Here is a 230,686-nt window from a genome sequence, read left to right on the forward strand (position 1 = left end):
TTCGAGCAAAGCGCGAGACGTTCGCCGCCGCGGTTTCCTGCTGAGCGGCGGCCTGGTCGGGGCGGGCGCGCTCGCGGCCGCCTGCACCAGCAACGCCGAGCCGGAGGCCAAGGCGCCGGCCGCAGCGGCGGCAGGCGGCGCCAACGACAAGCCCGGAAAGAAGGTCACCGTCGGGTTCGCCGGCCCGCAGGCCGACCACGGCTGGCTGAACGCCATCAACGAACAGGCCAAGAAGGAGGCCGGGAGATACTCCGACGTCGATCTGAAGATCACCGAAGGCTCGAATGACGCCGCCCAGCAGGCGAGTCAGATCCAGACGCTGATCAACCAGAAGGTCGACGTCCTGATCATCCTGCCCGCGGACGGCAAGCAGATGACGCCGACCGCCCGGAAGGCGATGGACGCCGGCATTCCGGTCATCAACCTCGACCGCGTCTTCGACACCGCCCAGGCGTACCGGACGTGGATCGGCGGCGACAACTACCGCATGGGGCTGAACGCCGGGAACTACATCGGCAAGCGACTCGGCGGCAAGGGCACCGTGGTGGAGCTGGCGGGGATCGACACGCTCCCGCTGACGCAGGAGCGCTCCAAGGGCTTCGACGACGCGCTGAAGAACTATCCGCAGATCAAGAAGGTCGGCCGGGCGGCGGCGGAGTTCAACGTGCAGACCGGCCAGGCACGGATGGCGGAGTTGCTCCAGGCGCATCCGAAGTTCGACGCGCTCTGGAACCACGACGACGACCAGGGCGTCGGCGCGCTCCAGGCGATCCGGCAGGCCGGCCGCACGGACTTCTTCATGGTCGGCGGTGCGGGGGCCAAGAGCGCGATGGATGCGATCAAGAAGGACGACAGCGTGCTCAAGGCCACGGTGCTCTACCCGCCGACGATGGCCGCGTCCGCGGTCCGGGTGGCCCGCCTGCTCGGACAGAGCAAGATCATGAGCGACCTCGCCGAGCAGGAGCTGCCCTCCTCGATCACCCTGTTCTCCGCGGTCGTCACCAAACAGAACGTCGACACGTACCTCCCGTTCGCATTCGAGTGAGACGAACGTCCCGCCCGTACGACGCGGGCGGCACCACAGGGGGGATCGGCTCGGCAATGACCAACGGAAGAGGACGGCGATGTCCATGACGCACGCAAGCAGGCCGACGCTCGGGGTCGGCATGGTCGGCTACGCCTTCATGGGGCGTGCGCACTCCCAGGCCTGGCGGAACACCGCGGCGTTCTTCGACCTGCCGTGCACGCCCGCGATGGTGGCGCTCGCCGGCCGGTCGCACGAGCAGGTCACCGCGGCCGCGGAGCGGCTCGGATGGGCGTCGGCCGAGACCGACTGGCGTGAGCTGATCCGCCGTGACGACGTGCACGTCGTGGACATCTGCACTCCCGGTGACACGCACGCCGAGATCGCGATCGCGGCGCTCGACGCCGGCAAGCACGTGCTGTGCGAGAAGCCGCTCGCCAACACGCTATCCGAGGCGACCGCGATGGCGGAGGCCGCCGAGCGGGCCGCGGCGAACGGCGTGCGGGCCATGGTGGGCTTCAACTACCGCAGGGTCCCGGCCCTGGCGCTGGCCCGCAGCCTCGTCCTCGACGGGCGCCTCGGCACGATCCGTCACGTCCGCGCCCAGTACCTGCAGGACTGGATCGTCGATCCGGACTTCCCCCTGGTCTGGCGGCTGGAGGCCGACAAGGCCGGATCGGGCGCGCTCGGCGACATCGGCGCCCACATCATCGACGCCGCCCAGTACGTCACCGGCGACCGGCTCGTCGGTGTCAGCGCGCTGCTGGAGACCTTCATCAAGGAGCGGCCCATCGCGGAGACGTCGGCGGGGCTCGACGCGACCGTGGACGGCGACGACCGGCGCGGGAGGGTGACCGTCGACGACGCCGCGCTGTTCTCCGGCCGGATGTCCGGCGGGGCCCTCGCGTCCTTCGAGGCCACCCGCTTCGCGACGGGACGCAAGAACGTACTGCGCCTGGAGATCAACGGGTCGGCCGGCAGCCTGGCCTTCGACCTGGAGTCGATGAACGAACTGTCGTTCTACGACCACACCGAGGACCCCGGCACCGCCGGCTTCCGCCGGATCCTCGTGACCGAGCCGAGCCACCCGTACGCCGGTGCCTGGTGGCCGCCGGGCCACGTGCTCGGGTACGAGCACACCTTCACCCACGAGGTGAAGGACTTCGTGGAGGCGATCGCCTCCGGCACCGATCCCGAACCCTCGTTCGCGGACGGCCTCCAGGTGCAGCGGGTCCTTTCCGCCGTCACGCACAGCGCCGCCCACCACGGCGCCTGGACCGCCGTCGAGGGCGCGGGCGACGCCGCGCACGCTCCCTCGTCCACCGCGACGACCGGCTGACCCACGAGAGGAGGCGCGCTCACCGCGGCGGTGGCCCGGCCACCGCCCCAGACCCCTGCCATTGACCAAGACGCTCCGCATGGAGGACTGTCATGTCAGGCAAACGGCTATCCCTTCTCAGCGCACTGATCGCGATGCTCGTCCTCGCCGGGAACGCCGCGCACGCGGAGACCCCGTCGTTCCGCGTGCTGGTCTTCTCCAAGACCACCGGATTCCGGCACGACTCGATTCCGGACGGCGTCGCGGCGATCCAGAAGCTCGGCCGTGAGCACGGCTTCGCCGTGGACGCGACCGAGGACGCCACCCGGTTCACCGACCAGAACCTCGCCCGGTACCGGACCGTCGTCTTCGTCTCCACCACCGGTGATCCACTCGACCAGCCGGAGGAGAAGGCGGCGTTCCAGCGCTACATCGAGCACGGCGGCGGCTTCGCCGGCGTGCACGCCGCGGCCGACTCCGGCTACACCTGGCCCTGGTACCGCGACCTCGTCGGGGCCTACTTCCGCAGCCACCCCGCGCAGCAGAACGCGACGGTCGACCTCGTCGGCCAGGGCGCGCCCTCCAACCGGGGACTGCCGAGGCACTGGACCCGTTTCGACGAGTGGTACAACTACCAGACCAACCCGCGGGACGCCGGCGTACGCGTGCTGATGACGCTGGACGAGCACTCCTACGATCCCGGCCCCGACGCCATGGGCGACCACCCGATCAGCTGGTGCCACCGCTACGACGGCGGGCGTGCCTGGTACACGGGCATGGGCCACACCAAGGAGAGCTACACGGACCCGCTCTTCGTCCGGCACCTGCTCGGCGGCATCGAGATGTCCGCCGGCGTGACCAGGTTCCCGTGCGACCCGGGAGGCGCATGACGCACCGAGCCGCACGAAGAACGGTCGGGCACGCGTCGCACCGCGCGCCCGACCGGAAACGGTCAGCCCACTCCCCGATTTCGCAGAACGGAGACCAATCGTGGACCGACCACGGTCAAGACTACTGCGAGCGACATGTGCGTTGGCGGTCGGCGCCGGGCTCGCGCTGAGCGCCGGCACCGCCGGCGCCACACCGGCGCCACACGCGACCAACCCGCTGCCGAAGGCCGCCACGGCCGACTTCCAGCAGGTCACCCTCGCCAAGGGACCGGACGCGATGGGTGAGCCGATGGCCATGGCCATCCTGCCGGACGGCAGCGTCCTGCACGACTCGCGCGACGGCACCGTCTACCACAGCCAGGACGGCGTGACGAGCGTCGTCGCGCACCTCGACGTCTACACCCACGACGAGGACGGCCTGCAGGGCATCGCCGTCGACCCGCAGTTCGCCCAGAACCACTGGGTGTACATGTACTACGCCCCGAAGCTGGACACGCCGACGACCGACGCACCGGAGGACGGCACGGCGGCCGACTTCCAGCCGTACTACGGCTACAACCAGCTCTCCCGGTTCAAGTTCACGGGCGGCAAGATCGACCTGAGCAGCGAGCAGAAGATCCTCAAGGTCGGTCCGACCAACCGCGGGATGTGCTGCCACGTCGCGGGCAACATCGATTTCGACGGCAAGGGCAACCTCTACCTGACCGCCGGAGACGACTCGAACCCGTTCGAGTCCGACGGGTACGCCCCGATCGACCGGCGGTCCACCCGTAACCCCGCCTTCGACGCCGAACGGTCCGCGGCCAACACCAACGACCTGCGCGGCAAGCTGCTGCGAATCCACGTGAAGAAGGACGGGTCGTACTCGATCCCGCGCGGCAACCTGTTCCCCAAGGGCACCGCCAAGACCCGCCCCGAGATCTACGCGATGGGCTTCCGCAACCCGTTCCGGTTCACCGTGGACCGCAGGACCGGCGTGGTGTACCTGGCCGACTACGGCCCGGACGCGCAGAACGCGGACCCGAACCGCGGGCCGGAGAACACGGTCGAGTTCAACCGGATCGCCAAGCCCGGCAACTTCGGGTGGCCGCTGTGCATCGGCGAGAACACGCCGTACCGGCAGTACGACTTCGCGACCGGCACCGCCGGGGCGCCGTTCGACTGCGCGCACCCGAAGAACGACTCGCCCAACAACACCGGGCTGCAGGACCTGCCGCCCGCGCAGCCCGCCTGGATCGCCAACCACTACGCGGGCAACCCGCAGTTCCCGCAGCTGGGCGGCGAGGGTGCGCCGATGGGCGGCCCCGTCTACCACTTCGACGAGAAGCTGAACTCCCCGGCGAAGTTCCCAGCCTCCTACGACGGGAAGTTCTTCCCCTACGAGTTCGGCGCGCACTGGATCAAGCCGATCACGATGGACGGCAAGGGCGCGATCCAGTCCATCGAGACGCTCACCGACGGCCAGGACTGGGCGCAGCTGAAGGAGCCGATCGACGCCGACTTCGGCCCGGACGGTTCCCTGTACGTCCTGGACTACGGCAGCAACTGGTTCGGCGGGTCACTCGACGCGGCTCTGTACAAGCTGGAGTACGCCCCGGGTGACAAGTCCCCCACGGCGAACATCACCGTGGACAAGACCTCCGGGCACAGCCCGCTGGCGGTCCAGTTCGACGGCACCGGCTCGATCGACCCGGAGAACGACGCGCTGACCTACGCGTGGGACTTCGACGGCAACGGGACCACCGACTCGACCGAGGCCAAGCCGTCTCACACCTACTCCGACAACGGGCAGTACCACGCGAAACTCACGGTCACCGACCCGAGCGGCCGATCGGGGACCGCGGCGATCCTGGTGACCGCCGGGAACACCGCGCCGACGGTCACGTTCACCGAACCCCCGAACGGGCTGACCTTCGGCGACGGCCAGCAGCAGACGTGGAAGGTCCAGGTCGACGACCCGGACGGCACCGTCGACTGCTCGAAGGTCCAGGTCGAGTACTCCCTCGGCCACGACCAGCACGCGCACAACCTGTCCCAGGCGACCGGATGCAGCGGAACGTTCACTCTGACGACCGCCGGGCACACCGACGCCGACAACTTCTACGGCATCTTCAGCGCGAGCTACACCGACACCTCACCGGCCTCCGGGGTGCCGGACCTCACGTCGAAGACGCAGATCGTCCTGCAGCCCAAGGACAAGCAGGGAGAGTTCTTCCAGTCCAACTCCGGCGTCCAGGTCACCGCGGTGAGCGGCGCCCAGGGCAACGCCGTCACCTCGATCAACGACGGTGACTGGACCGAGTACGACCCCTATGACCTGCAGGGCGTGAGCTCCATCGACTTCCGGGTGGCCTCCAACGGGCCCGGCGGCACGATCGAGGTTCACGCCGACTCGCCGACCGGAACCCTCGTCGGCTCGGCGGACGTCGCGGACACCTCCGGCGCCTTCACCACCGTGACCGCGCCGGTGACCGATCCGGGCGGCACGCACAAGTTGTTCCTGGTGTTCAAGGGCGGCGACGGTGACCTGTTCACTCTCGACGCCTTCGCCATGAAGAGCTAGCCGTCATCGGCGGCCGGCCGGGCGCCCCCGGCCGGCCGCCTCCATCCCTGCGGAAAGGGGAGACATGAGCGAGCGGAGCGACATGACCACGGGAGTATGGCTCGTCGGGGCGCGTGGCTCCGTCGCGACCACCGCGGTGGTGGGGGCGGCGGCGGTCGCCGCCGGGCTCACCCCGCCGACGGGGTGTGTCACCGAGTCGGCGGACTTCGCCGGGGCACGGCTGCCCGGCCTCGGCGACCTCGTCTTCGGCGGCCACGACGTCGCCGGCACCGGCCTGGCCAAGCGCGCCGAGCAGCTCGTACGGTCCGGGGTGGTTCCCGCGGGGCTGCCCGAACTGGTCGCGGACGACCTCGCGGCGGCCGACGCGGAGATCCGCCCGGGGGCCGGCGTCCCGGTGGACGCGCGCGACCAGGCCACGGCGGCGGCCTCTCTGGCCTCGGACATCACCGCGTTCCGCGAACGCCGCGGCCTGGACCGCGTCGTCGTCATCAACGTGGCGTCCACCGAGCCGCCGGCCGGGGAGCACCCGGCGCACGGGTCGCTCGACGCCCTGTCCGCCGCCCTCGCGTCCGGCACCGACGTGCTTCCGGCGAGCTCCCTGTACGCCTACGCGGCGCTGACCGCCGGCTGCCCGTACGTGGACTTCACCCCCTCGACCGGCGCCCGCCTGCCCGCGCTCGACGAGCTCGCCCGCCGGCGCGGCGTGCCGTACGCCGGCCGGGACGGCAAGACCGGCGAGACGCTGCTGAAGTCGGTGCTGGCGCCGATGTTCGCCCAGCGGGCCCTGCGCGTACGGGCGTGGTCGGGCACGAACCTGCTCGGCGGCGGCGACGGCGCCACCCTGGCCGACCCGGCCGCGGCGGCGGCCAAGAACGCCTCCAAGAGCCTCGTCGTCGGACGGACCCTCGGCTATCCGGTCGACGGCGAGGTGCACATCGACTACGTCGCCGATCTCGGCGACTGGAAGACCGCGTGGGACCACGTCGTCTTCGACGGCTTCCTCGGCGCGCGCATGAGCCTGCAGTTCACCTGGCAGGGCTGCGACTCGGCCCTCGCCGCCCCGCTGGTGCTCGACCTCGCCCGGCTGATGGCGCTGGCCCACGCCTCGGGGGTGGCGGGACCGGTGAGCGAGCTCGCCTTCTTCTTCAAGGACCCCGTCGGCGCCGACGGCACGACCGGCGGGCCCGGCGTGGACCACGCGCTCGCCACGCAGTACGAGACGCTCCGCTCCTGGGCGGCGTCCCGATGAGCGGCGCCGGCGGGCTGCCCTCGCCGCGCGCGGTGGCGGAGCTCGTCCGCGCACCGGCGGCCCTGACCGTTCCCGGGGACGCGCTGGCCGGCGCGGCGGCGGCCGGCTGGCCGTTCGGCGCGGCGACTCCCGCGCTGGCACTCTCCTCGACCCTTCTGTACTGGGCCGGGATGGCCCTCAACGACTACGCCGACCGCGACCTCGACGCGGTCGAACGGCCGGAGCGCCCGATCCCGTCCGGACGGGTCCGGCCGGGTTTCGCACTGGGGCTGTCGGCGGGGCTCACCGCCGCCGCGCTCGGCGCCGCCGGCCTCGCGGGCGGCCGGCGGGCACTCGGCGTCGCCGTACCCCTCGCGGCGACCGTGTGGGCGTACGACCTGGCGCTCAAGGCGACCCCGGCCGGTCCGGCCGCGATGGCCGCGGCCCGCGCCCTCGACGTGCTGCTCGGCGCGGGCACCGGGCGGCTGCGGGAGGCGCTGCCGCCCGCCGCGCTGGTCGGGACGCACACGCTGGCGGTGACCGCGCTCAGCCGGCGCGAGGTCAGCGGTGGCGGCCCCGCGCTGCCCGCCACGACGCTCGCCGCGACCGGCGCCGTCGCGCTGTCGGCCGCGGCGTGGCCGGTGCCCCGGCGGGAGCCGGGCCGTACGCCGCGTCTGCTGCGGCGGGTCGCGGGCGCCGGCCTGCTGGGGTCGTACCTGTCCACGGCGGGCGGTGCGCAGCTGGCCGCCGTCAAGGACCCCGGCGCCGACCGTATCCGCCGGGCGGTCGGCGCCGGGATCCTCGGGCTGATCCCCCTGCAGGCGTCGCTGGCGGCCCGGAGGGGCGCGCTGCCGGCGGCCCTGGCGGTGGCGGCGGGCTTCCCGCTCGCTCGCCGGCTCTCGAGAAAGGTGTCCCCGACGTGACGCTCCGGTACGGCTACGGCACCAACGGATTCGCCAACCACCGGCTCGACGACGCGCTGACGGTCATCGCCGGCCTCGGCTACCAGGGCGTCGCCCTCACGCTCGACCACAGCCATCTCGACCCGTACGCGGACGACGTGTCACAGCAGGTGGCGGCGGTGGCGCGCCGGCTGGACCGGCTCGGGCTCGGCGTCGTCATCGAGACCGGCGCGCGGTACCTGCTCGATCCCTGGCACAAACACGCGCCGACACTGATGAGCGACGAAGGCCAGGAGCGGCGGATCGGCCTGCTCGTACGGGCGGTGCGGATCGCGGCCGACCTCGGCGCCGAGGCCGTGTCGTTCTGGAGCGGCGTCAAGCCGGCCGGGGTGCCGGACGCCATCGCCGCCGACCGCCTCCTCTCCGGCTGCGCGAAGGTCGTCGCCGCGGCCGACGAGGCGGGCGTGCCGCTCGGCTTCGAACCGGAGCCCGGCATGTTCGTCGAGGACCTCGACGGCTACGACCGGCTGTTCGAGCGGCTCGGCCGGCCACCGTGCTTCGGCCTCACCCTCGACATCGGCCACTGCCGCTGCCTGGAGCGCGCGTCCGTGCCCGACTGCGTGCGCCGGGCCGGGTCCCGCCTGGTCAACGTGCAGATCGACGACATGCGCCGGGGCGTGCACGAGCATCTGGAGTTCGGTGAGGGCGAGATCGACTTCCCGCCGGTGCTCGCCGCGCTCGGCGAGATCGGCTACGCGGGCCTGGTCGCGGTGGAGCTCCCCCGCCACAGCCACGCCGCCCCGGACGTCTGCCGGAGGTCCCTGGACTTCCTTCGCCGGGCCGAGTCCAGCGAGGGGGCGGCGTGAACGACCTGCGGGAGACCCTGGACGCGCGGCTGACCGAGAGCGGCGCGCAGTGGCTGGACGCCGCCGCCGAACGGATCGCCGCCGACGCCGCCGCGATCCGGCCGCTGTTCCCCGCCGTCGGGCGGCACTGCGGGCGCGCCCCGCTCGACCCGGCGGCGGACGGGCACGGCTGGACGGTCGACGACGCCGCGCGTGCGCTGCTGCTGACGCGCCTGCCGCTCACCGGCCCGGCCCTGGCCCAGGAGGTCGCCGACCTGTACCGGTACGGGGACGCGGCGGAGAAGCGCGGCGTCCTGCGCGGACTGCACCTTCTCGACCTGGGCGACGAGGCGCTGCCGCTCGTCCACGACGCGCTGCGGACCAACGACACCCGGCTGGTCGCCGCCGCTCTCGGCCCGTACGGCGCGGCGCACCTCGACGCGCACGCGTACCGGCACGGGGTGCTCAAGTGCGTCTTCACCGGTGTGCCGCTGGCCGCGGTGGCCGGGTTGCGCGAGCGCCGGGACGCCGAGCTCGCCCGCATGTTCACCGCCTTCGCACGGGAGCGGGTCGCGGCCGGGCGGCCCGTACCGGCCGACGTGTGGCTCGTCACCGACCCAGAGGAGGACTGAGGTGCGCATCTTCGACCCGCACATCCACATGACCTCACGGACCACCGACGACTACGAGGCGATGTACGCGGCGGGCGTCCGCGCCCTGGTCGAGCCCGCGTTCTGGCTGGGTCAGCCGCGGACGTCGGTCGGCAGCTTCACCGACTACTTCGACGGGCTCGTCGGCTGGGAGCCGTTCCGCGCCGGGCAGTTCGGCATCCGCCACCACTGCACGATCGCGCTCAACCCCAAGGAGGCCGGCGACCCGCGGTGCCGCGGCGTGCTGGACGTGCTGCCGCGCTACCTGGCCAAGGACGGCGTGGTCGCGGTCGGCGAGATCGGCTACGACGCGATGACGCCCGATGAGGACTCGGCGTTCGCCGCGCAGCTGCGGCTCGCCATCGAGCACGACCTGCCGGTCCTGGTGCACACGCCGCACCGCGACAAGGCCATGGGCACGCGGCGCTCGCTCGAGATGGTGGCCGAGTCCGGCATCCCGCCCGGACGGGTGGTCATCGACCACCTGAACGAGGTGACGGTCGGGCTGGTGCGCGACACCGGATGCTGGATGGGCTTCTCGATCTACCCGGACACGAAGATGGACGAGGAGCGCATGGTGCGTCTCCTCGCCGAGTACGGCACCGACCGGATGCTGGTCAACTCCGCGGCCGACTGGGGGCGCAGCGATCCGCTGAAGACGGCCAGGACCGGCGCGGCGATGCTGGCCGCGGGCTTCACCGAGGACGACGTCGACAAGGTGCTGTGGCGCAACCCGGTCGCGTTCTACGGGCAGAGCGGCCGGCTCGACCTCGGCGGCCCGGAGCCCGCCGAACCCGCCGCGACCTATGCCGGCAACTCGGTGCTGCGCGGGGAGCGCTGAGATGCGCTTCCGCCATCCCGACGGCACGCTCGTGCACCTGGCGTACTGCACGAACGTCCATCCCGCCGAGGACCTCGACGGCGTGCTCGCCCAGCTCGCCCGCTACGCCGAGCCCGTACGCGAGCGGCTCGGCGCCGGCACGCTCGGCGTGGGACTGTGGCTGGCGGCCGACGTCGCGCGGGCGCTGGCCGACGAGACGGCCCTCGCCCGCCTGCGCCGCGAGCTGGACGCCCGCGGGCTCGAGGTCGTCACGCTGAACGGTTTCCCGTACCGCGCCTTCCACGCCCCGGTGGTGAAGCGGGCCGTGTACGTACCGGACTGGACCGAGCGGGCGCGGCTCGACTACACGCTGGACCTCGCCCGCGTCCTCCAGCGGCTCCTGCCGGACGACGTGGCGCGCGGCAGCATCTCGACGCTGCCGCTCGGCTGGCGCACCCCGTGGCCCGCCGAGCGCGACGACGCCGCCCGGCGGCGGCTCGACCTGCTGGCGCGGGAGCTGGCGCGGCTGGACCGGCCGGTGCGCGCCGCGATCGAACCCGAGCCCGGCTGTGTCATCGAGACGACCGGCCGGCTGCGACGTACGCTCGACCAGGTCGATCCCGAGTGGATCGGGAGCTGCCTGGACCTGTGCCACCTCGCGGTCGGGTTCGAGGACCCGGCCGCCGCCGTGGCCGCGGCGGCGCCCGTGGTCAAGGCGCAGGTGTCCGCCGCGCTCCAGGCCGACGATCCGGCGGATCCGGAGACCCGCCGGGCGCTCGGAGCCTTCGCCGAGCCGCGTTTCCTGCACCAGACGCGGGCGTCCGACGGCCGGAGCTGGGACGACCTGGACGAGGCGCTGGCCGCCGGCGGGCCGGGCCCGTGGCGGGTGCACTTCCACATCCCGCTGCACGCCAAGCCCGAGCCGCCCCTCGCGACCGCGCACGACACCCTCGTCGACACGCTCGGCGTCCTGCTCGGCGGCCCGGCCGCCCTCGTCGACCACCTGGAGGTGGAGACGTACACGTGGGACGTCCTGCCCGCCGAGCTGCGGCCGGGCGAGGCGCGCACGCTCGTGGACGGCATCGCCGACGAGCTCGCCTGGACTCGTGACCGGCTCCTCGCCCTCGGACTCCATGAGGTGATCTCGTGAACGACACGGACCGCCGGCCGACCCTCGTCCTCGACGTCGTCGGCCTGACCCCCCGGCTGCTCGCCCACATGCCGAACGTCGCGGCGGTGGGGACGGCCGGCTTCTCCGCCGGGCTCGACCCGGTCTTCCCCGCCGTCACCTGCTCGGTGCAGGCCAGCCTGCTCACCGGGACACCACCGCGCGACCACGGGATCGTGGGCAACGGCTGGTACTTCCGCGACCTCGGCGAGGTGTTCCTGTGGCGCCAGCACAACGCGCTGGTCCAGGGTGAGAAGGTCTGGGACGCGGCACGACGGCGACACCCCGGGTACCAGGTGGCCAACGTGTGCTGGTGGTATGCCATGGGCGCCGAGACCGAGCACCTGGTCACGCCCCGCCCGATCTACCACGCCGACGGCCGCAAATCGCCGGACTGCTACACCCGCCCGCCGGAGCTGCACGACGAGCTGACCGCCGAGCTGGGCCCGTTCCCGCTGTTCTCCTACTGGGGGCCGACCGCGTCGATCACCTCCTCACGCTGGATCGTCGCCGCCGCGCGGCGGATCCTCACCACGAAGAACCCCGACCTCACGCTCGTCTACGTGCCGCACCTCGACTACGACCTGCAGCGGTACGGGCCGGACGGGCCCGAGGCGGTCGCCGCCGCGCGGGAGGTGGACACCGCGCTCGGCCCGCTGCTCGACGCCGCGCGGGACCGCGGCGCCGCCGTCGTCGTGCTGAGCGAGTACGGCATCACCGCCGCGCACCGGCCCGTGGACGTCAACCGCGCGCTGCGACGCGAGGGGCTGCTGGAGGTGCACACCCAGGCCGGGATGGAGTACCTGGACCCGTGGGCGTCGCGGGCCTTCGCCGTCGCCGACCACCAGGCCGCGCACCTCTATGTCAGCGACCCCGCCGACGTGCCGCGCGTCCGCGACATCGTCGCCGCGCTGCCGGGAGTCGCCGAGGTCCTCGACGAGGCGGGCAAGGCGGCGTACGCCGTCGACCATCCGCGCGCCGGCGAGCTGGTCGCGGTGGCCGAACCGGACGCCTGGTTCACCTACTACTACTGGCTCGACGACGCGCGTGCGCCGGACTTCGCGCGGACCGTGGAGATCCACCGCAAGCCCGGCTACGACCCGGCCGAGCTGTTCTTCGACCCCGGTGACCGCGCGGTGAAGCTGCGCGCGGCCGCGGCGCTGGGCAGGAAGAAGCTCGGCCTGCGCTCGACGCTGTCGGTCGTCTCCCTGGACCCGTCGTGCGTCCGCGGCAGCCACGGCCGGCTCCCCGACACCCGCGCCGACGGCCCCGTGCTGCTCTGCTCCGACCCCGATCACGGACGCGAGACGTACGCGGCGGCCGAGGTGAAGGACCTGCTTCTGCGGCTGAGCGGACTGCCCAGCCTGACCCCGTGACGACGACTCCCGGAGGGAAACATGGCGCGACCGATCACCCTGTTCACCGGCCAGTGGGCCGACCTGCCGTTCGAGGAGGTGTGCCGGCTCGCCTCCGGCTGGGGCTATGACGGCCTGGAGATCGCCTGCTGGGGCGACCACTTCGAGGTCGCCAAGGCACTGGAGGACGACACGTACGTCCAGGGCCGGCTCGAGATCCTGGACAAGTACGGTCTGAAGGTCTGGGCGATCTCCAACCACCTCGTCGGGCAGGCCGTCTGCGACCACCCGATCGACCAGCGCCACCAGGCGATCCTGCCGTCGCGCGTCTGGGGTGACGGTGAGCCCGAGGGCGTACGGCGCCGCGCCGCCGAGGAGATGAAGAACACCGCGCGGGCCGCCGCCGCGCTGGGCGTCCGTACGGTCGTGGGCTTCACGGGCTCGTCGATCTGGCACACCGTCGCGATGTTCCCGCCGGTGCCCGAGTCGATGATCGAGGCCGGGTACCGCGACTTCGCCGACCGCTGGAACCCGATCCTCGACGTGTTCGACGAGGTCGGCGTCGGCTTCGCGCACGAGGTGCATCCCAGCGAGATCGCCTACGACTACTGGACCACCGTGCGGACGCTGGAGGCGATCGGGCACCGGGAGGCGTTCGGGCTGAACTGGGACCCGTCGCACTTCGTCTGGCAGGAGCTGGACCCGGTGAACTTCCTGCTCGACTTCGCCGACCGCATCCGGCACGTCGACTGCAAGGACGCCAAGGTCCGCACCGGCGACGGCCGCCGTGGCCGCCTGTCGTCCCACCTGCCCTGGGCCGACCTGCGCCGCGGCTGGGACTTCATCTCCACCGGCCGCGGCGACGTGCCCTGGGAGGACTGCTTCCGCGCGCTGAACGCCATCGGCTACGACGGGCCGATCTCCATCGAGTGGGAGGACGCCGGCATGGACCGGCTGGCCGGCGCTCCCGACGCCCTCGCCTACGTCCGGCGGCTCGCCGAGATCGAACCCCCGGCCGCCGCGTTCGACGCCGCCTTCGGCTCCGGCGACTGAGCCCGGTTCCCCGGCCGCAGAGGTACGGCCGGTGGAGGTCAGCGGGCGACCTCCGCCGGCCGCGCCGTCTCATTCGGCGTCGCAGCGGGTCCCCGGTGCGGGAGCCTGGCCGGTGAGCAGATAGTCCACTTCGTCGTGACGGGCGCAGGAGGAGTGGTACAGGGCGGTGTGCCCGTCACCGTCGTAGGTGAGGAGACGGCTGCCGCTGATCTGGCGCGCGAGGCTCCGCGCCCATGCGTACGGGGTCGACGGGTCGTAGGTGTTGCCGACCACCAGGACCGTGGGGACGCCGGTGATCCGCTGGGGGGCCGGCGGGTCGGCGGCCTTGACCGGCCAGCCGGAACAGCCGGTGGTCCAGTCCCAGAATTCGGAGTACCGCCACATGTGCGGGGCCGCCTTGCGGACGGCCGCCATGCGGGCCCGCAGGTCGGCGTAGCCGTGGATGTCCGGCGGGAAGTCCTGGCAGCCGATCGCGCGGTAGGCCGGGTAGGTGGGGTCGGCGCCGACGAGCGCCTGCCCCAGCGCGGAGGCGTCGGACGGCGTCTTCTCGGCGGCGGCCAGCGCGGTGCCGAGCTGCGGCCACATCGAGCGCATCGTCAGGTAGGCGTACGTCGCGGAGGTGACCTCGGCGGCGGACAGGGACCGTTTCAGGGCGGGATCGTCGACCTCGCCGCGTCCGGCGCGCGCGACGAGCGCGTCGAAGTCCTTGACGACGTCGCGGCCGTGCAGGGCGCAGTCGCCGGTCGCGGTGCACCAGGCGGCGAAGCGGCGGAACTCCCGTTCGATCGCCGTGGACTCGTCGATCGCGTCGCGGGCCACCGAGCGGGTGTGGTCCACGGCGCCGTCCAGCACCATCGCCCGCACACGGCCGGGGAACAGGCGCGCGTACGCGGCGCCGAGCTCCGTGCCGTACGAGACGCCGAGCCAGGTGATCCGCGACTCACCGAGCGCGGCGCGGACCGCGTCGACGTCGCGCGCCGCGCTGACGGTGTCCACCCGGCCGATCAGCGGGCCGGTCGCCTTCGCGCAGTCGAGCCCGTGCCGGCGGCTACTGGCGACCAGCCGCCGGTACTGTGCCTCGTTCGCCGGGAACGTCGGCGCGGCCGGGTCGTACACCGGCGTGGAGCAGCGGACCGGCGTGCTGTCCCCGACACCGCGCGGGTCGAGGCCGACCAGGTCGAAGCGTTCGCGCAACGGTTTCAGGTCGGCGCTGCCCAGGAACATCCCGCCCTGACCGACCGTCGCGGTCCCCGAGCCACCCGGGCCGCCGGGATTGACCAGGAGCGAGCCGATCCGGTGCGACGTATCGGTCGCGCGCAGCCGGTCCACCGCAAGGCTGATCTTCTTCCCGTCCGGGTGGGACCAGTCCAGGGGGACGGTGACGGTGGCGCACTCCAGCTGCGGCGCGGTGTTCGCCGTGTGGCAGTCGCGCCAGTCGAGTGACGACGTGACGTGACCGGACGTGACCTGGCCGTCCGAGGCACGGGTGCCCGCGTTCACGGTCGGGGACGAGCACGCCCCGGTGGCCAGGACGGTGGCGAGGGCCACGGCCGTCGCGGGCACGGATCGGTATCTCAACGGCTCTCCAGTGGTCGAGGGGAACGGCAGCGCACCGCGCATGCCGGGCTCGGGGATGATCGCATTCGGCGACGCCGCCCCACATCACACCGCGGGTGGACTTCGTCGCCGTCCGTGTGCGACTCCGGGCCGACCTGCCGCCCTACCCCGGGCGGACCGCCAGCGCCCTCCCGGTCGCCGACTCGCGGCATCGGGCGAGCCGTTCGGGGATCCCCTCGTAGAGGATCCGGCCACCGCGCCGGCCGGGTCCCGGGCCGAGGTCGATCACCCAGTCGGCCCGGCGGACGACCTCCAGGTGGTGTTCGATGACGACCACCGTGTTGCCCTTGTCGACCAGCCCGCCGAGCACGTCCAGCAGGGTGTCGATGTCGGACAGGTGCAGCCCGGTCGTCGGTTCGTCCAGAACGTAGAGGGCGTGCTCGTCCGGGCGTGCGAGCTCTCTGGCGATCTTCAGACGCTGGCATTCGCCACCCGACATCGTCGTCAGCGGCTGGCCGAGCCGGACGTACCCGAGGCCGACGTCGGCGACGTGACGCAGCGCGCCGGCGATCCCCGGATCGCGGAGCCGCCGGGTCGCCTCGCCGACGGTGAGATCGTCCACGTCCGCGATCGTCAGGCCGTCGACCGTGTGGGTGAGGACCTCGTCGGTGAACCGTCTGCCCCCGCACGCCTCGCAGACGACCTCCTGACCGTCCATGAAGGCCAGGTCGGTGTGGACGACGCCCGCACCGTCGCACGCCGGGCAGGCGCCGGCGGAGTTGGCGCTGAACAGGGCGGCGCTCACCCCGTTGCGCCGCGCGAACAGCTTCCGGATCGCGGGCGCGACACCGGAGTAGGTGAGCAGGGTCGAACGACGGTTGGTGGTCACCGGGCGCTGGTCGACGGCCGTGGCCGGGTGACGGTCCACGAGCTCGGCGACCAGGCTGGACTTGCCCGACCCGGCGACACCGGTGATCACCGTCAGCACGCCCTTCGGGATGTCCACGCTGACGTCCCGAAGGTTGTTGCGTCCGGCCTTCTCGACCCGCAGCCTCCCGGTCGCCTCGCGCGGTCGCCGCGGAGCCGGAGACCCGCGCAGCCCGCGCCCGGTCGGGGTGCCCGCGGCCGGCAGATCGCCGAACCCACCCTCGAACACGACGCGCCCGCCATCGGCGCCGGCACCCGGACCGATCTCCACGATCCGGTCGGCGACACGCATGACGTCGGGGTCGTGCTCGACGACGAGCACGGTGTTCCCCCTGTCCCGCAGCAGCTTCAGCAGGCCGGTCATGGACCGGACGTCGTGCGGGTGCAGGCCCACGGTCGGCTCGTCGAAGACGTACAGCATCTCGGTGAGGCTGCTGCCGAGGTGCCGCACCGTCTTGATGCGCTGGGACTCTCCGCCGGACAGCGTGGTCGTCGGCCGGGCGAGCGACAGGTATCCCAGCCCGATCGCGGTCAACGCCGCGAGCTTCTCGCCGAGCGCCTCGACGACCGGGGCGACGTTCGGTTCCCGTATCCCGGCGATGACGTCGGCCAGCTCGCCGATCTCCAGCCGGCTCATCTCGGTGATGGTCCGGCCGAGCACACGCGCCGTACGAGCCGCGGCGTTCAGCCGTTCGCCGTGGCAGTCCGGGCAGGTCTCCGACCGGGTGAACCGGTCGAGCACGGCCTGTTTGCGCTCCGAAAGGCTGTCCGCCGTGCGCAGATAGATCCGTTCGAAGACCTCGACCAGGCCCTCGTAGTCCTTCGGCGGCCGGGGCGTGAGCCGGGCCGCCGCGTCGCCGCCGTACAGCAGGGCCTGGCGCTCGCCGGCGGTCCACTCCCGCAGCGGCTTCGACGGGTCGAAGGAGCCGATCTCGGCGTACCGCCGGTACCGGTACTGGCCGATGTCGAACCCCGGCAGCAGGATCGCGCCGTGGTCGAGCGACCTGTCCGGATCGAGCATGCGCTCCGCGTCGGGGGTGAGCGTCTCGCCGAGGCCCGCGCAGACGGGGCACATACCGGCGGGGTCGTTGAACGAGAAGTGGTTCGACTCCCCCACGTGCGGCTCACTCACCCGGGAGAAGATCAACCGCAGGTAGGTGTAGGCGTCGGTGATCGTTCCGACCGTCGAACGCGCGTTGCCGCCCAAGCGTCTCTGGTCGATGACCACCACCGGCGAGAGCCCGTCGATCAGGTCCACCTCCGGGCGGCTCCACCGGGGCAGGCGGTTGCGGACGAACGGCGGATAGGTCTCGTTCAGCTGGTGGCCGGCCTCGGCCGCGATGGTGTCGAACACGAGCGACGACTTGCCCGACCCCGAGACACCGGCGAACACCACCAGTGCGCCGCGCGGCACATCGAGGCTCACGGACCTCAGATTGTTGGTTCGCGCACCACGGATACGGATCACGCGCTGCGTCTGCTGGAAAACGGCCACGTCGCCACCGTAGGAGCAGACGCGGTCAGACTATGACCGCAATAGAGTGGGGTCGTGCTCGACATGACGCACCGCACCCTCCAGCTCCTGGCCCACCTGCAGACGGGCCGGCGGTTCAGTGGTGAAGAACTCGCCGCGCGCCTGGACATCAGCCCGCGAACGTTGCGCCGCGACGTCGAGCGGCTCCGCGAGTACGGCTATCCGGTCACCACCCGACCCGGTCCCAGCGGCTTCTACCAGTTGTCGGCGGGCCGGACGCTTCCGCCGCTCATGCTCGACGACGACGAAGTGGTCGCGACGCTCGCCGGACTCGCGCTGCTCGGCTCCACCACGGCTGCCGATCCCGTCGCCGACTCGCGAGGCGGCATCGGAACCGCCGCCGACCGCGCGTACGGAAAGATCGACCAGTTCCTGCCGAAACGCCTCCGGCCGCGTGTCACCGCCTTCCGGGCGACCGTCGAAGCCGCTCCCCAGCCGGCGCCCGAGGTCGAGGCCGACGTGCTGGCGATCCTCGGGTCCGCCTCGGCCCGGCACGAACTCGTCACCTTCGCGTACACGAGCCGGACCGGCGGCACGACCACACGCCGGGTCGAGCCGTACCGCCAGGTCCATTTCCACCTGCGCTGGTACCTGCTCGCCTGGGACCTCGGCCGCGCCGATTGGCGTACGTTCCGGCTCGACCGCATCAGCGGGATCTCGGCCACCGGAACGCCGTTCACGCCCCGGCCGCTGCCGGCGCGGTCCGCTGCCGCGTATCTCCGCGAGGAGGTGTCCGCGGGCCGTCACCAGGCCGTGGTCGTCATCGACGCCCCGCCCGCCGTGGTCGGCGACGCGCTGAGATTCCAGGACTTCGACGTCGTGCCGCTGCCCGGGGACCGGAGCCGGGTCACCGTCTGGGTCGACTCCTTCGAGTGGTTGGCCCTCAACCTCCTCCCCATCGGAGCGGACTTCCGCATCGAGGAACCGGCCGAATTCCGTGACCGCTGCGAAGAACTCGCCTCCCGGCTGGAGCGGGCCGCGCGTTGAGCGGGTTACGCTCGTCACTCGTCATCGTCGACCGGACAGAGCGCGGTGAGGCCGTTATGGGTGATCACAGCGAGGACGCGGCGGCCCGGCGCCCGCCGAATGAGCAGTTTCAGGCCTACCTCGAGGGTCACCGGCGCAACCCGCTGACGACGACGCTCGCCGGAGCCCGCGTCCTCAACGCCTTTCAGGTGCCCTGGTTCAGGATCGCTCCCCCGCGCGGTTTCGGCGTGCTCACCACCGTCGGCCGCAAGACCGGAAAGAAACGGCGCACGTGCGTGCGGGCGATCCGGAACGGTGACAAGGCCTATCTGGTCTCGCTGACCGGGTCGGGCGCGGCGTGGTTTCTCAACGCGAAGGCGAATCCGCGGGTGAGGCTCCGCATCAGGGGAGGGAGCCTCGACGGCCTGGCCCATGAGATCACCGATCCGGCCGTGATCGAGGAGGGCCGGCGGATCTATTCGGGCACGGTGAATCCCTTCGACCGTCTCGAGTACCGCATGCACCGCACCGGCGCTCCGTCCGACGAGAAGATCCGTGCGATGCACGAGAAGTGGTACGCGGACGGGACACCGGTCGTGATCGAGCTGTCCACCGGGCGGTAGCGAGGGCTCCGCGGGCGAGGACTCCGGACTGTCGCGCCCCTGCCGGTACGGTTTCGGCGAGGGCCTGCGCGCTGGGGAGAGCGGATGACGCACATGACCAAGGAGGTGGCACGCCCGCGGGAGGCGGTCGGGCCGCTGATCCGGGGGCTGTCCGTGCTGCGCGAACTGGCCGCGGCGGGCGGGCGCGGGAGCGCCAGCGGGCTCGTGCGTGCGACGGGGCTGGCGCGCTCCACGGTCGACCGGAGCCTCAGCACCCTCGCGCGTCTCGGCTACGTACGGCCGGAGGGCCGGGACACGGTGCTCGCGCCCCGGCTGATGGAACTCGGCAACTCCTACCTGGCGGCCTGCGGACTCCCCGATCTCCTCGGAGCGGTCGCCGAGCGGCTCGCCGGCGACCTGGACGAGCCGGTCTGGATCACCGTTCCGGACCGGGACGGCGTGCGTTTCGTCCATCAGGCCTCGCGGCGGCGCGCGCTGTCGGTGGCGTTCCGCGTCGGCGATCTCCTGCCCGCGGAGTGCGGCGTGGGAGGAACGCTGTTCGCCGCCGAGTGGTCCGACGACGAGTGGCGGCGGCGCGAGGAGGGCGGCTTCGCGGACGTGCCCGGCGGGGTGGGAAAGGCCGCCGAGTCCTTCGAGGAGCGGATCGCCCGCGCGCGCCGGGACGGCTGGGCGCTGGACGATCGGCTGCTCGAACCGGAACTGGTCGCCCTCGCGATGCCGGTGCGCGACCGTACGGCCGGGCAGGCGTGCGCCGTGAGCGTGGTCAGCCACACCAGCCGGCACAGCGCCGGATCGCTGCGGGAGGCGGTGCTGCCCCGGCTTCGCGAGGCCGTCGTGGCGATGGAGGGGGCGCTGGCGGCCCCCGTCCCGCCGGCCGCGAACGCTCCGGCCCAACGCGCGCCGGCCGCGCCGCGGGTGCGCTCGTCAAAGCAGGAGCTGGGCGCGGAGTTCGTGGAGTCCTTCGCCCGCGGCCTCAGCGTCATCACCGCGCTCGGCGAGCCGCGGGCCGCGCTGCCGCTCACCGCCGTCGCCGAGGCCACCGGCCTGGCCCGCGCCACCGTACGGCGCTCGCTGATCACGCTGACACACCTCGGCTACGTGGCCTGCGAAGACGGGCTGTTCCGGCTGACACCGCGCGTGCTGGACCTGGGCTTCGCCCGCCTGGCGGCCCTGACGTTGCCGGAGATCGCCCAGCCGCACCTGGCCTCCCTGGTCGCGAGGGTGAACGACTCGGCGTCCATGGCGGTTCTCGTGGGCGAGGACATCCAGTACGTGGCCCGCGTCCCCACCGTCCGCATCATGAGCGTCGACATCACGCTGGGGACCAGGTTCCCCGCGCACGCGACGTCGATGGGACGTGTGCTGCTCGCCGGACTGCCGGCGCACGAGCGCGGGGAGTTCCTGCGGCGGGCGGACCTCAGGCCGCTCACCCCCCGTACCGTCACCTCGGCCGGGCGGCTCGACGCGATCCTCGGCCGGACCGAGCGTGACGGTTACGCCCTGGTGGAAGAGGAGCTGGAGGAGGGGCTGCGGTCCATCGCCGTCCCGGTCCGCGACCGCGCCGGCCGGGTCGTCGCCGCCATCAACGTCTCGATGCACGCGGGCCGGCTCACGGCCGGGCAGGCCCGCGAGTCCGTCCTCCCGCCCCTGCGCGACACGGCGGCGCGCATCGAGCAGGACCTGCACGTGGCCGGGCGCTACGTCAAGATCCGTACCTCCTGAGAAAGACCCTTCCGGCGCCGCCGTACCCGCTGGACGAGCGAATCGCGGGACGGTGAGTACATTGAGTTATGCGCTCGGGCACGGCCGCGATCGTGGGCCGCTGGAGCCGCCGCCCTCCCCTGCTGCTGGGGATCGTGGTCGCGCTCGCGTGCGTCGCCGCCGAGACGTTCCTCGCCCGGCTGCTCAGCCAGATCACGCCCGCACGGTCGCTGGAAGTCGTGTATCTGCTGGGCATCGTCGCGGTGGCGGCCATCTGGGGCCTGTGGCTCGGGCTGGTGACCGCCGCCATCAGCACCCTGGCTCTGGACTACTTCCTCACGCCGCCGCTGGGGAGCCTGACCCTGAACAAGGCCGAGGACTGGACGGTGCTCGCGATCTTCTTCGCGGTCACGGTGCTGGCCGGTTCGATCTCCAGGCTGGCCCGGTCGCTGGCGCTCGAGATCGACGCTCGCGGGGAGGCCGACCTGGCCGCCGAGCTGGCGCGCGTCCTCCTGCAGACGCCGGATCTCAAGACCGCGGAACCGGCGGCGGCGCGCCTCCTCTCGGACGCTCTCGGCCTCCCGTACGCGGCGATCGAGCGCGGCGCCGTCTCCGGTGACGGCCGGCGCGTGGCGTTCCCGCTGCACGACCGTGGCGTCCCGGCGGCCTCGCTCATCGTCCCCGCCGGTCTGCCGAGGTCGACGCTGCGGCGCCTCCGGGAGCGGGTGGTGCCGTCCCTTGAGATCACGCTACGGGCGGCGCGGGAACGGGAGCGGGCCGCGAACCAGCAGGTCGCGCTGCGGCGCCTGGCCACGCTCGTCGCCCAGGAGGCCCCGCCGGAGCAGGTGTTCGGCGCGGTCGCCCGCGAGGTGGGACGGCTCCTGGAGGCGCCCCACGCCGCGGTGATCCGGTACGAACCGGACGGGACCGCCGCCTCCAATGTCGGCATCTGGGACCGGAGTGCGCCCATCGCGACACCGCCGAAAGGCCGCTGGCCGCTGGAGCCGGACAGTGCCGCGGAACTCGTGGCACGGACGGGCGAGACGGGACGGGTGGAGCCCGTCCGCGTCCCGGCGCTCGCCGGCGAGTTCCGCGCCTCGCTGCGGACGCAGACCGCCTCCGCCGTCGGCTGTCCCGTCACCGTCGGTGGGCGGCTGTGGGGCGCGGTGATCGTCGTCTCGCCGTCGGAGCCGCTGCCCGATGACATCGAGAAGCGTTTGGGCGACTTCATCGACCTGCTGGTCACCGCCATCATGAACGCCGAGAGCCGCGCGGAGCTGGAGGCCTCACGGGCCCGGGTGATCGCGGCGGCCGACGCCACCCGGCGGCTGATCGAACGGGATCTTCACGAGGGGGTCCAGCAACACCTGGTCGCGCTCCTGCTCGAGCTGCGCGCCGCGACGGCCACACCGCCGGACCGCCCGGGCGACGTGCGAAGAATGCTGCGCCACACGGCGCGTGCCCTGGACGAGGTGCTGGAGGACCTGCGGGGACTCGCCCGGGGCCTTCATCCGGCACTGCTGTCCAGGCAGGGTCTCGAACCGGCGATCAGGGCGCTCGCCCGCTGCTCCCCGGTGCCGGTGGAGTTGAACATCCACGCCGGCCGGGTCGCCGAACGGAGCGAGGTGACCGCCTACCACGTCGTGTCGGAGGCGTTGACGAACGTGGCCAAGCACGCCGACGCGTCCGTCGCCCACGTCGAGCTGACGGTCCGGGACGGCGCCATCCGGCTGTCGATCCGCGACGACGGCACGGGAGGGGCCGACGCCGCCCGCGGGTCGGGACTCCTCAGCATCAGAGACCGTGTCGAGGCCATCGGCGGCAGGTTCGAGATCAGCAGCCCGGCGGACGGCGGGACGGCGCTGTTCGCCGAGATACCGATCACAGGCGACTGATCGCGAGCCGGCCGGCACGCGCTGCGGCCCCTGCGCACCAGCGCGTTCAGGCGACCCGGTAGGGCTCGGCGTCCGGGCGTTTGAACTCCAGGCCCAGGCCGGGGGCGTCGTCTCGCGGGCGTACGGTGCCGCCCGCCGGGTCGAGGGCTCCGTCGAAGAGCATCGACTCGATGCGCACGTGGTCGTGGAACCACTCGATGTGGCGGGCGTTGGGGATGGCGGCCATCGCGGCGGCGTGCAGGTGCGGGGCGCAGTGGGCGGACAGGTCCCTGCCGTGGGCTCGGGCGAGCCCGGCGGCGCGGAGGAACTCGGTGATCCCGCCGATCCGCGTCACGTCGGCCTGCGGGCAGTCGATGACGGGCAGGAGCCGGACGAAGTAGGGCAGGTCATAGCCGTACTCCCCGGCCGCCACCTCGCACGGCACAGCGTCGCGTACGGTCGCGAGCCCGGCCAGGTCGTCGGAGGAGACCGGCTCCTCGAACCACCGGATGTCGGCGGCCCGGGCGACCCGGACCGCCTGTTTGGCGCTGTAGGCCCCGTTGGCGTCGGCGAACAGCTCCGTGTCCGGACCGATGATCTTCTGCGCGCGGCGCAGGCGTTCGACGTCGCGGGCCTCGCGGCTCCCCCACGCCTCCCCTATCTTGATCTTGACGCGGGGGATGCGCTGCTCGCCGGCCCAGTGCTCGAGCTGTTCGCGCATCCGTGCGTCGTCGTAGGTGGTGAAGCCGCCGGAGCCGTACACGGGCACCTCCTCGCGGACGGCGCCGAGCAGGTGGTGCAGCGGCAGGCCGAGGCGGCGGGCCTTCAGGTCCCACAGGGCGCAGTCGACGGCCGAGATCGCCATGGAGCACAGGCCGGGGCGGCCCGCGTTGCGGACCGTGCGGCACATGGCCTCGTGCGCGGCGGGCGGGTTCAGCACGCCGCTCCCGGCGACCTCGGGGGCGAGCAGCTTGGTGACCACCTGCGCGACGGTCGCGGGCCCGTACGTCCAGCCGATCCCGGTGACGCCCTCGGCGCTCGCCTCGACCAGGACGAGAGTGGTCGAGTCCCACTGCAGCGTGCCGTCCGCCTCGGGGGCGTCCGTCGGGATCGTGTAGGCGGCGGTGGAGAGCTCGATCATGGCACCTCCCCCGCCGGCGTCGCGATCATGACGCCTCGTCGCCCGCTTCCCGCGCATCGCTCGGTCACGAGACCTCCGTCGGTGTCGTGACCGCCGTGTCGCGTTCGCCGGTCTGCTCCGGGCACAGCAGTTCCGCGAGCAACTCGGCGAGGTGTTTCGGCTTCGCCTCCGTACCGGCCTCGATCTGGGTGCGGCAGGAGAAGCCGTCGGCGAGCACGGTGGTGCCCGGGTCGGCGTCACGTACCGCCGGCCACAGCCCCAGCTCGGCGGCGCCGACGGAGACGTCGTAGTGGCCGCGTTCGAAGCCGAAGTTGCCGGCCAGGCCGCAGCAGCCCTCGTCCAGCACGTCCGCCTGGACGCCGACGCGCTGGAGCACCTCGGTGTCGGCCTCGAACCCCCAGATGGCGTGCTGGTGGCAGTGCGTCTGGGCGATGGCGGTACGGCCCGTGCCCGGCGGGGGCGCGGTGATCGCCTGCGGCGCCCGGTCCAGGAGGAACTCGGCCAGGGAGTGGGTCTGCTTCGAGAGGCGCTCGACGTCCGGATCGCCGGACATCAGCTCCGGGGCGTCCGAGCGGAACACCGCGCCGCAGCTGGGTTCGAGGGCGATCACCGGGGTGCCGGCGCGCAGCCGGGGCGCCAGGGCGTCGACGGTTCGGCGCAGCACCCGTTCGGCCGTGGCGAGCTGCCCGGTGGAGATCCAGGTGAGCCCGCAGCACAGCGGGACGGGCGGCATCTCGACCCGGAACCCGGCCGCCTCCAGCACCCGGACGGCCGCCTGGCCGATCGCGGGGTGGAAGTTGTTGGTGAAGGAGTCCGGCCACAGGACGACCGACGGCCCGTCCGCCTGCGGACCTCCGCGCCGCTTGAACCAGTCGGTCAGGCGTTCGCGGGCGAACCGGGGAAGCTCCCGGCGCCGGTCGACGCCGCCGGCGCGTTTGACCACCCGGTCGAGCCCCGGCGCGTGCGTCAGGGCGTTGACCGCGCCCGGCGCGGCGGAGGCCAGCCGTGCCCACAGCGGGAGCCAGCCCATCGAGTAGTGCGACAGCGGGCGGGGCCGCCGGCGGTAGTGGTGGGCCAGGAACTCGGCCTTGTAGGTCGCCATGTCGACGTTGACCGGGCAGTCGCCGCGGCATCCCTTGCAGGCGAGGCACAGGTCGAGGGCCTCGTGGACGTCCTTGGACCGCCAGCCGTCGGTGATGACGGCGTCCTCGCCGCCGCCGCGCATGCCGCGCATCATCTCCATGAGCAGCCGGGCGCGCCCCCGCGTGGCGTGCTTCTCCTCGCGGGTGACCCGGTAGCTCGGGCACATGACGCCGCCGGAGGAGGCGCGGCACTTGCCGATGCCCACGCATCGCGCCGCCGCGTGCGTGAACCGGCCGTGGTCTTCGGGATAGTGGAAGTAGGTCCGCGGCTCGGCGGGGTGGTAGCCGAGGTGGTCGAGGTTCTCATCCAGCCGGAAGACCCCCGGCGTGCCCGCCGGGTGCTCGGTCTCCTCGGGCGAGGCGACCTTTCCGGGGTTCATCCGGTTGCCCGGATCGAAGATCCTCTTGTACCGGCCGAACAGCCGGATGATCTCGTCGCCGAACATGATCGGCAGCAGCTCGCCGCGGGACTGGCCGTCCCCGTGCTCGCCGGACAGCGACCCGCCGTAGGAGGCGACGAGGCGCGCGGCGCGCTCGACGAACCGGCGGTACGTCTCGGCCCCGTCGGGGTCCTCCAGGTCGAAGGCGATCCGCGTGTGCACGCACCCCTGCCCGAAGTGCCCGTACAGCGACGCCGACCCGTAGCCGAACTCCTCCAGCAGGGCGCGGAAGTCGCGCAGGTAGTCCCCCAGCCGGTCGGGCGGCACCGCCGCGTCCTCCCAGCCCTCGTGCGTGTCCGGCCCGCTGGGAGGGTACGCGGTCGCGCCCAGGCCGGCCTCGCGGACCTTCCACAGCCGTTCTTCCTCGTCCGGGTCGTCCAGGTAGGACACGCCCGGGCCGTGCTCGGAACGGTGGATGTCGGACAGCAACCGGTCGGCGCGCTCGTCGGCCTCCTCCCGCGTGTCGCCGCCGAACCGGACCATCAGCCACCCCGACCCCTCGGGCAGCTCGTCCAGCACGCCCTGCTTCGCCACGTGCTCGACGCGGGCCAGGTCGATGAGCGTCTCGTCGATCCCCTCCAGGGCCAGCGGCTCGTGCCGGGCGACGGTCGGTACGGCGTCGCCGGCGGCGGCGATGTCGTCGTACCCCAGGACGACGAGGGACTGGTACGGCGGCACCGGCACCAGCGAGATCTCCGCCTGCAGGACGGTCACCAGCGTGGACTCGCTGCCGACGAGGGCCCGGGCGAGGTTGAAGCCGTTCTCGGGCAGCAGCGCGTCGAGGTTGTAGCCCGAGACCCGGCGCGGGATGTCCGGATAGCGGGTACGGATCAGCGCGAGGTTCTCCTCCGCCAGCTCGTGCAGCGCCCGGTAGATCTCCGCTCGCCGCCCTCCTTCGGCGAGGATCCGCTCGTACTCCTCCTTGCTGGTCCGCCCGACCCACATCCGCGTGCCGTCGTAGGTCAGCACCTCCATGCGGATCACCGAGTCGGCCATCTTCCCGTACGCCTGGGCCGAGGCTCCGCAGGAGTTGTTGCCGATCATCCCGCCGATCGTGCACGTGTCGTGCGTCGACGGTTTGGGGCCCACCATCAGGTGATACTTCGACAGCTCGGCGTTGAGATCGTCCAGGCAGGCACCCGGTTCGACGACCGCCCGCCGCCGGTCGGGGTCCGCCGACACCAGGCGACGGCAGTACTTGGACCAGTCGATCACCACGCCGCTGTTGCAGCACTGTCCCGCCAGGCTCGTGCCCCCGCCCCGCGAGAAGACCGGCACATCATGCTCCCGGCACACCGCGACGGCCTCCACGGCCGCCTCGACGTTCCGGGGGACCACCACGCCGATCGGCACCTGCCGGTAGTTGGATGCGTCATGGGCGTAGTCGGCGCGCGACCCGGCGTCGAACCGCACCTCGCCGTCGACGCGTGCCGCAAGATCGCGGAGAAGTGTCTCGGACATATGACTTCGGTTACCCGCGTATCAGGTTTCAATCGCGCTCTCCGGGAAGCGGATCGTCAGGAGCATTCGCCACCTCGGAAGGATTGATCATGGCGCCCACTGTCGGCGATTACCTGCTCGAACGCCTGCGCGAGTGGGACGTGAAGCACATTTTCGGCTACCCGGGCGACGGCATCAACGGAATCATCGCGGCACTCGGCCGGGCCGACGATCATCCACGGCTCGTCCAGGCCCGGCACGAGGAGATGGCCGCCTTCCAGGCGGTCGGTTACGCGAAGTTCACCGGGAAACCGGGCGTCTGCATGGCCACCAGCGGGCCCGGCGCGATCCACCTGCTGAACGGCCTCTACGACGCCAAGCTCGACCACGTCCCGGTGGTGGCGATCGTGGGGCAGACCGCCCGCAGCGCGATGGGCGGCAACTACCAGCAGGAGGTCGACCTGCTGAGCCTGTTCAAGGACGTCGCGAGCTCGTACGTGCAGATGGCGACCGTCCCGGCGCAGCTGCCCAACCTGATCGACCGGGCCATGCGGATCGCTCTCGCCGACCACTCGCCCACCGCCGTGATCATTCCGGCCGACCTGCAGGAAGAGCCCTACGAGGGGCCGTCGCACGCGTTCAAGAACGTGCCGTCGTCCACGCCCGGCTACACGCCCTCGGTGACCCGTGCCCCCGATGCCGAGGTCGCGCGCGCCGCCGAGATCCTGAACGAGGGTTCGAAGGTGGCGATCCTCGCCGGCCAGGGCGCCCGGTCCGCCGCGGCGGAGGTCATGGAGATCGCCGAGCTGACCGGCGCCGGGATCGCCAAGGCGCTCCTCGGCAAGGACGTGCTGCCCGACGACCTGCCCTACGTCACCGGAGCCATCGGCCTGCTCGGCACCCGGCCCTCCTATGAGCTCATGCGCGACTGCGACACGCTGCTCATCGTCGGGTCCAACTTCCCGTACAGCCAGTTCCTGCCGGAGTTCGGCGACGCCCGGGCGATCCAGATCGACATCGACGGCCGGATGATCGGGATGCGCTACCCGACCGAGGTCAACCTCGTCGGCGACGCGGCCGAGACCCTGCGCGCGCTCATCCCGCGGCTCGAACGCAAGAAGAAGCGCTCCTGGCGCGAGACCGTCGAGGACAACGTCGCGCGCTGGTGGGGCACGGTCGAGCGGCAGGCCCACGTCGAGGCCGACCCCATCAACCCGATGCTGCTGTTCTGGGAGCTGAACTCCCGGATCCCCGACAACGCCATCGTCACCGCCGACTCCGGCTCGGCCGCGAACTGGTACGCCCGCGACCTGAAGATCCGCGCCGGCATCCGCGGCTCGCTGTCGGGGACCCTGGCGACGATGGGGCCGGGCGTGCCGTACGCGATCGGGGCGAAGTTCGCCCATCCCGACCGGCCCGCCATCGCGTTCGTCGGCGACGGCGCCATGCAGATGAACGGCCTGGCCGAGCTTCTCACCATCAAGCGCTACTGCTCCGACTGGTCCGACCCGCGGCTCGTCATCGCCGTGCTGCACAACAACGACCTGAACCAGGTCACCTGGGAGCTGCGCGCGATGAACGGCGCGCCGAAGTTCGAGGAGTCCCAGAACCTGCCCGACATGTCCTACGCCGCGTTCGCACGCTCGATCGGCCTGGAGGGCATCGAGGTGGACAAGCCCGAGGCCATCGGGTCCGCCTGGGACCGGGCCCTGGCCGCCGACCGGCCGGTCCTCCTCGACGTCCACTGCGACCCCGACATCCCGCCGATCCCGCCGCACGCGGAGTTCGAGCAGATGAAGGACGCCGCCGAGGCCATCATCAAGGGCGACCCCGACTCCACCGGCGTGGTCAGGAAGGGGCTGAAGACCAAGGCCCAGGAGCTGTTCGGCAAGTCCTGAGCGCCCGCGTCGAGCCGGAGCCCGTCGCGGATCTTCCTCGACGGGCTCCGGCTCGCTCGGCGCCGGGGTCGTCCCGGCGTCCCGCTCCGGGACGGACCCCGCGTCCGGCGTCAGGCGGGAACGGCGCTCAGGTCGCGTTCGGGGTGGCGGTGGGCCGCCACGGCCGTGACGAACGCCTCGGTGAAGTCGCCGTTCGCCGTACCGCCGGTCACCACGCCCTGGTCGGTGACGGTCTCCCGGTCGCCGCGCCGTACGGAGGTGACCCGGGCGACCTCCAGCAGCGAGACGCCGTCGCCGAGCGCGCCGATCGCCTTGCCGTGCTTGAAGGCCTCGCTGACGAAGTGCACCGCGTCGCCGTCGCCCGCCAGCGTCTGGACCGAACGGGCACCGCCGGGCACCAGCACCGCTTCGTACAGGACGGAGGCGACGGTGGTCAGGGCCCGGGTGACCGTGACGTCGTTCCCGGAGCCCGCGCTGAGCGATCCGTCGGCGGCGGCGAGGACCTCGCAGTTCGCTCCCGCCTCGGTCAGGGCCGCCGTGGCCGCCCGTACGTGGTCGCCGTCCACACCGTCGGCGGCCAGGATCGCGATCTTGCGGGTGGCGACCGTGTCGGTGGGGCTGTTCGCCTGGCTGAGCGCCGGAGAGCGGCGGTGGCCGGGCGGGGTGGCGGGCGGCGCCGGCGGTTCGGCGCCGATGCCCTCGGCGACCCTGGTGGCCAGGTCGGGGTGGACGTTGGCCAGGTTCCGTACCACGCCCTCGCGGACGTGCATGGGCTCGACCTTGCCGAGTTCGAACCGGAACGCCGCGACGATGTGCTCCTTCTCCCAGTCCGCCATGCTGTTCCAGAACAGCGTGGCCTGGGAGTAGTGGTCGGCGAAGCTCTCGCTGCGCTTGCGGATCTTGTTGCCGTCGACGCGTTCTTGGTAGTGCGTGTAACCGTCGCCCGCGATGGCCGGGCACCCGCCGCCGAGGGAGTTGGGGTGGTACGCGGCCTGCCCCCGGTGCACCGTCGTCTGGTGGTAGCCGTCGCGGTGGTGGTTGCTCACCTCGCTCAGCGGGCGGTTGACCGGCAGCTGGGTGAAGTTGGGCCCGCCGAGGCGGATCAGCTGGGTGTCGAGGTAGGAGAACAGCCGGGCCTGCAGCAACGGGTCGTTGCTGAGGTCGATCCCGGGCACGACGTTCGCGGTGTGGAAGGCGACCTGCTCGGTCTCGGCGAAGAAGTCGTCGGGGTTGCGGTCCAGGACCATGCGGCCGACCGGCCGTACCGGGACCTCCTCCTCCGGGATGATCTTGGTCGGGTCGAGCAGGTCGAAGTCGAAGGCGTGCTCGTCGGCCTCGGCGACGAGTTGCACGCCGAGCTCCCACTCGGGGAAGTCACCGTCGTTGATCGCCTCCCACAGGTCACGGCGGTTGAAGTCCGGGTCCTTGCCCGCGACCTTCTGGGTCTCGTCCCACACCAGCGAGTGCGTGCCGGCCGCGTGTAGAACTTGGTCGCGAAGCCGCGGACGTCCCGCACGGTGTCGGCCGACCCGCGCGACCCGGCGACGGTGGAGAACCGCACGAACACCGGGGTCCGCAGGCCCGGGTCGGTGAGGAACTCCGCGGCCGTCACCCCGGCCGGCGCGTCGCCGTAGGCCTCGAAGTAGCCGTAGGCGCCGGCGCCGCGGGCGTGCACGACGCGTTCGGGGATCCGCTCGTGGTCGAAGTGCGTGAGCTTTTCGCGGAAGTGGACGTCCTCCATCAGCGTCGGGCCGCGCTCGCCGGGCCGCAGCGAGTTGTCGGTGTCGCCGACGGCGACGCCCTGGTCGGTGGTCAGAACCGTCTCCTCCGGGGCGGCCCGGTCGGCGTCCAGCTGCCGATCCTTGTCCGTACGGCCGTCGGCCGGCATGTGCGTCTCCTCAGCGTCTCGGGGTCGTGGTCGTGCCGCCCTACCCGGCCGCCGCACCGTAAACAGCCACCGCGACACCCCGGCTCGGCGACCATGTGTGGCGGCCGCGTGCGGGGTAGGTCTTGCGGTGACAGGGATCCGCCTTCATCGGGAGGGGAGAGGAGAAATGCCGAAGACCACCAAGAAGGGCAAGGCCAAACAGAGCGAGCTGCCCGACACGATCAAGCGTTCCGACGCCAAGGCCCAGCGCACGTTCGCCAAGGCCCACGACGCGGCGGTCCAGGAGTACGGCGAAGGGCAGCGGGCGCACCGCGTGGCCTACGGCGCGCTCAAGCACACCCACGAGAAGGTCGGCGATCACTGGGAGCCCAAGGACAAGGGCGCGAAGGGCCCGTCGGACGAGCAGTCCAAGGGAGGCCGCGACACCTCACGCCCGTCGGCGGGCGGCGTCGACGCCAACGCCTCCAAGCAGCACCTGTACGACCTGGCCAAGGAGATGGACATCCCCGGCCGCTCGCAGATGAGCAAGAACGAGCTCGTCAAGGCCCTGCGGAAGGCCAACGACCGCGCCACCGCCAAGGCACGCTCCTGACGCCCCCGCCCGGCGGCATGCGTACCGGCGGCTGTCGCTTCCGGCGGTGATCCGCTCGCCGCCGGAAGTGACGCGCCGGCTCAGTCCTGTCCGCGTCCGGTGGCCGCGTCGCGGGCCCGGTCGGCCGCCGCGACCGCCGGTCCGGCGGCCTTGAGGATGCCGGGCTTCGGCGGCGTGTGCGGGTGCGGCCGGGTCGGAGCGATCTTCTTGCCCTCCTCGACCTTGTGGCCGAGCTCCTCCGCCTCCTCGGCGCTGAGCGTCTTCTCCATCTGCGGCCAGACGTTGTCCTCCTCGTAGGCGATGTGCTCGCGCCCGTCGGCGATGAACCGCCCCACCAGCTCCTCGAACTTGGGGTCGTCGGTCTTCATGCCGATCAGGTCGTTGAGGATGAACTTGGCCGCCTGTTCCTGCTCGATCGCGTGGTCGGCCAGAGCGTCGCCGTCGTCGAGGTGTTCCCGTACGGCCGGCCAGAAGTACTCCTCCTCGACCGCCTCGTGCTTGGACTCCTCGATGGTCAGCTCCTCGACCAGCTTCTCCCGCAGCGTCAGCTGGTCGGCGTCGGCACCGGACGCGGCGGTCGGACCGCGCTCGAGCTCGGCCAGGGCCCGCTTGACCTCTTCATGATCCTTGCGCAGTACCTCGAACACGTTCCCCATGACATCCCCCGCTCGATGAGGCTCCCCCTACCTTGGGCGCGCGCCCTCGATTTCACGCTACGCGTGCCGCCGTTTCCGAACCGGCTCGGGGGTGGCCGCCTTTCGCCCGGGGCGGGCCGGAAGGTAATTTAGGTGAACCTAATAAAGGCAAGGCTTACCTAAATAATTTGCCGACATGCTGCGGAGGAAGGCGCCCATGCGGGTCGTGATCGACGGCCGTGAAATCGGCGGACGCGGATGAGGCGTCCGCGGATCCGGAGGGAGGTCACGACCCCCACCGGGCACTCCGTACTGGCGCGGGCCATCGGCGGACAGCGCCGGCAGGTTCTGCTCGGCTCGGCGCTGATCACGGGCCACCAGGCGGGCGAGGCACTCGTGCCGTTCCTGATCGGCGTGGTGATCGACCAGGCGGTCGACGGCGGGCCCGGCGGTCTGGCGCTGTGGCTCGGCGTTCTCGGCGCGGTGTACCTGACGCTCAGCTTCAGCTACCGGTTCGGCGACCGGGCCGCCCAGCGCTCGTCGCAGCAGGCCGCGCACGAACTGCGGCTCGCGCTGACCCGGCGGGTGCTCGACCACCGGGGCGGCGCCGAGGCCGGACGCCTGCCGGGCGCCCTGGTGAGCATCGCCGCCGGGGACGCGGCGCGCGTCGGCGCGGTCGCCGCGATGGTGCCCGCCGCGGTCGCCGCCGGCGGCGGGCTCGCGCTGACCGCGGTGCTGCTGCTGATGATCTCGCTGCCGCTCGGCCTGCTGGTCCTGGTCGGCGCGCCTCCGCTGCTCTGGCTGTCGCACGTGCTCGGCAGGCCGCTCGAACACCGCAGCGAGACCGAGCAGGAGCACGCCGCGCGGGCGTCGGGGGTGGCCGCCGATCTCGTCTCGGGGCTCCGGGTGCTCAAGGGCCTCGGCGCCGAGCGGCACGCGCTCGACCGTTACCGGCGCACCAGCCGGGAGTCGTTGCGGGCCACCGTACGGTCGGCGCGGGCCGAGGCCTCCTACCACGGCCTGACGATCGCGCTCAACGGCGTGTTCCTCGCCGTCATCGCCCTCGCCGGCGGACGGCTGGCGGCCGGCGGGCACATCACCATCGGCGCGCTGGTCTCGACGGCCGGGCTCGCCCAGTACCTGCTGACCCCGCTGACCACCTTGGCGTGGGTGAACGGCGTGTTCGCGCAGGGCCGCGCGTCGGCGCGGCGCGTCGCGGCGGTGCTGTCGAGCCCGCCGGCCGTGACGCCGGGGCCGCTCGCGGTGCCCGAACCCGCCACCGGGAAGATCGCCCTGCGCGGCCTGTCCGGCACGGGCCTGCGCGGTGTCGACCTGGACGTCACGCCCGGCGAGTTCGTCGGCGTCGTGGCCACCGACCCGGCCGCCGCGACGGCGCTGCTCGCCCACCTCGGGCGCGCGGCCGACCCCGAGGAGGGTTCGGTCGAGCTGGACGGCGTGGCACTCACCGACCTGCACCCGGGCGAGCTGCGGGCCGCGATCCTCGTCGCCGGGCACGACGCGCGGCTGTTCGACGGCACCGTCCGCGACAACCTGGCCGCCGACACGGGCCTGGACGCGGCCCTGGTGGCGGCCGGCGCCGACGAGGTGGTGGCGGCCCTGCCGGCCGGGCTGGACACGGTCCTCGACGAGCGCGGCCGCTCGCTGTCCGGCGGGCAGCGCCAGCGGCTGGCCCTCGCCCGCGCGCTCGCCGCCGATCCCCCGGTTCTCGTCCTGCACGACCCGACCACCGCCGTCGACACGGTCACCGAGTCCCGCATCGCCGAGGGCCTCCGCGCGTTCCGCCGCGACCGGACCACGATCCTGGTCACCACGAGCCCGGCCCTCCTGGCCGTCACCGACCGGGTGATCCTCCTCGACGGCGGCGTGGTCGCCGCCCAGGGAGCGCACACCGCACTCGTGACGGAACACTCCCGCTACCGCACGGCGGTCCTGTCATGAGCGAACACGGCGAGGGCGGGCCCGTCAGTGAGCGAGAGTTGCTGCCGGTCGCGAGCGGGCGGCGGACCCTCCGCTCGGCGGGCGCGCTCCTCCGGCCACGCGTCCGGGCGGTCGTCCTGGCGCCGGCGATTCTCCTCGCCGGAACGGTCGCCGGGCTGTTCGTGCCCCCGCTGGTGGGCCGCATCGTCGACCTCGTCGCCGGGCGCCGGGGCGCGGGCTCGCTCACCTGGCCCGCGGTCCTCCTGGTCGCGGCGGCCCTCGCCCAGGGCGCGCTGTCGGCCGCCGGGCTCGCCGAGCTCGCGCGGGCCGGCGAGAACGCGCTCGCCGAGCTGCGGGAACGCTTCCTGACCCACGCGCTGCGGCTACCCCTGGAACAGGTCGAGCGCGCTGGGTCGGGCGACCTCACCTCGCGAGTCACCGGCGATGTCACCGTCATCGCCGAGGCCGTACGACGGGCGATACCGGCGCTGATCGGCTCGCTGCTCACCATCGTCTCGACGCTGGCCGGGATGGCCGTGCTCGACTGGCGGTTCCTGCCGGCCGCGCTGGTCGCCGTGCCGGTGCAGCTGCACACGGCGCGCTGGTACTCGCGACGGGCCGGGCCGCTGTACGCCGAGCAGCGGGCGACGGCCGGGGCGCAGCAGCACGCGCTGCTCGCCGCGATCGACGGGGCGGCGACGATACGGGCCCTGCGGCTGACCGACCGCCACCTCGACCGGGTCGAACGGCGCTCGCGGGCGGCGGTCGACCTGTCGTTGCGCGGCGTCGCGCTGCGGACCCGGTTCTACAGCAGGCTCCACGTCGGGGAGTACGCCGGCCTGTGCGCGGTGCTGGCCGTGGGGTTCGTGCTGGTACGCCAGGGATCGGCGACGGTGGGCGGTGCGACGGCCGCCGCGCTGTACTTCCACGGGCTGTTCGGGCCGATCAACATGGCGCTGGCGCTGGTCGACGACGCCCAGGCGGCGGCGGCCGGGCTGCGGCGGCTGGTGGGCGTCGCCGACCTCCCGGTGCCCGCCGAGGAGGACGCGACCGCCGCGCCGGCGGACGCGTCGGTCACGGCACGGGCGCTGGGCCACGCGTACGTTCCGGGCCGTCCCGTGCTGCACGACGTCACGCTCGACGTGGCGGCCGGCGAGCGGGTCGCGCTGGTCGGCGCGAGCGGCGCCGGCAAGACGACGCTGGCCAAGCTGATCGCGGGCGTGCACCGGCCCGGCGCGGGCACGGTACGGGTCGGCGGCGACCCCCCGCTTCCCGGGGCGCACGTCGCGCTGGTGACCCAGGAGGTCCACGTGTTCGCGGGCACGCTGGCCGACGACCTGCGGCTGGCCGCGCCGGACGCGACCGACGCGGAGCTGCGCGCGGCGCTCGACCGCGTCGGCGCGCTCGGCTGGGCCGAAGGGCTCCCGGAGAAGCTGGCGACCCGGGTCGGCGACGGCGGGCACGCCCTGACCGTCGCGGAGGCGCAGCAACTGGCGTTCGCCCGGCTCGTGCTCGCCGATCCCCGGGTGGTCATCCTCGACGAGGCGACCGCGGAGGCGGGCAGCGCGGGCGCGCGGGTCCTCGAGGCCTCGGCCGAGGCGGCGCTGGAGGGACGCACCGCACTGGTCGTCGCGCACCGCCTCACCCAGGCCGCCGCGGCGGACCGCGTCGTCGTGCTGGACGCCGGCCGGATCGCCGAGACCGGCACGCACGCGGAGCTGCTCGCCACGGCGGGCCGCTACGCGGCCCTCTGGTCCGCCTGGTCGCGGCAACGCCGACAGCGCGGGCGAACCCTGACAGCGGGTGATCCACCAGGATCTGCGCGAACACCACCTGCGTCATCACGAAGATCTACGACCGGACGTCACGGCACAACGACCTGACGATCGAGGGCCCCGGCGGCGCCGGCGGCCAGGACGCCGGAGTGCCGGCGGACGACGTGAGCTGGGCCGTCGGCTCCCCCTGGACGCCGTGAGCCCGTGCCGTCCGGGCGGTCGCTCCGGAACCGCCCGGACGGCACGCCCCCTCCAGCGGCCGCGTTACCGCCGGGCGCCGTCGACCCGGCGCGGCAGGCCATAGACGTTTTCGTCGGACACCTCGGGAGGAAGCAGTCCGGCGGGCACGTTCTGGTAGCACACGGGACGCAGGAACCGCCGGATCGCGAGCGTGCCGACGGAGGTGGTGCGCCCGTCGGAGGTCGCGGGGTACGGTCCGCCGTGCACCATGGCGTGCGTGACCTCCACGCCGGTGGGCCAGCCGTCGAACAGGATGCGCCCGGCCCGGTCCTCCAGCAACGGCAGCAGCGTCGCCGCGACCTCCTGGTCTCCCTCACCGTGGTGGACCGTCGCGGTCAGCTGGCCGCGCAGCGCCGCGGCCACCTCGCGCAACTGCTCGGCGTCACGGCAGACGACCACGGTGGACGCCGCGCCGAAGGCCTCGTCCTGGAGTTCCGGCCGGTCCAGGAAGACGCCGGCCGCCACCGAGAACAGCCGGGCGACTCCCGTGTTCGCCCCCACTCCCGGCAGGCCCGAGCCGAGTTCCCGTACACCGTCGGTCGCGAGGAGGCCGGCGGTGGACCGTTCGTAGGCGGTGTGGATGTCCGCGGTGAGCATGGTCTGCCCGGCCGTCGCGCCGAGGGCGCGCGTCGCCGCGGCGAGGAACTCCGTCAGCTCCGGGCCGTCGACGGCGACGATCAGGCCGGGGTTGGTGCAGAACTGGCCGGCTCCCAGGGTCAGGGAGCCGACGAACCCCTCGGCCAGCTCGGCGGCGCGCTCCCGCAGCGCGCCCGGCAGGAGGAAGACCGGGTTCACGCTGCTCATCTCGGCGTACACCGGGATCGGCACCGGACGGGCGGCGGCCGTCCGCAGCAGGGCCAGACCTCCCACCTGCGAGCCGGTGAAGGCCACGGCCCGGATGCGCGGGTCGGTGACCAGTGCCTGGCCGACCTCGTCGCCCGCCGCGAAGAGCAGGGAGAAGACGCCCTCGGGCAGCCCGCAGTCGCGGACCGCGGCCGCGACGGCGGAGCCGGCGAGCTCGGAGGTGCCGAGGTGGGCGCCGTGCCCCTTCACCACCACGGGACAGCCCGCGGCCAGTGCCGAGGCGGTGTCGCCGCCCGCCACCGAGAAGGCCAGCGGGAAGTTGCTCGCCCCGAAGACCGCCACCGGGCCGAGCGCCAGATGCCGCTGCCGCAGATCGGGCCGCGGGGCGGGCCGGCGGTCGGGCAGTGCCGGGTCGACGCGCGTGTCCGCCCACTCCCCCGCCCGTACCTCGGCGGCGAAGAGGCGCAGCTGACCGGTGGTGCGGTCGCGCTCGCCGCTGATCCGGCCGCGCGGCAGGCCGCTCTCGGCGACCGCCCGGTCGATCAGTTCCTCGCCCAGCTCCTCGATGCGCTCGGCGACCCGCTCCAGGAACGCCGCGCGTTCGCCGGGCGACGTGGAGCGGTACGCGACGGCGGCCGACGCCGCGCGCCCGCAGGCGTCCGCGACGTCCTCGCCGGTGCCCGTGCCGTACGCGGGCTCCAGGGCCGTGCCGGTCCGGGGATCGTACGACGTGATCGCCGGACCGGATCCCGGACGCCGCTCGGCGCCGATGAACATGGTTCCCTTCAGGGGCATGATCGTGTTCCTCCCAGGGGGGTAGCCGTAGGCCGCGGCGTGCGGGTCGTACTCGCCGGCTCAGGCGCGAGCGGCCGGCCGGGCGCGGACGATGACCCCGTCCTGCTCCAGCCGGTCGATGCGGCCTTCGCTGAGACCCAGTTCGCGGAGTACCTCGTGGCTGTGCTCGCCGTTGACCGGGGCGGGCCGGTCCACGGTCTGAGGACTCCCGGAGAGCCTGAAGGGGAAGCCGGGGGTGGTCACGGTGCCCTCGGTCGGATGGTCGTAGGTGACGAACGACCCGTTGTGGAGCACCTGCGGATCGGTCAGCAGGTCGTCGTAGTCGTAGACCGGCCCGCACCACACGCCCGCGGCGCCGAGTTCCTCGATCCACTCGGCGGTGGTCCGCCTGCGCAGGTTCTCCTCCACCAGCGCGGAGATCTTCTCCCGCTCGCTGAAGCCGTCGCGCTCCGCCTCGTACGCGGCCAGGCGTGGGTCCTCCATCAACTCGGCCAGCACGGCGGGTTCGGCGAACGAGATCGCCAGGTAGCCGTCCCGGGTGGGGAAGACGCCGTAGGGGGCGCGGATGTAGCTGTGCGCGTGGATCGCCTCAGCGCGGGTCTGCGGCACCCGGCCCACCGTGCGGACGCTGATCTCCTGCATCTGCGCGGCGATGATCGCGTCCAGCATGTTGACCTGCACCAGCTGCCCCTCCCCCGTCCGCTGGCGGTGGAAGAGCGCGGCGAGGGCGCCCTCGAAGGCGGAGTAGGCGGCGAAGGCGTCCACCAGGAAGTACGGGGCCGGCGCCGGCGGCTCGCCCGGCCTCCCTGCGCTGAACAGAGCCCCGCTCATCGCCTGGAGAAGGACGTCCTGACCGGGGCGCCGGGCGTACGGGCCGGTCTCCCCGTACCCGGACACGGAGACGTAGACCAGGTCCGGCTTGACCGCGCGAAGGATCTCGTAGTCCACGCCGAGCCGCTGGGCGACGCCGGGGCGGTAGTTCTGCAGGAACACGTCCGCCGTCGACACGAGGTCGCGCAGCAGCCGGCCGCCCGCCTCGGACTTCAGGTCGATCGACAGGCTGCGCTTGTTGCGGTTGAGCGACAGGAAGGAGGCGTTGACCTCGTTGCCGCGCGCACCTCCGGCCGGAGCGTGCCGCTGCCACTCGCCGCCCGGCGGCTCGACCTTGATCACGTCCGCCCCCAGGTCCGCCAGCTTCATCGCGGCGAACGGCCCCGACATAGCGATGGACAGGTCGAGGACGCGAATTCCTTCGAGAACCTTCATGAGCCGCCTCTTCACCTAGGGACAGACCGGACGAAAGGGCCAAGCCTTCCAATAATGAATGTTAGCGCTATCGGTAGCGCTAACAGAAGACGGGCCAGGAAACAACAGGGACATCGGTCGGCACGCTCCGGCGGAGTCGGCCACCGGCGGGCCGCGGGCCGGACGCATGCGTAAAGTTGGGCTGACGCCGTAGGACCCTGCCGGCAGCGCCGTCGAACGCGTGGGCGGCACACGAGGAGAGCGACATCATGAGCAGCCAGGACGGAGCGGTGACGTCGGTCTCGCGCCGCCGCTCCGCCACCCGCTCCGTGACACTCCAGGACGTCGCGGAGATCGCCGGGGTGTCCGCGCAGACGGTCTCCCGGGTGCTGCGCGTTCCGGACGAGGTGAGCCCGCACACCCGGGAGAAGGTCGAGACCGCCATCCGCGAGGCCGGGTACGTGCCGAACCTGTCCGCTCGCAACCTCGCCTCGAACCGCAGCAAGATCGTGGCGACCGTGATCCCCTCGCTGTCCGCCTCCATCTTCTCCGAGACGCTGACCGGCCTGTCCTCCGTCCTGGCGCCCGAGGGGTACCAGCTGCTGCTCGGGTACACCGACTACGACGACAAGCGGGAGGAGGAGCTCATCCGCTCGCTGCTCGGCCGGCGGCCGGACGGGTTCTTCATGACCGGCACCCTCCACAGCCCGGCGGTGGTGCGGATGCTGACGACGTCCGGCGTCCCCGTGGTCGAGACGTGGGACTGGACCGACACCCCGCTGGACACTCTTGTGGGCTTCTCCAACGAGGAGGCCATGTACGCGATGGTGTCCTCCCTGCACGAGGCCGGATACCGACGGCTCTGCTTCGTCGGCCGCCTGCACAAGGGAGACCACCGCTCGCGGCGCCGGCTCGACGGCTACCTGCGGGCCGTGGCGGACCACTGGCCCGGTGCCGAGCCGCGCGTGTTCGACGCCTCGGAGTTTCCGCTGACGCTGGAGGCGGGCGGACGCCTCCTGGACGCCGCCCGGCAGGCCCATCCCGACAGCGACGTCCTGGTCTTCTCGACCGACGTCTTCGCCAACGGGGCCCTGCTGGCCGCGGCCGAGCGCGGGATCGCCGTGCCCGGTGAGGTCGCGATCTCCGGCTTCGGCGACTTCGAGCTGTCGCGGCTGATCCGGCCCGGCCTGACCACCGTGGCACTGCCCAACACCACGATCGGCCAGGAGGCCGCCCGGATGCTGCTCCGCCGGATGCGCGGGGAGAAACCGGCGAGACCCCACGTCGACATGGGGTTCCAGATCCGCCGCCGGGCCAGCGCCTGACCGGGGTCTCTCCGGCCGCACGACGGCGGCCGGAGAGTTCGCCGGTCAGCGCAGCAGGCCGCGCCGGGCGAGGTTGGTCATCAGGGCGCGCACCCCGAAGTCCCAGGGAGCGCAGTCCTGCGCGTGCTGGACCTCGTGGGTGAGCGTGCCGAGCTTCGGCGTGGAGATCCGTACGACGTCGCCCTGGTGGTGGGTGAAGCCCCAGCCGGGCCGCCCCCGGTCGTTGACCGGCGCGAACATCGTGCCCAGCAGCAGGACGGCGCCGTCCGGGTACTGGTGGTGGTCGCCCATGAGCTGGCCCACCAGGTCGGCCGGGTCCCGGCTGATCTGGCCGTGCGGCGACTCGCCGCCCATCGTGAAGCCGTCGGCGCCGGCGACCTCCAGCCGGACGGTCGCCGACCGGATGTCGTCCAGCCCGAAGGCGCCGTCGAAGAGGCGGACGAAGGGGCCGAGCACGCAGGAGGCGTTGTTGTCCTTCGCCTTGGGCAACAGCAGCGCGGACCGGCCCTCGTAGTCGCGGAGGTTGATGTCGTTCGCGAGCGTGGCGCCGACGATGGCGCCGCGCGACGAGACGACCAGGCCGACCTCCGGTTCGGGGTTGTTCCACTCCGACTCGCGCAGCACGCCCGCCCGGCTGCCGTGACCCACGGCGGACAGCGGCAGCGCCTTCGTGAAGATCTCGGCGTCGGGCCCGATGCCGACCTCCAGGTACTGGCTCCACTCTCCGCGCGCCACCAGCCGCCGCTTGACCTCGGCGGCCTCGGGCGAACCGGGGCGCAGCGAGCGCAGGTCGCCGCCCAGTGCCTCCTCCAGGTCCGCGCGGATCGCCGCGGCGGCGCCGGGGTCGCCCTGGGCCCGCTCCTCGATCAGCCGCTCCATCATGGAGGCGGCGAAGGTGACGCCGGCGGCCTTGACGGGCTGGAGGTCGACCGGCGCGAGGAAGCGCGCGGCGCCGGGGTCCGCGGGCCGGTCGACGGTCGCCGCCAGCAGGTCGTCGACACTGCCGACACGGACGCCGGGCGCGGCCCGCAGCGCGGCGGCGGGATCGCCCTCCTCGCACAGGCCGGCCACGGTGGGAAAGGCGTCCGAGACGTCGTACACGCCGTCGGCGCGGACGGCCGCCGGCGAGGGGCCGCCCGCCGCCGGGTTCCAGATCCGCGCGAGGAGGGCACCGGCCGTACCGTCCTGCGGCAGGGTGTTCGCGGCACGCAGTCCCGACAGACCGGCGCCCGGGTCGATGTGGGTTTCCATGGGATCTACTTTCGCTGGAAGACGGCCGGACGCCGCTCGCGGAAGGCCGCCCGGCCCTCCGCGGCGTCCTCGGTGGCGAAGCACACGGTCTGCAGGTCGCGTTCGTAGGTCATCGCCTGGTCCAGGGGCATGGTCGCCGCCGCCCGCAGGTTGGCCTTGGCCGTCTCGGCGGCGATGGGGGCCCGGGAGGCGACGACCTCGGCGATGGCGTGCGCGCGGTCCATGAGGTCCTCGAGCCGGGTGACCTCGCTCACCAGGTGCCACCGCTCCGCCTGCGGGGCCGTGATCGGATCGCCGGTCATCAGCATCAGGGCCGCGTTGCTCTCACCGATGCTGGCCCGCAGCAGGGCGGACATCCCGCCTCCGCCGACCCAGCCGAGCTTGATCTCCGGCGCGCCGAACCGCGCGGACTCGGCGGCGATCCTGATGTCGCAGGTGAGGGCGGTCTCCAGGCCTCCGCCCAGGGCCCAGCCGTTCACGGCGGCGATCAGCGGCTTGCGCAGGCGGCGCAACGAGTCGCAGTAGTCGGCGCGGTTGCGGAAGTCCCAGGGGGTGGCGTAGGTGTCGAGCTCGGCGATGTCCGAGCCGACGCAGAAGGCCCGGTCCCCGCTCCCGGTGATGATGACGGCGCGGACGTCGTCGGACCCGTTGCACCAGTCCGCCAGGCGCATCAGCTCGGCGGACATCTCCGCCGTGACGGCGTTCAGCTTGGCGGGGCGATCGAGTGTGATCACGGCGACGTGGTCGCTCAGCGACCAGCCGATCTCCGGGACGGTGCTCTCCATAGGGCTCCTTCTGATCCGGTGTTCATGTCCTCAAGCAAGGCGTACCGAGCGCCGCCGTCAAGCCGCCGCCCGCGACGGCCGCTCAGAGCACGTCCGCCGTCGAGCGGACGGCGGCCCGGTGCGCCTTCTCCAGTTCGTCGTACGCCGCGGCGGCGGCGCGCCCCGCCTCCAGGCTCTCGCGGATCAGCGCGGAGGCCGATGTCTGGAACTCGGTGTAGCCGGGATGACGCGGGCGCACCCACGCGGCCTCGGTCGTGGCGAGGGTGCCGGAGTAGAAGCCGCCGCCGGACCCGTCCGCCTCCGGGTCCGTCCAGGCCTCCCGGCGAGCGGGCTGCCCTTCGTGCCGGGGCAGGAACCGCCGCTGGGTGTCGGCGGACATCAGCCACCCGATGTGCCGTTTCAGCGCCTCCGACACCTCGGCCCGGCGCGAGACGGCGAGGCCGGTGCCACCGAGCGTCGAACCGAGCGGCCCGCCGGGCGTCAGGCGGGGAACGTCGGCGAACCGTACGGGGTTGCCCGGCGCCGCCGCGTAGTTCACATACCCATAGACGAACGGGCAGTAGGCCAGCGAGCCGCGGGCGAGCAGTTCCAGCAGCGCGATCGGGTTGAGCCGGGCCGTCGCGGGATCGCAGCGCGCGAAGGCGTCCCGCATCATCTCCAGCGCCGCCACTCCCGTCGGCCGGGACACGAGCGGCCCATCCCCCGTGGTCCTCGCCGCCTCCCCCAGCCCCTGGCACAGCGAGAAGAAGGTCAGCAGCGCGTGCGGACCCGCGAGGGACAGCGCGAACGGCACGCGGCGGGCGGTCCGCAGGGCCTCGTCCCAGGTACGCGGCGGTCCGGGCACGCTCTCCCGGTGACACGCGGACACCTGGGTGGCGGCGTCCAGCGGGGCCGCCCACAGCCGACCGCGCGCCGTGTACGAGGCGGCGCTCGCGCCGACCGCGGACGCCCGCCACTCGTCGAGCACGTCCCCGGGGAACAGGTCGTCGAGCGGTCGCAGCGCGTCGGCGGCCAGCGCGTCGCCGAGGTGCGGATGGTCCAGGACCACCAGGTCGTAGCGCGCGCAGAGGTCACCGATGGGGTGCGACTCGAAGCCTTCGAGCGGCTGGCTGTCCCAGACGAGCGTGTCGCCGTGCGCCTCCCGCGAGAAGCGCTCGGCCGCGGCGTTCAGGGCCACCGTTCCGCGCGGATGGTCCCAGGTGAGTCCTCGGTAGTCCGTCATAGAACACCCTCGCAGTCCGGCCGGACCGTTCGCATGAGTTAGCGCTGCCGTTAGCGCTAACTTAACAGACGCCCCGCCGGCGGCACCAGGCTCGGAAAACGGGGTGGATCCAGGCACGGGCTCCCGCGGACGACGTCCCGGAACGGCGGTACCGGCCGTGGGACGGAGCCCACGACCGGTACGCGGTGATTCTTCTCGTCAGTTCTTCGCCAGGTCGAAGTCGACCCGGACCAGCTGCTGGCTGGTGTCCTGCGGACGGTAGTAGGTGAAGTACTGGGTCAGGCCGCCCCGGCGGGAGTACTCCGGGTGCGCGAACATCGCGTAGTCCCACAGCTGGTCGGTCGGCAGGCCGGTGAACATCGCCTTGGGCGTGGTCCACGGCCCCCAGGGCTCCGGCGCGGTCTGGTAGCGGCCCACGTTGTCGTAGAAGCCCATGAAGGTGTTCAGGTAACCGTGCAGTGCCGGGACGTACTGGATGGTGGAGCCGGCCGCTCCGTTGCCGGCGCCGACGGGCACCGCCCTGTCCGGGTCGGTCGACCACACCGGGGCGCCGTCGCCGGCCGTGCCGGTGTAGTAGCGCCAGGCGAGCCGGTCCTGGATCCGCGCGGCGGGCACCCGGGCCAGCGCGCAGGAGTTCGCGGTGGTGTCGCATCGGCCGTACGTGTAGATCATGCCGTCCTTGAGCACCATCGAGCCGGACGCGAACTCCTTGCCCGGCGCGAACATCAGCGTCGGGTCGCTCCCCTCCGGCTGCGCCCCGATGACCGCCGGGTCGGGATGCTCGACGGTGATCCGGCTGACCTTGTGGGTGCGCATGTCCAGCTCGGCGAAGCCGGTGCCGAGCGCGGTGCCGACGAACCCGGACGCGCACGGCGTGCCGTCCGGCGCTCCGCGGCACAGCTTGCCGTAGGAGAAGATGATCCGGTGCCGGGCGGGGTCCGCGACGACCGGGCCGGGCCAGTCCGCGAACAGGGTGCCGCAGTACTGGTCCCCGGTCGCACAGGGCGCGGCGTGGGCGTCCTGGAACCTGCGCTCGGCGTCGGTGAGCGGCAGCAGCTGCTTCGGCGCGGTCGACGAATCCTCCGTGAACGGGTTGTTCGACTCCAGGTCGATGCCGTCGGCGGCGTCGAGGTCGCTGGTGACCGCGCCGGTGTTCGCCAGGAAGTCGTCGGGATTGCGCAACATGGTGTCGTCGAAGATCCACACGGACCGCCCGGCGTAACCGGCGCTCTGTCCGTTGTCGCGGCCGATGACGTGCGCGTTCTGCCGCAGCGGTGGCAGCTGCGCGGTGGTGGTCACGCCGAGCGTGCGCACCGGCGGGGCGGCGGTGCCGGCCGTCGCCGGTGTCGCCGCCGCGGTGGTCAGCGCGACGGCGGTGCCGACCACCGCGAGCGTGGGGCGGATTCTCATCTGTGGGTCTCCCTTGCCGAGGAAGCCTCGTCCGACCGGAGTGGCCGGCACGGATGGAGGGGGCGACGGGTCACGAGCCGCTCGCCAGGGTGTTGATCTCTTTCATCGTCTTGGCCACGCCGGCCGCCGGATCGGTCTTGCCGGCGATCGCGGGGTTCCAGTCGGCCTTCAGGATGTTGAGGGCCTTGGTGGCCCAGCCGTCGAGGAACGCGGACTGCACCTTGACGGGGGCGGCGAACTCGTACCGGATCGTCGCGGCCATGCTCTTCGGCCCGGCGCCCTGCCCCTCGAGCGCCGCGAAGTAGCCGGTCGAGCCGGGCTGGTACGCGATCGGCGCCACCGGGATCTTGCGCATCGTCTCGTTGAAGACGTTCGTCTCCAGGTACGAGATGGCCTTCCACACCTGGTCCGGGTCGCCGAGGGTGGCCGGGGAGCACACACCGTTGCTCTCGGTGAACTGCACGTTCTTGTCGACCCGCGGCATCGGGACGTAGCCCCACTCGAACGAGGGCTTGTCGTCGACCATCGTCTGGGCCACCCACTGGCCCCCGAACAGCATCGGCACCGAGCCGTTGGCGAACGCCGGGATCGCCGGGTCGGCGTTGTAGGCGTAGTCCGGGGTGGTGATCTGCCCGGCCTTGATGGCCGTGGCGTAGCGCTTGGCGGCCTCCACCATCTTCGGATCGGCGGTGACCTGCTTGACGTTGGTGGCGGTCGTCGCCAGCGGCTGTCCGCCGGCCGAGACCGAGTACTGCGCCAGGCCGAACGGGTTGGTCAGCAGCGGCCACTGGGTGACCAGACCCTGCTTGGCACCGTTACGGCCGGTCAGCTTCGCCGCGTCGGCGAACATCTCGTCGTACGTCCAGCCGGCCGCCGGCACCTTGACGTGCGCCTTGTCGAACAGCTTCTTGTTGTAGAAGACGCCGTAGGTGTTGGCCAGCGTCGGGATGCCGTACAGCTTGCCCTTCGCGTACCAGGAGTCCAGCGAGCCCGGCGAGAATTTGCTCAGGTCGATGCCCTGGTTCTTCTTGGCGTACGCCGTCCAGTCATAGAGCAGGCCCTGCGCGGCGAGCGTCTGTTCCTCGGTGTTGCTGCACCAGAAGAAGTCAGGGATCTTCTTCGACATGATCAGCGAGGCGAGCTTCTGCGCGTAGTCGGCGTTCGGCGCCTCCTGACGCTTGAGGGTGATGCCGGTCGACTTGGTGAACGCGCCGAACGCGGCGTCCATCGCGTTGTTCGTCTGGATCGTCTCCCAGGACATCCACGTCACGGTCTTGGCGGCGTGCGAACCGCCGCCGGAGCCGCATCCGGCCACGGCGAGGAGGGCCGTGGCGATCGCGGCGACGCCGAACCTGTGCATTCTCATGAGAACCTCCCGGGCCCGCCCGACGCGGGTCCGTGCGAAAGGTGAAAGGGGGTGGTGAGGGTGCTTACTTGGAATTCATGCCGAGGGCGCCGATGCCCTGCATGAAGTGCCGCTGCGCGAAGAAGAAGAGCAGCAGGGGAGGCAGCATGTACAGCAGATTGGTGGCCATGAAGAGGTTGTACTGAGACGTCGCCTGACCGGCGCTGTCACTGACGAAGCCCGCCATTCCCAGGGACAGGGTGAAACGGCTGGGGCTCTGGATGTACACCAGCGGATTGAGGTAGTCGTTCCAGGACAGCTGGAAGGACAGGATCGCTATCGTGATCCACACGGGCCGGGTCAGCGGAACCATGATCGACCAGAAGATCCGAAAATGGCCGGCGCCGTCGATCTTGGCCGCCTCGTCCAGCGAGAAGGGAATGGACAGGAAGTACTGGCGAGCGAGAAAGACGAAGATCGGAGCGGCGAGGAACGACGGCAGGATCAGGGGGACCCAGGTGTCGATCAGGCCGAGGTCGATCCACAGGCGCTGCAGCGGGATCAGCCCGACGATCTGCGGCATGAAGATGCTCGCCGTGAAGGCGTAGAACCAGAACTTGCGGCCGCGGAACTTGATGCGGGCGAGCCCGTAGGCCACGACCATCGAGCTGAGCACCGAACCGACCGTCGACAGCACCGTGATCACGACCGTGTTGAGCAGCAGCCGGTAGAAGTGGACGACCTTGGGGCCCTCGACGAAATTGGACCACTGGAACTCATGCGGAAGGAACTGCGGCGGTATCCGGTTGACGTCCGGCCCGCTCTTCAGGGCGATCGCGAGCATCCACACCAACGGCAGCAGCATCGAGACGCTGAGCACCGCGCACAGCAGGTACCAGGAGATCCGCGAGGCGCGCAGCGGCACCCGCATCGCCAGGCTCCCCGGTCCGGTTCGCGTCGTCATCGGTCGTCCTCCCCGGCGTAGACCCAGATCGAGGAGAACCGCAGGGTGACCACGGTGACCGCCATGACGATCAGGAACAGCACCCAGACCTCGGCGGTCGCGTACCCCAGCTGAGGCGTGTTCAGGTAGTTGTAGAACCCGTCGAAGTAGACCTTGTACATCAGCACGTCCGTGGTCGTTCCGGGCCCGCCCTTGGTGAGGATGGCGATCTGGTTGAAGGTCTGGAACGCCATGTTCATCTGCAGGACGACCTGGAGGAGCAGGATCGGTGTGATCATCGGCAGGGTGATGCGGAAGAAGCTGCGGATCGGCCCCGCGCCGTCGACCTGCGCCGCCTCGTACAGCTCCTTCGGCACGGCCTGAAGCCCGGCCAGGAAGATCATCATGGTGCTGCCGATGCCCCACAGCCCGACGATCACCACGGCCGGCATCGCCATGCGGGTGCTGCCCACCCACATGCTCGTCGGCAGATGCAGCGTCTTGAGCAGCTGGTTGGCCAGGCCGTACTGCGGGTCGTAGACGTACTTCCACAGCGCCACCACCGCGACCGAGGGCAGCACCACCGGCAGGTAGAAGATGGTCCGGAAGATCCGCACGCCGCGCAGGGCCCGGTTGACCAGCACCGCCAGCGCCAGCCCCGCCACCAGGGAGGCCGGCACGCTCATGACGACGAACAGCGCCGTCGCGCGTACCGACGGCCAGAACGTCGGGTCGTGGCCCAGCAGGTATCGGAAGTTCTTCCAGCCGGTCCACGTGGCCGGGGTCAGGCCGTTCCAGTCGGTGAACGCGTGGTAGGCCGAGGTGACCAGCGGATAGACCACCAGCAGGCCCAGCCCGACGATGGCGGGCAGGATGAACAGGTGGCCGGTGAGGAACTCGCGTAGCGACCCGCGCCGTCGACGGGCCCGCGCGCGGGCGCTCCGCTCGACGCCCGCGGCCGGAGCGATCTCGGTCGCCGTCACGGCCGCTCCCCCAGGGCCGGGCCGACGTGACCGGCCGACCGGACCAGGCGCGCGGCGCCGATCCGGGCGTCGGCCATGCCGTAGAAGCACAGCAGCCCGGTCTCGTGCGGCAGCAGCGCCGTCGGGAAGACCACGTCGGCCACGGTGCCGACGCGCTCGTGCTCCGACTCCGGCGACAGCAACGGCTCCTTGCTGCGCGCGATGACGAACCCCGGGTCCTCGGCGTCCAGCAGTGCCGCACCGGCCTGGTAGGTCTGGCCGCCGTCGCCGGCCGGGCCGACGCCGTGGTAGACGAGCAGCCAGCCGTCCTGGACGCGGATCGGCGGCGGTCCCGCTCCGATCTTCGTCCGCTCCCACGGCTGCTCGGGCTTCATGATCTCCCGGTGGCCGGACAGCACCGTCAGCATGCGCGGGTCGGCGCGCGCCGCCGCCAGGTCGATGTAGGACAGCCAGATCGACAGGCCCTCGCCGTCGTGACCCGCCGGGGTGTAGCGTCCGAGCCGGTCGCCGTCGAGCGCCTCGCCCCACATCGGCCGGTGCAGCACGGCGAGCGCGGGCCGTCCGTCCGGCCCGGGGACCGGCTCCGGGAGGATGACGACGTCCTTGTTGTAGACCAGGTTCAGCTCGACGTCCGCCTCGTCGTCGTACACGTAGACGAGCGGGCCGAGCCGGCGCCAGGCGATCAGGTCGGCCGAGACCGCGACGGCGGTACGCGGTCCGAGCGGCCCGTACGCCACGTACGTCATGAGCCAGCGGTCCAGCGCGTCGATCCGGGTCACTCTCGGGTCCTCCACCCCGGCGTGGTCGCTCGCCCGCTCCCAGCTCCGGTCCGGCTTGAGGATCAGCCCCTCCCGGCGTACGCCGGACGGGACGCCGTCGGCGAAGGTCACCGTGGCCCGGGAGATCCGCGACACGTTGCCCTCGGCCACGATCCGGGGGAACAGCACGACGTCGCCGTCCGGTGTGACGGCGCCGCCGGGGTTGAGAGTGCCCTCGACCTCGTCCGGGTCGTCGGGGTCGGGGCTCATCACCACGCCCAGCCGCTCGAAGCGGTACGGGAAAAAACTCATCCCACTGCCACCGCCTCGGGCTTGGCCAGGGAGTTCGCGAACTCCAGGTGCAGTTCACGCAGGTAGCCCATGCCGTTCTCGTGTCCGTTGTACGGCCAGACCTGGATGCGCTTGGACCCGCCGTAGGCGTTGTGCGCCGCGAACACGCTCGACGGCGGGCAGACGGTGTCCATCAGGCCCACGGAGAAGAAGCCCGGCGCCGTGGCACGGCTCGCGAAGTGCACCCCGTCGTGGTAGGCGATGGTCCGCTCGGCCCGCTCCAGCTTGCCGCGCTGCACCCGCAGGTACTCGCGCAACTCCGAGTAGGGCGCGTCGTCGGTGATGGTGGAGCACCGCATGATGTCGCACAGGAACGGCGCGTCGCTGATCATGCCGATGACGTCCGAGCGCAGCCCGGCCACCGCGAGCGCGATCCCGCCGCCCTGGCTGCCGCCGGCCACGATGACGCGGTCCGGGTCGACGCCGTCGAACCGCCGCACCGCGTCGACGGCGCGCACCGAGTCGGTGAAGACCCGCCGGTAGTAGTAGTCGCGTGGGTCCTCGATGCCCCGGGTCACCAGGCCGCTGGACTGGGGCGCGCCGGTGCAGCCCAGGTCGGGAGTGTCGGCGCCGACCTGGCCCCGGCAGTCGACCAGCAGGTGGGCGTAGCCGGCCGCGCTCCACATCAGCGACTCGCTCGGGCGCCCGCGCCCGCCGGTGTAGCCCAGGTACTCCACGACGGCGGGCAGCGGCCGGACGCCGTTTCGCGGCACCATCAGCCAGGCGGCGATGCGCTGTCCCGCGTACCCGCCGAACGAGACGTCGTAGACGTCGATGGTGGACAACCGGGTGGACATCGGCTCGAACCGCGCGTCGAGCGGATGCGCCGCGGCCTCGGCGAGCGTCTCGGACCAGAACGCGTCGAAGTCGTCGGGCGCCACGGCGGCGGAACGGAATTCGTACAACTCCTGAAGTGGCAGGTCGAACTGCACGGAGACTCCCCTCTCTGGGACTGATCCAGATGACAGGGGCGGTGTCGCATGCGTCCCGTGAATCCCATGTGTCACTGATGTGTCCCGCGCGTTACACGCTCGCATACGACGACTGCCAATGTCAACGTTGACATTTTGGTTCGAGACCGAGGTACCGCGACCGGGGTCAGGGACCGCTTTCCAAGCGCAGGCGCACCGTGACGATCTCGAACGGGCGCAGGGTGATCCGCACCCCGTCGCCGTCGGACTCCGCCGGGCCGGCGTCCCGTTCGAGCAGGTCCACCAGGCGTGCGTCACGCACCCTCTCGGTGGTCGACAGCAGCACCCGGGCGCGGTCGCCCAGCGGTTCGTACAGCCGGACGACGAGGTCGCCCGAGCGGTCGTCGGCCAGCTTCACCGCCTCCACCACCGCCGGGCCGTCCGCCGTCACCAGCGGCGCGACGTCATCGCCGCCGACGACCGTCCGGGGCGGCAGGTTGATGCGGTATCCCTCGCGTACCGCGGCGGAGACGTCGGCACCGCACACCAGGGCGTACCGGAAGACGTGCGTCCCCTGGTCGGCGTGGGGATCGGGGAACTGCTGCGTGCGCGCCAGCGACAGGGCCAGCACCGTCGTCGTGCCGCCGTCCGAGCGGACGTGCCGGGTCGCGTCGTAGCCGTACGTCGCGTCGTTGACCAGCGCCACGCCGTAGCTCGGCTCTCCGACGTGCACGAACCGGTGCGCGTACACCTCGAACTTCGCCGTCTCCCAGGACGTGTTGCGGTGCAGGGGTCTGCGCACGTGACCGAACTGGATCTCCGCGGCGACGTCGTCCGCGCGGACGTCCAGCGGGAACACGGCCTTGCACAGCCGTTGCGGCACGTGCCAGTCGACCGTGGTCTCGAACTCGACCCGGGGCGCGCCGGCCGGCAGCCGTACGCGCTGCGTGAAGCGGCAACCGTCGTGGGAGCGGACCACGGTGACCGCCGGGACGCCGTCGGCGTCCGGCGCGAGACCGACGCTGTCGGCGTCGCGAAGGTCGAGCGCGGCGGCGCGGTAGTGCTCGTCGACGTCCCACGCGTCCGCGCCCACCGGGTGGTCGGCGTGCAGGCGCAGCAGGCCGGCCGCCGCACCGGCCGGCACCAGCTCCCGGCCCGCGACCAGGTCGTACACGGAGACGACGTTGCCGCGCGGGTCGATCTCCACGCGGACCAGGTCGTTGTTCAGCACGATCCCGCCGTCGTCGGCGCGCCGCGCGTGGGGGACCGCCGCCTCCACGGCCGCCGCCGCGCCCAGCGCCGGCACGCCGTCGCGGGCGTGCGGCGCGGCGTTGAACACCAGCGTGCGCCGCCCCTGACCGGCCAGTGCGGCCATGGCCGCGTGCGCCAGCTCCTCGATCCGCCTCTCCAGCACCGCGTAGCGCTGCGTCGCCTCGCGGTAGACCCAGGCGATCGACGAGCCGGGAAGGATGTCGTGGAACTGGTACAGCAGCACCTCTTTCCACAGGGCGTCCAACTCGTCGTACGGGTAGCCGGCCAGGCCCCGGACCGCCGCGGTGGCGCACCAGAGCTCCGCCTCTCGCAGCAGGTGCTCGCAGCGCCGGTTGCCCCGCTTGACGTCCGCCTGAGTCGTGTAGGTGCCGCGATGCACCTCCAGGTACAGCTCGCCGGCCCAGACCGGCGCGTCGTCCGCCTCGGCCTCCGCCGCGGCGAAGAAGCCGGCCGGCGTGCCGATCCGCACGCGCGGCAGCCCTTCCAGGTCCTCCAGCCGCTCGGCGTGCTCCAGCATCTCCCGGGTCGGGCCGCCTCCGCCGTCGCCCCAGCCGAACGGGACCAGCGACCGGCTGGTGCGCCCGTCGTCGGCGCAGCGCTCCCGCGCTCCGGCGAGGTCCGTCGCGGACAGGTCGCTGTTGTAGGTGTCCACGGGCGGGAAGTGGGCCAGGACCCGGCTGCCGTCGAGGCCCTCCCACCAGAACGTGGTGTGCGGGAACCGGTTGGTCTGGTTCCACGACAGCTTCTGGGACAGGAACCGGGTCGCCCCGGCGAGCCGGAAGATCTGCGGCAGCGCCGCCGAGTACCCGAACGAGTCGGGCAGCCAGATCTCGTCGGACTCGACGCCGTACTCGGCGAGGAAGAAGCGCTTGCCGTGCACCAGCTGGCGCACCATCGCCTCACCGCCGGGCAGGTTGGCGTCCGACTCGACCCACATGCCTCCCACCGGCAGGACCGCGCCGTCGGCCACCGCCGCCCGCAGCCGCTCGAACAGCGCCGGATGGTGTTCCTTCAGCCAGGCGTGCTGCTGCGCCTGGGAGAAGGCGAAGACGAGCTCCGGGTGCGAGGCGCGCAGCGCGGTGACGTTCGCGACGGTACGGGCGACCTTGCGCACCGTCTCCCGGATCGGCCACAGCCAGGCCGAGTCGATGTGCGCGTGCCCGACCGCGGTCACCCGGTGCTCGGTCGGCGCCGCCGGGCTGCGCAGGATCTCGGCGAGCATTCCCCGGGCGGTGCGCGCCGACCAGGTGCCGGTCAGCTCGGACCGGTCCAGGTGGTCCATCATCGCGGTCAGCGCCCGCACCACCGCGTACCGGCGCGGCTCGGTCGGGCCCAGCACGTCCAGCAGGCCGTCGAGCACCTCGACGTCGGCGACCAGCGCGCGGACCTCCTCGTCGACCACGGCGACCTCCGCGCCGCCGAAGCGGTACAGCGGCTCACGCCCGGCCGTGCGCACGTCGCCCAGGTCGGTCGGCGCCCACGGGTACGGCTGGTGGATCGTCGGGTTCGCCGCCGCCTCGACTAGGAAGTCCACCCGTGTGCCGGCCGCCAGCGGCGCGGCCGCCACGCCGACGCCACCGGGCCCGCCCGGGTCGATCGGGACGTACCGGTTGAGCGGGTGGACGCCCTTGAGCGGCGTGCCGTCCGGGGAGTACACCAGGCCCTCGGCGGTGAACCCGGGGCCGACGCCGGTGAACCCCAGGTCCACCACCGCCTCGGCGCGCCGGCCGGCCCACGCGGCGGGCAGCGTCGCCGTGCAGCGCAGCCAGGTCGTCCCCCACGGCGGGCCCCATCGCTCGCCCGCGCCGAACGGCTCGTAGCCGGCGCCCAGCGCGGTCGCGACGTCGACCGGCTCGCCGGGCGCGTGCCAGGCGGTCACCGTCAGCGGCACGCCCTCGCCGTACCGGGCCGGCCGGAGCCGCCGCTCCAGTACCCGGTGCAGCCGTCCCCGGACGAGGTCCTCACTCATCGTCGCCTCCCGCGGCGAACCGCAGCGTCACGATCTCGAACGGCCGGAGCTCCAGCACGACCGGGTCGCCCGCCGCGAACGACCGGCCGCCCGGGCGTGGATCCTCCAGCAGGTCGGTCTCGACCGCCGCTCCGGGCGTTCGCACGGACACGGTGGCCCGCGCCCGCGCGCCGAGCGACTCGTACAACCGGACGATCAGGTCGCCGGACCGGTCGTCGGCCAGCTTCACCGCCTCGACCACGACCGCCGGATCGTCCACCACGACCTCGGGCTCGACCGGCCCCGCGCCGCGCAGGGTCCGCCGCGGCAGGTTCCTCCGGTAGCCGGCCCGGACCGCCGCGCCGAGATCGGCACCGCACACCAGCCCGTACCCGAAGCGGTGAACGCCCTGGTCGGTGTCCGGGTCCGGATAGCGGGGGGCGCGCAGCAGGGACAGGCGGACCGTCGAGTACGTCGCGCCGCCGGGGTGGGCGGTACGCGTGATGTCGTGGCCGTAGACGGAGTCGTTGACCACCGCGGCGCCGTACCCCGGCTCTCCCACGTGCACGAACCGGTGGGCGCACACCTCGAAGCGGGCCGCGTCCCAGGTGGTGTTGGCGTGGGTGGGCCGGGTCAGGTGGCCGTACTGGATCTCCGCCGTGGCGCGGTCGGTGTGCACGTCGATCGGGACGGCGACCTTGAGGAACCGCTCACGCTCGTGCCAGTCCACCTCCACGCCGAACTCGACCGTACGGCTGCCGGGCGCGAGCGCGATCGTCTGCACCGCCGACGACGAACCGAACGACCGGCGTACCCGCACCACCGCGCCCTCGACGTCCAGCGACTCCACGCCGGTCAGGTCCTCGACGCGGTTGCGGTAGAACTCGTCGACGTTCCAGGCGTCGAAGCCGTTGGGCCGGTCGGGGTGGAGCTGGAGCAGGTTCACCGCCGTACCCGCGGGCACGATCTCCCGCCCGGCGGTCAGGTCGAGCACGGACGTGACCAGCCCGCGCCCGTCGACGCTCACCCGCACCAGGCCGTTGTCGAGCACGATCCGGTCCGGCTCCCGACTCACCGCGACCGGCGCGCCGTCATCGCCGGCCTCGGCGGCGCCGAGCGCCGGGACTCCGGCCCAGGCGTGCGGCGTCGCGTTGAAGGTGAGCTCCCGGTCGCCGGTCCCGGCGAGCGCGCGCTGTGCCGCGTCGCGCAGGGACTCCAGCTCCCCGATCACACGCCGGTACGTCTCGCGGGCCTCGCGGTGCACCCAGGCGATCGACGAGCCGGGCAGGATGTCGTGGAACTGATGGAGCAGCACCGTGCGCCAGAGCCGCTCCAGCTCCTCGTACGGGTACGCGGCCAGCCCCCGGCGTGCCGCCGTCGCCGCCCACAGCTCGACCTCGCGCAGCAGGTGCTCCGAGCGCCGGTTGCCCTGCTTCATCAGCGCCTGTGACGTGTAGGTGCCCCGGTGCGACTCCAGGTACAGCTCCCCCACCCAGACGGGCGCGTCGGGGTACTCGGCGTGCGCGGCGGTGAAGAACTCGGCCGGGGTCCGCACCTCCACCCTGGGCGAGCCGGCCAGGTCGGCCTGGCGCAGCGCGCGCTCCATCATCTCGGCGGTGGGGCCGCCCCCGCCGTCGCCGTGCCCGAACGCCACCAGGGAACGCTCGGTGGCGCCGGACTCGGTGAACCGGTCGGCCGCGAAGGCCAGGTCGGCCGGGGTCAGCTCGGCGTTGTAGTTCTCCACCGGCGGGTAGTGCGCGAAGATCCGGGTGCCGTCGATCCCCTCCCACCAGAAGGTGTTGTGCGGGAAGCGGTTGACCTCGTTGTAGGCCAGCTTCTGGGTCAGGAACCACTGCGTTCCGGCGAGCGTGGCGATCTGCGGCAGCGCGGCGGTGAAGCCGAACGAGTCCGGCAGCCACACCTCGCGGCACGTGACCCCGAACTCCTCCCGGAAGAACCGCTGTCCCTGCGTGAACTGGCGGGCGAGCGCCTCACCGCCGGGCATGTTGGTGTCCGACTCCACCCACATGCCACCGACGGGCACGAACGTGCCGGCCGCCACCGCCGCGCGGATCCGGGCGAACAGCTCGGGGTGGGCGTCCCGGATCCACGCGTACTGCTGGGCCTGTGAGCAGGCGAAACGCAGCTCGGGGTACCGCTCGGCGAGGGCCGTCACGTTGGCGAACGTCCGGGCGCACTTGCGGACGGTCTCCCGGATCGGCCACAGCCACGCGGAGTCGATGTGCGCGTGGCCGACCGCCGAGATCCGGTGCGCGCCGTGGTCGGCCGGGGCCGCGAGCAGCGGCTTGAGCGTCTCACGGGCCCGCGCCGCGCCGTCGGCGACCTCGCCGGTGTCGAGCTCGTCGAGCATGTGGGCCAGCACTCGCAGGATCTCCCGGCCGCGCGCGGAGTTCTCCGGGAGCGCCCGCGCCAGCCCGAGCAGCACCTCGACGTCGTGGCCGAGCGCCCGTACGGTCTCGTCGGTGCGGGCCAGCTCCAGCGCGGTCAGGACGTAGAGCGGCTCGCGCGGCGCCGTGCGCACGTCACCGAGGTCGGTGGGCCGGAACGCCCGCTCGATCACGGGCGGGTTCGCCGCCGCCTCCAGGTAGTAGTCGACGATCTCGCCCCCGGCGGCCCGCGCGGCGATGAGCAGTTCGGTGTTGTCCGGCTCGATGCCCTTCACCGGGACGCCGTCCGGGCGGTAGATGAGCCCTTCGGCCTGGAAGCCCGGACCGCCGGAGAACCCGAGGTCGGCGCGCAGCACCACGTGGCCTCCGGCCCACTCGGCGGGCACCCGCCCGGTCACGTGGAACCAGCTGGTGCCCCAGGGTGGGCCCCACCGCTCGCCGGCACGGGCCGGGCGGAACTCTCCGGCGATCGCCTCCCGGGCCGGGACCGGCTCACCGGGCAGATGGTTGACGGTGACCTCCAGCGGCACGCCGGCGCACAGGACGGCCGGCCGGATCCGCTCGCGCAGCGCCCGCTCGACCCGCTCCTGAGTACGCATGCTGCTGTCGTGCACGCTCGCACTTCCCTTCGCTACACCACGGTCGACGAGCCGGACGGCACGGTGCGGCGGGCCTCTCGGCGAAGCACGACGACGTGGGATCGAGCGGCGTTACGGCAGAGCCCGCAGCCGGTCCGGCATGTCGAACGTGGCACAGCCCCGCGAGTAATGTCAACGTTGACATTTTCACAGGGCCGCGACGCCCGGCGGCGACACAGGAGATCGACGGCCGCATCACCGGCCGGCACGACCGGGCGGTACGGGCGGCGCGTACGTGCGAGCCTGCGGCGTACGTGCGAGCGGCGTACGTGCGAGCGGCGTGCGTGCGAGCGAGCGGCGTGCGCGGGCCGCGCGTACGGGCTATGGCCGCTCAGGCCCGGTGCGTACGGGCTGTGGGCGCTCAGGCCCGGCGCGGACGGAGGGGGGCGAAGGCCGGCTGGTCGTGCACGACCAGTTTCGCCCGGACGGTGGTCTGCGTCGGCGGGCGGTCCCGGTCGGCCAGCCGGCGGAACAGCAGCTCCGCGCCGGCGCTGCCGACCCGGAACGGGTCGCTGTCGACCACGGAGATCCCGAGTTGCGGCGCGAGGTCGAAGTGGTCGAAACCGACCACCTCCGGGTGGCACGCGGCGTAGCTCGGCGACTGGAGAATGCCCACGGTCATCCGGTTGTTGTCCGCGAACAACGCGGTGGGCGGGTCGGGGAGATCGAGGAGCTCGGTCACCGCGCGCGCCGCGTCGGCCTCGGTGGTCAGGCCCCGGCGGACCAGGGCGGCGTCGGCCTCGATGCCCGCGTTGCGCAGCGCCTGGCAGTAGCCGAGCCACCGTTTGGGCGCGCCGTAGCCCTGCGGCGGGTGGCCGATGTACCCGATGCGCCGGTGCCCCCGCCCGATCAGGTGCGCGACGGCGTGCCGGGTGCTCGCCGTGTTGGTGGTGATGACGGCGTCGGCGGTGAGGCCGAGCGGCGCGGAGTCGATGAACACGATGGCCGACCCGAACTCCGCCTCCTGGGCGAGGAAGCTGAAATCGGTGCCCGTCGGAGCAATGATCAGACCGGCGACCCGCTGGGCCAGGATGGTCTGGATCGACTCGCGCTCCACCGTGCCGTCGCCCTCGGCGTCCGCGCTGATCACGAGGTGACCGTGCTGAGCGGCGACCGCATGGATGCCGCGCAACATGGGCGGGAAGAACGGGTTGCCGAGATCGCCGAGCACCACGCCGATGGTCTTCATCGTCTGCCCGGTGCTGCGCAGCCCGGCGGCGATGTCGTTGCGGCGGAAGCCGAGCCGCGCGGCCTCGGCCAGCACGCGTTCACGGGTCGACTGGCGCACGTTCGGCGCACCGGACAGAGCACGCGAGACCGTCTTGATCGTGACGCCGGTCGCGGCCGCGATGTCCTGCATCCGCGGCCTCGGCGCGGGTCCCGACCTGGCCCCGCCCTCCGCGCCGTCCCCGCTGCTCACCCCTGCGATCCTCCCCCGCGGCGGGCCGGTGCTCGCGCACCCGGCGCCACGACTCGCCGGTACCGCTGTCGAGTCGCATCCTATGCCGGACCCCCGAGCCCCCACGCACGGTCGAAAGTCGTCCCGGACGCCCCCGCGATCCGGGATCGCCGACGCTAGCGGTCTCGTTCGGGACGGGTCCCGGAACCCGCGTGCCATCCTTTCCGCATTCTGTTCGCGGAGGTCGATGTGAGCGATGGACAGCCGATCCCGGGCGGCCGGAGGCTCTCGGCGGGGCACGCCAGCCTGGCCCTCGGCGTGCCGCCGTCGGCACCGGGTCTGATCTACGCCCTCGCCGTCGGCGGAGGCATCGTGGTCCGGCCGCAGGAGGGCCGCACCATCACCTTCGGGCGCAACCGTCCGAAGGTGCACCTTTGCATCGGTGAGAACGACCGGCGGATCAGCCGCCATCACGGCCTGCTGACCTGCCGCGACCACACCTGGTGGGTGCGGACCACGGGGCGGCTGCCCGTCCGGTTCCCCGACTCACGGCTGCTGTTCGCCGGGGACGACTCCGTGCCGCTGGCCGAGGGGTACACGCCGTTGTTCGTGCGCGGTTCGAGCGGCCGGGAGCATCTGCTCGAGCTGTACGTGACGGGGCCGGACGAGCAGCGATCGACGTCCCGGCACTCCGACTCCACCCAGCCGCCGCGGACCTGGCGGCTCTCGGCCACCGAGCGGCTCGTGCTCGTCACCCTCGCCCAGCGGTATCTGCTGCATGAGTCGCACCCCCAGCCGCTGACGTGGCAGCAGGCCGGCGAACACCTCGACGACCTCCAGCCCGACGCCGGCTGGACGGCCAAGAAGGTCGAACACAGGGTCGCGGCGGTCCGTGCCCGGCTGGCCAAGGGCGGAGTGCGCGGGCTCACCCGGGAGGAGGTCGGCGAGCCCGTCGGCAACGCGCTGAACCAGAACCTGATCCGTGAGCTGCTGGAGAGCACCACCCTCGTCCCTCCGGACCTCGCCCTGCTGGACGTGCCCGGCGACGGCTGACACGGACACACGGCCGTACGGCACGGAAGGATTCCCGGCACCGCCGGCGTCCGCCGACTCCTCGCGGCCTACGCCGGGCCGGGGTCGTCGAGCAGGGCCAGGTGCGCCTTGACGAGCGTCGCCGTGACCAGCAGCTCGATGATGAGGTGGTGATTGACGGAGTTCCCCGCGCCCGGGCGGAGGTCGTCCTCGCGGATGCCGCACACTCCCCTGGCGCTCAGCCGCAGGCGTACCTTGCGGACCTCGTGGGCCGCCTGCCGCCAGGTCCAGCCCTTCTCCGGCTGCACGCGCCTCAGCTCGTCCTCGACCTCGGCCCAGGTCAGCGGCTGGGGCGCGCGATCCTGCCGCAGGTAGCGCTGGGCCAGACAGACGAGGACCAGGCGCTCCCGATCGTTCAGGTTCCAGGCGGTCGGGAGCGTCTTGGCCTGGTAACTCGTCGCCGGGACCGGCGCGGTGCGGGCCGCGACGCGGACCTCCAGCAGATGCTCGTAGTCGGGCGCGACGATGAACAGCGGCGAGTATCCGGACGGCAGCTCCTCCCGCTGCCCGCTGACCACCAGCCGTGCCCCGGGGAACCGGATGGGCAGCTTGCCGACGTTGTGCAGGACCCAGCGCGAGTCCTCGCGCGTGATGCGTCCGTGCAGCCGGCTGACGCGCGTGTCGTCGGCGCCGACGCAGACGTGGACGTCCGGCTCGCAGCGCCCGAAGTGAAGCTCGAACCGGGCGTCCGGCTCGACGCTCATCCCGCCGTACAGCCCGCGGACGAACAGCGTGCCCGGCGGGGCCGGCGGAAGCCCGTGGGCGAGGCTGCCGAACTCCTCCGGCAGAATGTTGACCTTGTGCGACAGTCGCGGCATCGCCATCGGCATGGGTGCTCTCCTTCTCCCGCCCCAGGCTAACCTCCGGCCTTCGGGAGGGGTCCCGAACGCCCGGCGACGCAGGTCAGAGCGCTGGCTCCCGGCCTGGAGCCGAACCGGGGCCGGCCGGTGGCCGATGAGGGACACCGGTTTGACGGCGGTTCGACATCTTGGTAAAAGTCCGTTCAGTACCCGTCTGCCCTAAACGAGCTTTTCGGGCAGGCCAAGACGGCGAGGTCACCCCTCCTGCCTGACCAGACCGGAGGTTGGTACCGCACGATGCCCGAACTCGACCTTGTCATCGCCGGCGGAAGCGTGCTGGACGGCACCGGCACGGCGGCCGCGGCGGCCGACATCGGCGTCGAAGGCGACCGGATCACCGCCGTCGCGCCTCCCGGAGCCCTGTCCGGCGCCGACACGCTGGACGCGACCGGCCACGTGGTGACGCCCGGCTTCATCGATCTCCACTCCCACGCCGACTTCTCCCTGCCGGCACACCCCGGTGCGGACACCTGCCTCTACCAGGGCGTCACGACGCTCGTCGGCGGCAACTGCGGCTTCTCCCCGTTCCCGGTCGTGGACCCGGAGAAGCTGCGCCGGGCGGCGGCGTTCATGGGCCGCGAGGAGCTGGCCTGGGACTGGACCGGCTTCCGCGGCTACGCCGACTCCGTCGAGGGCACCGCCCCGGCCGTCAACCTCGTGGCCCAGGTCGGGCTGAACGCCCTGCGCATCGCCGCCATCGGCAACGACGAGCGGGCGGCGTCGCCGGACGAGCTCGCGACGATGCGCCGCCTGATCGAGCAGGCCGCCGATGAGGGCGTGGCGGGCTTTTCCACCGGCCTCATCTACGCCCCCGGGAGCTACGCGCCGCCGCGGGAGGTGACCGAGCTGGCGCGCACCGCGGCGCGGCTCGGCCTGCTGTACTCCACCCACATGCGCAACGAGGCCGACCGGCTGGTCGAGGCCGTCACCGAGGCGCTGACCACGGCGCGCGAGTCCGGCGTGCGCCTGGAGATCTCCCACCTCAAGGCGATGGGGCGCGAGAACCACGGGAAGGTGCACGAGGCGCTGCGGCTGATCGACGAGGCCCGCGCGGACGGTGTCGACGTCACCGCCGACGTCTACCCCTACACCGCCTCCTCCACGACCCTGACCTCACGCCTGCCGGGCTGGGCCCTGGACGGCGGCGTGGACCGGCTGCTGGACCGGCTCGCCGACAAGGAGGTCCGGCGCCGGATCGCCGCCGAGGCGCGGATCGACCCGGACGCCATCGTCCTCGCGCAACTGCCGCCCGGCCCGTACGCGGCCTGGGTCGGACGGAGCCTGGCCGAGCTCGGCGCCGAACTCGGCCTGAGCGGCGCCGAGACCGCCCTGGAGGTGCTGGCCGCGCACAACGGCTCGGCCGGCATCGTCAACCACGCGATGGCCGAGGACGACGTGCGCGCGGTGCTGTCCCACCCGCACGTCAGCGTCGCCAGCGACGGATGGACCCTCCGCCCCTCCGGTACGGGCCGGCCGCACCCGCGCAGCTTCGGCACGTTCGCCCGCGTGCTCGGGCGGTACGCCGGCGACGGGCGGCCGCTCACGCTCGCCGACGCCGTACGGAAGATGACCTCGCTGCCCGCGTCGCGGGCCGGCCTGGCCGACCGCGGCCGGATCCGCGAGGGGATGGCGGCCGACCTGGTCGTCCTCGATCCCGGCACCGTACGGGACACCTCCACCTTCGACGACCCCTGGAACCTGGCGACGGGCGTGCGCCACGTCGTCGTGAACGGCGCCCCGGCGCTGCGTGACGCGGCCCTGACCGGAAACCGTCCCGGACGCGTGCTCCGGCGACCCAGCCCCTGAGGAGCACCCCCGATGAGTACGACCACCTCCGCGGAGAACAAGGCCGCCCCCGAGAGCCGCTTCCGGCGCCTGCCGATGATCGCCACCGGCGGCTTCGCGGTCGCGCTGGTGATCGGCATCGTGATCGCCGTGTCCGGCGGCAAGGCCGGGCTGTGGGGGCTGATTCCGATCTTCCTCTACGCGATCCTCGCGCTCCTCGGCGTGGACGTGGTCATCGCGACCGCCGGCGCGCTCATCGTCGCCGCGGTGATGACCCGGACCGGCCCGATCCCGCTCGGCGCCCAGATGGCGACCTCGCTCGGGTCGCTGGTCGCGGTCATCGGCGTGATCATCCTGCTCGGCTCGGCGCTCGGGCAGGTGACGCAGGAGACGGGCGCGGCACAGGCGCTGATCAAATTCGTGATGGGCCGGATCGGGCTGAACACGCGCACGCGCGTCCAGATCGGCATCATGGTCTCCTCGCTCATCATCGTGGGCGCGCTGGGCACGCTGGCCGGCGGCAACGCGATCCTGGCGCCGATCATCATCCCGATCGCGGCGCGAACCGGCTGGCGTCCGCCGGCGGTGGCGGCGATGCTGCACGCGGCCGGCGCGGCGGGCCTGATGACCGGCCCGTTCACCCCGCCCGTGGTGACGATCATGGCGGCGACGCGGCTCAGTTACAGCGGCTACCTGCTCCACGCGGGCCTGCCGGTCGCGGCCGTGACGATCGTGACGGGCTTCTTCATGGCGCACTGGATCCAGCGCCACACCGACCAGGAGTACACCGCCGCCGACGCGGCCGACACCACCGCCGAGACCGAACGCCCGGGCGCCCGCCGCGCCGCGCTGGCCCTGGCGATCGTGCTGCTCGCGCTGGCGATCTACGGCATCGCCGAGAAGGCCACGTACTCCTACGCCCTGGTCGTCATGGTCGTCACGGCCATCGCGACCGGGCTGGCCGGCGGGCTGGCGCCCAAGAGGATCCTGGACGCGATGTACACCGGCGCGGCACGGCTGATCTGGCTGTTCCTGCTGTTCTGGCTGCTCGACCCGATGCTCACACTGATCGGGAAGACCGGCGCCTTCGACGCGGTCTTCGCCGACCTGAAGCCGGTGCTGTCCCATGCCGGGCCGTGGGTGTTCCTGATGCTGATCGTCTTCCTCGGCTACCTCCACGCGGTACCGGGCGCCGCCGTGGCCCAGGTGGTGCTGGTCAACAAGCTGTTCGGTCCGATAGCCGCCGCGCTCGGCATCGCGCCCGGCGTGTGGGCGGTGGCGATGCTCGGCGTCTCACAGATCGACCAGCTGGGACCGCTGCCCGGCGCCGACATGATCGGGCAGATGGGTCTGGCGCGCTCGTCCAGCCTTCGCATGATGCTGTTCAACGGCTGGGCCATCATCGTCACCAACACGGCGCTCTTCGCCGTACTCTTCCTGGTTCTGACATGAGTCTGCGCGAGGCGCTGGGCGCACTGGTCGAGCGGGCCGAGGCGGCGGGCGGCCGGGCCGCCGTCGTCGTACGCCCGCTCCACGGCGACGACGACGAGGCGATCGCGGTCGCGGCGGACCATCGGTTCACCGCGGCGTCGTTGATCAAGCTGCCGATCCTGGCCGCCGCGCTCGACTCGGGCCTGCCGTTCGACGAGCGGCTCCCCGTACGGCCCGCGGTGCCGGGTTCGGGCGTGCTGGCCCACCTGGCCGACGTCGGCGACATGAGCGTCCGCGACCTGCTCACCCTGATGGTCGCCGTCAGCGACAACACGGCGACGAACGTGCTCATCGACCGGATCGGCCGAGAGCGGGTCAACGACTGGTGCGCGGGCCACGGCCTGACCGCCACCGTGCTGGCCCGGCGCCTGATGGACCTGGAGGCGCGCGCCCGTGGCCTGGACAACCTGACGAGCGCCGCCGACGTCGCGTCGGTGCTGTCCCGGCTGGCGGACTCGCCGTTCGCGGTACGGGCGCTGGAGGCGCAGCAGTTCAACGACCGGCTGCCGCGCCACCTGCCGCCCGGGTTCCGCCTCGCGCACAAGACGGGCGAGCTGACCGGCGTCCGCCACGACGCCGGTATCGTCTACCCGCCCGCCGGCCCGCCGGTGGTCGTCGCGATGCTGACCGAGGGGACCACCGACGGCGCCGGCCACATCGCCGAGTGCGGCCGCCTGGTCTTCTCCGCCCTCGCCGGGTCGTGAGGTGCGAGGCGGCCCCGAAGGTAAAGGCGGCCTAACCCCGCGCTGAGGAGGCTCTGACCCACGCTCTCCTACTGTGGCGGCACTGACTCGCCAGGGGGGAGCCGAGCATGTCCACCCGTGCCTTCTCGTCCGGCAGGCCCGACCGCGCGGAGCATGATCCGCGGGTGCGCCGATGGGGCTGACCGGCGCCGGTTTCGTCGCGTCGCTGATGATCGTCGCGCTGGCCGCGGTGGCCGCCTGCGTACGGCTTCTGCCGAGGTACTCCGGCCCGGGCCGCCGGCAGGTGGCGGCGCGAACGGGGCTCGTGGCAGGCGGCCAGGCCGCGCTGCTGCTGGCGTTGCTCGTGCTGATCAACTCCGGCATGCAGTTCTACTCGTCCTGGCGTGACCTGTTCGGGATGTCGGCGGGCACGGTGCGGATCGCCGACCGGAACCCCGAGCCCGCGCCCGTCGCGGTGCCCTCGGCGAGGCCGTCGCACAACGCCCTCACCCGCCGGCTGCCGGCCGGTGACGGGCGGCTGGACGTTCTCGACGTGCACGGCCCGCGGTCCGGGATCTCCGCCCACGTGTACGTGTACGTACCGCCGCAGTATGCGCGTGACGGTCGCCGGGCGTTCCCCGCCGCGCTGCTCCTCGCCCCCGCGCGCGACGCGATCGTGGGGCAACGCGTGCCGGAACTGGCCGCGCGGGAGATCGCCGCCGGGCGGCTGCGGCCGATGCTGCTCGTCATCGCGCCGGTCGGTCCCGGGTGCGTGGACGCGCCCGGCCACGCGCAGGGCGAGACGTTCTTCAGCCAGGATCTGCTCGACGCGGTCGGGGCGGCGTACCACGTGAGCGGTGAGCCGAGCGGCTGGTCGGTGGCCGGGGCGCGGGGATCGGCGGCCTACTGCGCGGCGCTTCTCGCGATGCGGCACTCCGACCGGTTCGGTTCGGCCGTCTTCACCGCCTCCGCGCTCGCCCCTCCGGCGGGCGACCTGTACGGCGGCAGCCGGGCCATCCGCGACGAGTACGACCCGCGCTGGCGGCTCCGGCACCGGCCGCCCCCGCCGATCAGCGTCGGCGTCGTCGCCGACGACGGGTTCGTCTCCGCGGCCCGGCCGCCGATGCACGCCGAACCGCTGCCCTCGGCCGCCTGGCAGAACCCGCCCACCGTGCTGCGCTGGCTGGGCGCCCACCTCGCCTCCGGGAGCCAGGCATGAGGCTCACGGGTGTCCCCCTGCAGATCACGGTCGTCGCCGTCGCGCTGATCGCGATCGTCGCGACGGTGCGGCTCGCGCCGCGGGTGGCGGGTGGACGGCTCGCCGACGTGCTCGCCCGGCTCGGCCTCGTCCTCGGCTGCCAGCTCTGCGTGATCCTGGCCGTACTGGACCTGGTGAACGCCTCCTTCGACTTCTACGGCTCGTGGGGCGACCTCGTGGGCGTGCGCGCCAGGACCCAGAACCCCGGCGTGCCCTCGGCGCACGCCCCGGCCGGGAAACGGAGCGCGCTGGTCACCCCCGACCCGGCCGCTCCGCGGTACCGGCTGCCCGCCGGGCAGGGACGCATCGACTCCGTCGTCATCCACGGGACGCGCACGCTGATCAGCGAGCCGGCGTTCGTCTACCTGCCACCGCAGTACCTCACGCCGGCGGACCGGACGCGCTTCCCGGTGATCGTGGCCTTCACCGGCTACCCGGGCGACGCCCAGAACCTGATCACCCACCTGCGCCTGCCGACGACGGTCGCGCAGGAGATCGCCGCGGGCCGGATGCCGCCGACGATCGTCGTCATGCTCCGCCCGACGGTCGCACCGCCCCGCGACACCGAGTGCACCGACGTGCCGCACGGCCCCCAGGCCGAGACGTTCTTCGCCCAGGACGTGCCGGCCGCGCTCGCCTCGGCGTACCGGACCGCCGACCACGCGACCGGCTGGGGCGCGATGGGCGACTCCACCGGGGGCTACTGCGCGGCCAAGCTCGCGATGCGGCACTCCGACCGGTACGCGGTCGGCGTCTCCCTCGCGGGCTACTACCACGCGCTCCAGGACTTCACCACCGGGGATCTCTACGGCCGCAGCCGGGCGTACCGCGACGAGAACGACCTGCTCTGGCGGCTCCGGCACCTGCCCTCTCCCCCGGTCAGCCTGCTGCTGACCACCAGCCGCGTGGGCGAGAAGGACTACGCGCAGACCCGGCGGTTCCTCGCGCTGGCTCGCCCGCCGATGCGCGTCGCCTCCATCACTCTTCCGTTCGGCGGCCATCACTTCAGCACGTGGCGGCGCGAGCTGCCGCCGGCGCTGCGGTGGCTCGGCGCCCGGCTGGCGGGCGGAACGAAGACCGGTTCCTTCACCGGAAGGCCGCCGGGCCCGGGGAGAAGTACCGCCCCCGGGCCCGGCGGCCGATCTCTCAGCGCCGGGAGACGGTGACCGTGATTCCGGTCCAGATGCCGCCTGCGGACACGTCGCGCTCAGATCCAGCCGCGCCGGACGGCCTGGGCGCCGGCTTGGAAACGGTTGTCGGCCCCGAGCAGCTCCATCAGGTGCTTCATCCGCCGGCGCATCGTGCGGGTGCTCAGGCCGAGCTGGCGGGCGATCGCGTCGTCCTTGAGACCGGCCAGCAGCAGGGTGAGCAGCCGGCGGTCCTCCTCGGCGAGCGGTGACCGCGAGTCCGTGCCGAGGGGAGCGGCGTGTTCCCACGTGAACTCGAAGAGCTGGATGAGGGCGTCCAGCAGCGCCGATGAGTGCACGAGCGCGGCCTCCGCGGTGGCCTGCTCCATATGCAGGGACACCAGGGCGGCGTCGCTGTCCGCGATGGCCAGCTTCACCGGGATGCCGCCCGCCACCCGCGCCTGCTCCCCCAGCGACGCGAGCTTGTGGAGGTCCTCCAACGCACCGGGCTGTTCGAGTGCCTCCGGCGTGTACACCGCCCGCCAGCGTACGCCGCGCCGAAGCGCGCCGGGCTCGACCGGGTTCGTCGCGGCCAGGACATAGGGCGGCCGGTCCAGCATCCGCATCTCCTCGCGGACCCCGTGTTGCAGCCGCAGGAACCGGCGCGCCACCTCGTCGCGCCCGGTGACGATCTCCACCGCGCCCGCCTGACCCGCGCGTTCCCTGCGGAACAGCACCATCATCTCGGCCGCCGCCGTACGCAGCCGGGCCAGCGCCTGCTCCCGGTCCCGGATCAGGGTCTCCAGCGCGACGTCCGGCTCCGCGGCGGCATAGCGCCGCGGCCGGCCGGAGAGCCGGCTCACCAGACCGCGGGCGCGCAGCCGGTCCAGCGCCCGCACCAGCCGATCCGGGCCGTACCCCAGGCGCGAGGCCAGCTCCCGGGCGGTGGCCTCGCGCCCGGAGAGCAGCTCCCGGTACACCATCTCGTCGAAGGCCGTCACGTCGAGCGGTGCCAGAATCCGGCCGTCCTGCAGCATGCCCGCATCGTGTCCGGAATGTGCCAACGTCCGCAATGAGCCACGAATAACGATTGTTGGCCTTTGTCGCAGAAGGTCATTCTGAGCCGGTGATCAAGAACCGAAGGCTGTGGCCCGTCCTGGCCGTGGTGGCCCTGGCCGCCGCGGTCGTCCCAGCCGCCGGCGGAACCGCCGGCGCCGAGACCCGCGCGGGCCGGCGGGTCATCATCGAACTCGACACCGCGGCCGGAGCGCGCGCGGCTGCCCAGCAACAGACTCTGCGGGCCCAGGCCGACAAGGCCGGTGTGGCCCTGCGTCCCTCGCGGCAGTTCTCCCGGCTCGTCAACGCGGTCGCCGCCACGGTGCCCGCCGACCGGCTCGCCGCCGTACGGACCCTGCCCGGCGTCAAGGCGGTCTACCCGGACCTGCCGATGAAGGCCACCGCCGAGGCGAACATCGACCTCATCGGCGCACCCGGCCTCTGGAAGCGCAAGGACCGGGCGGGCCGTCCCGTCACCGGTTCCGGCGTCACCGTGGCGGTCATCGACACCGGCATCGACGCCACCCATCCCGACCTGGCCGGGAAGGTCGTCGGAGGGCACGACTTCGTCAACGATGACGACGATCCCGCCGACGACAACGCGCACGGCACGCACGTGGCCGGCATCGTCGCGCAGACCGCGCCGGGTGCCTCGCTCACCGCCTACAAGGTGCTCGACGCCGACGGAGCCGGCTACGAGTCCGACATCATCGCCGGTCTGGAGGCCGCGGTCGATCCGGCCAACCCGCACCGTGCTCAGGTCGTCAACATGAGCCTCGGTGGGGCGGGCGACGGCACCGACCCTCTCGGGCAGGCCGCCGCCCACGCCGCGCAGTCCGGCGTGGTCGTCGTCACGGCGGCCGGCAACGCGGGTCCGGGCGCCTCGACGGTCGGCACGCCGGCCGCGGCGGACGGAGTCGTGGCCGTCGGGGCGTCGTTCAGCGGAGTACGCGTCCCGGCCGCCCGGCTGACCCGCACCGGCGAGGAACTGCAGACCACTCGGGCCGACTATTCGGCCAACCCACCGGTGAAACCGGTCACCGGCACACTCGTCGACCTCGGCCAGGGCCGGCCCGCCGACTTCGACGCGGCCGGTGACCTGCACGGCAAGGTCGTCGCGTACTCCGCGCTCGCCGGCAGTCCGGCGCTGGCCCGCGAGGCCGAGGACCGGGGCGCGATCGCCGCTCTCATGTACGCGAGCGCGTCGGCCGGCCCGCAGTTCGCCGGCGGGGTGCAGCCGGCCACGCCCAAGACGCTCGACTCGGGCGACGACATGCGCATGGACAAGATCGTCGTGATGAGCGTGGACGAGACCCAGTGGGCCGAACTCGGCCGGCTGAGCGCCCAGGGCAAGGTCCAGATCACGATCAGCGGCAAGGACGTCACCGACCAGGTCGCCGGCTTCAGCTCCCGCGGCCCGACCACCCGGTACACGCTCAAACCGGACCTGGTCGCACCGGGCGTCGAGATCCGGTCGAGCGTGCCGAAGAGCCTGTGGCCCTCCGGTGAGTACCGGATGTCCGGCACGAGCATGGCCTCGCCGCACGTGGCGGGCGCCGCCGCGCTGCTGTCCCAGCTCGGCACACCGCACGTCGCGGCAACGCTCATCGGTGCCGCGAAGCCCCTGGCGGGCACCGACCCGATGACCCAGGGCAACGGCCGGCTCGACGTGGCCGCCGCGGCGGACGCGACCGTCACCGCCCAGCCGCCGACTATCTCGTTCGGCCTGGCCGACCTGCGCGACCGCACCACGAAGGCGAAGACCACGGTGACGCTCACCAATGACGGACACGCCCCGGTACGGGCGCGCCTCGGCACCTCCGCGGCCCCGGGCAGCCCCGGCCGGGTCCGGGTCACCCCGGCGAGTGTGACGATTCCGGCCGGCGGCAGTGTGAAGGTCACCGTGACCGCCACCGCCGACCGCGCCGCCACCGACACCGACGTGAGCGGCTGGGTGACGGCCGGGAACCGGCTCCGCGTGCCGTACCTGCTGGCCCTGCGGCCACTGCTGCTGACCACCAGTCCCGATCCGAGCGACGGTCACTCGGAGGTGTTCGCCTACGCCCCGGCGGACCTGGCCGCGCCCCCGGTCGTCACGGTGACGGCTCCGGGCGGGAAGCGTACCCGGGTGACCGCGACCCTCGACCACGACCGCTGGTACCGCGCTCCGGTGACCGGTGCGAAGGCCGGCGCCTACACGGTGGAGGCACGGGCGACGACGACCGGCGGACGGGCGCTGTGGGGCACGGGCACGTTCGAGGTGACCGCGACATCGAGCGGCGCCTGGGAGCCGATCGGACCGAACGGCCAGGCCGGGCTGCTCGCGAGTTCTCCGGCAGCTCCCGACCAGCTCGTCCTCGCCCAGCCGGGCAAGGCGGGGCTCTGGCTCACCACCGATCAGGGCAGGAAGTGGCGGCAGCTCGACCGGCTGCCGGTGGCCGGCGGCACCGGCACCGTCGTCGTGGACCCGAAGAACCCCGAGCGGATGTGGTACGCGGTGAACGGCCGGCCCTACGCCGACTCGCCCTCGGCCTTCGACCCGACGTACGAGGGCAAGGTGCTGGCCACCGGCGACGCGGGGCGGACCTGGCGGACCCTCCCGTTCCCCAACACTCACATCGACGCGTTGCTGTCCGACGGTCACGCGCTCGTCGCGGTGACGGCCGGCGGCGTCGTGAGCAGCGATGACGGAGGAGCGCACTGGACCACACACGCCGTGACGCTCCCCACGGGGGTGACGGGCGCGGCGCTGACCGGCGGCGACCTGTACGTGAGCGCGTACGGCGGCGTCTGGGTCGTACGGGAGGCGACCGGTGACGACCTCGCCCCCGCACAGCAGGTGCTCGAGACCACCGGCTGGGCCTCTCCGGTCGGCGTCGCGGCGGACCCACGGCTCGTCGTCACGGCGACCACCGACGGCACGGTCCGCGGCTCGCGTGACGGCGGCCGTACGTGGAGCGTCCTGCACGAGAACGGATCGGACGGCGGCTACGCCGTCTCGGTGCGGATGGTCGGCGGAACCGTGTACGTGGGCGGCACCGGGCAGGATCTGGCCGGCCGGGACCACGGCACCGCCTGGAGCCCGCTGCCCAAGCCGGCACGGGGCCCGGTCGATGACGACTTCGGCGCGCTCGGGGACAGCACGCTGGTGTCGGCCGAGAACGGCGGCCTCTACGCGACGGGCGACAACGGCGGCCACTACACCCGGATCGGCGTCCAGGGCACGTCGGTGCACGCGCTGGCACTCGGCGAGCGGAAGGACGGCACGACGGCGCTCGTGGCCGGCACCGACACCGGGACCACCGCGACCCCGCTGCCGACCGGCCAGAGCGTGAACCCCGAGTGGGGTGGCAACGGCCAGGAGGGGACCGTCGGCACGGCGATCGGCCAGCTGACGGCCTCACCGTCCGACCCGCGCGTGCTGTGGAGGGTGCGCACCGACGCGTTCCGCGGACTCTGGTTGTCGCGATCCGCCGATGGCGGCGCGACCTGGTCCGACGTCGCCCGCCAGGCCGAGACGCCGACCGCCCTGCTGGTCCACCCGGCCGATCCGCAGGAGATCTCGATCGGCTTCACGAGCCTGGCCGGCGACGGTCTGTACGTCACCCGGGACGGCGGCACGACCTGGCGCAAGTATGTCCTGGGCCACAGGGTCGAGGCGATCGCGGGCGCCCCGGACGACGCGCGCCGCGTGTGGATCGGCACGCCCGACGGCCTGTACCGATCCGATGACGGCGGCGCGCACATCACCAAGGTGAGCGACGGCGCGGTGTCGGCGATCGCCATCGACCGCCGCGACCCCCGGCGGGTCGTCACCGGTGGCGCCGCGCTGCGGGTGAGCGACGACGGCGGCCGCACGTTCCGCACCGGCGACGCCGGCCCGCTGACGATGCGGGTCTCGTCCCTGCTCGTGTCACCGCACGACCCGAACGTGCTGTACGCGGGAACCACCTCGTTCCGGGCGAACGGCCTGCTCGTGGGCGGCCGGGGCGTACTGCGCTCGGCGGACGGCGGGCGTACGTGGCAGAACGTGTCCTCGGGCCTGCAGAACACGGCCGTGCTGAGCCTGGCCATCAGCCCGGACGGCGGGTGGCTGTACGCCGGTACCGATCAGGGCGGGATCCACCGGCTGCGGCTTCGGGACAAGTAGCCGGCCCGTTGCCGTCACCGGCGATGACGCCGGTGACGGCAACGGCCGCCGAGGCCGTGCCGGACGGACCGTCGGCTCAGGCGGCCGTGCGTACGGGCAGCGCGGTCAGGGCGCGGAAGGTGGTCGAGTCGCGCCACCGCGGGGTTCCGGTCGCCGGGGTCATCGCCGGGAAGCGGGCGAACAGGCGGGTGAGGGTCTCCTGGGCCTCCAGGCGCGCGAGGGCGGCGCCGAGGCAGAAGTGGGCTCCCCCGCCGAACGCCAGGTGGGACGGGCCGGAGCGGGTCAGGTCGAGGCGGTCCGGGTCGGGGAAGCGGCGCGGGTCGCGGTCGGCGGCGTCGATGCGGACGAGGACCTGCTCGCCCGCGCGGATGGGGTGGCCGCCGAGGAGATGGCCGGTGAGCGCCACGCGGCCGACGAGCCGTACCGGTCCCATGTGGCGCAGCAGCTCCTCCACCGCACGCGCGGGGTCGGTGAACAGGTGCGGCAGCTGCCGCGGGTGACGCATGAGGGCGAGGGCGCCGTTGCCGATCAGGTTGGCGGTCGTCTCGTGCCCGGCCGCGAGCAGGAGCACCGTGGTGGCCAGCACCTCGTCGACGGTGAGGTCGCCGACGGCGAGCAGCGCGCTGATGAAGTCGTCTCCCGGATGACGACGCCGCTCGTCGATGAGCGGCACGAGGAACAGGGTCACGGCGGCGAAGGCGTCGACGGCCTCGGCGAAGTCGTCGGCACCGGCGCCGACCTCCAGCATGCGGGCGAGGCGGGGCGTCTCCGCGCGGAACAGCTCGGCGCCGTCCGTGCCCGCGTCGAGGAGTTCGGCGATGATCGCGAGCGGGACGAGGTGACCGAGGTCGGCGACCAGGTCCGCGGTCTCCTCCAGGGTGTCCAGTGCGGCGTCGACGATGGACGCCACGCGCGGGCGGATCCGCTCGACGGCGCGCGGGGTGAAGGCCGGGGCGATGAGGCGGCGCAGCCGGGTGTGGTCGGGCGGGTCCATGAACAGCAGCGCCGCGAGGGGAAGGTCGCGTGCCGCGGGCGGGGCCGGCGGGCTGCGCCGCGGGTCGCTGCTCCACCCCGGCTCGCGCAGCACCGCGGACGCCTCGTCGAAACCGGTGACGATGTGGGCGCCGAGGCCGGCGTTCCAGGTGACGGTCACGTCCTCGCCGCCCAGAACGCGGCGTCCAGCTCGCCGAGCGGAGTGCCGGGAGGAGCGTCGCAGTCCCATTCGTCCCGGATGGCCGCCCAGGCGCCGGTCGCGCGCAGGCCGGCGAGGACGGCGGTGACGCCGAGGTCGATCCGCGTGATCATCAGGTACTCGGGCTGCAGGGACAGCTTCCGGGTCACCTGGCTGTAGCGGCCCAGGGGCGAGTACTCCGACCGGATGAGGGCCTCGGCGTACTCCGGCGTGTAGGTGAACGGCTGTGGCGCGAGCAGCGGTTCGAACTGCTCGCGGAACCAGGCGAGCAGGTCGGCGGGGTCGGGCGCGTCGGCGGGGTCGACAAGACCCGCCCCGCTCGCCGCGCGGAACAGCGCTTCGGCGTCGCCGTCGACGGCGGCCCGCACGATCGCCAGCATGGTCGCCACATGCCGGGGTTCGAACCGCTTGACGCAGCCGAAGTCGAGGAACGTCACGCCGCCGTCCTCGTGGAACAGGTAGTTGCCCGGATGCGGGTCGGCGTTGAACATCCGTTGCCTGCGCAGGCCGCCGAGCGCGAAGCGGAAGATCGCCTCACCCCAGCGGTCGCGCAGCCCGGCGTCCGCGGTGAGCGCCCGCGGCCAGCGCAGCCCGTCCGCGCGTTCCATGGTGAACACCCGCCGGGTCGACAGCTCGGGGACCACCTCGGGCACGTGGATGAACGGATGGCCACGGTACGCGTCGGCGAAATGTGCCTGGTTGCGCGCCTCGGCCCGATAGTCGATCTCCTCCCCGATGCGGTCGGCCACCTCGCGCGCCAGCGCGCGCACGTCCGCTCGGGTCAGGTCGGGGGCGAGCGTACGGACCAGGGAGAAGAACGTCGCCAGCAACTCGGTGTTGCGCAGGTCGTCCCGGATCGCCTCTTCGACGCCCGGATACTGGATCTTGACGGCCACCCGGCGGCCGTCGTGCAGCCGCGCGCCGTGCACCTGCCCGATCGAGGCGGCGGCCAGCGGCTCGGAGTCGAACTCGGCGAACACCCGCGCCGGCGCGGCGCCCAGCTCCTCTTCCACGACCGATGCGGCCAGGTCGGCGGGCATCGGCGGTGCGCCGTCCTGCAACCGCGCCAGCGTCGTCTGGTAGATCGTGCGGTATTCCGCGGGCACCGCCGGGCCCACGGCGGCGAACGACAGGATCTGCCCCGCCTTCATCAGCACGCCCTTGGACCGGCCGAGCGTCCGGGCGTAGCGCTCGGCCGCCCGGACGTGGAAGTCCTCGTCCTGCCCTGCCCCCATGCGCCGGCGCAGTGACGCCACGACGGCCTCGCCCGCCGTCCGGCCCGCCAGCCCGACGAGCGGGGCCGCCCGGCGCACCCGCCCGTGAGGAACGACGTGCGATCGCCCGCGCCCCTGCCGCTCCGGCCGTTCCGGCATCGCGACACTCCCCGTGAAATGGACACTTGGTTTTCCTCAGTGTTTACTTAGGAGCGTGGCGACGTCAACCTCAACCCGTGAACGGATCGTCGACGCGGCGATGACGCTGTTCGCCGAGAAGGGCTACCGCGGCACGAGCGTGGCGCACATCGAGGCGGCGGCCGGGCTCACACCGGGCGCCGGCGGCCTCTACCACCACTTCCGCACGAAGGAGGAGGTGCTGGCCGCCGGCATCGAGCGGCACCTGGCCCGGCTGAGCGCCCTGCGCGACATCCGGGGCGTGTTCGGCGGCCTGGGCGACCTGCGCGCCGAGCTGATCGTCACCGCCCGCTACACGCTCGCCGAGCTCGACAACGAGACCGAGCTGCTCCGCATCCTCGCCTCGGAGGCACGGTCCCATCCGGACCTGGTCGAGGGCGCCGTGCACCGGCTGATCGACGCGACCTACGCGGAGTTCGCCGGCTGGCTGGCCGAGCGCACCGGCCTGCCCGCCGAGCGGGCCGAGGCCGTGGCCGCGATCGGGCTCGGCGCCCTGGTGTCGGCCCGCCTGCTGACCGGCGTCCTCGGCGCCGCACCCACCGGCGTGGACGACGAGACCTTCGTCACCACCTGGGTCGACATGATGACCAACGCCATCGGCCCGTGAGCGGCGAGCGCGCCGGCCTCATCGCGACGGCGGGGCCGGGTAGTCCGCGAGGTCGATGCCGGATGCGAACCTGTCGGCCGTCCACAGCATCGACTTGAGCAGGAGCCTGCGTTTGAACATCTGGTTCCGCATGGTGATCCGCGCCTGGGTCGGCGGGGCGAGGAACGGCCCGGCGTTGCCCTTCCTGGCCACCTTGGCATAACCGCGGAGCTGCTCCTCGTACCGCCGGAACGCCGTCCGGTGGTCGCCGCCGGCCGCCGCGAGCTCCCCGGCCAGCACGTACGCGCCGACGACGGCCAGGCCGGTGCCGAAGCCGCCCAGCGTGTTGCCGTACGCGGCGTCGCCGACCAGCACGACCCGTCCCCTGGCGTAGTGGTCGATCTCTACCCTGCTGATCGAGTCGAGATAGAACTCCGACGCTCCGGAGAGCGCGGCGACGATCTCGGGGACCTGCCACCTCGCGCCCTCGTAGGCGCGGGCGAGAAGCCGTTTCTGCTGGTCGGGGTCCCAGCGGTCGTACTCGAGCGGCTCGGAGGCGAAGACGAAGAACGCCGACGCCTTGTTTCCCCAGAGCGACACCATGCGGCCCGGCTCGTTGTACATCACGCTTCGCACGGCGGGGCCCGCGGCGGCGATGTCGGCGAGCGCGTAGTAGTGGCCGAGGAAACGGACGTAGTCCGCTTCGGGGCCGAAGGCGAGGCGGCGAACGTTGGAGTGGATGCCGTCCGCGCCGACCACGAGGTCGAACGTCCGGGGCGCGCCGCGCTCGAAGGTGACGTGGACGCCGCCCGCCGTCTCGGTCAGCGAGGTGATCGAGTCGCCGAAGACGTACTCGCAGCGCCCCGCCGTCCGCTCGTACAGGAGGGCGGCCAGGTCACCGCGGCTGATCTCGATCTCGCCGCCGGTGAACGCGCCGGGTATGACCGCCCGCGTCCGGCCGTCCGCGTCGATGAGGTCGGTGTCGTGCCCCCCGGTCTGCCGGCGGCGCACCTCGTCGAGGATGCCCATCCGCGCCAGCACCGTCATGTGGGCCGGGCCCTTGAAGTCGACGGCCTGGCCGCCAGGGCGCAGCGCGGGCGCCTTCTCGACGACCGTGACCGTGCAGCCGTGGCGCTCCAGCCAGTAGGCGAGGGCCGGGCCGGCGATGCTCGCGCCGGAGATGAGGACTGTCGTGTTCTTCATGTCCCGAGCGTCGCCGGGGGCGCTGACGGTCCGTGCGCTATCCGCTGACAGTCTCGTCGATGACTGTCAGCGCCTGCGCGCGGGACATCCGGGCACCGTGTGCGAACGCCGTCGCGAACGCGTCGGCGCCGATGAGGTCGCGGGCGCGTGCCGCGGCGAGGTCGGCGTCGCGATCGCGGGCCACGGCCGTCCCGCGCAGCGCGACCGCCGCGCCGAGCAGGACCGCGGCGCGCTCGCCCGCCCCGTCCCGTACGGTGAGCCCGGCCAGGCCCGACACGGCCTCGGCCAGGTCGACGGCCATCGGCGACTCGCGTGCGGCGGCGACGGCGCGCCGGTGCCAGGTCCGCGCCGCGTCGTCGTCGTTCTCCGCCTCGGCGAGCCGGCCCAGCGCGGTGTACGTCCACGGCTGCGTCGTCTCCAGTCCGAAGCCGGCGCTCCCGGCGACGCGCAGCGCCTCGTCGAGCCGGCGGCGGGCCTCGGCGAGGTCGCCCCGGAACCGGGCGATCTCCGCCAGACCGTGGTGCACCGACGCGGGGGCGTCCGCCCGGCCCGCCCGCCGGGACAGCTCCTCCGCACGGTGGAGGTCGGCGAGGGCGGCGTCGAGGTCGCCCTCCCGGATCAGCGTCTCGGCACGGCGCACGAGAACGTCGACCGCCTCCTCGTCCGCGCCCAGTTCGCCGAACAGCGCGAACGCCTCCCGCCAGAGGTCCCGGGCGCGGGCCCACTCACCGCGGCGGCCCGCGGCCACGGCGAGCCAGTCGAGCGCCTGCGCGGTCCCCCACCGCTCGCCGAGCGCGCGGAAGCGGGTGAGCGTGTCCTCCAGCCGGCGTTCCCCTTCCGCGGGATCGCCGCCGAGCAGGGTTGTCAGCGCGAGGCCGAGCAGGCCCACCGCCCGGCTCCAGGGATCACCGCCGAGCACGCGTTCGTTCGGCGCCCCGGACGCCCCCGGCGGTCCGGACGGCCCGACCGTCATCCCCCGCAGCACCACGGTGAACGGATACCGCAGCGGCCCGTCCAGCGACCGCAGGATCGACTCGGCACGTCGCCAGTGGTCCGGATCGGGGTGCGGCAGAGCCTGCACGACGCACGCGACGTACTCCTCCCCGTCCAGGCCCTCGGTGGGCGCACGGAGGATTTCGGCCGCGGCCGCGCGGATCTCGGCGCGCCGTCCGCTCAGCCAGCCGTACGCGCCGAGCGCGGCGACCAGCCGGGCCGCGGTCCCCGGATCGTGGCGTACGGACCAGCGCAGGGCCGCCATCAGGTTCTCGTGGTCGGCGGAGATCCGGGCCAGCCATTCGAGCTGTTCCGAGCGCCGCAGGTGGGGGTCGGCGCGCTGGGCGAAGTCGAGGAAGTAGCGGGCGTGGGCGGCGCGCACGTGCCCCTGCTCATCGGCCTCGGCCAGGCGTTCGGCGCAGAACAGGCCGATCGTCTCGGACATCCGGTAGCGGACGCCGTCCGTCTCGGCGAACGACTTGTCCACCAGGTCGGCCACCAGGTCCGCGGCGTCGTCGCCGCAGACCGCCTCGACGGCGTCCGGCGACGCGCCGCCCGCGAAGACGGAGAAACGCCGGGCCGCCGCCCGCTCGTCCGGCGTGAGCAGGTCCCAGCTCCACTCGACGACGGCGCGCAGGGTCTGGTGCCGGGCCGCGGCGGTGCGGTCGCCGCGCGACAGCAGCCGGAACCGGCCGTGTTCGGTGAGCCGGCGGGCGACCTCCGCCACGGGAAAGGAGCGCGACCGCGCCGCGGCCAGCTCGATCGCGAGCGGCAGCCCGTCGAGCGCGGCGCAGATCCGGGCGACCGCCTCCGCGTTGTCCGCTCCGATCGCGAAGCCGGGCCGTACGGCCGCCGCCCGGTCGGCGAACAGCCGCGCGGCCGGGTAGTCCGGAACGTCGGCGGGCGCGGAGACCGCCGGCGGGACGTCCAGGGGGCCGAGCGGCACGAGGGTCTCACCGGTGATGCCCAGGGGCTCCCGGCTCGTGGCCAGGATCCGCAGCCCCGGGCAGTCGCCCAGCAGCCGGCGGGCCAGGGCCGCCGCTCCGGCGACGACGTGCTCACAATTGTCGAACACGAGCAGCAGGTCGCGGTCGGCGATCGCCGTGGTCAGGCGCCCGGCCGGGTCCGGCGGCTCCAGTGCCCGCAGCCCCGTCTCGCGCAGGCCCAGCGCGCCGAAGACCGCCCGGGGAACCTGGTCGTCGTCCTCCAGCGGGGACAGATCGGCGAAGACGACCTCGGACCCGTCGCAGGCCGTCGCCTCGATCGCCAGCCGGGTCTTGCCCGCGCCGCCGGGGCCGGTGATCGTGACCAGCCGCGCGTCGCCCAGCGCCTCGAGGCGCGCGAGCTCGCGTTCACGGCCGACGAAGCTGGTCAGCCGTGCCGTCGGCCGCCGGCGGGGCACCGGGTCCGGCCGGTGGTCGCGAAGGACGGCCAGCTGGATCGCGGCCAGCTCCTGCGAGGGTCCGGTGCCGAGCTCCTCGGCCAGCAGGTGGCGTGTCTCCTCGAAGACCGTCAGTGCCTCGGCCGGCCGCCCCGCCGCGTGCAGGGCGCGCATGAGCTGCCCGCGGAGCCGCTCGCGCAGCGGGTGCTCGGCGACGAGGCGGCGCAGCTCCGCGATCGGCGGGCCTTCGGGCAGGGCCAGCTGGGCCTCGATGAGGTCCTCGGCCGCGGCGAGCCGCATCTCCTCCAGGCGGGCCCGGTCGGCGTCCGCGTGGGGCAGGTCGGCCAGTGCCGGTCCGCGCCACAGGTCGAGCGCCCGCCGAAGGACCGTGGCGGCGTCCGCGTGGGCCCCCGCGTCCAGGAGCCCGCGTCCGTCCCGGGCCAGCCGCGCGAAACGATGCGCGTCGACGTCGTCGGGGTCGACCGCCAGCCGGTATCCGGCTCCGTCGAACTCGAGCGTCCCCGCCGGCAGGTGACGCCGCAGCCGGGACACCTGTGCCTGCACGGCGTTGACGGCGCCGGCCGGCGGCTCGTCGCCGTACTGACCGTCGATCAGCCGGTCGAGCGTGACCACGCGACCGGCGTTCAGGAGCAGCATGACCAGCAGCGCACGCGGCCGAGGCCCGCCGACGGAGATCACCTCGTCGCCGGCCGACCGTACGCGCAAGGGCCCCAGGATGCCGAACCGCATGCCGCGATTATCCCGGTGGTTCCCGAAGCCCGTGCGCGCGCGGACTTCGCGCCGAACCGGCCGAGGTCAGTGACCGAGGCGGGCGGACAGCTCGCGGGCGGAGGAGGTGACGGCCTCGATGATCTCCAGCAGGCGGCTGCCGCGGAAGCCGTCGTTCACGCCGCCGAGGCTGAGCGTCGCGGCGATCTCGTCCTGCGCGTCGAACACCGGTGCGGCCACGGCACCGACGCCGTACAGGTAGTCCTCCTCGCTGATCGCGTAGCCGTCGCGGACCACCTTGTCGAGGTGGTCCGTGAGGGTCTGCGCGTCGACCAGGGTGTTCGAGGTGTACTGGTCCAGCGTCCGGGCGAGCCAGCGTTCGCGCAGCTCGGCCGAGAAGGCCAGCATCACGACCGGCCCGGCGGCCGTGTGGTAGGGCAGCACGGTGCCGACGCCGACCGTGTTGACCCGCACCGGGTTGTTGCCCTGGACCATGTCGACGCAGACGGCGCCCTCCTGGCCGGGGATCATGAGGTACGCCGTGTCGCCGAAGCGGTCGGCGAGGCCGCGCAGGAAGGGCACCGCCTCCCCGCGCAGGCTCAGCTCGGCGAGCGCCACCGCGCCGACGCGGAAGGGCCGCATGGTGAGCCGGTACGTCGCGCCGTCGCCTCGCGTCAGCCAGCCGGCCCGGATGAGCGTCGAGGCCAGCCGGTGGACCGTGGTCTTGTTCATGCCGGTGGCCGCGGTGAGGTCGGTCAGCGTGAGGTTCGGCTTCTCCCGGGTGAAGCACTCCATGAGCTGACAGGCCTTCAGCACCGAGACCACCAGGTTCTTGGGGTCGACGGCCGCCGCCCCCTGGTCGCCGGCGGTCATCGACCCTCCCCCGAGTGTTCCGTAATCCGGTCCATATTCCGAATACTATCGGCGGCCCTCGACCGCCACGGCCAGCGCGTGCGATGCCGCCGCATAGGCATAGGTGTAGTTGCGCGCGTTGGCGAGACCGGTGACATAGCCTCTGAGTTCCTTGGTGGCGGCGGCGTTGCCCGTGGCGTACAGGCCGGTCACCGCGCTGCCGTCGCGGCGACGTACCCGTGCGTGACCGTCGATCCACAGCCCGAGGGTGCCCATCCCGAAACCGACGATCGACAGCGGCAGAGCATAGTACGGCGGGGTGGCCAGCGGGCCGAGGTTCGGATTGGGGCCGTGCCGCGGATCGCCGTAGGCGCGGCGGATGAACGGCAGGGTGCCACGGCCGAACTCCGGGTCCTCGCCGCGCGCCGCGCCGTCGTTGTAGGCGGCGACGGTGGCGGCCAGGCCGTCGGGGTCGATCCCGGCGACCTCGGCGAGCTCGCGCACCGAACCCGCCCGCGCGATCGCGTCCGGCCAGGGGTCTCCGGGCCCGTACGGACCCAGCCGGTAGCGGCGGCGGAACTCGTCGTCGGCCAGGAACCAGCAGGGGAAGTTGGCCCACCGCTTGTTCCGCCCGTCGTAGCGGCGCAGGGCGCCGATCAGCGCGCCGTAGTAGCTCTCGTCGCCGAACCGCCGTCCGTCGCGGTTGACGATCATCGAGTGCGGCAGCCCGAGGTGTTCCAGCAGCGGCCGGCACAGGGGCACGTCGCCGCCCGGGTGGGTCTCGCCGGGGAAGTGGAAGCCGACGCTGAAGAACGGGTCCGCGCCACGGACGGTGGCCGCGCCCGCCCGCTGCGCCAGCAGCAGGTTGTCGCCCTCCACCACGGGCGGCGCCGACTCGACGAGCGCGGGCACGTCCTCCAGCTCGCAGGCGTCCGGCGCGCAGCCGTACCCGCCGGTGGCGAGCAGCACGCCGCGCCGCGCGCGGACCGTCGTACGGCCGTCCGGGCCGTCCAGGACCGCGCCCGCGACCGTGTCGCCGTCCATCACCAGCGCGGTCACGCGGTGGTGCAGCAGGCAGTCGACGCCGCGCTCGGTGAGCGCGGCCCGTACGAAGGCGGCCGACAGCCCGGAGCCGTGGGTCAGCAGGTCCGTGTCCGCGCCGTGCCGCCGCAGCCGCTCCAGCTCGGCGGCGTCGAGCGCGCGCTCGGCGTACAGGTCGTCGCGGCTGACTCCGGTCTGGTAGTACGGGCTCGGCCGCAGCCGGTCCCGCCAGGCGCCGAGCGTCGCGCCGGGCACGGCGCACTCCAGCAGCCGTCCCTCGGCGGTCGAGCCGGGCGCCGGGTGGTAGAGGTCGGGGCAGTTCCGGATCACCTGGAAGGGCACGCCGGCCTCGCGGTACCAGCGCGTCGCCTCGATCGCCAGCTCCAGGTAGGCACGGCGCGCGGGGCGGTCGACCGGGCGACCCTCGCCCTGGACGTGGTCCAGGTAGGCCTCCGTCGCGGGCAGCGAGTCCTCGAGCCCGGCCTCGGCGGCGAGGCCGGTCGCCCCGGCCCAGACGAAGCCGCCGCTGTAGGCGGCCACCCCGCCGACCATGCCGGATCGCTCCACCACCAGCACCTCGGCACCGAGGGCGTGCGCGCGCACGGCGCCGGCCAGGCCGCCGAGGCCCGCTCCGACGCAGAGGAAATCGACGACGCGGTCCATGGCTCAGCTCTCGATCCGCACGTCCACCGGGATGTTCCCGCGCACCGCCGCGGCGTACGGGCAGACCTTCTCGGCCTCGGCCACGGCGTCGCGCAACGACGCGAGGTCGGCGCCCGGCGCGGCGACCGTCAGCCGTACGGCCAGGCGGAACCCTCCCCCGTCAGCCCGGTGAAGGTCGACCTCGCCGCGCGCGGACAGCGCGCCGAGCTCCAGCCGGCGCCGCCGGCCCACCGCCGCGACGCTGCTGAGGAAGCAGGCGGCGAAACCCGCCGCGAACAGCTGCTCGGGGTTGGTGCCCGCCCCGTCGCCGCCCAGTTCCTTCGGCGCGGCCAGAGTGAGGTCCAGGACTCCGTCCGTGCTGCGGGCCGAGCCGGCCCGGCCGTGGGCGACGTCGACGAGGGCGGTGTAGACGGGTGCGTCGGACATGGTCCTCCTTGCGGGCCGTTGGTGACTCTTCGAGAGGGCAGAAAACGGGATCTGAACGGCACCCCGCCGCGCTCCGGATGCCGGTCAGATGACGGCGACGGGGGTGATGGGTGAACCGGTCCCGCCGGGCACGGCCAGCGGGGCGAGGATGAGCATGAAGTCGTCGCGCCCCTCGGCGGCCAGCGCCTCGGCGAGCTCGTCGAGGGCCATGCTGTGGACGAGGTGCACACCGAGGTAGACCAGGGCCAGGACGTGCACCGGGAGCCGGCAGTCGTCGACCGGCACCGGGAAGGCGTCGCCGGGCCCGTCGGTCCCGACCACCGCGGCGTCCCGTTCACGAACGAACCGCAGCGCGTCCGGATGCAGGCCCGACAGCCGCCCATAGCGATCCCCGGAGCCCGACCCGGACCCGGACGCCGAGCCGCCCTCGGCCGGCGCGCCGGACCCGGACGCCACGTCGCTTCCGGATGCCGGACCGTCCCCGGACGCCGAGTCGGGACTGGGCGCCGAGTCGGGACTGGGCGCCGACCAGCGGCCGGTGCGTACGACCAGCGCGTCGCCCGGGGCGAGGCCGGGGGCCGCCTCGGCGAGTTCGTCGTAGCCGACCGCCGTGCCGGCCGGCAGGTGGTCGACCCCGCGCAGCCGCGGGAGGTCGGCGAGGACGCCCCGGGTCACGACCGGGACGGCGGTCGTGATGTCGCAGGCGCTGACGCCGCCGGGCCCGGCCATCTCGGTGAAGTCGCGGTCGCCGTAGCCGCGGCCACGGTGCGCGATGTGGCTCAGCGCGTCCATGTGGGTGATCTCCAGGCCGTGGCACTCCGAACGTACCTGGTCGCTCGCCGCCTGGACGTCGCCGCCCGCGTTGGAGCCCCACCAGGTGATCATCCGGTGGTCGAAGGCGGTCTCCCCGGCCCGCGGATAGTACGGCGGAAGGCCGTCCCGCAGGGGGCGCGCGAGGGAGAACGCCCGGCCGCCGCGTACGAGCGCCGCCGCGGCGCGGATCCGTTCGGCGTCGATGAGGTTGAGCGCGCCCCGCTCGTCGGCCTCGCCCCACCGGCCCCAGTTGCCGTCGACTCCGGGCCAGAACGTGTCCATCGGGTCCTCCAGCCGGGCTCGACAGGGCAAGCCGGTGAAAGTGATTCCGGATGACGGACTATCACATGAGATCGCCGCACCGGTCAAGACCGTCGTTCCAGACCCGTTTGACCAGCAATCCGGGCCAAATGTTTCGGCACCGTGAACCTATTGACAGCCCCTAGGGCGAAACCTAGTGTCTGCTCCGAAATCTATTCCGTATTCCGGAAAGGTGAAGCATGACAGCGACGCGCCTCCGTGAACTGATGGCCGACGACGTGGTCTTCGCCCCGGGCGTGTGGGACGGCCTGACCGCACGCCTCGCCGCACAGGCCGGCTTCCCCGCCCTGTGCGCCTCGGGATTCGCGATCTCCGCCGCGCTCGGCCTCCCCGACGCGGAGCTGTACACGATGTCGGAGAACCTCGACGCGGTCCGCCGGATCATCGAGGCCGGCGACCTCCCGGTGATCGCCGACATCGACACCGGCTACGGGAACGCCGTCAACGCCGCGCGTACCGCACGCCGGTTCGCCGACGCGGGCGTCGCCGCGGTCTTCATGGAGGACCAGGAGTCGCCCAAACGCTGCCCGATCTGCGTCGGCGACCCGGTGCCGGTGATCAGTCTGGAGGAGGCCACCGGGAAGATCCGCGCGGTGCGCGACGCCGTCGGCGACCGCCTCGTCGTGATCGCCAGGACCGACGCCGCCGGCGAGGAGGCGCTGGCCCGAGCGGAGGCGTACGTCGCCGCGGGCGCCGAGATGATCATGCCGGTCACCAAGACCTTCTCCACCGTCGAGGAGTGGGCCGGATGCCACAAGCGCGTCGGCGTCCGGTTGATGGCCACGCTCACGGCCTCGACGTGGGTCGAACGCGACTTCACGCCCGAGGTGCTGCGCGAGGTCGGCGTACGGCTCGCGCTGCTGCCCACCCAGATCCTGCTCTCCGCCACCGGCGCCATGCGCGAGACCCTGCGCCGGCTGCGGTCGGGCGAGCCGCCCGCCCAGGTCAGCGCCGACGCGTTGCCGCACCACGACTTCGTCGACCTGATCGGCTTCGCCGATATCGAGAAGGCGCAGGAGAAGTACCTGCCGGCGGCCGGGGCGTGAGCGACGTGACCCAGGCGACGGCCACGACCGGCACGGCACTGACCGTCACCGAGAAGATCCTCGCCCGAGCGGCGAGTCTCGGCGAGGTGCGCCCCGGGCAGAACCATCCGTTCCGGCCGGACTACATGGTGGCCTACGACTTCCCCGGCTACACCGACCTGATGTTCAAGCAGATGCACGACGACTTCGGGATCACCGAGGTCGACGACCCGGAGCGGTACCTGGTCTTCATCGACCACATGCTGTCCAACCGGAACGAGCGCGAGGAGGAGGTGCACGACGTCACCCGGCGCTGGGGCGAGTTCTACGGCATCACGGTGCACGAGGGGCGCGGGATCGGGCACCAGGTGGCGGCGGAGCTGGGCTACGCGCTCCCCGGCAAGTTCCTCATCCACTTCGACGGCCACATCAGCGGTCTCGGAGCGTTCGGCGCACTGGGCTGGGGCGTGCGCCGCGACCTGCTCGAGGCGTGGGTGAGCGGGCGGATCTTCCTCGACGTGCCCGCCTCGATGCGCTTCCACCTGACCGGGTCGTTCGCGCCGGGCGTGGACAACCGCGACCTCATCCACGAGATCATCTCCCGGGTCGGCGCGGACGGCTGCGCGCACCAGGTCATGGAGTTCACCGGACCGGGCGCGGAGAACATGAGCATCGGCCGCCGCCAGGGACTGTGCGGGATGGCCATGTTCACCGGCGCCGTCTCCGCGATCTTCAACCCCGACGAGGCGGCGCTGGAGTACGCCCGTCGCGTCGCCCGTACCGAGTTCGAGCCGCTGACCAGCGACCCCGGCGCGGCCTACACGGCGACGCACGAGATCGACCTGGACGCGCTGCGCCCGCGCGTCGTGCTGCCCGGCTCGGCCCGCTCCGCGAACACCCTCGGCGTGGACGAGGCGGCCGGCACCCCCATCACCCGGGCGTTCATCGGTTCCTGCGCCAGCGGCCGGATCGAGGACATCCGCGCCGCCGCCGAGGTGCTGCGGGGCCGCAGGGTCGCGCCCGGCGTGCAGCTCAACGTCGTGCCGACCTCGCAGCTCATCCACCGGCAGGCCGAGGAGGAGGGCCTGCTGGACGTGCTCCGCGAGGCCGGGGCGAACGTGGCCATCTCCAGCTGCGACTTCTGCTTCGGCTACGCCCGTCCCCTCCAGCCGGGCGAGAAGTGCATCTCCACCGGCGTGCTGAACATCTCCGGCCGGATGGGCAGCACCGACGCCGACATCTACATGGGCTCGGCCTACACCGTCGCGGCCAGCGCCGTGTCGGGACGGATCACCGACCCGCGGGAGGTGGTGAAGTGATGAAGCCGGCCACGTCGGTCCTGCCCGACGTCCTGCGCGGGCGCGTCGCCTGGATCTTCGGCGACGACTTCGACGTCGACCTGATCATCGGCGTGGAGAACATCAAGTACTACGACGCGGACAAGCTGCGCGCCGTGTGCATGAAGGCCTTCGACCCGGAGTTCGTGGAGAAGGTCGAGCCGGGCGACGTCGTCGTCGGCGGGCGCAACTTCGGCTACGGGCACCCGCACTACCCGCCCCTCGTCGCCCTGCGCAACCTGGGGATCAGCGCGGTCCTCGCCGAGTCGTTCTCGCCCGGGTTCTGGCGCGGCGAGACCTACAACGGCATGCCGCTGGTGACCGTCCCGGGCATCGCGACGGCGGTACGGCGGTTCGACCCCGTCGAGGTCGACTGGCGGCGAGCCGTCGTACGGCTGCCGGACGGCACGGAGCTGACCGGCAACCCGCCCAGCGAGCGCGTGATCAAGGTGCTGGAGTCCGGCGGCAGCCTGAACCTGCTGCTGCGGGAGCACGGCCGCCACCGGACCCCGGCGGAGAGCTGACATGCGCGGCCGCTACGTCGACACCGGCCACGGGCAGATCCGCGTCTGGCTCACCGCGGACCGTCCGGGCGTCCTGGTGCTGCCCGGGATCCGCTGGTCCGGCCGGCCGCTCGCGGAGGAGCTCACGCTCTGCGCACCGGACCGGCCGGTCGCCGTCGCCGACCTGCCGGGCGTCGGCGGATCGGCGCCGGGCGCGGCGGCCCGCGTGGGCGCGGCGGCCGACGCGCTCGCCCAGGTCGCGACCGCGCTGGGCGCGCACACCGTCGTCGGGCTGGACATGAGCTGCGACCTGGCCGCCGCCGTGGCGGGCCGGGTGCCGGGCTGCCGCGAGGTGCTCCTGGTGGACCCCGGCTACCTCGCCGCCGCGCGGGAGATCCCGCCGCCCGACCTCACGCCGCGTGCCGACGGCACCCACCTGCCGCGGCTGTGGCAGCTCGTACGGGACGCGCACCTCTTCCCGCCCGGAGCACCACGCGCCGCCGTGCCCGGGAGGGCCGAACTGCCCGGACCGGGTTCACTCGACCGTACGGTCGTCGCGTTCGCCGAGCACCCCGAGGACTTCGCGGCGCTCTGGCAGACCTGGTGCCGCGCGGCCGAGGACCCGTTCATCGGCGCCGGTCCCGCGCCCTCGGCCGTGAATCCCGGCGGCACCGGGCCGACACCGGTCGACCGCTGGCCGGTCCGGCTCTCCCGCGCGCACGGCGACCCGCCGCCGCAGGCCGCCCCCGCAGCGCGGCCCGCCCGGCGGGCGCTGCCGCTCGCCGACGCGCCCGGCGATGTACGCGACACCGGCGTACGGCGGGCGTTCGCCGACACCTCGGCCGGGCAGGTGCACCTGCGGCTCGCGGGCGACGCCACGGCGCCACCGCTGCTGGCGCTGCACTCGGCGCCCGGGTCCGCGCAGCTCCTCGAACCCCTCATGCGGGGACTGGGCGCGGACTTCCACGTGATCGCCCCCGACTACCCGGGCAACGGCGAGTCGGACAAGCCCTGGCGCGACGGCGTGGACGCCGGGCGGCTGGCCGACGCGATGGCCGAGGTCGTCGAGCGGCAGGCCGGCGGGCCGGTGCACCTGTGGGGCACCCACACCGGTGCCGTGATCGCGCTGGAGCTGTGCGTACGCCGCCCGGACCTCGTACGCCGGGCCGTGCTGGAGGCGCCGCCGCTGCTGCCGCCCGAGCTCACCGACGACATCCTGGAGCACTACCTGCCGCCGCTGCGGCCGGACCGGTTCGGCGCCCACCTCGTGCGGGCCTGGGGGATGCGCCGCGACATGTTCCTGTTCTGGCCGTGGTACCGCGACCGGACCGCGGCGGGGCGCCCGCTGCGCGTGCCGCGCGCGCGGGAACTGCACGACTGGACCGTGGGCCTGCTGCAGAGTGGGCCGACCTACCACCTCAGCTACGCGGCGGCCTTCCGGTACCCGACGCGGGACCGGCTGCCCAAGCTCACGACGCCGGCGCTCATCTGCGCCGGGCCCGACGACATGCTGGCCGACAACCTCCCGGCCCTGCGCTCCGCGGCCCCGGACGGCGTCACCCTCGCCCCGACGCCCGCGACCTGCTGGTACCCCGACCAAGATCCCGCCGCGGTCGCCGAGACCGTGCGGCGGTACCGGGACTTCCTCACCGCCGCCGGCTGACGACGCCGGCCGAAGACGCGGGCCGAACGCACAGTCCCGGGATCCCTTCTTTCGAGGAGACGCAATGGCACCATCACTTCGCCGCCGCGGTCCGCTCGGCGTGCTGATCGCCGTCACCGCCCTGCTGGCCGCGGCGTGCAACGGCAACACGCAGAGCGGCGACGTCAAGCTCGGCTTCATCACCGCGCTGACCGGGCCCGTCGCCTTCGCCGGGCAGACGTTCGCGCACGGCACCGAACTCGCCGTCGACCAGCTCAACCAGGAGGGCTACCTGGGCGGCGGCCGGAAGATCGAGCTGGTGAAGAAGGAGGGCGCCGAGACGCCGGCCCGCGCCGTGGAGCAGGCCAAGCAGCTCGCCGGCGACCAGAGCGTCGTGGGCACCATCTGCTGCATCCTGTCGCCGACGGCCGGGGCGGTGAAGCCCATCACCACGGCGGCCAAGATGCCGCTGGACATCTACGGCGCCACCGACCTCGGCCTGGAGAAGCCGCCGTACGTCGTGCGGACCACGACGATGCCGCAGGACGCCAACAAGAGCCTCGCGCAGAAGGTCGCCCAGCAGTCCCACCCGGCCTCGGTGGCGTACGCGGTGACGCAGGACAACTCCGGCTGGGTCTCCCAGCTCAAGAGCTTCCAGGAGGGCTTCGCCGGCACCGGCGTACGCGACCTCGGCACGGTCAACACGCTCGCCGCGCAGACCGACTTCAGCGGGGCGGCCGGCCAGCTCATGGCCAAGAACCCGGCGGCCGTCGTCGTCGCCTGCCTCCAGCAGTCGTCCATCTCGCTGATCAAGGCGCTGCGCAGCCGCGGGTACAACGGTCTCATCGTGGCCAGCGAGGCGATCGGCAGCCCCGGCGCCTACAAGGCCGCGGGCGGCGCGCTGGCCGACATCCCCTTCCCGGTGTACTTCTTCGCCGGCAAGGCCGACGCCCAGGGGCAGAAGTTCGCGCAGGCGTACAAGGCCAAGTACGGCACCGACCCGGACGACTACGCGGCCCAGGGCTACATCGCCGCGTACACGATGGCCACCGCGATCAAGAACGCCGGCAAGGACGTCACCCGCGCGAGCGTCACCAAGGCACTGTCGTCGCTGAAGCGGATGGACGGCACCATCTACGGCACGGTCGGCTTCCAGAACGGGCAGCTGCACGCCCCCGAGAGCATCGTGCACATCACGTGGACCAAGGACGGGCGGCAGACCGAGTGGACGCCGTCGGGCGCGGGCAAGTCGTGAACGGGCCGGTGACCTGACCATGTTGCTCGTCCAGCAGCTCATCAACGGCCTCGCCCTCGGCGCGGTGTACGCCCTGTTCGCGGTCGGGTTCGGCGTGGTCTTCTCCACGATGCGGATCCTGAACCTGGCCCAGGGCATGTACGCCACCTGGGGAGCGATCTTCGCCTACTGGGCGGTCGCGCACGCCGGCCTGCCGTTCCCGGTCGCCTGCCTCGTCGGCACCGCGATCGGCGCGGTGGCGGCGGTGGCGGTCGACCAGGTGGCCTTCCAGCCGCTGCGGTCCCGCGGCGGCGAGCAGCTCCTCGGCACGATCATCACGAGCGTGGCGCTGTGGATCTCACTGCGCGAGGCGGCCAGCCTCGCCACCGGCGCCGCCCCGCTCGGCTTCCCGCCGGGCACGGTGCCGGGCGGGCTGATCCGGTTCGCCGGTCTGCGGGTGCTGGCCACCCAGATCATCGCGATCGTCTGCGCGATCGTCGTGACCGCCGTCATCCACGTGATCCTCCGGCACACCCGGCTGGGCGCGGCGATCCGCGCCGTGGGCCACGACCGCGGCGCGGCCATGCTCGGCGGGGTGAACCCGCGCGTGGCGATCCTGACCGCGGCGGCCCTGGCCGGCGCCGCGACGGGACTGGCCGGAGTGTTCTACGCCGACGGGCAGACCTTCACCTTCAGCCTCGGCGACGGCCTGCTGCTCCAGGGCTTCGCGGCGGTCGTCATCGGCGGCATGGGCGACGTGCGCGGCGCGGCGTTCGGCGGATTCGCGATCGGCGTCGTCCAGGTGCTGTCGGCCCAGTACATCTCCAACTCCTTCCAGGACGCGATCACCTTCGGCCTCCTGCTGGTCGTCCTGGTCGTACGGCCGCGCGGCCTGCTCAAGACGGTCGAGCTGGGGAGGGCCTAGGTGGGACAGCAACTGACGCTCCTGATCAGCGCCGCCGAGTTCGCGCTCGCGGGCGCGGTCCTCGCGCTGAGCACGTACATGACGCTGTGGGCCGGGCTGCTCAGCTTCGCCACGGTGAGCTTCGCCGCGGTCGGCGCGTTCACCGCGACCCACCTGATGACCTCCGCGGGCCTGGGGCTGTGGGCCGCGCTGCTCGTCGGCGGGCTCGGCGGCGGAGTGGTCGCCGCGGTCGCCGGGCTGCTGCTGATCCGGCTGGCCGGCCACTGGCTGGCGCTGGCCACGGTCGCGCTCATCCTGGTCACCCGGGTCGTCGTGGTGAACCTCGGCGGCCTGACCGGGGGTTCGCAGGGCGAGGTGGTGCCGGTCGAGGTCCACCTGTGGCAGCTCATCGTGGTGCTGGCGGTGGCCTGCCTGATCCTGGCCCGGCTCGCCCGGTCGAGGTTCGGCACGGCGGCGGTGGCGACCCGGGAGGACCCCACGGTCGCCGCGACGATGGGCATCCCGGTACGCCGCGTGCAGGCGGCCGCCTTCGTGATCAGCGGCGTGCTCGGCGGGGTCGGGGGCGTGCTGCAGGCGGGGCTGCTGCGCTACATCGACCCGGACAGCTTCTACATCGACCTGGCCGTGACGGTCATCGCCTGCGTCGTGCTCGGCGGCGCGTACCACTGGTTCGGGTCGGTCATCGGCGCGGTCGTCTTCACCGGGCTGCCGGTGTACGTGAACCAGTTCATCGGCCAGGGGCAGGCCATCATCGACGGGGCACTCCTGCTGATCATCATGATCTGGATGCCCGGCGGCCTCGTCGACCCGCTGCGCTGGCGGCGGCTGCGGGACGGACGCCGTACCGCGCCGGCGGCCGAGGCGGCGCGCGAACCCGCGGAGGTGCGGTCATGAGCGATGCGGACGCGCTGGTCGTCGACGGTCTGGCCAAGCGGTTCGGCGGGCTGAGCGTGCTGCGCTCGGTCGACCTCACCGTCCCCCGCGACACCGTGTTCGGGATCGCCGGGCCCAACGGGGCCGGCAAGACCACGCTGCTCAACATCATCAGCGGTCTGCTGCCCTCCGACGGCGGCTCGATCCGGCTGTACGGCGACGCGTGCCACCGGCTGCCGGCGCAGGCCCTGGCCCGGCTGGGCGTCGCCCGTACGTTCCAAAACATCCGGCTGCTGCGCGGCCTCACCGTCGTCGAGCAGGTGCTCGCCGGGGCGTACCGGCGCCGCCGGGTCGGTGGCTTCCGCGGCTCGGCCGGCACGCCACGGGCCCGCGCGGAAGTGCGCGAGCTGCGAGAACAGGCGCTGGAGACCCTGGAGGCGGTCGGCCTGCGCGACGCCGCCGACCGGCTGGCCGAGACCCTGTCGTACGGCGACCAGCGGCGGCTGGAGATCGCCCGGGCACTGGTGTCGCGGCCCCGGCTGCTGCTCCTGGACGAACCGACCGCCGGCATGAACGCGGCCGACTGGACCGGGATCGGCGAGCTGGTCACCGGCCTGCGCGAGAGCGGCACGACGATCGTCGTGGTCGAGCACAACATGCGCCTCATCCAGGCGATCTGCGACCGGGTCGCCGTGCTGGCCTCCGGCGAGGTCATCGCCTGCGACGAGCCGGATGTCTGCCTGCGCCGCCCCGAGGTGCGCAAGGCGTACTTCGGCAAGTGATAGAGAAGGGGACGAGACCATGTTGACCGTCGAGTCGCTCGAGGTGACCTATGGTTCCATCCGCGCCGTGTCACGTCTCGACATCTCCCTCGGCAAGGGGCGGGTCGCCGCCCTCCTGGGCGCCAACGGCGCGGGCAAGTCGAGCACGATGCGCGCGATCGGCGGGCTGCTGCGCCCGAGCGGCGGGCACGTCGTCTTCGACGGCACCGACATCACCGGGATGCCCGCCCACCGGGTCGCCCGGCTCGGGCTGGCCCTGGTGCCGGAGGGCCGGATGGTCGTCGGCTGCCTGACCGTCGAGGAGAACCTCGGCCTCTCCGCGTACGCCCGTGGCCGGCGCCGTACGGCCCTGGTCGACGAGGTGTACGACCTGTTCCCCCGGCTGGCCGAACGCCGTCACCAGACCGCCGGGCTGATGTCGGGCGGCGAGCAGCAGATGCTGGCGATCGGCCGCGCGCTGATGACGGCGCCGTCCCTGCTGCTGCTCGACGAGCCGTCGATGGGCCTGTCCCCCGCGCTGGTCGACACCGTCTTCGCGGCGATCTCCGCGATCCGCGCCACCGGCATGACCATGCTGCTGGTCGAGCAGAACGCCGCCCTCGCGTTCCCGCTGGCCGACCACGCGTGCCTCATCCAGCGGGGCGAGATCGTCGCCGAGGGCACCCCGGAGGAGCTGGAGAAGGATCCCGCGACCATCGCCCGCCACCTGGGCATCGAGGACGAGCCGCGGCCGGCGGCCCCGCAGGCGTGAAGGAGGAGGGCCGGTGACCGAGCGAAGCGAGGAAGTCAAAAGACGCGCCTCGGTGGTCACTCCCTCCGACGGAGGAGGACTCATGACTCCCTACTGGCAGGCGCTGTACGCGCCGGGTGTGCCCGGTGAGATCGAGCTCGAGGCGGACAGCGTCGTGGAGCTGTTCCGCCGCCGCGTCGCCGAGCGGCCGGACGCGCCGCAGCTCCACTACTTCGGCACCACCCTCGACCGCGCCGAGGTCGACCGGCTGAGCGACGCCTTCGCGGCAGGGCTCGAACGGCGCGGCGTCGGCGCGGGCGACCGGGTCGCGATCGCGCTGCAGAACACCCCGGTCTGCGTGCTGGCCGTGCTCGCGGTCTGGAAGCTCGGCGGCACGGTCGTCCCGGTCAACCCGATGTACAAGGAACGGGAGCTCGCCCACCTGCTCACCGACTCCGGCGCCCGGGTCCTGGTCGCGCACCCCACCGCCCGCGGAGTGGTCGCCGCGCTGCCCGCCGGGAGCACGCCCGAGCACGTCCTCTACTCCCGCGACGGCGCCCTCGCCGCCGATCCCACCGGCCCCTGGCCGGACGACGCGGACGACGACGTTCTGGCGATCTTCAAGGAGGGCGGCGCGCCGCGGGCCCCGGCGACCCCGGGACCGGACGACGCGGCGCTGCTCAGCTACACCTCCGGCACCACCGGCCCGGCCAAGGGCGCGATCAACCTGCACCGCAACCTCGCCTACCAGGTCGGCGCCTGCCGGACCTGGATCGGCCTGGGCGACGGCGACTCGATCCTCACCGTCGCACCGCTGTTCCACATCACCGGGCTGGCCATGCACCTGGCCCTCGGTCTCGGCGGCGGCCTGCCGCTGGTGCTGACCTACCGGTTCGACGCCCGTACGGCGGCGGCGCTGGTCGAGCGCTACCGGCCGACGTTCACCATCGGGTCGATCACCGCGTTCATCGCTCTGCTGGCCGAGCCCGCGACCCGCGACCATGACCTGAGCTCGCTGACGAAGGTGCTCAGCGGCGGCGCACCGGTGCCGGCCGCCACCGTCCGCCGGTTCGCCGACGAGTTCGGCGTCTACATCCACAACGCCTACGGCCTGACCGAGACGACCTCGGCCGCGGTCGCCGTGCCGCTCGGCACCCGCGCGCCGGTCGACGAGTCGTCCGGAGCCCTGGCGATCGGCGTGCCCCTGCCCAGCGTCCACGTGGAGATCCGCGGCGACGACGGCCGGCCGCTGCCCCCTGGAGAGGTCGGCGAACTGGCCATCCGCGGCCCGCAGGTCGCCGCGGGCTACTGGAACAAACCGGAGCAGACCCGCGCCGCGTTCCCGGAGGGCACGCTGCTCAGCGGGGACGTCGGCTTCATGGACACCGCGGGCTGGGTCTACCTCGTCGACCGGAAGAAGGACATGATCGTCGCGGCCGGCTACAAGATCTGGCCGCGCGAGGTGGAGGACGTCCTGTACGAACACCCGGCCGTACGCGAGGCGGCCGTCGTCGGCGTGCCCGACCCGTACCGGGGCGAGACGGTGCGTGCCTTCGTCAGCCTCCGCCCCGGCACCACCGCGACCGAGACCGAACTCCGGGACTTCTGCCGCGCCCGGCTGGCCGTGTACAAGGCCCCAGCCCAAGTGCTGATCGAGGACGACCTGCCGAAGAGCGTCACCGGCAAGATCCTCCGCCGCGAACTCCGCGACGCCCCGGTGGAACCGTGACTGCCTGATCGACCGACCAAAGACAGCCCCCTGACACCAGCGCGTACGCCAGGTGATCGCGTGGGAACAACTCAAAGGAGACGTCACCCGGGGCGGTCAGGAACTCACACTCCGAGCTTGCGGATTAAGAGTCCGCTGCACGCTTGTTAGATCGGTGCTCTTGCTTTCAGGCTATGCCGGTTCGTCCGTGACTCCAACGGTTCGGGTGCCGGGTTGTGCCGTCGCGTGACGGCCTGTTTCGTGGCATCCGAGCAACCACCGAGCAACCGTGGGGCGATTGGCCTGCCGGGATGGTGGCGTCTGAGTGATCATCGGCGTGCGATCTGTATGTTGAGCACGACCAGTGCGGTGGCCATGGCGCCGCCACCGCAGAGGATGGCGTGGGCAAGATTGTGGTGGCCTGCATAGGCGAGCAGGCCAGCGGCGATGCCGATGACGAGGGCCAACGTCAGGATGACGGCGGCGCGCAGGCGCGTCCGTGCGCCGATGCCGGAGGCGCGGTGTTCACTCAACCACCTGTGGTATCAGGTCGGGCACTGGCGATCCGCGTCCCGGTCGGCAATGCCGGCTATCGCCGGCTCCGCCGGTTCGCCACACGCTGGACCCAGGCGGCCTGGGCGATCGAGGGCGCTCTCGGTCTGGGCTGGCCGCTCACCACCCACCTGGCCGCCGACGGCATCACTGTGGTCGACGTGCCGGCCAAACTCGCCTGCCCTGTCCGGCTGCTGCCGGCCGGGCACGGCCGACAGCAGCCGACCGACGAGGCCGATGCGTTGTCCGCCGTCATCGCCCCCTACACCGCGACCTGCCTGCACACCGTGGCCGACTGGCGGCCTCAAGTGTCAGAAACGCTTGAGCAGCTCAGCCTTCTTCTCCGCGAATTCCTCGTCCGTGAGGATTCCAGCGTCGTGGAGCGACGCGAGCTTCGCGATCTGCTCGACAACATCCGGCTGAGCTGCGACCTCGGCCGGTGCCCCATGCTTGCCTCGCTGGATCACCGAAGAAGCGAGGTCCAAGATCTTCTCGGTCACGCCAGGCTGCGCCGGGAGGGGCTCCGAAGACTCGGCCTGCGCGGAGGCATCAGTTGCGACCTGCTGGCCCTCGAGCAATACGGAGAAGATCATGAACAGCTTCTCCGGCAACTCAATGATGGACTGATTGCCGTCGGCCCAGTTCACGCGGACGGTGTGCCCGGATTTCACGGCAGCCCCGAGGCCGGCACCGACAGCCTTACCGATCATCCCAGGCAGAGCAGCCTTCGAGGCAGCCTGGCCCATGACGCCGACGACGCCTTCCCTGGTCGAGAGTTCCTCCCACTCGAGCACGGTCTCGGCGTTGAGCTTGTGCCGCTTGAATGGGTTGCGTGGGTGCTGGATGGTGAGTCCGCCGTGGCCTGAGAGAACGCTGCCGCTCGCCAAGTGGCCGCCCACTACGCGTCCCTGGTTCGTCAGCGCCTGCAGAATCGCCATTCGCGAACCGTAGAGCAAGACTTCGGCCGCACGCAAATGTTGTGCGTATAAACTGCGGGCAGCTGAGGCACGCGGTCGGCGGAGAGGCTTTGGGCTGGCGCTGGCATGGGGCGAGAGGTCGGGGGCCAGTAAGCTTTCCGCGACTCGGGCAGACTGTGAACCTGGTGTGTCCCGGCTGTAGTGGAGGCTGTTTGCTGGATTCTTGTGCTACTCGATCTTGAAGGAGTGGCATGGGAAGACGCGGCTACCCGCCGGAGTTCCGGCGTAAGGTGCTGGACCTGATCGACGCAGGCCGGAAAGTCGCTGATGTGGCCCGGGATCTGGGGATCAGTGATCAGTCGATCTATACCTGGCGGCGGCAGGACCGCATCGACCGTAGCCTGGAACCGGGGCTGACCAGCGGCGAGAAGAGCGAGCTCGCAGCGGCCAAACGCCGGATCGCCGAGTTGGAGACCGAACTGGCGACAAGCCGGCGCGCGGTCGAGCTGGTGCGAGAGGTGGTGCCCCCAAAAGGAGGTTCCAGGCGGTCAAAGTAATGGCCGGCGAGGGCATCCCGGTGGAGGTGGCCTGCCGTGTGCTGGATGTGTCGGTGTCGGGCTACTACGCCTGGCTGTCACGACCGCCGTCGGCGCGCGCGATCCGTCACGCCTGGCTGACCGACCTCATCACCGACGTCCACCAGGCCTCCCGAGGGATCTACGGTGCGCGGCGGGTGCACGCGGAGCTCAGGCTCGCCCGCGGCATCCTCGTCGGGCACGGCGCGGTGGAGCTGTTGATGCGCCGTGCCGGGCTGCGCGGTGCCATGGGCCGGCCGAAATGGCGCCGCGCCAAACCGGACCAGATCGCCAAAGACCTGGTCGACCGCCAGTTCAGCCGCACCGGCCCGAACCAGTTGTGGGTCACCGACATCACTGAACATCCCACCCGGGAAGGCAAGGTGTACTGCGCCGTTGCCCTGGACGCCTACTCCCGTCGAGTGGTCGGCTGGTCCATCGACTCCTCACCCACCGCAGCGCTGGTGACCAACGCGCTCGGCATGACCATCGATACCCGGACACCACCCATCGGCGCGATCATCCACTCCGACCAGGGCACGCAATTCGCCTCTTGGGCCTTCACCCAGCGCGCCAAAGACTCGGGCCTGGTGCCCTCTATGGGCAGCGTCGGAGACTGCTACGACAACGCGATGATGGAGTCCTTCTGGTCACGGATGCAGGTCGAACTGCTCGACCGGCACCGCTGGCGCACCCGCGTCGAACTCGCCAACGCCATCTTCGAGTACCTGGAGATCTGGCATAACCGCCAACGACGACACAGCAGCATCGGCATGCTCACACCGATACAGTTCGAAAACACCCACACCGTGGCATGAGATCCAACAACGCGGCTCCACCGAACCCGGGGAAGACCACAGGTGTCCACAAGACCGGGGCAACATCAGGAACTGGCTGCACGCGATCGCCGAACGCTGGACGAAAGAGCTGCGGATCGACTCGTCATGGCCTCTCCCGGTGCTGACCCCGGACGCTCTTACCCTGCGGACCGGGTAAGCGCCATCCGAGCCGGCCCTTCTTCGCCGGGTTCGGGCCACTGGTGGTGCTCACGCCGTGCATCAAGAGAAGGCGGCTACCGTCCGGCCGGCCTGGATGCGGGTGTCACCTCTCATCGACTTCACCTGTACCTCTTTGTTGAGGCTGGCCGATGTCAGCGCGGCAGAATGACTTCTGTGGGGAATTCCGAGATGGACGACTCAAAGACGCCCTCGGGGACGAATTACGATCGCCTGGCACGGTTGGCGTACGTGATCTTGTGGGACCTGGAACCGGCGCACCGGATCGAGCAGGCGGTGAAGATCGTACGGCGGTGCGTTCCCTGGCGGGAGAGTAGCGGTGTGCGGCGGCGCGTGCTGAAGCGCTGTATCCGCACGCCGTGGGGCACCTCGTACCGTTCACGTGCCCGGCTAGGGATGCGGCCGGCCGGCGCCGCGCTCGATCCCGGATTGGCCGGCGCGATCCGGCGGCTGGGCCGTGAGGAACGTGTCGCGTACGTCCTGCAGCGAGTGGAGGGCCTGAGCGCTGAGGAGTCGGCGGCGGAACTGCGGCGCCTGCACGTATCGGATGTCGACAGTGCGGTCCACCGGGCGCTCAAGTCCGTCGATACCGATGCGGAACTCAACCCTGAAGAGCAGCGCGCGGCGATCCTCGGCCTGGACCTGGAGACGGTCGCCGTTTCCCCGCAATGGTCCCCGCGCCCTGCCCGGATCCGGCTGGCCGCGCTGGTCGCGGGCGCGTTGGCCGTGGTCCTGGTCGGCGTGGTGCTGGGATGGCCAGGAACGAAGGCTCCGTTGCAGGTGAACGCCCGAGCCGGCACGTATATCGCCTCCCTCTCCGAATGGCCGGCCCAGGGCGACCGTGTGCATGACCGCGCGTTGCTCGGCCGGGCGCGTGATGCGTGGGAGGGCGTCCCCGCCATGCCGGCCGAGGACGGAGAACGGTACGGATCGGTGAAGCTGCGCGGCCTCCGCGAAGTGCCGTATCCCCGGCCTGTACCGGGCACTCTCGTCGTGTTGTTCGCCGGGACCGTTGGGCCGGGCCGGAGCGTGCTGCTCTTCGATGGCGCACTCTTGGCCTTGTATTCCGAGGGCACGAGCGACGGCAAATCCCTGACCGTCGAAACCACCCTTCCGCGAGCACACCCCGGCCCGCTGGCCGTCAGCCCGCCGGTCGCCGGGGGAACAAGACAGGCCTACCTGCTACCCCCCGACACGGTCCGCGCGGAGGTCGCAACGCTCGCGGACACGCGACCGACATGGCAGGCCGCGACGCCGCGATACGGTGTGATCACCATGCCGGACCGCCGGAACTCCTCCGGCTGCCGGCGGACGCTGTTCCGCATCTCCTGGAAGCCGCCCTCCGGCCCCGTCGACAGCGATGTCTTCACCGGGCTGGAGAACCCACTGAAGACGACGCGAATCTCGTGGACCTCGCCGGGCGCCAAAGAATTCAACGCGGCGCCCATCGACACCCGCCTGGTCCGTGATGTGATCTGCGACGACGATTCCTTCTCCGAGCGCAACCAACGATCCGTCACCGGTGTGGACCTCGAGGCCATCTGGCATGGCGCACTGCCCGAGGGCCACCATCAGGCCGCGTTCGTCAGCCTCGCCGTCTTCTACGGCGGGGGGCAGCCCGACCCGCCGAAGGACCTGCCGATCGTGACCGAGGAAACCCAAACACTGTTCGTCGACCAACCGCCCAACGCTCCTGGCATAACGAAGATCGTCGAAAGCGAGGCCGACAGCGGATTCACCGCCGGCGTCGCCGGAGACACCGCGTATGCGACGGCCTCCTGGCACGCTCCGTCCGGCCGCTGGTACCTGATCGCGGGCGGCACGCCGAAAATCGCCCGGATACGGGCCTGGGGCAAGCACGAGCAGAAGGCGAAGGGACGCACACTGATCCTCCGCGGCCCGAAATCCCACGGCAGCAAAAACCCAGACTGGGGCACGAGCGTCGACGCCGAAACCAAAACCGGCGAACCAGGGACACTGCCGTGAAGCTTACGAGACGTCGTATCGCCGAAGCGGTCTGCGGTACCGGCCTGTCCGATCCGCGCACCCCGCACGGAGGCCGTCATGCCTGCGGTTCCCGGGCCCGGCCGTTCCGGTTCAAGCGCTGCCGGGTTCGGATGCTGCGAGATAGTCATCGATCGCCTGACGCGGTATCCGAAACGAGCGGCCGACTCGGATAGCAGACAGTTCGTCTGAGTGCACGAGTCGGTAGACGGTTCTTCGACACTCGCATGACGGCCGCGGCCTCGGCCACGCTAAGGAATCGGACCTCCTTCAGTGACCGTTCGACGCGGCGCGTCTCGGGTGTCTGAGCGTCCTCGGTGGCCTTCTTCAGCGCGATCGGAACCCTTAGCTGTTGCTCCTCCGCCGCGGGAAGTACATGTCGAGCGCCTGCAGCATGCTGGTGTTCGCTCGAGAGAGGACGGCCGAGATCGCCGGGGTAGTCATCGACCGCTTGTTCGGGGATCTGCAGGGAACGGCCGACGCGGATCGCGAGCACATGTGGTGGCGGCGGGGTGTTCGTTTCCGACGGACTCGAGCGCCTGTATGGCGAGTATCTGTGGCTGCTGGCAGACCTGGCCGACAGGCACGGGCTGGCGCTTGAGGATGACCAGCCCGCATTCGTGAACACCGGTGGCCAGCCATTGATGGGGGCTTTCCCGCCGCGGCCTGCTCAGCTCGTTCCACCAGCTCACGGCCTTCGGCCGGCAACTGCTCCGACAACCGTGGTTCGGGCACCACCTTGTGCAAAAGCAGCTCGAGCGCATGCCGCGGGATCACGTCGGTGCCGTTGCGGAACTCAGCCCACTTGGCGCTGCTGCCGCGAGTGGACAACGAGATCAACAAGGACGGTGTGCTCACCACGACATGACCAACTCAAGGCCGCCGTGTCGGCCTGTTAGATAATGAGCGAACGGCGATGAACCTCGGAGCGTCGACACAGATCTTGGTCGCCGTGCTCGAGGTGGTGAGCACGACGTTGTCCTTCCTGGAGACCTTCCGCCGCCATCACGATCGCCCGGGCCAAAGCGGCGGGCCGGGGAGCGAACGCGCAGGGGACGAGCCGTTCGACGAAACCAGTGTGACCGGAACTCCCGAAGCTCTGGTGAGCCGCAAGGTAGCGGTGAGGTAGGTCGATCAGGCCTGCCAGTCCCCGATCCCGTCCCAGACCCGCTGCAGTTCACGTGCAGTGATGGGATGCCAGTTGAACACCTCGTAATAGACGGCCTGCATGTACCCCATACCGCCGCGGTCGTTCAGCAGTTCGCCGATTTTTCGAGCACGGTCGTTGCCGTAACCGGGGCCGTCGCCCATCTCGACCAGTTCACGAATCAGGGGATCGAGCCGCTCCAGCGGCGTGCGCGCGGCTTTTCGCTCGGTGTCGACCTTGGCGTTGCATTCGTTCAGTAGGTTCTGCAGGCGTCGTTCTCGACGTTGACGCCATTTCAGAGAGTCGAACATCAACGCAACTTAGCGAACGCGGATCGGGACCGGTCCCCGTCGCTGCGATTGTTCGGTAGGCCGACCCCTGCCGTGGCGGCCGCCAGGGGCTGACCGGACACCGGGCGAACCGGCCGTCCAGCGCAGTCGGGGTCCCCGTAGTACTCGGGAAAAATCGGGCGGATATGGCTGACCTGCGGTTTCGTTAGTCGGCCTAGCGGTTCTCCCGGATGTCGGCCGTGCGGAACATCGGTACAGTTGACGCTGAGAACGATCATGGTCCTGCCATAGCCGGAAGGACGTTGATACGGTTCTCGTATTCGCGGCGGGCCTTGCGTTGTGCCGGGGTGCCCTGGGTGCCGTCGAGGGGCTGGCAGCGTTTGAGGAGCTGGCGGTGAACTGCGGTCGCGGCGCTGACGCGCAAGGTGTAGCCCTTGCCGCGCCGTACGGTCACGCCGTGGTCGAGCGCGGACCGCTCGTTGGGCTCCAGCTCGGCGGAACAGAGGAAGTCGGCAATTTTGCCCGGCATGTCGAGGGTGACCGGCAGCTGCGGGGCCGGGGCGTCCTCATCGTCGGCGGGGGTGTGTTCGGGCATGAGGTCGGCGATCGCCGTGCGGACGGCGCCGCGGCTGACGCCGTGCTCGCGGGCCGGGGCGGTGATGGATCGGCCGCTCAGGTAGGCGGTACGGACGGCATCGGTCTTGTCGGTCTTGATGACCGGGCGGCGGCCTCCCTTGCTGCCCTTGGCCTCGGCGGCCCGTAGCCCGTCGTAGGTCAGTTCGCGCTGGAGTTCGCCGGCGGCCGCGAGTGTCTGCACCATGAACTTCACCGTGGACAGCAGTTCTCCGGTGCGCGGGTGGCGGGCGGTGAGGTCCATCGCGGAGAACGCGCCGTCGTGGATGCGCAGGGCGAGACGGCCAGTGTGCAGGACGTCGAGCACGTCGAGGATGTGTTGGGTGCCGCGCACGAGGCGGAACATTTCGGAGATATGCACGATGTCGCCGGGCTGCGCGTACGCCAGCAGTTCGCCGAACTTCGGTCTCTGGAGCGGGTGGAGGTGCCGGCCTCCTCCTCGAAGGTGACGGGGTCCTGGATCCAGGCTTCGTCCAGGACGAGGTTCTGCCGGGCGGTCGACTGCTGGTCGGTCGAGACCCGCTTGTAGATCAGGTTCCCCATCGGAGCCCCATCCGGGTGGAGGAACGGGACGCTATCTGTCGCCAAACCCTGTCATCGATCGCCATCGGGTCTGATTGGATCGGCGCCGCTCTAGGGTCCTGGATTATCCGGATTTGTTGGGTGTGTGCGACACCTGTCGTCAAACGATCCTTTGCCGACATGTGACGCGTGCCCTGGTGGTGCAGCCGGACAGAGCACCGTCTGCCAGCGGTGAACACCGGCCCGACCGGGCTCGACGGGTCACTACAGTCCGTCTCATGACGACGGTTACAACACGTACGGTCGAGTACCCGGCCGACGGCCTAACGATGATCGGGCACCTCGCGCTCCCCGCCGGTGTCGAGCGCCGACCCGCCGTCCTGATCGGGCCCGAGGGGCTGGGGCTCAGCGACGTCGAGCGCCGCCGGGCCGATGCCCTGGCTGAGCTGGGATACGTGGCGCTGGCCTTCGATATCCACGGCGGGCGCTATTTGGGCGACCCCGAGGAGATGCTGGCCCGTTGCATGCCGCTGCTCGCCGACTCCGACCGGATGCGGGGCATCGGTCATGCGGCGCTCGACGTGTTGCGTGCCGAGCCGCGGGCCGACCCCGACCGGATCGCTGCCATCGGTTACGGCACCGGGGGCGCAATCGCGCTGGAACTCGGGCGCGACGGCGTCGACCTACGTGCGATCGGGACAGTCAACGCAGTGACCACGGGCCGACCGGGCGAGGCGGCGCGCATTCGCTGCCCGGTGTGGGCCGGGGTCGGGTCCGAAGACCCGATCATGCCGCCCGCGCAACGAGACGCGTTCACCGCCGAGATGCAGGCCGCAGGCGTCGACTGGCGCCTCGTGGTCTACGGCGGCGCCCTGCACGCCTTCCACCACCCGCCGGTCGACCATGCCGTGGTCCCCGGCGTCGGCCACCACCCACGGCACGCGCAGCGGGCCTGGCGCGACATCGTCGACCTGCTCGCCGAGTGCCTGCCCGTAACGGAGTGAGTTGATCAGTGTGCTGGCCGGCCATGATCGTTTTCACCGATGACGGCTGTACTGGTGTACCAAGGTCGAGAATGTCGGTGAACTCGCCGATCCCCAGCAGCCTGTGCTCGCCGCGGCGGCGGTCGATCAGCGCGCGGTCCTCGTCATCGAACTCCAGGTCTGCCTGCGAGTGGGCGGGGGCTGCCGGCGTTGATCAAAACGGTGTCCGGATGCGGTACTCGGCGGACTCGTTCGCTGTGGGAACGTTGCGACGCGGCCCGGGAGTCCTGAAGCTACGGCGAGCCGCAAAGTAGCGGTCAGCGTCGGCGGTGGGATCGCGGCGGGCTTGCCAGCGGGCGAGTGCGCCGGGTGAGACGCGGGTGCCGGGCTTGAAGGCCCCGAACCTGGCCCGCACCCCGGAGCCGAAGCGCACGGCGATGGTCACCGCGGTGGTCCGGCCGCTGGAGGCGGCGGCGTTGGCGGGCCCGCGATTCAGGACCGGGACCCGGAGGCGGCGGTGGTGCCGGCGCGGGAACGGTTGGCGCGGATCTCGTCGTGGTGGTCGGCCGCCCAACCGATCAGCTGCTTGACGATGTCGTTCAGGCCGCCGCCGAGCGGGGCGAGCGCGTACTCGACGCGCGGTGGCACCTCGGCGTAGGCGGTACGGCTGATCAACCCGTCCTCGGTGAGCTGGCGAAGGGTGTGGGTCAGCATGCGCTGGGAGATGCCCGGAATCTGGCGCTGCAAGTCGGTGTAGCGCATCGGGCCGCCCTCCAGGACGGCGATGATCAACATGCTCCACTTGTCGCCCACCCGGTCGAGCACCTGGCGGATGAAGTCCATGTGATCGGCGGGGATGCTCGCGCACGGCCCGACCGAAGCCGCCATCCCGATACCCGCGCTGTCCTGCATAGCGCCCCTTCCTCTCCGTCGCGCACACCGATGTGCCTTTTGTACCGCCTTCCATACTGGCCCATAATGACGTTACGAACAAACAGTAGGAATTGGAGGTCAGGCCATGAAGGTAGAGATCTGGTCCGAGATCGCCTGCCCCTGGTGCGGTCTGGGCGGCCATCGGCTGGATCGGGCCGTGGAGCGATTCGAGCACAGCGGCCACCTCGAGGTGGTCCACCGCTCGTTCCCTCTGGGCAGTGGCCTCCCCGAGGACCGCACGCTCAGCGTCCGCGAATTCGTGCTGGCCAAGTACGGCGCCATCCCCGGGCAGGCCGGCGTACCGGATATCGAAGGCATGGCCGCCGCCGAGGGCCTGGCCCCCTACCGGGTCCTGGACAACCGAGTCGGGAACACCGACCTGGCTCATGAGTTCCTGGCTCACGCCTCCGCCGAAGGCAAGAACGGCGAAGCCTGGAACATGCTCTTCCGCGCCTACTTCGGCAAAGCCGAGTCGATCTTCACGCTCGACGACCTGCTCGAGTTCTCCGACAAGCTCCGTCTGGACCGCGAACAGACTCGCCAGGTACTCGCCGACCGGCGCTACCACCGTCAGGTACAGCAAGACGCACACCAGGCGCAGCGGCTCGGGGCAACCGGTGCCCCCTTCACCGTCATCGACGGCCGGTACGCCCTCGCGGGAGCGCAGGACACCGACACCCTGCTCGGCATCCTGCGCCAGGTCTGGGACGAGACCCACCCGACCGTTGTCGTTGCCGGCAACGACGCCGCGATCTGCGGCCCGGACGGCTGCGCGGTTCCCGCCGCCCACACCGCCCACGCCTGACCTACACCCCTGATCCACACACCGGCCGGGCATCGGGTCTCCGCATGTCCTGGCGGTCACGACACGGAAGAGATCTCACTGTGCCCACTCTCGCCATCATCGGCGCCGGCCCCGGCATGGGCCTGGCCATCGCCCGCACCTTCGGCAGCCGCGGCTTCGACGTCGCCCTGATCGCCCGTACCAAGGAGAAGCTGGAAACGCTGGTCGACCAACTCGGCCAGGAAGGCATCACGGCCGCCGCGTTCCCCGCCGACATCCTCGACCGCGCCTCACTGACCGACGCCCTGGATGAGGTCAAGGCTCGCTTCGGCGGCATCGACGTGCTGGAGTATTCGCCGGCCCCGCACTCCCCGGTGCCCGGCCTCACCATGGCCACTCCCTCGCAGGTCACGGTCGACAATCTGCAACCGATGATCGAGTACGGCTTCTACGGCGCCGTCACCGCGGCCCAGGCGGTACTGCCCGCGATGCGCGAGGCGGGCGCCGGGACCCTGCTGTTCACCACCGGCGGCGGTTCCGTGGACCCGGTGCCGATGCTCGGGAACGCCAACGCGGCCCAAGCGGCCCTGCGCAACTGGGCGATCAACCTGAACAAGGAACTGACCGGCACCGGCGTGTACGCCGCCCACGTGGCGATCAACGTCTGGATCGGCGAGGGCGTCGTGGACGCCCCGGAAGGCAGCCCGACGGCCACACCCGAGCAGATCGCCCCCCTGTACTGGAACCTGCACGAAAACCGCGACCGCTCCGAGGCCGTCTTCAACGCCTGACCGGCCGACTCAGCCCGAACCTGTGCTCCAGCGCCCGCCCCGACATCCCAGCCTTGGAGTCACGCCGAATCGCCGCGGTCCGTACAGGGATTAGGGGTATTGATGGATTTGGGCACCAGCAGATCGACGGCATACTCAACGAATTCGACAGGTTCCAAGACGACATCGAGCGCATCCCATCCGGATCGGATAGGGCGGGATGCCGGACGACGTCGCGCGGTATCGCACCGCCGGGGGGATCAGGGAGTCGGCAGCGCGCCATCCCCAGCGCACGGCCGGCCGTAGCTCGGCTCCGCTCGTACCGACGGGATCCGGTCGGCGGCGAGGACGCTACCGTCGCTCGTCGCCGTCTGGCCGCGTACTCGGCCGGCGGCCCGCCCGCGCGAGCTACAGGCTCGCGCGCCTTTCACGCACATGTCAGAGCCGAATTCCGGTATCCGAGTGCCGAAGATCCGACCCGCTGACGCACGGAGGGCTCATGGATGATCGAGAGCGAAGATTCGGGCGTGAAGGCTTTGTAGGAAAGCAGCCCTTCGGCGAGCGTCCGCATTTGCTACCGCTGATGATGACGACGTTGTCGGCCTCCAGAACTTGCTACGGCCGGAGGGACATACCCAATTCCCGGAACGCCGCGCCGGCATACGAATCGCTCGACGCCTGGGTGTGCACCTGACGAAACTCTTCAATGAGCCGTGTCACATGCCGGCCTCGCCGCCACGGGGCGAGGACGTGATAGCCGACATGGCCGCCTACCTCGGCCAGTTCCGGCGTCAGGCGATGTCGGGACGATGAGCGTGCGCATGCCAAGAAAGCCGCCCCAGCCCGCCCACGCACGAGCTGAGGCGGCTTCGAACTCCGGTTCGGCTGAACCTATGCGAAGGGGAGGTGGCCGGTGAAGGCCGTTGTGAAGGACGTTCCCTTGGCGAGGTGCTCGAGGTAGCGCGGGTCGCTCACTTCAGTGGTGAAGCGTGCGGACGGCCCCTTGTCTTCGTCATCCTCAGCCGGATCGTCTTCGCTGATCTCGAATGAGACGATGATCTCTGTGGTGCGCTGTGCGAACTCGGCGGGCTGGGGAGCGAGCTGAACGAAGTGAATTCCATTCGAGATGCCCATCCCGCCGTAGGGGTGAAGCCGGCCCTTGTAGAACTCCTCCGCCTTGACGCGCGGTACGCGTAGATTTGTGGAGCCGTCCTCCAGCAGATAGCCCTCCTCATCGACGTTCACCTCCCGGCCGAGATAGAGCTCGAAGAGCTCCTTGAACTCGGCTTCCGTCGCGGCGGAGACAGAACCGGCGCCGGACTGGCTGCGCCGATCCCAAGCATCCATAATGAGCTGCAACCCGAATTCGGGGGCCTCGGAGAATCCGTAGCCGTCGGGACTGCGGTACTGCAGAAGGCCAGTGAGAGTGGTGCCGTCACACGCTTCGATAAACACGTTGAAGATGTCGGTCATGCGCGTGTACTATAGCGATCACGACTGACGGTCTCCCCTGGTCTGGTGCACAAGACCTCAGCGCCGGATGACCCCGCGTAGCACCGCGCCCTCCGTCGACAGGTGGTTGTCCTCGTAATCGAAGCGTGGGCAGTCGGCGAAAATCGGGTACCAGTACTTCACCTGCTCGGACCGGCGTCCAAAGGACACCTGAACTTGGTCGGCTGGAGCCTGACAGCGGTCAGGTGAGATTCCCCGTGGGCGGCCAGTTGGGGATGTGACCGTGGGTGAGTGCTCGTCGCGTGGTCGAGTATCGGCCCTGGGCTTCTGGCCTGGGGGTGCGTCGATGGAGACGAGCGGTAGAGCGGGCGTTGGGGGTTCGATCCTCCGGCGCTGACATCGGCGTGGAGGCGGTGTGGCGGGCCGGTTCCTCGATCGTATGCCCGCGGGGCACGGCGGGGCGATCGTGCAGGTCGCCGATCTTGGGGAAGCCCGTGCGGCGGGCACCGGGGTCCGATAGAGCGGGCCGTGCCACGACGCCCGAGCCCGGCGATCCCCCGCCGGAGCGAGTGGCCTCCCTCTGGCGGGGGGTGATCCGTGACCGCCCGGCTGCGACCTTGGAACACGTCGCACAGCGAAACAGATCGATCGGAAGGTCTCTCGTGGTTTCCGCCACTCCATCAGCGTCCTGGTATGGGCGGGTCCGGGCCGTGTGGGAAGCCGTGCACGCCCCCGTCCCCGGTGTCCCCCGCTGGGCCCGTACGGCCGCCACTGCTGTCCCCTGCACCGTGTTGCCCGCCAGTATCTGGCGGATCGGCATGGAGATCCACGCCACGGTGATCGGTACAGCCGAAGACGGCCGCGGGTCCGTGCCCGTGTGGATGCCGATGCTCGTCTATGTGATCCTCCTTTCGATCGCGTCCGAGTTGCTGGCCATCACGGCGTTCGGGCTGGTCGCCCGTTGGGGTGAGGTGTTCCCGCGCTGGATCCCCGGTCTGCGCGGCCGGAGAGTACCGACACTGTTCGCCGTCATCCCGGCGACCGCGGGCGCCGCGATCCTGACGGTGCTGTGGACAACGTTGGCCGTCGAGGCCGTGATCCAGCGCGACCTCCGAGGCCGCCCGATGCACCCGGGAAACCCGCTCTACGAGCCGGGTGACTGGCAGAGCTGGCTGGTGATCGTCTGCTACGCGCCGCTGGTGCTGTGGGGACCCCTGCTGGGCGCGCTCACCGTTGCGTACCGGCGCCGCAGGAAGCGCTCAACGGCGTTCGCCTGATGTTCACCATGGCGGGGAATGCAAACCGACCACTAACAGGAGCCCTCACCGTCTGAGGGAAGCGGAAAGGCACCATGTGGCGAACATCAGGTACCAGTACTTCATCTGCTCCGCCCACCAGTACCCGGGTGTCAGGTCGCCGAGCTTGACCGGTGAGGCGGTGACGTCCGTGGCGATCGTCCAGCCGTTCGCCACCCGCGAGGCTCGCTTCTGCCGCAGGTAGTAGTCATGCGCCCGCTCGCGGTAGAGCTCCTTGCCGGTCAGCAGCCACAGGTTGAACGCCGCGTCGACGTACTCCGGCCGGAGCTGGTTGCCCGGATCGGTCGCCTTGCCCGTGCCGTAGTCGTACCCCTCCGGCAGCAGCGTGTACGACGACAGCACCGACGCCCACGCCGAGTGGTACGCCTCGCCCTCGCGCAGGTGGCCGCTCTGGCCCAGCAGGCCGGCGTAGAAGCTCGTCAGCTCCGACGTCTCGCGCCCGAGGGCCGCGCCGGTCGTCATGTCGGCCCGGTGGCGATCGGTCCGATACGTCAACGACTCAGGGATCCGTTCGGTGGAGGGATGCCGGTGGGCCATCGATAGGGGTTAGGTCGCCCGATTCGGTAAGGGCGGCGGGCCGGAGGGCCTCGGCGACTTCTCGTTCCTGTTCTTTCCGGACCATCGGAACATCCTGAAGATCGACCGCAACCCGCAAGGCGTACTCGGCCATGCCGCGCACGTTCTTGTCGCGAGACGCGGCGGCCCGCCGGAGCAGGTCGTGGCTTTCCTGCGAGATCGGCGCTCCACCGACCGCCATCGCGAGCCCGACCAGAATCTGTGCGTCGCTGCCGGACCGAGTGTGATTTGGGCGCGAATACTGTGCTCGTCCCACCCACCTAGCCGGTCACCGACCACCTGCCGGATCGCCACGCCGGCCTCAGCGCTCGCCGGACTCGGACGAGTACAGCGTGGCCAGCACCTCGATGCCGACCCCCCGCTGCCGTACCGAAAGAATTCTTGCCGGTGGCTTCAGCAACCGCTTCGAGGAGTTCCTCGTTTACCTGCGCGTCGTACGGCACGGCAAGCGCGCACCTGACCAAATTCATTCCACGGCTTCACATCGAGGGCCAAGCATGACCACAAATACTGATGACCAACAGAACCCTCTACGGAGGGCTGCGAACCGATGCGAGCGTTATGGCGTTCGAGGCCGGGCTGGTAGAAGCGCCGCTCTCCCTTGGGTGCCGACTCAGGGGCGCTCGTTATCCCATAGCATGCTGGAAATCCACCACCGGCCGTTGGTATCGCGGTGGACCTGGATCGTGTTGACCCCGCGGAATGCCGGTTCCGGCTCGTCCAGTGAGTGCTTTCCCTCGTAGGCGCTCCACACGTGGCCGATATTGCCGAACAACCGGATCTCACTTTCGACCTCGATCTCATAGAGGTCGGTCGCGGCGAGCAGCGGCGTGACGTCCTCAATGAACTCATCGAGCGTCAGGACGTTCAGGGTCGGCCGCCCCTGGTCGTCACGTACGGTCCGCATGAGTCGACAGCCGGGATGGAGCACCTCACGGTCTCGCGACCAGTCCCGGGGCCCTGCTGGACCTGAAATCGTGGCGTACATCTCGGCGACCAGCCGGCGGACCTGGTCTTCATCGGTGGCGACGCTCATGATCATAGAATGCCAGCGCGCGACCGGCATTTCAAGATCTTGGGTGATGGCTTGGCGTGAATCGGAACTGTGATTTTTGATTCGCGGCCCGGAAGGGCTAACGATCGTGTGCGGTGAAGTAACGCACAAGGCCCGCACCGGCGATCCCGGGCTAATGGACCGCATGATTCACTGGACCGCACAGGACGTCGTCTCCATCGACGGCGGATAATCGAGGGCAGCGAAAGCAACCCTGACCTGCATCCACCATGCCCTGGCTGCCTTAGTATGCTTCTCCGTGGATTTCGAGCCCCTCCAGGAGGATCCGCGCATTGTTCCGGACGTGATCAACCGGGTCCGTTTCGGCGAGGTGCCTGACGATGTCGACCAATTGCGGCCACGGAGCATATCCGGTGGCCACCACGATCGCTTGACGAATTGCCGGGTCGGAATCACATAGGAGGGAGTTGAATGCGTTGACGACGTCGGCAACCGGATCCGGCGGAGCGGTGTAGGCCGTGGCATAGATCGCCGTCAGCGTGGCATCCCGATCGCCGGGAGTTTCAAGGGCCTGCAGAGCCTCTTCGAATTCCCACAGGTCGCACGACTCCCTGAGTAGACGTTCGGCGGTTTCGACTCCCTCCCCCCTGATGGTGACGAAAGGAAGCCCGGTCAGCGGGTCCTCTATGTAGCGGATATCTGTTTTCTCGTCAGGGGTGATCCACTGGTCGAGATAGATTTCTGCTTTTCGGTTCCCCATACGGTTGAGGAACCAATCGTTGCGTTCGGCGACACGGATCACACTGGGTTCTGCCATGCGTCCCGCCTTGAGCGTCAGACGAACATCGTAGAATCGTTCTTTGTTTGGCATAGTTCAGTATTCCATAGTCCGTATAACGACCACCTGTATTCTTTCACGAGGTCGCGATCCTTCTTGAGCGCTCCTTGCTCTGACTCGGCGACGATCTCGTTCAGTCCGGCCGCTGCCGAAATTGATCCGGACAAACAGGCATTCCATACCCCACATGGTGACGCCGGGCTAGACACGCCGACAGAGCCTCGCCCCCGAAACCGGGCGTGGGGCCCCGTAGAAGAGGTCTCGCAACAAGATCTTCTTCGACCAGAAGGGCTCCACGCGATCGTCCATCGCGCCACGCTGACCGGGAACTCGCACAGTTCGTCGCACGACTGCTGTGGGCCGAACACCGCCGGCGCGGCACCCTCATGGGAGCAGGGCGCTGACCTGTTTCTGCCAGGCCGTGCTGGTGCTGCGCTGGTTCCGCTCGCCGACGGCCAAGCCCTCGACATCGACGCCCGCTCCTACAACATGCTGCTGCGTGCCTTGCGCTGCCTCGGCGAACGTGGCTTCGCCTTCACCTCCGCGAGTTCAGACGGTGAGCATTGTGTACCCCCGGACATCCTGGTGGCCGTGCCGGCCTGCAGTCCATCTCCCATCGAACTCCGCGCGATGCGAACCGATCAGCAGCAGGCGACACTTTCATCGGTGAAAACGTGACGCCGGAGAACCGCCCGGCATCCTCGCCACCGCCGGAAGTCGGCTCATCATCGAACGCGGCGGCTGTGGCGATGAGGACCTCAGCCCTTGTCCGCCGTTGCGGGAAGATGCGTCTCTCCTTGGGGAGCGAGAATGCTTCTCGCCGCGCCCCTCCCCTGGACGGAAATCAGGCGGATTCGATGGGGAGTCCGGCTTCGATCCAGTCCCGGATGCCCTCGCGGTACTTGCGGACGTTGGTGTAGCCGAGAGTGGTGAGCCGGTCAGCGACCTGCCCGCTGTTAGGGCACGCGGGGTTGGAGCAGTAGGTCACGATCGCGGCGTCGAGGTCGGGGAGCAGGGTGGCCGCCTGGGCATCGACATCGTCGCGGGTCAGTGCGAGGGCGCCGGGCAGATGCTGCTGTGCGTAGTACTCACCGCCGAGCGCGTCGATGACGGTCACGGCACCGGCGTCGATGGCCGCCCTGAGTTCGTCACGGGTGATGAGTGCGGTCATGCCACTACCTCCAGAAGATTCGGACTATAGTCCGGTTACAGCTCATGACAGTATCGGACCACAGTCCGCTTCTGCAATGCCGTGGGAACTGCTGCGCACACCGCCCCCGAAGGAACGAGCAGACGCGGCACGTACCCGGGCCGCGGTGCTGAAGGCCGCCGCCCGGCTGTTCCGAACGAGGCGTGGAGGCGGTACCCATGGATCAGGTGGCCGCAGCCGCCGGTGTCGGGCAAGGGCACCCTGTTCCGCCGGTTCGGTGACAAGTCCGGCCTGGCCGCTGTCCTGCTGGACGCCCTGGAGCGGGTACCGCAGGAGGCGATCACGCACGGACCGCCGCCCCTCGACCCCGGGGCCTCGGCCGGCGAGCGGCTCGCCGCATTCGTCAACGCCTACTTCGACTATCTGCTTGAGCACCTGGACCTGATCCGGATGTCAGAGATAGCCGCACCGGGTGCCTAGTACCGGATTGGGGAAAGCGGCAGCATGCGGAGGGCGCCTCTCCGCTGTAATCGGATCATGAATTACGAGGGCACTTTGGCCGAGACCCAGGCGCACTGTTGGCACCAGGAACCCCGTGGCCGGAGACCAGAGAAGGTTTCCCGCTCAGTCTGGTCGCAGTGCTGGACACCGACGAGCTTGCGCCATGGCTGGGCGACCAACTGCCCACCCGGCTCGGCCTGGTCAATGTGTTCTAATCCCAGCCTGACTTCCAGTACCGGGAGGACGATCGATTAGCCGAGCTGATGAGGCCCTACGAACGCTGGTGGGGCCAACGCGACCATCCCCGGGATTGCCAGATCGTACTCGCGCCTCCATCGCGCGCGATCGAGGTCGCGGCTCCGCAGCCGGCGCAGATCCTCGACCGGCGACCACTGAACGCCGCTCCTATCATCACCCTGCCGACGCTGGTGGAGGAGTCCAACGATCCGATTTTGAAAACGTTCGACTTTCGTGCTCTGCCGGACTTCGATGACGACGAACGGATGCTTGGTCCGGACGTGAGGTTCGGCGGGGTTTGGAATGAATTCTGCTCGGAGAAACTGGGGTACCGACCCGGAAACGCTCACGCGTTCGGCTGGCCGCTCATCGACCAGTGGGTAGGGAGACCAGAAGAGGACTACGCGCATCTGCTCACGCTTCCAGGCCGTCTCTTGGACGACGACGACCACGACTGCGGATTCGAGCGCGTCATGGTCTCCCCGGATGATCTTCAAACCGGCAGCTTCACGAGTGCGACGTACGAACAGGATGGTCTTCACTGACCGGGCCTTTCGGCCCCGGCGTCGCGCTGCCATCGTTGACCACGCTCAACCGAACAGCGCACACGATGTCTTGATGCACGATGCCCATCGGCATCACGGCCACTCGTTGATCGCTGCGATATGGATGGTGGCCTGGTAGCGGACAACGAGCTTGTCATAGCCCGTAACGGCAGACACAGCGGCCACCGAAAACCGTCTGCGCAGCCGCTTCTCGATCAGAGCCCACCCGTGAGGCCGGCCTGCTCGACCAGCCGCCCCCAGCGCTCACCGCGCCCGAACTCACTCGCGATCGCCTTCCCCGGCGGAAGGTTCCCCTCAGGCGTGCGGTTAGCCACCGCCCACTGTCACGCCTGCTTCTGGATTCCTGGTCACCTTGAGCGCCACCGCACGGTCCGGCTTGAGTGACCGGCGTAGACCGTGGCCATGCCGTCACGGGCGACCCGGGACCCCACGACGTGGCGCCCGTCGAGCACCCGCCCGTCGAGCACCCGCCCGACGAGTGGATCCACCCGCCCACCGGCGCCTTCCCGATCACCGGCTCAAACGCCCGTTCGATGCTCCGCCGGGCCCTGGCGGATGGTGGCCCGGCACCGGCACCCGCACACCTCAGGGCTTATGTCACTGAATGTGACCATATGGGAAAATCAGGGAAAATCCTTGATTGACCGAATGAATCGGTCTTACTCTCGCGATGCGGGTAAGCGCTTGCCGAACTTTCGCGCAGGCGCCACGGTGATGCGTCGAAGATGCCCCGTGAAGTGCGCGTTTTAGATCAGAAGGGAAGCGCGGCCGCGATGCTGGCGACGCTCAGGCAAAGGTTTGCCGACGATACGAGGGAAAGCGCTTGCCACAGTGTCGTCGCAGCCGTCGCGTCGTCGTTCCTTCCGAGTCGGTGCGCCGCCCCATCACGGTTTCGATCCGCCGATGCCACCAACCGTAGGTGGCAGAAATCCCGAAGTGTTCGAGGAAGGCGAGGCGAGGATGAGACGACCAGGCACATGGCCGGCGATGAGACGGCCGGCGACGGCGGCGAGACGGTCGGCGACACGGTTGCTGCGGGCGGCGCTGGCCGTGACGACGGTGCTCGCCATGGCGGCGGTGGGGATCGCGATCGGCGTGGCCCAGCAGTTACCGCGGGCGGTGGCGGCTTCCAGCGGCGCCACCGGCTACGCGACCCAGAACGGCGGGACCACTGGCGGTGCCGGCGGGCAGACGGTCCGGGCCACGACGGGGACCGAGATCAATCAGGCCCTGTGCGCCAGGACGAGTAGCAGTACCCCGATCATCATCGAGGTCGAGGGGACCATCGACCACGGCAACACCGCCAAGGTGTCGGGCGGCAGCTGTGACACCGCCGATGACCAGATCGAACTCAAGAAGATCAGTAACGTCACGCTCATCGGGGTCGGCGACGGCGCCGTCTTCGACCAGTTGGGCATCCACGTCCGTGAAGCGGACAACATCATCATCCAGAACGTCACCGTCAAGAACGTCAAGAAGTCGGGCTCACCCACGTCCAACGGCGGGGACGCCATCGGCATGGAGAGCAACGTCCACAACGTCTGGGTCGACCACGTCACCCTGGAGGCCTCGGGATGCCCTCGGTGTACGGAGGACCAGGGGTATGACAGCCTGTTCGACCTGAAGGACAACACCCGGTTCGTGACGCTGTCCTACAGCATCCTGCGCGACATCGACCATGCCGGCCTCGTCGGGCACACCGACAGCGACACGTCGAGCACCTACGTCACCTACCACCACGACCTGTACGAGAACATCGGCTCGCGCGCGCCCCTGGACCGTGGCGCCACCGTCCACACCTACGACAACCACTTCGTGAACCTCGGCAAGCCCGGCGTCAACTCCCGGGTCGGCGCGCACATCAAGGTGGAGAACAACTACTTCGAGGACTCCAAGGACGTGCTGGGGACCTTCTACACCAACGAGCTCGGCTACTGGCAGGTCGCCGGCAACATCTACGACAACGTGACCTGGTCCAGCGACGGCGACGAGAACCACCCCGCCGGTCCCGACCCACAGTCCAACACCACCGTCGACATCCCGTACTCCTACAAGCTCGACCCGGCCGCCTGCGTGCCGGACATCGTCGGCCAGACGGCGGGCGCCGGCAAGGGCCTGCGGGTATCGGACGGCGACTGCACGCCGCAGAGCCCGCCACCGACCAGCCCCACACCGCCGTCGAGCGGAGGCGACTGCCCGTCGACGCCCTCCCAACCCGGCGGAACCAACCTCAGCATCGGGGCCGGCTCCGACGGCTCCAGCAAGGCCGACGGGACCGGCTACGGCAACGTGAGAGACGGCGACATGAGCACCTACTGGTCGCCGGACGGCTCGACCGGTCGCATCTCGATCAAGTGGGGCTCGGCCACCACGGTCTCCACGATCAACATTCGTGAGGCGGCAGGGTCCGAGGGCCACATCGGTTCCTGGGAGGTCGTCGATCACGATACCGGTACCGTCCTGACCACCGGCAGCGGGGCAGGGGTCATCACCTTCACCCCGACCACGCTGAGCAAGATCGACTTTGTGGTCAGCGGCTCGACCGGCACGCCGCGGGTCGCGGAGTTCGAGACCTACGCCGATTCGACGACGCAGCCCCCGCCGACCTGCGGACCGACCGGCCCGCCGCCCACCGATCCGCCCGCGTCCGGTGCGTTGTACGTGGCGCCGGGAGGTAGCGATGGCGCGTCGGGCACGGAGTCGGACCCGACCACGCTCTCGTCCGCGATCGGTCGCGTCGGCTCGGGCGGGACGATCTACATGCGCGGCGGGACCTACCACTACTCGCAGCCGATCACCATCGCGGCCGGCAACGACGGCACCTCCGGTGGCCGTACGGTGCTGTCGGCCTACCCGGGCGAGACGCCGATGCTGGACTTCTCCGGCGAAAGCGAGAGCTCGTCCAACCGTGGGCTGCAGCTGTTCGGGTCGTACTGGCATCTCTACGGTCTCGTCGTGGAGAACGCCGGGGACAACGGCATCGCCATCGGCGGCAGCGACAACACCATCGAGCGCGTGGAGACCCGCTTCAACGCCGACACCGGCATACAGCTCTCACGGACCGCCTCGGACACCCCCCAGAGCGAGTGGCCGTCGAACAACCTGGTGATCAGCTGCGAGTCGCACGACAACCACGACTCCAGCGGAGAGAACGCCGACGGGTTCGCCGCGAAGCTGACCTCCGGTCCGGGCAATGTGTTCCAGTACGACGTGGCGCACAACAACAGTGACGACGGCTGGGACCTCTATACCAAGACGGCCACGGGTGCCATCGGCCCGGTGACCGTCGAGGACTCGCTGTCCTACGACGAGGGCACCCTCTCCGACGGCACCACGACCAATGACGGTGACCGCAACGGCTTCAAGCTCGGCGGCGACGACATCGCGGTCGACCATGTCATCAAGCGGAACATCGCGGTGCACAACGGTCACCACGGGTTCACCTACAACGACAACCCCGGCTCGATGACGGTCTCGGACAACGTCAGCATCGACAACGCCGACACCAACTTCCACTTCCCCGAGGGCGACTCGACGTTCCGGAACGACACCTCATGCCGGTTCGACGGGGACGGGCCGAACGACAAGTTCGTGGGTGATGTCGACGGCTCCGACCAGTTCTGGACCGGAGCGAACGGCTCGCGGTGCTCCTCCTACGAGGGTTCCCTGGGCTGGAGCTTCGACTCCGGCGGTCACCTCGTGGTGACCTTCGGCGGTCACCAGGTGACCCCGTAACCGACCCTTCGGCGCACGGGGGCGGCGGTGGCATCCCGTGTCACCGCCGTCCTGCCGCCTCGGCCGGCGAGAGCTTTCCCGGCCGCCCTACCGGCCTCAGCGGAACAGGAGACGACTCGTGATTCGGACCAGATCGCTCGGAACGAGGGGCAGGGCGGTGGTGAGATCGCTGCCCGCGGTCGCGGTCGCCGGCGCCATGGTGCTCACGGCCGGCCCGGCGGCGGCCCACGCGCGCGATCACCGCGGTCCCCGCCCGGCGGCACCGACGCACGTCACGGTGCCGCGCCTCGCGTACGACGACTCGAGCGTCACGCTCACCTGGCGCGGGCCGTCGTCCGGGCCGGCGCCCGTCGATTACCACATCTACGCCGACGGCCGGTTCGTCGGCGACGCCCAGCGTGACAACGACACCGACGCCAAGCGGTTCATCGACCGGTTCTACGCGGACCCGGGCAACGCCGACCAGGTGAAGGTCGTGGAGCAGAACTTCACCGTCACCGGCCTGGAGCCGCACCACCGGTACCGCTTCACCGTACGATCGGTCGCCGCCGACGGCACCGAGTCCAGCGCCGGCAGCGCCGTCACACAGACGACCGCGGCGCCCTCGCACGTGTTCGACGTGACGGAGTACGGCGCCGAGGGCGACGGCACCACCGACGACACCGTCGCCATCCAGAAGGCCATCGACGCCTGCGACAAGGGTGGCACGGTGCTCCTGCCCGCAGGGACGTTCGTGTCGGGCGCGTTGTGGCTGAAGAGCGACATGACCTTCAAGGTCGACGCGGGCGCCAAGCTGCTCGGCAGCACGAACCCGGACGAGTATCCCTACCACTTCCGCCTGTACGACTACTCCACCGACGAGCGCTACTACTCCCTGCTGAACGCGCACACCTACGACTACGGCAGCCTGCACGACATCCGGATCGTCGGCCCCGGCACCATCGACGGCAACGGCTGGAAGCAGAACGGGCTGGACGAGGGCTACTTCCCGGTCTCGGCGAAGAGCAGTTCGAGCACGTGGCAGCAGAACGGGATACTCGCCAAGGCGCAGGTCGAGCAGGCGGGCCAGAAGTACGGCAACCCCACGCCGTACCCGGCTCGGTCCAGCCTGATCACGATGCGCGGCGTGGACGGCGTGTACTACGGCGGCTTCAAGGCGGAGAACCCCTCGGCCCACACCCTGGTCAACCTGCACAGCGATGACGTCACCGTGAACGACGTCAAGCTGCTGACCTACGACGTCAACAACGCGGACGGCATCGAGTTCAGCCACGGCGACGGGCTCACCGTCATCAACGACGTCTTCGACACCGGTGACGACGCGATGAACTTCGCCGCCGGACTCGGCGCCGCCAGCGAGGACCAGCGGCCGACCCGCAACGCGTGGATCGCCGACAACTACTTCCGGCACGGGCACGGCGCGGTCGTCGTGGGCAGCCACACCGGCTCCTGGATCGAGAACGTGCTCGCCGAGCAGAACGTCGTCGACGGCACCGACGTCGGGCTGCGGATGAAGACCGTGCCCACGAACGGCGGCGGCGGCCGCGACGTCGTCTTCCGCGACACGGCCATGAAGGACATCGCCACGCAGGGGTTCATCTTCACCTCCGCCTACAGCGACCCGAACGCGGCCATCGTCGTCGAGCCCGCCCGTCAGCGGGCACGATTCCAGGACGTCACCGTCTCGAACGTGACGGTCGACGGCACCGGAAGCGCCGCGATCGACGTCGTGGGCGTCGCCGACCGGCCACACACCCGGCTGAGCTTCGACGACGTCACCTTCACCGGTGCCGGGCAGGCACAGCTGTCCTACCTGACCGACAGCACGTTCAAGGACGTTCGCCTGAACGGCCTGGACGCCCCATGGGAGATCAAGCACTCCTCGGGCCTGGCGTTCACCGGTGACACCACCACGAGCGGTGTCACCGCCGACGCCGGGCGCCCACCGTCCTGGCCGCCCGAAGCGGCGCTGACCGCCGAGGCGACGGACACGGCACTCACCGTTTCCTGGCCGGCCGCGACGGACGACACGGGCGTCGCCGCCTACGACGTCCTCCTCGACGGCCACATCGTGACGAGCGTCGGCGGCGACGCGACCGGGACGACGCTCGACGGGCTCGGTCCCGCTCTGAAGTACCACGTCTCGGTGGCGGCCCGCGACGCCACGGGCAACTCCACGCCCGGTCCGGACACCGACGCCCGGACCACCGGATCACCCGACCGCACACCGCCGCGGGTCCCGACCGCGTCGGACGCCCTGAAGGTCGACGCCGCGAGCGTGGGTACCACCTGGGGACGGGTCGATTGGACACCTGCGGACGACGACCACGGAGTCGACCACTACGTGGTGCTCCTCAACGGCGACGCGGCCGGCACGGCCGCCGGCGCCGACACCTCTTACACCCTCACCGCCCTGAAGCCCGGCACGACCTACCGGGTCGGCCTGCGGGCCGTGGACGCCGGCGGGAACACCGCCACCTACCCGGCGACGGCGGAGCTGACGACCGGCCCGGCCTACGACCGGGCCGTACCCACCTGGCCGGCCCACAGCCGGGTCCGGGTCGCGAGGATCAGCGCCACCGGCGCCGTCCTCTCGTGGCCGCGGGCGACCGACGACCAGCAGGTCGCCGGATACCGGGTGCTCGTGAACGGGCACCCGGTCGGTGCCGGGCCGTTCACGCCGATCGACACGGCGGTCACCACCCGGGACACCGCGTACACGCTGACGGGGCTCACGCCGGGACGGCGCTACGTCATCACCGTCGAGGCGGGTGACACCGCCGGCAAGTGGACCGGCGGCGGGCCCGGCCGCGTGATCAGGACCTGAGATCCGGGGCAGGTGACCGTGATGGATGACGTCTTCTCCCCGGACGACCACGTGTCTCCGCCCCTGGTCGGCTGAGCCGCGCCGGGGATCGGACCGGCGGGCGCCGGCGCGTCACGCGAGGTGACCGCTACGTGCCGGCGCCCGTCACCGTCAGTTCAGCAGCAGGGCGGTGTCCCAGCCGGTCCTCGCGGGTTCGTCGTTCGCGTAGGCGTGCAGCGCCAGCGCGATTCCGGCCGCGCCCTCCAGGAAGCCCGCCCGGTCCGGTGCGACCATCGCGCCGGCTCCCGCGGCGTACCGGAAGCCGAACGGGGCCGCCGGATCGAAACAGCCGACGACCCGGCGGGCGAGCCCGTCGGCCGCCTCGCGCAGGTCGGCGGCGCCCTCGTCGGCCGCCATCAGGCGCGTCATGTGCAGCATGCCCGCCCAGCCGTGGCACAGGCCGGCGTCGATCATGTCCCACTCGTCCCAGGGACGGGCGAGCGCGCGGCGCAGCACCGAGACGGCCGTCTCCCGCCAGGACGGCCGGTCGAGCGCGAGGCCGGCGAGCTGGAGCGCGCGGGCGATGCCCGGCGCGCCGTAGCACCAGCCGGGCCGGTCGGGCCGCGCCGATCGGTCCGGGCCGCGAAGCTGCCGGTGGAGGGTGACGACCGGCGGCCACGAGCCCTCGTGAAGCCACGCCAGCAGCCACGCGACGATCCGCTCGATCGCCGCCTCCTGCCCCGGCAGGCGCAGGCCGTCCCGGTGGGCGATGGCCAGCAGGGACAGCGGGCCCGCGATTCCGTGCGCCAGGCCGAAGTTGAAGTGGCCGTCGCGGTCGGGTGTGTTCTTCAGCGGAGCGTGAGCCACCCACCACCCGGGCACGCGTGCGCCGTCGACCTCGACCGGCTCGGTGAGGGCGATGAGGGAGCGCACCGCCGGTTCGGCGTGTCCGGTGCCGAGCAGCAGCCGGCCCAGACCGGTGAGACCCTGCACGACGTCGTACGCGGCGAAGGCGGTCCCGGGCCGTCCGGCGGCGATGCGGTCCAGCTCCTCGCGGGCCCGTTCGCTCGCGGCCGCGCGGACCGCCGGCTCGGCGCGGGCGAGCAGGCTCGCGTAGTCGCCGGGCCGTGTCACCGCCGCCCGTGTGGCGAACACGACGGCGGGCAGGCCCGCGAACAGGCCGCCCCGGCCGGGCAGCGCGGCCCCCGCTCCCCGGGCCAGGTACGCGTGCGCGCTCGGCCGGTCGCCCAGTTCGGCGTGGAGCAGCGCGATCCCCGGGCATCCCTCGTTCAGCGCGGCCGGATGCCAGGTGGCGGGCGTACTGCCGTCCGGGAATTGGTCGACCGCCGCCCCGGTGATCCGCGTGACCGCGACCGGGTCGGCCAGCCGCCGCGCCACCTCCGCGACGACGGCCGCCGCCTCCGTCCGTACGGCGCCGGTGGCCGTCGCTCCGCCCGGCGTCACTTCGCGTGCCTGTCGCGGTCCGCCAGGGCCTGGAGCGCGCCACGCGCGATCGCGTACGAGGCGCCCTCCGCATCCGGAGCCGCCCCGACGAGCCGGTTGTGGTGCATGTGCAGCAGCGCCGGAAGCGGTGGCCGGCGGTTCAGCGAACGGATCACCTGGCCGTACGCCGCCACGGCGGTCCGGCGGCGCTCCCAGGTCGCGGTCAGGCGCGGGTCGAGGTCCCGCCCGTCGATGACCTCGATCGCGGTGCGGCGTATCGCCTGGAAGGCGGCGTGGTGCTCGCCCTTCGGATAGGCGTGCAGGAACCAGTCGCGCCAGTCGGGGGCGCCGAAGGCGCGCACCAGATCCACGTAGTTCGCCGCCGCGAGCAGTTCGGGCCGCAGGGGCAGGCGCAGGCCGAGCTGCTCGATCACCGCCTCGCTGTCCGCCTGGAAGACCCGCTCGGCCGCCTCCAGCGCCTCGGGCCCGCCGTAGCGTTCGACCTCCGGCTCGTACGTGTCGAGCACCAGCGTCCGGGCGAGCCCGGCCTGGCACAGCCCGTCCGCCCAGTCGTGCACCAGCGGCAGGACCTCGGCGTTCAGGCGGTCCGGGCTGCCGTGGAACCGGAGCCGAAGGTGCGGCTCGGGGTCGAAGTAACGGATGAAGAACCACCGGTCCACCGATGACGGCAACGCCGCCCGCAGCGCCGGCAGCCGCCGGCCGATCAGCTCGGCGTGCCGGTCGGCGGAGGCGTACAGCTTGGCGAACAGCCACGCCCCGCCCGGCCGGTGCGCCGACGGGCGGCTCCGCACCGTCGCCGGCGTACGGACGGGGGGCTCCGAGGAGCCCGTGCTCAGCGTGACGACGAGCTCGTTGGCGCGCCCGTTCGACCAGCCGGTGCCGAAGCCCTCCCCGCCGGGCGACTCGACCAGCAGCGTGCTCGGGCGGCGGCCGAGCTCGTGGCGCAGGATCCGGCGGTGCAGCGGCGCGTCGAGGTCGAGCCCGATGCGGTTGTCGCCGTTCGTCATGAACACCTCGGACGGCACGCGCCAGCGCTCGCGCCAGGCGTCGAGGCGGCGCAGCCACTCGCTCTCGGTCAGCCCGGCGTCGATGAGGCCGACGTCGGGCCGCCAGGTCGCGGAGGCCAGGATCGTACGGCCGTGGCGGACCCGGGGCAGGAACGGCAGCATCGCGTCGAGCTCACCCCAGGTCCACGCGTTGCACGCCCGGTGGCGGGCCTCGGTGACGTCGTAGAGGAAGCGGGCGATCTCCGGGCCGACCCGGCTCACCACCAGCATGTGCAGGGTCGTCGGGGCGATCTCGGTGTCGCGGCTCAGCGAGTGCACGAACAGCCGTCCGTTCGCCGCGCCGACGACCAGGTCGTCCAGGTCGATCACCGCGGGGTCGCCCGGGTCCGCGAACGTCCCGACCGGCAGGCTGTGGTCGGTCAGCTGCGGCACGCGGGCCACGTTGGAGACTCGCGTCCAGTTCGCCTGGAAGGTGAGCTGCGGCCGGACGGTGCGGTCCTCGTGCAGGATCCGGGCCGTCTGGTCGCGGAGACCGTCGAGCAGGTAGGCGAAGCGGCCGCTCAGCGCGCCCGCCCGGCGCGACAGCGGCATCGTCGCCAGAGCGAGGCGAAAGTCGCCGTTCTCCAGCGCGGTCACCGACTCGGCCAGGAGGTGGGCGCCGATCTCCAGCGTCGGCGGCAGGCGTCCGTCGTCCGCGCCGGAGAGGCGGTCGATCATCGCCGCGTCGAGCTCGACCTCGTGCGCTCCGTCGAGCAGCGCGCGCTGGGCGAGCTCGCCGAAGACGCGCTCGCGGTACCGGTTCGGCTCCGGCCGGCCGACGTCGCGGGTCGACGTACGGTAGCCGGCCGGGGTGCCGAGTCCCTTCTCCGGATCCAGGAGCTCCTTCACCGGAACCAGCCGGCCGGTTCCGTACCGGTCCACGAAGTCGTCGTGGTAGGCGCGCATGTGGGGTGCGGCGCGGTCGGGCGGGGTGACGCGGGTCAGCACCGCGGCGACGGACTCCAGCTCTTCGGCCACCGCCCAGGGAAGCGTCACGTCGGCGTCGAGTCTCACGTCCACGTGGGGCGCGTGCTGCTTCTCGCCCAGCCGCCGGGTGGTGCGGATGACCTCGTTCCACGCCGTCAGTCCCGCGGCCATCGGCGTGGCCGCGTAGGCGTCCAGCGCGGCGGCCGCCTCGTCCAGCCCGGTCCCCTCCCCCGGAGGGAGCCGGTCCAGGACGTGCCGGACGGGGTCGGCGTCGTCGGGGGGCATCAGCTCGGTCAGCAGCAGGTACCGCTCGATGAGCTGCAGCAGCACCCGCTCCACGGCCTCCGGCGAGCCGTGCGGGAAGGCGTCGCGCAGGTGCTCGGTCAGCTCGGTGAACGGCACCGGGCGGCGGGCCCGCTCGATCACCGCCGAGACCACGGGCGTACGGCGCACGGACACCTCGAGCGCGGGCCCGTCGTCGCCCACGGGCAGGTGCGGCAGGACGAGCCGGTCACCGCGGATGAAGCTGAGGTTGTTGCGGACCACGCGCAGCCGCCGGACGACCTCGGGCCGGCGTTCCCAGTCGCGCACCAGCGCGTGCAGCCAGCCGACGTCCGGGCGGGCGCTCTTGCGGTGCTCGTCGCCGAACTCCACCTTGGCGGCGTGGTCGAAGCGCGCCTCGGACACCCCCGCCATGACGCCGAAGGGCGTGGCCCGGGTCGCCATGCGAAGGGCGTAACGGGAGACCGAGATCACGGCGCGCCGCAGTTTCTTGGGATCGACCGGGCGCCCGGCCTCCAGCGCGTCGAGCGTGTGCGTCAGCGACGGGCTCGACACGGCGATCGCCTCCCGCACCAGCGGGTCGGCGATCATCGAGCGGAGGTAACCGACCGGGTCGTCGCCGTCGCTCCGGGTCCGCGCCGCCGAGCCGGCCGGCAGCACGCTCATGCGCACCAGCACGCGTTCGGCGGCCCTGAGTCTCGGCATATCTGTCATGCAGCATCTCTCCGTGCACGCTGATTGAACTCGAAAATCTGACCAGATCAGTTAAGCGAGTAGTCGCGATACCCGATCCAGAACGTACCAGCGAATTAACCCGAAATGGCAACCATTCGCGACGTCAGCGATCGGTAAGCGCGGCATGGCAGACTTTCGGCGCGCCGCAGGCCCTGCGGCGTTCTTCAATGAACAGGAAGGAAAAATATGCCGCCGGTCGCATCTCCCGATGTGGATGAGAGCATCTTCGACCTGGACATCGAATTGCTGATGGAATCGGATTCCGTCACCCCGATTCAGTCCTGCAGCGGTAGCGACAGCACCTGCGGGACGCAGGTGTCCTGGAGCGGTACCTGCGGCGCGACGCAGGACTGCGGGACCTGTAGCCCGACGTACGGCGCCATGGCTCCCGGTATGTGCATTTGATCGATGCCGCACGGCGAGCCGCCGCCCGCCGAATCGCAGGCGACGTGGCGGCTCGCCTTGCTTCCGGCGGGACACCTGGCACGGCGGCGAGGCCGGACCACGTCGGCCGCGCGCATCTCTACGCGGCGCTGCACCGGCTCGAACCCGAGGCGGGGTGGGACAGGATCGGCCACCGGTTCCTGGAAGGCGGGCTCACGACGGCCGGGCCGGCCGGGCTGTTCACCGGCGGCCTCGCCGGCCTCGGCGTCGCGGCCGCGCTGTTGAAGGGACCGACCGGCCGCTACGGGAACCTCTTGGCGAAGGTGGACGGAGCGATCGATCGCGTGGAGAACCACGTGGAGAACCACGACCTCATCGAGGGGACCACGGGCGTCGGGGTCTACCTGCTGATGCGGCCGCTGCCGGCGCGCCGGCAGGCCGTGGTCGGCGCGCTGGCGAAGGCCGCCGCCGGCGACCCGCCGTTCCACGTGCCGCCGCACCGGGTCCCCCCGGCCTGGGCGCTGCCCCAGGGCTACGCCGACTGCGGCCTGGCCCACGGCGCCGCGGGCCCGCTGGCGCTCCTCGCCCTGCTCAGTGAGGAGCACGCCGAGGTTCCCGCCGGTACGCTCGCGCGGATCGCGGACTGGCTGCTGGACGTGGCGCACACCGACGAGTGGGGCATCGCGTGGCCCGCCGGAGTCGCGGGCCGGGACCGGCTGCCATCGCCGCGCCGGGCGTCGTGGTGCTACGGCGTCCCCGGGATCGCCCGTGCCCTCTGGCTGGCCGGACGGGCCCTGAACGAACCGGGCTACCAGAGCGTCGCCCGCGAGGCCATGACCGCGTTGCTCGACCACCCGGAGGCATGGGGCATCGGCGCCTCGCCGGACCTCTGCCACGGGCTCGGCGGGCTGCTGCTGGTCACGGGGGCCTTCGCGGCCGACGACGCGCGGTTCGGGGCGGCCGTAGGCGATCTGCTCGACCGGGTCCTCGGCGCCTTCGACCCGGACCTGCCGCTCGGCTTCGCCACCGGCGGCGAGGGCCTGCTGACCGGCGCGGCGGGTGTCGCGCTGGCCCTGCTGACGGTGACCGGGGACGCGCCGGGTCCGGCCGCTCGCCCGTTCCTGGTGGCCTGATGGGACGGCATCGCGCAGGCGCGGCGGCCGAAGCGGCCCGCGACGAGCTCTTCGGCTCCGGCATCCGGCTGTCCCTCGGCCAGCTCCGTCACGAGGGGGCCGGTTCACGGGTCGGCTTCTTCACGATGGCCCGCGAGCTTCCGCGGCTGATGGCCGTCACGGTCCGGCTGGGGCGGGCGGCGGCTCCCGGGGCGCTCGCCGCGATCGTGATCGCCGAACTCATCGGGGGCGTCGCGACCGTGGTGACGCTGATGTCGACGTACCGCGTCCTCGTGCCGTTGATGGCCGGCGGGCCGTCCCGGGACCGGCTGCTCGCCGCCGGGCCCGCGCTGGCCGCGATCGCCCTGGCCGCCGGGACGGCCAGCGTGATGCGGGCGGCCAGCAAGGCGGCCGCGAGCCGGCTCGGCCCGCGGGCCGAGCGCCTGGCGTACACGCGGCTGCTGGAGAGGGCCGCGAAGGTGGAACTCGCCGCCCTGGAGGACGCCGGCTTCCACAACCTGCTGGGAGCGGCCCGCCAGGGCACCCGGGCCACCCGCGTCGTGATCACGAACGCGGTCGCGCTCCTCACGGGCCTGACGAACCTGGTGGCCTCCGCCGGGGTTCTCACGGTGCTGCACCCGCTCCTCCTGCCGTTGCTCCTGGCGACGATCGCGCCGAAGGGCTGGAGCGCCGTACGGGCCGCGCGGGCGCGCTTCGCCTCGGCCAAGCGCTACATGGACCTGACGCGTCAGCTAGAAGTCCTCGGCGACCTGCTCAGCAGCCCGAACACCGGCCCGGAGATCCGGGCGCACGGCGCCGCGCCGTACCTGCTCGCGCACTACGACCGGCTGTCGTCGGTGGCCGAGGAGGAGCAGGAACGGCTGGGCCGCGCCGAGGCGCGCGGCGTGCTGGCCGGTGACGCGTTGTCGGGCCTGGCGAGCGTGGCGACCTACGCCGCCCTCGGCGCGCTGCTCCTCGTGGGCACCGTCCCGCTCGCGGTGGCCGGGGCGGCGGTGATGGCCATCCGGACCGGCCGGACCAGCCTGATCGGCCTGGTCATGTCGACCAACCAGATCTACGAGCAGGGACTGTTCGTCCTCGAGTGGGAGCGGGCCTGTGCCGAGGCGGAGCAGCGCGCCCTGCACACCGGCGACCTGGCGCTGCCGCCCCACCCGGTCGAGATCCGCACCAGGGATCTCCGCTTCGTCTACCCGCACAAGACGCGGCCCGCGCTGGACGGGGTCGACGTCGTGATCCGGCCGGGCGAGATCGTGGCGCTCGTCGGGGAGAACGGCTCGGGCAAGAGCACCCTGGCCAAGCTGCTGTGCGGCCTCTATCTGCCCGGTGGCGGGCAGGTGACCTGGGGCGGAGTGCCCATCGAGCTACTGGACCGGCGAGGCGTCTTCGAGCGGGTCGCCCTGGCCGCCCAGGACTTCCCCCGCTGGCCGTTCACCGCGCGGGTCAACCTGGCCATCGGCCGCACCGACCACGCCGGCGACCGCGAACGCCTGTGGTGGGCCGGGCTGGCCAGCGGCGCCGACACGGTGGCCGCGTCGCTGCCCGACGGCTGGGACACCCTGCTGGCCCGGGAGTTCATGGGCGGCACGGAGCTGTCCGGCGGCCAGTGGCAGCGCATCGGCCTCGGCCGCTCGTGGTTCCGCGACGCGCCCGTTCTCGTCTTCGACGAGCCGACCTCCGCCCTGGATCCCCGGGCGGAGACGGAGATCTTCGACAAGGTCGGGACCCTGGCCGCGGACGGCCGGACGGTCATCCTCATCACTCACCGGCTGGCCTCCGTGCGCCGCGTGGACCGGATCTACGTGCTGCGGCGGGGAAAGGTCATCGAGCACGGCACGCACGAAGGCCTGATGGCCGCCGACGGCGCGTACGCCGAGATGTACCGGCTGCAGGCCGAACAGTACGCCGACCCTCCGGTCCCCACGGCCGACGACAAGAACAAAAAGGAGTTCTCGCAGTGACGGCACTCTCCACACTCATCGGAGACGTCGACGAATTCTTTTCCCGGCATCTCGGAAAGGCGGCGCTCCACCGACCCGGTGCCGCGTCGAATCTGGAGAATCTCATCTCGGTCGAGGACATCGACCGGGTTCTCACCGGAAGCGCGCTCCGAACGCCCGGCGTGCGGATCGCCAAGGACGGGACGGTCATCCCGGCTGACCGTTATGTGGCGAAATCGACGCTCGGCTACGCGGACCTCGGCGATGTCGTCGACCCGGTCAAGGCCGTGCGGTTCTTTCGCGGCGGCGCGACCATCGTGCTGGGCACGGTCAACCTGCTGCTGCCTCACCTGCACGCGCTCTGCAAGGACATCGAGACGGACCTCGGGCACCCGGTGGACGCCAACGTCTACGTCGCGCCGCCGCACGCGCGGGCCTTCGAGGTCCACTGCGACGCCCAGGACATCATCATCGTCCAGATCCACGGAAGTAAGCGGTGGGAGCTGTTCGACGCGATCGTGCCGAACCCCGGCGGCGGGAAGATCGTCTCCGACCTGGACGCCTCGTCGTCGACGTACGAACTCCGGGAGGGCGACGTGCTCTACGTGCCCCGGGGCATGCCTCACCTGGTGCGCACGGCCGACGCGTCCTCGATCCACCTCACCCTCAGCATCAACACCCTGACCTGGGCCGATCTCCTGCGCGGCATGGTGCTGGAGATCCTGCGCTCCGACGACTTCGCCGGCGCGCTGCCGCTGGGCCACGACGTCGCCGGACAGGCCGCGCCGCTGGTGAGGAAGTACGCGGACCTGCTCTCGGCGGCGCTCGCCGACCGCGCCGACGCGGACGCCGTCGACCGGATCGTCTACGGCAGGACCGCGTTCGGTGACGGGCTCAAAACCGGCCTCTTCCGGCAGGCGCTGCTCGACACGCCGATCGACCTCGCGGACCGGATCGCCCTGCGCGCCGGCACCTGGCCCGTGACCACGGACGACGGGCGGGTGACGGTGGGAGACACCGGATTCCGCCTCCCCCGGGACGCCGTCGAGACGTGCCGCCGCCTGCGGAACGGGCCGATGAAGGTCGCCGAGATCTCCTCCGCGCCGGACGAGGCGCGGGGGATCGCGAGCGCGCTCGTCACCCTGGGCCTCTGCACGACGGGATCGTGATCCTCGGCGGGCGCTCAGCCGGTGGCCGCGAGTCGCGCGGTGGAGGCGATCTCCGCGGAGAAGTGGTCGACCAGGCGGCCGAGCGCCTCATCGGTGCCGGTCTCGACGGCCGTCGATCCGTCCTCGAGCGCCGTGATGTGGCGGTCGAGGACGAACCATCCCTGAACGATGTGCCGGGCGCCCATCGACGACAGCACGGGCCGCAACGCGTAGTCGATGGCCAGGACATGTGCCGTGCTCCCGCCCGTGGCCAGCGGCAGGATCGTCTTGCCCGTCAGCGCGTACTGCGGGAGCAGGTCGAGCAGCGACTTCAGCAGTCCCGAGTACGCCGCCTTGTAGACGGGAGTGCCGATGACGACGCCGTCGGCCCGGTCGAACGACTCGGTGGCCGCGACGATGGCGGGATGCCCGAAGTCCGCGCCGAGCAGCGCCTCGCTCGGCAGCGTACGGACCTCCAGCGACGTCACCTCGTGGCCCTGGGCCGCGAGCCGTACCGCCACGTGGTCGAGGAGCCGGGCGGTACGGGAGGTGGCGGACGGGCTTCCGGAAACGGTCAGGATGCTGGCCATGGTGACCTCACCTCACGGTGGAGAGGGTGAACGGGACGCGTACTCAGCTGAGGGTCTCGACGACCACGACGGGGCCGCGATCCGGTCCGGAACGCAGGCGTTCGAGCCACTGCACGACGTGGGCGGCGACGCTGCGGTGGTCGATGTCGTTGAGGACGTCGTGCCGTCCTCCCCGGACGATCCCCAGCTCGGCCGCCGGCAGCCGGGCGGCGATCGAGCGTGCGGTCGCCGGTGGGGTGACCGGGTCGGCGTCGCCGTGCAGGAGGAGCACGGGCAGGCCGATCCGGTCCAGCGGGAGTTCCGCGGACAGCAGCGCCGCCGGGGGCGGTGCGGCCAGCGAGCCGCGGACGAACCGGATGTCGTCGGTGAGCCGCCGCCGGTGCGCGGGGCAGGCGGTGCGCGCCTCGAGCTCTTCCGCCCACGACGACCGGGGCGTCGTCCCGAAGGCGGCCAGGCCGGCGATGATGACACCGTCCGGCGGACGGTCCTGCGCGGCGGCCAGGGCGAGGGCCTGGAGGGCGCCGGTGTCCGACCCGGCCAACACGATCGGCCCGGTCGCGGTCGCGCCGATCTCGTCCACCAGCCGGGCGAGGGTTTCCAGGTCGTCGCCGGGCGTGCTGTCGGCGGCGTGGACGGCGTAGGCGTCGGCCGAGAGACGGCGGCCCAGCCGCTCGTAGACGCCCCCGTGCTCACCGCGCCCGGGGAACAATACGACGGTGCCGCGCTGGTGGAGATCGCCGGCGGGGAGCCAGGAGCGGATGGTCGGCAGGGTGGCGGGTTCGGTCATGTCGGTGCCTCAGCTGTTCCGGGTGACACGGGCGAGCGCGCCGCGGCCGGCCGCGGCGATGATGACGTCGTCCTGCGGGGTGTGGACCCGGGAGCACAACACGTCCCGGTAGTGCCGCTGTAGCGGGTTGTTCCTGGTCAGTCCGTTGTTGCCGACGAGAGCCACGGCCTGCTCGACCGCGGTGATCGCCGCGCGGGTGCCGAGCAGCTTGACGGTCTCGGCGCGCCCCTCGGGCAGGTCGCCTTCGTCGTACCGCCGGGCCAGGGCGTCGATGAGATCGTTCGCGCCGGTGAGCGCGGTCTCGATCTCCCCGACCGCGGTCTGGAACCGTGGCAGGGTCGCCAGCGGCGCGCCGAGCGAGGTGGGGACCCGCTCGTGCAGGAAGCGTACGAGCCAGTCCCGCGCGGCCCCGGCGACGCCGAGGTAGAGGGCGGTGAGCCCGAGGGAGTTCCAGACGGCCTGGTCACCGCGCGCGGGCCGCCCGGGTAGGGGTTCGGTGAGGTTCGCGACGGAGCCGAGCGGAACCGGCACGTCGGTGAAGATGACGTCGTCGCTGCGGCTGGCGCGCAACCCCAGGTGGTCCCAGGTGGGTTCGATGACGATCCCCGGGCCGCCGGCACGGACGAGGAACGAGCCGACGCGCGCGGGTTCCTCGTCGGTGCGGGCCCAGACCGCCATCCAGCTCAGGCCGACGGCACCGGTGGAGAAGATCTTTCGTCCGGTGAGGGACCAGCGGTCGCCGTCGCGCCGGGCCGTCGTGGCGGGCAGGCCGCCGCGTGCCGGCGTACCGAGGTCCGGCTCCACCCGCAGCGTGTTGACGAGCGCCGGACCGGGCGTGGCCAGCAGCTCCCGGTAGATCGCCGCGGGCCAGGCGCCGCCGCGGGCCTGCAGGGCGTGGGTGAACAGCGTCATCGCGGTGACCAGGGCGACCGACGGGTCGCCCGCGCCGAGTCCGCGCAGGATCCGTACGGTGTCGGCGAGACCGGCGCCGGCGCCGCCGGAGTCCGTGCCGACGGTCGCCGTGAGAAGCCCGGCCTCGTGCACGGCGGCGACTCCCTCGAAGGGGAAGGAGCCGTCGCGGTCGTGCTCGTCGGCGCGGGCGGCCAGTGCGGCGGCGACGTCGGCCAGGCGCTCCGGCGCGTACGGCGGCGGTGCCGTGCCCGGCGGCGCCTCGGTGTGCGTTGTCGGGGCCATCGGATCAGACCAGCGCCGCGGCGTTCGCGCGCAGCAGCGGGACCAGGCGCCGTCCCCAGTCGACGACGTCCTCGAGCGGGTCGAAACCGCGGATCAGGATGGTGTCGACGCCCACCCGCCGGTAGCCGTCGAGTGCGTTCGCGACCTGCTCCGCCGTGCCGACCAGCGCGGTGGAGTTGCCGCCCGGCCCGGTGAGCGCGGTGATGCCGTACCAGAGCCGCTCGTCGTGGCGTTCGTTCTCGGCCGCCTGTCGCTGCAGCCGTGCGGAGCCCACCGAGGTGGACATGCGGTACGGGTGCGAGGCGCCGGCCCGCTCGGCGGTGAGAGCGCGGATGCGTTCGGCCCGTTCCCACGCCGCGTCCTCGGTGTCGGCGATGATCGGCCGGATCGACAGGCTGAACCGCAGGGTGCGGCCGTGCGCGGCGGCGGCCTCGCGCAGCGCGGCGATCCGCTCGGCGATCTGCCGCCTCGGCTCGCCCCACAGCATGTACACGTCGGCGTGCCGGGTGCCGACCTCGATCGCCGCGGGGGACGCGCCGCCGAAGTACAGCGGGATGCCCTCGGGCGTGGCGGGCTTGACCGTGCTGAAGGCGCCCTCCACCCGGTAGAACTCGCCGCTGTGGTCGAACGGCCGGTCCGCCTCCCACACCCGCCGCAGCAGGGACATGAACTCGGCGGTCCGCGCGTAGCGCCGGTCGTGGTCGGCGAAGTCGCCGTCGCGCCTCTGGTCCGCCTCGTCCCCGCCGGAGATGTGGTGGATGGCGACCCGGCCGCCGCCGGTCAACTGGTCCAGGGTGGCCAGCTTGCGGGCGACCAGGGTCGGGGCGACGAAGCCGGGCCGGTGCGCGATCAGCACCTTGAGCCGGGTCGTGGCGTTCAGCACGTGCGCGGCGACGGCGAACCCGTCCGCGCCGGTCGCGCCGTACCCGATGAGGACCCGATCGAAGCCGGCGGCCTCGTGCGCCCGGGCGAACCTCGCCAGGTAGTCGGCGTCGATGGTGCCGTAGTGGTCGCCGTGGGTCTCGGACGCGTCCCGCGTCCCGACCATGCCGAGGAGTTCGAAGGTCATGTCCGCTCTCTTTCTAGGCGGGGATGCCGGTCAGGGCCTGGGCGCGGACCAGGCGGATGAGGTTTCCGTAGTCGGTGGCGTCGGCGAGCGGGGTGAACCCGCGGATGAGCAGGGTGCCGACGCCGAGGTTGACGTAGTCGAGCAGCGACTCGGCGACCTGTTCGTAGCTGCCCACCAGCGCGGTGGAGTTCCCGGCGGCGCCGGTCTCCTTGGCGATCGCGGTCCACAGCCGCTTGTCGTGCACCTCCGCCTGGTCGGCGAAGTCGAGAAGCCGCCGGCTGCCCTGCTGCGCCGAACCGTCGATGCCGAAGGTCTTCCTCAGCTCGCCGGCCCGCTCCTTGGTGAGCCGGAGGATCTCCCGGGCGCGCTGCCACGCCTCGGTCTCGGTCGCGGCCGGGATGGGCCGCAGGCTGACGCTGAACCGGGGGTCGCGGCCGTACGGGGCGGCGGCGGCGCGTACCTCGGCGATCCGTTCGGCGATGCCGGCCAGCGGCTCGCCCCAGAACGCGTACACGTCGGCGTGCTTGCCCCCGACCCGTACCGCGTCCGCGGAGGCGCCGCCGAAGTAGACCGGGATCCGGCCGTCCGGGCGTACCGGCGTGAACCCGCCGCGTACCTGGTAGAACTCCCCGTCGTAGTCGAACGGCGCGGTGGACTCCCACTCCAGGCGCAGCACGTCGAGGAACTCATCCGTACGCCGGTAGCGCGTCGGTTTGTCGGTGATGTCGCCGTCCCTGGCCTGGTCCGCGTCGTCGCCGCCGGTGATGACGTGCAGCACGACCCGGCCGGGGTGGAAGGCGTCCAGGGTGGCGAACTTGCGCGCCGCCAGCGTCGGCGCCACGAAGCCGGGCCGGTGCGCGAGCAGGACGCCGAGCCGGTCGGTGCCGGTGAGCACCTGGTCGGCGACGATGAACCCGTCCGGGCTGGCCGAGGAGTGGGCGACCAGCACCCGGTCGAACCCCGCGTCCTCGTGCGCCCTGGCGAGCGCCCGCAGGTAGTCCGCGTTCACCGGCGGACCGCCGGACGCCCTCTCGATCTCGGTCTCGGTGTGCGCCCGGGTCGCGGCGATGCCGATGAACTCGATGCTCACCTCAGTGCTCCTCTCGTCTGCCCGACCAGGTCGGACCAGGTTTCGGCGTGATGGCAGGCCACCGTCCGGCCGTCCGCCCGTTCCTCGCGCGGCGGTTCGACGGCGCAGTCGGCGGTGGCGAACGGGCACAGCGGGGCGTAGCGGCACCCGCCGCCGTGCGGCCACGGCTCCCGGTCACGGGCCGGGCGCAGGCTCGCGGCGGGCCGGCCGAGCGGACGGGCGCCGATGCTCGGGGCGGAGGCGACCAGCAGCGCGGTGTACGGGTGGGCGGGGTCGCCGAACACCTCCCCGACCGGGCCCTGCTCGACCAGCCGGCCGCCGAACAGCACCGCGACCCGGTCCACCACCCCGGCCAGCGAGGTCAGGTCGTGGGAGATCATCACGATCGCGACGCCGAGCTCACGGCGCAGCCGGTCCAGCAACAACAGGACCCGGTTGCGGCTGGAGGCGTCCAGGGCGCTGACCGGTTCGTCGCACAGCAGCACCTTCGGGCGTACCGCGATGGCCCGGGCCAGGGCGACCCGCTGCCGCTGCCCGCCGGAGATCTGGCCGGGCCGCCGCGTGCCGAGCGCCGGGTCGAGGCCGACGCGGATCAGCGCCTCGTCCACGCGTTCGGCCTGCTCGGAGCGGGTGAGGCCGCCCGCGATGGTCAGCCCCTCGGCGACGATCGCCGCCACGGTCAGGTCCGGGTCGAGGGAGCGCAGCGGGTCCTGGAAGACCAGCTGGATCCCGCCGGTCCGGCGGAACGCGCGCAGCCGCCGGCCGCGCAGCGCCGTCACCTCCGTACCGTCGAAGGTCACCCGTCCCTCGTCCGCCGGGACGAGCCCGACCACGGCGCGGACCAGCGTCGTCTTGCCCGAGCCGGTCTCCCCCACCACGCCGACGATCTCGCCGGGCCGGGCGCTCAGGCTCACGCCGGACAGCACCCGGCCGGACCGGCGGCCGTACGACACCCCGAGTCCGTCCACCTCCAGCAGAGGGACGCCGTGCTCGTCGATTCGCTCAGCGCGTTCGCTCATGAGGCCTCCTCGACGCGTACGCAGCGGGCCGCGCGGTTCTCGCCCGGGGACCGCAGCGCCACCGGGCCGGCCGTGCACCGGTCCTCGGCGTACGGGCAGCGGTCGGCGAAGCGGCAGCCGGGCAGTGCGGCGCCGGTCGGCGGCGGCTGCCCCGGCAGCACCTCCACCGAGCCGGGCTCGGCGATGCGCAGCAGCGCCTCGGTGTACGGGTGGGCCGGCGAGCGCAGCACCTGCTCGGTCGGGCCGGACTCCACGAGCTCCCCGGCATAGAACACCAGCACCCGGTCGCAGGTCTCGGCGACCACGGCGAGGTCGTGGGTGACCAGCAGCAGCGACAGGCCGCGCTCGGCCCGCAGCTGGGCGAGCAGGTCCAGCACCTCGGCCTGGATCACCACGTCCAGCGCGGTGGTGGCCTCGTCGGCGATCAACAGGTCCGGCTCGCCGCCGATCGCGATGGCGATCAGGACCCGCTGGAGCATGCCGCCGGACAGCTCGTCGGGGTACCGGTGATAGACCGTGCCCGGGTCGCGCAGGCCCACCGCGTCGAGCAGCTCGACCGCCCGGGTCCGGGCCCGTTCCCTGGGCAGCCCGGCCGCCACCTGGAGCGACTCGGCGAGCTGGCGGCCCACGGTGATCGAGGGGTTGAGGTAGGACGCGGGGTCCTGGAAGACCGCGCCGAGGGTACGGCCGCGCACTCCGTCCCACTCCCGGCGCGTCAGCCCGGTCAGCTCCACGCCGGCCAGGTCGATCGTCCCGGCGCCGACCGCGCAGCCTTTCGGCAGGACGCCCAGGATCGACCGGCAGGTCAGCGTCTTGCCGCTCCCGGACTCGCCGACCAGGCCCACGGCCTCGCCGCGCCGGACGGTGAAGGAGACGTCGCGTACGGCCTCGGCGGTGCCGTCGCCGACCGTGACGTGCAGGCCGTCGACGCGCAACAGGGTTCCGGCCGGAACGGCGGCGGGCCGGAGCTCGGTCCGGGTCTCAGCGGACGGCGAGGGCATCGGGCACCTCCTGAGGGGAGCCGGACTCGGCCGGCGAGGCGTCCACGGGCAGGTCGGCGCTGTCGCCGATCGCGTCGGCGATGGCGTTCAGCGCGCCCACCGTGATCATGATCGTGAGGGCGGGGATGAGCGGCGCCCACGGCTGCTGGGAGAGAAAGCCCAGGTCGTCGGCCAGCATGCCGCCCCAGGTGGGCGCGGGCGGCTGGACTCCGATGCCGAGGAAGCTCAGCGACTGCACGGCGAGCAGGCACTCGGCCCCGGCCTGCGCGGCGGTGACCGCGATGGTCGGCAGGATCTTGCTCCACAGGTGGGTGCGCAGGATCCACAGCCGGCCGGCGCCGAACAGCTCGGCCGCCTCGACGTACTGGGCCCGCAGCAGGGTGAGCGAAGCGGCCCGGCTGACCCGGAAGAAGATCGGGGAGTACAGCAGCCCGATCGCGAGCATGGCCTGGGTGAGCCCGTTGCCGAGCACACCGACCACGGCGACCACGAACACGACGTACGGCAGGGTCTGCAGGGCGTCGACGAAACGCAGCGAGGTCCACTCGTACCCCCGGCCCAGCCACAGCGAGCCGATGCCCAGGGCGACACCGACCGCCAGCGCCGTACCGACGGCCTCCAGGGTCGCGACGATGGAGGAGGAGGTTCCCGCGATGAGCCGGCTCAGCACGTCGCGGCCGAGGCTGTCGGTGCCGAGCAGGTGATGGAGGCCGGGTCCGGACAGCGTGCGGGCCGGGTCCTGGGCCAGCGGGTCGAGCGGCGCGAGCCAGTGGCCGGACACCGCGGCCACCGCCACGACGGTCAGGACGACGGCCGACAACCGGGCCGACGGCAACCGCAGGGCGCGACGGAGAGTACCCACGGCTACCTCCTCGCCTGCGGCGTGAACCGGGCGAGCAGGGCGCCGAGGACCAGGTTGCACACCAGTACGGTGGCCACGGTCACCAGCAGCGTCCCCTGGATCACCGGGACGTCGTGCCGCTCGGACGACTGGAGCGTCAGCAGCGCGACGCCCGGGAGGTTGAAGATCCGCTCGGTGGGCACCGAGCCGCTGAGCAGCGCGGGCACGCCGACCGCCAGGATGCCCAGCGTGGGTCCGAGGGCGTTGCGCAGCGCGTGCCGCAGCAGCACCCGCCGCCGCGACAGGCCGCGTACGGCCGCCCCGACGACGTAGTTCTCCCGCAGCGTGGCCACCAGAGAGGTCCGCAGCTGCCGCGCGATGTGGGCGGCCAGGGTCAGGCTCAGCGCGAAGGACGGCATGAGCATGCAGCGGAACCACTGAACCGGGTCCGTGGTGAGGCTCACGTACCCGCCGGCCGGCAGGATCCGCAGGGTCGCGGAGAACATCACGATCAAGACGATGCCGACGACGAACCCCGGGATCGTGCTGAGGGCGGAGCAGACGGCGGTGACCGAGCGGTCCAGCCGCCCGCCGCCGTTCAGCGCCGCGGCGATCCCGGCCGTACCGCCGATCAGCACGGCGAACAGGGCGGCCAGCCCGGTGATGGCCAGGTCCACCGGCAGCGCCTGGCGGATGCTGGCGGAGACCGGGATGGAGGTGAAGTAGGAGGTGCCGAGGTCGCCGGTGAAGGCGTGGCCCAGCCAGCTCGCGTACTGCGTCAGCAGCGGCCGGTCCAACCCGAACTGGTGGTTCATCCGGGCGATGTCGGCCGGGGTGGCGGTCTCGCCGAGCACGGCCGCGGCCGGGTTGGTCGTGGACAGCGCGCCGAGCGCGTACGTGCCGAACGAGGTGATGAGGAAGACCGTGGCCGTGGTGACCAGCGTCCGCAGCACCTTGCCGATCCAGCCGGGCGGCCGCCGGTTCCCGGCGAGGGCGACGCCGGGCCGCGGCGCCGTGGCGACGGCGCTCATCGGCTGTTCCGATCCGGGGCGTTCACGCGACCGTGACCCCCTCGAACCGCTGGACGACCGTGGCCTTCGGCAGCGCCGACACCGACTTGGTGTGGGCCAGGACGCGGGGCACGGTGAACAGGAAGACGTTCGGCATCGTGCGTACGGCGACGCCGGTCGCGGCCCGTACCACCTGCGGGTACTCCGGGTCCTCCAGCGGCGTCCCGACGATCTTCCGGACCGCCGCGTCGAGCTCCGGAGGCGTGGTGCGGCCCGGGTTCATCAGGCCCTCGGCGCCGAACAGCACCTGGAACGCCTGGGCGGTCGAGTCGCGGCCGGCGAACTGGTCCACGGCCAGTGCCTTGGAGTGCTGGATGTAGAGGATCTGGGTGGCCGAGGCCTGCGGGATCGTCTCGATGGCCGGCGTGAACCCGGCCGCCTTGAGCTGGGCCTGGAGCGCCTGCGGCAGGTTTCCGGGCGCGGAGGCGGTGATGGAGACCGGCGCTCCGAGGCCGTACTTGGACTTGGCGAGCAGCCGGCGCGCCTTGGCCGGGTCGTAGGCGTAGATGCCCTCCAGGGCCGGGTCGTAGCCCACGTAGCCCTTGGGGAACGGCTGGTAGGAGACCTCACCGACGCCGAACTGCTGGATCTTCAGCAGTGTCGCGCGGTCCACCGCGAACTTCAGCGCCAGCACCGCGTTGGGGTCGTCGAACGGCGGCTTGGTGATGTTCACGTCCAGCACCGCGACCACCAGTGAGGGGATCACCTGCACCTCAAGCCCGGCGGCCTTGGCGGCGGCGACCTGGCTGCCCGGGATCTGGGCGACGTTGTAGCGGCCGGACTGCAGACCGGCGATCACCGTGGCGGCGTCCGGCAGCGGGAAGAGCTGGAAGTTCGCCACCTTGACGTTCGCGGCGTCCCAGTAGCCGGGGTTGCGTTCGAGGGTCGCCTGCGAGTTCTCCACGTACGAGGTCAGCGTGTACGGCCCGGCGCCGGCCGGCTTGGTGGCCAGTCCCGCGGCGTCACCCTCGAACGCCGCGGGGTTGACCACCATTCCGGTCTTCCCGGCGAACAGGCTGGGGATCTGGTAGTTCGGCCCCTTGAGGTCGAGGACGACGGTCGTGGCGTCCGGCGCGCTGACGGTCTTGATGTCGACGAGTTGCGCGGCGATGAGCGACTTGGGCGCGTCGCGCCCGCGTTCGATGCTCTTCTTCACCGCGGTCGCGTCCAGCGGCGTACCGTCGCTGAACTTCAGGCCGGACCGGAGCTTGAACGTCACACGGTCGCCTCCGTCGCCGTACTTCCACGACTCGGCGAGGTCCGGGACCGGGTTGCCCTGCTCGTCGTGCTTGGTGAGGCCGGCGTAGACGAGCGAGAGAGCGTGCACGTCCCAGCCGGCCGAAGACGTCACCGGGTCCCACGACGTGGGCAGGTCCCAGCCCCACTTGAGCGTGTCGGGCGTCGTTCCGCCGGATCCGGCCACGCCGCCGGAGCCGCAGGCGGCGGCGAGCAGCAGGGACGAACCGGTGGCGAGGCCGAGCCCCAGGAAGGAACGTCTGCTGGGTTCGGAGAGAGCGGTGCTCATGGCAGGTTCGAGTCCACCTTTCGTGAACGGTCGTGATCACCCGAGAGGTGGCAGGCTCGAGGGCGTCGGGCGTGGCGATTCACCGGAGCGGCGCATGGCGCGTCTCCGTGAGTTCGGTGAGATCGGAAGACGGTGACCGGCTCGGCGCTGGGACGGTCACGCGGAAGAAGGTCGCGGCGGCGGTCCTGGGAAGACGGTCGTACGGCGACGGTCGCGCGGGCGGGGGCTCAGGCGACGGTGGCGGCCCCGATGCCGGCGCCTACCGACACAGGGCGCTGCACGTCCGCCGGTAGTCGACGAAGCGGCAGACCACACCCGGATGCGTCGAAGTCATGTCCCTATCGTCGCCGCGAGCGCTATTCCTGTCAATAGATACCTAAATATGTCTTATATGTCGGCAGGGGGGCGGCCCGCCGGCGGCGACGCCGGTCAGCCGCGGAGCACGGGGTGGGTGGCCGCCTCGGACGGGTGCAGCCAGACCGGCCCGCCCGCCCCGTCGATCCGTACGGCCCCGGGCGGAGGGCCGGCCGACCCGGCGAGCAGGGCCAGGTCCGGCTCCGTGACACTGCGGTGGCGTTCGAGGAGGTCCGCGGCGGTGAGGCGCGGCGCCGCGAGACGCACACCGGGCGCCACGCGCTCCGCCGCCTCCACGTACTCGCCGAGCTCCCGCCAGCCGGGGACGACCGCGCGTCCGGCGGGGCCGGTGAACACCAGGGTCGGCAGCGCGAACCGGTGTCGCTCGCCGACCTCCTTGGCCCGCCCCGGGTGGGGTCCCGGCCCCGTCACGGCGAGGACCTCGGGGAACGGCTCCCGCGCCTCCGCCCAGTCCCGGCGGACCGCGGCCCGCACCTCGCCGGAGACGAGATCGCGGGAGAGCCGGGCGTGGTCCAGCCCCGGAACGCCGGTGACGGCGTCGAGCACGGTCCCGGCGCGGTCCGCGGGGGCGCCCAGCAGGAAGGTGGTCTCCCGCAGCCGGCGCAGGACACGGACGGCCACCTCGCCGCCCTGCGCCTCGGCGGCCTTGGCGGCGAGCGAGGACGGCCAGCTGCTCCGTGCGACCCACCGCAACCGCGGCGCGTACGGGGCCGCCGTGTGCCGCGCGATGTCCGCGATGTACCGGTGATACCAGGCGGCCTCCGCGTCAGGGTCCGGCGCCGGGTCGTCGTCCTCGTCGAACAGGATGCCGAAGACCCGGCGCCACCCGGCCCGACCGCCGTCCAGGCCGGCCAGCGCGGCGCGGAGCCAGCGGAACTTCGGCTCCGAACCCCAGGCCCACGGGCACGCCGGGTCGGTGAACTCCACGACGGTCAGCGGACCGTCGGCCGTCATGGCCGGTCGACCGGCGCCCACAGACTGGGCAGGTTCACCACCACGCCCTCCTGGCTGGTGCGCGAGATCACCACGACCGCCTCCGTGTCGCCGGGGTTCTCCTCGCGATGCGGGGCGTACGGCGGAACGAAGATGAAGTCGCCGGGCTCGGTCTCCAGCCGTACCTCGTCCTCACCGTCCGCGAAGACGAACACCGGATTGCCCGACACGACGTAGATCGAGGTCTCCGTCTCACCGTGGTGGTGGTCGCCGGAGTTCGTGGCCGGCGCCACCAGGGTCTTTCCGGTCCAGAGCTTCGACGAGCCCACCGTCTTGCCGGAGATCGCCTCCAGCCGGGTCATGCCGGAGGTCTGACTCGTCTCGCCGGTCAGCTCCGCGCCGCGAACGTGCCGCAGCTCGCCGTGCCAGTCGTCTGCCATCAGGGGCCTCCCATTCTGTTCCGCCGTCACACGCTGAGAGCCGCGTCGCGCAGCAACGACGCGGCGGGCTCGGGTGGGTCGTCCGCCAGCAGGTCGGCCAGGGTCACGCCGTCCAGGATGTCCTCGAACCGTTTCTGCAGTCCGGCCCACAGCTCCGACAGCCGGGCGGCCGGGCCCGGATAGCGCTGGTCGCCGAGGCTCTCCCCGTGCACGGTCATCAGCTGGCCGTCGACCGCGGCGACGACGGCCGCCAGCGAGATCGAGGCCGCGTCGCGGCTCAGCCAGTAGCCGCCCTCGCAGCCCCGCTGGCTGCGCACCAGCTCGGCCCGCCGCAGGTCGCGAAAGACCGCCTTGAGGAACCGGTGCGGAATCTCCTGGGACAGGGCGATGCCCTCGCAGGTGAGCGGGCGGCCGGTGTCGGCGGCGAGTTCCAGGAGCGCCCGGATCGCGTAGTCCGCCCGCGCCGAGATTCGCATGGCGACCCCCCCTTGAGCGCTTCCCTGAGACGACCTGCCGCGGAGCACGGCGATGCGGGCTCACGCTATCAAAATAGCCCCTTTCAGGTATCTATTGCATGAGCCACCCACCGGGACGGCGACGGTCGCGCGCCGGACGGCGCAGCTCAGATCCGGCCGGACTCCAGCACGCGCTGGAGGAACTCGCGGGTCCGTGGCTCCCGCGGCTCGGTGAAGATCTGTTCGGCCGGGCCCGTTTCGAGCAGCACCCCGTTGTCGAGGAAACAGACCGTGTCGGCGATGTCGCGGGCGAAGCCCATCTCATGGGTGGCCAGCACCATCGTCATGCCCGACTCCTTGAGCTCGCGGATGATGCCCAGCACCTCGGTCACCAGCTCGGGGTCGAGTGCGGAGGTGACCTCATCCAGCAGCATCAGGCTCGGGCGGGTGGCCAGGGCCCGGACGATGGCGACGCGCTGCTGCTGGCCGCCGGAGAGCCGGTCCGGGTACTCCTTCGCCTTGTCGGCCAGGCCGAACCGCTCCAGCAGCTCCCGCGCCTGTGCCACCGCCGCGGCCCGAGGCGTCTTGTGCACGCGCACGGGCGCCAGGGTGATGTTGTCGAGCACCGACATGTGCGGGAACAGGTTGTAGGACTGGAAGACCATGCCGATGTGTTCGCGCGCCCGGTCGGCGTCCGCGCGCACGTCGGTGATCTCGGTGCCGTCCAGGTAGATGGCGCCGTCGTCGACGGTCTCGAGCAGGTTGACGCAGCGCAGCAGGGTGGACTTGCCCGACCCGGAGGCGCCGATGAGGCAGACCACCTCATGGGCCGCGACGTCCAGGTCGACGCCGCGCAGCACGGGCTGGGAGTGATAGGTCTTCCAGACGTTCTCCACGCGCAGCAGGGCCGCGTCCGGAGACCGCAACGGCGCGTCCTCGATCCCCTCGCTCCGCTCGGTCATGAATCCTCCTTCGTCGGAGGGAGTGACCACTGGGACGCGCCTTTGATTCCCTCGCTTCGCTCGGTCATGTGCCGCCTCCCGGTGCGCGTCGCCGCTCGGCTCGGGCGGCCAGGTGATCGGTGAACCGGGCCAGCGGCACGGTCAACGCGATGAACAGCAACGCCGCGGCCAGAAAAGGGGTGTAGTTGAACGTGTCGGCCGAGTGGATCTGGGCCTGCCGGAGCGCCTCCAGCGGGCCTAGCACGGCCACCAGGGCGGTGTCCTTCTGCAGCGAGGAGAAGTCGTTGAGGAGCGGCGGCACGACCCGTCGCACCGCCTGGGGAAGGACCACGAAGCGCAGGCTCTGCACGTGACTCAGCCCGAGTGAGCGCGCCGCCGCCCGCTGGCTGGGATGGATCGAGTCGATGCCGGCCCGGAACACCTCCGCCACGTACGCGCCGTAGGACAGGACGAGCGCCGCACCGCCCAGCACGGCCGGATCGCTGGGAGCACCCCGCAGGTTGAGCGCGGGAACACCGAAGCCGATGAGGTAGACGAGCAGGATCGTCGGGACGCCGCGGAAGACGTCGGTGTAGCCGACGGCCAGGGCTCGGATCGGGAAGAAGACCGGGCCGGTCAGGCTACGGGCGAGCGCGACCAGCAGGCCGAGGCCCAGGATGAGCGGCTCGGCGATCAGGAAGATCTCGACGTTGAGCCAGAATCCGCGGAGCACGTCGGGGAACGCGTCGCCGAGCTGGCCGACGGAGAAGAAGGTCTGCCGGACCCGGGGCCAGCCCGGCGAGGAGACGAGCAGCCCGATCACGAGGGCCAGGAAGACGACCGTCGAGACGGCCGCCACGGAGGCGGACCGCCGGCCGGTCCGCCTCCGCTGCCGCTCGCGTTCGAGCTGGCGTGCGCTCTTCACCCAGGCGGGCGGGGTCGCATCGGACGTGGTCACGTCAGGATCCGCGTCACTTGAGTACCGCGGCGCCCGCGGACGAGGTCAGCCACTGGTTCTGGATCCGCGCGAGCTCTCCGGAGGACTTCAGCTGCCCGATGGCCACGTTGAGGCAGCCGGCCAACGGGTTGCCCCGTTGCAGCAGCAGGCCGAACTGCTCCGTGCCGTCGGCGCTGCGCGGGAGCTGGCCGACGATCTTGGAGTTCTTCACCTGGGCGGCGGTGACGTAGAAGGCGGTCGGCAGGTCCAGCACCACCACGTCGACCTGCTTGTTCTTCAGGGCGTTGATGGTGTCGATCTGGTTGTTGAAGACCTGCGGCTGGGTGGAGGGCTGGATCTGCTTCCGGACCGCCTGCAGCGCGGTCGTGCCCACCTGTACCGCGATGCGTGCGTTCTTGAGCTCGTTCACGCTGGTGACGCCCGCGTACTTGCCACCGTCGGCGGCGACCACGGCCTGTGCGACGTCGTAGTAGCCGTCGCTGAAGGTCACGGCCTTCCGGCGCTCGGGGGTGATCGAGATCTGGTTGATGTCGAAGTCGAACTTCTTCGGGCCCGGCGCGTAGGAGGAGTCGAACGACTCGGTCGTCCAGGTCACCTCGTTCTTGGCGAAGCCGAGCCTGTTCGCCACGGCATAGGCGACCGCGCTCTCGAAGCCCTGACCGTTGCTCGGATCGTCGTTCTTGAACCACGGTTCGAACGCCGGCTTGTCGGTGGCGACCGTCAGCCGCCCGGGCTTGGTCAGCTTGAGCTTGTCCTTGGCGCAGGCCGCGGTGCCCGTCGCCGACGTGCTCGCCTTGGCGTCACCCGTGCTGTCGGCCGGGGCGCAGGCAGCGGTGACGAAGGTGAGCGCGGCGAGCCCTGCGACGGCCGACGTCAGCGAAGATCGGGACAAGGACGCCTCCCGGAATATCCCGAATAATGCAGATCGATTTAGCGCGGATCCTACGGGAGGCTACCCCCCTTACGCTGCGCCGTCGCCCGTCCGTGCCGGACGACGGCGTCATGCGCCGGGAGCCGGGAGCCGAGGCGTCAGGCGAACGACTCGATGACGGCGGCGGCCAGGGCGGCGCGCTCGATCATCCCCGACACCGTGGCGTGCTCGGTGCGCGCGTGCGCTCCGGCGCCCACCGCGCCGAACCCGTCGAGGACCGGGACGCCGAGGGCCGCCGCGAAGTTGCCGTCGCTGGCCCCGCCGACCGCCGTCTCCCGCAGGTCGAACCCGAGGTCCTTCGCGAGGGTCCGGGCCCGCTCGTACAGGTCCGCCACGGCCGGCGTGCGGGCCATGACCGGGCGGTTCCAGCCCCCGTCGACCCGCACGCCCACCCGCGGATCCGCCGGCCGCCACTCCGTCAGCGCCCGTTCCACCCGCTGCGCCTCGGCCTCGTCGGCGACGCGGACGTCGATGCCGGCGTGGGCCGATCCGGCGGTCACGTTGCGGCGGGTGCCACCGCCGGCCACGCCGACGTTGACCGTCGTGCCCGCCGCCAGGTCGGTCAGGGCGGTCGCCGCGAGGACGAACTCCGCGAGCGCGGTGATCGCGCTGGCGCCCGCGGTGGGGTCGAGACCCGCGTGCGCCTCGACGCCGGTCAGCGTCACGTCGAACAGGCCGACGCCCTTGCGTGCGGTCTTCACCGCGCCGTCGGCGCCGGCCTCGAAGACCAGCACGGCGGCGGCGTCGCGGCAGGCCTCCTCGATGACCGGGCGGGACGCCGGGCTGCCGATCTCCTCGTCGCCGTTCAGCACCAGGCGTACGGGCGGGCGGCCCAGCCCGGCCGTATCGAGGCCGCGCAGGGCCCAGACCGCCTGCACGAGACCGGCCTTCATGTCGAACACGCCCGGTCCGCGGATCACGTCGCCGTCGACGGAGAACGGCAACTCGGCGAGCGTACCGACCGGCCAGACGGTGTCGTAGTGCGCCAGGATCACCACGGTGCCGGCACCGCTTCCCGGGTACTCGACGACGACCGTGTCGCCGTGCGGTTCCCCGGAGTGCGTGCGCACGGACGCCGGCGCGCCCAGGCGGCGGGTGACCCACGAGACGACCCACTCACGGCCGGCCGCGAGCCGGTCCCGGTCGTCGCTGGGCGTCTCCAGGCGGACGTACTCGCCCAGGTCGTCGAGCATCTCCGCCGCGCCGGCGCGCATCCACTCCAGCAGGTCGCTCATCGCACCGGCCCCTTCGCCGCGGCCGCGTCGAGCAGCGCGATACGCGACTCGCCCATCGAGGACGCGTCCGCCTCGACCTCGGCGAGCTGACCGAGCAGAAGGCGCAGGACGGGGACCTCGATGCCGTGCCGTTCGGCGGTGGCGACCACGGGCCCGTACTGCGTCGGCACCTCGGTGGGGCGGCGACGCACCGCGATGTCGCGCCAGATGCCGCTGCGGGTCTTGGTCTGGGTCCGCAGCCACGCGACCAGCCGGTCGGTCGCGGAGGCGGACTTGCCGGGGTCGGCGCCGTCGATGTACGCCGAGGGCTCGAACGCGTCGAACGGCTCCAGGGTGACGCCCTCCGCGGCGGAAACGGCGAACACCTCACGGGCGAGCGCGTGCGCGGCCGGGCGGTGCCGGTCGAGAAGGTCTCCCATCGCGTCGTCGGCCAGCGCCGTCGCGGTCAGCATCGCCCCGAAGCCCAGCTTGGCCCACAGGTACCCGGGGACGTTGCCGGTGACCTCGACGGGCCCCCACGCGCCCAGGTCGGCGGCCAGCTCGCGCACCCGTGCGGAGACCGAGCCGTCCATCTCCCCGATCGCGATGGCGCCCGCGCCCCCGTCGCCGATCACACCCGGGGCCAGGACGTCGGCGAACAGGTCGACGAACGCGCCCACCGTACGCTCGGCGCCCACGTGGGAGGCGATGAGCTCCTCGTTCAGCCCGTTCTGGAGGCTGACGACGTAGCCGTCCGCGGCGAGGTGACCGGCGATCCAGCCGGCGGCGGTCCCGGTGGCCTGCGCCTTCACCGCGAGCAGCACCCGGCCGAGCGGTGCGCTCACCTGGTCGGGCGTGAGGGCCGCGGCGACCGGCTGCGGGGTCCGTACACCGCCGCGTTCGAGGATGACGCCGTCGCGGGCGATCGCCGCGACGTGGGCGGAGTCGGCGTCCACGACGGTCACCGGGTGGCCCGCGCGGGCGAGGTGCCAGGCGAGGGTGCCGCCGATCGCGCCCGCGCCGACGACGGTGTACTCACGAGAGCTCACAGGTGTGCTCCTTCGGGGTCGAGACCGGGGGTCTGTACGTCGGTGAGCCCGGGCCAGTGGACGGGAAGGGCGGTCGTCCCGGCGGAGGCGCCGCCGTCGACCCGCAGGATCGCACCGGTCACCCACTCGGCGGCCGGGGAGACGAGCCAGCGGACCGCCGCGGCGATGTCGTCCGGCCGCCCGCGCCGCCCCAGCGGGTTGACCGACACGGCGGCGGCGTACTCCTCGGTCACCGGGTTCGCGGCGCTGTCGACCGTGACGAACCCGGGGCTGACCGCGTTGACGCGGATGCCGGCTCCGCCGAGCTCCACGGCCGCGGCCCGGGTGAGCATCTCCAGTGCCGCCTTCGACGTGCTGTAGTGCGCCGCGCCGGGCCGGGCGCGCAGCGCCGCCCCGGAGCTGATGTTGACGACGCTGCCGTGCCGGCCCGCCGCGACGGCCAGCGCGGCGTACGCCCGGACGGCCAGCATCGGCGCCCGTACGTTGACCGCCTGGACGCGGTCCCACAGGGCCGCGTCGAGGTCGAGGAAGGGACGGGCGGGGTAGATGCCGGCGGCGTTGACGAGCGCGTCGAGGGGACCGCCGGCCTCCCACGCCCGGCGCACGACGCGCTCGGGCGCGTCGGGTTCGGCCAGGTCGGCGACGACCGGCGTCGCCGTAAGCCCCTCCAGGGACGCGCGGAGCGGAGCCTCCCGGAGGTCCACCCCGGTCACCGTCCAGCCGTCCGCGGCGAACGCCGCCGCGACGGCGGCGCCGATGCCGCTCGCCGCCCCGGTCACGAGGACATGCCGGTCGCTCACTCGATCTCCTTTCCCTTGGTCTCGGGCATCGTCAGGTAGACGACGACGCCGATGGCGGCCGCGATCGCCGTGTAGACCCAGACCTTCTCGCGGTGCCCGTGGGTGGCCATCCAGGTCGTGACGTACGGCGCCGTGCCGCCGAACAGCGCGACGGCCAGGGCGTACGGCAGGCCGATGCCGGTCGTCCGCACCTCGGCCGGGAACTGCTCGGCCATCACGACCGCGCAGTTGGCGGAGTAGCCGACGAGGAAGAACATCCCGACGAGCTCGACCACCAGCAGCGGCCAGAAGCCGTTCCCGACGAGCTGGAACAGCGGCCAGGACAGCACGAGGAACCCGGCGGCGAACGCGGTCATCGTCGGCTTGCGGCCGAACCGGTCCGACAGCATCCCGCCGAACGGCAGCATCACCAGGAAGACGACGATCGCGATGGTGTTGGCGAGGAAGGCGCGGCTGAGCGGCACGCCCTCGGCGGCGTGCGCGTACCCGGGCATGTAGCTGACCCAGACGTAGTAGAGCAGCGTCCCCGCGATCGTGATCCCGATGACGCGCAGCGCGGCGCGCGGGTGGCGCGACACCATGTCGCGGAGCGGGGTCGGGCGCGCGTCGTCACCGCGGTTCTCGGCCAGCTCGGTGAAGGCGTCGGTCTCCTCGACGGCGGTCCGCAGCCACAGGCCGACGAGCCCGAGCAGCCCGCCGACGGCGAACGCCGCGCGCCAGCCCCACGCCGCCAGCGCCCCGTCGCTCAGCGTGCTCGTGAGCAGGGTGCCCATCAGGGAGGCGATGAGCGTGCCGGCGCCGACCGAGACCTGCTGCCACGACCCGATGAACGCCCGGCGGCCCGGTGACGCCGACTCGATGAGGAACGCCGAGGAGGTGCCGAACTCCCCTCCGGCGGAGAATCCCTGCACCAGGCGGGCGATGAGGAGTACCGCCGGGGCGACGATGCCGACCGCGCTGTACGGCGGGCACACCGCGACGATCAGGGCGGCTGCCGCCATCATCGAGATGGTCAGGGTCATGCCCGCCTTGCGCCCGCGCCGGTCGGCGAAGGCGCCCAGCACCGCGGCGCCGATCGGCCGCATCACGAACCCGACGGCGAACACCGCGAGGGTCGCGAGAAGGTCGGCGGTCTTGTCGCCCTTGGGGAAGAACTGGGTGGAGAAGATCGGCGCGAACGCCGAGTAGACCGCCCAGTCGACCCACTCGACGGTGTTGCCGACCGCACCGGCGACGACCGCGCGCCGCTGCTTGTCGGTCATCCGTGCGCCCCGCCCGCCCGTGCGCACGGCGTCGCGGGAGTGGGTGACGCTCATGAACCCTCCTCCGGCGGTGCGGTCTGCCGCGGAAGCTCCGCGCGGACGTGCTCGGCGATCTGGGCGTGCGTGGCGAACCAGACGCCGTCGAAGCCGGCGATGTAGGTCAGCAGCTCGGTCAGCACGACCATGCGCGAGCGGTGCCCGATGATGTGCGGATGCATGGTGAGCTGGAACAGGCCGCCCTCCGCGCGTGCGGCGTCGAACTCGTCGCACCACAGCCGGAGCACCTCGCGCGGCGGCGTGTACGGGCGCAGTGAGCCGTAGCGCTCCATCATGAAGTAGGGCGCGTCGTCGCGGATCCACTCGACGGGGATCTCGACGATGCCGGTGGGCTCACCGTCGGCGAGGAGTTCGTAGCACTCATCGTCGGCCATCAGGGACGAGTCGTAGACGAGCCCCAGCTCACCGATGATGTCCAGGGTGGCGTCGGAGAAGTCCCAGGAGGGGGTGCGCACGCCGGCCGGGCGTACGCCGGTGATCTCCTCCAGGGTGTCCAGGGCGCGGGCCGCGAGCATCCGTTCGTCGTCCGGGGCGAGCAGCATGTTGCGCTCGTGGATCCAGCCGTGCGCGGCGATCTCGTGGCCGGCCGCGACGTAGCCGCGCGCCTCCTCCGGATGCAGCAGCGCCGACACCGCCGGCATGAAGAACGTGGCGGGCACGCCGTGCCTCTCCAGCGCGGCGAGGATGCGCGGCGCGGCGACCCGTGAGCCGTACTCGCCCTGGGCGAGCTTGCCGGGCCGGGTCTCCCCCTCACGCAGGGGGATGGTCTCGTGGTCGGAGTCGAACGACAGCGCGACGGCCACCTTCGCGCCACCGGGCCACGGCGGCGTCAGCCGGCGGCCGGCCCGGACCCGCTCCACGTGCCTTCGCCAGGTCGTCTCGTCCCACTGCCAGGGTTCGCTCGTCGCGTTCAACGTCCTCTCCTTTCCTTGCGGGGCTCGGGCGCGGTGGGGACCCAGGCGCGCTTGAGCGTGTCGAGCTGCAGAGTCGTGTCGGCGCGGCGTACGCCCGGCAGTGCGCCGACCACGTCGGTCGTGAAGCGGTACAGGTCGGCGAAGTGCCGCAGGGACACCTGCCCGCAGAGGTTGAACCGGCCGGCGGTGGCCGACAGGTACTTCACGCCGGGCTGGGAGGCGAGCCGCCGCCCCGCCGAGTCCAGGTGCGCGGGCTCGACGTCGAGCCACAGCATGAACTCGACGGCGAAGCCGAGGAGCGTCGGCTCGACCAGCGTGCGAAAGCGCAGGCAGCCGCGTTCGACCATCGAGTCGATACGCCGCGCCACCGTCGACTCGCTGACGCCCACCCGCCCGGCCAGCTCCTTCACCGGCATCCGGCCGTCCTCGCCGAGCGCGGCGGCGATGGCCAGCTCGAGGTCGTCGAGCCGGTCCGGGGGACGCTCCCACACCTGGTCCTCGAACGGGCGTACCGGCTCCGGGCGCAGCAGCGCGGCGGCGTCGGGTTTCACCAGCCCGGGATCCCAGTCGTGCGCGGAGGTGAAGGTCCGCATCACGGTGAACGTCTCGGTCTCGGTGAGCTGGTCGTGCGCCGGCATGTCCCGGGTGAGCAGCTGCGCGAGGTGACGGTGGGTCGGCACGACGAACTCGGCCACGGCGTCGGCGGCCCCGGTGACGACCGCCACGAAGCGCGCCTCCGGCCGCGCCGCCAGGGACGCGGCGACGTCCTCGGCGGTCCCCGGGCGGCAGGAGATCCGCGTCAGGACGGGGACCCCGAGCCCGCAGCGCAGTACGTCGACGACGCCGATCACGCGGGCCGCGCCGCGCTCGCGCAGCGCGGCGAAGCGCCGCTGCGCCGTGGACTCGCTGACGCCGACGGCGCGCGCGACCAGATGCCAGGGGGCGCGGCCGTCGAGCTGAAGCGCCGCCATCACCTGGCGGTCGACCTCGCCGATCCGGGTGTCATCGACCATTCGGCCATAGTGGACGACCGAAACCAGCGATTCAAGCCTTCATGTGATGAAATCTCGCATACTGAGCTTGGTTCTGCGTTTTTCCTGCAGCGCTCCCGCTTCTGTGCCAGGAAAACCCATGCTCCGGCCACACGCGGCTCCAGGCGGAAGAGCGCGACGTGCGCCACCGGGTGTCACGACACGACACGCACGCATTCGGCCGGTCACGTGGCTCCGCCGGCCCCGGGCAGGCCGAAGTGGCGACGAACCCGGGGCGGCTTCAGAGCGGGCCTATTCCGGCACGATGGACAGGGCCCGAGACGGGCAGAGGTCGACCGCGCGCCGCGCCCGTACCGCGGCCTGGTCGTCGGGGTGATCGGTCCGCAGGACTACGATGCCGTCGTCATCCTGGTCGAACACGGCCGGCTCGGTCAGGACGCACTGTCCCGAGCCGACGCAGACCTCAGTGTCCGCCTTGATCCGCATCATCTCCTCCTTACCAGGTGACCGGAACCTCGTAGGCGCCGTAGATGTTGGCGTCGGCCTTGAACGGGAGAGCATCGACCGGCGCGGCGAGGCGCAGGGTGGGTATGCGGCGGAACAGCGTGTCGAACACGATCTGCAGTTCGATTCGGGCCAGGTTCTGGCCGAGGCACTGGTGCGGGCCGTAGCCGAAGGCGATGTGGTGCCGGGCCCCGCGCTCGACATCCAGATCTGCCGGATCATCGAAGATGGCCGGGTCCCAGTTGGCGGACAGACCGGAGATCACGACTCCCTCGTCCGCCTTGACGGTCACTCCGCCGATCTCCACGTCCTCGGTGGCCACCCGGGAGGTGACCATCTCGACGATGGAAAAGTAACGCAGCAGTTCCTCCACGGCCATCGGCGTCTTGTCCGGATCGGCCTTGATCACGGCCAGTTGGTCGGGACGGTTCAGCAGTCCGAGCACGCCGAGCGAGATCATGTTCGCCGTGGTCTCGTGGCCGGCGAGCAGCAGCAGGAAGGCCATGCTCACCAGGGCGGCGTGGTCGAGAGTGCCCTCCTCGCGCTGCTTGTCGATCTGCCGGCTGTACAGGTCGTCGCCAGGATGGGACTCCTTGTGTGTGATCAGCTCGGCGAGGTAGGCGCGTAGTTCGTCGACGGCTCGCTGCCGCTCCTCCGACGCCGTGGTCCGGCGGATCAGCGCGGCGGTGCGGGCCTGGAAGAAGTCGTGGTCGGTATAGGGCACACCGAGCAGCTCGCAGATCACCAGTGATGGCACCGGCAGGGACAGCGCCGTGACCAGGTCGACCGGGCGCTCGTCGGTGGCCAGCATGTCATCGATGAACCGGTCGACGATCTGCTGGATCCGCGGCCGCAACGCGGCCAGCCGCCTCACGGTGAACTCGCCGACCACCGCGCGCCGGGCCGCCGCGTGTTCCGCACCATCCATGCCGATCATCGACGGCGGCTGGCTACGGAACCGTTCCCGGATCGCCCGATCGCTGTCGACGATCGGGAAGTTGTCCTTGCGCCGGTCGGAGGAGAACCTGCGGTCGGCGAGGATGGCACGGCCTTCCTCATACCCGGACACCCACCACACCTCGGCGCCGCCCGCCAGGCGGACCTTGCTGATCGGCCCCTGCTCGCGCAGCCGCGCGTACTCGGCGGGCTGGGTGAACGGGCAACGACGCGGGACCGGGAGCTCCAGGTCGGCGAGTTCGCCGACGACGGTTTCTGTCATGATGACCACCCCAGCATCCGGAAGGATTTCCTCCACTTACGCCCAGGCTAGCTAACCGGAGGAATATCGTCCAGATCTATGCTGGACGGGGGAGTGATCGAGGACCCGGATTCGATCGCGACATGCGATACTCCCTCCCCAGGACAGGTCCGGCAGGCGAAGACCCGGGACGGTGAGGGTGCACGGCACGCAGAAGACCCCAGCGCCGCTCCGCGCCGACGCTAGACGCAACCGGGAACAGATCATCGAGGCGGCGCGGAGGCTGTTCGTCCGGATCGGCGCGGATGTGCCCATGGAGGACATCGCCCGGGCGGCCGGAGTCGGGATCGGCACTCTTTACCGGCGGTTTCCGGACCGCGACGAACTGATCAAGGCGGTCAGCCTCGACAACTTCACCCGGCTGGCCGAACTGGCACACCGGGTGGAGCGGGAGGAGCCCGATCCGGCGGTGGCGCTGACCACGCTGCTGCACTCCGCTCTCGACCTACGGCTGGGCATCACCATGACCGCCGTGTCGGCCCGCGCCTACCGGGCCATCCAGGACTCGCCATCGATCGCCGAACACCGCGACGAGGTGATCGCCGTGGGCCGCCGGCTCCTGCACCGCGCCCAGGAACGCGGCGCCATCCGCTCCGACATCGATATCGGGGACACGGTGCTGGCGCTGGCCGTGGTGTCCCGGCTGGCACCGCTGGCCGACGACGACCTCGGCGAGATGGTGTTCCGGCGGCTGTTCGCACTGATGATGGACGGCCTGCGGACCGTACCCGGCTCGCCCCTGCCCGGCCGCTCGATCGACTACCAGGACGTCGACGAACTACGCCGGCGCGGCGGATTCGCCGGCTTCGGCAAACTCGACCCACCGGACTCGCCCGGCTTCGACGACTCCTGACCGGCCGGCCGCCTACCGGGCGGCCGAACTCAGCGACGCATCGAGCGAAAGACGCCCGGCACTAAAACATGCTCATCAGCCGGCCCGGCGATCGTCTAGAGTCGGAATCGCCCGACTGATCATCAATGGAGGTCTTGCCGTGTCGTACGGCGGCGAACGCGCGCCGGCGGGCCTGGACACCAGCAGGCCGAGCGTCGCCCGGATGTACGACTACTACCTGGGCGGCAAGGACAACTTCCAGGTGGATCGGGACGCCGTCGACCGGATCGAGAAGGCGATGCCCGGCACCCGCCAGGTCGCGCACCAGAACCGCGCGTTCCTGCGGCGGGCCGTGCGCTACATGGCGCGGCAGGGCGTCCGGCAGTTCATCGACATCGGGTCCGGGCTGCCCACGGCCGGCAACACGCACGAGATCGCGCAGGAGGTCGACCCGTCCGCGCGGGTCGTCTACGTCGACAACGACCCCGTCGTGCTCAACCACGGCCGGGCGCTGCTCGCCGCCGACAGCCGTACGACGGTGGTCACCGCCGACATGCACCGGCCGGACGAGGTCCTCGAACACCCGGAGGTCACCAGGCTCATCGACTTCGGCCGGCCGGTCGGCGTGCTGATGATCGCCATGGTTCACTTCCTCACCCTGGACGAGCAGCCGTACGTCATGGCGCGGCTGCGGGACGCACTCGCGCCGGGCAGCCACTTCACGGCCACGCACGCCACGACGGACGGCCTGCCGGCGGACATGGTCGCGCACACCGAGGCCGTCTACGCGACCACGCCCACGCCGATCCACTTCCGGCCGCGCGCCGAGATCGCCCGCTTCTTCGACGGGTTCGAGCTCGCGCCTCCCGGCCTGGTCATGCTGAACGAGTGGCGCCCGGACGCCGACGCCCCGGTGACGCAGCCGTGCTGGCTGTACGGCGCGGTCGGCCGCAAGCCCTGACGCTCCACGGCACCGGCGGGTATTGACAACATTCTTAACAGAGGAAGACCATGCGATAGAGCGCTCTCACAACCCCGCCCGCCGCCTCTGTCACGCATCGGTGTCACGGACTCCTCCGTCCACCGCGGCACCGTCGCGTCCGGCAGCGGCCCGCTGAGAAGAGGTACGTCGTGATCGCGGATTCCCCTGCCGCATCCGCGCGGAGACCTCGGCCATCGCGCCTTCGCCGACTTGTCCTGGCCGCCGTCACGGCCGCGGCCACCGCCACCGCCACCGTCGCCGTCGCGCCGGACTCCGGCGCGTCGATCCCCCCGCCACCCTCCGGCTGGAGCACCGTCTTCAGCGACGACTTCACCGGCGCCGCCGGCACCGGGCTGAGCACCGCCGACTGGCTCTACGACACCGGCACCGGATACCCGGGCGGTGCCGGGAACTGGGGCACCGGTGAGGTCGAGACCATGACCAACAGCACCCAGAACGTCTACCAGAACGGCAGCGGCGACCTGGTGATCAAGCCGCTCCGCGACGGCAGCGGCCACTGGACCTCCGGCCGGGTGGAGACCCAGCGCACCGACTTCGCCGCCCCCTCCGGCGGAAAGCTGCGCATGGAGGCCTCGATCCAGCAGCCGAACGTCTCCGGCGCGGCGGCGGCCGGCTACTGGCCGGCGTTCTGGGCGCTCGGCGCGGCCGCGCGTCCGGTCGGCGCGACGAACTGGCCGGGCATCGGCGAGATCGACGTGATGGAGGACATCAACGGGCGCAGCTCGGAGTTCGCCACGCTGCACTGCGGGACGAACCCGGGCGGCCCGTGCAACGAGACCACGGGCATCGGCAGCGGCGAACGCGCCTGCGGCGGCTGCCAGACGGGCTTCCACCAGTACGCGGTGGAGTACGACCGCAGCGTCTCACCCGAGCAGTTGCGCTACTACCTGGACGGCAACAACTTCTTCACGATCAACTCGAACCAGGTCGACGCGACGACCTGGAACAACGCCCTCCACCACGGCTTCTTCATGATCCTCAACGTGGCGATGGGCGGCGGTTTCCCGGCGGCGTTCGGCGGCGGCCCCACCGGGTCGACGCAGTCGGGGGTGCCCATGCTGGTCGACTACGTACGGGTGCTGACGAGCGGCGGAGGCGGCACGACGCCCCCGCCGTCGAACGGCAAGGCCATCACCGGCTACGGCGGCCTGTGCCTGGACGACCGCTCCTCCAGCACGGCGAACTTCAACCCGGTGCAGGTCTACACCTGCAACGGCACCCCGGCCCAGCAGTGGACCGTCGTCGAGGCCGGCAGCACGCTGCACGTCCTGGGCAAGTGCCTGGACATCAACGGCGGCGGCACCGCGAACGGCACGAAGGTCGACCTGTACGACTGCAACAACACCGCGGCGCAGGTCTGGATCCCCCAGTCCAACGGCTCGCTGTACAACCCGCAGTCGAACAAGTGCCTCGACGACACCGGCTGGTCCACGACGCCGGGCACCCAGGTGGAGATCTGGGACTGCACCGGCGGCGCCAACCAGGTGTGGCACCTGCCCTCCTGACCCGTCCGTCCGGTCCGGGCGGCCACGCCGTCCGTGCCCTCACCCTGCCGGGGCCGCTCACTCAGGTGGACGGCCTCCGGCGGGTTCACGCCCGGGTCACTCCTCCGGAGCCAGGGTCTCCCCCGTCTCCTTGTCGCGGATGGTGATGGCCTCGACCGGGCACGATTCGGCGGCGTCGATGGCCGGGTCGGCCGGATCGACCTCCGCGCGCACGGGGTGGGAGACACCGTCGACGACCATGAAGTGGCCGGGGGCGGTGCCCGCACAGATCCCTGAACCGATGCACGTCGACGCGTCCACCTCGATCAGCCAGGTCATGAGCCCTCCTTCGTCGGGGGGTGTGACCACCGGGGCGTGTCTTCGATTCCCTCGCTTCGCTCGGTCATGAGCCCTCCTTCGTCGGGGGGTGTGACCACCGGGACGCGTCTTCGATTCCCTCGCTTCGCTCGGTCATGAGCCCTCCTTCGTCGGGGGGTGTGACCACCGGGACGCGTCTTCGATTCCCTCGCTTCGCTCGGTCATGTTCGCTCTCCTCCCCGTACGGGGCCGGTGCTCAGGGCCGGTCCCAGGTGATCGGCAGCCGCGCGGGCCCTCGCGTGGCCGTTCCGGTCTTCCAGACGATGTCCTGTTCGGTGCCCGCGAAGCGCAAACCCGGCAGCCGCTGGAGCAGCGCGCCAAGGGCGACCTGGAGCTCCATCCGGGCCAGCTGGGCGCCGAGGCAGTGGTGCGGGCCGTGCCCGAACCCGACGTGGGACGCCTCCTGACGGTGCAGGTCGAGGGTGTCGGGGTGGGTGTAGATCGACTCGTCGCGGTTCGCCGACTGCAGAGCGACCACGACGGGCTCTCCGGCCCGTACCGTCACACCGCCCAGTTCGACGTCTTCCAGCGCGTAGCGCGCGCTTCCGGCGCCGCCGCCCAGGGGCACGTAGCGCATGAGCTCCTCCACCGCCTGCGGGATCAGGCCGGGATCGGCGCGGAGGGCCGCGAGCTGTTCGGGGTGGGTCAGCAGCGTGTAGACGAAGTTGGGGATCTGGGAGGCCGTCGTCTCGTGCCCGGCGACCAGGATCCCCTCGGCCATCGCGAGGAGCTCCTCCTCCGACAGCCGGTCCTGTTCGTCGCGCGCCGTGACGAGGGCGCCGATCAGGTCGTCTCGCGGCGTCTCCCGGTGTTCGGCGATCAGACCCGCCATGTACTCCCTCATCCGGCCCACGTACTCGGTCACCTGGTCCGGCGTGAACCTGGTGGTGGACAGGAACGCGTCGGACCACAGGCGGAAGTCGACCCGGTCCTCGACGGGAACCCCGAGCAGCTCGCAGATGACGGTGATCGGCAGTGGCAGCGCGAAGTCCTCGACCAGCTCGGCGGGCGGGCCCTGGGCCATCATGCGGTCGATGAGCTGGTCGGCGATCTGCTGGGCACGGGGCCGCAGCCCCTCGACGCGCCGGGCGGTGAACGCCTTGGCCACCAGCCGGCGCAGCCGGCTGTGCTCGGGCGGGTCATGGTGCAACAGGCTGCCCGGCGAGCCCACGTGGAACCGCGTCCGGGGTTCGTCACGGCCGCGTGCGGCGGCCCGGCTGAACCGCGGGTCGCCGAGGACGACCTTGGCGTCCTCGTAGCGGGTGACCAGCCAGGCGGGCTCGCCGTACGGCAGGCGTACGCGGCGCAGCGACTGCTCCCTGCGCAGCTCGGCGAACGCCGGATCGATGCTGAGGCGCTCGGACGCGCCGAACATCTCGGACCAGGACCTTGCCGTCGTCGTCATCACCGACTCCTCCGTGTCGTGTTCACCTTCGGCGGGCGGGCTCCCCTCGGGCCGTCAGCCGGGCCGGTCGCGCAGCGCGGGCCCGAGCAGGTGGCAGACGGCGTCGGTGAGCAGGTCGAACGGGTCGTCGGTCTCCAGCGGCCAGTCACCCGCGATCCAGATCGACAGGAACGACTCCACCTGGAGCACGGCCATCAGGGCCCGCTGCCGGGCCTCCGCGGGCGGCGTGCCGGGCCAGTGGCGCGGGTCGCCCAGCAACGCCACATAGCGCTCGTGCGCGGCGAGGGAACGATCACGGGCGCCGCCGGGGTCGCCGAGCGCCGTGGACCCGGCCGCCGCCAGCACTCTGATCACCGGCGCCATCTCGCGCCAGGCCGCCGCGGCGTCGCGCAGCCACGCGCGGACTCCCGCGCGGGTCCACTCATCCTGGGCGGCAAGCGCGGCGCAGACGCCGTCGGCGACCTCGTACACACGCGCCACGAGCGCCCGGAGGATCTCCACCTTTCCCGGGAAATACGCGTACACCGTCGCCCGGGTGACCCGGGCCGCCCTGGCGATGTCCTCCATCGTCGCCTCGACGAAGGACTTGCCGGCGAAGACCGCCACCGCCCCGTCGAGGATCCGGCGGCGCGTCAGCCTCTTGTGCTCGTCGCGCGGGCTCGTGCGACGAGCGGACACCTCCGAGCCGCCGGACCGCGCCACCTCGGACTGGGCCGGTGAACCACCGTAAAGCGTGGTGTCATGTCCCATGCCCTGACCATACAAGGCAGGCGAGCGCTATACAAGATGTATAAGTTCCGAGGTCAGAGGGCATGAGACATCGCCTCGGGACATGCCGGCGGGCTGCCTCACCCGCCGTACAGCCAGTCGGTGTAGCGGTAGTCGCGCGGGTCGCGGCGCCGGAAGAGCTCGTTGCGCAGCAACCGGCCCACGCCGTCCACGTGCCAGATGTCGCCCCAGGTTCGGGCGGTGTTCTGCACGCGGGCGGTGCGTTCGGTGCGTTCGGCCTCGTACCGCTTGAGCGCGTCCGTCCACTCCGGCCGCGGGACGCCCCGCAGCTCGCCGGCCAGGCAGTGGGCGTCCTCGATCGCCTGGCAGGCGCCCTGCGCCAGGTACTGCAGCATGGGATGCGCGGCGTCGCCGGTCAGGACGAGCCGGCCGTCGGTCCACTTCGGAATCGGCGGGCGGTCGTACATCGGCCAGCGACGGTCGCGCCACAGCGACTCCAGCCCGGTCCGTACGTCCGCGCACGCGCCGGCGAACGCCGCGTCCAGCTCCTCCGGGCCGCCCCACTCCTGTTCTCCCCGCCGGTAGGCCGGGGACGCGAAGACCGCGACCGTGTTGAAGACCTCGCCGCGTCGCAGCGCGTACTGCACCAGGTGGCAGCCGGGGCCGACGTGGACCACGACGTCGCGGAAGGTGTCGCGGTCGATCCTCGAGCCGAGGTCCGCCACGGGGAACGCGCCCCGGTAGGCGACGTATCCCGAGCAGACCGGGCCGTCGTCGCTGAGCCGGGCCCGCAGCGTGGAGTGCAGGCCGTCCGCGGCGACCGCGAGGGGCACCCGGCGCTCGCCGAGGCGGCTGCGCACCGTCGCGCCGTCGGCGTCCGGCACGACGTCCCGCACGTCGCAGTCCGCGACCATCTCCACACCCGCCCGCTCGCACGCGCGGGTCAGGATCGCCAGCAGGTCACTGCGGTGGATGACCACGTACGGAGCGCCGTAGCGTCGTACGAAGTCATCGTCGAGATCCTGATGGGTCAGCTCACCGCCGTCCAGGGCGTCCCTGAACAGCAGGCGGCGGGGAACGACTCCGGCCTCGAGGATCTCCTCGAGCAGGCCCCAGTCCCTGAGGATCCGCGTGGCGTTGGGCGCCATCTGCAGGCCGGCTCCGACCTCGGCGAACCTCGGGGCGCGTTCGAGGACGGAGACCGGGTGCCCGGTGGTGGCCAGGGCGTAAGCGGTCGCGAGCCCCCCGATACCTCCACCGACCACCACGATGCCGGCGGGATGAGGTGCGGAGTTCATCGTCGTGTTCCTTCTCGTCGTGTTCGTTCAGAGCCAGGGGCCGAGCGCGGGCGCCTGGGCGGTGCGCCCGCTGAGCCATGCGGCCAGCCCGGCGGCGTGCCCTCGCACCGCGTGCCGGGCCGCGGCCTCGGCGACCAGCGCGGCGTTGAAGCCGTCGGGCAGGTCGGCGAAGCCCACCCCGTGGTCCAGGTCGACGGCGTGCACCGCCACCTCGCGGGCCCGCATCCACGGGATCTCCTCGGCCGGGACGGTCCGGCCCTGCGCGGTCACCACGGGGTTGCGCCGCGCGCTCTCCGGCAGCGCGTCCAGGTCCTCCGCCAGGGACACCGCGGAGCCGTGGACGAGCGCGCGGAGCTCGCCCGCCGGCAGCAGCGTGAGGGTCTCGATCTCCTCCGCCCGCTGTCGCGGCCCGGAGTACATCCGGTTCTCCACACCGGTGGCGGCCCAGCTCAGCAGCCGGCGCAGGGCCTCGGCGTTGCCGTGGACGTGGGCGATGACGTGCCGGCGCGTCCAGCCGTCCAGCTCCGTCGGCGCCGTCAGCTCGTCGTCGGTGAGCCGGTCGACGGTGCCGAGGAAGAGCTCGGTGCCCCGGTCCATCCAGGACCGCGTGCTCACGCCGTCCTCGCCGTGTTCTCCAGCCGCCCGATGCCCGCGATCTCGGTGACCACGGTCGCCCCGTCCGACAGGTAGCGCGGTGGCCTGCGGGCGTGGCCCACACCGCCCGGCGTGCCGGTCGCGATCACGTCGCCCGGCCGCAACGTGAGGATGGTCGACGCGTAGCGGACCAGATCGACCGGGTCGAACACCAGGTCGGAGGTGTCGCCCTTCTGCATCACCTCGCCGTCGACCCGGCAGGTGAGCGCCAGGGCGGGGCGCACGCCGCCGGGCAGCTCGTCCGGCGTGACCACGACCGGGCCCAGCGGCGTCGTCCCCTCGAACGTCTTGCCCTGCAGCCACTCCTTGGTACGGAACTGCCAGTCCCGCATGGTGACGTCGTTCATGACGGTGAACCCGGCGATGGCCCGGACCGCCTCGTCCTCCGACGCCCGCCGGACCGTACGGCCGATCACCACCGTGAGCTCGGCCTCCCAGTCGACGGCCGACGACTCCGGCGCCAGCAGGATGTCGTCCCGCGCGCCGATGAGGGCGTCGGCGAACTTGGCGAACAGGGTCGGGTGCTCCGGCAGGTCCCGGCCCATCTCCAGGATGTGGTTGCGGTAGTTGAGCCCGACGCACAGCACCTTGCCCGGCCGCGGCACCACGGGAGCGAGAGTGGTCTCGTCCAGGGGACGGGCCTCTCCGTCGGCGGACGCCGCCGCCTCGGCCCCGTCCTCGCGTGCCAGGAGCGCGCCGACGTCGGGAGCGTCCAGCAACACGCACCCACCGGGGACGACACGGGCGGCGCGGGTTCCCTCGCCGGTACGGACGGTCGCGAGCTTCACTGCGGGTTCTCCTGAGTGTCGTTCTGGACGCGGTGCTGGTACAGCCGCTCGAAGATCGGGGTGTCGCTGAAGCGGAACAGGTCCAGGCCGTGCTCGGTGGTGAGCGTCAGCGGCTGCCACGACGGCACCACGAACAGGTCGCCGCGCTCGACGGACCACGAGCGCTCCCCCACGGTGACCCGGCCCGTGCCCTCGAAGACCTGGAACACCGAGGAGCCGACCTCCCGCTTCGCTGCGGTCGCGGTGCCGGGCGCGAGCCGGTGGAACTCGGTACGCAGCGTCGGCATGACATCGTCCCCGGTGGTGGGGTTGGTGTAGCGGACGGCGGCGTGACCGGGCTCGACCGTCGCCCGGTGTCCCTCGGCCTCCAGCGCCAGCTGCTCGGTCAGCGCGCGGTCGGTGTGCTCCCACCGGTACGCCAGCAGCGGCGTGGCGTGCGTCGGTCGCAGGTGCGTGAGCGGGCGCAGGCCGGGATGGCCCCACAGCCGCTCCGACCGCGACCGTTCCGGAGCCTCGCGCGTCTCGACCTCATCGGGCCCGAACTCGAAGAACGTGGACTCCCCGAAGTGCTGGAAGGGGATGTCGAGCCCGTCGATCCAGGCCATCGGCCGGTCGGTGACGTTGTGGTGCCCGTGCCAGTGCCAGCCGGCCTGGGGCAGGAAGTCGCCGCGCCGCATCGCCACCGGGTCGCCGTCCACCACGGTCCACACGCCCTCGCCCTCGACCACGAACCGGAAGGCGTTCTGGGTGTGCCGGTGCACCGGGGCGTCCTCACCCGGGTTGAGGTACTGGATCGCCGCCCACAGCGTCGGCGTGGCGAACGGCCGGCCGCCGAGCCCGGGGTTGGCCAGGGCGATCGCCCGCCGCTCACCGCCGCGCCCGACCGGGACCAACCGCCCGGCCCGCTCGGCCATCGGCAGCAGGGCGCTCCACCGCCACAGGTGCGGCAGCGCCCTCGACCGGGGGGACGGCGGCATGAGGTCGCCGATCTCGGTCCACAGCGGGACCAGCAACTCGGACTCGAAGCCCCGGTACAGCGCCTCGAGCTCCGGCGTCCGTGTGGGCTGGTCCTCGGCGTCGGTCGCGACGATGGTCACCGGCGATCCATCGGTCACCGTCATGGGCCCCTCCTTCGGTTCGGACGGTCGCCTCCAGAATGCCGATGGTTCTTCAGGGCAGATAAGCTTTTTCTGCTATGAGGAATAAGCCACCGTACGCGCTCACCTCGGTGGACCACGCGCTCCAGCTCGCCGCGCTGTTGCAGCAGGAGGGGCCGCTGCGGGTGACCGACGCGGCCGAGCGGCTGGGCGTGGCGGTGTCCACCGCTCACCGGCTGCTGGCGATGCTGGTGTACCGGGACTTCGCCGAACAGGGCGCCGACCGGCGATACGGGCCGGGGAAGGTGCTGCGTCCCGCGGAGATCTCCGGCGCCCCCATCGCCCTGCTGCGCGCGGTGTGCGACGCCCCGCTGAAGTGGCTCGTCGACCAGACACAGGAGTCGGCCAACGTCGTGGTGCCGGCCCACACCGAGGTGCGCTTCATCGCCACCGTCGAGTCGCCGCGCGTCCTGCGCGTGGGCGACCGGGTCGGGCGGTCGCTGCCGGCGCACCTGACCTCCGGCGGCAAGGCGATCCTCGCCGCGCTCCCGCCCGAGGAGGTGAACGCGATGTACGCGGAGGACGCCGAGGTCGGTCTCCGGCGGCTGCGGCGCGAGCTGGCGCTGGTGCGCAAGCGGGGCTTCTCGATCAACGATCAGCTCACCGAGACCGGCCTGACCGCGATCGGCACGCTGATCGCGGACACGGACGGGGCCCCGCTGGCCGGGCTGTCCATCGCGCTGCCGACCGCCCGGTTCGACCGCGACGCCCTGCCCGGGTGGGTGAACGCGCTGTCCACCGCGGCGCGGCGCATCGAGGCCGCCCTGGCGGACTACCGCTGACCTCGCGGCGCCGCTCGCGCCCGGGCGACCGGTTGACATCGCACGTGACGGCGGCGGAGACTGCCTCGAACACGATTGTGAAGAAAAGTTCACTAGACGAACAGCGCGGTAAGGCATGGACAAGGTGGTGGCGAGCGCCGCGGCGGCGGTCGCCGACGTACGGGACGGGGCCTCACTGGCCGTCGGCGGTTTCGGGCTGAGCGGCGTGCCGAACGTCCTCATCGAGGCGCTGCGGGTGGCCGGGCCCCGCGAGCTGAGCGTGGTGTCGAACAACTGCGGGGTCGACGGCGGCGGCCTCGGCCTCCTGCTCGAGGCGGGCCAGATCGTCCGGGTGACCGGCTCCTACATCGGCGAGAACAAGACGTTCGCCCGCAAGTACCTCGGCGGTGAGGTCGAGGTCGAACTCGTCCCGCAGGGGACCCTGGCCGAGCGGCTGCGCGCCGGCGGCTGCGGGATACCGGCCTTCTACACCCCCGCCGGGGTCGGGACGGCCGTCGCCGAGGGCGGCATGCCGTGGCGCTACGCGGCGGACGGCACCGTCGCCGTCGCCTCCCCCGCCAAGGAGGTCCGTGCCTTCGACGGCGTCGACCACGTGCTCGAACGCGGCATCACCACCGACTTCGCGCTGGTACGGGCGCTGCGCGGCGACCGGTACGGCAACCTGGTGTTCGCCAAGGCCTCCCGGAACTTCAACCCGCCGGCCGCGATGGCCGGCCGTACCACGATCGCCGAGGTCGAGGAGCTCGTGGACGCCCTCGACCCCGAGGAGGTCCAGCTGCCGGGCGTGTTCGTCCAGCGGGTGGTGGCCCTGACGGCCGAGCAGGCCGCCGCCAAGGGAGTGGAGAAGAGGACGGTGCGCGCCTGATGGCCTGGACCCGTGACGAGATGGCGGCCCGCGCGGCCGCCGAACTGACCGACGGCGCCTACGTGAACCTCGGCATCGGCCTGCCCACGCTCGTGCCGGGGCACGTACCGCCCGGTGTACAGGTCGTCCTGCACTCGGAGAACGGGGTCCTCGGCGTCGGCCCCTACCCGTGCGAGGACGAGGTCGACCCCGACCTGATCAACGCGGGCAAGGAGACGGTCACCGTCCTTCCGGGCGCCTCCTTCTTCGACTCGTCCCTGTCGTTCGGGATGATCCGCGGCGGCCACATCGACGCCGCGGTCCTGGGCGCCATGCAGGTCTCGGCCCGCGGCGACCTGGCGAACTGGATGATCCCCGGCACGATGGTCAAGGGCATGGGCGGCGCGATGGACCTGGTCCACGGCGCCCGCCGCGTGATCGTCCTGACCACGCACAACGCCAAGGACGGCAGCCCGAAGATCGTCAAGGAGTGCACCCTGCCGCTGACCGGACGGGCGTGCGTCCACCGGATCATCACCGACATCGCCGTCCTGGACGTCACACCGGCGGGCCTCGCCCTGGTCGAGACCGCCCCCGGGGTCGGCGCCGACGAGGTCGCGGACCGCACCGGCGCGCCGATCACCGCCTCCGCATAGGTGCCGGCCGCGCGACGGCGGGTACCGCGACCGCGGCCCCTCTTCCACGCCGGGCGGATAGGCTCACACGGTGATCGCCAAGATGCCGCCGATGCCGGCACGGGTCCAGTCCCTGCGGACATGGTGGCGGGCACGGAACCTGGTCGTACGCGACGGCGCGCTGGCCGTGCTGTTCGCGCTGCTCGCGTTCGCGCCCGGTGTGGCGCGCCAGGGTCTCGTCCTGGCCGAGAACGTCCGGCGGCACGACGACCCGCTCAGCCTGGTGCTGCTGGCGGCCCAGTGTCTGCCCCTGGTGGTTCGCCGGAGCCGGCCGGTGTGGTGCCTCGGCATCGTCGCCGCCGCGTTCTCGGTGCACGAGCTCCTCGGATATCCGGCCACCTTCGCCAGCGAGGGTCTGGTCGTCGCGCTGTACAGCGCCGGGGCGCACCAGGGGCGCTTCCGCCGGGTGACGGCCCTCGCCGGAACCGGCGCGTACGTCGTGCTCGCGGTCGCGGTGCACGTTCAGGGCTCGCCCGAACTGCCGGTCGAACTCTTCACCTTCTACCTGTTCCTGTCCGCGTGCTGGGCGGCGGGCACCTGGATGCGGGCACGCGCCCGGCAGGAGTCCGAACGGCGCCGGCACGCCGCCGACGCGGCGATCGCACAGGAGCGGGCCCGCATCGCCCGGGAGCTGCACGACGTGGTGACCCACCACGTGACGGCCATGGTGGTCCGGGCGGACGCCGCCCAGTTCACCGTCGCCGACGCTCCTGAGCAGGCGGCGGCCGACCTCGCGTCGATCGGCGACACCGGCCGCCGCACCCTGACCGAGCTGCGGTACTTCCTCGGTGTGCTGGATCCGGTCCCCGAGGCCGAACAGGCACCCAGGGTCGGGCGGTTGCTGGACCTGGTGGAACAGACCCGCTCGGCGGGGCAGCCCCTCGAGCTGAGCGAAGAGGGAGAGCGGCAGCCCATGACCGACAGTGCCGAGCTGGCGGCGTACCGGGTCGTGCAGGAGGCGCTGACCAACGCGCTCAAACACGCCCGCGGGCACCGCACGGTGGTCCGGATCCGCCATGACGCCGCCGAGGTCGGCATCGAGGTGAGCACCGACGGACCCGGCGTCCCCGCGCCCCGCACCACCGAGGGACGGGGGCTGACCGGCCTGCGGCAGCGGGTCGGGGTGGTCGGCGGCGAACTGCGGGCCGGTGGCCGCCCGGGCGGCGGCTTCACCGTGCACGCGCGCATCCCGACGGGAAGCGGGCGGTGACCGCGAGCGCGCCCGGCGCGGACCGGGTCCCGATCGGCGTGCTGGTCTGCGACGACCAGGGCGTCATCCGGGCCGGTTACGCCACCATCTTCGCGGCCCAGCCCGACATGACGGTGGTCGGCGAGGCCGGCGACGGCCGGACCGCGGTGGACCTGGCCCGCCGGCTGCGCCCGGACGTCGTCGTGATGGACGTCCGCATGCCGGGGCTGGACGGTATCGCGGCGACGCGGCTGCTGGCCGGGCCGGACGTCGCCGATCCGGTGAAGGTGCTGGTGGTCACCACGTTCAACCTCGACGAGTACGTGTACGAGGCGCTGCGCGCCGGCGCCAGCGGCTTCCTGCTCAAGGACTCGTCGCCGGCCGATCTGGTGGCCGGGGTGCGCACCGTCGCCGCCGGTGAGGCGCTGCTCGCGCCCTCGGTGACCCGCCGGCTGATCGGCCGGTTCGGCTCGCGGGTACGGCCGGATCCGGACCCGGACGGCCCGCTGGCCGCGCTGACCGGCCGCGAGCGCGAGGTGCTCAAGCTGATCGCCGCCGGGCTGTCCAACGCCGAGATCGCGGCCACCCTGGTGATCAGCCGGGAGACCGTCAAGACGTACGTCTCTCACATCCTGACCAAGCTCGGCCTGCGTGACCGGGTGCAGGCGGTGGTCTTCGCCCATCGCATCGGCCTCGTCACCGCCGAGGCCTGAGCCCACCCCCCGAGCGAGCTGTCCGAGGTCTCGACTCCAGCGCGATGACCTTCTTTTTCGCCGTCCCCAGCGTTTGTGAGGTCGTGGCCGACGTCCGGACCGCGGCCGGGAAAGGGAGGCGGACAAGTGAGAGAACGCGACGGCGCCGGCACGGCGGAGCAGGCACCGCCGGAGCAGGCACCGTCGGAGTACGCGGCGGGGCCCGGAGGGCTCGCGCCGGCCGGGGGAGGTGGCGGAACTGGCCCGGGACGGCGCGGCCCGCAGCGTGTGGCGCGGAACGCTGGCCGGGCTGGGGCTGTTCGCGGCCGGCCGGGCTGCTCAAGGGCACGCTGTCCGGCCCGGTGGCGCTGACCGGCGGAGGCTTCGGGCCGGAGGCCAGTGTCGTGGCGAGCCTGGTCTGCGGCGTCCCGACGGTCCTGCTCCTGCGCCGGGCCCGGCGCGACGGCCGCATCCGTCGTCGTGCCACCGCCGGGCACTGAGCCGCCGGACACCGCCCGCGACGAGCGTTCGGCTCGGTGCCGCCCCCACACGGCACCGAGCCGAACGGATCAGCCGCTCGCCATCGGGGTCAGGACGGCCGGATCCGGTAGGTGTGGCCGGGACGGGTGTCGAACACCACCACGTTGGCCTCGGGACGTTCGACGCTCGCGCCGGTCACCGACACCGGCGCCTGAGTGCGGAGGCGCACCTGCTCGCCGAGGTCGGAGCGGATGTCGGCCTGGGTCAGGCGTCCCTGCGCCCATTCGACGCCGACCTCGAAGCCGCCCCGTGCCCGCAGGCCGCGCACATGGCCGGCCGGCCACGCGTCGGCGGGCAGCGTCGGGAGCAGGAACAACTCCCCCGCGTGGCTGTGCAGCAGCATCTCGGTGATGCCCGAGACACCGCCGAAGTTGCCGTCGATCTGGAACGGCGGGTGCAGGTCGAACATGTTGGGCGCGGTCCGTGCGGGGGTGAGCAGCCTGGACAGGTGCTCGTAGGCCTTCGCGGAGTCCTCCAGCCGGGCCCAGATGTTGATCTTCCAGGCCAGCGACCATCCCTGGCCGGCGTTTCCGCGCAGTTCGAGGCTCCGCTTCGCGGCGTTGACCAGATCGGGGGTCTGCCGGGGCACGATCTGCGCGCTGGGGAACACGCCCCACAGGTGGGAGACGTGCCGGCTCTGCACCAGCGCCGCCTCCCGCCAGTCCTCCAGCCACTCCTGCAGCTGGCCCAGGTAGCCGATCTGCATGGGCGCGAGCCGGGCGCGGGCCGCCTTCACCTTCGCGCGGAAGTCGCGGTCCTGGCCGAGGATCTCCGACGCCTCGGCGCAGGCGTCGAACAGGTCGCGCAGGATCTGCATGTCCATCGTCGGACCGGCGCAGATGCTCACGCTCTCGCCCTCGTCCTGGTGGTGCGTGACCTCGGGTGACTGCGACGGGTTGGTGATCAGCCAGCCGTGCTCGGGGTCCTCGACCAGTGTGTCGAGGAAGAACTGCGCGGCGCCCTTCATCACCGGGTAGTCCTTCCGCAGCAGGTTCTTGTCGCCGGTGAACCGGTAGCGGTCCCACAGCACGACCGACAGCCACGCGCCGCCGCTCGGCCACATGCCGTACTGCGCGTAGTCGACCGGTGCGGTGCCGCGCCAGCCGTCGGTGTTGTGGTGGAGCACCCAGCCGTCGGCGCCGTACTGCGTCTTCGCGGTACGGCGGCCGGACTCCGCCAGCTCGTGGACCATGGCCGCCGCGGGCGCCCAGCAGTCGGCGAGGTTCGTCGGCCCGGCGGGCCAGTAGTTCATCTCGAAGTTGATGTTGACGGTGTACTTGGACTCCCAGGCCGGAGTCATGCTGTCGTTCCACAGGCCCTGCAGGTTCGCCGGCTGGCCGGGCGAGCGCGAACACGAGATCAGCAGGTAGCGGCCGTACTGGAAGTACAGCGCGGCGAGCTGCGGGTCGGCGCCCGAGGCGAACAGCGGGATCCGCTCGTTGGTGGGCAGGCTCACGTTGTCGGAGGTGCCGAGGTTGATGTCGACGCGCGAGAACAACCGGTGGTAGTCCGCGACGTGGGTGCGCCGGAGCAGGTCGTACGGCTTGGCCGCCGCGGGCGTGAGCGGCCGGCGCGCCCGCGCGGCCGGGTCCGCGCCGACGTCCTGGTAGTTGCGGTAGCTCGTGCCGACCGAGATGACCAGGGTGACGGAGTCCGCCTCGTCGACGATCAGCTTGCCCTGGTCGGTGTGGACCTTCCCGCCGTCCGCGGTGGCCCGTGCCAGCGCCTGGAAGCGTACGGCGCCGGCCCGGCCCTGCCACTCGCCGCTGACGCCGTCGAGCGCGATGGTGCGGCCGTCGGCGGCGGACGTCGTCGTCTGCTGCGGGCTGTCGAAGTTCGCCTGGAAGGAGATCGAGCCCGGCTTGTCGGCGGTCAGGCGCATCACGATCACCTGGTCAGGGGTGCTGGCGAAGACCTCACGGGTGTGGTGCACCCCGCCGCGCAGGTACGTGACCTTCGTGATCGCCGTGGTGAGGTCGAGGTCGCGCTGGTACTCGGTCACCTCGCCCGTGTCGGGGAAGGTGAGGTTCAGATTTCCGACGGGCTGGTACGCCGCCTGCTCCGAGGGTCGTCCGAGGAACTTGGCGTCGACCAGCTTCTGCGCCTGGTTCCACTTCTCGTCGAACACCAGCTGGCGGATCTGCGGCAGGGCGGCCAGCGCGTCGGGGCTGTCGTAGTCGTGCGGGCTGCCCGCCCAGATGGTGTCCTCGTTGAGCTGGAGGCGTTCGGTGTCGGTGCCGCCGAAGACCATCGCGCCCAGCCGGCCGTTCCCGACCGGGAGGGCTTCGAGCCACTCCTGCGCCGGGCCCTTGTACCAGAGGCGGAGCGGATTGGTCTCCTGGCCGGAGGCGGTGCCGGCGAGGGCGGGGTCGGCCAGGGCCGAGCCGGCGACCACGGTCGCCGACGCGACCGCCGCGCCGACGCCGGCGGCCTTGAGGACATCGCGCCGGGATGGTTGGGACATGTCGGTGCCTTTCAGTTGTTCCTGCGAGCGACGGACCCCCCGAGAGACAAAGGTTCAGGGCGGCGCGAGGTGGTACGCGCGCGCGGCGGTGCCGCCGAAGACCGCCTCCCGGTCCTCGTCCGGCAGGCCGCCGGTGAGGCCTTCCGCGGCGGCGACGACCTCCGCGTACGAGGCGGCGAGCAGGCAGACGGGCCAGTCGGAGCCGAACATGACCCGGCGCGGACCGAACGCCTCCAGCACGACCTCCGCGTACGGGGTCCACGCCTCCGGCGGAGCGGCGGTCAGCATCCCGGACAGCTTGCAGAACGTGCCGGGCTCGGCGGCGAGGGCGCGGATGTCCACCGCCCACGTGCCGAACCCGCCGTCGGCGGGGCGTGGCGCGGCCAGGTGGTCCAGCACGAGCCTCAGCCCCGGAACGGCCCGCGCGGCGCGGACCGCGGCGGAAAGATGGTTCGGCCGGATGAGCAGGTCGAAGGCGAGGCCCGCGTCGCGTACGGCGGTGAGCCCGCGCCGTACGCCGGGCCGGACCAGCCAGAGCGGATCGGCCTCGGTGTGCACGGGATGGCGGAGCCCGGCCAGGTGCTCGCCGCCCCGCGCGGCGCGCAGCTCCGCGAGGGTGCCGGCGACGCCCGGTGCGGTCAGGTCGGCCCAGCCCACGACGCCCGCGACGAGGTCCTCGCGGTGCGCGAGCTCCAGGAGTTCGAGCGTCTCCTTCTCCACGCTCGCCGTCTGCACCACGACCGTGCCGGAGACGCCCGCCGCCCGTGCGGCGGGGCGGAGGTCCTCGACGGTGAAGTCGCGGCGGATCGCGGCCATCGACGGCCCGGCGATCCACGGCTGGTCACGGACGCCCAGGTCCCACACGTGATGGTGGGCGTCGATCCGGGGCATCCTAGAGCTCCTCGAGTTCGGCCCACAGCGCCTCGGGGATGGGCGGGGCCGCCGTCGCCGCGGACACCTCCGCGGGGGTGCGGGCGCCGACGACCACCCCCGTCACGGCGGGATGCCGCAGCGGGTAGCGCACGGCCGCGGAGCCCAGCGGCACCCCGTACGCGGCGCATCGCCGGGCCATGGCCCGCGCCCGCTCCAGCACGGCGTCTCCGGCCGGGGCGTAGTCGAAGTGCGCGCCCGGCCGTGGATCGGCCAGGACCCCGCTGTTGAACACCCCGGCGACGATCACCGCGACGCCCCGCTCCCGGCAGCGCGGCAGCAGGTCGCGGGCCGCCTCGCGGTCCAGCAGCGAGTAGCGGCCCGCCACCATGACGCAGTCGATGTCGGTCTCGGCGACGAAGCGCGCGAGCAGGCGGGTCTGGTTCATGCCCACGCCGATCGCCCTGACCGCGCCCTCGTCCCGGAGCCGCTCCAGCGCCGGGTACGCCTCCCCCGCCGCCTCGGCCCAGTGATCGTCCGGGTCGTGGATGTAGAGGATGTCGAAGGCGTCCAGGCCGGTCCGTTCGAGGCTGCCGGCCAGGGAGCGGTAGACGCCGTCGCGGCTGTAGTCGCGGACCTGTGTCCCGTCCGGCCGCAGCAGCCGCCCGACCTTGCTGGAGACGACGGCCTCGGCGCGACGGGCCGGGGTGAGGAAGGCGCCGAGCCGGCGTTCGGCCAGCCCCGCCCCGTAGTGGGGGGCGGTGTCGAAGTAGCGGACTCCCGCGTCCCAGGCGGCTTCGAGGGTCGCCGCCGCCTGGTCCTCCCCCACCGCCGTGAACAGCCCGCCGATCGGCGCGGTGCCCAGCCCCAGCCGTCCGACGGTCAGGCCGCCGCGGCCGATCGGGCGGCGGTCCGGTGTTCCCTCCATCGCCGTCATCTCAGGAGAGACGGGCCTGGAGGGCGGCGATCTCCTCGGCGCCCTGGTGGACCCGGAAGCTCGTCCGGTACGTTCGGGTCTCCCCCGGCTCGAGCCAGATCATGCTTCCGTCGTCGCGGGCCGCCGCGTCACCGGCCACGTGGTGCGTCGAGGGCTCCACGCCGACCGCGTAGTCACCCGCGCGCAGGTTGAGCCACTGGAAGAAGCAGGGGAACTCCGCGGCCCGCCACTCGACGCTCACCGCGAGGCCGAGGCGGTCGTTGACGAGGGCCGCGCCGGTCAGCCCCTTCGCGTCCGACGCGAGTTCGTGCTCGTACACCTGCTCGACGAAGCCCGGCAGCGGGGCCGGGAGCACGCGGTTGTCCACGCCCTGCTCGACGACGCTGTCCGACCGCCACACCGTGTCGCGCACCGGCGCGAGGAACCGGCTGCCCTGGTCGAGGAGCGGCCAGCCGAGGTTGATGTGGTAGAGGAACATGTGCGGGACCGGGTCGAACCCCGGGTTGGTCACGGCGTCGATCAGGCGGATCTCGTCGCCGCCCAGGTCGGCCTCGATGCGGCGCGTGAGCCGGAGGTTCTCGGCGAACACCGCGGCCTGCCGCACCTCGCCCTCGGCCCACAGCACGCAGCGGTCGCCGTCCCACCGCTCGCCGTAGCCGGTCAGCCGCGCGGGGATGTTGCCGACCCGGCCGTGCAGCCCGTGCCGTACCGTCCGCCGCGGCGGATACCGGTACGACGACGCGTCCACCTCACCGCCGAACAGCGTGTGGTCCAGCCCGGCGGTCACGGTCAGCCCGGAGAACGAGCGGAGCCACGACAGCCCGTCCTCGTCCGCGTTCTCGTGCAGCCCGGGGTGCCGGAACCCGGTCCGCGACCGCCAGCCGAACGCCCGCCCGGCGTGCTCGGCCGCGCCGATGTCCATGCACCGGTCCACCAGCACGTCGAACGCCAGCCCGCTGCCGGTGCGGAACTCCAGCGTCCGGATCCCGCGCTCCAGGCCGTCCCCGAGCGCCACGAGCCGCACACCGCCGGCCGCCGCCACGTCACCGGCCCGCGCCGCGAGCTCGCGCCGCCCGGTCTCTTTCCCGTACAGCTTCATCGATCTGCCCTTTCCACGTGCTCGACCGGCCGGTTCACGTCATCACCCAGCCGCCGTTGACCTCGATCGTCTGGCCGGTCACGAACGACGCGTCCGGGCCGGCCAGGAAGGCCACGACGGAGGCGAGCTCCTCGTTCCGGCCGCGCCGCTGCAGCGCCTGCCGCTCCAGCACGAACCGGGTGTAGGCCTCCGGGTCCGGGTGGATCTCCTCCGCGGCGGTCGGGAAGGCGCCCGGCGAGACCGCGTTGACGCGGATCTCGTACGGCCCGAGCTCGCGGGCGAGCGCACGGGTCAGCGCGGTCACCGCGCCCTTGGTCGCGACGTAGGCGGCGAGGTTCGCCCACCCGCCGTGCATGGTGATGGACGCGATGTTGACGATCGCGCCGCCGCCGCTCTCGGTCATCCGCCGGGCCGTGGCCTGGGCGGCGACCCAGTACGCACGCTGGTTGACCGCCTGCACGTCGTCGTACTCGGCGAGCGGCACCTCCAGGAACGGCCGGCTGGGATAGACGGCCGCGTTGTTGACGAGGACGCCCAGCGGGCCGAGCCCGGCGGCGGCAGCGGTCACCGCCGTCTCGATCGCCGCCGCGTCGCGCAGGTCGACGGTGAGCGGCAGGACGGTGCCGCCCGCCCTCTCGATGAGACGGACGGTCTCGGCGAGCGACGGCTCGTCGACGTCGAGGGCGGCCACCGGGTGTCCGTCGGCGGCCAGGCGCAGCGCCGTGGCACGGCCGAGGGCTCCGCCCGCGCCGGTCACCAGTGCACTCGTCATGGGCATCTCCAGGAGCGATAGAGGGTGTCGAGGTCGTGCAGAAGCCTGCGGGGCGGTACGCGGTCGGCGGCCCCGTCGCGGAGCAGGCGTGACGCGGCGTCCTGGAACGGGACGTAGCCGGCGGTCGCCGGCCGCATCCAGGCCGCCTCGACCGTGGCGAGCGTGGCGCGGTAGAACCCGCCGCTCAGCGCGCTCGCCTCCGCGTCGGTCCAGGTGGAGCGGGCCGCGGGCTGGCCGCCGGCGGCCGGGTAAAGGTCGCGCTGCACCGCCGGGGAGCAGAGGCGGCGCAGGTGGTCGCGGATCGCGTCGCGCACCGCGGGTTCGGCCGCGCGCGGACGCGAGACGGCCAGCCCGGCACCGCCGAGCACACTGCCCGGCCGCCCGCCCGGCTCCCACGCGGGCGCGTCGGCGTACCGCAGGTCCCCGGCGTACGTGACGTATCCGTGGACGAGCGGGCAGTACGCCGGGCCGTCGCCGGCCGCGAGCGCCTCCAGCAGGCCGGCCGGGCCGCGCCGCCAGACCTCGGAGTCGCAGCGCGCGACCAGCTCGGCCATGGTGTCCAGCGCGGCCTCGCCCGCGTCCGGCGGGACGACGGCGCCCTCGTAGCGGAAGGGCTCGGCGCCCTGGGCGACACAGAGCGCGCAGAAGGTCAGGAAGGCGTGGGGCCCGCCGAGGCACAGCGCGACCGGCAGCGAACGGGCCAGCTCCCGCACCTCCGCCCAGGTGCCGGGCAGCGCGGACGCGAGATCCCGCCGGGCGGCGGCGACCTGGGCCGTGACGTCGACCGGCAGCGCCCACGCGCGGCCGTCGACGACGTAGCTGTCGTAGGAGGCACCGACCGTGCCGTCCCGCCACGCGGCCAGGTCGGACTCGGCGAACAGCTCGTCCATGGGCAGCAGGCAGCCGTCGGCGACGGCCGTACCGAGGCCTACGTGATCGACGACGAGGACGTCGTAGTCGGCCGTGAGCGTCGCCAGAGGGCGCGACTCGAAGTCCTCGACCGGCCGGCGTTCCCAGCGCAGCGGGCGGCGTACGGCCTCGTACGGATAGGGCCCGCGCGGTCCCGACCGGGCGTCCAGGCGCGCCAGCGTGTCCAGCGGCGCGTACCCTCGCGGATGGTCCCAGGTCGTGCCGCGCAGTTCGGCGGTCATGGGCCCTCCTGCGTCGGGGAGGGTGACCACAGGGGCGTGCCTTCTGATCGCTCGCTTCGCTCGGTCATGTGACCAGCCACCGGCGTAGATGGTTGATGGCGGACTCCTGCAGGACGCGGTCGAACCGGTGCGGGCCCGGGTGGAACTCACCCACGTACGCGCCGGGGGCGCCCGCCCGCCGGTAGTGCTCGGTGAGCCGCCGGTGGGCGGCCTCCATCCCCGCGAGGGGGAACAGCCGGTCGTCGCGCAGGTACTGCACCAGCAGCGGTGACGGCGCGCGGGCGGCGGCCAGGTCGGGCCAGTCGCCGGCCCGCCGCAGGTCCGGCGGGAAGAACATCCAGGTGTGCCCGGTGACGTGCCGGTCGAGCAGCGCCTCGTGCGTGCTCATCATCCCGGCGACGACCGCCGCCCCGACGTACGGGCTGGTCGCCTGCAGCAGCGCCGCCCGGCACCCTCCGCCGGAGAAGCCGACGCAGCCGATCGCCCCGTCGTTCACGTCCGGCCGGGCCCGCAGACAGGCGGCGGCGATCCGGTCCTCGTACGCGGCGACGCCGGCCAGGCTCAGCCCGAGCACCGCGCAGTGCTTGGTGACCACGTGCTCGTGCCGCGCGGCGAGGCGGTTGTACCAGCGGAGATCGGCCGGGTCGCCGCCGGCGGGCTCGGCCGCGATCCACTCGCCGTCCGGTGAGGGCTCCACCATGTGCTCGGCGGGGAAGCGGCGGCTCCCCCACAGGAAGACGTCGGGGACCAGCACGGTGAAGCCGGCGCGGGCGACCGCGTCGGCGAACGGGCGGCCGCCGTAGAACTCCCGCCGCAGGTCCGCGACGCCGGGGACCTCGCCGTCCGGCCCGTCGGCGATCTTCTCCTTGCCGTGGTACTTGAAGGCGTCGTGGCCGTGCAGCGCGAGGACGCCCGGGAGCGGTCCGCGCGCCCCGGCGGGGCGGAGCAGCCACGCGTGGGTCCGCGGGCCGTACCCGACCGACCAGGAGACCTCCTCGCCGTCGATCCCGTCCGCGGACCAGCGGCGTTCCACTCTCGGCGCGATCGGGGCCCCGTCGCGGTCGGCGCCGACGATCCGGCGCGCCGCGGCCATGTCGAGGCGGCCGTCGCCCGGCGGGGCGAGGACGGCCGCGGCCTCGGCGAGATCGCCGAACGCGCCGAGGCCCGCGTCGCTGTGTGTCACCTACTCTCCGTCCGTCCCGTGCCGGTCGCAGCGGAGCAGGTTCAGGTCCACCGAGTCGGCGATGGCCTGGTAGCCGGCGTCGCTGAGGTGGAGGTGGTCGCCGGAGTCGTCCGCGGGAAGCAGCCGCGTCGGGTCGTCCGGGTCGCGGGTCGCCCGGTCGAAGTCGACCACTCCGTCGAACACGCCGCTCGTGCGGATGAACGCGTTGACCTCCTGGCGGACGGCCTCGTTCTCGTCGCCTAGGTAGACCGAGCCGCCGAACGGCGTGATGGTCGCGCCGATGAGGCAGCGGCCCGCGGCGTGGGCCTTGGCGACCATGTCCCGGTAGCCGGCGATCAGCGCGTCCGCCGAGGCCCCGCCCGTGCCGATGTCGTTGACCCCTTCGAACAGGATCACGGTCCGTACGCCGGGCTTGGTGAAGACGTCCTGGACCAGCCTCGTCCGCCCGCTGCGGCCGACACCGTCCTTGAGGACCTGGTTGGCGGAGATCCCCTCGTTGGTGACCGCGAGCCGCCGCGACGGCGGCAGGGCGCGCAGCCGGTCGGCGAGGAGGTCGGGCCACCGGTGGTTGGCGTTCTCGGTGGAGCCGACGCCCGAGGTGATCGAGTCACCGAGGGCGGCGACCGTCGAGACGGTCCTCGGCGCGGTCACGACGACGGCGTCCAGCCAGAACCACACGGCCGACTGCGTCGGGAACGACGTTCCCGACTCCTCGGCGGCGTGGTCACCCGTCGTCGACTTGTAGGTGAACTGCATGGTCCGGTTGTGCGCGGTCAGCTTGCCGCTTTCGCCCTGGAGGTACAGGCTCACCTCCAGGTCGCTGCCGTCCGGCACGCGGCCCGGAAGCGGATCGCTGAACACCACGCCGCCCGCCGGGACCGTCACCGACGGCCGCCCGCCGAACGTCATGCGGCGGTTGGACCCGGGCACCAGCTCCGGCCCCGACCGCTGACGCCCGACGTACGCGGTGCCGAACGTCACCGGCCGGTCGCCCATGACGTTCGACAGCCGGATCCGCAGGCCCGTGCCGCCGCGGCTGATGTGCACGGGGTTCCGTACGGTCATCTCGTGGAGGGTTCCGCCGGTGGTGTCGTCGGCGGCGGCCCAGGTCGACACCTCGTTCGGGCCCCTGCCGTGCGCCTCGGCGGCGTGGGCCGGAGTGCCGGCCAGACCGGTGGCGAGCGCGGTGAACACCACGCCGGCGGCCATGCCGAACCGGCGCGTTCTTTCCTTCGAAATCAACGTCGCTCCTCGACGTCCTGGCGCGGGGCGGGCCCGTGCGGGGCCCGCCCCGGCGCGTCGGCGGCTCAGTGGGCCGGGGTGTTCTCCGGGAGCGGATACGGGAAGTTCGGGGTGACCCCGATCTTGTCGAGCTCCAGCTTGGACTCGTCGAATCCGTCGTTCCAGCTGTCGTTCTCGAACGTGTTGCAGTGCGTGTCACCGTGGAACGGCGACTTGTACTGCGCGTTGGTGATCTTGATGTTGCTGAAGTTCCAGCCGCAGCCGCCGGCGTCCATGTGAATGCCGCTCGGCACGACGTCCGGCATCGACGGGTCGGCGTTGACGTCGTCGATGGTGATCTGCGACATCTGGCTCTCGATGGTGTGCGGCTCGAAGTTCTGCACGCCGTAGGAGTCGATCGCACCCATGTCGCCGCTGTCCTGGCCGGCGTGCGCGATGCGCAGGTACTTCAGCACGTTGCCGCCCGCGTAGTTGTCCGCGTTGGCCACCGTGGTGATCGCCTTGACGCTCACCGCGTACCGGGCGCTGTGCTGGATGACGCTGTTGCTCAGCTCGTTGTGGCCGCTGTCGACGACCTCGTAGCCGGAGGCGTCGCCGGGCACCAGCTGGCCGATCCAGTTGATGTAGTTGTCGGTGAGGACGTTGTCGTGGGAGATGTTGCCCTCACCGGGGTAGCCGCCCTCGAGCTTGACGCCGTCGCCGCCGAGCCGCTCGAAGAGGGTGTCGGAGACGGTGTCGTGGTCGTTGGCGAACAGCATGAACACGCCGGTCCAGCCGGTGTCGGCGATGTGCATGCGCCGCAGCGCCACATGCGTCGTGTTGGTCAGCGTGATGGCCCCGTACCGGTTACGCGGCATCTCGATCTGGCGGTCGTAGTCGTCGTACTTGTGCGGCACGCCGGAGTCGCCGTTGCCGTTCCAGCCGTAGCGGTACCAGTCGGTGAAGTCGGTGTACTGCACGGTCAGCCCGTCGAGGGACAGGTCGTGCACCTTCGCGTTCGGCGAGCTGCCCGCGACCGAGAAGACCGTCTTCACGGTCGGCGCCCAGACCTGCGAGTTCTCGATCGAACCGCTGCGCGGCCAGTAGTACAGCTCACCGGTGGCGTGGTCGAGGTAGTACTCCCCGGCCTCGTCGAGGAAGTCGAGGGAGTTCTGGAGGAAGTACCTCGACCCCACGTGGGAGAACAGCGCGTACCTCGTCGGGTAGCGGAGGCTGATGAACTTCTTGGTCCAGTTGACGTTGAGGATCGGGTCGGTGTCGGTGAACCAGGTCCAGTGGCCGCCGGACCAGACCACGACCTGCGCGTCGTGCAGGTCCCAGTCCTGGTTCAGGTCGCCGTCCTTGTAGGCCATCCACTGCTGGGAGTTGGTCAGCGCGTCGTCGGAGCTCTCCACGCCCTGGAAGTACGGGCCGAGCGTCTCGGTGGACGTACGGTTCGGCGTACGCGCCGTCGTCGCCCGCTGGCCGTTGTCGTACAGCGTGTAGAAGGGCTGGTTCTTGTCGACCTGGGTCTTGTAGATGTTGCCCTTGTACTTCTGCCAGCCGGTGATCTGCCGGGCGCCGAGGAAGCGCGCCTTCCCCGGGCCGTCATAGCTCTGGTAGACGACCGAGTGCCCGTTGCTGCCGGAGTCGGTCTCGTTGAACTGGACGGTCTTCGCCACCGGGTAGTCCCCGGCGCGCAGCTCGACCTGAATGTCGCAGGACATGTGCTTGTTCAGCCCGCGCTGACGGATGACGTCCCGTGCGTGCTCGACCGTCTTCCACGGCTTGCCGATCGTGCCGTTCGCCCCGTCGTCGCCCTGCGGGGAGACGAAGAAGCGCTTCGGCGTGCAGGTGCTCTGCCCGGCGTCGGCGGCGCCGGCCGTGGCGGCCGGTGCGGTCAGGCACGCGAGCGCGGCGGCCGCGCACACGGCGCCGCGCAGAAATCTGTGACGGGATTTACGGAACAATGAGCCCTCCTGGGATCAAAGGTGAATCGGGCCCCCCGATGTCCTTTGGTCAGTGCCGGTCGGCGCGCCAGCGCTCGTACTCGGCCCGGGTCTCCTGCGTGAGCGGGTAGTAGTCGACGAGGGCGCCGCCCTCCTCGATGCGGGACCGGCTGAACGTCTCCCACTCCTCGTGCTCGCCGGCCGACTCGATGACCTCGCGGGCACGCCGGCGCGGCACGATGACGGCGCCGTCGTCGTCGGCCACCACCAGGTCGCCGGGCAGCGTCAGCACGCCACCGCAGGCGATCGGCACGTCGTACGCCCACGGGAACAGCTCGGCCTGGGACGCGTAGTGGGGGGTGACGCCGGTCGACCAGATCGGGACCCCGAGCTTGCGCACGCGCGGCGCGTCCCGGATGCAGCCGTCCACGACGATGCCCGCGCCGCCCTTCTGCTTGAAGTAGCGGACGAGCATGTCACCGAAGCAGCCGGTGTAGGCGCTGCCGTAGGCCTGCACGACGAGCACGTCGCCGGGCTGGACGGTCTCCAGCACCGCCCACAGCGCGGTGTGCCGCTCGATGTACTCCTGGCCGAGGCCGGAGGCGATGTCCTCGCGCTGCGGCATGAACTGCAGGGTCAGCGCCCGCCCGGCGACCTTCTGGCCCGGCTCCAGGGGCCGCGGCCCGGCGACGAACGTCCGGCGTATGCCCTGCGCGTGCAGCTTGGCGCAGGCCGTCGCGGCGCTGACCGCGGAGAGCCGCCGCACCAGGTCGGGGTCGGCCGGCTCCGGGGCATCGCCCCGTACGGGCAGGTCCCACACCGAATCCTCGTCGGCACTTCGGCCGCTGTCTTCCACTGACGACTCCTTCATGGTCATGCGTCCGCCGGGATGGTCCCGGCGTGCTGATGGGCGGGCCGCGCGGCCCGCGGGTCCAGGTGCAGGTCGAGCCGGATCCGCCGGCCGGGCGGCAGGACGACCTCGATCCGTGGCCCGCCGACCTCGACCTCCCGGCTGACGACGGCCGCGTCCGGCGCGACGTACGAGGTCAGCTCGCCGGGGTAGGCCGTCTCCGCGGCGGTGACCACCGCGCGCGTGATCCGGTGCTCGCCGAACGCCCCGGCCTGCACGACCACGCGGCGGGTGCCGGTCAGCCCGGTGTGGACGAGCTCGACGCCGGTACGGTCGGGGCCGACCTCGTCGACGAGCGCGGCCACGTCCGGTGGCAGGCCCGGGCGGCGGCGCGCGGCGTCGAAGTAGGCCAGCCGCGCCGGCAGCAGGCCGCCGTTGTAGAGCACCTGCGGCGTGCCGGTGGTGAGCTGGAGCAGCGCCTCGGTCAGCACCGGGTTGAGCCGCTGCCAGTGGTGGACGTGGATCTCGCCGGGGTCGGCCTCGTCCGCGTCGATCAGCGCCATCCGCCGCTGCACCTGGCCGAGCGCCGCGGCGAGCATGGCCTCGGGGAAGCCGGGGTTGTCGCCGCGCAGGAACTCGAGCCACGGCGCCTCGTGGCCGGCCTCCTCCTTGTTACGGAAGCCGCGCACCACCCGCCAGTCGTAGCCGGACTCCCGCCGCAGCCGGTCGAGGCGGTCGCGGTCCGGCTCGGCCATGCCCACGTGCCACAGCCAGACCGGCAGGCCGAGCTGCGGCGGCTGGAAGTCGAACCAGCCGCCGTCGTCGTGCCGGTTCGGCACGAGCAGGGTCTCGCGGGCGGCCTCGTCGCCGAGCTCGGCGTACCACCGGTCGCTGATGCTCATCGGCGTCTCGCTGACGGCGCCGCGCTTGCTCTGGCCCAGGACCAGGTCGATCGGGCCGCGGCCGAGGTCCAGGTGGTCCGTGCCGCCGGTGAGCAGGACGGAGTTGACCGCGGCGACGGCCGCCGCCGCGCCGACGCTGTAGATGCCGTGCGGCCACTGCCAGCCGTAGTTGCCGCCGTACCAGCGGCCGTCGTGCAGCTCGCCCACCCGGCCGGAGAGGCCGACGTTGTCGGGGAGTATCCCGCCCAGCTCGGCGGCGCGGCGCTCCCACGCCTCGATGTAGCGCAGCGCCCAGTCGCGGAACCGGTCCTCGTGGCCGTACAGCCAGGCGTTGGTGGCCAGGCTCGTGGCGGCCAGGTTCACGGCCACGTCGCCGCGGCCGATCCGCTCGTTCATCGCGGCGCCCATGCGGGCGGCCTTCGCCGGGTCGGCCAGGTCGTCCCACTCGGTGATGCCGGGCAGGTCGCGCAGCGGCAGCCCGAAGGGCCGCATCGACGGCTGGTCCGGGCGGTACGACGACGCCCACTCCTCGTTGACGCCGTAGCGCGGGCCGCCGGCGCCGTTGTGCGGCGCGCGGATGATGTCGTGCTCGGGGTCGTAGTTGCCGGTCGGCGAGCCCGGCAGGTAGAGCTCGGCGAAGCGGTGCGCGCGCTCGGCGTACTTCTGGTCGCGGGGGTCGGCGGCGCAGATCCCGTAGAACAGCAGCATTGACTCGCCCTGGTGGAACCAGTCGTAGCCGCGCTCGAACTCGTCCACCAGGTAGCCGAACCCGGTGAGCTGGGCCGTCACCCCCTCCCAGTGGTGCTTGCAGGCGTCGAGCAGGTCGTCGGCGCCGCCGAGCTGGTACAGGACCGGCCAGTTGAAGAACGCCTCGTAGAAGTCGTCGGCACCGTCGCGGCTCGCGATCTCGCCGTTGTAGCGCAACGCGCCGTCGGGCAGGCAGTAGCGCGCGGCGAACGCGCGCCAGGCCTCGTCGAGCACGTCGAACAGCCGGCGCTCCAGCACCGCCCAGGCCGGCGGCGCCCCGGAGGGCACGCTCGCCACCACGCGTGGAACATCCTGAGTCACGGGTCAGCCCTTCGTCGCGCCGGCCGTCAGGCCGCTGATGATGTGCCGTTGCATGACCACGAAGAAGACGAGGAGCGGCGCGATCGCCAGCAACAGCGTCGGGAAGACCACCGAGTAGTCGGTGGAGTACTGGCTGACCGCCGCGTAGACGCCCGTCGTGACCGTGTACAGGCCGCTCCCGGGCCCGAGGATGATCTGCGGGTTCACGAAGTCGTTCCACACCGAGAAGGTGTTGAGGATGACCATCGTGGCGACCACGGGCCGCATGAGCGGAAAAATGATCTTCCAGAAGGTCCGGAGCCGCCCGGCGCCGTCGACCGCCGCGGCCTGGTCCAGCGTCGCCGGGATCGTGCCGATGTAGCCGGCGTACAGGAAGACCGAGAAGGGCAGCGTGAGCGCGGTCTCGAAGAGCACGAAACCGCGGATCGTGCCCATCAGCCCCAGTGTCTTGAGCACGTACACGACCGGGATGACCAGCACCTGGCCCGGGATGAACGTGCCGGCCAGGAAGGTCAGCAACAGCAGCCGGTAGCGGCGGCGGGGGCTGCGGGCGACGACGTAGGCGACGGGCCCGGCCAGCACCACGGACAGCACGTTGACCGCCACCACGAACAGGACGGTCACGGCGTACCCGCGCACGATGTTGAACTGCGGGTTGTGCAACGCGTGGGACAGGTAGCGGGTGGTGAGGGCGCCCACCGGCAGGCCGAAGGGGTTGGCGAGGATCTCCTCCTGCGGCTTGAACGCGTTCACCACCAGGACGTACAGCGGGGTGAGCATGAAGATCGCGACCAGGCCGAGGAACACCGCCCGTGGCAGCCCCGCTCGCCGCCGGGCCCGCCGCCGCCCGGGAGCGGCCGCCTCCGTGACGGCCGTTTCCTCCTCCGTACGAGGTTGAGTCATAAGCCCGCCACTCATGAATAGACCGCCATCTCGCCGCGACGGCGCATGCGGGTGACGGCGAGGGCCAGGATCCCGGTGACGATCATGAGCACCACGGACTGCGCCGAGCCGAACCCGAGCTTGTTGTCATGGAAGGAGTTCCACAGGATGAGATAGGCGATCGTCTGGGTCTGCCCGGCCGGCCCACCGGCCGTCAGCGAGACCACCAGGTCGTAGGTCTTCAGCAGCGTCACCAGCGACAGGACGATGTTGATGGTCACGACCGGCCCGAGCGCCGGGAGCGTCACGTGGCGGAACACCTGCCACCGCGTGGCTCCGTCGATGCGCGCCGCCTCCACGAGCGAGCGCGGAACCGCCTGCAGCCCGGCGAGGTAGAGCACGACGTTCACCCCGAAGCCCGCCCAGACCAGGACCGCGATCATCGTGATCAGGGCCCAGGTGGGATCGGACAGGAACGGCAGGACACTCCCGCCGTGCGCGGTGAGCAGGCTGTTCACCGCGCCGGTGGTGCCGAGGATGGCGCTCCACAGGAAGCCCACGACCAGCGCGCTGAGCACGTGCGGGTAGAACAGCACGACGCGCAGGAAGCGGTTCACCCGTGACGTGCCGTTCACCAGGACGGCGAAGCCGAGCCCGAGGAGGTTCATCCCGATGGTGCCGGCGACCGCGACGAGCAGCGTGACGAAGGTGGCGCGCCGTATCTCCGGGTCGGAGAACAGGTGCGTGTAGTTGGCCGCGCCGATGATCTTCGGCTGGGCGCTGTAGCCGTCCCAGTCGGTCAGGCTCAGGTAGATCGCCAGGCCGACCGGGACGACGAGCATGACCACGAAGACCAGGGTCGCCGGGGCGACCATGAGCAGGGTGGCGGCGCCCTCACCCGCCCGCTTGGTCTTTTTTGCGGAATTCATGAGTGCGAGCTGACCCACTGGTCGATGGCGGAGGCGACCTTCTCGGGTGAGCGGCCGACGTAGAGGCCCTGCACCTGGGTGTTCCACGCGTCGTTGAAGCCGCTCGGGAGGGTGTAGTCGCCATAGCCCTCACCCTGCGGCACCCCGGAGGGCGCGGCGTCGAGGATCTGCTGCACCTGCTGTTCGAGCGGGGTGAACTTCCGGTCGTAGCCCTTGCGGAAGTTCCCGTCCTGCTGGAGCTGGCTGGTCACCGCGGCCTTGTCGGTGACGAGCCACTGGACGAGCTTGAGCGCCAGCGCGCGGTGCTTGGTCGACTTGAGGATCATGTACGGCGCGGCCATGGTGGCGCCCTGCGGGCCGGGGCTCTTCTGCCCCGTCTGGACCGGCGCGGGGAAGACGCCGACGTCGAACTTCTTCTTGGCCGTCGCCTCCGACGCGGTGAACCAGCTGCCCATGATGTACATCGCGGACTTGCCGGAGAAGAACCGGGTCTGGGAGTCGGGGTACTTCAGGCCCATGGCGTTCTTGTCGAGGTAGCCCTTGTCCAGCCAGCTCTTGTAGAGCTTGAGGTAGGGCAGCAGCGACTCGCCGACCTTGAGGCGCTTGGCCCGGATGTCCTGGTACCACTGCGGGTGGCTCTGGGCCAGCGAGGGGTCCGCGAGCTGGAGCATCTGCAGGCCGGTGACGAAGTCGCCGGCGGTCTGGAGCGGGAGGTAGCCGGCGCTCTTGAGCTTGCCCATGTCCTGGGTCAGCTCGTCCAGCGTCGTGGGCGGCTGCGCGATCCCGGCCTTGGCGAAGGCGTCCTTGTTGTAGAAGATCAGCGACTGCGCCTGCTCGCCGACGCCGACCGTGTAGATCTTGCCGCCGAGAGCGGCCTCCTGGGCCAGCGGCGTGCCCTTCACCCACGGCTGGTCGGTCAGGTCGAGCATCTGCGGCGCGAGAGTGCGGTCCGCCATCAGGGTTTCGACCACGTCAGGGGCATTGCCCGCGGCGAGTTGCTGTGGCAGCGTGTCCGAGACCGTCTTGCCGGTCGGCGCCTCGATCTTCACGTCCACACCCGGATTCGCCTGCTCGAACGGCTTGACGAGCCCCTCCCAGTAACTCTGGGTGAGGTTCGGGGTGATGTTGACGAGCATGCGAACCGTGCCCTTGTCACCGCCGTCCGACGAGCTCTCGCCAGAGAAACCTCCCCCGCCGCCGCAGGCGGCCAATGCGAGGGCCAGCACGGTTCCGACGGCAGCCCGGCTCAGGTGTTGTACGCGCATCACGCCTCCTCCCCGTTGAGCCCCCCGGCCTTCAACGTTCTAATGGGTCAATCATCGAGTAACGATGCATTAATAAATGGGGCTGGGGTACGGTGTCAAGGGTTACCTTGGTGTAACAAGCCGATGGACAGCGTATTTCTTACTCACGATGAGTCGGAAATTCATGAATCAACGGGGTACCATGATCCGATGACGACCACGTCCAAGCCCTCCTTCGCCCTGAGCGACGCGGACCGCTCGACGCTGCTCGCCTGGGCCGCGCAGGATGACGGGGCCCTGAGCCTGCGGAGCCGGATCGTGCTCGCACTGGCCGATGGCCAGTCCAACAAGGACGTCGCCGCGCGGCTGGGCGTCAGCCCCGCGACCGTCGGCAAGTGGCGGAGCCGGTTCGCCGAGCACGGCCTCGACGGGCTGGCCGACGCACCGCGCTCGGGCCGCCCGCGCAGCGTCGAGCGCGAGGAGGCCGAACGCCTCATCGCCGTCGCGCTCAGCGAGGCCGAGCGCGGCGGCACCGTGCCCTCCACCCACGCGCTCGCCCGCAGCCTCGGCCTGTCCCAGTCGACGGTCTCCCGCATCTACCGCGACCTGCAGGAGGCCGGGCCGCTGGAGACGCCGGCCGGCTCACTCCAGCCGCAGGCCGTTCCCGGCGCCGACGCCGACCTGCTTCCGCGCGAGCTGCTGTCCGACCGCGTGTACGAGATGCTCCGCCGCTGGATCGTCGAGGGGCGGCTCACGGCGGGCCAGCGCCTCAGCGAGTCGGAGATCGCGCGCCGGCTGGGCACCAGCCAGGCGCCCGCGCGCGAGGCCATCAAACGGCTGGTGCACGAGGGCCTGGTCCGCTACCTGCCCCACCGGGGCAACTACGTCGCGCAGATCTCCCAGGAGCAGGCCCGCGAGGTCCGCGACGTCCGCCTCCTGCTGGAGGAGCACGCCGCCCGCAGCGCGACGGCGCGTATCGAGCCGCAGACGCTGCAACGGCTCACCGAGGACGTCGAGCGGATGCGCCGGGCCGCGGGCCGCGGCGACATCGGCGGCTTCCGCGACGCCGACATGGCGTTCCATCGCGACGTCTGCGCGGCCAGCGGCAACTCCTTCCTGCTCCGCGTCTGGCGCATGATCGAACCCAGTCTCTGGGGCCTGCACGTGCTCGGGAACCCGCTGTACGCGGGCGACTGGGTGGCGATGGCCGAACATCACGCGACCCTCCTGACCGCCCTGGCCGGCGGCGACCCGGACGAGGCCGGGCGCCTGTTCGCCGCCCACGTGCGAGGCGAGTCCACGCGTACCTGACCCCCATCTTCGATTCACCGCAGGAACCCCCTCCTGCCCTCTCCCGCGAGGAGCCCCCATGACCAGACCCGTAAGACGTGACGTACTCCGGATGGGCGCGCTGATGGCAGGTGGGCTGCCGCTGCTGGGCGTCCTGCCGAGCGCCGCCGCCGACGACCACGCCGCGGGCATCGCGGGGCGGGTGCGGCCGCCGCGTTTCCCCGACCGCTGGTTCCGGATCGACGCGTACGGCGCGGTCGGCGACGGCACCACCGACTGCACGCGCGCGATCGACGCGGCCATCCGCGCCTGCCACGCCGCCGGCGGCGGGCACGTGCTCGTCCCCCGCGGACGCTGGGCCACCGGCGCGATCCACCTGCTGAGCCGGGTCGACCTCCACCTGGAGGAGGGGGCGACGCTGCTGTTCAGCACCGACCCGGCCGCCTATCTCCCGGTCGTGCGCACGCGCTGGCAGGGCGTCGAGGTCTACAACTACTCCCCCCTGATCTACGCCTACCGGCAGCGGGACATCGCGGTGACCGGCCGGGGCGTCCTCGACGCGCAGGGCGACAACGCGCACTGGTGGTTCTGGATCGGCTCGGGGCAGTACGGCTGGAAGTCCGGGATGCCGAACCAGCGGGCGGACTGGGCCGCCCTGGAGCAGATGGGCGAGGAGGGCACCCCGCTCGACCAGCGGGTGTTCGGCGACGGCCACTACCTGCGCCCGAGCTTCATCCAGCCCCATTCCTGCGCGAACGTCCTCATCGAGGGCGTCACCCTGCGCCGGTCCCCGATGTGGAACATCCATCCGGTGCTGTGCCGCAACGTCATGATCCGGGACGTCTCGATCGACAGCCTCGGCCCGAACGGCGACGGCTGCGACCCCGACTCCTGCCAGGACGTGGTCATCCGCGGGACGACGTTCGCCACCCATGACGACTGCATCGCGATCAAGTCCGGCCGCGACCAGGACGGCCGGCGGGTCGGCGTGCCGTCGAAGAACATCCTCATCGAGGACTGTGAGTTCCGCAGCGGCGGCGGCGCGGTGGCGATCGGCAGCGAGATGAGCGCGGGCGTGTCCGACGTGGTGGCCCGCAGGCTCCGGATGCCCTTCGACGCGGCCCTGGACGAGGCGAGCGTCCAGTGGATCCTGTCGGTCAAGTCGACCTCGACGCGCGGCGGCTACATCCGGGACGTCAGCGTCACCGACGTCTCGTGCCCGGCCTGGACGTACGTGCCGTTCGAGGTGACCTTCACCTACCAGGGCGGTGCGGGCGGCGACCTGTACCCGGACGTGTCGCGTCTCTCGGCGAAGAACTGGTCGGTCTCCGGCCGGTGTGACTACCCCGTCCGGATCCGCGGCGTCGACACCGCGCCGGTGCACGACGTGCGCCTGACGAACCTGAGATTCGACCAGGCCGCGAACCAGCCGCTCATCGAGAACACGAACGACGTCACGACCCGCCGCGTCCTGGTCAACGGGGCACCGCCCTCCTGAGAGACCGCCGGCGTGACCAGGAGCGGCGACCGGGCGGGCTGTCCGCGCACCGGCACGGGATCTACGATGGCGAATCACCCTGTTCGGGCCGGAAAGGAGCGCCGCGATGGACGCGGACGTGATCGTCGTCGGAGGCGGGCTGGCCGGACTGGTCGCCGCCCACGAGCTCACCAGCCGAGGTCGCAAGGTGGCCCTGGTGGACCAGGAGAACGCCGCCAACCTCGGCGGCCAGGCCTACTGGTCCTTCGGCGGGCTGTTCCTCGTCGACTCGCCCGAGCAGCGGCGTCTGAGGATCAAGGACTCCTTCGACCTGGCGTGGAACGACTGGCAGGGCAGCGCGCAGTTCGACCGGCTGGACGACGAGGACTCCTGGGCGGTGCGCTGGGCCCGCGCGTACGTCGAGTTCGCCGCCGGGGAGAAGCGCTCCTGGCTCGCCGGCCACGGCATCGAGCTCACGCCCGTGGTCGGCTGGGCCGAGCGCGGTGACCTGCGCGCGGACGGCCACGGCAACTCCGTGCCGCGCTTCCACATCGCGTGGGGCACCGGAACCGGGGTGGTCGGGCCGTTCGTCCGCCGGGCCCGTGAGGCGGCCGACGCCGGCCTGCTGACGTTCCACCACCGTCACCGGGTCGACGAGCTCATCGTCCACGACGGCGCCGTCACCGGGGTCCGTGGCACCGTGCTCGCGGACGACGACTCGGCGCGCGGGGTCGCGAGCAACCGCGAGGAGACGGGGACGTTCGAGCTGAGCGCGCAGGCCGTCGTCGTCGCCAGCGGGGGGATCGGCGCCGACCACGACATCGTGCGGCGCTACTGGCCCGAACGCCTGGGCACCGCGCCGAAGAGCATGGTCACGGGGGTGCCGGCCTACGTGGACGGGCGGATGCTGGAGATCTCCGCCGACGCGGGGGTACGCCTGGTCAACCGCGACCGGATGTGGCACTACACCGAGGGAGTGCGCAACTGGGACCCCGTCTGGCCCGGCCACGGCATCCGCATCCTGCCGGGGCCCTCCTCGATGTGGTTCGACGCGCTGGGCCGCCGGCTGCCGGACCCCTGCCTGCCCGGCTACGACACGCTCGGCACGCTGAAGCACCTGCGCACCACCCCCGACATCGCCGAATACGACCACTCGTGGTTCGTCCTCACCCAGAAGATCATCCAGAAGGAGTTCGCGCTGTCGGGGTCGGAGCAGAACCCCGATCTCACCAGCGGCGACCGCAAGGCGGTCCTCCGCGAGCGGCTGTCCCGCGGAGTGCCCGGCCCGGTTGAGGCCTTCAAGCGTCGCGGCGCCGACTTCGTGGTCGCCTCGACGCTGGATGACCTGGTCGCGAAGATGAACAAGCTGACCGACGAGCCGCTGCTCGACCCGGCCGTCCTGCGCCGCCAGGTCGAGGCGCGCGACCTGCAGGTCGCGAACCCGTACAGCAAGGACTCACAGATCCAGGGGATCCGCAACGCGCGCCGCTACATCGGTGACCGGCTCGGCCGCGCCGCGGCGCCGCACCGGATCCTCGACCCGCAGGCCGGGCCGCTGATCGGCGTCAAACTCCACATCCTCACCCGTAAGACGCTCGGCGGCATCCAGACCGACCTCGACTCTCGCGCCCTCGGCCCGGACGGGCGGCCCGTGGACGGCCTGTACGCGGCCGGTGAGGTGGCCGGGTTCGGCGGCGGAGGCGTGCACGGCTACAACGCGCTGGAGGGCACCTTCCTCGGCGGCTGCCTGTTCTCCGGCCGCCGGGCGGGCCGTGCGGCGGCGGAGGCCACCGCCTGACCCCGGGCCTCCCGTCCCACCACGATGATCCGGTCCGCCTCCGGCGCGAGGTGGAGGTCGTGGGTGATGAGGATGGTCGTGCGTCCCGCCATGAGACGGCGCAGCGGACCGAGCACGCGACGGGCGGTCGGGGCGTCCAGGCCGGTGGTCGGCTCGTCGAGGATGAGCACGGGCGCGTCGCGCACCATCGCGCGGGCGATGGCGATCCGCTGGCGCTGTCCGCCGGACAGCAGGCGTCCCTGCCGGCCGACCGGTGTGTCGTAGCCCTCGGGCAGGGCGGTGATGAAGTCGTGGGCGTCGGCGGCCCGCGCGGCGGCGACGATCTGCTCCTCGGTGGCGTCCGGCCGTCCGTACGCGATGTTGTCGCGCACCGACCCGGGGAAGAGCATGGTCTCCTGCTGCAACACGGTGACGGTCTCCCGCAGAGTCGTCAGCGAGAGTTCGCGGATGTCGACGCCGTCCAGGCGGATCCGCCCGCGGTCGGGGTCGTAGAACCGCAGCAGCAGCTTGCCGATCGTGGACTTGCCCGCGCCGCTGGGGCCGGTGACCAGGACGAGTTCCTCCGGCCCGGCGCGGAAGGAGAACCCCTCGAGCGCCGGCCGGTCGGCGCCGGGATAGCGGAAGGTGACGTCGTCGAAGGCCACCCGTCCGCGGCGCGCGGCTCGGGTGCGGGGCACCGGCGGCTCGGCGACCGCGGGCCGCGTCTCCATGATCTCGATGACGCGGTCGGCGCCGGCCGCCGCCTCGGAGGCGGTCAGGCCGACGTCGCCCAGGGTCTGGATCGGCGGGTAGAGGTAGCCGAGGTAGGCGGCGAAGGCGAGCAGGCCGCCGAGCGTGACGCGACCGCGTGAGAGCTCCCAGGCGCCGAAGCCGAGGACGAGCAGGACGCACACCGTCTCGATCACCTGGACCAGCGGCTCGTACAGCGCGGACAGCCGGTTCTCCGCCATCTTCGCCTCCAGATGTCACCCCCTCGCGGTGCAGACGCCGCCGCTCGGCCGGCTGCCGGTTGTACGCCTGGACGAGGGCGTGGTTGGACAGGCTCTCCTCGACGACGCTCGTCAGGGCGCCGTTGCCGTCCCGCTCCCGTACGGCCGTCTCCCGGAACCGCGCGGTGAAGCGGCGCACGGCGACCCAGAACAACGGTGCGAGGGCGAACGAGACGAGGGCCAGGTCCCAGCGGACGTACAGCGCCGCGCCGGCGAAGAACACCGCGCTGACGACGGAGGTGACCGCCTTGATTAGCCCGGACGCGACGAACTGCTCGATCGCCTCGACGTCGTCGGTCAGCCGCACCATCAGGTCACCGGTCCGGCCGCGGTCGAGGAAGTCCGGCGAGAGGCGCTGGACGTGGGCGAAGACGGAGTCCCGCAGCCGCAGGAGGAAACGCTCCCCCACGAGGGCGGTGAGATAGTCGCCGCCGAAGGAGGCGACGGCGGTCAGCACCGAGAGTTGCAGCCACACGAGGGCGGGCGTCCAGAACGCCGCCACGTTCTTGGCGGCCAGGACGTGGTCGGTGATGAGACCGAAGCTCCAGATCGCGGCGGCCTCACCGGCGGCGGCCAGGATCAGCAGCAGCGCTCCGGCGACGAGCCATCGGCGGATCCCGCGCGTGTACGGCCAGAACCGGCGAAACGCCTCCCGGGCGGAGACGCCCTCTCGCGGAGCCTTCGATTGCGCGTTCATTTTCCCTCCCGCGACGAGAAGGGAGCCGGCGGCCGCCGGCTCCCTCTGCCCCCGTTAATTCGTCAGCGGGACGTCCGCTTGATCTGCTTCTTGTGGCGCTTCGGCGCCGGCTTGCGCGGCGGCTCGGCCTTGTGGTTCTTGCGCGGCACGGGCAGTTTACGGAAACTCATCATCGGGTCCTTTCAGTACCCCTTAATCGCCTTTCGGCGCTTACAGGAAAGACATTAGGAACCGACCCTGAAAATCCGGCGAGACCAAGATGAGATCAGCTTTAATTGAGCGTGATATCGAGCTGAGCGGCGCCGGTGCACCACTCTCTTCACAGAGAGTGAAGATGGCGTTCTTTTGCGTCATGGGGACGAGAGTCCCTGGTAACGATGGTGTCTTGCGAGGCGTTGGTGACCGCTGTGATCCGCACCGCGGTCGATCGGGTACGAGGCGCGCGCAGACGGGTACGGAGGGCTTAGCGGGGGTGGTCGCCCGGTCCGGCTCCCGACATGGCCCTCTGGTGTGAGGAGGGGTGACTCACATGCCCCAGAAGGTACGCGACGTGATGACGCCGGCGCCCGTGAGCGTGTCAGGGCAGACGTCTCTGTCGCACGCGGCCGGTCTCATGCGCGCGCACGACATCGGCGTCGTGCTCATCCTCGACGACGGCCGGCTGCTGGGGATGGTGACCGACCGCGACATCGTCGTCCGGGCCGTGGCCGACGGCCGCGACGTGACGCAGACGACCGTAACCGAGATCTGCAGCTGCGACCTGATCACCGTCTCACCCGACGACGACGCGGGCACCGCTCTCCGATCCATGCGCGAACACTCCATCCGCCGGCTGCCCGTCGTCGAGGACGACCATCCGGTCGGCGTGCTGTCCATCACCGATCTGGCGAGCGACGCCGGCGCGCTCTCACCGGCCTCGGCGTCGCGCGGCGGCCGATTCTGGTAGCGAGGCGTTCTCCGGTACAAGTCGCCGGGCGCGGGTATGCGTGTCTGCTGTGACCGTGCCGTCTGCCCGACCGCCCCCGGCCGGCCCGTACGAGGCCGGCGGCTCACCGGCCTGCCGATCCCCCAGGACGCGTCCGCCGGCGAAGCGCCGGCCCACGGGAGAGAGGACCATTGGCCGTACACGACGACGTACTGAGATACCCGCCGCAGGTGCTGCGGCAGTACGCGCTGCTCGCGGACGGTGAGCGCGGAGTCATCGTCGGCCCCCGCGGTGACTTCTGCTGGATGTGCGTCCCCCGCTGGGACAGCGACGCCGTCTTCTCCTCCCTCATCGGAGGCGGCGGTATGTACGCGGTGACGCCGGAGGAGCCCTTCGTCTGGGGCGGCTACTACGAGCGGTCGTCGCTGATCTGGCGCAGCCGCTGGGTCACCACGAGCGGCGTCGTGGAGTGCCGCGAGGCCCTGGCCTTCCCCGGCGATCCCGGGTGCGCCGTGCTGCTGCGGCGGATCATGGCCGTACGCGGTGACGCCCGCGTTCACGTGGTCTGCGACCCCCGCCCGGGGTTCGGCGCGCACGGCCTCCGCTCTCCACGGCGCGGGGACGACGGCGTCTGGCGGACCGATCTCGGCGGCGTGCACCTGCGCTGGTCGGGCGCTGACGACGCGTCGGTGCGCACGACCGCGCACGGCGACCGGCGCCTGGAGACGATCATCGAGATCCCCGCCGGCGACCACCACGACCTCGTCCTCGAACTCGGGGACCGGCCGATCACCGGCCGCCGTCCCGACGCCGATCGCCTCTGGCGGGCGACCGAGACCGCCTGGCGGGAGACCACCCTCCAGACCGGGACGGTCGCCGATCGCGACGCGCGGCACGCCGTCGCCGTCATGCGCGGCCTGACGAGCAGCGGTGGCGGCATGGTGGCCGCCGCCACCACCAGCCTGCCCGAGCGCAGCGGCGCCGGACGCAACTACGACTACCGCTACGTCTGGATCCGCGACCAGTGCTTCGCCGGGCAGGCCGCGGCCACCGCCGGCGTCGACTCCCTCCTGGACGACGCGGTCCGCTTCGTCTCCGCACGTCTGCTCGACGACGGGCCCGCCCTCCGACCCGCCTACACCGTCAGCGGTGGGCCGCCCCCCGAGCAGAGCAGCCTGGACCTGCCCGGATACCCCGGGGGCCATGACGAGATCGGGAACCGCGTCACCCACCAGTTCCAGCTCGACACGTTCGGAGAGGCGCTCCTGCTGATCGCGGCCGCCGCCCGGCGCGGACGGCTCGACGACGACGCCCGCCGTGCCGCGCACGCCGCGGCCGACGCCATCGAGCAGCGCCGGCACGACCCGGACGCCGGCGTCTGGGAGCTGGAAGACCGCGTCTGGACGCACAGCCGGCTGATCTGCGCCGCCGGCCTGCGCGACCTGGCCGACGCCGTCCCGGAGGATCCGGCGGCGAAACGCTGGGCCGGCCTGGCCGAGACCATGGTCGCCGAGACCGCCGCCTTCGGCGTTCACCCCTCCGGACGCTGGCAGCGCGCCGCCGACGATCCGCGCAACGACGGCGCGCTCCTGCTGCCGGCCATCCGCGGCGCGGTCCCTCCCGACGACCCGCGCAGCCGTCGCACCCTCGACGCCTACGTCGAAGAGCTCACCGACGACGGCTACGCCTACCGGTTCCGGCACGACGACCGCCCGCTCGGGGAGGCCGAAGGGGCCTTCCTGCTGTGCGGCTTCCTCCTCGCGATCGCCACCCACCAGCAAGGGGACGACGAGCAGGCGTTCCGGTGGTTCGAGCGCAACCGCGCCGCCTGCGGCCCGGCCGGCATCCTGTCGGAGGAGTACGACGTCACCGAGCGGCAGATGCGCGGCAACATCCCCCAGGCCTTCGTGCACGCGGTTCTCCTGGAGGCCGCGGCCCGGCTCGCCGGGCCGCCGTGCGGGCCGAGGAAGACGGCTCCGCTGCGCTGAACGGCCCTCGCGTCCCGCGCACGTGCCACGCGGTGAGCGGCGCGGCGGCTACAGCGGCTGGCCGTCGGCGGCGAGGCGCTGCTGGAGCCGGCCCACGTCGACCCGCTGCACCGGCGTGCCCCCGATCGCGGCGAGCGCGGCGGCCACCCCGGTGGCCTGCCCCAGGGCCATCAGGGTGGGCTCGGTCCGCACGGACGCGAACGCGACGTGGCTCGCCGACAGGCAGATCGGCACCAGGAGGTTGGCGCAGTCGTCCGCCGAGGGGACGACCGCGCGGTACGGGATGGCGTACGGCTCGATGCCCACCGAGACGTACCCCTCGTTGAAGACCGCGGGAACTCCCGGCCGGCTCACCGGTCCGGTGGCGTTCGGCGGCGCGGGGTCGAGGTACTCGGGCAGGTACCGCCACGTCCGCTCGATCTCGCGGATGTCGATGTTGTACGAGCCCACGGCGATCGTGTCGGGCTGGCCGACGCGGTTGAGCAGCTCGTGCTCGGTCAGCACGGCCGCGCCCACCATGCGCCGGCCGTCCCGGACGTACAGCTGGTGCGGCCAGCCGTCCGTGTCGTCGAACTCGTCGGCGCACAGGAACCACCCGCTCAGCTGTTCGCGGATCCAGGCGGGGACGCCGTCGTCGTTCTGCAGGTGGTAGAGCAGCTCATGGCTGTAGGCGAGGTGACGGTCGCGGATCTCCTGACGGGTCTCCTCGTCGCCGTCGGGGTAACCGCGGTTCGACCCGTCCAGGAGGTTGAGGGAGAACGGCCCGACCGAGTTGACGTCGCACTTGCCGCCGGGCAGGAGGTCCCTGCGCAGCCCCAGCAGCCAGCCCTCGGCGCTGTCGTGCGCGCCGTCCGCGGCCAGGTATCGCCGCAGCAGCTCGAAGCGGCCCGGGTCGTACCCCTTCGGCTCCTCCAGCGGCCGGCCGTTCGCCGGCCGGTCGGTCATGCACAGCCGGAAGCCGTACGCCTGCAGGCCTCCGTCGCCCTCGCCGAGCAGTTCGGCGGGCCAGCCCTGCCGGTCCAGCTCGGGCGGGCGGATGAACGGCAGCAGTCCGCCGTCCTCCTCGAACGGCGACAGGATGACGGAGAAGTTGTGCCGGCTCGGCCGGTAGGCGGGCTGGCGGCCCGCCCACGTCTCGCCGTACAGCGCCCGGCTCTCCCGCCCGACCCGGTACGGCACGCCCGCCGCCGCCAGCAGGTCGCCCTCGTAACCCGCGTCCACGAAGACCCCGGCCGGGTGCCGGCCCGCGGTGGTCCGGGCGGCCCGGATGCGGTCGCCGTCCATCTCGGCGCCGGTCAGCCGTTCGCCCAGGACGACGTCGACGCCGGCATCGGCGAGCATGCTCGTCAGCAGGTCCTCGGCGACGTGCGGCTCCGGGCCGGGCACGTCGAACAGCCCGATGTCGTAGTGCTTGGCGACGAGCTCGTAGAACCGCCGGGTCAGCCCGCCGATGGCGTCGAGCGTGCCGACGTCGGTCCAGCTCAGCCCGCCGGACACCATCCCGCCCACGTGCCGGCCCGGCTCGACGAGCCGGACCGTGGCGCCGGTCTCGGCCGCGGCGACGGCGGCGATCACCCCCGCGCCCGTGGCACCGTACACGAGCACGTCTGGCTCACTCATGCCTGTCCTCTCCCGCGATTCTTCCGTCTCACCTGCCGGAACGGCCCGTCCGGAACTGTCCGGCTCCGAAGGTTACGCCACGCCAGAGCCGGTCCGGCCGGTGAAATCCGCGCGGCGATAGGGTGCCGGTGTGAGCGATCCCGGAGAGTCCGCCGCGCCGGAGCCGGACCGCTCGGACGCGCCGGCCGCGATCGACACGTCCGTTGCCAGCCCGGCGCGCATGTACGACTACTACCTCGGGGGCACGCAGAACTTCGCGTCCGACCGGCGCGCGGCCCAGGAGATCTACACGATGATCCCCGAGCTGCCGGAGATCGCCCGGGACAACCGCGCCTTCCTGCGGCGCGCCGTGCGCACGCTGGCCGACGCGGGGATCCGCCAGTTCGTCGACATCGGCAGCGGCCTGCCGACGCAGGGCAGCGTGCACGAGATCGCGCGGGAGGCCGATCCGGCGTCACGGGTCGTCTACGTCGACAACGACCCGCTGGTGCTGGCCCACGCACGCACGCTGCCGGCCGGCGGCACCGAGGGCACGACCGCCTACGTCGCCGCCGACCTGCGCGAGCCCGACGCGATCTTCACGCATCCGGACGTGCGCGCGCTGATCGACATCGACCGGCCGATCGGCCTGCTCCTCGTCGCCGTCCTGCACTTCATCACCGACGAGGAGGATCCCCGGGGACTGGTGGGCCGTTACCGGTCCCGCCTGGCACCCGGCAGCCACATCGCGATCGCCCACGCGACCCGGGACGACCGGCCGCCGGAGGCCGTGCGGAAGATGACCGACGTCTACGAGCGAGCGTCCGCGCCGTTCACCTTCCGCACGAGAGAGCAGATCCTGTCCTTCTTCCACGGAACGCACCTGCTCGATCCCGGCCTGGTCTACTCCCCGGACTGGCGCCGCGAACCGGACACCCCGCCCTCGCCGTCCGCCGCCTGGAACTACGCCGGCGTCGGCCTGGTCCCGCCCGAGCGGTAGACGTCCACCAGCCTCCGGCACGGTCGTCCGGGTGCGGCGACCGAACGGATCGAGGGCCGCGTCCGTATCCGGCCGGAGGGCCGGAGGCCGAGGCCCCCGCACTCGGAACCGGCACCCGCCCGGCGGAGACGATCGTCGGACCCCCGGCCGTGATCGACTCATGTGGAGTTCGCGGCGGACGATTACTTCACATCAGTGGACGCACTCTCATTAGACTTGACCTCCAGGATCACTGTCAACAAGTATGAATTAACAAGCTGTTCCATTCACGACAGTCGTAGGAGGTGGGGTTGGGCGACGACGAGTCGCGGCGGCGGACGCTCGCCGAGAAGCTGGAGTATCTGTTCCGCACGGTCCGCGAGACGGACCGGCGCGAGTACAGCAACGAGGACGTGGCGGCGGCCATCGTCCGCGACCAGCAGGTGACGATCTCCGCGTCCTACATCTGGTACCTGCGCACCGGGCAGCGGGACAACCCGACGTTCAAGCATCTCAACGCCCTCGCACGGTTCTTCGGCGTGCCTCCCGCGTACTTCTTCGACGACGAGACGAGCGCGCAGGTCGAAGCCGAACTCGGGCTGCTGGCGGCGATGCGGGACGCGGGAGTGCGCGACGTCGCTCTCCGCGCGTCCGGCCTTTCGGCCAAGAGCCTCGACACCATCAACGACGTCATCAGCCGCGTACGGGAACTGGAGGGTCTCCCCCCGTACGAGGAGAAATGAGAACGCAAAGGTACAACGGTCACGTCAAGGACCGAATTCGAGGTGTCATACCCGGCATAATTGGAATGTGGACTTCGCGGCGCTGACCGAACGCTGCCGGACGACGTTAAGGGCACTCGACCTACCGCGTCCGTTCGACGTGCACGCGTTCTGCGCGCAGGTCGGCCGCGACCGCGGCCGGCCCCTCTCGCTGCTGGTGATGGACCTGCCGCCCGACGCGCCCTGCGGCCTGTGGGTCAGCACCGAACAGCGCGACTACATCGTCTACGAGCGCGCGACCACTCCCCTGCACCAGGAGCACATCATCCTGCACGAGCTGGCCCACGTGCTGTGCGGTCACGTCGAGGGCGCCGGGCTCGGTGACGAGCACGCGCGCCGGCTGTTCCCGAGCCTGTCGCCGGGGACGGTCCGGCGCGTGCTGGGCCGGGGCGCGTACTCCAGCGAGGAGGAGCAGGAGGCCGAGCTTCTCGCCTCCATGATCCTGCAGCGGGCCGGCCGGGCCCGCCGTTCGCCACGCGTGACGGATCCGGACGCGGCCGACCACCTCCGGCGTCTGGAATCGGGAATTTGAACGAGGTGATCCGGTGAGCACTCCTGTGCTGCCGTACCTGGTCATCACGGGGCTGCTCCTGTTCGGCCTGGCGCAGAAGCTCTACGGGCTGCGCCGGAGGCGGGACGACCCGGTCCGCTGGGCGGTGTGCTTCTGCCTGGCGAGCCTGGCCATGGCGACGGCGTTCCAGTGGTTCACCGACGCCATCGACGAGGGCAGCGGCGTCCCGCATCTCGCCGACGCGCTGAGCGACGTGGGCGCGATGTGCGCGGCGGGCGCCGGACGGGTGTTCCTCATCCACGTCTACTACCCGGTGTCCTCGGCGCGCGTGCGGGCCCGGCGGAGCTACGCGGGGCTGGCGGCGGCCGTGGTGATGGTCGCGGTCCTGTTCGTGGCGGTGCCCCCGGAACCCGACACCGGGCACGCCGGGGCGCACGTCGACGCGGTCTACCTCTACGTCTACGTCTGGTACATCGCGATCGCCCTGCTGTCGGTCTCCCGGCTGGGACTGCGCTACTCCCGGCTCGCCGACCGGTCCTCCCTCCGCCTGGGGCTGCGGGTCATCGTGGCCGGAAGCGCGTGCGGACTCGCCTTCCTCGCCGTGAAGGCCGTGATGCTGGTCGGTGAGGAGACCGGCAGGCCGCTCGGGTGGCTGGACCAGTCCGTGGACCTGCCGCTGGAGCTGAGCACGGAGGCGCTCCTGCTGGCGGGGGTGACGATCCCGGCGTGGGGCGACCGGCTCGGCACGCTGGTCCGCTGGGCCGGCGACTGCCGCTCCTACCGCCTGCTCCATCCGCTCTGGCTGGCCCTGCACGAGACCAACCCCGGCCTCAGCCTGATGCCCCACCACCGGACCGGCGGCCGGTACTGGCGCCGCGACGTCGGCTTCCTGCTGTACCGCCAGGTCATCGAGATCCGGGACGGTCAGCTCGCGCTGCGCCCGTACGTCCACCCCGGCGCCACGGAGGTCGCCAGGGACCTGGGCCGGCGCGCCGGGCTCCCCGACGACGAGATCCGCGCCGCCGTCGAGGCGGCCACGATCGCCGCCGGCATCGCGGCGAAGGCACAGGGCCGGGACCCCACCGACATGCCGTCGCCGCCACCGGCGCCACCCCTCGGCCCCGACCTCGACGCGGAGGTCACCTGGCTCACGAAGGTCTCCCGCGCCTTCGCCGGCTCGCCGGTCGTCCCGGCGACCGTGGCCTCGCTCACCGAGCCGAGCGGGGACGGCACGACGCTGTGACGCCTCCGGCCGGCGCCCGCGGCGCTCACATGCCGATGGGCAGGCCGGCGTAGTTCTCCGCGAGGCCGGTCGCGCCGGCCATGCTGCCAGCCACCCACCGCAGCTGGGACAGCTGGAGCTGGGCGTCGAAGGGGTCGCCGCTGGCGTGCAGCATCGTCGTCATCCACCAGGAGAAGTGCGTGCACCGCCAGACCCGCCGCAGCGCCGTGTCGGAGTAGGCGTCGGCCAGGGCCGTGCTGTTCTTGCGGAGCAGCGCCGTCAGCGCCGGCGCCAGCAGGGCAACGTCCGCCACGGCGAGGTTCAGGCCCTTGGCTCCCGTCGGCGGCACGATGTGCGCGGCGTCGCCGGCCAGGAACAGCCGCCCGTACCGCATCGGCTCCATGACGTAGCTGCGCATCGGCAGCACGCTCTTGTCGGTGATCGGCCCAGGGGTGAGCTCCCATCCGTCCTGCCCGTGCCCGAGCCGTACGGCGAGCTCGTCCCAGATCCGGTCGTCGGACCACTCGGCGATGTCCTCGCCCGGCGCCACCTGCAGGTACAGCCGGCTGACGGTCTCCGAGCGCATCGAGTGCAGCGCGAAGCCGTTCGGGTGCCAGGCGTAGATGAGCTCGTCCGTCGAGGGCGCCACGTCGGCGAGGATGCCGAGCCAGGAGTACGGGTAGGTGCGCTCCCACGTCCTCTTCACACCGTCGGGCACCGCCGTGCGGCTCGGGCCGAAGGAGCCGTCGCACCCGGCGATGACGTCCGCGTCGAGGCGCACGTCGCGGCCGTCCGCGGACCGGAACGTGACGTAGGGACGGTCGGTCGTCAGGTCGTGCACGGCGGTGTCGCTCACGCCGTAGCAGAACTCCTGGCCCGCGGCCTCGCGCGCGCGGCCCAGGTCCTTGGTGACCTCGGTCTGCCCGTACACCCAGACGCTGCGTCCGGCGAGGTCGACGAAGTCGAGGTGGTGGCGTTCCCCGGGCCACCGCAGGTAGATGCCGCGGTGCTCGTCGCCCTGCTCGTGCAGACGGGCCCCGAGCCCGACGGCGTCGAGCAGTTCGACGGTCGAGCTCTCGAGAATGCCGGCCCGGATCCGGGCCTCCACGTACTCGCGCGTACGGGTCTCGATGACCACCGAGTCGATGCCTTCGTGGGCCAGCAGATGGGAGAGCAGCAGGCCGGCCGGACCGGCCCCGATGATGGCGACCTCTGTACGCATGCTGATCAGTCAAACCCAGCGCCATTTCGAGACGGTCACGCTCTTTCACTGAATGGAAGGCGTGATGTCGCGCCGGGTCGCGGACTCACGGCGCGACGGTGAACCAGTCGGTGAAGCCGCTCGGGTCGTGCCGGCCGAGCGCGCCGTGCTCGAACAGGCCGTAGCCCGTCGCGCCGTCGCAGGTGGCGCGCGCGACGTGGTCGACCATGCCGAACATCATCTTGCCGGCGACGTCCGGGGAGCTCAGGTCGTAGGTGCGCCGCTCGGTGAACCCCGGGCCCTTCCACACCCCGTGGGACCAGTCGGAGTCGCCGCCGTAGCCACCGCCGAGGTGCAGCGCGACCGGCAGCAGCGACTCGACCTCCAGCGTGACGGGATCGCCGTACGCTCCGGAGCAGCGGATCACCGCGCCGGTGGGGATCCGGGTGCCGGAGGCGTAGGAGATGGCCACCTGCGGCCAGCCGAGCTGTTCGACCCGCCCGTCGCCCCACACGCGGTTGCAGTCGTTGAGGGTGCGGAAGCCGTCCGGGCCCTCCTGGACGATGAGCACGATCGCGAAGTCGTCGAAGCGCAGCGGCAGGTAGAGCCACCACATGCCCTCGAACGGCGGGTCCGCCGGCCGGCCCGCCGGCTCGGGCTCGCCGACCGGGCGGATCCCCCATGAGCGGTCACGCGTGCCGACCCAGCGGTCCGGCGTCACCGCGATCTCCTCGCCGTCGATGACGATCGTGCCGGACCAGGTGCCCACCTGGGCGAACCGCTGGGCGTCGAGGGTCACGCGGCTTCCGGAGCGCAGGAGGTGCGGCTGCTCCCGGACGACGTCGAACGATCCCTCCCAGGTCAGGTCGAAGGCGATGCCCTCGGTCTCGTCCAGGACCGCGCGCAGCCGCCGGAGCGGTTCGAGGACCTCGATCCGGTAGCCGCCGACCCGCTGGTTCAGCCGGTCGTCGTCGATCGCGTCGCCGAGGTGCACGGCCGTCTGCGTGTCGCCGCGCCGGAGCAGCACGAAGGCGTCCTTGGTGCCGAGGTGGGGATACCAGCCCATTCCGGTGACGACGAAGATGTCGCCCGTACGGTCGTGGGCGTTGAGATAGCAGCGGTCGTAGAAGTTGCGGTCGCTGGTGGCCGGCCAGGTGACCGGCAGCGGAGCCTGGTGGATGGGGTACTCGTCGAGCGGGCCGACCATGGCTACGCACCCACCTTTTCCAGCAGTTCGACGAGCAGCGGCCGATGGTGGAGCAGGGTCTCGATGTCGGCCGGGCGTTCGACCTCGCCGAAGTGGATCTGCCGGGCGCCGGTCCGCATGAACACGATCGCCCACCGCACGCCGTTGTACACGTGGTACCAGGTCAGGTCGTCCAGGGTGACACCGGCGGCCTTCTCGTACGCGGCCGTCACGTCCTCCTCGCGGAGGAAGTCCGGCATGCCCGGCAGCGCGAGCACCGTGGTGATCGACTCAAAGACCCGGTGGGCGAGGATCAGCCAGGAGACGTCGAGTTCGCGCGGGCCGAGCGCGGCCATCTCCCAGTCGAGTACGGCGGCGGGCGTGAAGTCGCGGTAGAGGATGTTGCCGATCCGCGCGTCGCCCCAGCACAGGACCGTCTCACGGGTCCGCGGCACGGTGGCCGCGAGCCAGGCCAGGCCGCGCTCGACCAGCGGAGACCGGCCCAGGCCGGTCACGGCGAAGTCGTACCAGGCCCTGGTGTCCGCCAGGCCGCGCGCGAGCGGGGTGCTGCCGCCCGCCGCGCTCCGGGCGAGGAAGGCGAACGCCGAGCCGGCGCCCGGGATGGCGTGCAGGCGGGCGATCGTCTCGATCGTACGGTCCTGCAGCCGGCGCCGGTCCTCGGGCGCGGCGTCGTAGAGCCAGTTGTCGCCGAAGTTGTAGGGCAGCACGTCGCGGGGGACGACACCGTCGACGTGGTCCATCAGGAAGAACGGGCTGCCGATCACCTCGCCCGTGGGTTCGAGCCGGTGAACGCGCGGAACGGGTACGTCGGTCAGCTCACCGACCAGCCGCATGGTGTCGTACTGGTCGCGTAAGGAGTAGCGGGGGAAGACCGGGACGTCTTCGGGGTCCGGGACGACGCGTGCGACGTAACGGCCGGACCGGGGCCGGCCGCCCTCGGTCCAGGTGGCCTCCAGGGACAGCGTCTCCGAGGACATGCCGTTGGCGTCGATACCGTCGAGCAGCGTCACGCCGAGGTCGCCGGCCCCCGCGGGAAGCACGGTCGCCAGCCACGGGGCGAGACGGGCGGCTAACGCGGCCGTGTCACGGCCCGAACGTCGCAGCTTCGTGTCGGCCGGTGGGCGTGGGCGATCCATCGGAGTTCCTCCCAGCCCGCTGAAACGGAATTTCACCGAGATTACCCGGCGGACCGCGGCACGAACAGATCCGCCGCGAGGGGCCCGTACCGGCTCCGGTCCGCATCTCCTTTTCTGGATTAACTGGAAAGAGTCTTGACAGTATGTGGCAAGATCGGGCACCTTGACAGTCGCCACCGTGTCGTCATGACACGACTGTCAAGGCAACGGCAACCGGACCGACCCCGCCAGGAGGTTCCGTTGGTCACCCGCAGATCGTTCCTCGCCGCCGCCGGCGCCGCCGCACTCGCCGCCCCGCTCGGACGCGGGCTGCTCGGCGGCCCCGCGTCAGCGGCCGCCGCGACGTGCGCCCTCACCCTCGCCAACCACGGCTCCAGTCCCGTCAACGCCTACATCACCGGCCGCGAACAGGGCACCGACAAGCCGATGCTGCTGCGCGCCGACGGCACGCCGTACCATCTCGAATCGCCGTCGGGCCCGCAGACCCCGCTGCCCGTGGACTGCTCGATCCCGGTCGGCGCCGGCGGCGAGGCGAACCTTACGCTCAGTCAGATGTACGCCGCGCGCATCTACTTCGTGAAGAACGACAAGCTCGACTTCTACGTCAACCCCGGGCCGGCGCTCGTCGAGCCGGCGTTCGCCAATCCCTCCGACGCGAACTACGGCAGGACCTGGTCGTTCTGCGAGTTCACCTTCAACCCGTCCCAGCTGTTCGCCAACATCTCCTACGTCGACCTGCTGACCGCGCTGCCGATCGGGCTCGAGCTCGTCGGCGACGCGACGCACACGGTCGCCCCCGCGCCCGCCGGAGCGGTCGACGCGGTGGCCGACGCCCTCGTCGCGCAGAAGAACGCCGACGGCGCGCCCTGGGACCGGCTCGTCATCCGCAACGGCGGCGGTGTCCTGCGGGTCATCGCGCCGCAGGACCTCATGGCGAGCGACTCCGCCGCCTTCTCCTCGTACTGGGACGGCTACGTCGGCCAGGTATGGGACAAGTACGCCACGGCCGACCTCAGGGTGGACCTCCAGGGCGGGCGCGGCGTCTTCACCGGACGCGTCAACGGCGGCGTGCTGACGTTCAACGACGGCAGCACGTTCGCGCGACCGGCGTCGAAGGACATCTTCACCTGCAACGACGGGCCGTTCGCCAACAACCCGGCCGACTCCGACATCAAGAAGGGCCTGCTCGCGCGCATCGCGGCGGCGTTCAACCGCAGCACCATCCTGAGCAGCGCCGACCAGCCGAACGGCACGCCGGAGTCGGGGTTCTACCAGGCCCCGACCACCAACCACTGGGCGCGGATCGTGCACGCCCACACCCCGATCGGCTACGCCTTCCCGTACGACGACGTCTGCCCGGACGGGCAGCCGGACGTCTCCGGTGCCGCGAGCGACGGCAACCCGCGGCACCTGACCGTGAGCGTCGGTTAGTGCGGTGTCCACCAACGCCGCCCGGGTCACGGGATGACGTCGGTGGAGGATCTCGCCGTGAGACGAGCGACTCCTCGCCGCCCACACGTGGGCGGCGGGGGCCCACCGCCGGCCAAGGGATCTGTCTCGTGCCGCCACCATGCAGAACCGCCGGGTTGCAGCGGGAGGGACGGGGCGATGGCGGGCGACCCGCGTGAGGCGGTCTAACCTTCTCGATCAGAGCCGCGCCGCACGCGGCCGTCGCAGCGAACCCACGGGAGAATCACGGAATGAGCGACCGAGCGGACGAGATGATCCACGCCCTGCGCACCGGCCACGACGACCTCGCGGCGATGGTGCGCGGTTTCACCCCCGACGACCTCGCCCGGCCGTCCGGGGCCGCCGAGTGGGACGTCTCGCAGGTGCTGAGCCACCTGGGCAGCGGCGCGGAGATCGCCCTCGCCTCGCTGGAGGGCGCGCTGAACGGCACCGGCAATCCCGGCGGCGACTTCAACCAGCGCGTGTGGGCACGGTGGGACGCCATGTCGCGCGAGGAGCGCGCCGAGACCTTCCTGACCGCCGACGAGACGCTGGTGCGCCGCTACGAGTCGATCGACGCGCCGGCCAGAGAGAGTCTCCGCATCGACCTGGGCTTCCTGCCCGCGCCCGTGGACCTCGCCTTCGCCGCCGGGCTGCGGCTCAACGAGGTCGCCCACCACGTGTGGGACGTCAAGGTGGCCTTCGACCCGGCGGCGACGCTCGCGCCGGAGGCCGCTCCCCTGCTCTTCGACCAGGCGGCACAGCTCATGGGATTTCTCGGCAAGGCGGAGGAGATCGACGGCCGGCCGGTGACGATCGCGGTGACCACGACCTCCCCGGAGCGCTCGTTCGGGGTCCGGCTGGATGAGAAGGTGACGGTGACCGACGTCCCCGCCGACCCGGACGCGTCGCTGACCGCGCCGGCGGAGTGGTGGCTGCGCCTGGTCACCGGCCGGCACGCTCCCGAGCACACCCCGGACGAGGTGAAGCTCACCGGCGGCAGGCTCACGCTGGACGACCTGCGCCGCGTCTTCCCCGGCTTCTGACCCCCACGCGGCGCGGTCACGCGGTCACGCTCCGGCTGTGGAACGGCGTGCGCGGAGGGTACGTAACCGCGCATGCGGGTCCTTTTGGCGGGTTGGTTCAGTTTCGTGGACGGTGAGGCGACCGCCGGTGATGTGCTCAGCCTCCAGGCGGTACGGTCGGCGCTGGCCGACGTGCCGTGCGACGTGGCGTGGAGCCCGGTCTTCCGGCCCGGCGAGCTGACCCTCGACGACGCCGCTCCCGAGGCGTACAGCCACGTGGTGTTCGTCTGCGGCCCGCTGCACGGGCCGCAGCTCCGGCGGCTGCACGAGCGGTACGCCGCGTGCCGGCGGATCGCGGTCGGGGTCTCGGTCATCGATCCCCGCGACCCCGCGGTGACCGGCTTCGACGTGGTGCTCGCCCGCGACGCTCCGGACGCGGCACCCCACCGGGACCTGGCCGCGCTGCCCGCCTGCGCCGCGGTGCCGGTGGCCGGCGTCGTACTGGCGCCCGGCCAGGAGGAGTACGGGGCGGAACGCCGGCACGACGAGGTGCACGCGCGGCTGACGTCGTGGCTGGCCCGGCTCGGCTGCGCCCGTCTCGTCCTGGACACGCGGCTGGACCACGACGACTGGCGTTGCTTCGGCACGCCCGATGAGCTGTTGTCGGTGGTCGGCCGCCTGGACGTCGTCGTCACCACCCGGCTGCACGGCCTCGTGACCGCCCTGCGGTGCGGGGTGCCGGCGCTCGCGGTCGACCCGGTGTGGCGGGGCGCGAAGGTCTCGGCGCAGGCACGGGCCTGGCACTGGCCTGCGGCGCTGACCGCCGAGGAGATGTCGGAGGAGGCGCTGGACCGGTGGTGGCGCTGGTGCCTCGGCGCGGAGGGGCACCGCGCCGCCGAACGGGTGGCGCGCGACCCGGACGGCGCGCTGCTCGCCGAGCTTCGCGAGGCCCTGGGCGCGCCGCCTCGTTGACCGGCACTCGGGAAGTCCGTCGCGCGGATCTCAGGGGGACGGCTTGCCGACCGGCGCCGGGGACAGGTCCGGTGCGGCGCCGTCCGGGTCCGGGTCGCCCGGCAGCTCCTCGACGGCGGGCGGGCCCGCGGTCACGAGGGTCAGCGTCCGTACGTCGCGGCTCAGCAGCGGCGCCAGGCTGGCGGCGGCGACGATGATCCCGCACATCAGCAGGGTGGCGCGGATGCCGATCGCGTCGGTGACCGGCGCGACCAGGAGATAGCCGACCGGGGTCAGGCCGATCTCGGCGATGTCGGCGAACGCCGAGACGCGGCCCTGCTGGTCGGCGGGAACGTCCTGCTGGATCGCGGTCCGCCACGCCACCACCGACATGCTCAGCCCGCACGCGGCGACGACGACCGCGGCCATCACCGCCGCCAGGGGCGCCCCAACCGCCATCAGCGGGTCCGGCAGGGCCAGTGCGGCCGTCCCGAGGCAGTTCGTCCATCCCGCCCGGCGCGGGCGCCAGATGAGCGAGACGGCCGCGCCCAGCGCCATGCCGCAGCCCAGGCTGGAGGCGATCAGCCCCCACGCCCACGCGCCGCCCAGGCAGGACTCGGCGTACGGCGGTCCGAGGATGCCGTAGCCGACGTGCCAGGCCGGGATCATGATCCCGGCGCCGATGAGGCAGGTCCAGATCCAGCGCCGGGTACGGATCGTGGTCCAGCCCTCGATCAGGTCGGCGCGCATGGTGGACGGCTGCCGGTCGGCGCGCGGGGCGTGGATCCTCGCCATCAGCGCGCCGGAGGCGAAGAAGGAGACGGCGTTGCATCCCACCCCGTAGCCGGCGCCCGCCGTCGCGACGAGCGTCCCGCCGATCGCCGGGCCGACGGTCAGGACGATGTGCCGGGCGAGCTGGCTGAGGGCGTTCGCCTCGCTCAGCTGTTCTTCGGCGACGACCGCGCGGATGAGGCCGACGCGCGCGGGTCCGGAGAACGACGCCGCGGCGGAGTTCGCGCCGGCCAGTGCCGCGAGGTTCCACACCGCGGCCCGGCCGGTGAAGATCAGCGTGGCCTCGACCACCGTGATCAGGCCGATGATGACCTGGACGACGGAGATGACCAGCGCGCGGGGAAACCGGTCGGCGACCACCCCGCCCATCGGGCCCGCGAGGATGCCCGCCGTCATGGTGGCCAGCAGCACCAAGGCGATTCCGCGCGCCCCGCCGCCGATGCCGAGCACGGTGAAGGCCAGCGCCCCCGTCGCCGCGGTCGTACCGGCGGTGTTGACCTGGTCGGCCACGAAACACCGGCGGAACCGCGAGTCGGTCCGCAGCGGACCGGTGATCCGCGTCAGATGCGCGGCCGCCCGGCCGGTGAGGGGCAGGCCCCGCATGGAGCCGGTCACGGCCCGAGCTGTGGCCTGCCTCAAAGTCCCCGTCCGGAGCGAGCGGCAATGCGGGCCAAAGGGCAAGACCCGGACGAATGACGGTTGCTCATCGGTAGCGCCTTTCCCGCGCTGGTGCGTGCACTCGCGGGGACTTTACGCGGACGCAATCGAGATCACGCCCACAATGCGCAGCCCTCAACGCCGCTTGACGAAACCGCCGCGCGCCCCGCGTGACCAATGCGGGTATTGGTCCCGTTCCGCCCCACATGTGCGTTGCATGTGGTGGGATTAACACCGCACATCGTGGGATGAGGAATGTCCCAGGACGGCAGCCCATGGCGCAACGCTCGGGCGCGCGAACCGGATGGGATTCGTTGGGATGAAACGGCCTGCGGAAGAACCCGATCCGAAGCGGTCGACATCGGCGGACTGTGACGCCGGACCGCGGCTCGCCGCCGAACTGCAGGCGCTGCGGGCACGCACCGGAAAGAGCCTCAAGGAGCTCGAACAACTCGTCCACGCCAGCGACTCGTCGATATCGCGCTACCTGTCCGGGCGAATCGTCCCACCATGGTCGGTCATCGAGCGGTTGTCACGGCTGGCCGGGGACGAGCCCGCGCGCCTGCGCCCGCTCTGGGACCACCTCACCGGCGACGGTCACCGGCAGGGCGACTGCCCGCCGCTGTCCGAGCCGCTCCAGGACCCGGCCCCGCCCCCTCCGGAATCGTCCGCGACGGCCGGGGACCGGGTGCCGCTTCGCCGGGTCGATCGCCGCGGCCGGCTGGTCATCGCCGTCCTGATCGCGGTGACGGCGCTGGTCTTCGGCGGGGCCGGCGTGATCGTCGGGTGGTCGCTGGCGCCCCGCTCCCGGCCCGTCCCGGTCGTACAGCAGTTCGCCGCCTGCAAGGACTGGCCCTGGCCGGGCCGGCAGGACGGCCAGGCGGCGCTCGCGCCCGTCCAGGTGCACGGCCGCGACCACACGGCCACGGTGCAGCTGCTCACCCGGAGCATCGGCGGCCGGGAGATGGTCTGGGCGCAGATCACCCATGCCCGGTACGGCGACCGTGTCTGGATGGACTGGACGCGCAACGACGGCAAGACGTGGACCCAGTGCGGCCCGTTCACCACGACCGGCGCCACCTTCAGCAGCCGCGCGCACGAGATGGCGCCGGGGTGGAGGTTCCGCGCCTGCGGCGACACCCCGCGCTGGCCGACCAGCCTTCCCCGCGACGCCTGCACCGCCTTCTGGTGACCGGGCCGCCGGGCGGCGGATCCGTCCCGGAAACGGCCTGACCGGGCGCGGTCATCCGGTGGGCGCGCCGCTGCGGCGGCCGCAGCGCAGGCGGCCGGCCTCGTCGCCGATGCGGCCCCACAGCTCGCCCGCCGCCCGCCATTCGCGAAGGGCGGCGCGGGTCTTCTGCTGCCCGGCCAGGACGACGCCGATCATCTCGCGAGCGTGCGCCTGCCCGTCGAGCTCTCCGACGTCCTCGGCCAGGTCGAGCGCCTGCACGAAGTGGTAGTAGGCGCGTTCGAGCTGTTCCGCACGGCGGTCGGAGGCGTCCGGTGGTTCGCCGCCGGGCGTGTCGTCGGCCTGCCGGGTGGCGATGACCCCCAGGTTGATCTCATCCCCGATCCGGCCTCGCGTGTCACCGGGCGGTCGGGCGGCGATGCACGCCTCGATGTTGGTGCGCGCGGCGGCGAGGTCGCCGCGGTCGAGGCTCTGCAGCGCCGCCTCGGTGTGCCACTGCGGCAGCCCCCGCGTGCGCCGGAGGCCGGTCGCGAGGTCCAGGTGACGCTGGGCGGCGTCCGCGTCGCCCCGCGTACGGGCCATGGCGGCCAGCCGCAGGTGGCCGACGGAGGCGGCCGGTTCGGATTCGGACTCGATGAGCGCCCACGCGACGGCCTCGCGTTCGGAGGTGCGTCCCTCCCGGGCGTACCAGACCTCGAGCGCATCGGCGATCTCCACGATCTCGGCCCTCGGCTCGGCGCGGTCGGCGAGCTTGCGCAGCACGGCGTCCGCGGAGGCGAACCAGGCGCGTGCCTCGGCGTAGCGCTCGGTGCCGAGGCGGTCGGCGTGGTCGGCCGCCAGTTCCGCGTAGTAGGCGTACAGCCGGCGGACCGCGCGGGCGCGGCGCCGCCGCCCGAGGTCCAGCCCCAGCGTCCCCGCCTGCTCCGTCAGCCGTACGCCGCCGGGGCCGCGGTGCACCAGGGCACGTGCGGCGAGGTCGGCCACGGACGCGTCGACGCGCGCGACGGGACGGCCGGTGAGGGCCGCGAGGGCGCCCCGTTCGTACGGGGCGTGCGGCAGCGCGCTCATCAGCGTGAGCAGCCGCCGTCCCTCCTTGGGCACCCCGGCCAGCAGCGATCGGAAGAGGTCGCGGAACCGCTGCGACAGCGGGGACCGGTCGCTCGACCGCAGGAGGTCCAGGAGCTCGGAGACCGAGAGTTCCGGGTTCGCGTCGAAGATCCGGCCGGCCTCCTTCACGATGCGCGGGCGCAGCAGGTAACTGCGGGCCAGCTCGGCGGCCGGGCCGGGTTCGGCGCCCACCCGCTCCTCGATGGCGTTCGGTGGGCGGCGCACCGCCCGGTGCCACAGCCGCCGCCACGGCCGCCCCCGCCCGGACGCCGGCGTCAGGCCGTAGGGGTTGCAGAACAGCCGCAGCCCGTCTTCGGGGGTGAGGCCGCCGACGGTCGTCTCGGCGATGCCGTGCAGGTCGTCCGGCCCGACGTCGCCCGCGATGATGACGTACGCCCCCGAAATCGGGCGGGCGATCCACCGCACCTGGGCCGGATCGGTGACATTGTCGATCAGGAGCGCCTGGCCACTGTCCTGTAGCCGGCCGGCGATGAGCTCGATCGCGCCGACGCCGGCATTGCTCACCGGCAGGTTGAGCTCGCGCAGCACGGCGAGCCGCACCTCACGCTCACTCTGGCCGTACGCGTCGACCCAGCGCCGCCGCCCGGGCTCGGCCACCAGGCGCAGCAGCACCTCGATGGCCACGGCCGAGGTGCCGATGCCACGCGGGCCGCGTACCAGCACGCACCGGTGCGCCCGTGCCTTGCGCACGGTCTCGTCGATGACCTCGTCGCGGCCGACGAGAGGGCTGCGGTCGGTCAGGCTGCGCCGCTCGATCGGCTCCGGCGGGGGCGGCATCCGGTTGTCCAGCACCCACAGCGTCACCGCCGTGGGAGCGCCGGCCACCATGAGCGTCCACGGCACCCACTGACCCAGCGCGCCGAGCTGGTTCGCGGTCAGGTCCAGCACGAACGCCACCACGCCGCCCGCGAACGCGGCACTGCCGGTCAGGCGGGAACCGGTCCTCAACGGGCGCCGCATCCGGCCGGGCGTCCCGATCACGGCGCCCGCCCGTGCCGGCGAGGCGGCTGCCGAAGCTCCGGTCGCGACGCCGCCGGCCGTACGCCGGAGGTGAAGCCCCGCACCAGCCAGTTGCCCGTGGCGAGGACGAGGCCCAGCGGGATGACCGTCGCGACGACCGCGCCGGCCGCCATCACGCTCTCCGACGTGACGAACTGCCGCGCCTGGTCCGACAGCACGAACGTGACCTGGCCCGCCTCCGGGCCACCCAGCAGCAGCCCGACCACGTAGTCGTTCCACACCAGGACGAACTCCAGCACCGCGACGGTGACCAGTGCGGGAAGGGTCTCGCGCACCACCGCGAACAGCGGCGAGCCCGGCTCCGCGTCGTACCGGCGGGCATGCACGATCTCGCGTGGCACCGAGGCGAACGCGCCGCGCAGCAGCAGCATCGCCAGCGGCACGCCGAAGGCGGTGTGCACGATCGTCAGCGCGGTCGGCGCCCCCAGCAGGTGGAGCCGGTCGAACACCCGGCCCAGCTCGACGATGACGGTCTGCGGCGGGACCACGGCCACCATCGTGGTGACCGCGATCAGCGCGTGGTTCACCCGCCGCGGCAGGCCGCCCCAGGCCAGCGCGTACGCGGCGGGCACCGCCACGACCGGCAGCAGCACCGCCGCGAAGACCGAGCGCGCACCCGTGTTGACCAGCGCGCCGGTCAGCCCGCCGCTCTGGAACGCCTGCCGGTAGGACTCGAACCCGAACCCTCCGGACCACCAGCCGCCGCCCGCCGCCGCCCGCGGTGTGTGCAGCGACGTCAGCAGCAGGACGACCAGCGGCACCACCCACACGGCGACGGCCAGCACGACGACGGCCCTCCCGCGCCGGCGCCTCCGGGGCCCGGCCGCGGGCTCGGCGTCCGCCGTGTTCGTCGGCCACTCGCGGCTCAGCCCCCACAGGCCGATCAGCGCGGCGACCGCGGCGATCGCGAACTGGATCACGGTCAGCGCCGCGGACTCACCCGGTCCCAGGTCGTCGCGGAACCGCCACCAGTGCAGGCCCACCACGTCGACCTCGGCCTGGTCCGAGCCCGGCGCGGCGATCAGGATCAGGTCGAACACCCGCGCCGCCGCCACCAGGACGATGATCAGCACCAGCGCGCCGGCCGGGAACAGCGCCGGCCCGATGACCGTGCGCAACCGCCGGGCCCGGCTCACCCCGAAGGCCCGTGCCATCCGTACGAGGCCGGGCGGGATGGCGTTCAGACCGGACCGGAAGACGACGACCGCCAGGCCCGACCACTGCCAGGCGAATGCCAGGCCGAGCAGCAGCCAGATCCCGTTCGTCCCGAGCAGGAAGTCGCCGGGCTGCGCGATGAGCCGGAAGGCCAGCCCGGTCACCAGCGCCGACACGGCGATCGGCGCGGCGAGGATCCCGATCCGGCGGTGCGCGCTGATCGCCCAGGCCAGCAGGAGCCCGAACAGGCAGATCACCGGCGCCAGGATCAGCCAGAAGAGGCTGTTGCGCACCGCGTGCCGTACCTGCCCGTCGCGGAGGACGCCGGCGTAGTTGCCCAGCCCGCCGTGCAGGCTGTCCACCACCGCCCACACGAGGGGCAGGACCAGGACCACCCCGACGAGCAGCGCGGCCGGGAGCAGGTAGAGCACCGGCCGCCACGGCCGCGGCCGGTGTCCGCGCACCGGCGCCCGGGTGTCCTCGCGAGGGATGAGTCCCGTGCCGCTCACGCCGTCCCCCGTGAGGTGCCGTCGAGCCGGGCGACCGCGCGGCTCACGGCGGCGTCCAGCGCGGACGGGCGTTCGGCGACGGCGGCGAAGAACTCCTGGAAGATCCGCCAGGTGCCGCGGCCGTCGTTTCCGGCGAGTCGCCCGCCGAGCTGGTCGGACAGGTCGAACGTCACGCCGTCGGCGGTTTCGTTCCTCAGCTCGGCGGCGAGCAGGCCCTGGTCGGCCGGGTAGTCCTTCACCCGCGGATCGAGCGAGAGCAGCCCGCCCGTGGCCGCCCACGGGCGAGCGGCCTCCGGTGTGGCGAGCCAGTCGACGAGGGCGCGCCCGGCCTCACTGGCGGGCCGCAGCAGCACGGCGGCGTCACCCCCGGCCAGCAGCGGCCGGTGTTCGCCCCGGCGGTTGGGGAAGCGGAACCAGCGCGCGGGCGCAGAGCCGTTCTGCCGGATGATCGGGTAGTAGAAGTCCGCCCCGCAGACCATGGGGGCCGAGCCGTGCTCGAACACGTCGATGAGCGCCCCGTCGTACTGCGTGAGCAGCGCCCGCCGGGGCCCGCCCGCGAACACCCCCGGGATGCTCCACATCCCCCCGATCCTCCTCAGCGCCGCCTCGACGCTCGGGTGCCGCCACAGCGCGGCTCCGGTCGCCAGCCGCCGGTACGTGCCGGGGTCGATGCTGAGCAGGGCGTTCTCGAACCAGTCGGTGAGCACCCAGCCGTCGGCGGCGCCGATGGCCAGCGGCGGGCGGCCGGCGGCGGCCAGCTCGCCGCACAGGGCGAGCCATTCGTCCCAGTCCGACGGCACCTCGCGGAGCATGTCGGGCCGATACCACACGAGTGACTTGTGCGCGACCTTGAACCAGGAGCCGTAGATCCGGCCGTCGAAGGTGAGCAGCCGGGTCCAGCCGGCCGGCGCGGGCGGCGCGCCGGGCGCGGGCCGTGGCGGCACCAGCTGCCGCCGCGCGGCGGCCACGAGCTGCGGTTTCGGCACGAGCGCGACGTCGGGCGCGGCGGTGCGGGCGACCTGGTTGCCGAGCAGGGCGTCGAGGTCGTTGCCCGCCGAGAGCAGGCTGACCTTCCACCGGCCCCGGCGGGAGAACGCCGTCAGCACGTCGCGGAACCGGGCCAGCTCCCAGCCGTTCCAGACCCCGACGACCCGCAACCCGTCACGTCCGGCGCCGCAGCCGGTCAGCGTGCACAGCGCGAGTGTCAGCAGGGCGTCCCTACGGCGCATCGGCCGTCACCTCGGGCCGTACGACCTCGTCGAACGCGGCACCGCGCGTCTCCGAATCGGCGATGACCAGCACGGCGGCGTGGCGTCGCGCCTCGGTGACCGCCGTGCGGCAGGGCACGTGCCTCGCGCGGTCCTCGAACACGACCGCGGCGGGTTCGGTGGACAGCGCGCGGGCGAGCGCGACCTGAAGGCGCTGCACCGGGGAGATCTCGTGCGGGCGCAACCGCCCGATGCCCTCCAGCCGTAACCGGCGCATCCAGCGGGACGCGTCACCGCCGGCGTACTGGACGTTGCGCTCGACGGTGAGGTGCGGCAGCAGCCCGCCGCCCGCCGGGACCAGTGCGACGCCGCGCCGTCCGGGCGGCAGGCCGGTGACGTCGCGATCGCCGGCCCAGACGGTGCCCTTGTCGGGGATGGCCAGCCCGAGCAGGACGTCGGCCAGGGAGGCGGCGGCGGACGTCTCGGTCAGCACGACCGCGATCTGTCCGGACTCGACCGTCATATCCACCGAGCACGTGAATCCGCCAGGCGACCGCCAGCCAAGACCATCGAGTCTCAGGCTCGCCACATCTCTCCCTCGGCTGCGGGGGCGGCTCCGGGGCGATCGCTCCGTGGTGCGGGCGGGGGCCTGTCTCACCGCGTGACAGGAGGCCCGTGTCGGTCGACGCGTCCTCACTCTATCTCCCGCCACCCCGACCGGACCGGCGTCGGCCGCCGTGGCCGCGACCGGCCACCGGCCGCGGATCACCCCACCTGGCCCGTACCTCTAGGGCACGCCGGCGGGGACGCGGAGCGTGACGTTCTCCGCCCAGCCCACGAGTGCCTCGCGGTAGATCTCGTCGGGCTGGAGCCGGCGGAGCTCCTCGGCGATCAGCTCGGCCTTCGGCCGCCGGTGCAGACCCACCTGCCGCTCGGGCTGGCCGGGCCGGCTGAGGGTCGCCACCCGCCCGTCCGGGCGCGTCACGGACATGCGTCCGGTCGTCGTCTCCAGCGCGACCGACGTCACGCCGGGGCCGCAGGACCAGGCCACCTCGGCCGGCGCCTCCAGCCGCTCGGACAGCCAGGAGGCGAGGAGCACGGCGCTGGGGTTGCCGAACGCGGCCTCGATCGCGATCCCGGTGATGGCCCCGTGCGGCTTGTCCAGCCCGCTGGCCAGCAAAGAGCGCCACGGCGTGAGCCTCGTCCAGGACAGGTCGGTGTCGCCGGGCCGGTAGGCCAGCGCCAGCCGGGTCAGCGCGTCGAGGGGGTCGGCGTTGCCGGTGACGTCGGTGACGCGACGCTGGGCGAGGTGGCCGAGAGGCTCGTCGCCGGGACGGCTCGGCGCCTCACCGGGCCACCAGGTGATGACCGGCGTGTCGGGCAGCAGCAGCGGCAGCACGGCCGATTCGGCGTGCTGGGCCAGCGACCCGTACATCCGCATCAGGACGGTCTCGCCGGGGCCGGTGTCGCCGACGTGGACCTCCGCGTCCAGCCGCGGCTCCTCACCGCCGCGCCGGATGACGGCGAGGATCCGGCTGGGGCTGTCCTGCGACGCTTCGGCCGAGAAGCGCAGCGCGTCGTACTGGCCCACCTCGTCGGTGACGATCACGAGGGTCAGCACCTTGCCGCTCGCCGGGCCGCCCACGCGGTGGCGTACCGCGATGAGCGCCTCCTCGATCTTGCCGGTCGTCGTGTTCACCAGATCGATGATCATGATCGGTACCTCCCGTGCGCCGGTACGGGCGCTACGGCGTGAGGACCACCTTGAGGCAGTCGTCCTCCTTCTGCCGGAAGATCTCGTAGCCGTGCGGGGCGTCCTCCAGCCGCATGCGGTGGCTGATGACGAAGCCGGGATCGATGTCCCCGGCGCGGATCCGCTCCAGCAGCGGGCGCAGGTAGCGCTGGACGTGACACTGGGCGCCCCGCAGGGTGATCGACCGGTTCATCAGCGAGCCCATCGGGAACTTGTCCACGAAGCCGCCGTAGACGCCGACGACCGAGACGACGCCCCCGTTGCGGCAGGCCATGATCGCCTCCCGCAGCGCGAACGGCCGGTCGGTCTCGGTCCTGGTCGCCTGCTTGGCCCGGTCGTACCCGTACATCAGCGGGGCGGGGTGGTGCGCCTCGATGCCGACCGCGTCGATGCACGCGTCCGGCCCCCGGCCGGCCGTCATGTCGCGCAGAGCGTCGAGGACGTCGGTCCGCTCGTAGTCGAGGACCTCGGCACCCGCGCGCTCGGCCTTGTCGAGCCGGTACGGGATGCGGTCGATCGCGATCACCCGCTCGGCGCCCATGAGGAAGGCCGACGCGATGGCGAACTGCCCGACCGGCCCGGCGCCCCAGACCGCGATGACGTCGCCCGGCGTGATGTCGCACATCTCGGCGCCCATCCAGCCGGTCGGGAAGATGTCGGACAGGAAGAGCACCTGCTCGTCCGGCAGGTCGTCCTCGATCTTGATCGGGCCGACGTCGGCGAACGGCACACGCGCGTACTCCGCCTGCCCGCCCGCGAAGCCGCCCAGCATGTGCGAGTAGCCGAAGATGCCCGCCGGGCTGTAGCCCATCACCTTCTCCGCCATGCCGGCGTTCGGGTTGGAGTTCTCACAGACCGAGTACAGGCCGTGCTCACACGCGTCGCAGGCACCGCAGGCGATCGGGAACGGCACGACGACACGGTCGCCGGCCCGCAGGCCGGTGACGTCCGGCCCCGTCTCGACCACCTCCCCCATGAACTCGTGGCCGAGCACGTCGCCCTTCTTCATCGTCGGGATGTAGCCGTCGTAGAGGTGGAGATCGGATCCGCAGATCGCCGTGGAGGTGATGCGGACGACCGCGTCGCGGGAGTTGAGGATCCGCGGATCCGGCACGTCCCGGACCTCGACGTGGCCCCGGCCCATCCAGCAGTTGGCTCTCACGGCGTCCCCCCTGTCGTCACCGGCTGCGCCGGGCGCCGCCGGAGCCGGGGAATCGCCCCCACGCCCTCCGGGCCGCCCTCCGCGCGCAGCACCTCGCCGGTCTCCATGATCTGCTTGAATCGCCGCAGGTCGTCGCGTACATGCCGCTCGGGGTGCTCACCCAAGGGCCGCGCGAGAGCCGCCCCGGCCGCGCCGTACGGCAGCTCGTAGCGGAGCCGGATCCGCACCTCGGTCCCCTGGAGGCCCGGCGCGTCGGCGAAGCGCACCTCACCGCTGTTCGTCACCGCGGTGCCCCGGGAGGAGCACCAGGCGATGACCTCGCCCGGCCGGTCCTCGACGATCTCCGCGTCCCACTCGACCGTGCGCCCGGACGGACCGCGGACGGCCCAGTGGGAGTGGCGGTCGTCGATCACCGTCACCGACTCCAGACGGCTCGTGAAGCGGGGCAGGTTCGCGAGGTCGCGCCAGAAGCGGTACACCTCCTCGCGCGGGCGCCGGACCGTGATCGCCGCGTGCAGTAGCAGCTCCCGGTCCCACGGGCGGCGGCCCCGGCGCAGTGCGGTGGCCAGGTCGACGGCCGCGATGCCCGCGACCGCCGCCGTGGCGACCGCCGCCCGGCGGCGCCGCACTCCCCGGCGGCGGGCCGCCGCGAGGCCGAGCACGGCCAGGTCGGCCGCGTCGCCCGCCACCCGCGTCCACACCCACGGTCCCGGGACGCGGCTGCCCAGCAGGACGGCCGCCTGGCACAGCTCGCGTACGCCCGCGAGCGGCACCAGCAGGTGGGCCGGCGCGGAGTCGTCCACCCCGGTGATGCGGCGTACGGCGTTCGGCGCGGCGAGCTGGGCCGCTCCCAATCCCAGGCCGGCCCAGCCGAGTGCGCGGGCCGGCCGGTCGGTCTTGCGCTGACGTCCATCGTTCATGGCGTCCTCCCCCCGGCCCGCGAGTGCCGGGCCGAGTCACGGAGCGTGATGTACGTCCTCTTACCAGCGGACCTCTTCGGCTCCGCCGGTTCAAGGGCGCGGGGTAAAACTTGGGCAAGCCGCCCCGGACGCGGATCACGACGACGCTCCCGGCCTGGGAGGACGTGACGCGGTTGGCCGCCGCACGCAGCGGGAACGGCTGGGGATGGCGATGCCGGACGGCACTGGAGACCGTCATGGTACTTACGGGGCGTACACCACCGACCGCTCCGGAGCGACCCCCGCGTGCCCGCGGCGGAGCCGTCGTCTCCGTGCTCACCACGACCGATCACAAGGTGATCGGTTACCTGTACCTGACGACGGCGTTCGGCTTCTTCCTCATCGCCGGCCTGCTCGCCATGATCATCCGGGCCGAGCTCGCCGAGCCGGGAATGCAGTTCGTCGGCGCGAACCGGTACAACACCCTGTTCACCATGCACGGCACGCTCATGCTGCTGCTGTTCGCGACGCCGCTGTTCGGCGGGTTCGCCAACTTCCTGGTGCCGCTGCAGATCGGGGCGCCCGACGTCGCCTTCCCCCGGATGAACGCCCTCGGCTACTGGCTGTTCCTGTTCGGCGGGATCATGGTGGTGGCGTCGATGCTCGTTCCGGACGGCCCGGCGAGCTTCGGCTGGACCGCCTACACACCGCTCAGCGACTCGGTCCACTCGCCCGGCGGCGGCGGAGACCTGTGGATCATGGGCTTGGTGCTGTCCGGCCTGGGCACGATCCTGACCTCGGTCAACTTCATGACGACCATCGTCGCCATGCGCGCGCCGGGGATGACGATGTTCCGGATGCCGATCTTCACGTGGAACATCCTCTTCACCGGCATCCTGGTGCTCCTTGCCTTCCCCGTGCTGGCCGCGGCGCTGCTGGTGCTGGAGGCCGACCGCAAGCTCGGCGCGCACGTGTACGACGCCAGCTCGTACGGGGCGATGATCTGGCAGCACCTGTTCTGGTTCTTCGGCCACCCCGAGGTCTACATCGTCGCGCTGCCGTTCTTCGGCATCGTCACCGAGATCATCCCGGTGTTCTCCCGCAAACCGCTGTTCGGCTACGTCGGCATGGTCGGCGCGACCGTCGCGATCACGGGCCTGTCGGCCACGGTGTGGGCGCACCACATGTTCGCCACCGGCCAGGTGCTGCTGCCCTTCTTCTCCTTCATGTCGTTCCTGATCGCGATCCCGACGGGGGTGAAGTTCTTCAACTGGACGGGCACGATGTGGCGCGGGCACCTGACGTTCGAGTCGCCGATGCTGTGGGCGATCGGGTTCCTCGTGACCTTCCTGTTCGGCGGGCTGACCGGCGTGATCCTCGCCTCGCCCGCACTCGACTTCCACGCCACCGACAGCTACTTCGTCGTCGCGCACTTCCACTACGTGCTGTTCGGCACCGTGGTGTTCGCCATGTTCGCCGGGTTCTACTTCTGGTGGCCGAAGATGACGGGCCGGATGCTGAACGACCGGCTCGGCAAGATCCACTTCTGGATGCTGTTCATCGGCTTCCACATGACGTTCCTCGTCCAGCACTGGCTCGGCGCGGAAGGCATGCAACGGCGCGTCCCCGACTACTGGAGCCCGTTCGCGACGCTGAACGCCGTGTCCAGCGCGGGGGCGTTCCTGCTCGGCCTGTCCACGCTGGTGTTCATCTACAACGTCTACTGGACCGCCCGGAACTCGCCGAAGATCATGGCCGACGACCCCTGGGGGTACGGCAACTCGCTGGAGTGGGCCACCTCGTCCCCGCCGCCGCGCCACAACTTCCAGGAGATCCCCCGTATCCGGTCCGACCGGCCGGCGTTCGACCTGCACTACCCGCACACGCCGCTGCCGGCCGGCGGCGAAACGCCGCACGGAGCGCCCGGCGAGGGCTGAAGCCCGCCGAGTCCCGCCCGACTATGCCCAGGTCAAGGCGGGTAGTGGAGCAGTACGCCGATGATGGCGGAACGCGAACAGCTGACAGGGGGCGCTCATGACTGTGCGCAACGAGGAGACCGGGCAGATCACCGGAACCCAGGACAAGGACTACAACCTGCTCTGGTTCACCGAGACGTGCCTGAAGAACGCGCTACGGCTGGAGACCTACATCGCCGACGCCGACCGGTCGGGCGACTCCGAACTGGCCGACCTGTTCCGCCGCGCCCAGGCCGAGAGCCGCAAGGGCGCGGAGCAGGGCAAGGAGTTCCTCCGCCGGCGCCTGTGACGGTTCTGCCGAGCGTCACCGACCGCCCGGGACCCGCACATGGGTTCCGGGCGGTCGCTCAGGGCGGGGGCAGCAGCATCGTGTAGTCCGGCGGGAGCCGGGTCGCCAGGCCGGCGTAGTCCTCGTTCCCGACCGCCTCACGGAGGGCGACGGCGACGGCGCGGACGTCACGTTCGGCCGACTCGGTGTCCACACCCTCGCGTTCGGCGACGCGGCGGAGGAACTCGGCGACGGCGAAGCGCTCGGCGGAACGCTCGGTGCGCAGCCAGGGCCTGATCTCGTCGGGGAGGTGCGGGATCAGGGCATCGGCGTTCTCGCGCGAGAGGCGTTCGGCCAGTGTCGTCAGGACCGCCCGCGCGGCGCGTTCGGCCTCCCCGGCGTCGCCCCCGGCCTCGCTCTGCGTGATCTGCAGGAACTCGGAGTATTCCATGCCCACCCAGCGCCCACTCAGCGGAACCGCCGGTGACGCGGCGAGCGGACGCTCGCGCCTCTCCGGCCTGCACGGTACGAAGTGCGTCCTCCCCGCCCGGCGGCGGGGACGGCGCGTTCGGCTCCCTGCGGCGGTTCGTCAGTGACCCTCGCTCTGCCGGATCGCCACGCCTGGGACGCTATGCGCCGCGGTCCGGCGCGACATCCCTAATCCGGGTAGTGCGCCACCGCGCCGCGCAGGCCGTGGCGGAATCCTAAGCCGCCCGGCGCTCTCAGGGCAGCATCTCCGCCAGGTCCTTGGGCAGTTCGGCCTTGATGCCCTGCCACTCTCCGTCGGTGACGTAGAGGCGCAGCGCCTGTGTCACCGAGCTCACGAGCTTCTCGGTGCCGCCTTCCACCTCGCACGGCGGCATCTCACGGCGAATGTGGTCGAGGAAGTCCTCGCGGTGCATCTTCACGGGCACCTCGCTCGGATGCCACCCGTCGTAGTAGAGGCCCCGGACCAGCAGTGGCAGCTGAGCGGCGAAGTGCGCCGTCTCGTCGACCGTCAGGCGATCGCGAACCGCGTGCAGCACCGCGCGCAGGGCGCCGTAGGACTGGTTCCGGCGCTCCTTCGGCCAGCCGCACGACTCTTCGATCTGCCGCAGCATGCGGTTCGTCTTGTGCAGCGTGGTGTCGAACGATGAATATCCCGTCTGAGTCATCCCGGTGCCCCGTTCCTTGGGATTACGACCGCGTCCCCAGACCGCTATAACGGCCCCTCCCCCGGGCCTCCGCGGCGCAAACGAAGAGGGCCACCGGGATCACGGCTTCGCCGGGGCCTCGTCGCCGCTTCCTCGTCCGAGCCCTACCAAGGTTGAGGATGCGCCGGGCCGCGCGGACGGCGAGTGTCGATGGAGGAGACACGGGCCGACGTCAGGACCGGCCGCGGGACGGGCGTCCCGGCCCCGGGAGCCGAGCGGCTCGGCAGCGGGCGAGCCCCCGGTCCGGTGCGCGAACCGCGGCAGGTCGGACAGTACGGAGGTGGGTCATGCCGAAGGCGGCGGGGATCGATCTGGGGACGACGAACTCGGTGATCGCGGCGATGGTGGAAGGCCATGCGTCGGTGGTGCCGAACAGTGAGGGGTCGCGGACCACGCCGTCGGTGGTGGCGTTCACGCCCGAGGGCGAACGGCTGGTGGGACAGCTGGCGCGCCGTCAGGCGATCCTGAACCCGAAGGGGACGATCTATTCGGCCAAGCGGTTCATCGGGCGGCGGTTCGACGAGGTGGCCAGTGAGCTGACCGCGGTGACGTTCGACGTCGTCGCGGGGCCGGACGGCGCGGTGCGGTTCCAGGTGGGGGGCAAGCAGTACGCGCCGGAGGAGATCTCCGCCCTGATCCTGCGGAAGCTGGCCGATGACGCGGGCAAGTTCCTGGGTGAACGGGTGACCGAGGCGGTCATCACGGTCCCGGCGTACTTCAACGACGCCCAGCGGCACGCCACCCGGGACGCGGGGCGGATCGCGGGGCTGGAGGTGCTGCGGATCATCAACGAGCCGACCGCCGCCGCGCTCGCCTACGGGCTGGACAAGAAGGGCAACGAGACGGTCCTGGTGTTCGACCTGGGCGGCGGGACCTTCGACGTGAGCATCCTCGACGTCGGGGACGGCGTCGTGGAGGTCCGGGCCACCTCCGGCGACGGGCACCTCGGCGGGGACGACTTCGACCGCCGGATCGTGGATCACCTGGCGGATGAGTTCAAGCGCGACACCGGGATCGACCTGCGGGATGATCCGCAGGCGCTGCAGCGGCTGTTCGAGGCGGCCGAGAAGGCGAAGGTCGAGCTGTCCTCGGTGACGCAGACGACGATCAACCTGCCGTTCGTCACCGCGGACGCCTCCGGTCCCAAGCACCTGAACACCACGTTGATGCGCTCGACGTTCGAGCAGCTGATCGCGGATCAGCTGGCGCGGTGCGAGGGCCCGATGCGGCAGGCGATGGGCGACGCGAAGATCACCGCCGACGACATCGACGAGGTGATCCTGGTCGGCGGGTCGACGCGGATCCCGGCGGTCCAGGCCCTGGTACGGCGGCTGACCGGCGGCAAGGAGCCGAACATGACGGTCAACCCCGACGAGGTGGTCGCGATCGGCGCGGCCATCCAGGCCGGGGTGCTCAAGGGCGAGGTCGAGGACGTCGTGCTGCTCGACGTCACACCGCTGTCGCTGGGCCTGGAGACCCTGGGCGGGGTGATGACCAAGACCATCGACCGCAACACCACGATCCCGGCGCGGCGCAGCGAGACGTTCTCCACCGCCGAGGACAACCAGACGGCGGTGGACGTGGTGGTCCTGCAGGGCGAGCGCGAGCGTGCGGCGGACAACCGGACGCTGGGCCGGTTCCGGCTGGAGAACATCCGTCCGGCTCCGCGGGGAGAGCCGCAGATCGAGGTGACCTTCGATGTGGACGCCAACGGGATCTTGAACGTCTCGGCGCGGGACAAGGACACCGGCGCCCAGCAGGCGATCACGATCAGCGAGAGCACCAATCTGGATCCCTCGGAGATCGACCGGATGATCCGGGACGCCGAGGCGCACCGCAACGAGGACGCCCGGATCAAGGAGACCATCGACGCCCGCAACACCCTCGACTCGGTCGCCTACCAGGTGGAGCGGCGGCTGGGCGAGTTCGGCGATCGGGTGCCCGAGCACGAACGGGCACGGGCGCAGATGCTCATCAACGACGCCCGCCAGGCGATCAAGGAAGAGGCGCCGATCGACCGGCTCCGTTCCCTGACCACCGAGCTCCAGCAGGTCTACCACGGTCTGTCCGCCATCGGCGCCGCCGGCGGCCCGGGCGGACCTGGCGGGCCCGGAGGGCCCGGGGAACCTGGCGGACCGGGCGGTCCCGGAGGCCCCGGTGGGCCGGGACGGCCGCCGCCCGGCGGCGGCGAGGACGTGATCGACGCGGAGTTCACCACCGATGAGTGAGACGGCAGGCGGCGGCGAGACCGGGCGTCCGCGCGAGCCGCGCACCTGGCCCCCGGACCCCGCCGGTCCGCCCACCCAGGCGCCGGCCGAAGAGGCCGGACCGGCCGATCGAGCCGGTCGCGGCCCGGCCGAGCCGGTCGCGGCCGCCGATGAGGCCGGGGAGGACATCGCGGCGAAGGTCGCGGAGCTGGAGGACCGGTGGCGGAGGGCGCTCGCGGACCTGGACAACTACCGCAAGCGCACCGTTCGCGCCCTGGACGAGGAGCGCGACGCCGAGCGCGCCCGTACGGCCGCGCAGTGGCTGCCGGTCCTGGACAACCTCGAACGCGCCCTCGAACACGCCGACGCCGAGCCCGGCGCCGTCATCCAGGGCGTCCGTGCCGTCCTCGACCAGGCCCGCGACGTGATCGCGCGCCTCGGCTACCCGCGCCAGGACGACGTCGGCGTGCCGTTCGATCCGTTCCGGCACGAGGCGGTGAGCACCCTGGCCGGCACCGACGCGCCCGAAGGGACCGTGGTCGGGGTGGCGCTGCCGGGGTACGGCGAGGGACCGCGGCAGCTGCGACCGGCGCAGGTGGTGGTCGCCAAGGGACGGTCCGATGGCCCCGCCTCGTGACTTCTATGCCGATCTGGGGGTGTCGCGGACCGCGAGCCAGGACGAGATCCAGCGCGCCTATCGCAAGCTCGCCCGGCAGTACCACCCCGACGTCAACAAGTCCCCCGAGGCCGAGGAGCGGTTCAAGGACGCCTCCGAGGCGTACTCGGTGTTGTCCGACCCCGAGCAGCGCAAACGCTACGACGCGTTCGGCGCCGACTTCCGCCGGGTTCCCGAGGACGTCGATCCCGAGACCTGGGCGCGCGCCCGTGCCGGAGCCGGCCGGGCCCGTACCGGCACCGGAGCCGGCGGCGGGTTCGAGGGGTTCGGCGGGGTCGACTTCGAGGACCTGTTCGGGGACGTCTTCGCCCGGCGCGGCGCGGGCGCCCGGCGGACGCCGTACGGCGGCGGCTGGGGGCCGATGCCGGGCGCGGACCAGGAGGCCCAGGTCGAGTTGTCGGTCGTGGAGGCCTACCACGGCACGCGCCGAAAACTGACGATCTCCGGGCCGGAGGGCACCCGGACGGTGGAGGTGAACATCCCCGCCGGGGTCACCGACGGGCAGCGAATCCGCCTGGCCGGTCAGGGCGGCCGCGGGATGGACGGCGGGCCGGCCGGCGACCTGTACCTGGTGGTCTCCATCCGGCCCGACGAGCGCTACCGCGTCGAGGGCCGCGACATCTTCCTCCGGCTGCCGGTCGCCCCCTGGGAGGCCGCGCTGGGCACGACCGTACCGCTGGAGACTCCCGGCGGCGACGCCAAGGTCAAGGTCCCGCCCGGAAGCTCGTCGGGCCGGCGGCTGCGGCTGCGGGGGCGCGGGCTGCCGAACCCGCGCGGCGCGGCCGGTGACCTGTTCGCCGAGATCCAGATCGTGGTGCCTCCGCGGCCGACCGACGAGGAGCGGCGGCTGTTCGAACGGCTCGCCGCCGCGTCCACCTTCGATCCCCGGGAGCGGCGATGACCTACGCGCTGATGCGACCACTACGCCTGGACCTGGACTCCTTCGCCCGGCTGTGCGGCACCCATCCCGACCTGATCCGCCGGCTCGTCGCCCTGGACCTGATCGAGGCCGAGCAGGACGCCTGCGGGGAGCTGTGGTTCATGCCCGCGCAGATCGCCGCGGTCGGCCGTATCCGCCGGCTGCGCTCCGCGTTCCCCCTCAACTACGCCTCCATCGGCCTGGTGTGTGAGCTGCTCGACCGCATCGCCGCGCTGGAGTCGGCCATGCAGCATCGTTCGAGACGTCTGGGAGACCGAACATGGACATCAACAAGCTGACCGAGAAGTCACAGCAGGCCCTGAAGGCCGCCCAGACCCACGCGGTCGAGAAAGGACACAGCGACGTCGACGCCGAGCACCTGGCCGTGGCGTTGATCGACCAGCCCGACGGTCTCGCGTCACGCCTGCTGGAACAGGCCAACGTCGACCCCGGCCTGCTGAGGAGCGAGATGGAGAGCCTGCTCGGCAGGCGTCCCCGGGTCGCCGGTCCCGGAGCGACCCCCGAGCAGGTGCACGTCACCCGCCGGCTCGGGCGGGTGCTGGAGAAGTCGTTCGAGGAGGCGCGGAGGCTCAGGGACGACTACGTGTCGGTCGAGCACCTGCTGATGGCGCTGATCGACGAGGCCGTGATCACGGGGGTGCCACCGGAGAAGTTCGCCGAGGCGGTGAACGCGGTGCGGGGCAACCAGCGGGTCACCTCCGCCACCCCCGAGGCGGCGTACGAGGCGCTGGAGAAGTACGGGCGGGACCTGGTCGCCGAGGCGCGGGAGGGCAAGCTGGACCCGGTCATCGGACGTGACACCGAGATCCGCCGCGTCATCCAGATCCTGTCCCGCAAGACCAAGAACAACCCCGTGCTGGTCGGCGATCCCGGCGTCGGCAAGACCGCGATCGTCGAGGGCCTGGCGCAGCGCATCGAACGCGGCGACGTGCCGGAGGGGCTGCGCGGCAGGACCGTGGTCAACCTGGACCTGGGCGCCCTGGTCGCGGGCGCGAAGTACCGGGGCGAGTTCGAAGAACGCATGCAGGCCGTGCTGAACGAGGTCAAGGCCGCCGCGGGGCGGATCCTGCTGTTCGTGGACGAGCTGCACAACGTGGTCGGCGCCGGCGCCACCGAGGGGTCCATGGACGCGGGCAACATGCTCAAGCCCATGCTCGCCCGCGGTGAGCTGCACATGATCGGCGCCACGACGCTGCAGGAGTACCGCCGCTACATCGAGAAGGACGCCGCGCTGGAGCGCCGGTTCCAGCCGGTCATGGTGGACGAACCCTCCGTGGAGGACGCCATCTCCATCCTGCGCGGGCTGCGCGAGCGGCTGGAGGTCTTCCACGGCGTGAAGATCCAGGATGCCGCGCTGGTCGCCGCGGTCGTGCTCGGTCACCGCTACATCTCCGACCGCTTCCTGCCCGACAAGGCCATCGACCTGGTGGACGAGGCGTGCGCCAAGCTCCGTACCGAGATCGACTCCATGCCGGCCGAGCTGGACGAGCTGACCCGGCGCGTCACCCGGATGGAGATCGAGGCGGCGGCCCTGGAGAAGGAGGAGGATCCGGCGAGCCGCGCCCGGCTGGAGGACCTGCGCCTCGACCTGGACGGGCTGCGGTCGGAGGCGGAGGCGATGCGGGCGCAGTGGGAGGCCGAGCGCCACACGCTGCGGCGCCTGCAGGACCTGCGGCAGGAGATCGAGCAGGTGCGCCGCGACGCCGACCAGGCCGAACGCGAGTACGACCTGAACCGGGCCGCGGAGCTGCGCCACGGCGTGCTGCCGGACCTCGAACGCCGCCTGCGGTCGGAAGAGGAGCGGCTGCTCGCCAAGCAGGGCGAGCACCGGCTGTTGCGCGAGGTCGTGACCGAGGACGAGATCGCCGCGATCGTCGCCCGCTGGACCGGCATCCCGGTCAGCCGCCTCAAGGAGGGCGAACGCGAGAAGCTGCTGCGGCTCGAGGACATCCTCCACGAGCGCGTCATCGGCCAGGACGAGGCCGTGCGGCTCGTCTCCGACGCCATCATCCGCGCCCGCTCCGGCATCAAGGACCCGCGGCGCCCGATCGGGTCGTTCGTGTTCCTCGGCCCGACCGGCGTCGGCAAGACGGAGCTGGCCAAGGCGCTCGCCGAGGCGCTGTTCGACACCGAGGACAACATGGTGCGTCTCGACATGAGCGAGTACCAGGAGCGGCACACCGTCAGCCGCCTGGTCGGCGCGCCTCCCGGATACATCGGGTACGAGGAGGGCGGCCAGCTGACGGAGGCGGTCCGCCGCAAGCCGTACTCGGTCGTGCTGCTCGACGAGATCGAGAAGGCGCACCCCGACGTCTTCAACACGCTGCTGCAGGTCCTGGACGACGGCCGCCTGACGGACGCGCAGGGCCGTACGGTCGACTTCCGCAACACCATCCTGATCATGACGTCCAACATCGGGTCGGAGCTGCTGCTGGAGGGTGTCACCGACCACGGCGAGCTCAAACCGGACACGCGGGAGGCGGTGCTGGCGGCGATGCGGGGACACTTCCGCCCGGAGTTCCTCAACCGGGTCGACGACATCGTGCTGTTCAAACCGCTGACGCAGCCCGAGATCGAACAGATCGTGGACCTGATGCTGGGCGACCTGCGCGAGCGCCTCGCCGAACGCCTCACGATGCTGGAGGTGAGCGCGGAGGCGCGCGCCTTCATCGCCCGCGAGGGGTTCGACCCGGTGTACGGCGCCCGCCCGCTGCGCCGCTTCATCGCCCGCGAGGTCGAGACGCCCATCGGCCGCGCCCTGCTCACCGGCGACATCCACGACGGAGCCGTCATCCACGTGAACCTGGAGAACGGCCACCTCGTCGTCCGCCACGAGAACCCGGTGGAGGCCGAGGCCGTCGTGCCGGGCTGACCCGGCCCGGCCACGGAACGCCGGCGAGCCCGACGCCGGGCCGGGTTCCGCGGGGTCGCCGCCCTCAGCGTGGCCCAGGGACGCCCGAGTCGTCACGCCCGGGCGCGCCACGCCGGGCGACCTCGAGTACCGCCTCGACGATCCCCTGGTAACCCGTGCACCGGCACACGTTGCCCGACAGACGCTCGCGTACCTCGTCCTCGTCGAGGTCACGGCCCTCGGCGAGCAGTTCCGTCGCGACCATGAGGAACCCCGGGGTGCAGAAGCCGCACTGCAGGCCGTGGTGGTCGGCCAGGGCGGTCTGGAGTGGGTTCAGCGGATCGCCGTCGGACAGGCCTTCGACGGTCCGCACCGAACGGCCGGACGCCTGGGCCGCCAGGACCAGGCACGACCGTACGCTCCGGCCGTCCAGCAGGACGGTGCACGCGCCGCACACGCCGTGCTCGCAGCCGAGGTGCGTGCCGGTCAGGCCCAGATGGTCGCGCAGGAAGTCCGCGAGGGACGTACGGGGTGGCACGGCACCACGGCGGGTCACGCCGTTGACCACCAGGTCGATCGGCACACCGCCGTCCGGGTCGTCGCTCATGACCCCTCCTTTCGCCGGTGGAGAGGACCGGACGCGCGCGTTGTCGATCCGCTCACTCCGTTCGCTCATGTCTCTCTCCGGGCGGCGTCGCGCAGGGCGCGGGTGACGCACACCCGTGCGTGCGCCCGCCGCAGTTCCGGCTCGTCGGGCGGGTCCAGGTCACGGGTCGCGTCCGCCGCGTAGGCCTCGACGGCCTCGTCGGTCACCGAACGTCCCGTCAGCCCGGCCGTGTCGAGAAGGATCGGACGGTCCGCCACGCCGAACAGCACGCACCGCGCCTGTCGTACGACGTCCGCCTCGCGGCTCAGCACGACGGCCGCGCCGGCGGACGCGAAGTCGCCCCGCCGCCGCGCGATCTCCGCGAATCCCCACGTGGTGCCGCGCTCCGGCGCCGGCACGCGGATCCACGTCAGCATCTCGGCGGGCTCCAGAACCGTGGTGTAGAAGGACAGGAAGAACGCCTCCGCCGGGACCTCACGGCGCGGGTGGTCGTGGCGGTCGACGTAGAGCGTGGCGTCCAGCGCGACGAGCGCCGCCGGGAGTTCGGCGGCCGGGTCCGCGTGGGCGACGCTCCCGCCGACCGTGCCCTGGTTGCGGATCGAGATGTGCCCGACGTGGCCGACCGCCTCGGCCAGCAGCGGCGCACGGCTCCGCACGAGAGGGTCGGTCTCCAGCCTGCGGTGGGTGCACAACGCGCCCACGATCAGCGAGTCCTCGTCGTCGAAGATCCGGTCCAGCTCGCCGAGCCGGCCGATGTCGATCAGGTGCGACGGACGCGACAACCGGAGGTTCATCACGGCGAGGAGGCTCTGGCCGCCCGCGAGCAGCTTGCCGTCCGGGGCGGCACGCAGGTCGGCGAGGGCCTCGGCGACGTCCCGCGGACGCCGGTACTGGAACGGCGCCGGCTTCACCGCGCGTCCTCCCCGCACATCGCATGGACGTCGGCCGGCCGCAGCGGCGTCGCCGTCAGGCCGGTCCGCCGGGACGGTACGGCGTCCTCGACCGCGCTCGCCAGCGTCGCGTACACCGCGATCGTGCCGCTCTCCCCGACGCCCTTGACGCCCAGCGGGTTGAGCGTCGCGTCGGTGTGCAGGGCGGCGATGTCGACCGGCGGGACGTCGAGGGTGCCCGGCAGCAGGTACTCGGCGAAGGTCGCGGTCAGCGGCTGACCGTCCGGCCCGTACGGGAAGGACTCCAGCAGGGCGCCCCCGATGCCCTGGGCGACCCCGCCCCGGATCTGGCCCTCCACGACCGCGGGATTGATCTCCACGCCGCCCTCGTGCGCGACGGCGTAGCGCAGCACCCGGACCAGTCCGGTGGCGCGCTCGACGCCGACGATGGCGGCATGGGCCCCCATCGTCCATGTCACGGTCGAGGGCTCGTAGACGCCGCTGATGTCCAGATCGCCCTCATCGGCCAGCCGCCCGTCCAGGGCGAGCGCGCCCGCGAGCTGCTCCCAGGTGAGCGTCTCCCCCGAGACGGCCGTGAACCCCTCCGGGCCGGACGACAGGTCGGCGGTGTCACGGCCGAGCATCTTGGCCGCGAGCACCACCGCGCGTTCGCGCATCCGCACGCAGACCTCGCGCACGGCGTTGCCCGCGACGACGGCGGTGCGGCTCGCGAACGTACCGACGCCGACGGCCAGCCGGTCCGTGTCCGACGGATGCCACACGATGCGGTCCAGGCTCACCCCGAGCGCGTCGGCCGCCGCCTGCGGGAGCGTCGTCTCGTGCGACTGCCCGGCGGAGGCGGCGCCGGTGGACAGCTCCACCCGGCCGTCGCTGAGCAGCCGTACCCGCGCCGACTCGCGCGGACCGCGGCCCGTCGCCTCCATGTAGCAGCCGACGCCGTGGCCGACCGCGAGTTCCGGGTGCCGCGCGGCGGCCTCGGCGACCGCCTCGCGCGGCAGCAGTTCGAGGCACGCGTCCAGGCACTTCCGGTAGTCGCCGCCGTCATAGGTGATCGGCACACCGTCGCGGTACGGCAGCGGCCGGGCGTACGGCAGGTCGACGGCGCCGAGCAGGTTTCGCCGCCGGATCTCCTCGCGGCCGATGCCGAGCCGGTCGGCGGCGGCGTCCAGGCTGCGTTCGAGCGCGAAGCACGCCTCCGGCCGGCCCGCGCCGCGGTACTGCGCGACGGTCGTCTTGTTGGTGTAGACGGCCTTTCCGGTGACCCGGTAGGCGGGCAGCCGGTAGGGCCCCAGCAGATGGATCGCGGTGTTGGCGACGATGCCGGCCACCCAGAGGCTGCCCGCACCGAGGTCGGCGGCGAAGTCGACGCTCAGCGCCAGCAGCGAGCCGTCGGCGTCCACCGCCAGCTCGGCGGTGAGCACCTGGTCGCGCGCCTGCGCGGTGGCGACGAAGTGCTCCGAGCGGTCCTCGATCCAGGCGACCGAGCGACCGAGCCGCCGCGCCAGGTACGGGACGAGGATCTCCTCCGGGTAGACGTTCGCCTTCGGGCCGAACCCGCCGCCGACGTCCGGCACGGTCACCCGTACCGACCAGCGCGGCCAGCCCGTCGCGGCGCAGATCGCGTCGCGTACGACGTGCGGAACCTGCGTGGACGTCCGCACGTGCACCCGGCCTTCGAGCGGGTCCCACTGGGCCAGGACGCCGCGGCACTCGATCGGCACGCCGCCGTGCCGGCCCATCCGGTAGGTCTCGCGGACCACGACCGCGGCCCGCTCACGCGCCGCCTCCACGTCGCCGAACGAGGTGGCGAGCGTCGCGGCGACGTTCCCCGACACGTCCGGATGGACCCGTGGGGCACCCGGGGCGAGCGCCTGCTCGATGCTCGTGACCGGACGGCCCGGCTCGTACTCCACGGTCACGAGCTCGATCGCGTCCTCGGCGAGCGCGCGGCTGTCGGCGACGACGACCGCGACCGGCTCGCCGACGTAGCGAACCCGGTCCACCGCGAGAGTGTCGATCGGCCGCGGCGTCCAGCGGAACCCGAACGCCTCGGCGAAGACCGGGTGCGGCCGGTGCAGCGGCTCGATCGGTCCGAGCACCCCGTCCAGGTCGGCGCCGGTGAGCACCAGGTGCACGCCGGGCAGGTCGCGCGCCGCCGTCGCGTCGACCCGGATCGACGCGCTCGCCTGGGTGGAGCGCACGAGCGCCGCGTGCAGCGTCGTGACGTCGACCAGGTCCGCGACGTACCGCCCGCGCCCGGTCAGGAGACGCCGGTCCTCCCGGCGCGGGACGGAGGTGCCGACATGGCCGCTCACCTGACCCGCCGTTCGACTTCCCACAGGGCGAAGGACACCACGAAGGAGACGATGAGGAGCAGGAGGATCGTGCCCATCATGGTGGCGTACTCCCCGGCGCTGTACGCGCTGAGCACCACGCGCCCCAGCCCCTTGTCGGTGGCGAAGAACTCCGAGAGCACCACGCCCACCATCGCCAGCGAGACCGCCAGCCGGACGCCGGTGAGCAGCGGCCTGCGGATGGCGGGCAGGAGGATCATGGTCGCGTACTGCCGGCGGGAGGCCTGGAGCGACCGGGCCAGCTTGCCGTAGATCGGCGGGATCTCCCGTACGCCGGCCTCCACGTTGATCAGCACGGGGAAGAGCGCGAACAGCACGCCCATGACCATCTTGGAGCCGTAGCCGAGGTGGAATACCGGCAGCAGCATCGGGTACAGCACGATCTTCGGCAGGCCGTTGAGCCCGATGACCATCGGTTCGAAGAACGTGCGGGCGCGGCGCGACAGCCCCAGGCCGATCCCGATGAGGCCGCCGACGATCGTGCCGATGGCGAAGGCCGACAGCGCCGCGATGCCGGTGACCCGCAGGTCGTCCAGGTAGTCGGGGTCGCCGAAGGAGTGCACGAGCGCCCGTACGCT

General features: G+C 72.0%; 193 protein-coding genes and 4 pseudogenes (2 of these 197 cut by a window edge). 85 read left to right on the forward strand and 112 right to left on the reverse strand.

Features of this window, described 5'->3' with window-relative positions; all coding sequences use genetic code 11:
- From OG417_RS32535 to OG417_RS32590, 12 genes are all read left to right on the forward strand, one after another.
- A protein-coding gene (locus OG417_RS32535) for a substrate-binding domain-containing protein (protein WP_329236649.1) crosses the window boundary here: on the forward strand, positions 1 to 1,045 show its 3' portion. Its footprint begins 5 nt before the window's first position; 1,045 of the gene's 1,050 nt are visible here — the last part of the coding sequence; its start codon lies beyond the left edge, outside the window; its stop codon occupies positions 1,043 to 1,045.
- A gap of 85 nt (positions 1,046 to 1,130) precedes the next feature.
- Positions 1,131 to 2,363 (forward strand): Gfo/Idh/MocA family protein, encoded by a 1,233-nt coding sequence (locus OG417_RS32540; RefSeq protein WP_329236650.1) that lies wholly within the window; start codon positions 1,131 to 1,133, stop codon positions 2,361 to 2,363.
- 92 nt (positions 2,364 to 2,455) lie between these two features.
- Entirely contained in the window at positions 2,456 to 3,232 is a 777-nt protein-coding gene (locus OG417_RS32545) for a ThuA domain-containing protein (RefSeq protein WP_329236652.1), read from the forward strand.
- Positions 3,233 to 3,374: 142 nt separating this feature from the next.
- The gene (locus tag OG417_RS32550; RefSeq protein ID WP_329236654.1) at positions 3,375 to 5,795 is read left to right on the forward strand and encodes a PQQ-dependent sugar dehydrogenase; all 2,421 of its coding nucleotides are present in this window, start codon (positions 3,375 to 3,377) and stop codon (positions 5,793 to 5,795) included.
- A gap of 64 nt (positions 5,796 to 5,859) precedes the next feature.
- The gene (locus OG417_RS32555) at positions 5,860 to 7,044 is read left to right on the forward strand and encodes an inositol-3-phosphate synthase (RefSeq protein WP_442875588.1); all 1,185 of its coding nucleotides are present in this window, start codon (positions 5,860 to 5,862) and stop codon (positions 7,042 to 7,044) included.
- Positions 7,041 to 7,946 carry an SCO3242 family prenyltransferase gene (locus tag OG417_RS32560; RefSeq protein ID WP_329236656.1) on the forward strand — a complete coding sequence of 302 codons (906 nt, stop codon included), beginning with the start codon at positions 7,041 to 7,043 and terminating at the stop codon, positions 7,944 to 7,946. Before OG417_RS32555 ends, OG417_RS32560 begins: the two co-directional genes overlap by 4 nt.
- Positions 7,943 to 8,791, forward strand: coding sequence for a sugar phosphate isomerase/epimerase family protein (locus OG417_RS32565; RefSeq protein WP_329236658.1), 849 nt, complete (start codon positions 7,943 to 7,945; stop codon positions 8,789 to 8,791). The genes OG417_RS32560 and OG417_RS32565 overlap by 4 nt, the downstream gene beginning before the upstream one ends.
- Positions 8,788 to 9,402, forward strand: a complete 615-nt coding sequence (locus OG417_RS32570) for an EboA domain-containing protein (RefSeq protein WP_329236660.1) — start codon at positions 8,788 to 8,790, stop codon at positions 9,400 to 9,402. The genes OG417_RS32565 and OG417_RS32570 overlap by 4 nt, the downstream gene beginning before the upstream one ends.
- A 1-nt stretch (position 9,403) precedes the next feature.
- Positions 9,404 to 10,261 (forward strand): TatD family hydrolase, encoded by an 858-nt coding sequence (locus OG417_RS32575; RefSeq protein ID WP_329236662.1) that lies wholly within the window; start codon positions 9,404 to 9,406, stop codon positions 10,259 to 10,261.
- Between the two features lies 1 nt (position 10,262).
- A complete protein-coding gene (gene eboE / locus OG417_RS32580; protein WP_329236665.1) occupies positions 10,263 to 11,390 on the forward strand; it encodes a metabolite traffic protein EboE in 1,128 nt (375 codons plus the stop codon).
- The gene (locus tag OG417_RS32585; protein ID WP_329236666.1) at positions 11,387 to 12,784 is read left to right on the forward strand and encodes an alkaline phosphatase family protein; all 1,398 of its coding nucleotides are present in this window, start codon (positions 11,387 to 11,389) and stop codon (positions 12,782 to 12,784) included. Before eboE ends, OG417_RS32585 begins: the two co-directional genes overlap by 4 nt.
- A 21-nt stretch (positions 12,785 to 12,805) precedes the next feature.
- Positions 12,806 to 13,816 (forward strand): sugar phosphate isomerase/epimerase family protein, encoded by a 1,011-nt coding sequence (locus OG417_RS32590; RefSeq protein WP_329236668.1) that lies wholly within the window; start codon positions 12,806 to 12,808, stop codon positions 13,814 to 13,816.
- A gap of 69 nt (positions 13,817 to 13,885) precedes the next feature.
- Here OG417_RS32590 and OG417_RS32595 read toward each other — a convergent pair whose 3' ends face one another.
- Positions 13,886 to 15,394: an alpha/beta hydrolase gene (locus OG417_RS32595; RefSeq protein ID WP_329236670.1), complete on the reverse strand. Its 1,509-nt coding sequence runs from the start codon at positions 15,392 to 15,394 to the stop codon at positions 13,886 to 13,888.
- Positions 15,395 to 15,536: 142 nt separating this feature from the next.
- Entirely contained in the window at positions 15,537 to 17,726 is a 2,190-nt protein-coding gene (locus OG417_RS32600; RefSeq protein ID WP_329236672.1) for an excinuclease ABC subunit UvrA, read from the reverse strand.
- Positions 17,727 to 17,858: 132 nt separating this feature from the next.
- Here OG417_RS32600 and OG417_RS32605 point away from each other — a divergent pair, with 132 nt between their 5' ends.
- The 4 genes from OG417_RS32605 (at position 17,859) to OG417_RS32620 (ending at position 23,019) form a co-directional block, all read left to right on the forward strand.
- Positions 17,859 to 18,821: a helix-turn-helix transcriptional regulator gene (locus OG417_RS32605; protein ID WP_329262781.1), complete on the forward strand. Its 963-nt coding sequence runs from the start codon at positions 17,859 to 17,861 to the stop codon at positions 18,819 to 18,821.
- 56 nt (positions 18,822 to 18,877) lie between these two features.
- Positions 18,878 to 19,423: a nitroreductase family deazaflavin-dependent oxidoreductase gene (locus tag OG417_RS32610; protein WP_329236674.1), complete on the forward strand. Its 546-nt coding sequence runs from the start codon at positions 18,878 to 18,880 to the stop codon at positions 19,421 to 19,423.
- Between the two features lie 84 nt (positions 19,424 to 19,507).
- Positions 19,508 to 21,145, forward strand: a complete 1,638-nt coding sequence (locus OG417_RS32615; RefSeq protein ID WP_329236675.1) for an IclR family transcriptional regulator domain-containing protein — start codon at positions 19,508 to 19,510, stop codon at positions 21,143 to 21,145.
- Positions 21,146 to 21,213: 68 nt separating this feature from the next.
- Entirely contained in the window at positions 21,214 to 23,019 is a 1,806-nt protein-coding gene (locus OG417_RS32620) for a sensor histidine kinase (RefSeq protein ID WP_329236677.1), read from the forward strand.
- 46 nt (positions 23,020 to 23,065) lie between these two features.
- On the opposite strand, the gene OG417_RS32625 is transcribed toward OG417_RS32620, so the two are convergent.
- Together OG417_RS32625 and OG417_RS32630 are read right to left on the reverse strand one after the other, a co-directional pair.
- Positions 23,066 to 24,139 (reverse strand): enolase C-terminal domain-like protein, encoded by a 1,074-nt coding sequence (locus OG417_RS32625; protein WP_329236679.1) that lies wholly within the window; start codon positions 24,137 to 24,139, stop codon positions 23,066 to 23,068.
- Positions 24,140 to 24,203: 64 nt separating this feature from the next.
- Positions 24,204 to 27,182, reverse strand: coding sequence for an FAD-binding and (Fe-S)-binding domain-containing protein (locus tag OG417_RS32630; RefSeq protein WP_329236681.1), 2,979 nt, complete (start codon positions 27,180 to 27,182; stop codon positions 24,204 to 24,206).
- 89 nt (positions 27,183 to 27,271) lie between these two features.
- Here OG417_RS32630 and OG417_RS32635 point away from each other — a divergent pair, with 89 nt between their 5' ends.
- Complete coding sequence (locus tag OG417_RS32635) at positions 27,272 to 29,059, forward strand: thiamine pyrophosphate-requiring protein (RefSeq protein WP_329236683.1); 1,788 nt, start codon at positions 27,272 to 27,274, stop codon at positions 29,057 to 29,059.
- A 110-nt stretch (positions 29,060 to 29,169) separates the two neighbouring features.
- On the opposite strand, the pseudogene OG417_RS32640 reads toward OG417_RS32635, so the two are convergent.
- A pseudogene (locus tag OG417_RS32640) lies at positions 29,170 to 30,947 on the reverse strand (catalase).
- Positions 30,948 to 31,113: 166 nt separating this feature from the next.
- On the opposite strand from OG417_RS32640, the gene OG417_RS32645 reads away from it, so the two are divergent.
- Complete coding sequence (locus OG417_RS32645) at positions 31,114 to 31,539, forward strand: ChaB family protein (protein WP_329236685.1); 426 nt, start codon at positions 31,114 to 31,116, stop codon at positions 31,537 to 31,539.
- Between the two features lie 80 nt (positions 31,540 to 31,619).
- On the opposite strand, the gene OG417_RS32650 is transcribed toward OG417_RS32645, so the two are convergent.
- Positions 31,620 to 32,195 (reverse strand): hemerythrin domain-containing protein, encoded by a 576-nt coding sequence (locus OG417_RS32650; RefSeq protein WP_329236687.1) that lies wholly within the window; start codon positions 32,193 to 32,195, stop codon positions 31,620 to 31,622.
- Positions 32,196 to 32,432: 237 nt separating this feature from the next.
- On the opposite strand from OG417_RS32650, the gene OG417_RS32655 reads away from it, so the two are divergent.
- From OG417_RS32655 to OG417_RS54495, 3 genes are read left to right on the forward strand one after another with little or no spacing between them, the layout of a single operon-like run.
- Complete coding sequence (locus OG417_RS32655) at positions 32,433 to 34,133, forward strand: ABC transporter ATP-binding protein (protein WP_329236689.1); 1,701 nt, start codon at positions 32,433 to 32,435, stop codon at positions 34,131 to 34,133.
- Positions 34,130 to 35,995 carry an ABC transporter ATP-binding protein gene (locus tag OG417_RS32660; protein ID WP_329236691.1) on the forward strand — a complete coding sequence of 622 codons (1,866 nt, stop codon included), beginning with the start codon at positions 34,130 to 34,132 and terminating at the stop codon, positions 35,993 to 35,995. The genes OG417_RS32655 and OG417_RS32660 overlap by 4 nt, the downstream gene beginning before the upstream one ends.
- Positions 35,962 to 36,087, forward strand: a complete 126-nt coding sequence (locus tag OG417_RS54495; RefSeq protein ID WP_442875774.1) for a hypothetical protein — start codon at positions 35,962 to 35,964, stop codon at positions 36,085 to 36,087. The genes OG417_RS32660 and OG417_RS54495 overlap by 34 nt, the downstream gene beginning before the upstream one ends.
- A gap of 64 nt (positions 36,088 to 36,151) precedes the next feature.
- Here OG417_RS54495 and OG417_RS32665 read toward each other — a convergent pair whose 3' ends face one another.
- Positions 36,152 to 37,726: an aldehyde dehydrogenase (NADP(+)) gene (locus OG417_RS32665; RefSeq protein ID WP_329236693.1), complete on the reverse strand. Its 1,575-nt coding sequence runs from the start codon at positions 37,724 to 37,726 to the stop codon at positions 36,152 to 36,154.
- Positions 37,727 to 37,786: 60 nt separating this feature from the next.
- Positions 37,787 to 38,992 (reverse strand): CaiB/BaiF CoA transferase family protein, encoded by a 1,206-nt coding sequence (locus OG417_RS32670; RefSeq protein ID WP_329236695.1) that lies wholly within the window; start codon positions 38,990 to 38,992, stop codon positions 37,787 to 37,789.
- A gap of 248 nt (positions 38,993 to 39,240) precedes the next feature.
- On the opposite strand from OG417_RS32670, the gene OG417_RS32675 reads away from it, so the two are divergent.
- Complete coding sequence (locus OG417_RS32675; protein ID WP_329236697.1) at positions 39,241 to 40,296, forward strand: LacI family DNA-binding transcriptional regulator; 1,056 nt, start codon at positions 39,241 to 39,243, stop codon at positions 40,294 to 40,296.
- A 45-nt stretch (positions 40,297 to 40,341) separates the two neighbouring features.
- Here OG417_RS32675 and OG417_RS32680 read toward each other — a convergent pair whose 3' ends face one another.
- The 12 genes from OG417_RS32680 to OG417_RS32735 form a co-directional block, all read right to left on the reverse strand.
- The gene (locus OG417_RS32680) at positions 40,342 to 41,547 is read right to left on the reverse strand and encodes a fumarylacetoacetate hydrolase family protein (RefSeq protein WP_329236699.1); all 1,206 of its coding nucleotides are present in this window, start codon (positions 41,545 to 41,547) and stop codon (positions 40,342 to 40,344) included.
- Between the two features lie 5 nt (positions 41,548 to 41,552).
- On the reverse strand, positions 41,553 to 42,332 hold the full coding sequence (locus OG417_RS32685) for an enoyl-CoA hydratase/isomerase family protein (protein ID WP_329236702.1): 780 nt from the start codon (positions 42,330 to 42,332) through the stop codon (positions 41,553 to 41,555).
- Positions 42,333 to 42,414: 82 nt separating this feature from the next.
- Positions 42,415 to 43,554 carry an ABC transporter substrate-binding protein gene (locus OG417_RS32690; protein ID WP_329236704.1) on the reverse strand — a complete coding sequence of 380 codons (1,140 nt, stop codon included), beginning with the start codon at positions 43,552 to 43,554 and terminating at the stop codon, positions 42,415 to 42,417.
- Between the two features lie 198 nt (positions 43,555 to 43,752).
- Positions 43,753 to 44,964, reverse strand: coding sequence for a DUF4185 domain-containing protein (locus OG417_RS32695; RefSeq protein ID WP_329236706.1), 1,212 nt, complete (start codon positions 44,962 to 44,964; stop codon positions 43,753 to 43,755).
- Between the two features lie 70 nt (positions 44,965 to 45,034).
- Complete coding sequence (locus OG417_RS32700; protein WP_329236708.1) at positions 45,035 to 46,330, reverse strand: ABC transporter substrate-binding protein; 1,296 nt, start codon at positions 46,328 to 46,330, stop codon at positions 45,035 to 45,037.
- Between the two features lie 64 nt (positions 46,331 to 46,394).
- Positions 46,395 to 47,273 carry a carbohydrate ABC transporter permease gene (locus OG417_RS32705; protein ID WP_329236710.1) on the reverse strand — a complete coding sequence of 293 codons (879 nt, stop codon included), beginning with the start codon at positions 47,271 to 47,273 and terminating at the stop codon, positions 46,395 to 46,397.
- A complete protein-coding gene (locus OG417_RS32710) occupies positions 47,270 to 48,235 on the reverse strand; it encodes a carbohydrate ABC transporter permease (protein WP_329236713.1) in 966 nt (321 codons plus the stop codon). The genes OG417_RS32705 and OG417_RS32710 overlap by 4 nt, the downstream gene beginning before the upstream one ends.
- Positions 48,232 to 49,305, reverse strand: coding sequence for a glycoside hydrolase family 130 protein (locus tag OG417_RS32715; RefSeq protein ID WP_329236715.1), 1,074 nt, complete (start codon positions 49,303 to 49,305; stop codon positions 48,232 to 48,234). Before OG417_RS32715 ends, OG417_RS32710 begins: the two co-directional genes overlap by 4 nt.
- Entirely contained in the window at positions 49,302 to 50,276 is a 975-nt protein-coding gene (locus tag OG417_RS32720) for an acetylxylan esterase (protein ID WP_329236717.1), read from the reverse strand. Before OG417_RS32720 ends, OG417_RS32715 begins: the two co-directional genes overlap by 4 nt.
- 166 nt (positions 50,277 to 50,442) lie before the next feature.
- Positions 50,443 to 53,496 carry an alpha-mannosidase gene (locus OG417_RS32725; RefSeq protein ID WP_329236719.1) on the reverse strand — a complete coding sequence of 1,018 codons (3,054 nt, stop codon included), beginning with the start codon at positions 53,494 to 53,496 and terminating at the stop codon, positions 50,443 to 50,445.
- Complete coding sequence (locus tag OG417_RS32730; protein ID WP_329236722.1) at positions 53,489 to 56,482, reverse strand: alpha-mannosidase; 2,994 nt, start codon at positions 56,480 to 56,482, stop codon at positions 53,489 to 53,491. The genes OG417_RS32725 and OG417_RS32730 overlap by 8 nt, the downstream gene beginning before the upstream one ends.
- 400 nt (positions 56,483 to 56,882) lie before the next feature.
- Positions 56,883 to 57,941 (reverse strand): LacI family DNA-binding transcriptional regulator, encoded by a 1,059-nt coding sequence (locus OG417_RS32735; RefSeq protein ID WP_329236723.1) that lies wholly within the window; start codon positions 57,939 to 57,941, stop codon positions 56,883 to 56,885.
- 228 nt (positions 57,942 to 58,169) lie between these two features.
- On the opposite strand from OG417_RS32735, the gene OG417_RS32740 reads away from it, so the two are divergent.
- A complete protein-coding gene (locus OG417_RS32740) occupies positions 58,170 to 58,973 on the forward strand; it encodes a hypothetical protein (protein ID WP_329236725.1) in 804 nt (267 codons plus the stop codon).
- 68 nt (positions 58,974 to 59,041) lie between these two features.
- Here the strand turns inward: OG417_RS32740 and OG417_RS32745 are convergent, their stop codons facing one another.
- Positions 59,042 to 59,842, reverse strand: coding sequence for a hypothetical protein (locus tag OG417_RS32745; RefSeq protein WP_329236727.1), 801 nt, complete (start codon positions 59,840 to 59,842; stop codon positions 59,042 to 59,044).
- A gap of 267 nt (positions 59,843 to 60,109) precedes the next feature.
- Between OG417_RS32745 and OG417_RS32750 the strand changes: the two genes are divergently transcribed.
- The 5 genes from OG417_RS32750 (at position 60,110) to OG417_RS32770 (ending at position 66,255) form a co-directional block, all read left to right on the forward strand.
- Positions 60,110 to 61,678 (forward strand): N-acyl-D-amino-acid deacylase family protein, encoded by a 1,569-nt coding sequence (locus OG417_RS32750; RefSeq protein ID WP_329236729.1) that lies wholly within the window; start codon positions 60,110 to 60,112, stop codon positions 61,676 to 61,678.
- Positions 61,679 to 61,690: 12 nt separating this feature from the next.
- Complete coding sequence (locus tag OG417_RS32755) at positions 61,691 to 63,109, forward strand: TRAP transporter large permease subunit (RefSeq protein WP_329236731.1); 1,419 nt, start codon at positions 61,691 to 61,693, stop codon at positions 63,107 to 63,109.
- Complete coding sequence (locus OG417_RS32760; protein ID WP_329236733.1) at positions 63,106 to 63,852, forward strand: serine hydrolase; 747 nt, start codon at positions 63,106 to 63,108, stop codon at positions 63,850 to 63,852. The genes OG417_RS32755 and OG417_RS32760 overlap by 4 nt, the downstream gene beginning before the upstream one ends.
- 172 nt (positions 63,853 to 64,024) lie before the next feature.
- Complete coding sequence (locus tag OG417_RS32765) at positions 64,025 to 65,050, forward strand: alpha/beta hydrolase (protein ID WP_329236735.1); 1,026 nt, start codon at positions 64,025 to 64,027, stop codon at positions 65,048 to 65,050.
- Positions 65,047 to 66,255, forward strand: coding sequence for an alpha/beta hydrolase (locus OG417_RS32770; RefSeq protein ID WP_329236737.1), 1,209 nt, complete (start codon positions 65,047 to 65,049; stop codon positions 66,253 to 66,255). Before OG417_RS32765 ends, OG417_RS32770 begins: the two co-directional genes overlap by 4 nt.
- A gap of 41 nt (positions 66,256 to 66,296) precedes the next feature.
- Here OG417_RS32770 and OG417_RS32775 read toward each other — a convergent pair whose 3' ends face one another.
- On the reverse strand, positions 66,297 to 67,253 hold the full coding sequence (locus tag OG417_RS32775) for a helix-turn-helix domain-containing protein (RefSeq protein ID WP_329236739.1): 957 nt from the start codon (positions 67,251 to 67,253) through the stop codon (positions 66,297 to 66,299).
- 89 nt (positions 67,254 to 67,342) lie between these two features.
- On the opposite strand from OG417_RS32775, the gene OG417_RS32780 reads away from it, so the two are divergent.
- Positions 67,343 to 71,422, forward strand: coding sequence for a S8 family serine peptidase (locus OG417_RS32780; RefSeq protein ID WP_329236741.1), 4,080 nt, complete (start codon positions 67,343 to 67,345; stop codon positions 71,420 to 71,422).
- A gap of 76 nt (positions 71,423 to 71,498) precedes the next feature.
- Here the strand turns inward: OG417_RS32780 and OG417_RS32785 are convergent, their stop codons facing one another.
- Together OG417_RS32785 and OG417_RS32790 are read right to left on the reverse strand one after the other, a co-directional pair.
- Positions 71,499 to 72,575: a cytochrome P450 gene (locus OG417_RS32785; RefSeq protein ID WP_329236743.1), complete on the reverse strand. Its 1,077-nt coding sequence runs from the start codon at positions 72,573 to 72,575 to the stop codon at positions 71,499 to 71,501.
- The gene (locus OG417_RS32790; RefSeq protein ID WP_329236745.1) at positions 72,572 to 73,987 is read right to left on the reverse strand and encodes an ABC1 kinase family protein; all 1,416 of its coding nucleotides are present in this window, start codon (positions 73,985 to 73,987) and stop codon (positions 72,572 to 72,574) included. The genes OG417_RS32785 and OG417_RS32790 overlap by 4 nt, the downstream gene beginning before the upstream one ends.
- A 55-nt stretch (positions 73,988 to 74,042) precedes the next feature.
- On the opposite strand from OG417_RS32790, the gene OG417_RS32795 reads away from it, so the two are divergent.
- A complete protein-coding gene (locus OG417_RS32795; protein ID WP_329236747.1) occupies positions 74,043 to 74,633 on the forward strand; it encodes a TetR/AcrR family transcriptional regulator in 591 nt (196 codons plus the stop codon).
- 18 nt (positions 74,634 to 74,651) lie between these two features.
- On the opposite strand, the gene OG417_RS32800 is transcribed toward OG417_RS32795, so the two are convergent.
- From OG417_RS32800 to OG417_RS32825, 6 genes are all read right to left on the reverse strand, one after another.
- Positions 74,652 to 75,815 carry an FAD-dependent monooxygenase gene (locus OG417_RS32800; protein ID WP_329236749.1) on the reverse strand — a complete coding sequence of 388 codons (1,164 nt, stop codon included), beginning with the start codon at positions 75,813 to 75,815 and terminating at the stop codon, positions 74,652 to 74,654.
- 37 nt (positions 75,816 to 75,852) lie between these two features.
- Positions 75,853 to 78,939, reverse strand: coding sequence for a BTAD domain-containing putative transcriptional regulator (locus tag OG417_RS32805; RefSeq protein WP_329236751.1), 3,087 nt, complete (start codon positions 78,937 to 78,939; stop codon positions 75,853 to 75,855).
- A gap of 66 nt (positions 78,940 to 79,005) precedes the next feature.
- Complete coding sequence (locus OG417_RS32810) at positions 79,006 to 79,791, reverse strand: IclR family transcriptional regulator (protein WP_329236753.1); 786 nt, start codon at positions 79,789 to 79,791, stop codon at positions 79,006 to 79,008.
- A 45-nt stretch (positions 79,792 to 79,836) separates the two neighbouring features.
- Positions 79,837 to 81,474, reverse strand: a complete 1,638-nt coding sequence (locus tag OG417_RS32815; RefSeq protein ID WP_329236755.1) for an FAD-binding protein — start codon at positions 81,472 to 81,474, stop codon at positions 79,837 to 79,839.
- A 3-nt stretch (positions 81,475 to 81,477) separates the two neighbouring features.
- Positions 81,478 to 81,900, reverse strand: a complete 423-nt coding sequence (locus OG417_RS32820; protein WP_329236758.1) for an Ohr family peroxiredoxin — start codon at positions 81,898 to 81,900, stop codon at positions 81,478 to 81,480.
- Between the two features lie 84 nt (positions 81,901 to 81,984).
- Positions 81,985 to 82,995 (reverse strand): cyclase family protein, encoded by a 1,011-nt coding sequence (locus OG417_RS32825; RefSeq protein WP_329236759.1) that lies wholly within the window; start codon positions 82,993 to 82,995, stop codon positions 81,985 to 81,987.
- 218 nt (positions 82,996 to 83,213) lie between these two features.
- Between OG417_RS32825 and OG417_RS32830 the strand changes: the two genes are divergently transcribed.
- The 10 genes from OG417_RS32830 to OG417_RS32875 all read left to right on the forward strand — a co-directional run bounded on the left by OG417_RS32830 (position 83,214) and on the right by OG417_RS32875 (position 93,814).
- On the forward strand, positions 83,214 to 84,080 hold the full coding sequence (locus OG417_RS32830; RefSeq protein WP_329236761.1) for an isocitrate lyase/PEP mutase family protein: 867 nt from the start codon (positions 83,214 to 83,216) through the stop codon (positions 84,078 to 84,080).
- Entirely contained in the window at positions 84,077 to 85,378 is a 1,302-nt protein-coding gene (locus OG417_RS32835; protein WP_329236763.1) for a 3-isopropylmalate dehydratase large subunit, read from the forward strand. The genes OG417_RS32830 and OG417_RS32835 overlap by 4 nt, the downstream gene beginning before the upstream one ends.
- Complete coding sequence (locus tag OG417_RS32840) at positions 85,378 to 85,920, forward strand: LeuD/DmdB family oxidoreductase small subunit (protein WP_329236765.1); 543 nt, start codon at positions 85,378 to 85,380, stop codon at positions 85,918 to 85,920. The genes OG417_RS32835 and OG417_RS32840 overlap by 1 nt, the downstream gene beginning before the upstream one ends.
- A gap of 1 nt (position 85,921) precedes the next feature.
- A complete protein-coding gene (locus tag OG417_RS32845; RefSeq protein WP_329236767.1) occupies positions 85,922 to 87,562 on the forward strand; it encodes an alpha/beta fold hydrolase in 1,641 nt (546 codons plus the stop codon).
- Between the two features lie 64 nt (positions 87,563 to 87,626).
- Positions 87,627 to 88,796 (forward strand): ABC transporter substrate-binding protein, encoded by a 1,170-nt coding sequence (locus OG417_RS32850; protein WP_329236770.1) that lies wholly within the window; start codon positions 87,627 to 87,629, stop codon positions 88,794 to 88,796.
- 19 nt (positions 88,797 to 88,815) lie between these two features.
- Positions 88,816 to 89,700 (forward strand): branched-chain amino acid ABC transporter permease, encoded by an 885-nt coding sequence (locus OG417_RS32855; protein WP_329236771.1) that lies wholly within the window; start codon positions 88,816 to 88,818, stop codon positions 89,698 to 89,700.
- On the forward strand, positions 89,701 to 90,594 hold the full coding sequence (locus OG417_RS32860) for a branched-chain amino acid ABC transporter permease (protein ID WP_329236774.1): 894 nt from the start codon (positions 89,701 to 89,703) through the stop codon (positions 90,592 to 90,594).
- Positions 90,591 to 91,355, forward strand: coding sequence for an ABC transporter ATP-binding protein (locus OG417_RS32865; RefSeq protein WP_329236776.1), 765 nt, complete (start codon positions 90,591 to 90,593; stop codon positions 91,353 to 91,355). Before OG417_RS32860 ends, OG417_RS32865 begins: the two co-directional genes overlap by 4 nt.
- 19 nt (positions 91,356 to 91,374) lie before the next feature.
- Positions 91,375 to 92,106 carry an ABC transporter ATP-binding protein gene (locus OG417_RS32870; RefSeq protein ID WP_329236778.1) on the forward strand — a complete coding sequence of 244 codons (732 nt, stop codon included), beginning with the start codon at positions 91,375 to 91,377 and terminating at the stop codon, positions 92,104 to 92,106.
- A gap of 82 nt (positions 92,107 to 92,188) precedes the next feature.
- Complete coding sequence (locus OG417_RS32875) at positions 92,189 to 93,814, forward strand: AMP-binding protein (RefSeq protein WP_329236780.1); 1,626 nt, start codon at positions 92,189 to 92,191, stop codon at positions 93,812 to 93,814.
- 308 nt (positions 93,815 to 94,122) lie between these two features.
- Here OG417_RS32875 and OG417_RS32880 read toward each other — a convergent pair whose 3' ends face one another.
- Positions 94,123 to 94,326 (reverse strand): hypothetical protein, encoded by a 204-nt coding sequence (locus OG417_RS32880; RefSeq protein ID WP_329236782.1) that lies wholly within the window; start codon positions 94,324 to 94,326, stop codon positions 94,123 to 94,125.
- Between the two features lie 330 nt (positions 94,327 to 94,656).
- Entirely contained in the window at positions 94,657 to 95,283 is a 627-nt protein-coding gene (locus tag OG417_RS32885) for an SHOCT domain-containing protein (protein ID WP_329236784.1), read from the reverse strand.
- Between the two features lie 230 nt (positions 95,284 to 95,513).
- Between OG417_RS32885 and OG417_RS32895 the strand changes: the two are divergent.
- Together OG417_RS32895 and OG417_RS32900 are read left to right on the forward strand one after the other, a co-directional pair.
- Positions 95,514 to 96,655, forward strand: a pseudogene (locus tag OG417_RS32895) (IS3 family transposase).
- 369 nt (positions 96,656 to 97,024) lie between these two features.
- Positions 97,025 to 98,839: a sigma-70 region 4 domain-containing protein gene (locus OG417_RS32900; RefSeq protein ID WP_329236790.1), complete on the forward strand. Its 1,815-nt coding sequence runs from the start codon at positions 97,025 to 97,027 to the stop codon at positions 98,837 to 98,839.
- A 111-nt stretch (positions 98,840 to 98,950) separates the two neighbouring features.
- Here the strand turns inward: OG417_RS32900 and OG417_RS32905 are convergent.
- Positions 98,951 to 99,131 (reverse strand): annotated as a pseudogene (locus OG417_RS32905) (helix-turn-helix domain-containing protein).
- 642 nt (positions 99,132 to 99,773) lie between these two features.
- Between OG417_RS32905 and OG417_RS32910 the strand changes: the two are divergent.
- Entirely contained in the window at positions 99,774 to 99,986 is a 213-nt protein-coding gene (locus tag OG417_RS32910) for a hypothetical protein (RefSeq protein WP_329236792.1), read from the forward strand.
- A 5-nt stretch (positions 99,987 to 99,991) separates the two neighbouring features.
- On the opposite strand, the gene OG417_RS32915 is transcribed toward OG417_RS32910, so the two are convergent.
- Together OG417_RS32915 and OG417_RS32920 are read right to left on the reverse strand one after the other, a co-directional pair.
- The gene (locus OG417_RS32915) at positions 99,992 to 100,315 is read right to left on the reverse strand and encodes a hypothetical protein (protein WP_329236794.1); all 324 of its coding nucleotides are present in this window, start codon (positions 100,313 to 100,315) and stop codon (positions 99,992 to 99,994) included.
- A 253-nt stretch (positions 100,316 to 100,568) separates the two neighbouring features.
- Positions 100,569 to 101,288, reverse strand: coding sequence for a recombinase family protein (locus tag OG417_RS32920; protein ID WP_329236797.1), 720 nt, complete (start codon positions 101,286 to 101,288; stop codon positions 100,569 to 100,571).
- On the opposite strand from OG417_RS32920, the gene OG417_RS32925 reads away from it, so the two are divergent.
- The gene (locus tag OG417_RS32925; protein ID WP_329236800.1) at positions 101,283 to 101,456 is read left to right on the forward strand and encodes a hypothetical protein; all 174 of its coding nucleotides are present in this window, start codon (positions 101,283 to 101,285) and stop codon (positions 101,454 to 101,456) included. The genes OG417_RS32920 and OG417_RS32925 overlap by 6 nt on opposite strands.
- Before the next feature lie 271 nt (positions 101,457 to 101,727).
- Positions 101,728 to 102,453, forward strand: a complete 726-nt coding sequence (locus OG417_RS32930) for a dienelactone hydrolase family protein (protein ID WP_329236804.1) — start codon at positions 101,728 to 101,730, stop codon at positions 102,451 to 102,453.
- A 471-nt stretch (positions 102,454 to 102,924) separates the two neighbouring features.
- Here the strand turns inward: OG417_RS32930 and OG417_RS32935 are convergent, their stop codons facing one another.
- Positions 102,925 to 103,344: a winged helix-turn-helix transcriptional regulator gene (locus tag OG417_RS32935; RefSeq protein WP_329236807.1), complete on the reverse strand. Its 420-nt coding sequence runs from the start codon at positions 103,342 to 103,344 to the stop codon at positions 102,925 to 102,927.
- Between the two features lie 106 nt (positions 103,345 to 103,450).
- Between OG417_RS32935 and OG417_RS32940 the strand changes: the two genes are divergently transcribed.
- Together OG417_RS32940 and OG417_RS32945 are read left to right on the forward strand one after the other, a co-directional pair.
- Positions 103,451 to 104,170, forward strand: coding sequence for a DsbA family oxidoreductase (locus tag OG417_RS32940; protein WP_329236810.1), 720 nt, complete (start codon positions 103,451 to 103,453; stop codon positions 104,168 to 104,170).
- Positions 104,171 to 104,250: 80 nt separating this feature from the next.
- A complete protein-coding gene (locus OG417_RS32945) occupies positions 104,251 to 104,940 on the forward strand; it encodes an SDR family NAD(P)-dependent oxidoreductase (RefSeq protein WP_329236813.1) in 690 nt (229 codons plus the stop codon).
- Positions 104,941 to 105,810: 870 nt separating this feature from the next.
- Here the strand turns inward: OG417_RS32945 and OG417_RS32950 are convergent.
- Together OG417_RS32950 and OG417_RS32955 are read right to left on the reverse strand one after the other, a co-directional pair.
- Positions 105,811 to 106,392 carry a hypothetical protein gene (locus tag OG417_RS32950; RefSeq protein WP_329236817.1) on the reverse strand — a complete coding sequence of 194 codons (582 nt, stop codon included), beginning with the start codon at positions 106,390 to 106,392 and terminating at the stop codon, positions 105,811 to 105,813.
- 57 nt (positions 106,393 to 106,449) lie between these two features.
- Positions 106,450 to 106,581, reverse strand: coding sequence for a hypothetical protein (locus OG417_RS32955; RefSeq protein ID WP_329236820.1), 132 nt, complete (start codon positions 106,579 to 106,581; stop codon positions 106,450 to 106,452).
- Between the two features lie 581 nt (positions 106,582 to 107,162).
- Between OG417_RS32955 and OG417_RS32960 the strand changes: the two genes are divergently transcribed.
- A complete protein-coding gene (locus OG417_RS32960; RefSeq protein WP_329236823.1) occupies positions 107,163 to 107,648 on the forward strand; it encodes a hypothetical protein in 486 nt (161 codons plus the stop codon).
- 45 nt (positions 107,649 to 107,693) lie between these two features.
- Here OG417_RS32960 and OG417_RS32965 read toward each other — a convergent pair whose 3' ends face one another.
- The 4 genes from OG417_RS32965 to OG417_RS32980 all read right to left on the reverse strand — a co-directional run bounded on the left by OG417_RS32965 (position 107,694) and on the right by OG417_RS32980 (position 110,149).
- Positions 107,694 to 108,224 carry a glycoside hydrolase family 47 protein gene (locus OG417_RS32965; protein WP_329236826.1) on the reverse strand — a complete coding sequence of 177 codons (531 nt, stop codon included), beginning with the start codon at positions 108,222 to 108,224 and terminating at the stop codon, positions 107,694 to 107,696.
- Complete coding sequence (locus OG417_RS32970) at positions 108,187 to 108,519, reverse strand: hypothetical protein (protein ID WP_329263161.1); 333 nt, start codon at positions 108,517 to 108,519, stop codon at positions 108,187 to 108,189. Before OG417_RS32970 ends, OG417_RS32965 begins: the two co-directional genes overlap by 38 nt.
- Before the next feature lie 357 nt (positions 108,520 to 108,876).
- The gene (locus OG417_RS32975) at positions 108,877 to 109,299 is read right to left on the reverse strand and encodes a hypothetical protein (RefSeq protein ID WP_329236829.1); all 423 of its coding nucleotides are present in this window, start codon (positions 109,297 to 109,299) and stop codon (positions 108,877 to 108,879) included.
- Between the two features lie 262 nt (positions 109,300 to 109,561).
- On the reverse strand, positions 109,562 to 110,149 hold the full coding sequence (locus tag OG417_RS32980; RefSeq protein WP_329236832.1) for a HEAT repeat domain-containing protein: 588 nt from the start codon (positions 110,147 to 110,149) through the stop codon (positions 109,562 to 109,564).
- Positions 110,150 to 110,212: 63 nt separating this feature from the next.
- Here OG417_RS32980 and OG417_RS32985 point away from each other — a divergent pair, with 63 nt between their 5' ends.
- A complete protein-coding gene (locus OG417_RS32985) occupies positions 110,213 to 110,794 on the forward strand; it encodes a hypothetical protein (protein ID WP_329236835.1) in 582 nt (193 codons plus the stop codon).
- A 166-nt stretch (positions 110,795 to 110,960) separates the two neighbouring features.
- Here OG417_RS32985 and OG417_RS32990 read toward each other — a convergent pair whose 3' ends face one another.
- Positions 110,961 to 111,287, reverse strand: a complete 327-nt coding sequence (locus OG417_RS32990; protein WP_329236837.1) for a rhodanese-like domain-containing protein — start codon at positions 111,285 to 111,287, stop codon at positions 110,961 to 110,963.
- Between the two features lie 222 nt (positions 111,288 to 111,509).
- On the opposite strand from OG417_RS32990, the gene OG417_RS32995 reads away from it, so the two are divergent.
- Entirely contained in the window at positions 111,510 to 111,746 is a 237-nt protein-coding gene (locus tag OG417_RS32995; protein WP_329236840.1) for a hypothetical protein, read from the forward strand.
- 284 nt (positions 111,747 to 112,030) lie between these two features.
- On the forward strand, positions 112,031 to 112,549 hold the full coding sequence (locus tag OG417_RS33000) for a hypothetical protein (protein ID WP_329236843.1): 519 nt from the start codon (positions 112,031 to 112,033) through the stop codon (positions 112,547 to 112,549).
- 368 nt (positions 112,550 to 112,917) lie between these two features.
- Here OG417_RS33000 and OG417_RS33005 read toward each other — a convergent pair whose 3' ends face one another.
- On the reverse strand, positions 112,918 to 113,058 hold the full coding sequence (locus OG417_RS33005; RefSeq protein WP_329236846.1) for a hypothetical protein: 141 nt from the start codon (positions 113,056 to 113,058) through the stop codon (positions 112,918 to 112,920).
- A 499-nt stretch (positions 113,059 to 113,557) separates the two neighbouring features.
- On the opposite strand from OG417_RS33005, the gene OG417_RS33010 reads away from it, so the two are divergent.
- Entirely contained in the window at positions 113,558 to 116,305 is a 2,748-nt protein-coding gene (locus OG417_RS33010; protein WP_329236849.1) for a pectate lyase family protein, read from the forward strand.
- A 157-nt stretch (positions 116,306 to 116,462) separates the two neighbouring features.
- Entirely contained in the window at positions 116,463 to 119,132 is a 2,670-nt protein-coding gene (locus OG417_RS33015; RefSeq protein WP_329236852.1) for a fibronectin type III domain-containing protein, read from the forward strand.
- Positions 119,133 to 119,282: 150 nt separating this feature from the next.
- Here OG417_RS33015 and OG417_RS33020 read toward each other — a convergent pair whose 3' ends face one another.
- The 3 genes from OG417_RS33020 to OG417_RS33030 all read right to left on the reverse strand — a co-directional run bounded on the left by OG417_RS33020 (position 119,283) and on the right by OG417_RS33030 (position 123,966).
- Entirely contained in the window at positions 119,283 to 120,575 is a 1,293-nt protein-coding gene (locus OG417_RS33020) for a lanthionine synthetase C family protein (protein WP_329236855.1), read from the reverse strand.
- The gene (locus tag OG417_RS33025; protein ID WP_329236858.1) at positions 120,572 to 123,535 is read right to left on the reverse strand and encodes a lantibiotic dehydratase; all 2,964 of its coding nucleotides are present in this window, start codon (positions 123,533 to 123,535) and stop codon (positions 120,572 to 120,574) included. Before OG417_RS33025 ends, OG417_RS33020 begins: the two co-directional genes overlap by 4 nt.
- 305 nt (positions 123,536 to 123,840) lie before the next feature.
- A complete protein-coding gene (locus OG417_RS33030) occupies positions 123,841 to 123,966 on the reverse strand; it encodes a hypothetical protein (protein ID WP_329236862.1) in 126 nt (41 codons plus the stop codon).
- A 48-nt stretch (positions 123,967 to 124,014) separates the two neighbouring features.
- Between OG417_RS33030 and OG417_RS33035 the strand changes: the two genes are divergently transcribed.
- From OG417_RS33035 to OG417_RS33045, 3 genes are read left to right on the forward strand one after another with little or no spacing between them, the layout of a single operon-like run.
- The gene (locus tag OG417_RS33035; protein ID WP_329236865.1) at positions 124,015 to 125,082 is read left to right on the forward strand and encodes a lanthionine synthetase LanC family protein; all 1,068 of its coding nucleotides are present in this window, start codon (positions 124,015 to 124,017) and stop codon (positions 125,080 to 125,082) included.
- Positions 125,082 to 127,040 carry an ABC transporter ATP-binding protein gene (locus tag OG417_RS33040; RefSeq protein ID WP_329236869.1) on the forward strand — a complete coding sequence of 653 codons (1,959 nt, stop codon included), beginning with the start codon at positions 125,082 to 125,084 and terminating at the stop codon, positions 127,038 to 127,040. Before OG417_RS33035 ends, OG417_RS33040 begins: the two co-directional genes overlap by 1 nt.
- The gene (locus tag OG417_RS33045) at positions 127,037 to 128,188 is read left to right on the forward strand and encodes a JmjC domain-containing protein (RefSeq protein WP_329236873.1); all 1,152 of its coding nucleotides are present in this window, start codon (positions 127,037 to 127,039) and stop codon (positions 128,186 to 128,188) included. Before OG417_RS33040 ends, OG417_RS33045 begins: the two co-directional genes overlap by 4 nt.
- Positions 128,189 to 128,202: 14 nt before the next feature.
- Here the strand turns inward: OG417_RS33045 and ssuE are convergent, their stop codons facing one another.
- The 24 genes from ssuE to OG417_RS33165 all read right to left on the reverse strand — a co-directional run bounded on the left by ssuE (position 128,203) and on the right by OG417_RS33165 (position 151,397).
- Complete coding sequence (gene ssuE, locus OG417_RS33050; RefSeq protein ID WP_329236877.1) at positions 128,203 to 128,757, reverse strand: NADPH-dependent FMN reductase; 555 nt, start codon at positions 128,755 to 128,757, stop codon at positions 128,203 to 128,205.
- Positions 128,758 to 128,800: 43 nt separating this feature from the next.
- Complete coding sequence (locus OG417_RS33055) at positions 128,801 to 129,544, reverse strand: alpha/beta hydrolase (RefSeq protein WP_329236880.1); 744 nt, start codon at positions 129,542 to 129,544, stop codon at positions 128,801 to 128,803.
- 9 nt (positions 129,545 to 129,553) lie between these two features.
- Positions 129,554 to 130,738 (reverse strand): acyl-CoA dehydrogenase family protein, encoded by a 1,185-nt coding sequence (locus tag OG417_RS33060; RefSeq protein ID WP_329236884.1) that lies wholly within the window; start codon positions 130,736 to 130,738, stop codon positions 129,554 to 129,556.
- 4 nt (positions 130,739 to 130,742) lie between these two features.
- Positions 130,743 to 131,807: an LLM class flavin-dependent oxidoreductase gene (locus tag OG417_RS33065; protein WP_329236887.1), complete on the reverse strand. Its 1,065-nt coding sequence runs from the start codon at positions 131,805 to 131,807 to the stop codon at positions 130,743 to 130,745.
- 13 nt (positions 131,808 to 131,820) lie between these two features.
- Positions 131,821 to 132,897: an LLM class flavin-dependent oxidoreductase gene (locus OG417_RS33070; RefSeq protein ID WP_329236890.1), complete on the reverse strand. Its 1,077-nt coding sequence runs from the start codon at positions 132,895 to 132,897 to the stop codon at positions 131,821 to 131,823.
- Positions 132,894 to 133,916 carry an ABC transporter ATP-binding protein gene (locus OG417_RS33075; protein WP_329236893.1) on the reverse strand — a complete coding sequence of 341 codons (1,023 nt, stop codon included), beginning with the start codon at positions 133,914 to 133,916 and terminating at the stop codon, positions 132,894 to 132,896. The genes OG417_RS33070 and OG417_RS33075 overlap by 4 nt, the downstream gene beginning before the upstream one ends.
- On the reverse strand, positions 133,913 to 134,917 hold the full coding sequence (locus OG417_RS33080) for an ABC transporter ATP-binding protein (protein WP_329236896.1): 1,005 nt from the start codon (positions 134,915 to 134,917) through the stop codon (positions 133,913 to 133,915). Before OG417_RS33080 ends, OG417_RS33075 begins: the two co-directional genes overlap by 4 nt.
- Positions 134,898 to 135,779: an ABC transporter permease gene (locus tag OG417_RS33085; protein WP_329236898.1), complete on the reverse strand. Its 882-nt coding sequence runs from the start codon at positions 135,777 to 135,779 to the stop codon at positions 134,898 to 134,900. The genes OG417_RS33080 and OG417_RS33085 overlap by 20 nt, the downstream gene beginning before the upstream one ends.
- A gap of 2 nt (positions 135,780 to 135,781) precedes the next feature.
- On the reverse strand, positions 135,782 to 136,789 hold the full coding sequence (locus tag OG417_RS33090) for an ABC transporter permease (protein ID WP_329236901.1): 1,008 nt from the start codon (positions 136,787 to 136,789) through the stop codon (positions 135,782 to 135,784).
- 22 nt (positions 136,790 to 136,811) lie between these two features.
- Positions 136,812 to 138,353, reverse strand: a complete 1,542-nt coding sequence (locus OG417_RS33095; protein WP_329236904.1) for an ABC transporter substrate-binding protein — start codon at positions 138,351 to 138,353, stop codon at positions 136,812 to 136,814.
- Between the two features lie 429 nt (positions 138,354 to 138,782).
- A complete protein-coding gene (locus tag OG417_RS33100; RefSeq protein WP_329236906.1) occupies positions 138,783 to 139,682 on the reverse strand; it encodes a DsbA family oxidoreductase in 900 nt (299 codons plus the stop codon).
- Positions 139,679 to 140,101 (reverse strand): cupin domain-containing protein, encoded by a 423-nt coding sequence (locus OG417_RS33105; protein WP_329236909.1) that lies wholly within the window; start codon positions 140,099 to 140,101, stop codon positions 139,679 to 139,681. The genes OG417_RS33100 and OG417_RS33105 overlap by 4 nt, the downstream gene beginning before the upstream one ends.
- A 26-nt stretch (positions 140,102 to 140,127) precedes the next feature.
- Positions 140,128 to 140,577 carry an RrF2 family transcriptional regulator gene (locus tag OG417_RS33110; RefSeq protein ID WP_329236912.1) on the reverse strand — a complete coding sequence of 150 codons (450 nt, stop codon included), beginning with the start codon at positions 140,575 to 140,577 and terminating at the stop codon, positions 140,128 to 140,130.
- Between the two features lie 146 nt (positions 140,578 to 140,723).
- Positions 140,724 to 141,518 carry an amino acid ABC transporter ATP-binding protein gene (locus OG417_RS33115; protein ID WP_329236915.1) on the reverse strand — a complete coding sequence of 265 codons (795 nt, stop codon included), beginning with the start codon at positions 141,516 to 141,518 and terminating at the stop codon, positions 140,724 to 140,726.
- 64 nt (positions 141,519 to 141,582) lie between these two features.
- Positions 141,583 to 142,455 (reverse strand): amino acid ABC transporter permease, encoded by an 873-nt coding sequence (locus OG417_RS33120; protein WP_329236918.1) that lies wholly within the window; start codon positions 142,453 to 142,455, stop codon positions 141,583 to 141,585.
- 13 nt (positions 142,456 to 142,468) lie between these two features.
- On the reverse strand, positions 142,469 to 143,347 hold the full coding sequence (locus tag OG417_RS33125) for an ABC transporter substrate-binding protein (protein ID WP_329236921.1): 879 nt from the start codon (positions 143,345 to 143,347) through the stop codon (positions 142,469 to 142,471).
- A 137-nt stretch (positions 143,348 to 143,484) separates the two neighbouring features.
- The gene (locus OG417_RS33130; RefSeq protein ID WP_329236924.1) at positions 143,485 to 144,621 is read right to left on the reverse strand and encodes a M20 family metallopeptidase; all 1,137 of its coding nucleotides are present in this window, start codon (positions 144,619 to 144,621) and stop codon (positions 143,485 to 143,487) included.
- Positions 144,618 to 145,649: a ketopantoate reductase family protein gene (locus OG417_RS33135; RefSeq protein ID WP_329236927.1), complete on the reverse strand. Its 1,032-nt coding sequence runs from the start codon at positions 145,647 to 145,649 to the stop codon at positions 144,618 to 144,620. Before OG417_RS33135 ends, OG417_RS33130 begins: the two co-directional genes overlap by 4 nt.
- On the reverse strand, positions 145,646 to 146,449 hold the full coding sequence (locus OG417_RS33140; RefSeq protein ID WP_329236931.1) for an SDR family NAD(P)-dependent oxidoreductase: 804 nt from the start codon (positions 146,447 to 146,449) through the stop codon (positions 145,646 to 145,648). Before OG417_RS33140 ends, OG417_RS33135 begins: the two co-directional genes overlap by 4 nt.
- A complete protein-coding gene (locus tag OG417_RS33145; RefSeq protein ID WP_329236934.1) occupies positions 146,446 to 147,765 on the reverse strand; it encodes an MFS transporter in 1,320 nt (439 codons plus the stop codon). Before OG417_RS33145 ends, OG417_RS33140 begins: the two co-directional genes overlap by 4 nt.
- On the reverse strand, positions 147,762 to 148,682 hold the full coding sequence (locus OG417_RS33150; protein WP_329236938.1) for a polysaccharide deacetylase family protein: 921 nt from the start codon (positions 148,680 to 148,682) through the stop codon (positions 147,762 to 147,764). The genes OG417_RS33145 and OG417_RS33150 overlap by 4 nt, the downstream gene beginning before the upstream one ends.
- Complete coding sequence (locus OG417_RS33155) at positions 148,679 to 149,695, reverse strand: Lrp/AsnC family transcriptional regulator (protein WP_329236941.1); 1,017 nt, start codon at positions 149,693 to 149,695, stop codon at positions 148,679 to 148,681. Before OG417_RS33155 ends, OG417_RS33150 begins: the two co-directional genes overlap by 4 nt.
- A gap of 270 nt (positions 149,696 to 149,965) precedes the next feature.
- Complete coding sequence (locus tag OG417_RS33160; protein WP_285572341.1) at positions 149,966 to 150,160, reverse strand: ferredoxin; 195 nt, start codon at positions 150,158 to 150,160, stop codon at positions 149,966 to 149,968.
- A gap of 10 nt (positions 150,161 to 150,170) precedes the next feature.
- Positions 150,171 to 151,397, reverse strand: coding sequence for a cytochrome P450 (locus OG417_RS33165; protein ID WP_329236945.1), 1,227 nt, complete (start codon positions 151,395 to 151,397; stop codon positions 150,171 to 150,173).
- A gap of 178 nt (positions 151,398 to 151,575) precedes the next feature.
- Here OG417_RS33165 and OG417_RS33170 point away from each other — a divergent pair, with 178 nt between their 5' ends.
- From OG417_RS33170 to OG417_RS33180, 3 genes are all read left to right on the forward strand, one after another.
- Entirely contained in the window at positions 151,576 to 152,289 is a 714-nt protein-coding gene (locus OG417_RS33170) for a TetR/AcrR family transcriptional regulator (protein ID WP_329236948.1), read from the forward strand.
- 139 nt (positions 152,290 to 152,428) lie between these two features.
- Positions 152,429 to 153,229, forward strand: a complete 801-nt coding sequence (locus tag OG417_RS33175; protein WP_329236951.1) for an SAM-dependent methyltransferase — start codon at positions 152,429 to 152,431, stop codon at positions 153,227 to 153,229.
- 170 nt (positions 153,230 to 153,399) lie between these two features.
- The gene (locus OG417_RS33180) at positions 153,400 to 154,776 is read left to right on the forward strand and encodes a ricin-type beta-trefoil lectin domain protein (protein ID WP_329236953.1); all 1,377 of its coding nucleotides are present in this window, start codon (positions 153,400 to 153,402) and stop codon (positions 154,774 to 154,776) included.
- Positions 154,777 to 154,872: 96 nt separating this feature from the next.
- Here the strand turns inward: OG417_RS33180 and OG417_RS33185 are convergent, their stop codons facing one another.
- The 7 genes from OG417_RS33185 to OG417_RS33215 form a co-directional block, all read right to left on the reverse strand.
- A complete protein-coding gene (locus OG417_RS33185; protein ID WP_329236955.1) occupies positions 154,873 to 155,094 on the reverse strand; it encodes a ferredoxin in 222 nt (73 codons plus the stop codon).
- Positions 155,095 to 155,329: 235 nt separating this feature from the next.
- The gene (locus OG417_RS33190; protein ID WP_329236957.1) at positions 155,330 to 156,538 is read right to left on the reverse strand and encodes a cytochrome P450; all 1,209 of its coding nucleotides are present in this window, start codon (positions 156,536 to 156,538) and stop codon (positions 155,330 to 155,332) included.
- 54 nt (positions 156,539 to 156,592) lie between these two features.
- On the reverse strand, positions 156,593 to 157,288 hold the full coding sequence (locus OG417_RS33195; protein WP_329236959.1) for a TetR/AcrR family transcriptional regulator: 696 nt from the start codon (positions 157,286 to 157,288) through the stop codon (positions 156,593 to 156,595).
- A 98-nt stretch (positions 157,289 to 157,386) separates the two neighbouring features.
- Complete coding sequence (locus OG417_RS33200) at positions 157,387 to 158,565, reverse strand: FAD-dependent oxidoreductase (RefSeq protein ID WP_329236962.1); 1,179 nt, start codon at positions 158,563 to 158,565, stop codon at positions 157,387 to 157,389.
- A gap of 27 nt (positions 158,566 to 158,592) precedes the next feature.
- On the reverse strand, positions 158,593 to 159,180 hold the full coding sequence (locus OG417_RS33205; RefSeq protein WP_329236965.1) for a maleylpyruvate isomerase N-terminal domain-containing protein: 588 nt from the start codon (positions 159,178 to 159,180) through the stop codon (positions 158,593 to 158,595).
- A complete protein-coding gene (locus OG417_RS33210; protein ID WP_329236968.1) occupies positions 159,177 to 160,007 on the reverse strand; it encodes a fumarylacetoacetate hydrolase family protein in 831 nt (276 codons plus the stop codon). The genes OG417_RS33205 and OG417_RS33210 overlap by 4 nt, the downstream gene beginning before the upstream one ends.
- A complete protein-coding gene (locus OG417_RS33215; protein ID WP_329236972.1) occupies positions 160,004 to 161,128 on the reverse strand; it encodes a cupin domain-containing protein in 1,125 nt (374 codons plus the stop codon). The genes OG417_RS33210 and OG417_RS33215 overlap by 4 nt, the downstream gene beginning before the upstream one ends.
- Before the next feature lie 74 nt (positions 161,129 to 161,202).
- On the opposite strand from OG417_RS33215, the gene OG417_RS33220 reads away from it, so the two are divergent.
- From OG417_RS33220 to OG417_RS33245, 6 genes are all read left to right on the forward strand, one after another.
- The gene (locus tag OG417_RS33220; protein ID WP_329236975.1) at positions 161,203 to 161,946 is read left to right on the forward strand and encodes an IclR family transcriptional regulator; all 744 of its coding nucleotides are present in this window, start codon (positions 161,203 to 161,205) and stop codon (positions 161,944 to 161,946) included.
- A 115-nt stretch (positions 161,947 to 162,061) separates the two neighbouring features.
- The gene (locus OG417_RS33225) at positions 162,062 to 162,811 is read left to right on the forward strand and encodes a CoA transferase subunit A (RefSeq protein ID WP_329236977.1); all 750 of its coding nucleotides are present in this window, start codon (positions 162,062 to 162,064) and stop codon (positions 162,809 to 162,811) included.
- Positions 162,811 to 163,446: a CoA transferase subunit B gene (locus OG417_RS33230; protein ID WP_329236980.1), complete on the forward strand. Its 636-nt coding sequence runs from the start codon at positions 162,811 to 162,813 to the stop codon at positions 163,444 to 163,446. Before OG417_RS33225 ends, OG417_RS33230 begins: the two co-directional genes overlap by 1 nt.
- Positions 163,447 to 163,516: 70 nt before the next feature.
- Positions 163,517 to 164,695: a sensor histidine kinase gene (locus OG417_RS33235; RefSeq protein WP_329236983.1), complete on the forward strand. Its 1,179-nt coding sequence runs from the start codon at positions 163,517 to 163,519 to the stop codon at positions 164,693 to 164,695.
- Entirely contained in the window at positions 164,692 to 165,387 is a 696-nt protein-coding gene (locus OG417_RS33240) for a response regulator transcription factor (RefSeq protein WP_329236985.1), read from the forward strand. The genes OG417_RS33235 and OG417_RS33240 overlap by 4 nt, the downstream gene beginning before the upstream one ends.
- Positions 165,388 to 165,728: 341 nt before the next feature.
- Positions 165,729 to 165,866 carry a hypothetical protein gene (locus OG417_RS33245; protein WP_329236988.1) on the forward strand — a complete coding sequence of 46 codons (138 nt, stop codon included), beginning with the start codon at positions 165,729 to 165,731 and terminating at the stop codon, positions 165,864 to 165,866.
- A gap of 89 nt (positions 165,867 to 165,955) precedes the next feature.
- On the opposite strand, the gene OG417_RS33250 is transcribed toward OG417_RS33245, so the two are convergent.
- The 14 genes from OG417_RS33250 to OG417_RS33315 all read right to left on the reverse strand — a co-directional run bounded on the left by OG417_RS33250 (position 165,956) and on the right by OG417_RS33315 (position 183,448).
- On the reverse strand, positions 165,956 to 168,370 hold the full coding sequence (locus OG417_RS33250) for a glycoside hydrolase family 95 protein (RefSeq protein ID WP_329236992.1): 2,415 nt from the start codon (positions 168,368 to 168,370) through the stop codon (positions 165,956 to 165,958).
- A 54-nt stretch (positions 168,371 to 168,424) separates the two neighbouring features.
- On the reverse strand, positions 168,425 to 169,261 hold the full coding sequence (locus tag OG417_RS33255; RefSeq protein ID WP_329236995.1) for an amidohydrolase family protein: 837 nt from the start codon (positions 169,259 to 169,261) through the stop codon (positions 168,425 to 168,427).
- Between the two features lies 1 nt (position 169,262).
- Positions 169,263 to 170,168 carry an aldo/keto reductase gene (locus OG417_RS33260; protein WP_329236998.1) on the reverse strand — a complete coding sequence of 302 codons (906 nt, stop codon included), beginning with the start codon at positions 170,166 to 170,168 and terminating at the stop codon, positions 169,263 to 169,265.
- Between the two features lie 10 nt (positions 170,169 to 170,178).
- Positions 170,179 to 171,276, reverse strand: a complete 1,098-nt coding sequence (locus OG417_RS33265; protein WP_329237001.1) for an aldose 1-epimerase family protein — start codon at positions 171,274 to 171,276, stop codon at positions 170,179 to 170,181.
- Positions 171,277 to 171,310: 34 nt separating this feature from the next.
- Positions 171,311 to 172,048: an SDR family NAD(P)-dependent oxidoreductase gene (locus tag OG417_RS33270; protein ID WP_329237004.1), complete on the reverse strand. Its 738-nt coding sequence runs from the start codon at positions 172,046 to 172,048 to the stop codon at positions 171,311 to 171,313.
- Positions 172,045 to 173,199 carry a hypothetical protein gene (locus OG417_RS33275; RefSeq protein ID WP_329237007.1) on the reverse strand — a complete coding sequence of 385 codons (1,155 nt, stop codon included), beginning with the start codon at positions 173,197 to 173,199 and terminating at the stop codon, positions 172,045 to 172,047. The genes OG417_RS33270 and OG417_RS33275 overlap by 4 nt, the downstream gene beginning before the upstream one ends.
- Positions 173,200 to 173,263: 64 nt before the next feature.
- Positions 173,264 to 174,382, reverse strand: coding sequence for a dienelactone hydrolase family protein (locus OG417_RS33280; RefSeq protein ID WP_329237009.1), 1,119 nt, complete (start codon positions 174,380 to 174,382; stop codon positions 173,264 to 173,266).
- The gene (locus tag OG417_RS33285; protein WP_329237013.1) at positions 174,383 to 175,624 is read right to left on the reverse strand and encodes an SGNH/GDSL hydrolase family protein; all 1,242 of its coding nucleotides are present in this window, start codon (positions 175,622 to 175,624) and stop codon (positions 174,383 to 174,385) included. It lies immediately after the preceding gene.
- Positions 175,625 to 175,689: 65 nt separating this feature from the next.
- Complete coding sequence (locus tag OG417_RS33290; RefSeq protein ID WP_329237018.1) at positions 175,690 to 177,573, reverse strand: hypothetical protein; 1,884 nt, start codon at positions 177,571 to 177,573, stop codon at positions 175,690 to 175,692.
- 49 nt (positions 177,574 to 177,622) lie between these two features.
- The gene (locus tag OG417_RS33295) at positions 177,623 to 178,408 is read right to left on the reverse strand and encodes a hypothetical protein (protein WP_329237021.1); all 786 of its coding nucleotides are present in this window, start codon (positions 178,406 to 178,408) and stop codon (positions 177,623 to 177,625) included.
- 17 nt (positions 178,409 to 178,425) lie between these two features.
- The gene (locus tag OG417_RS33300; protein ID WP_329237024.1) at positions 178,426 to 180,372 is read right to left on the reverse strand and encodes a hypothetical protein; all 1,947 of its coding nucleotides are present in this window, start codon (positions 180,370 to 180,372) and stop codon (positions 178,426 to 178,428) included.
- Positions 180,373 to 180,375: 3 nt separating this feature from the next.
- On the reverse strand, positions 180,376 to 181,275 hold the full coding sequence (locus tag OG417_RS33305) for a carbohydrate ABC transporter permease (RefSeq protein WP_329237027.1): 900 nt from the start codon (positions 181,273 to 181,275) through the stop codon (positions 180,376 to 180,378).
- 11 nt (positions 181,276 to 181,286) lie between these two features.
- Positions 181,287 to 182,183: a carbohydrate ABC transporter permease gene (locus OG417_RS33310; protein ID WP_329237030.1), complete on the reverse strand. Its 897-nt coding sequence runs from the start codon at positions 182,181 to 182,183 to the stop codon at positions 181,287 to 181,289.
- Entirely contained in the window at positions 182,180 to 183,448 is a 1,269-nt protein-coding gene (locus OG417_RS33315) for an ABC transporter substrate-binding protein (protein ID WP_329237032.1), read from the reverse strand. The genes OG417_RS33310 and OG417_RS33315 overlap by 4 nt, the downstream gene beginning before the upstream one ends.
- 189 nt (positions 183,449 to 183,637) lie before the next feature.
- Between OG417_RS33315 and OG417_RS33320 the strand changes: the two genes are divergently transcribed.
- From OG417_RS33320 to OG417_RS33330, 3 genes are all read left to right on the forward strand, one after another.
- Positions 183,638 to 184,738 (forward strand): FCD domain-containing protein, encoded by a 1,101-nt coding sequence (locus OG417_RS33320; RefSeq protein WP_329237036.1) that lies wholly within the window; start codon positions 183,638 to 183,640, stop codon positions 184,736 to 184,738.
- A gap of 58 nt (positions 184,739 to 184,796) precedes the next feature.
- A complete protein-coding gene (locus OG417_RS33325) occupies positions 184,797 to 186,215 on the forward strand; it encodes a glycoside hydrolase family 28 protein (protein WP_329237039.1) in 1,419 nt (472 codons plus the stop codon).
- Positions 186,216 to 186,321: 106 nt separating this feature from the next.
- Positions 186,322 to 187,992, forward strand: a complete 1,671-nt coding sequence (locus tag OG417_RS33330; RefSeq protein ID WP_329237042.1) for an FAD-binding dehydrogenase — start codon at positions 186,322 to 186,324, stop codon at positions 187,990 to 187,992.
- Here the strand turns inward: OG417_RS33330 and OG417_RS33335 are convergent.
- The gene (locus OG417_RS33335) at positions 187,905 to 188,942 is read right to left on the reverse strand and encodes an ABC transporter ATP-binding protein (protein WP_329237045.1); all 1,038 of its coding nucleotides are present in this window, start codon (positions 188,940 to 188,942) and stop codon (positions 187,905 to 187,907) included. The genes OG417_RS33330 and OG417_RS33335 overlap by 88 nt on opposite strands.
- An 88-nt stretch (positions 188,943 to 189,030) precedes the next feature.
- Positions 189,031 to 189,678, reverse strand: a pseudogene (locus OG417_RS33340) (ABC transporter transmembrane domain-containing protein); the annotation flags it as partial.
- A 529-nt stretch (positions 189,679 to 190,207) separates the two neighbouring features.
- On the opposite strand from OG417_RS33340, the gene OG417_RS33345 reads away from it, so the two are divergent.
- Both OG417_RS33345 and OG417_RS33350 read left to right on the forward strand, forming a co-directional pair.
- Positions 190,208 to 190,624: a CBS domain-containing protein gene (locus OG417_RS33345; protein WP_329237048.1), complete on the forward strand. Its 417-nt coding sequence runs from the start codon at positions 190,208 to 190,210 to the stop codon at positions 190,622 to 190,624.
- 170 nt (positions 190,625 to 190,794) lie between these two features.
- Positions 190,795 to 192,591, forward strand: a complete 1,797-nt coding sequence (locus OG417_RS33350) for a glycoside hydrolase family 15 protein (protein ID WP_329237052.1) — start codon at positions 190,795 to 190,797, stop codon at positions 192,589 to 192,591.
- Between the two features lie 48 nt (positions 192,592 to 192,639).
- Here OG417_RS33350 and OG417_RS33355 read toward each other — a convergent pair whose 3' ends face one another.
- Positions 192,640 to 194,211, reverse strand: coding sequence for an FAD-dependent oxidoreductase (locus OG417_RS33355; RefSeq protein ID WP_329237055.1), 1,572 nt, complete (start codon positions 194,209 to 194,211; stop codon positions 192,640 to 192,642).
- Positions 194,212 to 194,341: 130 nt separating this feature from the next.
- Here OG417_RS33355 and OG417_RS33360 point away from each other — a divergent pair, with 130 nt between their 5' ends.
- The 4 genes from OG417_RS33360 (at position 194,342) to OG417_RS33375 (ending at position 197,705) form a co-directional block, all read left to right on the forward strand.
- The gene (locus OG417_RS33360) at positions 194,342 to 195,190 is read left to right on the forward strand and encodes an SAM-dependent methyltransferase (RefSeq protein WP_329237058.1); all 849 of its coding nucleotides are present in this window, start codon (positions 194,342 to 194,344) and stop codon (positions 195,188 to 195,190) included.
- 290 nt (positions 195,191 to 195,480) lie between these two features.
- Positions 195,481 to 195,912: a helix-turn-helix domain-containing protein gene (locus OG417_RS33365; RefSeq protein WP_329237061.1), complete on the forward strand. Its 432-nt coding sequence runs from the start codon at positions 195,481 to 195,483 to the stop codon at positions 195,910 to 195,912.
- Between the two features lie 67 nt (positions 195,913 to 195,979).
- Positions 195,980 to 196,483, forward strand: coding sequence for a hypothetical protein (locus OG417_RS33370; RefSeq protein WP_329237064.1), 504 nt, complete (start codon positions 195,980 to 195,982; stop codon positions 196,481 to 196,483).
- Between the two features lie 13 nt (positions 196,484 to 196,496).
- Complete coding sequence (locus OG417_RS33375; protein WP_329237067.1) at positions 196,497 to 197,705, forward strand: MAB_1171c family putative transporter; 1,209 nt, start codon at positions 196,497 to 196,499, stop codon at positions 197,703 to 197,705.
- Positions 197,706 to 197,730: 25 nt separating this feature from the next.
- On the opposite strand, the gene OG417_RS33380 is transcribed toward OG417_RS33375, so the two are convergent.
- From OG417_RS33380 to OG417_RS33390, 3 genes are all read right to left on the reverse strand, one after another.
- Positions 197,731 to 198,906 carry a 4-hydroxybenzoate 3-monooxygenase gene (locus OG417_RS33380; protein ID WP_329237070.1) on the reverse strand — a complete coding sequence of 392 codons (1,176 nt, stop codon included), beginning with the start codon at positions 198,904 to 198,906 and terminating at the stop codon, positions 197,731 to 197,733.
- A gap of 85 nt (positions 198,907 to 198,991) precedes the next feature.
- A complete protein-coding gene (locus tag OG417_RS33385) occupies positions 198,992 to 200,092 on the reverse strand; it encodes a hypothetical protein (protein WP_329237072.1) in 1,101 nt (366 codons plus the stop codon).
- A gap of 2 nt (positions 200,093 to 200,094) precedes the next feature.
- Positions 200,095 to 201,228: a phosphotransferase family protein gene (locus OG417_RS33390; protein ID WP_329237074.1), complete on the reverse strand. Its 1,134-nt coding sequence runs from the start codon at positions 201,226 to 201,228 to the stop codon at positions 200,095 to 200,097.
- 240 nt (positions 201,229 to 201,468) lie between these two features.
- Here OG417_RS33390 and OG417_RS33395 point away from each other — a divergent pair, with 240 nt between their 5' ends.
- The 3 genes from OG417_RS33395 (at position 201,469) to OG417_RS33405 (ending at position 204,674) form a co-directional block, all read left to right on the forward strand.
- On the forward strand, positions 201,469 to 202,659 hold the full coding sequence (locus tag OG417_RS33395; protein WP_329237077.1) for a beta-1,3-glucanase family protein: 1,191 nt from the start codon (positions 201,469 to 201,471) through the stop codon (positions 202,657 to 202,659).
- A 269-nt stretch (positions 202,660 to 202,928) separates the two neighbouring features.
- Entirely contained in the window at positions 202,929 to 203,723 is a 795-nt protein-coding gene (locus tag OG417_RS33400) for a maleylpyruvate isomerase family mycothiol-dependent enzyme (RefSeq protein ID WP_329237080.1), read from the forward strand.
- Positions 203,724 to 203,795: 72 nt separating this feature from the next.
- Positions 203,796 to 204,674 carry a polysaccharide pyruvyl transferase family protein gene (locus OG417_RS33405; protein WP_329237081.1) on the forward strand — a complete coding sequence of 293 codons (879 nt, stop codon included), beginning with the start codon at positions 203,796 to 203,798 and terminating at the stop codon, positions 204,672 to 204,674.
- A 30-nt stretch (positions 204,675 to 204,704) separates the two neighbouring features.
- Here the strand turns inward: OG417_RS33405 and OG417_RS33410 are convergent, their stop codons facing one another.
- Complete coding sequence (locus OG417_RS33410) at positions 204,705 to 206,060, reverse strand: MFS transporter (RefSeq protein WP_329237083.1); 1,356 nt, start codon at positions 206,058 to 206,060, stop codon at positions 204,705 to 204,707.
- Positions 206,061 to 206,421: 361 nt separating this feature from the next.
- Between OG417_RS33410 and OG417_RS33415 the strand changes: the two genes are divergently transcribed.
- Positions 206,422 to 207,294 (forward strand): helix-turn-helix domain-containing protein, encoded by an 873-nt coding sequence (locus tag OG417_RS33415; RefSeq protein WP_329237085.1) that lies wholly within the window; start codon positions 206,422 to 206,424, stop codon positions 207,292 to 207,294.
- A gap of 51 nt (positions 207,295 to 207,345) precedes the next feature.
- Here the strand turns inward: OG417_RS33415 and OG417_RS33420 are convergent, their stop codons facing one another.
- From OG417_RS33420 to OG417_RS33450, 7 genes are all read right to left on the reverse strand, one after another.
- The gene (locus OG417_RS33420) at positions 207,346 to 209,367 is read right to left on the reverse strand and encodes a hypothetical protein (RefSeq protein ID WP_329237088.1); all 2,022 of its coding nucleotides are present in this window, start codon (positions 209,365 to 209,367) and stop codon (positions 207,346 to 207,348) included.
- Between the two features lie 29 nt (positions 209,368 to 209,396).
- Positions 209,397 to 211,103: an ABC transporter permease gene (locus OG417_RS33425; protein WP_329237091.1), complete on the reverse strand. Its 1,707-nt coding sequence runs from the start codon at positions 211,101 to 211,103 to the stop codon at positions 209,397 to 209,399.
- Positions 211,100 to 212,332, reverse strand: coding sequence for an extracellular solute-binding protein (locus tag OG417_RS33430; RefSeq protein ID WP_329237094.1), 1,233 nt, complete (start codon positions 212,330 to 212,332; stop codon positions 211,100 to 211,102). Before OG417_RS33430 ends, OG417_RS33425 begins: the two co-directional genes overlap by 4 nt.
- Positions 212,322 to 212,834 carry an ATP-binding cassette domain-containing protein gene (locus tag OG417_RS33435; RefSeq protein ID WP_329237097.1) on the reverse strand — a complete coding sequence of 171 codons (513 nt, stop codon included), beginning with the start codon at positions 212,832 to 212,834 and terminating at the stop codon, positions 212,322 to 212,324. Before OG417_RS33435 ends, OG417_RS33430 begins: the two co-directional genes overlap by 11 nt.
- Before the next feature lie 264 nt (positions 212,835 to 213,098).
- Entirely contained in the window at positions 213,099 to 214,025 is a 927-nt protein-coding gene (locus OG417_RS33440; RefSeq protein ID WP_329237100.1) for a glucose-6-phosphate dehydrogenase assembly protein OpcA, read from the reverse strand.
- A gap of 31 nt (positions 214,026 to 214,056) precedes the next feature.
- Positions 214,057 to 215,226, reverse strand: coding sequence for a zinc-dependent alcohol dehydrogenase (locus tag OG417_RS33445; protein WP_329237102.1), 1,170 nt, complete (start codon positions 215,224 to 215,226; stop codon positions 214,057 to 214,059).
- Positions 215,223 to 216,146: an SRPBCC family protein gene (locus OG417_RS33450; protein WP_329237106.1), complete on the reverse strand. Its 924-nt coding sequence runs from the start codon at positions 216,144 to 216,146 to the stop codon at positions 215,223 to 215,225. The genes OG417_RS33445 and OG417_RS33450 overlap by 4 nt, the downstream gene beginning before the upstream one ends.
- Before the next feature lie 236 nt (positions 216,147 to 216,382).
- Here OG417_RS33450 and ctaD point away from each other — a divergent pair, with 236 nt between their 5' ends.
- Positions 216,383 to 218,062 carry an aa3-type cytochrome oxidase subunit I gene (ctaD, locus tag OG417_RS33455; protein WP_329237109.1) on the forward strand — a complete coding sequence of 560 codons (1,680 nt, stop codon included), beginning with the start codon at positions 216,383 to 216,385 and terminating at the stop codon, positions 218,060 to 218,062.
- Positions 218,063 to 218,159: 97 nt separating this feature from the next.
- Positions 218,160 to 218,390, forward strand: a complete 231-nt coding sequence (locus OG417_RS33460) for a hypothetical protein (RefSeq protein ID WP_329237112.1) — start codon at positions 218,160 to 218,162, stop codon at positions 218,388 to 218,390.
- A 58-nt stretch (positions 218,391 to 218,448) separates the two neighbouring features.
- Here OG417_RS33460 and OG417_RS33465 read toward each other — a convergent pair whose 3' ends face one another.
- Together OG417_RS33465 and OG417_RS33470 are read right to left on the reverse strand one after the other, a co-directional pair.
- Positions 218,449 to 218,820, reverse strand: a complete 372-nt coding sequence (locus OG417_RS33465; protein ID WP_329237114.1) for a DUF2267 domain-containing protein — start codon at positions 218,818 to 218,820, stop codon at positions 218,449 to 218,451.
- Positions 218,821 to 219,091: 271 nt separating this feature from the next.
- Positions 219,092 to 219,523 carry a DUF2267 domain-containing protein gene (locus tag OG417_RS33470; RefSeq protein ID WP_329237117.1) on the reverse strand — a complete coding sequence of 144 codons (432 nt, stop codon included), beginning with the start codon at positions 219,521 to 219,523 and terminating at the stop codon, positions 219,092 to 219,094.
- Positions 219,524 to 219,849: 326 nt separating this feature from the next.
- Here OG417_RS33470 and dnaK point away from each other — a divergent pair, with 326 nt between their 5' ends.
- Genes dnaK through clpB form a run of 5 tightly spaced genes read left to right on the forward strand, consistent with a single transcriptional unit; the run spans position 219,850 to position 226,257 of the window.
- A complete protein-coding gene (dnaK, locus tag OG417_RS33475; RefSeq protein ID WP_329237119.1) occupies positions 219,850 to 221,790 on the forward strand; it encodes a molecular chaperone DnaK in 1,941 nt (646 codons plus the stop codon).
- Positions 221,783 to 222,406 carry a nucleotide exchange factor GrpE gene (locus OG417_RS33480; protein WP_329237122.1) on the forward strand — a complete coding sequence of 208 codons (624 nt, stop codon included), beginning with the start codon at positions 221,783 to 221,785 and terminating at the stop codon, positions 222,404 to 222,406. Before dnaK ends, OG417_RS33480 begins: the two co-directional genes overlap by 8 nt.
- A complete protein-coding gene (locus OG417_RS33485) occupies positions 222,390 to 223,346 on the forward strand; it encodes a DnaJ C-terminal domain-containing protein (protein WP_329237125.1) in 957 nt (318 codons plus the stop codon). Before OG417_RS33480 ends, OG417_RS33485 begins: the two co-directional genes overlap by 17 nt.
- Positions 223,343 to 223,663 (forward strand): chaperone modulator CbpM, encoded by a 321-nt coding sequence (locus tag OG417_RS33490; RefSeq protein ID WP_329237127.1) that lies wholly within the window; start codon positions 223,343 to 223,345, stop codon positions 223,661 to 223,663. The genes OG417_RS33485 and OG417_RS33490 overlap by 4 nt, the downstream gene beginning before the upstream one ends.
- Entirely contained in the window at positions 223,645 to 226,257 is a 2,613-nt protein-coding gene (gene clpB, locus OG417_RS33495; protein WP_329237130.1) for an ATP-dependent chaperone ClpB, read from the forward strand. Before OG417_RS33490 ends, clpB begins: the two co-directional genes overlap by 19 nt.
- Positions 226,258 to 226,321: 64 nt before the next feature.
- Here clpB and OG417_RS33500 read toward each other — a convergent pair whose 3' ends face one another.
- The 4 genes from OG417_RS33500 to OG417_RS33515 form a co-directional block, all read right to left on the reverse strand.
- Complete coding sequence (locus OG417_RS33500; protein ID WP_329237134.1) at positions 226,322 to 226,843, reverse strand: (2Fe-2S)-binding protein; 522 nt, start codon at positions 226,841 to 226,843, stop codon at positions 226,322 to 226,324.
- 65 nt (positions 226,844 to 226,908) lie between these two features.
- Positions 226,909 to 227,754, reverse strand: a complete 846-nt coding sequence (locus OG417_RS33505) for an FAD binding domain-containing protein (protein WP_329237137.1) — start codon at positions 227,752 to 227,754, stop codon at positions 226,909 to 226,911.
- On the reverse strand, positions 227,751 to 230,069 hold the full coding sequence (locus OG417_RS33510; protein WP_329237140.1) for a xanthine dehydrogenase family protein molybdopterin-binding subunit: 2,319 nt from the start codon (positions 230,067 to 230,069) through the stop codon (positions 227,751 to 227,753). The genes OG417_RS33505 and OG417_RS33510 overlap by 4 nt, the downstream gene beginning before the upstream one ends.
- Positions 230,066 to 230,686, reverse strand: partial view of an ABC transporter permease gene (locus OG417_RS33515; RefSeq protein WP_329237143.1) — the 3' portion only. 138 nt of this gene lie beyond the right edge of the window; 621 of the gene's 759 nt are visible here — the last part of the coding sequence; its start codon lies off the right edge, out of view; its stop codon occupies positions 230,066 to 230,068. Before OG417_RS33515 ends, OG417_RS33510 begins: the two co-directional genes overlap by 4 nt.

Origin of the sequence: Actinoallomurus sp. NBC_01490 (assembly GCF_036227085.1) — a bacterium.
Classification (GTDB): domain Bacteria; phylum Actinomycetota; class Actinomycetes; order Streptosporangiales; family Streptosporangiaceae; genus Actinoallomurus; species Actinoallomurus oryzae.

Coding starts and splice junctions, on each gene's coding strand:
- OG417_RS32540 (WP_329236650.1), top strand. CDS start 1,131: ATGACGCACGCAAGCAGGCCGACGCTCGGGGTCGGCATGGTCGGCTAC.
- OG417_RS32545 (WP_329236652.1), top strand. CDS start 2,456: ATGTCAGGCAAACGGCTATCCCTTCTCAGCGCACTGATCGCGATGCTC.
- OG417_RS32555 (WP_442875588.1), top strand. CDS start 5,860: ATGAGCGAGCGGAGCGACATGACCACGGGAGTATGGCTCGTCGGGGCG.
- OG417_RS32560 (WP_329236656.1), top strand. CDS start 7,041: ATGAGCGGCGCCGGCGGGCTGCCCTCGCCGCGCGCGGTGGCGGAGCTC.
- eboE (WP_329236665.1), top strand. CDS start 10,263: ATGCGCTTCCGCCATCCCGACGGCACGCTCGTGCACCTGGCGTACTGC.
- OG417_RS32590 (WP_329236668.1), top strand. CDS start 12,806: ATGGCGCGACCGATCACCCTGTTCACCGGCCAGTGGGCCGACCTGCCG.
- OG417_RS32605 (WP_329262781.1), top strand. CDS start 17,859: ATGACGCACCGCACCCTCCAGCTCCTGGCCCACCTGCAGACGGGCCGG.
- OG417_RS32610 (WP_329236674.1), top strand. CDS start 18,878: ATGGGTGATCACAGCGAGGACGCGGCGGCCCGGCGCCCGCCGAATGAG.
- OG417_RS32615 (WP_329236675.1), top strand. CDS start 19,508: ATGACGCACATGACCAAGGAGGTGGCACGCCCGCGGGAGGCGGTCGGG.
- OG417_RS32620 (WP_329236677.1), top strand. CDS start 21,214: ATGCGCTCGGGCACGGCCGCGATCGTGGGCCGCTGGAGCCGCCGCCCT.
- OG417_RS32625 (WP_329236679.1), bottom strand. CDS start 24,139: ATGATCGAGCTCTCCACCGCCGCCTACACGATCCCGACGGACGCCCCC.
- OG417_RS32630 (WP_329236681.1), bottom strand. CDS start 27,182: ATGTCCGAGACACTTCTCCGCGATCTTGCGGCACGCGTCGACGGCGAG.
- OG417_RS32635 (WP_329236683.1), top strand. CDS start 27,272: ATGGCGCCCACTGTCGGCGATTACCTGCTCGAACGCCTGCGCGAGTGG.
- OG417_RS32645 (WP_329236685.1), top strand. CDS start 31,114: ATGCCGAAGACCACCAAGAAGGGCAAGGCCAAACAGAGCGAGCTGCCC.
- OG417_RS32650 (WP_329236687.1), bottom strand. CDS start 32,195: ATGGGGAACGTGTTCGAGGTACTGCGCAAGGATCATGAAGAGGTCAAG.
- OG417_RS32655 (WP_329236689.1), top strand. CDS start 32,433: ATGAGGCGTCCGCGGATCCGGAGGGAGGTCACGACCCCCACCGGGCAC.
- OG417_RS32660 (WP_329236691.1), top strand. CDS start 34,130: ATGAGCGAACACGGCGAGGGCGGGCCCGTCAGTGAGCGAGAGTTGCTG.
- OG417_RS32665 (WP_329236693.1), bottom strand. CDS start 37,726: ATGCCCCTGAAGGGAACCATGTTCATCGGCGCCGAGCGGCGTCCGGGA.
- OG417_RS32670 (WP_329236695.1), bottom strand. CDS start 38,992: ATGAAGGTTCTCGAAGGAATTCGCGTCCTCGACCTGTCCATCGCTATG.
- OG417_RS32675 (WP_329236697.1), top strand. CDS start 39,241: ATGAGCAGCCAGGACGGAGCGGTGACGTCGGTCTCGCGCCGCCGCTCC.
- OG417_RS32680 (WP_329236699.1), bottom strand. CDS start 41,547: ATGGAAACCCACATCGACCCGGGCGCCGGTCTGTCGGGACTGCGTGCC.
- OG417_RS32685 (WP_329236702.1), bottom strand. CDS start 42,332: ATGGAGAGCACCGTCCCGGAGATCGGCTGGTCGCTGAGCGACCACGTC.
- OG417_RS32690 (WP_329236704.1), bottom strand. CDS start 43,554: ATGACGGACTACCGAGGACTCACCTGGGACCATCCGCGCGGAACGGTG.
- OG417_RS32695 (WP_329236706.1), bottom strand. CDS start 44,964: ATGAGAATCCGCCCCACGCTCGCGGTGGTCGGCACCGCCGTCGCGCTG.
- OG417_RS32700 (WP_329236708.1), bottom strand. CDS start 46,330: ATGAGAATGCACAGGTTCGGCGTCGCCGCGATCGCCACGGCCCTCCTC.
- OG417_RS32705 (WP_329236710.1), bottom strand. CDS start 47,273: ATGACGACGCGAACCGGACCGGGGAGCCTGGCGATGCGGGTGCCGCTG.
- OG417_RS32715 (WP_329236715.1), bottom strand. CDS start 49,305: ATGAGTTTTTTCCCGTACCGCTTCGAGCGGCTGGGCGTGGTGATGAGC.
- OG417_RS32725 (WP_329236719.1), bottom strand. CDS start 53,496: ATGAGTGAGGACCTCGTCCGGGGACGGCTGCACCGGGTACTGGAGCGG.
- OG417_RS32730 (WP_329236722.1), bottom strand. CDS start 56,482: ATGCGTACTCAGGAGCGGGTCGAGCGGGCGCTGCGCGAGCGGATCCGG.
- OG417_RS32745 (WP_329236727.1), bottom strand. CDS start 59,842: ATGCCGATGGCGATGCCGCGACTGTCGCACAAGGTCAACATTCTGCCG.
- OG417_RS32750 (WP_329236729.1), top strand. CDS start 60,110: ATGCCCGAACTCGACCTTGTCATCGCCGGCGGAAGCGTGCTGGACGGC.
- OG417_RS32755 (WP_329236731.1), top strand. CDS start 61,691: ATGAGTACGACCACCTCCGCGGAGAACAAGGCCGCCCCCGAGAGCCGC.
- OG417_RS32760 (WP_329236733.1), top strand. CDS start 63,106: ATGAGTCTGCGCGAGGCGCTGGGCGCACTGGTCGAGCGGGCCGAGGCG.
- OG417_RS32765 (WP_329236735.1), top strand. CDS start 64,025: ATGGGGCTGACCGGCGCCGGTTTCGTCGCGTCGCTGATGATCGTCGCG.
- OG417_RS32770 (WP_329236737.1), top strand. CDS start 65,047: ATGAGGCTCACGGGTGTCCCCCTGCAGATCACGGTCGTCGCCGTCGCG.
- OG417_RS32775 (WP_329236739.1), bottom strand. CDS start 67,253: ATGCTGCAGGACGGCCGGATTCTGGCACCGCTCGACGTGACGGCCTTC.
- OG417_RS32790 (WP_329236745.1), bottom strand. CDS start 73,987: ATGCCGGAACGGCCGGAGCGGCAGGGGCGCGGGCGATCGCACGTCGTT.
- OG417_RS32800 (WP_329236749.1), bottom strand. CDS start 75,815: ATGAAGAACACGACAGTCCTCATCTCCGGCGCGAGCATCGCCGGCCCG.
- OG417_RS32805 (WP_329236751.1), bottom strand. CDS start 78,939: ATGCGGTTCGGCATCCTGGGGCCCTTGCGCGTACGGTCGGCCGGCGAC.
- OG417_RS32810 (WP_329236753.1), bottom strand. CDS start 79,791: ATGACCGCCGGCGACCAGGGGGCGGCGGCCGTCGACCCCAAGAACCTG.
- OG417_RS32815 (WP_329236755.1), bottom strand. CDS start 81,474: ATGGACCGCGTCGTCGATTTCCTCTGCGTCGGAGCGGGCCTCGGCGGC.
- OG417_RS32820 (WP_329236758.1), bottom strand. CDS start 81,900: ATGTCCGACGCACCCGTCTACACCGCCCTCGTCGACGTCGCCCACGGC.
- OG417_RS32825 (WP_329236759.1), bottom strand. CDS start 82,995: ATGGACACGTTCTGGCCCGGAGTCGACGGCAACTGGGGCCGGTGGGGC.
- OG417_RS32830 (WP_329236761.1), top strand. CDS start 83,214: ATGACAGCGACGCGCCTCCGTGAACTGATGGCCGACGACGTGGTCTTC.
- OG417_RS32840 (WP_329236765.1), top strand. CDS start 85,378: ATGAAGCCGGCCACGTCGGTCCTGCCCGACGTCCTGCGCGGGCGCGTC.
- OG417_RS32845 (WP_329236767.1), top strand. CDS start 85,922: ATGCGCGGCCGCTACGTCGACACCGGCCACGGGCAGATCCGCGTCTGG.
- OG417_RS32850 (WP_329236770.1), top strand. CDS start 87,627: ATGGCACCATCACTTCGCCGCCGCGGTCCGCTCGGCGTGCTGATCGCC.
- OG417_RS32855 (WP_329236771.1), top strand. CDS start 88,816: ATGTTGCTCGTCCAGCAGCTCATCAACGGCCTCGCCCTCGGCGCGGTG.
- OG417_RS32865 (WP_329236776.1), top strand. CDS start 90,591: ATGAGCGATGCGGACGCGCTGGTCGTCGACGGTCTGGCCAAGCGGTTC.
- OG417_RS32870 (WP_329236778.1), top strand. CDS start 91,375: ATGTTGACCGTCGAGTCGCTCGAGGTGACCTATGGTTCCATCCGCGCC.
- OG417_RS32875 (WP_329236780.1), top strand. CDS start 92,189: ATGACTCCCTACTGGCAGGCGCTGTACGCGCCGGGTGTGCCCGGTGAG.
- OG417_RS32885 (WP_329236784.1), bottom strand. CDS start 95,283: ATGGCGATTCTGCAGGCGCTGACGAACCAGGGACGCGTAGTGGGCGGC.
- OG417_RS32900 (WP_329236790.1), top strand. CDS start 97,025: ATGGACGACTCAAAGACGCCCTCGGGGACGAATTACGATCGCCTGGCA.
- OG417_RS32910 (WP_329236792.1), top strand. CDS start 99,774: ATGAACCTCGGAGCGTCGACACAGATCTTGGTCGCCGTGCTCGAGGTG.
- OG417_RS32915 (WP_329236794.1), bottom strand. CDS start 100,315: ATGTTCGACTCTCTGAAATGGCGTCAACGTCGAGAACGACGCCTGCAG.
- OG417_RS32925 (WP_329236800.1), top strand. CDS start 101,283: ATGCACGATGTCGCCGGGCTGCGCGTACGCCAGCAGTTCGCCGAACTT.
- OG417_RS32930 (WP_329236804.1), top strand. CDS start 101,728: ATGACGACGGTTACAACACGTACGGTCGAGTACCCGGCCGACGGCCTA.
- OG417_RS32935 (WP_329236807.1), bottom strand. CDS start 103,344: ATGCAGGACAGCGCGGGTATCGGGATGGCGGCTTCGGTCGGGCCGTGC.
- OG417_RS32940 (WP_329236810.1), top strand. CDS start 103,451: ATGAAGGTAGAGATCTGGTCCGAGATCGCCTGCCCCTGGTGCGGTCTG.
- OG417_RS32950 (WP_329236817.1), bottom strand. CDS start 106,392: ATGACCGACATCTTCAACGTGTTTATCGAAGCGTGTGACGGCACCACT.
- OG417_RS32965 (WP_329236826.1), bottom strand. CDS start 108,224: ATGGCCCACCGGCATCCCTCCACCGAACGGATCCCTGAGTCGTTGACG.
- OG417_RS32975 (WP_329236829.1), bottom strand. CDS start 109,299: ATGAGCGTCGCCACCGATGAAGACCAGGTCCGCCGGCTGGTCGCCGAG.
- OG417_RS32980 (WP_329236832.1), bottom strand. CDS start 110,149: ATGCCAAACAAAGAACGATTCTACGATGTTCGTCTGACGCTCAAGGCG.
- OG417_RS32990 (WP_329236837.1), bottom strand. CDS start 111,287: ATGACCGCACTCATCACCCGTGACGAACTCAGGGCGGCCATCGACGCC.
- OG417_RS33000 (WP_329236843.1), top strand. CDS start 112,031: ATGAGGCCCTACGAACGCTGGTGGGGCCAACGCGACCATCCCCGGGAT.
- OG417_RS33010 (WP_329236849.1), top strand. CDS start 113,558: ATGAGACGGCCGGCGACGGCGGCGAGACGGTCGGCGACACGGTTGCTG.
- OG417_RS33025 (WP_329236858.1), bottom strand. CDS start 123,535: ATGCCGAGACTCAGGGCCGCCGAACGCGTGCTGGTGCGCATGAGCGTG.
- OG417_RS33030 (WP_329236862.1), bottom strand. CDS start 123,966: ATGCACATACCGGGAGCCATGGCGCCGTACGTCGGGCTACAGGTCCCG.
- OG417_RS33040 (WP_329236869.1), top strand. CDS start 125,082: ATGGGACGGCATCGCGCAGGCGCGGCGGCCGAAGCGGCCCGCGACGAG.
- ssuE (WP_329236877.1), bottom strand. CDS start 128,757: ATGGCCAGCATCCTGACCGTTTCCGGAAGCCCGTCCGCCACCTCCCGT.
- OG417_RS33055 (WP_329236880.1), bottom strand. CDS start 129,544: ATGACCGAACCCGCCACCCTGCCGACCATCCGCTCCTGGCTCCCCGCC.
- OG417_RS33060 (WP_329236884.1), bottom strand. CDS start 130,738: ATGGCCCCGACAACGCACACCGAGGCGCCGCCGGGCACGGCACCGCCG.
- OG417_RS33065 (WP_329236887.1), bottom strand. CDS start 131,807: ATGACCTTCGAACTCCTCGGCATGGTCGGGACGCGGGACGCGTCCGAG.
- OG417_RS33075 (WP_329236893.1), bottom strand. CDS start 133,916: ATGAGCGAACGCGCTGAGCGAATCGACGAGCACGGCGTCCCTCTGCTG.
- OG417_RS33080 (WP_329236896.1), bottom strand. CDS start 134,917: ATGCCCTCGCCGTCCGCTGAGACCCGGACCGAGCTCCGGCCCGCCGCC.
- OG417_RS33090 (WP_329236901.1), bottom strand. CDS start 136,789: ATGAGCGCCGTCGCCACGGCGCCGCGGCCCGGCGTCGCCCTCGCCGGG.
- OG417_RS33095 (WP_329236904.1), bottom strand. CDS start 138,353: ATGAGCACCGCTCTCTCCGAACCCAGCAGACGTTCCTTCCTGGGGCTC.
- OG417_RS33100 (WP_329236906.1), bottom strand. CDS start 139,682: ATGACGGCCGACGGTCCGCTGACCGTCGTGGAGTTCACCGACCCGGCG.
- OG417_RS33105 (WP_329236909.1), bottom strand. CDS start 140,101: ATGGCAGACGACTGGCACGGCGAGCTGCGGCACGTTCGCGGCGCGGAG.
- OG417_RS33110 (WP_329236912.1), bottom strand. CDS start 140,577: ATGCGAATCTCGGCGCGGGCGGACTACGCGATCCGGGCGCTCCTGGAA.
- OG417_RS33115 (WP_329236915.1), bottom strand. CDS start 141,518: ATGACCGAGCGGAGCGAGGGGATCGAGGACGCGCCGTTGCGGTCTCCG.
- OG417_RS33130 (WP_329236924.1), bottom strand. CDS start 144,621: ATGAGCGACCTGCTGGAGTGGATGCGCGCCGGCGCGGCGGAGATGCTC.
- OG417_RS33145 (WP_329236934.1), bottom strand. CDS start 147,765: ATGAGCGTCACCCACTCCCGCGACGCCGTGCGCACGGGCGGGCGGGGC.
- OG417_RS33155 (WP_329236941.1), bottom strand. CDS start 149,695: ATGGTCGATGACACCCGGATCGGCGAGGTCGACCGCCAGGTGATGGCG.
- OG417_RS33160 (WP_285572341.1), bottom strand. CDS start 150,160: ATGCGGATCAAGGCGGACACTGAGGTCTGCGTCGGCTCGGGACAGTGC.
- OG417_RS33165 (WP_329236945.1), bottom strand. CDS start 151,397: ATGACAGAAACCGTCGTCGGCGAACTCGCCGACCTGGAGCTCCCGGTC.
- OG417_RS33185 (WP_329236955.1), bottom strand. CDS start 155,094: ATGACCTGGCTGATCGAGGTGGACGCGTCGACGTGCATCGGTTCAGGG.
- OG417_RS33190 (WP_329236957.1), bottom strand. CDS start 156,538: ATGACGACGACGGCAAGGTCCTGGTCCGAGATGTTCGGCGCGTCCGAG.
- OG417_RS33195 (WP_329236959.1), bottom strand. CDS start 157,288: ATGGGACATGACACCACGCTTTACGGTGGTTCACCGGCCCAGTCCGAG.
- OG417_RS33200 (WP_329236962.1), bottom strand. CDS start 158,565: ATGAACTCCGCACCTCATCCCGCCGGCATCGTGGTGGTCGGTGGAGGT.
- OG417_RS33215 (WP_329236972.1), bottom strand. CDS start 161,128: ATGACGGTGACCGATGGATCGCCGGTGACCATCGTCGCGACCGACGCC.
- OG417_RS33220 (WP_329236975.1), top strand. CDS start 161,203: ATGAGGAATAAGCCACCGTACGCGCTCACCTCGGTGGACCACGCGCTC.
- OG417_RS33225 (WP_329236977.1), top strand. CDS start 162,062: ATGGACAAGGTGGTGGCGAGCGCCGCGGCGGCGGTCGCCGACGTACGG.
- OG417_RS33230 (WP_329236980.1), top strand. CDS start 162,811: ATGGCCTGGACCCGTGACGAGATGGCGGCCCGCGCGGCCGCCGAACTG.
- OG417_RS33250 (WP_329236992.1), bottom strand. CDS start 168,370: ATGTCCCAACCATCCCGGCGCGATGTCCTCAAGGCCGCCGGCGTCGGC.
- OG417_RS33255 (WP_329236995.1), bottom strand. CDS start 169,261: ATGCCCCGGATCGACGCCCACCATCACGTGTGGGACCTGGGCGTCCGT.
- OG417_RS33260 (WP_329236998.1), bottom strand. CDS start 170,168: ATGGAGGGAACACCGGACCGCCGCCCGATCGGCCGCGGCGGCCTGACC.
- OG417_RS33265 (WP_329237001.1), bottom strand. CDS start 171,276: ATGAAGCTGTACGGGAAAGAGACCGGGCGGCGCGAGCTCGCGGCGCGG.
- OG417_RS33270 (WP_329237004.1), bottom strand. CDS start 172,048: ATGACGAGTGCACTGGTGACCGGCGCGGGCGGAGCCCTCGGCCGTGCC.
- OG417_RS33275 (WP_329237007.1), bottom strand. CDS start 173,199: ATGACCGCCGAACTGCGCGGCACGACCTGGGACCATCCGCGAGGGTAC.
- OG417_RS33305 (WP_329237027.1), bottom strand. CDS start 181,275: ATGACTCAACCTCGTACGGAGGAGGAAACGGCCGTCACGGAGGCGGCC.
- OG417_RS33310 (WP_329237030.1), bottom strand. CDS start 182,183: ATGAATTCCGCAAAAAAGACCAAGCGGGCGGGTGAGGGCGCCGCCACC.
- OG417_RS33315 (WP_329237032.1), bottom strand. CDS start 183,448: ATGCGCGTACAACACCTGAGCCGGGCTGCCGTCGGAACCGTGCTGGCC.
- OG417_RS33320 (WP_329237036.1), top strand. CDS start 183,638: ATGACGACCACGTCCAAGCCCTCCTTCGCCCTGAGCGACGCGGACCGC.
- OG417_RS33325 (WP_329237039.1), top strand. CDS start 184,797: ATGACCAGACCCGTAAGACGTGACGTACTCCGGATGGGCGCGCTGATG.
- OG417_RS33330 (WP_329237042.1), top strand. CDS start 186,322: ATGGACGCGGACGTGATCGTCGTCGGAGGCGGGCTGGCCGGACTGGTC.
- OG417_RS33335 (WP_329237045.1), bottom strand. CDS start 188,942: ATGGCGGAGAACCGGCTGTCCGCGCTGTACGAGCCGCTGGTCCAGGTG.
- OG417_RS33345 (WP_329237048.1), top strand. CDS start 190,208: ATGCCCCAGAAGGTACGCGACGTGATGACGCCGGCGCCCGTGAGCGTG.
- OG417_RS33355 (WP_329237055.1), bottom strand. CDS start 194,211: ATGAGTGAGCCAGACGTGCTCGTGTACGGTGCCACGGGCGCGGGGGTG.
- OG417_RS33380 (WP_329237070.1), bottom strand. CDS start 198,906: ATGCGTACAGAGGTCGCCATCATCGGGGCCGGTCCGGCCGGCCTGCTG.
- OG417_RS33385 (WP_329237072.1), bottom strand. CDS start 200,092: ATGGTCGGCCCGCTCGACGAGTACCCCATCCACCAGGCTCCGCTGCCG.
- OG417_RS33390 (WP_329237074.1), bottom strand. CDS start 201,228: ATGGATCGCCCACGCCCACCGGCCGACACGAAGCTGCGACGTTCGGGC.
- OG417_RS33400 (WP_329237080.1), top strand. CDS start 202,929: ATGAGCGACCGAGCGGACGAGATGATCCACGCCCTGCGCACCGGCCAC.
- OG417_RS33405 (WP_329237081.1), top strand. CDS start 203,796: ATGCGGGTCCTTTTGGCGGGTTGGTTCAGTTTCGTGGACGGTGAGGCG.
- OG417_RS33415 (WP_329237085.1), top strand. CDS start 206,422: ATGAAACGGCCTGCGGAAGAACCCGATCCGAAGCGGTCGACATCGGCG.
- OG417_RS33430 (WP_329237094.1), bottom strand. CDS start 212,332: ATGCGCCGTAGGGACGCCCTGCTGACACTCGCGCTGTGCACGCTGACC.
- OG417_RS33435 (WP_329237097.1), bottom strand. CDS start 212,834: ATGACGGTCGAGTCCGGACAGATCGCGGTCGTGCTGACCGAGACGTCC.
- OG417_RS33440 (WP_329237100.1), bottom strand. CDS start 214,025: ATGATCATCGATCTGGTGAACACGACGACCGGCAAGATCGAGGAGGCG.
- OG417_RS33450 (WP_329237106.1), bottom strand. CDS start 216,146: ATGAACGATGGACGTCAGCGCAAGACCGACCGGCCGGCCCGCGCACTC.
- ctaD (WP_329237109.1), top strand. CDS start 216,383: ATGGTACTTACGGGGCGTACACCACCGACCGCTCCGGAGCGACCCCCG.
- OG417_RS33460 (WP_329237112.1), top strand. CDS start 218,160: ATGACTGTGCGCAACGAGGAGACCGGGCAGATCACCGGAACCCAGGAC.
- OG417_RS33465 (WP_329237114.1), bottom strand. CDS start 218,820: ATGGAATACTCCGAGTTCCTGCAGATCACGCAGAGCGAGGCCGGGGGC.
- OG417_RS33470 (WP_329237117.1), bottom strand. CDS start 219,523: ATGACTCAGACGGGATATTCATCGTTCGACACCACGCTGCACAAGACG.
- dnaK (WP_329237119.1), top strand. CDS start 219,850: ATGCCGAAGGCGGCGGGGATCGATCTGGGGACGACGAACTCGGTGATC.
- OG417_RS33480 (WP_329237122.1), top strand. CDS start 221,783: ATGAGTGAGACGGCAGGCGGCGGCGAGACCGGGCGTCCGCGCGAGCCG.
- OG417_RS33485 (WP_329237125.1), top strand. CDS start 222,390: ATGGCCCCGCCTCGTGACTTCTATGCCGATCTGGGGGTGTCGCGGACC.
- OG417_RS33490 (WP_329237127.1), top strand. CDS start 223,343: ATGACCTACGCGCTGATGCGACCACTACGCCTGGACCTGGACTCCTTC.
- clpB (WP_329237130.1), top strand. CDS start 223,645: ATGGACATCAACAAGCTGACCGAGAAGTCACAGCAGGCCCTGAAGGCC.
- OG417_RS33500 (WP_329237134.1), bottom strand. CDS start 226,843: ATGAGCGACGACCCGGACGGCGGTGTGCCGATCGACCTGGTGGTCAAC.